Origin of the sequence: Spiroplasma endosymbiont of Cleonymus obscurus (genome assembly GCF_964273375.1) — a bacterium.
In the GTDB taxonomy this organism is placed as follows: Bacteria; Bacillota_I; Bacilli_A; order Mycoplasmatales; family VBWQ01; genus Spiroplasma_E.
Genome location: NZ_CAXWWA010000002.1, coordinates 403,700 through 634,385 on the forward strand (window position 1 = coordinate 403,700; position 230,686 = coordinate 634,385).

Genomic DNA, 230,686 nt, shown 5'->3' on the forward strand with positions numbered 1-230,686 from the left:
CAATAGAAATGTTTTTTTCAATAGCAATATAATTTTGATTTGAATTTTGTTTAGCAAGATTTATAATGAAATTTCCTTTGCCACTTCCAATTTCAATATTGATTGGATTTTTATTTTGAAATATTTTTTTATTTCATTTCCCTTTGTAATTATAGGGATCATTAATACATAAATTATTATGTGTTAAAATAAATTCTTTTGCTCATGGTTTATTTCTTACTCTCATTGTAATTCCTTTTCTAATTTAATCAACATAGTTGTTATAAAAGTGTAACTTACTAATTTTAGAATTATATCAAAATTGAAGTTTAAATATCTTTTGCCAAAAGAATTTCATTATTATATTTATATCATGTAATATTTTTATTTAAATAAATTTTGTGAAATATTATAATTATATATTACCTTTTACTTTTTTAAAGTAAGAAAATAATAAAAAAATAACGGTATTTTATTATTTTTTTAATAAAAATCTTTATTTTTTACAACTAAATTAATAGTTAAAAGATTATGAACAAAAAACCCATTATTTTTTTTGTTTTTTTTGTATTTTGCTATTCCCTTTTACCATTACACTATGTTATACTTACAAGGCGTGATTGTTATTTATAAATGCTGATACACTGATATCAGTTGTCATTATATCACATGTTTTGTTCTTTATTTTATTAAAAATCGTTCTAAGGAGGATATAGCCAATGGCAATCATAGGAGACAAAGTAAAAATTCGTTTAGAAAGTTATGATCACTCAGCTATTGACCAAATAGCACAGAAAATTAAAGATGTGTTAAAAAAAGAAGGTGCTGAAGTGGTAGGTCCAATTCCATTACCAACTCATAAAGAAATTTTCACTATTCTTCGTTCACCGCATAAACATAAAGATTCACGTGAACAATTTGAAAAGAGAACTCACAAAAGAATTATTGGTGCTCAATTATCACCAAAATCTTTAAATGCTCTAAGTGGACTTACTATCCCTAATAGTGTTAGTATCTCTTTGATAATCGAATCTAAAGATGAAAAAAAATCAACTTTAAATCAAGTATCAAAAAAGATTAATAAAAAAAATTATTAAAATCGATAAATATTAATTATTTACAACATATTCCAAGGAGGAAATTATGAAAGGAATCTTAGGTAAGAAACTAGGAATGTCACAAGTTTTCTTAAACAACGGACAACTAGTTCCAGTAACAATTATCGAAGTACAACCAAATGTAGTAAGTCAAGTTAAAACAAATGTAAAAGACAAATATAGTAGTTTACAACTTGCAACGTTCGATCTTCGCGTTACTTTATCAAACAAACCAACAATCGGACACTTTAAAAAAGCCGACAGCCAACCTAAGCGCTTCGTGAAAGAAATTCGTAACATGAACGGATTTAATCATAAAGATCTTATTAATGTTGCTGACGTATTCACAGCAGGTGAATTCGTTGATGTCCAAGGAACTTCTAAAGGTAAAGGATTTACAGGACGTATTAAACGTCATAATCAATCACGTGGTCCAATGGGTCATGGATCAGGTTTACATCGTCAAATGGGTTCAACAGGTTCTATTAATGCTAACCGTGTGTTTAAATCACAACCAATGCCAGGGCAAATGGGAAATGTTAAACGTAGTGTTGCTAACTTAGAAGTTATTAAAGTAGATAAAGAAAATAATTATCTTTTAGTAAAAGGTTCAGTTCCAGGACCAAAACAAGGCTTTCTTGTTATTAAACAAGCAGTTAAAAAACCAATTCTCAAAACCCCAGTATCATTAGTTGTTAGAAATCAAAATACTACAACCGAAGTTACTGATGGTCAATAAAGTTAATTATGGAGGATAGCAAAATGAAAATTAATGTTGTTAACAACGCTGGAACAAAAGTTAGCGAATTAACTTTAAACGAAAAAATTTGAGGAATTGAACCCCACAAGCAAGCGCAGTTTGATAGTTTATTAAGTTATAATGCTACAAAACGTCAAGGAACACACGCTGTTAAAAGTCGTGCTGAAGTTGCTGGCGGTGGTAGAAAACCATGAAAACAAAAAGGAACAGGGAATGCGCGTCAAGGCTCAATTCGTTCACCACAATGAAAAGGTGGGGGGATTGTTTTTGGACCAAATACTGATCGTAATTATTTAATTGGATTACCAAAAAAAGTAAGAAGATTGGCAATAAAATCAGCATTGGCTGCCAAATTCCAAAATAAAAACATAGTTGTAATTGATGAATTAAACTTTGAAAAACCTTCAACTAAAATTATGTTAGAAACTTTAAAAGTTTTAGAATTAGCAAACAATAAAACACTAATTGTTTCAGGAATAAGCAATAAAGAAACAGTTATTAAATCAGGTCGTAATTTACCTAGAACAACAACAATCGCTGCTAATAGTATTAATATTTACGATTTATTAAATGTTAAAAAAGTATTGTTTACTACTGAGGCAATTAAAATCGTTGAGGAGGCTTTAATTTAATATGCATTTAAGTGAAGTTATAGTAAAACCAGTATTAACTGAGAAAACTTATAAACAAATGGCTGAAGGTATCTATACATTTACTGTTAACCGTAAAGCTAATAAAAGTCACGTTAAAAAAGCCTTTGAACAGATTTTTGAAGTTAAAGTAGCAGACGTTAATATTATTAATAGTAAACCAAAAACAAAAACTGTTGGTAGATTTGTTGGAAAAACATCGGCAGTAAAAAAAGCTCTTATTAAATTAGCTCCTGGTGAACAATTAAGTTTGTTTAGTTCTGAAGAACAAAGCTAATGAGATTGGAAGGAGAAAAAAACAATGGCAATTAGAAAAATTAATCCCACTACTGCAGGAAGACGTAATATGACCGTTCTGGATTACAAACAGAACTTAACTATTGGTAATAGCCCTGAAAAATCTTTATTAGTAAATTTAGTTAAACAAGCTGGTAGAAATAATCAAGGTAAAATTACAGTAAGACATCAAGGTAATGGTCATAAGGTTAAATACCGTATTATTGATTTTAAACGTAACAAAGACAATGTAGTTGGAACAGTTAAAACAATTGAATACGATCCAAATCGTAATGCTAACATTTGTCTTATTTCTTATCTTGATGGTGAAAAGCGTTATATCTTAGCACCAAAAGGAATCAAAGTAGGAGATAAGTTATTAAGTGGTGAAAACAGTGATACTGTTAAAATTGATATTACTGTTGGTAACTGTTTACCATTATCACAGATTCCACAAGGAACAGTTGTTCATAATGTTGAATTAAAACCAGGTAAAGGTGGACAAATGGCACGAAGTGCTGGTGGTAGTGTTCAAATTCTTGGTCGTGATGAAACAGCTAAGTATACATTATTAAAATTAACATCAGGTGAAGTTAGAAAAGTATTAAGTAATTGTCGAGCTACAATTGGTACAGTTGGAAATGATGATTATAACTTAGTAAACATTGGTAAAGCGGGAAGAAATCGTTGAAAAGGAATTAGACCTACTGTTCGTGGTAGTGTTATGAATCCAAATGATCACCCACATGGTGGAGGAGAAGGTAAAGCTCCAATCGGAAGAAAAGCTCCAGTAACACCATGAGGTAAAAAAGCATTAGGTTTAAAAACTCGTGATAGTAAAAAAGCATCAAATAAATTAATTGTACGAAGAAGAAATGCAACAAAGTAGGAGGAAAGTAATATATGTCAAGATCTTTAAAAAAAGGACCCTTTGCTGATAGTCATTTATTAAACAAAGTGGAAACTCAAAATAAAAATAAATCAAAAAAAATTATTCAAACTTGATCTCGTCGTTCAACAATTTTCCCACAATTTGTTGGACATACATTCGGTGTACATAATGGCAAAACACATTTACCTGTATATGTAACAGAAGATATGGTTGGTCATAAATTAGGAGAATTCGCACCCACACGTAAGTTTGGTGGTCACGGTTCTGACAAGAAAAAGCGTTAGGAGATAGAAATTATGGAAGCAAAAGCTCATTTAGATAAATTACGCATTAGTCCAAGAAAAGTGCGTTTAGTAGCCGATTTAGTTCGTGATAATGCTGTTGCCAAAGCTCTAGTAATTCTAGCTCATGAAAAAAAACGCGCAGCACAGCCAATTATAAAATTAATTAATTCAGCAGTTGCTAATGCTGCTAATAACTATGGAATGGAAGCCAACAAATTACGTATTAAGGAAATATTTGTAAATGAAGGTCCAACTATGAAAAGATTTATGCCCCGTGCTCATGGTAGAGCATATCAAATCTTAAAAAGAACAAGCAAAATCACTATCGTGGTTAGCGATAATTAGGAGGTAAATAAGTAATATGGGTCACAAAGTTAGTCCAAATGGATTAAGATATGGTATCAATAAAGATTGACAATCACGTTGATATACAACTAGTAACGAAGATTTAGCAAAATGAATTTTAGAAGACCACAAAATTAGAAAAGCACTATTTGCACATTTAAAAACTTCTGGTGTTTCTAAAATTGAAATTGAAAGAACTAAATCACAAATTACCTTATTTATCCACTGTGTTCGTGTTGGTTCAGTTTTAGGGCAAGGCGGTTCAAACATTGAAGTATTAACAACACTAGTTCGTAAAACAATTAAAAATCGTAAAATAGGTATTAGAATTAATGTTGTTGAAATTAAAAATCCTGATATTGATGCGCAAACAATTGCTAATACATTAGCACAACAAATAAGCAATCGTATGTCACATCGTACAACACAAAAATTAGCAATTCGTAAAGCACTTCGTGCTGGAGCAAAGGGAATTAAAACTCGTGTTTCAGGAAGACTTGGTGAAGCGGATATGGCACGTGTTGAAGGTTATTCAGAAAGTAGTGTTCCTTTAGCAACATTACGTAGTAATATTGATTATGCTACTGCTGAGGCAAAAACAACTTTTGGTCAAATTGGTATTAAAGTTTGAGTATATAAAGGTGAAATTTTATCAGGAACTGACTCAACTCAACCTGAAATTATTTCAAAATATAATCAAAGAAATAATAACAATCGCCGAAATAATTACTCACAACAACCACGTAAGGAGGTAAAGTAAGATGGCTATACCTAAGAGATATAAACACTCTTGCGTCCACCGTTTAAGTTATGAAGGAACTGCAAAAGGTTGTAAAACAGTTGCTTTTGGAACTTACGGACTTCGTGCTGAAGAAGGTTCTTACATTACTGAAAGACAAATTGAAGCAGCCAGAGTAGCAATGACACGTTACATGAAACGTGGTGGAAAAGTTTGAATTAGAATCTTTCCACATTTACCAATTACTAGAAAACCAGCGGAAGTACGTATGGGATCAGGAAAAGGTTCAATTGATCATTGAGTTTCAGTAGTAAAAGCAAAAACAGTTATGTTTGAAGTATCATATCCTAATGAAGCAACAGCACGTGAAGCATTGCGTCTTGCAATGCACAAGTTGCCAATCAAATGTAAAATTGTTACTAGAGAAATAAAACCAACAGAAGAAGTAAAGGTTGCTAAAAATTTAACAACAGAATTGGGTGAAGCAAATGGAAATGCAAGTAATTAAAAATAAATCAACTTTAGAATTACAACAACATGAAGAAACTCTTCGTGCGCAATTGTTTGCTTTACGAATTCAAAGTTCGTTAGGTAAACTAGAAACTCCGCATATGATAAATAATCTTCGTAAGGATATTGCTCGTATTAAAACTGAATTAACTATCAGAATTAATAATGGTGAAAAAATCAAACCATTATATATTAATAAAATGGTATTACCAGAAGAAAATAAAGAAAGCAAAAAAACTAAAAAAGTTGCTAAAGTTGATGATAAAAAAGATATTAAAGTTAAAACAATAACTAAATCAGAAGTTATTAAAGAATCAGATAAAATTGCTAAAAAAGAAGTTACTGAAAAAACAACTAAAGCAAAATCATCAAACAAAGAAGTTAAAAAAGTTACTACTACTAAAGTAGAAAAACCATCTAAAAAACCTACAGTTAAGAAAACTGTGACACCAGCTAAGGAGGACAAAGAATAATGACAAATATTATTCCAAGCAAACAACGTAAAACTTTTGTTGGAATTGTAAGTTCTGACAAAAATGATAAAACAATTACTGTTGTTGTTGAAACTTCAAAATGACATCCAATGTACCATAAAAGTTTTAAGTCAACTAAAAAGTATCATGCCCATGATGAAACTAACCAAGCTAAAATTGGTGACAAGGTTGAAATCATTTCAACTTGTCCACTTTCAGCTCTAAAACGCTTCCGTTTGTTAAAGATTATTGAATCTAAAACAAATAAAAAAGCTTAATTAACCAGGAGGATAAGAAAGATGTTACAAAATCTATCGTGAGCCAATGTGGCTGACAACACTGGTATTAAAGAAGTTATGGTTATTAGAGTTTTGGGTGGTAGTACTAAAAAATTTGCTAAAATCGGTGATATTGTTGTTTGTTCAGCAAAATCAGTAACACCTAATAGTGCAATGAAAAAAGGACAAGTTGTTAAAGCAGTTGTCGTACGTAGTAAATTTGGTGTAAAACGTAATGATGGTTCTTGTGTAAAATTTGATGATAATGCAGTAGTAATTATTAAAGAAGATAAAACGCCACGTGGTACTAGAGTATTTGGTGTCTTGGCTCGTGAAGTTAAAGAGCGTGGTTATAATAAAATTGCTTCTTTAGCAGAAGAAATTGTTTAGGAGGATGAAATAAATGGCAAGCAAAAAGAAACCAGTTATTAGTCTTGATACTAAATTAAAAAGAGGCGACCAAATTAAAATCATTGCAGGAAAGCATAAAGGTCATACCGGACCAATTATCCAAGTACTTCGTGAAAAAAATCGTGTTATTATTGAAGGTATTACTGCTAAGAAAAATAAAAAACCTACCCAAAATGATCAAGAAGGTGGAATTGTGGAAGTAAAAACTAGTGTTCACATTTCTAATGTAATGATCCTTGATGGTAAAAAAGATAAAAAAGTAACAAAAATTGGGTACAAAATTGATAAAGATGGCAAAAAAATTCGTATTGCACGAAGATCTGAAACAGAATTACGATAATAAAGGAGTAACAGCATAAAAATGAATCGTTTACAAGAAAAATATAATAAAACTATTATTCCCCAATTGCAAAAAGAATTAAATTTTACATCAATAATGCAAGTACCCAAAATTGAAAAAGTTGTTATTAATATTGGCGTTGGAGATGCAAGTAGTAATCCAAAAGCCATTGATAAATCAGTATCTGAATTATCAAAAATTACTGGTCAAAAACCAATTATCACTAAAGCAAAAAAATCAATTGCCGGCTTTAAATTAAGAGCAGGAATGCCAATTGGTTGTAAAGTTACATTACGTGGCGAAAAAATGTATGATTTTCTTGATAAATTTATCTCAATTTCTTTACCAAGAATTCGTGATTTTCAAGGTTTATCAGCTAAAGCATTTGATCAAAATGGTAATTACACTGTTGGTATTAAAGAACAAATTATTTTCCCTGAAATTAATTATGAAGAAGTAGATAAAGTTCGTGGCATGGAAATCTCAATTATTACCACAACATCAAATAATGCAACAGCATTATTGTTATTAAAAAAAATAGGATTACCGTTTAAAAAACAAGGAAAGCAGGTGGCATAAGATGGCAAAAACTTCATTAAAAGTAAGACAAGCCCGTAAATCAAAGTTTAGTACGCAAGCATATACACGCTGTCAAAAGTGTGGCCGTCCTCATGCGGTTATTCGTAAATTTATGTTATGCCGTATTTGTTTTCGCGGTTTAGTATACCAAGGACAAATTCCTGGTATTAGAAAAGCATCATGATAGGAGGTATATAATTATGATGACAGATCCAATAAGTAATATTTTAACAGTTATTCGTAATGCTATTAGCGCTGCGGATAGCAGTAAACATCGAGTAGTTAGTGTACCTTCTTCAAAACAACTAGTTAAGATAGCTGATATCTTGCAAAAAAATGGTTATATTGAAAAATATCGTGTTACTAAAGAAAATCCTAACAAACCTAAATTAGAACTTTTATTAGTTCATACTGGTAAAAGTCCAATTCTTGGTTTAAAAAGAATATCTAAACCAGGATTAAGAATGTATGCAAAATGTGAAGACTTACCAAGTGTGTTAAATGGTTATGGAATTGCAATCATTTCTACATCAAAAGGTATTATGACAAATAAACAAGCAAAAAAACTTGGTCTTGGTGGCGAAGTTCTTGCTTATGTATGATAAGGAGGAAACTATATGTCACGTATTGGTAACCGTATCCTTACCATTCCAGTAAATACTTCAATAACGCTAGATGCAAGTAACTTGTTAACTGTTACAGGAGCAAAAGGTTCTTTAAAAAAACTATTACCAAATGTTATTAAAATTAACGTTGATGAAGAGAAAAAAACAATTACTACAACAAGACCTGATGATAACAAAAAAAATAAACAACTTCACGGAACAACTAATTCATTAATTAATGGAATGTTAGTTGGTGTATCAACAGGTTTCATGAAAGAATTAGAAATAAATGGTGTTGGATATCGTGCTGCTGTTCAAGCTAATATCTTAAATTTAACATTAGGATATTCTCATCCTATTAAGTTTGAAATTCCGCAAGGAATTACCATTGTTGCTCCTAAACCAACAGTATTACAAATTAGTGGTATTGATAAACAATTAATTGGAGAAGTTGCAGCCAAAATTCGTAAATTCCGTAAACCAGAACCATATAAAGGTAAAGGAATTAAATATAAAAATGAACACATTCGTCGTAAGGAAGGAAAAGCTGCTGGTAAAGGTAAATAATCTTATACTGGCACTTAAGGAGAATAGAAAATGATTAATAAACAACAAGCTCGTAAAGTTCGTCATTATCGTATTCGTAGTAAAATTATGGGTACTAGTGAAAGACCACGCTTAAATATCTTTAAATCTAATAATAGTTTTTATGCTCAAATTATTGACGATACTGCTTCAAATACAATTATTGGTGTATCAACATTAACATTTAAAGATTTAGCATCAAAAAGCAATATAGATGCTGCTACTAAACTTGGAGAAACAATTGCTAATTTAGCTATTAAGAAAAAAATTAAAAAAGTGGTTTTTGATCGTGGTGGATATTTATATCATGGTAAAGTGAAAGCATTCGCAGAAGCGGCGCGTAGTGCTGGATTAGAATTCTAAAAAAGGAGATTAAAAGTATGAGTTTAGAAAATAAAAAAACAATTATTGATGATAAAGAAAATACTGAAGTTCAAAAATCAGTAGCAAAACCTTCTGTTAAAGCAGAAGTAAAAAATCCTGCTGGTAATGAAAATAAAATTAGATATACTAATTCATCACAACCAAGAAATAGCCACGATAAAAAAGAAAATAAAGTTCGTGAACCACGTAAAAATTTTGAACGTAAACCAAAAACTCCAAGTGAATTTATTGAAAAAGTGATTTGAATCAGAAAAATTAACAAAGTAACAACTGGGGGAAGAAGATTGCGTTTCTCTGCTGCTGTTGCTATTGGTAATGGTAAAGGAGTAGTTGGTTTTGGTATATCTAAAGCCAATGAAGTTCCTGATGCAATTAAAAAGGCAATTGAAGCTGCTCACAAAAATTTAACAACAATTACGATAACTAAAAACAATAATTCTATTGTTCATGAAGTTAAAGGTAAATATTGTGGAAGTGAAATTTTATTAAAACCAGCTAAAGAAGGAATCGGAATTAAAGCTGGTGGATCTGCTCGTGATATTTTAGAATTAGCTGGTATTCATAATATTTATTCAAAAGCATTTAGATCTAGAAATAAAATTAATTTAGCTAGAGCAACAATTGCAGGTCTTGGCAATGTTAAACCAGCAGAATATTTTATAAAAAATAAAAATCTTACTACTAAGCGTAGTAATGGTTAGAGGTGGATTATGGAAACAACATTACATAACTTAAAACCAACACCAGGTTCTCGTAAAGACATTAAACGTTTAGGTAGAGGAACTTCATCTGGAAAAGGTAAAACGGCTGGTAAAGGGACAAAAGGACAAAATGCCCGTACCGGTGGTGGAACAAGACCCGGATTTGAAGGAGGACAAACACCACTGTACCGTCGTATTTCAAAACGAGGGTTTACTAACTTTACTACAACCAATTATAGTATTATTAACTTAGAACAAATTGATTTAATTAAAGAGCATGAAATAACACCTGAACTTTTATTTCAATTAAAATTGATTAGAAGTAAAAAAGATGGTATTAAAGTTCTTGGTAAAGGTAAATTAACAACACCAAAAACAATTAAAGCTCATAAATTTTCAAAATCAGCAATTACTGCTATTGAACAAGCCGGAGGAAAAGCGCAGGTGATCTAAGTGTTCACAACAACCCGTGAATTAATAAAAAAGTATAAAGAAGTTATAATTAGAATTTTATTTACCATTTTTATTTTATTTATCTTTCGTGTTGGAGCATTTATTACAGTTCCAGGAGTAACTTTGAATGAAGATTTAAGTAGCAGTAATAGTAGTGGTATTGAATTCTTTAATTTAATTTCAATGTTAGGTGGTGGTGCTATTAGCAGATTTTCTGTTTTTGCACTTGGAGTCTCACCTTACATTACTGCATCAATTATTGTGCAGTTATTATCAACTGATGTTGTTCCTACTTTAACAAGATGGGCTAAATCAGGCGAAAAAGGTAAGAAAAAATTAGAGTTAATGAATCGAGTATTAACTGTTCCCTTTGCTATTATGCAAGGTTTTGCCACTATCTTTGGCTTACAATCTCAACATATTATTAGTGTTGATTGAAGTTCGGGATCGGGAGCAGCCGGACCAGAAGTTTTCTATTATGTATTAATTCCAGCTATTTTACTAGCAGGGACAATGTTATCATTATGAATGGCTGATCAGATTACTAATCGTGGTATTGGTAATGGAATTTCACTAATTATTTTTGGTGGAATTGCTGCTAATTTACCATTTAACTTTGCTTCAACTTTTAAGTATTGAGTAGGACCAGATACTAATAACGGTGTTATTTTTCAAGGGGCTTTAAAATTTGCTCTTTATTTTGCAGCCTTCCTACTGATTATTCTTGTTGTTGTATTCTTTAGTGAATCAGAGCGACACTTACCAATTCAACAAACTGGTAGTGGTTTAACTTTAAAGGGTGATAAAAGTTCTTATTTACCTTTAAAAGTTAACTCAGCCGGAGTAATTCCTGTTATTTTTTCTTCGGCACTAATTACTGCTCCAATGACAGTGGCACAAATTGTTGATCAAAATAGTGGTTTTGGTAATTTTGCTAGAAATTATTTATCTTTACAGTCGTGGCCGGGAATTAGTATTTTTGCTATAATGACGATTATGTTTACTTTCTTATATGCACAAGTGCAAATTAATCCAGAACAAATGGCTAAGAATTTTCAAAAATCAGGAACTTATATTCCTGGCGTTCAGCCAGGGAAGGAAACAGAAATTTATATTAAAAGAATGTTAAATCGTTTAAGTACGATTGGTTCCTTTTTCTTAACTGCTGTTGCAGTAACTCCATTTTTGATTTCTAAATTTACTAATCTACCTTCTTCATTAGCAGTTGGTGGAACTGGATTAATAATTATGGTTGGAGTAGCATTAGATACAACAAAACAAATTAAGGGACGAATTACTCAACATTCATTCTTAAATTATAAGGACAACAAAGATGTTAAAGAACACTTATGGTCTTAGGGGGTAACGATGAATTTAATTATTTTAGGTCCACCAGGATCAGGGAAAGGGACACAGTCACAGTTTCTGAAAGAACAATATAATTTAATGCATTTATCAACTGGTGATTTGTTTCGTGATGAAATCACAAAACAATCACCAGTAGGTAAAAAAGCTCAAACTTATGTTAATAAGGGTCAATATGTTCCTGATGAGATTACAAATGAGATTATTAGTAATACTTTAAAAAATATTAAACATAATTTTATTCTTGATGGTTATCCAAGAACAATCTCACAAGTAGCATTATTAGACAAAGTATTAACAAGTTTGAATGAAACGCTTTCAATGGTATTGTATCTAGATATTAATGAAGAAACAGTTATTAAACGTTTGTCTTCAAGAGTTACTTGTCCTCAATGTAAAGCAATTTATAATCTTAATTTCCTACCACCAAAGATTACTGGTATTTGTGATAATGATGGGGTAAAATTAATTAAGCGAATTGATGATAGTGATGAAAAGACAATTATCAATCGTTTAAAAACTTACAAAGTAGCAACGGCACCATTGGTAGATTCTTATCAAGAACGTGGATTGTTAAGAACAGTGGATGCCAACCAAGATAATAGTGATATTAAAAAACAAATTAAATCATATTTATCATCATTAAAAGGAAATAAAAATAATGGTTAACATTAAAAGTCAAAGTGAAATTCAAAATATCAAAGCCGCTAGTCAAGTTGTAGCACTTATTCATAAAGAGTTAGCAAAGATAATAAAAGTTGGGATAACGGGTAAAATACTTGATAAAGTGGCAGCACAAATTATTAAAGAAAATAATGCTGTACCTTCTTTTTTAAATTATCATGGGTTTCCTGCCACAATTTGTGTTTCAGTTAATGAACAATTAATTCATGGCATTCCTAATGATAAACCTTTTAAAATGAATGATATTGTGAAAATTGATGCTGGTGCTGCTGTTAATGGTTATCATGCAGATGCTGCCTTTACAATGTGTGTTGGTGGGAAACCAACACCAGAACAAGCAAAACTTATTAATGTGACTAAAGAATCATTAAATAAAGCAATAGCAATTATTGCACCAGGAGTTAGAATTGGTGATATTAGTAACGCCATTCAAACTTATGTAGAAAGCGAAGGCTTTTATTTACCAACATCATATACTGGGCATGGTATTGGTAAAAAACTCCACGAAGACCCAGCTATTCCTAATGTTGGTAAGCCCAACACTGGAATAAAATTGCAGTCAGGAATGACAATTTGTATTGAACCAATGGTTCAAACAACAACTGATAAAATTCTGGTTTTAAGTGATAAGTGAACAGTAGTTGCTGCTGATAAACAGCAGACTGCTCACTTTGAACACACTATCCTAGTAACTAATGATGGATGTGAAGTACTAACAATACTTAATGAAAATCAAAAAAATAATGAGGAATGTAATTAATGGCTAAACCAAAACAAGTAGTTAAACCCAAAGTTCAAAAAGTAAAAAAAACTAATGATAGTACTATTGAATGTGAAGGTATAGTAATAGAAGTCTTACCTAATGCTAGATTTAAAGTAAAGTTGAATGAATATGACTTTACTCCTATTGTAAGACCATCTGGTCGTATGCAAACACATAAAATTAAAATTATCAAAGGTGATCATGTAAAAGTTGAATTATCAACTTATAATTTAACTGAAGGACGAATTACTTTTCGTAACAGAATGGCTACTACACATTTACCGATAAATAAAGATGATGAAAACAAAGAAAACTAATAGTTTAACAGGAGGAAAATGATGAAAGTACAAGCATCAGTTAAAAAAATTTGTGACAAATGTCAACCAATCAAACGTAAAAAACGTAATGTAATCATTTGTGAAAATCCTAAACATAAGCAACGTCAAGGATAGAAATATTAAGGAGGAAAAATAAATATGACATCAAATACTAATAATGCAAGTCGAAGAATTGCGCAAGTAAATATTCCTGGAAATCAACATACAGTAATTGGTTTAACAAGAATTTATGGAATTGGTCGCAGCAAATCTTCAGAAATATTAAAAGAACTAAAAATTGAAGAAACTAAAAAAATTAATGAATTAACAGAAAAAGAATTAAGTTCAATTAGTCAATTAATTGAAAAGAAATATAAAACTGAAGGTGAACTAAGACGTGAAGTGTCTTTAAACATTAAGAGATTAATGGAAATTGGATGTTATCGTGGTATTCGTCATCGTAAAGGATTACCAGCCAGAGGACAATCAACAAAAACTAATGCAAGAACTTGCAAGGGACCACGTAAAACGGTTGCTAACAAGAAAAAAGCAAGTTAATTAGGAGGAAAAAAATAATGAATATAAAAACAACAGTAAAGAAAAAAATTAAAGTTAATCCTAATTTTATTAAAGCAAAAGCATTTATTAAAGCAAGTTTTAATAATACTATTGTTACTATTACTGATCTTAATGGTAATGTTATTGCTTGATCAAGTGCTGGAGCAGTAGGTTTCAAAGGAACTCGTAAATCAACTCCTCACTCAGCACAGTTAGCAGCTGAAGCTGCAGGTAAAACTGCTATGGAACATGGAGTTAAAATTTTAAGTGTTTTTGTTAATGGAACAGGACCAGGAAGAGAACCATCAATTCGTAGTTTACAAGCAGTAGGTTTTGAAATCAAAGATTTAAATGATGTGACACCAATCCCTCATAATGGTTGTCGTCCACCAAAAAAACCAAGAAAATAAAGTAGGTGAAAATAAAACATGGAACAACAATTTTTAAAACCAAAATTTAGTTTAAACAGTGAAAATAGTGCTATTAATTACAGTGAATTTATTGTGAGTCAATTAGAACGTGGTTATGGAACAACTTTAGCTAATGCCTTAAGAAGAACATTATTATCTTCAGTACCAGGTATTTCTGTATATGCAATTAGAATAAGTGGTGTATCTCATGAATTTACTGCAGTTAAAGGTGTAATTGAAAATGTTTCTGAAATAATTTTAAATGTTAAGGACTTAGTTTTAGCTTTTGATGGTGATATTCAAAAGGACGAAAAAATTGCTAATTTAAAAATTAGTATTACTGGTGAACAAGATATTACTGCTGGAGATATTATTTGTCCAACTGATGTTAGAGTAGTTAATCCAGAATTAATTATTGCTCGAACAACTTCAAGAAATGTTCTTTTTGAAATGGAATTAATGGTAAAGAAATCTCGTGGTTATTCTTCATTTGAGGAAAATAAAAAAGAAATTGCTAATAGTTCAGGCATTATTGCTATTGATTCAAACTTTTCACCTGTTGAAAAAGTTGATTATAAAATTGAACCTGTAACTAAAACATTAAAGGGTATTGAATATGAAAAATTAATTCTTCGTGTACAAACTAATGGTTCAGTTAAAGCAGCATCAGCTATTGCAATGGCAGCTAAAATTTTAATGAGTCATATTGAGTTTTTTGTTAATTTAGATGATAATGTTAAAAACTTTGAAGTTATTTCAATTACTAATGAGCAAGAAAATAATGATTTAAACAAAGCCTTAGAAGAATTGAATTTAACTGTTCGTTCATACAATTGTTTAAAACGTGATGGTTATAAAACTTTGGGTGATATTGTAACTAAAAGTTTAGATGAAATTAAACAAATTAAACATTTAGGTTCAAAATCAATTAAAGAAATTGAAGATTGTGTATCAAAACATAATTTAGAGTTTTCTATTAAAAACTAAGAAGGAGGATAAGAAAAAATGTCATATATTAACGATATCGGAAGAAATAGTGCTAAAGTAGATGCTGAAATCCGTAATTTAGCAAGTGAATTAATTGTTCATGGAAAATTAGTTTTGTTAGAAAAAAGAGCAAAAAGATTACAAACATTTATTGAACCTTTAGTAACGTTAGCTAAACGTGGTGATTTGCATTCAAGAAGAATGGCAATTGCTAAATTGCGTAAAATTACAACTAAAGAGCATCCAAAGGATGGTGTTATTCCAACATTATTTGGCAATATTGCTGAAAGATATAAAGACCGTAAAGGTGGATATACAAAGTTAATTAAAGTAGATAATAGAACTGGTGATAATGCACCAATGGTATTAATTACTTTTGTTTAATTAAAAATATTAAAGCAAGAAAATTTTGGAAAGAGTAAAGCATTTTTATGTTTTCTCTTTTTTATATGTTGACAATTTTAAATAAAATTGTATTTTTTAATACAATTATTGATAAATATTTTTTTATGGTATTTTTATTATTTCAATGTTATATTACATATATAAGTTTTATTTTATAAAAATTTATAGATTATTACTCCTTATTTTTGTAAGGAGTTTTTAGTTTTTTTAATTAAAAATAAAACTTATATATTTGATCGGGATAGTATTTGGATTATTTGTATATAAAACAATAATTATCAAAAAAATATCAGTCAATAATTAAAATTATTTTTGTAAAGAAATTTACTAGATATAGTAATTTTTAAATATTTATCTCAAATAAAGGAGAAAAAATATGAAAAAAATGGTTGTTGCTAATGCACAAGGTATTGTTGAAGAAAATCTTACTAAGGAACAAAGAGTACTTAATCATTCTAAATTTACTCCAACAGGAATTTTTGTAGTTAAAGGATCAAAAATAACAATAAAATTATTAGAAAATGATGAATCTTTACTTAGCATTTTTATTGGACAATGAGGAAGTTATAAAAATTTAAATGATGGTCAAAGTTTAAAACCAAAAGAGTATGTTATTAATGAAGAAAATCAAACTATTATTTCTGAAATAGAAGGTATGTTATATCTGTATAATAAAAGTGAAAGTACTGATTACAAAGTATTAATTACTGCTGAATCAGAAGTAGAAGATCCAACATTTGTTACTAGTAAAATAATAAATAAAAAATATAATGAAACATTAAATAATAACATTAATTCACGATTTGCTAAAATTATTGTTGAAGATCCAATAGAAGTTCCAACATTTGTTGTTGATACAACAACAAATGAAGAATTTCAACAAATGTTATATGATAATATAGAATCACCATTTGTTGAAATTATTGGAGAACATGTTTTTGGAACATTCCAAATGGAACTTGCAAAAGAATTATGAATAGATGAAGATCCTAATAACTATAATATTAATGAAACATTTACTCGTTTAGATAAGGTTTATGAATTAACAAGTACAGTTAGTGGATTAAATTTAGAATATAATGGTATTGCTCGAAAGGTTAATAATAAAATACATATTACAAATCCTGATACTGGTGCAGGAAAAGCATTATTTAAGAAGAAACCTAATGAGGGTTGATATATATATGACATGAGATAGGACACACATTTCAAAATCCACGTTATAAATGAAATGGAGGCTTTTATGTAATCTGTGTATCTTTGTTTTACAAAGTACTAGTTTAGATTAATTCTATCTTCAAATTTTATCATAAAATGAGCAATTGCTGTATTTCAATTTTGAATGGGCATTGTTCATTTTTTTGTTATATTTTCAATTGCTAAATAAAATATTTTAAAAACTGCCATATCATTAGGAAAAACTTTTTTATTTCTGATAATTTTTCGTAATTGACTATTTACAGATTCAATAGCATTTGTTGTATAAATCACTCTTTTAATTTCTGCAGGATAACTAATAAAAACCATTAAATTATCTCAATTTTTATATCAAGATTTAGCAATTTGAGGATAGTGTTTATTTCACTTATTTTCAAAGGATTCTAAAGCCTGCATTGCTTGTTCTTCACTACATGCAGTATAAATTGGTTTTAAATCTGCAACTAGAGATTTTCTATGCTTATATGAGACATATTTCAAACTATTTCTAATTTGATGAACTATGCATAATTGATGTTCTGTTTTAAGATAAACTGATTGTATTGCTTCTGACATGCGTTAAATTATCACTGCAGGCAATAAGAATATCATTTAAGCCACGATTTTTCATTTCTGTGAAATTTGCTAATCAAAATTTAGCACCTTCATTTTCACTAATTCATAAACCTAAAACATCTTTTTTACCTTCTAAATCAATTCCTAAAGCTATATAAACTGATTTGTTAATAATGCGTTTATCTTGTCGTACTTTAACTACTATACAATCAAAATAAACAATAGGATAAATGCCTTCTAATGGTCTATTTTGTCATGCTTTGACATCAATCAATCACATCATCAGTAATTTGTTGACTAATAATACTTTCACTAATATCAGCACCCTGATATAACTCTTGTAACTGCATTCTAATATCTGATAATGTCATACCTTTTGCATATAAGGAAAGAACTTGTTGATCAAAACCATCAAATCTTCTCTGTCTTTTTGGCACTATTACAGGAGTAAAATTACTATTACGATCTCGTGGTACATCAATCTCAATTTTACCTTGTTGAGTTATTAATTTTTTTGAACTTATACCATTACGAGCATTGTCACTATTACTATGTTGATTTTTTTCATATCCTAAATAATTTTGCATCTCAGAATTCAACATTTTTTCAACTAAACGTTTTGTTAATTCTTTATATAAACCCCCTTCTTTAAAAACTGTTGTTAAATCTTCAGTATTTTCTAATAATAAATCTACTGCTTTTGATATTGGATCATTATTATTAAAGTTATCTTTTTTAGCCATCTGTAACTCACTCTTTCTAGTCATTTAATTATATTTACTAGAATTAATTAAACATAGTTATTTTTGTAAGTTACACAGATTACTAAACATTACCAATAGTAATTTTAATATTTTGGTTTTCTTTTTCATTTTGAATTATTATCAACATTACGTTTAAAATCATTTCTATTATTATGAGATGAAAAATTTAATTTAGTTGGTACTTTAACAACATTTTTAGGCAAATTTCAACCTGTAGTATCTAGTAAAGTAATTTCATGATTTTGATAATATTGAATTTCTTGAATTTCATTATATTGAACTCTATTACTTACTAAAGTAATAGCAGTTCCTTGTGCTCCAGCACGAGCTGTTCTACCAATACGATGAGTATAGTATTCATATTCACGTGGAATATCATAATTAAAAACATAATCAATGCCATTAATGTCAATTCCTCTAGCAACAACATCAGTAGCAATTAATACTTTAACCTTACCATTTTTAAATTGTCTCATTGCTTCCATACGTTCTCTTTGACTTTTATCACCGTTAATAACAGCACATTTAATATTATTTTGTTCTAATAATTGTGCAATTTTGTTAGTAAAAGCTTTTGTATTTGAAAAAACAATACTTAATTGTGGTTGTAATTTTTGATATAAAGTAACTAATGCAGTTTCTTTTGTTATATTACGACAATCAAAATAATATTGTTTAATATTTGCTTGTTGTAATTTTTGACTTTCATCTTCAACAGTAATACTAACTGGATTATTTTGATAATCATCAGCAATTTTTAAAACTGGTTTTGACATTGTTGCTGAAAAAAGGACAGTTTGAATATTTTGTGGTGAATTCTCAAATAAGAAATCAATATCTTTTTTAAATCCCATTTTTAACATTTCATCTGCTTCATCTAAAACTAATGTTTTAATTGAATTTAATCTTAAACTACCACGATTAATATGATCAGTAATTCTTCCTGGTGTTCCAACAACTATATTACTAGTTCTTAAATCATATAATTGATTTCTAATATTAACACCACCACATAATAAAGCAACATTAACACCATTTAAAAAATAAGCATATTTTTTTACTTGTTTAGCAACTTGGATTGCCAATTCTCTAGTTGGACAAACAATAATGGCTTGATTACGATATAATTTTATATCTAAATTATGTAATATAGGTAAGACAAAAGCAGCAGTTTTTCCGGTTCCGGTATGACTTTTTCCAATAATATCTTTTTTTTGTAAAGAAACTGGAATTGTCTTCTTTTGAATTGGTGTTGGGGTAGTATAACCTCATTTAGCAATAGCAGCAGTTAATTCTTGTTTTAAATTTAGTTCTGTAAAACTCATATATTTCTCCTTAAAAATAAATTTTGAATAAATTTAGAAAAAATGATAATTATAACCTGAAAAATAACCTCTAAAAGAGGATTATTTTGAAAAAGGATTAGTTTTATTTATTATTTATATATAATATACTTACTTACATTTTAAAGTATTAATTCATCTAATTTTTCTAAAATTAAAAGTTGTCAAATAATTTCATGATATTATTTATTTCTTTGACATCATTAACAACTTTTTGATATTTTTTTATCAATCATATCTTAAAAGAAAATTGCGAATTAATCAACAACTTAAATATAATACACTATTTTTAATTAAATGTAAAGATAAATTTTTAGAAATGAAAATATAAAAATAATAATTAAAATACTATACAAATTTTTAATTTTAATCAATTTAAAAATTTAAATTATATTAGAAATTTTTTATCATAACAAAAAAATTTGAAAAATAATATAAATTATCAAACATTAGTATCTGCTTTTTTAATAATTCAATTATCAAATAAAATATGATTATTTTTATGATTCTTAATCATTCCAATTAAAAAACTAGTGTTTGCATAACGAATAGTTAAATAATTATAACCATGCATACCACCCGCATTTCTTTTAACTTTAAATGTATTATCATTTACTTTTTCCACACTAGTTCTATCACTTAAAGTAGGATTTTTTGCTCCTTTTCAAAGACCATTTAAAGTAACTGAAATATTACCTTTAATAAGATCTTCGGTTGTAGCTTTAGAATTTATTTTTGAACTAATATAGTCACTAATATCACTCATTTTTTTATTATTTTGAACAAAGTCATCAAAATCTCCAGGATTCATATATATTGTTAAATTATTATCAGTAGTTATATCAATACGCCCTTCAGCAAATGCACTTTTTGTATAAAATATTTTACCTAATGTTGTTGCTGTTTGCTCTGCTCATTCACCTTGCGTTTGATTAGGATTAATATTAATAAAATCTAAAGTCATTGGTGTTAATCTTAATCCTGAAATGCTTCAATCACTAATAGTGATTTTTCCAAAAGCATTAATTTTCTTTTTATTTTCTTCAGGCACTCCTTGTTTTCCAACAAGTCACTTAGTAATCTCATCTGAAAAAGCTGTTGCTGTTGGTGATAAATAATTTTTCAAAGAATCAATTGCTTCATCAATTGTAGGTTTAGTAAGCGCTTCATACATATGATCACCACTAGCATACACATCATTTTTTTGAAGAACTTCTGATTGAGCATTAATATCAACTTTAGTAATATTAACTTTATTGTTATTAAGTTTTCCAGTAATTAATTCTTTTGCTTTTTGTAATAAACTTTCACTATCAGTAGTGGCGTTTTCCATTTCTATCATAAAATCTTTTAATACTTTTGTTACATTACCAGTTGAAGCTTCAATTAAATCTTTTAAATTAGCGCCAGTATTAGCGTAATTAAAATCAAAAATATTAGATACTTCAATTTCTGTCTTTTTGTTACTTTCATCTTTATAAGATAATTTTAATTTTAAATCTGTAGTAAGTTTATATCACATTGTTATCTTATACGTTTCTGGATCATAATTTTCAATACCAAAATCAGCTTTTTCCTTAGTTCAATTGAATTGTTTATTTGTCATTGTTGTTCCATTAAAATCAATTTTTAAAATTTCATTAGTAGTTATATTATTAAATAATGGTTTTAAATCAGATGGTTGTAATAAATAATCTTCAATAATAAAATTTGTAATATCTTCTTGAAGCCTAGTTAAAAATATATCTTTTATTTCATTATCAACCAGACTGTCACTATCTTTAGATAAACTATTTAAATTATTAGTAATATCTTTTCCAAATTCACCAAATTCATCTTCAAAAGTTAAATTCTTATATTCACTAATTAAATTTGCAAGTCCTAAACTAATTTGCTCTTTAGCTTTTTTTAATAATTCTTGTACATCAGCATTTTCCGATACTTCATCATCAGTATCAGAACTATTACCATTTCCACATGCCACTACATTTACTGCTAATGGTGCTGTTAATCCAAAAATTGCTAATAATTTTAATATTCCCTTCACTCTAGTACCCTCCTAAAATTTCTTTTAATATCTTTTATTAAAGTTTTAGTATATTCTATAATATTTATAATTAAAATGTTGTGAATATATTAAGTTTAATATTTATGTAAACTAATAAGTTTATAAAAAAAATCAAGTTTAATTTAATAATCAAAAAATAAGCATTGTAATCATAATTATTAGATTATCTTTTATATCAAAATTTGTTAAATTTTATTACTTATAATTAAAATGTTCAAATAATATTTCTTTTTTTAATACAGTTTAATAATAAATATTTTTTCATTTTCATTAAATTATATTTTATAAACAAAAAAAATAATTGATTATAATTGATAATATGTAAAGGAGAAAAAATAATGGACAGATTACTAGAAACCACAACGAAAACTATAGAAAAAACTAAAACCAAAAAGGCAAGTTGATTTAAGTTATTTAGATTAATTATAATTAAAATTAGTTACAGTTTTATTACAGCATTTTTATTTTTATTTTCAATAGTAATTTCGGTATTGAGCATTAGTGTTTTGTTTTTTTTAAATTTATCAATAGAAGATTTTATTATTGATTTACAATATTATATTATGATTTTTTATAGTATATTTTTATTTATTTTTATTTTATTAAATGCTATAAAAATTTTTGGTACTCAATTTGAAGATAGTTCTTTCTTATTATTACTTACTAAACCTTATACAAGAAATGTTATTATTTTAACTCAATACGCTGCTTTATTTTTTATGAGTTTAACTTTTATTTTCATAAATATTATTGCTTTATTAATCTTTGGCGGGATTTGCGGAATTATTATAAAAGTTTCTTATTTAACTTTTTACGTATTAACGATCCTAAAGTTTTTTGGCTTTTGCTCTTTATTTGCTGTTTTAGTTACTGTTGGTGTAGTAACAATGTTAGCTTTTACTCCATCACAAACAGTTTTTTTAATTTTTGTTATTTTCTGTAGTCTATTTTTATTAGGTGGTTTGCCTTACTCATTAACCAAAATAAATAGTGACATTATTAAAATTAATTTTGAAAATAATATCCAATATACTGTTAGTGAAATCAAAGAAGCAATTTTATTTAAACAAAATTTAGAAAAAGGATTAATTAAATATCCAAATTTAACAAAAGCTATTTTTGATTTTTATTCTAATCTTAGTGATCAAGAATTAAAGGATATTAAAGAAAATAATGTTATTAATAAGCGTATTGATTTTTATCAAAAATTAGGATTTATTAAAACAAATCCTACTGTTAAAACTCTTAGTGGTAAAACAACCTCTTGAAAACCACCTGAATTTCAAAATAAAAATATATTTATGAAAATTACTTTTAATAGTTATTTTAAAAACTTAGATGAATTAAAAAACAATGTTGATAATAATCAAATTACAGAAGACTTAATTAATATAATTAATGATTATGATAAAAAATATAATATTGATTCATTTATGGATCTGCAAAGCGGTAAAGCACCTTCACTATTAACATACGATACTGATATTAATAATACTTATATACAAATTACAGGTCCAATATTAGAACAACCTGTTCCACTATCACCCAAGGAAATTAAAAATATTTTTATTGATACATATGCATATAAATTTGATTTTCGTAATGAATTTAATAAAATTTTTTATAATCCTGTTTATTTTTTAGTTAGAACAACCGAAGAATATATTTATAATCAAATTTATATTTATCGTCAGATTACTAATAATTCTGTTACTAATGATAAAAATTATAAAAATTACATTAGTATTGCAAATAGTTATCAATTTATCAATGCAATAAATTTTATTGAACATTGAAATCAAATTTGGACTTATTTTATGGACTACTATGGTGATTTTTGATTTGAACCTTATGCAACATCTAGTATCGATTTTGATACACAAAAAAATACTTTATTTAGTTATCCTGATTTTAAATTAAATAATAAAAAAATAAAAACCGATAACATTGATTATTTTCAAAATAATAAATCAGTTCTTGAAATATATTGTGGATTTTCTATCATTTTATTCTTACTTTCTTATTTAATGTATAATCGAAAAATTGTTAGTTAGGAGAAAACTTATTATGGGAACTACAGAAGACATTATGATTAGTGTCAGAAACTATAACAAAAAATTTAAAAAGTTTAATATTAGTAATATAAATTTTACTGTATTTAAAGGAACTATTCATGCTTTGGTTGGTCAATCTGGTAGCGGAAAATCCGTTTTATTAAAGTCTATCATTGGTGCAATGCCTAGTAACAGATACAGTGGTACAATTAAGGTTAATGATTACAAAGCAGGAAGTGCAAAATCAAAATTAAGCTTAGGTTATTCCTTAAATTTAGAAAACTTTCCACAAGGTTTAACAGCTTATAATTTTCTAAAATATTTAGGACAAACAACTACTATTACCGATAGTGCTTTAGAAGTTAATTTACAAAAATTATTAAATAATTTTAATTTATGAGAACATCGTAATAAGGGTTTAAATTCTTTCTCTTCAGGAATGAAAAATAGAATTATGCTAATTCAAGCCTTAGCACATGATCCAGAATTAGTAATTCTTGATGAACCTGGTGCAAACTTAGATTCAGAGTCACGAAAATATTTTACAAATGTATTAAAAAGATTAAAAGAAGAAGGTAAAACTATTTTCTTAACAACTCATATGATTAACGAGGTTAAAGATATTATTGATGATTGTACTATTATTGATTTGGGAAAAATGCTTTATAGTGGACCAATAGCAAAATTTGATGTTGGCAAAATTTTTATTTTAACTACCAACAATTTACCATTAACAGCCACTATATTAACAAAATATCAATATCAATTTAAATATCTTAAAGATTTAAATGAAATCTTAATTCGCTTAGATACACAAGAAAAAATTGATAATCTTAGTTCAATTTTAAATAAATATAAAATTGGTATTCAAAATCTTTATGAAAAAGAAATAGATTTATCACATTTAAAAAATTTTTTATAAAATAAAAAAACAAAAATTTAACTATAAAATTTCTAATCTTTTTAATTTCTCATAGTATAATTATTTATAAACTTAATATAAGTTTAATTATTTTAAATAAATACCTTTACATTTTAATAAGGAGAAAAAATGCGAAAAGTTAATGAATGAATAAATAAACATCAACATGAATTTAAGAAAACACTTGAAGAAAGAAATCAAATAAAAATAAATTGAGAACAAGAACACAAAATAATTAATAATTTAAGAGAAGAAATAAACAACAAATATAAAAAAACTAATTTAATAAAAAAATAAGTTACTCTATAGAGTAACTTATTTTTTGTTAACTATTACATTTTGCTAATTTTGCTTGATGTTCTAAATTAAAAGTAAATTCACTATTCAATTCTACTTGTAAATTAGGATTTGTTTTTAAACGAAGTTTATATTTTTTAGAGTAATAAGCAAAGTATCAAGTTATTGCAAAAATCACATTACTTAAAATAAATACTAATTCAATAACCATAGCAACTATTGCACTTGAATCAGTTGCTGTAACTGCATCATAAATAATAGAATAATAATGTCAAACGAACATTAAACGGTAATGTTTAGTAATCTGTGTAACTTACAAAAATAACTATGTTTAATTAATTCTAGTAAATATAATTAAATGACTAGAAAGAGTGAGTTACAGATGGCTAAAAAAGATAACTTTAATAATAATGATCCAATATCAAAAGCAGTAGATTTATTATTAGAAAATACTGAAGATTTAACAACAGTTTTTAAAGAAGGGGGTTTATATAAAGAATTAACAAAACGTTTAGTTGAAAAAATGTTGAATTCTGAGATGCAAAATTATTTAGGATATGAAAAAAATCAACATAGTAATAGTGACAATGCTCGTAATGGTATAAGTTCAAAAAAATTAATAACTCAACAAGGTAAAATTGAGATTGATGTACCACGAGATCGTAATAGTAATTTTACTCCTGTAATAGTGCCAAAAAGACAGAGAAGATTTGATGGTTTTGATCAACAAGTTCTTTCCTTATATGCAAAAGGTATGACATTATCAGATATTAGAATGCAGTTACAAGAGTTATATCAGGGTGCTGATATTAGTGAAAGTATTATTAGTCACAAATTACTGATGATGTGATTGATGATGTCAAAGCATGACAAAATAGACCATTAGAAGGCATTTATCCTATTGTTTATTTTGATTGTATAGTAGTTAAAGTACGACAAGATAAACGCATTATTAACAAATCAGTTTATATAGCTTTAGGAGTTGATTTAGAAGGTAAAAAAGATGTTTTAGGTTTATGAATTAGTGAAAATGAAGGTGCTAAATTTTGATTAGCAAATTTAACAGAAATGAAAAATCGTGGCTTAAATGATATTCTTATTGCCTGCAGTGATAATTTAACAGGCATGTCAGAAGCAATACAATCAGTTTATCTTAAAACAGAACATCAATTATGCATAGTTCATCAAATTAGAAATAGTTTGAAATATGTCTCATATAAGCATAGAAAATCTCTAGTTGCAGATTTAAAACCAATTTATACTGCATGTAGTGAAGAACAAGCAATGCAGGCTTTAGAATCCTTTGAAAATAAGTGAAATAAACACTATCCTCAAATTGCTAAATCTTGATATAAAAATTGAGATAATTTAATGGTTTTTATTAGTTATCCTGCAGAAATTAAAAGAGTGATTTATACAACAAATGTTATTGAATCTGTAAATAGTCAATTACGAAAAATTATCAGAAATAAAAAAGTTTTTCCTAATGATATGGCAGTTTTTAAAATATTTTACTTAGCAATTGAAAATATAACAAAAAAATGAACAATGCCCATTCAAAATTGAAATACAGCAATTGCTCATTTTATGATAAAATTTGAAGATAGAATTAATCTAAACTAGTACTTTGTAAAACAAAGATACACAGATTACATAAAAGCCTCCATTAAACCTAAAGTTGCCAAAATAAATGGAAAAGTAATTTTTTCATATCAATTCAGTTTTAATTTTTTATCTAATGCTAATTTTAATACTGTAATTAAAACCATGATATAAATAAACATTGTAATTACAGAAAAAGCTGATGATAAATTAGCAACATTAAAAGCTGATGAATATTGTTGATCAGGATGTGAAACTAACCAAATTCCTTTAATCAAATCAGGAATAACTAATCATAAAATTAACATAACAGATGTTACTATTAAATTAATAACTGCTGCTTTAACAGGAATGCCATCTTTATTTAAATTAAATAACTTATTAGAAATATATCCTTCTTTAGAAAGTGGCTGTAATGTGGTACCACCATATAAAGCATTTTGCATTGCGATATTAATTTTTAAATCTAACCCACTAATAATCATTATAATTGGACCACCATAGATAATTATTTTGCTTGTAAAAGGACTTCACGCACCCATATTCATATTTTGCACAAAGACGCTATATCCTAAAAAGAAAATTAATGAAATAACAACATAGAAAACTGTCATAATTATCATAATTAAAGTAATACCTTTACCAATATTTTTTTCAGGGTTATTAACATTTTTACCTGCTGTTGAAAAAATTTCAAAACCAGCAAAGAAAAAGAAACATGAAGTAAAAGTATTCATAAATCCAGCAAAAGAAAATGTACTCTCAGTAGTTCAGTAATTTCAATTTGATGAACCATTAGTTATTGCTAAACTAATTCCAGCAATAACTAAAAATCCGGCTGTTAATCACTTAATAATTGATGTTGTATGTGCCATTTTTTTATATATTTTAATCCCAGCAAAAATAACAGAAGCTGAAATCATATAAATAAAAATTCCAATGAAATCTAAATATAAATCAGAAAATGGTCCTCAATTACCACTATATCATTGTGGTTGACCATTACTAATAAATTCTGGAGAAAAAGTTCCTCTAATTAACATCATTACTTGAATTGTCACAACAAATGGTAAACAAGCATATTGCATAAAACCTACTAATCAACCTCAGAATCTACCAAAAGTTGTCCTAACATAGATATATGCACCACCATTATTATCAGAATTATGAATTCTAGATAATTTTGCAAAATCTCATGCACAATTACCCGCCACAAAACCAATTAATAAATACACTCATATTGCATTAATTCCAATTGAGTTAGGTTTTCCAATATTAGATAATATTGCAAAATTACCAATAAAACCAATTCCTACTGCATAATTAAAACCTAATCGAGGCTTTTTAATAATCTGTGTATCTTTGTTTTGCAAAGTACTAGTTCAGATTAATTCTGTCTTCAAATTTTATCATAAAATGAGCAATTGCTGTATTTCAATTTTGAATGGGCATTCTTCATTTTTTTGTTATATTTTCAATTGCTAAGTAAAATATTTTGAAAACTGCCATATCATTAGGAAAAACTTTTTTATTTCTGATGACTTTTCGTAATTGACTATTAACAGATTCAATAGAATTTGTAGTATAAATCACTCTTTTGATTTCTGGAGGATAACTAATAAAAATCATTAAATTATCTCAATTTTTATATCAAGATTTAGCAATTTGAGGATAGTGTTTATTTCATTTACTTTCAAATGATTCTAAAGCTTGCATTGCTTGTTCTTCACTACATGCATTATAAATTGGCTTTAAATCTGTAACTAGTGATTTTCGATGTTTGTATGAAACATATTTTAAACTATTTCTGATTTGATGAACTATACATAATTGATGTTCAGTTTTAGGATAAACTGATTGTATTGCTTCTGACATGCCTGTTAAGTTGTCACTGCAGGCAATAAGAATATCATTTAAGCCACGATTTTTCATTTCTGTGAAATTTGCTAATCAAAATTTAGCGCCTTCATTTTCACTAATTCATAAACCTAAAACATCTTTTTTACCTTCTAAATCAACACCTAAAGCTATATAAACTGATTTGTTAATAATGCGTTTATCTTGTCGTACTTTAACTACTATACAATCAAAATAAACAATGGGATAAATGCCTTCTAATGGTCTATTTTGTCATGCTTTGACATCATCAATCACATCATCAGTAATTTGTGACTAATAACACTTTCACTAATATCAGCACCATGATATAACTCTTGTAACTGCATTCTAATATCTGATAATGTCATACCTTTTGCATATAAGGAAAGAACTTGTTGATCAAAATCATCAAATCTTCTCTGTCTTTTTGGCACTATTACAGGAGTAAAATTACTATTACGATCTCGTGGTACATCAATCTCAATTTTACCTTGTTGAGTTATTAATTTTTTTGAACTTATACCATTACGAGCATTGTCACTATTACTATGTTGATTTTTTTCATATCCTAAATAATTTTGCATCTCAGAATTCAACATTTTTTCAACTAAACGTTTTGTTAATTCTTTATATAAACCCCCTTCTTTAAAAACTGTTGTTAAATCTTCAGTATTTTCTAATAATAAATCTACTGCTTTTGATATTGGATCATTATTATTAAAGTTATCTTTTTTAGCCATCTGTAACTCACTCTTTCTAGTCATTTAATTATATTTACTAGAATTAATTAAACATAGTTATTTTTGTAAGTTACACAGATTACTAAACATTACCACCTAATCAAACAAATTCTTTTAACGATAATCGTTTATGAGATTCATCACTCTTCATTTTTTTCCTCCTTAATATTTTTAAGATTAATTGTAACATTTAAAAAGAAAAATAACAAAATATTTTTCATTAAATATTTTGTTATTAATTAAATTAATGATATATATTCTAATTTTAATGATAATAATTATTAAAACCATTTAAGTAAATAACAATCTACTATGTCTACTTATTGAAAGTTGATTTTGCAAATCAAGATTATTTATTGAAGTTATTTCATCTTGTAATAAAGGAATTATTTCTCCTTTATGATGCTCTTTTTCGATTTCTTTTTGATGTTGATCTAAATCTTCTGGATGGGTTACACTTCATTACTTGCATTATTAATTAGAAATACTGTTTTCATGCTTATTTCTGTTTGATAAAATTGTTGATCAATAGTAACTAACTCTGTTAAATTATCTAAATTACTTTCTGCTATTGTTTTATCGATTTGTGATTTTAAAGCAAATGGTTTATTATAAACAAAACCAAATCCCATTGAAACAAAAATAGCACAGGCTAAAAATAATAATCATTCATTTCCGACAAAATTATCTTTGGCATTTACTAATACTTTTTCTATACTTTGTAAATGAAATGAATTTATTTCATTTCAATCAATATTATCTATACGTTGTTGAATTTGACTTTTTATATTTTCGACTATTACTGGCAAACTTTTATATTTAAAAATATATTCAATTTCTTCTTTAGTAACTTTACTGAAAATACTACATATTTCGATTATTTTACTAAATGCTATTTTATTATCTTCTATTACTTTTATTGAATCCTTTTTTAATTGTTCAATTAAAATTTGAAAATCTAAATTTGAAATTTGCCTTCTTTTTATTACTAACATTTCATGCACTATTTTTATATTTGGCGCTACTTCATGACCATTACGACGATAAGGGTACGGATATTTCATAACTATTTCAGCTGAAGCACCACCAAGTACAGATCTAAGTCAAGAATATATATATTGTGTATTTTCAACATCTGTTATATAACCAGTAATATTAAGTTTGGTTATTCCTGTAACATTTTCTCTATTAAAAACTTCCATTGAAATAATAAAATCTTTAAAAAAAACGGAATTAAAATCATTCATAATATGTCCTGCTTCATGTATACAACTTTTAATTTTACCATCTCATGTTTTAATGTTAAAACTATTACCATTTATAATTGATGTAAAATATTGTTTTTTCAATGGTGATAATTGCACTAATTGACTTGCTTTAAATTCTAAAATTTGTCATAAATAAAATGAACTTACTTGTTGTTTTGTCAATGATTTAACTTGTACTGGCGTCAATGATCTAATTTGTAGTGGTAAAAACTCTTGAATTTGTTTTTCTATAAATTCTGAAATTTGTTCTTCTGTAAATTTTGAAATTTGTTCTGGTTTAAATCATGAAATTTGTTCTGGTTTAAAAAATTTAATTTGTATTGGGGTCAATGCTTTAATTTGTTGTATTGTAAAAAATTCAATTTGTTCTCTTGTTAGTGATTTAATTTGTTCTTCTGTAAATTCTGAAATTTGTCATGTTCATAATAATAAAATTTGTTCTGGTTTAAATCATGAAATTTGTTTAGGCATCAATGATTTAATTTGTTTTTCTGTTAATGCTTTAATTTGTTGTATTGTAAAAATTTGAATTTGTTCTTTTGTTAATGCTTTAATTTGTATTGGGGTCAATGCTTTAATTTGAGAAATTGTTAATAATAAAAAATGTTCTAGGGAAATTTTTGCAATTTGCTCTGGTGCTATTTCTGAAAGTTGTGCCGATGTTAATCAAAAAACTTCTCATAAAAATAATTTAGTTTTTTCTGGTGTAAATTTATTAATTTGTTCTTCTGTAAAAGATTGAATCTGTTTTTGTGTAAAATACTAGACTTGTTCTGAAGTAAATCATGGGATTTGTTCTAGTTTAAATCATGAAATTTGTTTTGGAGTAAATGCTTGAATTTGATATGGTTCAAACGATTTCATTTGTTTTTCTGTAAATGATTGTATTTGTTTTTCTGTAAATTCTGAAATTTGTCATGATTTGAATCATGAAATTTGTTCTGGTTTAAATCATGAAATTTGTTTTTCTCTAATTATTGTAATATCTCATACTTGAATGTTTTGAATCTGTTTTTTTGTTAATTCTTGAATTTGTAATAAATTTAATTCATAAATTTTCATTATATTTATATTATCAATTGAATTAGTTTCCCTTTTAATTCTATTTAAATTAAAATCTAATATCGTTGTAATATTTTTATTATCAATTAATAATTGATTTCTTGTTATCATTTCATTATTTGTCATAGGTATTGCTATTGATAGATCATGTGTTTTTTTATTTTGTTGTTCAAAACTAAAAGCAGTTAATGTTCATGCTTTAAATCAATAATTTATATTAAAAATTTTCATAATATTGGATGGGTTACACTTTATTGGACACTAATTACGTAGACAAGTGAACAAATTAGTTAAAAGAAAGGAAATATAATTATGGCCAATATTAACTCATATAATGATGAATTTAAAAAACAAATAGTATCTTTATATCAAAATGGCAAATCAGTATCTTGCCTTGCTAAAGAATACAACGTTACAAGAGCAGCTACTTATAAATGAATTAAGCAATTTACAAATTCAGGCAGTTTTAAAACTAAAGATAATCTTTCGGATTTAGAAAAACAATTAATTCAAGCAAATAAAGAATTAAAACAATTAAGAATGGAGAATGATATTTTAAAGCAAGCAGCACTAATAATAGGCAGAAAGTAGAGATTATTACAAATAATAAATCTAAATATAAAATTCGTCCAATTTGTCGTTTTTTAAAACTTTCTAAATCAACATATTATTTTAATTTAAAGAAAAAAGAAGATAAAATCAAAAATAATATGTATGATGAAGCTGTTATTAGTGCTTTTAAACAAAATAAAGAAGTTTATGGAACAAGAAGATTAAAAGTCAGTCTAGAAAATAAAGAAATTTATTTATCACGCAAAAAAATTAAAGAAATTATGAATCAGCATAATTTAATATCAAAATACACTAAATTATCATTTAAAAATCATCATAACAAAGTCAATGATAGCCAAATAAGCAATCTTGTGAATAGAAACTTTAATAATAGGCTTAAAAATGAAGTTATTGTTAGTGATTTAACTTATGTTCAAGTTAATGGTAAGTGAAACTATATTTGCTTATTAATCGACCTATTTAACCGCGAAATTATTGGACATAGTGTAGGTACTAAAAAAGATGCATCATTAGTATATCAAGCATTTATGCAATCAAATCGCTGTTTAAAAGATATTCAAATATTTCATAGTGATCGCGGTAATGAATTCAATAATAAAACTATTGATAAACTTTTATTAGCATTCAATATTACCCGTTCTTTAAGCAAAAAAGGTTGTCCTTATGATAATGCTGTTGCTGAAGCAACTTTCAAAACTTTCAAAACTGAATTTATTAATGATAAAAATTTTACATCATTAATCCAATTAAAATTAGAATTATTTGATTATATCAATTGATACAACAACATACGAATCCACAGCACTTTAAACTACCTAACTCCAGTTAAATATCATGAAAAAATGTCTACCAAAAAATAGTCCTAAAAAGGGTTGCCATTCCAATAATTAAACCAGCAACAGCAGAAGATAATAAAACTCCAATTAAACTTAAAATAATTTTTATAATTTTTCAAATCATAATTTTATTCCTGTAATTCTTCTAATTTTCATGTATTACCTTTATCGCTACCTTTTAAAGAATAAATAGTAATAAATTTTGAGTGTTGTACTGATAAAACTAAGACATTAGTATTATTGTTAAAAACTTCTATTGGTACACCTGCTATTTTTGTATTAGTTATAATAAATTCTTTAATTGCAAAAACATTATTATATATATTTCAAGAATAATAAACTTTATATCTTTTATTAACTATAAAATCATAAGTAATTTGTCAATTATCTCATTTATTTTTTTCTCTTATTCCTACTTCTTTTCAAATTGAACTACTTGGAGGAATTGGAATTGGTTGTGGTTGTTTTTTGATAATTTCATTAATAGCACCAGCAACAGTTTTATCAGTAGTTTCTAAATTAGGAATTTCAGTACCAATAGTATTTATAGAAAAAGCATATTTGAATTGGTCTTTATCCATTTTATTGTCTAATTTTTTATCTACTTCTTCTTTTTTATAATAATCAGTTAAATCAGTTTTCCCGCAAGTAGCACTAATTTTATTATTTTCATCAATTTTAATATTTTCACCAGCAATTAACTTATCTTGTTTTTTATCTAATAATTGATTTGTTTCTAGTTTTGTATAATAATCATGTTCAGTATTTTCTTCTGCTATAAATTCAGTTGGTGTATCTATTCCTTGATATTGATATATTTCTTCTATATCACCAATTAAATTAATTTTTCCAAGTTCAGGATAAGAATTACCACCACCACTAAATTGTTTCTTTTTATTGTTATAGTAAATAGTTCCAATATTTAAAATATTTTTATTTTGTATTTGTTCTCCATAAGTCATGGAATCAACATTTAACAATTCAAATTCGTTAAAAACATTATTTAAATAAATTTTAATTACTTTATAAAATTTCATAAAGTTATTTTCTGTTGAATATTGATAACTGATTTTAATAAAATATCATTTAAATATTTCTATATTATTATTTTCAACTTTTTTTCATAAGGGACTAGTTTCAATATTAAATCAATTATTTTTAACATCATTAATATTTTCGTTTGTTTTAATTAATTCACTATTTAATTTGGTAATTTCATTTTCATTTGTAGTAATTCGTTTTTGTTGTTTAGCAGAAAAATCACAAGTTGGTGCATGTGTATAATCACCAATTTGTGGATTGTTTTGTAAAACATCAGGTGGTAATGTTCCAATTTCATTAGGTCAATCTAAAATCATAGTTTCAGTTTTTGAGTCATATTCTGTTGCAACATAACCTTTTGGATGGGTTACACTTTATTTATTAAATTTGTAACTGGTCCCCTATATGTTTCATTTTTATTACCATTAATGGTATCATCATATAATTTTATTTGCTTTGATAATGTAAATTCTTTTTGTTCTTGAATTAATTCATTAACTTGGTTTCTAGTATAAAATGCTTTTAAGTCAATTTTTTCAACATCTATTTCATCATTATTATAATTTGAAAATATTTGTTTTAATTCTGTTAATCTTGCTCATATTTTCATTCTACTAGGTGCTAAATCTCAAATATTAATCGTAGGAGTACTACTTGCACTAAATTGATTACCATTATTAAATTGAATAGTAGCATCAACATTAAATTCAATTGGTGTACGATTAAATACTCAATGTTCAACCATAACATAAACCATATCTCTTAAAGTTTCTTTAATTAATTCATCTTTAAAACTATCAAAAGGAAATTTAGATAAAATAAAATCAAGATAAGCATTAATATCATTTTGAGCACGAATAGCAAATGTTTTAAATCAATCATCAACATTTGGTCATGTATTTATATATTGTCGTGGTGTTTCTGTAATTGTTCCAGTTAATGGATATCAGTTATTATAATTTTCTAAACTGACACCAGTTCAAAGTTTATTAATCATATTTTATCATTCCTTAAAAAATGCTTTTTTTATAACGTTTGGTTTTTGATTTAGTTTTTCTATGTGATATATGTATAATTTCTTTTTGTAATTTTTTCTTTCCTTTTTTTACAACTTGATTATATGCATTTTCTAAATGTCTTAACAATCCAGTACCAAATACAGTATTAACTGAGAATTTTAAATCCACCCTTTTAAATGATTTATTGACATTATCAATAGGATTATTAATAACATTAACTACTTTATGATAAGTTCTAATTGTCCTTAATATTTGCCTATAAATTTTAAAACTATCTTTAATCATTTGTTGCACAACTGGTGGAGCAAAAGCAATACTTTTTAATCATTTATTTTGACTAACTCCATATCCAATATATCAACCGCTATATCATCTATATCAATGAAATGGATGTATTTGAATAACAAAAGTTTCTGCTTTGATAATACTATCAATAACTACAATTGGTTTATATTTAGGATTACGATGATAAATAGTAATTCCACATTTATCTAATGATAAAGGTTGAATTTTACAAGCCATAAATACTGGTGAATTTAATGGAATTAATTGTGCATGTTTAATTGCTTTCTTTTCAGCACTTGTAAATACATCAATTGTTTTTTCTTTTAATTTATTAATTTTTTCAAATGCTTGTTTTTCTAATTTTTCGAATTTCTCTTGTAATTTATAAATATTTATTCTTATTTTTTCAAAATATGAAGTATCTTTTCAAAATTTATTTAAACCTTTTTTAAAATAAAATTTAATATCAAAATATTTAAAAGTTTGATTTGCTTTTAATACTAATTTATGAATTGAACTATTTTTAAAATTAAATTTAATTGCATTAGCACGAATTTTTTGTAAATCTAAAATTAAAGATTTTCCATATCTATTTTCTGCATGTATTGTATGAACTAAATTTAATCAGTCATGTTGGTTCATTTTTAATACTTCTTTTAAATCAGTATTATATTTTTGTAAAAAATTGTTTGCTTTATCAATATCTTTAATTTTAAATTTAGGAGTTAACTGTGGACTTAACTTTATTAATTCATTTTGTAATAATAAATAATTTTTTAATTCTTGTACTTCTAATTTTGCAAAATTATTTTTATATTGTCTTTCAGCAACAAAACCTAAGAACCTGTTTAGAATCTTTTTAATAAAACTGAAATAAATGAAAGAACAACCATTTGTAAACTAGTATTTAGTTTTCTTTCACAATTTTTTCATAATCTTCTGTATTTTTCTAATCAAGCAAAGCTTCGTTCTACAATTCATCTTTTTGGTAATACTACAAAAGTATGTAATTCATTGCGTTTTATCACTTCAACATTTGCATTTATGATTGTTTTGATTTCAGAAGCAAATTTTTCACCAGTATAACCAGCATCTACTATTATTTTTTGAACTGCAGAAAGATTTTCTTTTTCATTTTCAATCATTATTATAGCGCTATTACGATCTGTTTTTTCTGCCGTGGTTATGTAAATTGCATGTGGTAAACCTTGAGAATCAACAACAATATGACGTTTTATGCCTGAAATCTTTTTACCAGCATCATAACCTTTATTTTCAGTAGTATCTGTATTTTTAACACTTTGCGAATCAATTATACAAAAACTAGTTTGTTCTTTGCGATTATTGTTGATACGAACTTTTTTAACTAATTTTTTTTAAAATTAATTGCAATACACTAGGTTCTTTACCATTATTTTTACTTCAAATTTGAAAATAATAATATACAGTTTGTCATTTTGGAAAATTTTTTGGTAATATTTTTCATTGACAACCACTTTTTAATACATATAAAATTGCACAAAATATTTCATATAAATCTAAACTTCTTGGTTTTGTTTTCTTTTTACTATTTTCTAAAATTGATTTTATGTTTTCAAATTGTTCTTTGGTGACATGACTTGGATAATTTTTATGCATATATACTTCTTATTTTAAAATATATAATCATTTTACATTATTTTCGAAAAGATTCTAAACAGGTTCTAAATTTTGTATTATTGTTTCGCGATTTGGAGCATGGTTATAATTAAATAAATAACGTTTATTTCCAATAATTTTATCTGTTAAAAATTGTTTTTCACTTACTTGACTAATGATTTCTTGTAAATTTTTTGCTTTTTTAATACCAATTTGTTCTAATGTTTTAGTTTTTTCTGCTAAACTAATAAATTTAGTTGTACGATAACCACGACTAATTCTATTAAGTCCAGCAAATGCAGGTAATATATTAAAAAAAGTATTTAATGGTGTAACATTTCCTTTTAAATAATCATAAACTTGATTAATAGTAAAATCAGTTAAAAACTCTACACCAACAGCACTAATACTAGCAAGTAAATCACTTGCACCTAAACCAAGTGCTAAACTTTCACTTAATCCACCAGTAAAAGGAGCAAGTGCTACTGCTATTACTTGTACACCAATCATTTCTAAAATTTCTCATCATCAACTTTTATGTTCTTGTTGTTGACTTGTTTTAGTATGTTTTGGTTTATTTATGTTTAAAAGTATTGCTGTACTAGTTGTACCAATTGGCATAATAATTATCCTTATTTAAGAGTTATTTTTATAGGATTTGTTGAACCTTGATAATTTTTATCAGTGTCATTAGTAGTGATTACTACATATAAATCTCCTGCTTTTTGGTTTTGATTACTTACATCAACTTGACCTTGGGCATCACTAAAATAATTAATAATTGGAGTTGTTAAATTTGGATTTAAATTATTTAGTTCAGTTGTATTTTTAATTGTTGTATCTAATAATTTATTCTTTTTAGTAGTATCAGCAGTAATATTAGTTGTTAATGTTGTAATTTTTTCACTTAAATATTTTTTATTAACAATACCACATAACATTCATCTTGATTCTGTTTCTGAGTTTGACATATAAGGAATAGATTCTCCTGTTACTTGTCCACCAACTAAATATCTTTTTGGAACTTTACCATCTTTAATATCTTCAACATATATACTAGTTTGTTGTAACATATATCTTTTCATTGCTTTTGGTGTTGCTAAAACAAAATTCATAATTTGATTTTTATTTTCAGTATTTTTAAATGTCATATAATCATCCATAACAATTTGACATAATACACCTTTAATATATAAATTTGTTCCATTTAATCTTAATTGTTGTGCTAGTTGATTATCAGTAATTAAACCTTTATTATCTGCTAAATAAACTAAAGTATCATAAAGACTATTTGTTATAAAAAATTTACAATTATTACTATTTCTTAATTGAAATAAAGTATTTCATGCTGATAACATTGATTTTAAATATCCTACTGGTGTTGTATCAGTAATGATTACTTTTTTGGCAGATTTAGCAATTGTATTTGTATCATTATTTGCTAAATAATCTGCTAAATCATTAGCAACTTCATATTGCATACTTTCTAGTAAATTTTGCCCATTATCTGCAAATAAATCAACTTCACCAATCATTTCTCCTGTACTAGCTTCTTTTGTAATTTCTTTAATAATTTTATCAGTATCAACATAACCAACTTCTAATCCTTTACTTTTATCATTTCAATGAAGTATTTTGAATGTTGGGTCTTTTGGTTTTTTAACTATAAATTCAATTTTTGTAGAATTAACCATTTCAATTGGAAAAAAACTTGCTCATGGACTATTTGATTGTTTATAAAATTCTATAAATTCAGGTGTTTCTACTAATTTTATAGTATTATCTAAATTTTGTTTAAATGGCACTGGATTTGGCATTTTAAATTTTCCTTTCTTTTATAAATTATTTTTCTTTTTATAATCTAATAAACTACTTTTTATTGAAGTTTCTTGATTTGTTAATATTGTTTCTTGTTTACCACCTGTATTAATTGGTTCTTTAAATAGTGGTTGTTCTTTAATCATTTTTTTAATAGTTTCTTCAATTTTTGAATTTTCTATATTACTTGTTTTAAATTTTAAAAATTCATAAAATTCTTTTTTAACTTGATATTTTTTAAATATATTAATTATTTCTTTTTCTTTAATTTCTTGATTAAGTTTATTTAACTTATTTTCTAATTCAACAATCTTAATTTCTTGCTCTTGTTGTAAATTATTATTTTCAGTTAAAGGTTCAGTATTTTGTTCAACATTAGTTTCATTTTCTAACATTTAAATCACACCTTTATTATTTATTTTCTTTTCCATTAATTTTTTCATTAAGTTTTGCTAATTTTTTTTTGATGTTTCATCACTTTATTATTTCTTCTAATATGTTTTGGAGTTGTAATAAATCTTTTAAATCAAACAATTAATTCTCTACAAATTAATGTTCCTACACTTGTTCCAATAATAATTAATTCATGTAAAAATTCTTTCATTTTCAATTATTTCCTTTCAATTATTTATTTTTAATTATTCGTCAAATTGACCATTATTAATTCTTTCAATCATTGATTTTGAATTACTTATAATAGTTACCAATAAAGATATTTCTTTATTTAATTGTTCCATTCTTTCTTTATATGTCTGAATTTCATTGTTATAATATTCAATCAATTTTTCTTTATTCATTAGTTATCATCTCCTTTATAAACTATCATATGTAGTTGGTCTTTCATATAAAACATCACTACTTCCACTATTATTACTAATAGCATCACTATTAATTAATCTTCTTGTTTCATTTGTAAATGATGTTTCTTGCATTTCTTGATTATGATTTGTAGTTTCCATAGGTAATAAATTATGTATAATTTCACTTGCACCAGCAACTATTGTTGGTACTGCATAAGCATTATTAAAATCATTATTTATACCCATAGCTACACCACTTGAAATTAGACATCCACTAGTTGCCATATTACATATTTTTCTTATTACTTCAAATCTATTAGGTATTAATTCACTTAACCCACCAATTAGATTTGATATACCATAAGTACTTAAACTAATATATGTATCTCAATCCATTTGTTGTTTATTATCATTAGTTAATAATAATGGTCATGGTGGTGTTTCTGTGGTAGTAGTTGTTAATCAAGGTGGTGGTTCAGGATTAGGATTGATTTTTGTAAATTTTGCATAATTAATTAAACCAATAGTTCCTAAACCTAATAATATTTTTTTACTTGAATTTAATATTTTCTTTTTAGTACTTGGCATTTGATTTAAGTTTCATATATCAATTCCTAACTTTTTACTAAATAATAAAGCATTAATACTTCCTAATACTGGATTACCAATAATTTGACCATAATAAGCACTTGTACCAATCATTGCTGATAATGGACTTATTCCAATTCTTATTATTTTTAATAAAGTATAGTTATTTGATTGTACATTCGTGTCATTTGGCATTTTCATTTACTCCTTCATTTTTTGGTTTAATAAACACTTCAACTCAACCTGTATAGTGAACGTTATCACCAACTAAAATAGCAGTATTTGCATGTGGTTGAGAAACAACTAAATATTCAGCAATAACATTAGGATATTTTCATAAAATAATTGCTTTTATATCATTACTATCTGTTAAATCTTTGGGATTTGGTGAAAATATTTCTATTTTATCTTGACCAAATAAATCTGTTAATTTAGTCATTATCAAATTCACCTTTTTCTATTTTTTCAATTAATAAATTTAAAATATTTTTGTCCAAATCAGAGTTTGTATAATTAATTTTTTTAGTTCATTTAATTATATCTTTCATATATTTAAGTAATTTTTCTTTATTCATTATTTATTCTCCTTATTTAAATAATATCAACCAATTAATAAACTATCTGCTTCATCATGATTTGATATTTTTATATTTCAATTATTTTCTTTAATAATTTCTTCAGCAACATATATACTTAGTTCTTTATCTCAAGGTCTTAATCAAAAAATAGGTGGGTCATAACGTTCATATCATTTCTTTCATTCACTTGGACTTATTAACATATCTTTTGTTAATAATTTATTAAATTGTCCTGCAATAAAACCACGTAAATGTTCTTGAGTTTCATAACCAATACCATTTTTTGAATTAAAAGTACCACGTTCAATAATTAAATCCAATTCATTATCATTAACTTTTATATCTCAATAAAATTTTCTTTGTCCATCATATTCTTTTAAATTATAACTTTTAACAAATATTGGTTTTCAATTTCAAAAATCATATTTATCATGTAAATAAACTTTTTTTCATAAAGTAAATCCAGTATTTTTAATACTTGGGTCAATTGAAAGTAAATAATTAGTCATTATCAAATCACCGGTCTTTAATTCTGGTTTTAATTGGTTTATAAACTTCTTCATAATATCCGTTTAAGCGATATGTGTTTTTAAGATATTGCATAAATCTTTCTTTATTAATACAATTTTTATGTCTTGATTTATTAATTTCATCAACTTTATTTCTATGTTCTTTATCACCTTGATAACAATGTTCACATACATTTTCTCAGCAGTTTTTTTCACAAGTAAATAAATCATGTTTTTTATCACATACACAACAATCTTCACAACATACTTCTTTATTCATTATTTATTCTCCTTTCTATTATTTCTTTCTTGCTTTATTAATAAATTTATTCAAATAATTTGATTATCACCATCACCTAATTTTTTTAAAAGATATTCATATCTTTTCTTAAAATCTTCACTATCAATATCTCTATCTTGGTAAATTATTTTTTTCAATTTTTTTATTTTATACAAGGTTTTTGGAGAATATATTTCTCCATGCATGCAAAGAAAACATTTCATTATTTATTCTCCTTATTTTCAATTTGATTAGCAATTTCACTTAATATTTTTAATACTTTATATTCATTTTTTAATTCTTTAATAATAAATATTAAAAATATTATTAGTGTTATACTTGTTATTAATATTGGTGCTATTAATAAAATTTCTCATCATATCATTTTTTACTCTTTTCATTTTTTAAATCATTTAACATTAATTGAACAAAATACACGATTTTTAGGAATGTTTAAAGTATTAAAAATTTGACCAGTTACAATAATTTCATCGTTTTTGTTTAATAAAATACATCGGTTATAAAATTTTGGATTATTAAAAATTAAAGTAACATAGTTTAAACCATTTCATTGACCACGAACACTATAATATAATTCTTTATTACCTTTTTCGTAATATTTTGCTTCAATAGTGTTACTTAGTTTTACTGTTAATTTGACATAATTGGCTTTATCTTTCATTTTTATAATTCCTTAAATAGTATTGAATGTGTTTATATGCATCTTGTTCATGTTTTGTTAATTTTATATTTCCTTTATAATTTGTTATTTTATTTTTATTTTTTGGTTGGTTTTCTAGATAATCTCAGTTGAAAACATCTTGTACTAATACCATTAATGAACCAATAATTTTAGGAGTTGCTAATGGATTAGTTAATAATTGTTTTGAACTTAAAAAGAAATTTTCTACAATAACTAATATTTTGTTTTCAAAAAATTGTTCTTTGATTATTGATAATATTCTTTTATAACGATTTTTACTTTCAAAAACATGTGTTGTGTTGAATGTTTCTGTATAAATAATCCTATTTGTTTCATTTGAATATATAACAATTCCATTATTACCAATACCAGCGGGGTCAATCCCAATAATTAAGTCATATTGCATTATTAATCAAATTCACCATTTTTAATTTTTTGATTTAATTGAGATATAAGATTTAATCTTCCATTAAAACAACTTTTTCAAAGTTTAGTTACTTTTTCATCGTCTCTCATTTCTTTATTTCATTCTCATTCATCATTAAGATATTCAAGTATTTTTTCTTTATTCATATTTATACCTCCTACTTAACCTAATATTTAAAATACAGTCATAACAAATTGCTTTACTATTTTTATCTCTTAAAAAATATTTTCTTGTTTTTATATCATTAGTATTAAAGAATAAATAATCTAATTTATTTTGTTTACATGTTCAACAAAAATACTTTTTCATTATGAGTTGAAATTTCCTTATAAGAAGTAACTATATAATTAATTGGTAAATCATCATGTTTATATGGATTATTTATTTTAAAACCTTTTCTGTTTTCTTCTCACGTAATGTTATATTTAAAACAAGGATTAGTAATTTTAGTTTTGTTATCTGTTATTTCACCCATAAATCAACTATTATGCTGTTCATAAAATGTTAATTGTTCAAGTTTTATATCATTAAGATAATATTCTTTTGGAGCAGTTGGTTTATTAACAGTTATTTTTTGGTCTTTAATATATGGTTCTAATAACTTTATTAATTCATTACCACTTAATTCTTTTTTAATATTTTCTAAATTAAAAACTCAATATGTGTAACTGTTATCAACAATAAAAGAATTATTTTTAATCATTCATTTTGGAAGAGATAATTTATATTCAACATAATCAATAAGAATAGATTGTGGTTTATCTTTAACAATTTGTTCTTTTTTAAATTCTATTTGCATAATAATCCTTTCCTAATATGTTCTGTTGCTTCTAGCATAAAGAACATATATTTTTATTCTTAGATTATTAATAATACTACTATTTGTTTTATTCATTCCAGCAATTCTGGGCTCAAAAATTTTTCAAAAAAAATAAAAAATAAAACCAACACTTGCTCACTTGGTAGTGGCAAGGTTGGTTAAATAAAGAATAATAGTTGGTCCCCACTCCGGGTCTATATATACTAGTTTCCAATTCGCTCCCACCCCAAGAATTACCATTTCTGGTTAGTATATTTTATTAGGTATCACTCCACTTTTTATTTATCCATGCAAGTCCACATGCTAGCTACTATTTTTAACAACTGTGTTGTAGTTCACTTTTTTAGTTCCCTAACACGTGTTGATAATAGTGCTAAAGACGGTTATTAAAAATTTTAAAATTTTACAATTACAAAAAAAGACAAGAATTTTATTCTCGTCTTTTGTCATTTATTTTTTAATTTAATAGTTTAAAAAAGAAAGGAGTTATTTTTAAAAATTTTTATTTATCGACATCTTCGATACGCTCCCTAATTTGATGATAATTTTTAATATTATCTTTCATTAAATTTGTATTATTAATAATTCCCTGTTTAGTTTCTTCTAATTGAAGCATTTTTTGTTTTTCTTCTTCTTCAATAGCTTCTTCTTGCTTTTTTTTACTTTCTGTTATTTTTTCTCTTGTAATAATTCTAATTTTTTCAATTTGCTGTTTTAACTCTGCTAGCACTTTTTTATCATTATCTAAACTTACATTTTCTAAAGTTCTTGACAAATTTTCATATGTCGTTCTTTCTGTTTTATTAATATTTTCTAATGCTGCTATTTTTTTATTAATAACTTCAATCGATTTACTTTCTTCGTCAACTAATTGTTCACAATGTCTATCAAACTGTAATGTAATTTCTTTTATTCTTTCAGAAGTACTTTTTGTTAAATTTACTGCTTCTGTTATGTATTTCATTATGAAATTTTTTGCTAAGTCACTTGTATATGAATCACTTATTTTTTTTAATATAGTAAATTCATTATTGATAGCACCACTATTGAATTCATTACCGCGATCACTATGAAATATTTGAATATCTTTTAAACAGCGATTTGATTGCATAAATGCTTGATATACTAATGATGCATCTTTTTTAGTACCTACACACTATGTCCAATAATTTCGCGGTTAAATAGGTCGATTAATAAGCAAATATAGTTTCACTTACCATTTAACTTGAACATAAGTTAAATCACTAACAATAACTTCATTTTTAAGCCTATTATTAAAGTTTCTATTCACAAGATTGCTTATTTGGCTATCATTGACTTTGTTATGATGATTTTTAAATGATAATTTAGTGTATTTTGATATTAAATTATGCTGATTCATAATTTCTTTAATTTTTTTGCGTGATAAATAAATTTCTTTATTTTCTAGACTGACTTTTAATCTTCTTGTTCCATAAACTTCTTTATTTTGTTTAAAAGCACTAATAACAGCTTCATCATACATATTATTTTTGATTTTATCTTCTTTTTTCTTTAAATTAAAATAATATGTTGATTTAGAAAGTTTTAAAAAACGACAAATTGGACGAATTTTATATTTAGATTTATTATTTGTAATAATCTCTACTTTCTGCCTATTATTAGTGCTGCTTGCTTTAAAATATCATTCTCCATTCTTAATTGTTTTAATTCTTTATTTGCTTGAATTAATTGTTTTTCTAAATCCGAAAGATTATCTTTAGTTTTAAAACTGCCTGAATTTGTAAATTGCTTAATTCATTTATAAGTAGCTGCTCTTGTAACGTTGTATTCTTTAGCAAGGCAAGATACTGATTTGCCATTTTGATATAAAGATACTATTTGTTTTTTAAATTCATCATTATATGAGTTAATATTGGCCATAATTATATTTCCTTTCTTTTAACTAATTTGTTCACTTGTCTACGTAATTAGTGTCCAATAAAGTGTAACCCATCCACTTGAAAATAATAATATACAATTTGTCATTTTGGAAAATCTTTTGGTAACATTCTTCATTGACAACCACTTTTTAATACATATAAAACTGCACAAAATACTTCATATAAATCTAAGCTTCTTGGTTTAGTTCTCTTTTTAGTATTTTCTAAAATTAATTTTATATTTTCAAATTGCTCTTTGCTAACATTACTAGGATAATTTTTACGCATATATACCTCTTATCTTAAAATATATAATCATTTTACCCTATTTCTCTAAAAGATTTTAAACAGGTTCTTAGAAGTTATTTCTTTTCTAAAATCCTTAATATTTTTTTGCTTTTTATTATCAGAACCTATTTCTTGACTTTCTGTAGGCACTTTTTTACATCCTTTCAAATAAAAAACCCATTTATTTTATTAAAAATAAAACAATGGGCTTGAAAAACATATTTTTTTAAATTTTTTATTTTAAATTTTCATTAAAATAAGCAAAGGAACAATTCTAAAATAAATTAATTATAATTTATTTGAAAAAGTTAATTAACAATTTCTAAAATCTCTTGTTAATTACCTATAATAATGCATATAGTTTATCTCAAATATTAGAGATAACTATTGCTAAATAATAGCATGTATAAAATGTATTGCAAATAATATACAAAAATCATACTTTATATTACATTAATTTTACTAATTAAAATGATAAATAAAATCAGATTCAATTAACTTTAACACTTTTATTATGAAATAAATTTTATTTTGTAAATAAAATATTTTATAATAAAAATACTATTTATATATAGAATAGGGGTTACATAAATCCACTATTATAAATAGTACTACTTAAAGGGGGAGGAAATTATGAGCAAATTATTAACATCAACACCAAAAAAAGATGGTTTTTTTGCCCCAATTGAATCAATAGAACATAAAGGCACATGAATGATTTGACCGCTTATGAAAGATAATTGACAAAAAGAATGTCAACCAGCACGAACTGTTTTTGCAAAAATAGCCAACTCAATCAATAAACATGAACCAGTAAAAATTATTATTAATAAAAGTAATTGAAATGAAGCTCGCAAACTATTAGATCCAACTATCAAATTAATCGATATTAAATATCAAGATAGTTGAGCGCGTGATATGGGACCAATTTATTTAATAAATAAAAAAGGACAACGAAGAGCTGTTCATTGGAATGGCAACCCTTTTTAGGACTATTTTTTGGTAGACATTTTTTCATGATATTTAACTGGAGTTAGGTAGTTTAAAGTGCTGTGGATTCGTATGTTGTTGTATCAATTGATATAATCAAATAATTCTAATTTTAATTGGATTAATGATGTAAAATTTTTATCATTAATAAATTCAGTTTTGAAAGTTTTGAAAGTTGCTTCAGCAACAGCATTATCATAAGGACAACCTTTTTTGCTTAAAGAACGGGTAATATTGAATGCTAATAAAAGTTTATCAATAGTTTTATTATTGAATTCATTACCGCGATCACTATGAAATATTTGAATATCTTTTAAACAGCGATTTGATTGCATAAATGCTTGATATACTAATGATGCATCTTTTTTAGTACCTACACACTATGTCCAATAATTTCGCGGTTAAATAGGTCGATTAATAAGCAAATATAGTTTCACTTACCATTAACTTGAACATAAGTTAAATCACTAACAATAACTTCATTTTTAAGCCTATTATTAAAGTTTCTATTCACAAGATTGCTTATTTGGCTATCATTGACTTTGTTATGATGATTTTTAAATGATAATTTAGTGTATTTTGGTATTAAATTATGCTGATTCATAATTTCTTTAATTTTTTTGCGTGATAAATAAATTTTTTTATTTTCTAGACTGACTTTTAATCTTCTTGTTCCATAAACTTCTTTATTTTGTTTAAAAGCACTAATAACAGCTTCATCATACATATTATTTTTGATTTTATCTTCTTTTTTCTTTAAATTAAAATAATATGTTGATTTAGAAAGTTTTAAAAAACGACAAATTGGACGAATTTTATATTTAGATTTATTATTTGTAATAATCTCTACTTTCTGCCTATTATTAGTGCTGCTTGCTTTAAAATATCATTCTCCATTCTTAATTGTTTTAATTCTTTATTTGCTTGAATTAATTGTTTTTCTAAATCCGAAAGATTATCTTTAGTTTTAAAACTGCCTGAATTTGTAAATTGCTTAATTCATTTATAAGTAGCTGCTCTTGTAACGTTGTATTCTTTAGCAAGGCAAGATACTGATTTGCCATTTTGATATAAAGATACTATTTGTTTTTTAAATTCATCATTATATGAGTTAATATTGGCCATAATTATATTTCCTTTCTTTTAACTAATTTGTTCACTTGTCTACGTAATTAGTGTCCAATAAAGTGTAACCCATCCAAACATCAATTATGTATAGTTCATCAAATCAGAAATAGTTTAAAATATGTTTCATACAAACATCGAAAATCACTAGTTACAGATTTAAAGCCAATTTATAATGCATGTAGTGAAGAACAAGCAATGCAAGCTTTAGAATCATTTGAAAGTAAATGAAATAAACACTATCCTCAAATTGCTAAATCTTGATATAAAAATTGAGATAATTTAATGATTTTTATTAGTTATCCTCCAGAAATCAAAAGAGTGATTTATACTACAAATTCTATTGAATCTGTTAATAGTCAATTACGAAAAGTCATCAGAAATAAAAAAGTTTTTCCAAATGATATGGCAGTTTTCAAAATATTTTACTTAGCAATTGAAAATATAACAAAAAAATGAACAATGCCCATTCAAAATTGAAATACAGCAATTGCTCATTTTATGATAAAATTTGAAGACAGAATTAATCTGAACTAGTACTTTGCAAAACAAAGATACACAGATTATTAAAAAGCCTCTTTCTTAAAAATAGCACAGATGCTAAAGGACGAAAAATAAAAGTAACTAAATTACATCAACCAGCACCATTATTTATAACTAAGTCAGAGGCAGAAAATCATGAAAAAAGTCCTCGTTTTGCTAATCGTACCGAAGGATTTCGTATGCCAGCTAGTTATGTTAATTTCTATATTACAAATAAAACAATCATTATTCCCGTTTTTAATGACCCAATATGGGATAAAAACGCAATTAATGTTTTGCAAAATTGTTTTCCTAATCATAAAATTAATTCATTTTATACACGTGAAGTACTATTAGGTGGTGGCAATATTCACTGTATAATACAACAAGAATTATAAAAATAATAAATAAGCAAATTAAAACAATAAATCCCTTCTAATTTAGAAGGGATTTATATTCTAAAATTAATGTAAGAACCTGTTTAAAATCTTTTCAATAAAATTGAAATAAAGGCAAGAACAACCATTTGTAAGCTAGTATTTAATTTTTTTTCACAATTTTTTCATAATCTTCTGCATTTTTCTAATCATGCAAAACTTCGTTCTACAACTCATCTTTTTGGTAATATTACAAAAGAATGTAATTCATTACGTTTTATAACTTCAACATTTGCATTCATAATTGTTTTAATTTTAGAAGCAAATTTTTCACCAGTATAACCAGCATCTACTAGTATTTTTTGAACTGCAGAAAGATTCTCTTTTTCATTTTCAATCATTATTATAGCACTGTTACGATCTGTTTTTTCTGCTGTGGTTATGTAAATTGCATGTGGTAAACCTTGAGAATCAACAGCAATATGACGCTTTATTCCTGAAATCTTTTTACCAGCATCATAACCTTTGTTTTTAGTAGTATCTGTATTTTTAACACTTTGTGAATCAATTATACAAAAACTAGTTTGTTCTTTTCTACCATTATTGATACGAAATGCCATGACTAATTTTTTTTAAAACTAATTGTAATACACTAGGTTCTTTACCATTATTTTTACTTCAAACTTGAAAATAATAATATACAATTTGTCATTTTGGAAAATCTTTTGGTAACATTCTTCATTGACAACCACTTTTTAATACATATAAAACTGCACAAAATACTTCATATAAATCTAAGCTTCTTGGTTTAGTTCTCTTTTTAGTATTTTCTAAAATTGATTTTATATTTTCAAATTGCTCTTTGCTAACATTACTAGGATAATTTTTACGCATATATACCTCTTATCTTAAAATATATAATCATTTTACCCTATTTCTCTAAAAGATTTTAAACAGGTTCTAAGAACAATTTAAAAAATAAATAATTTTATTTCTTTATTATTAGAAAGAAATAAAAACCTATTTGTTCAAGATTAACTTAATTCATTTTTAAATTCATAAATATGAATATCAGTTTTATCAACAACAAAACCAATAACATACGAAATACCACAAAGAAAATCAATAATTCTTCTTCGATCATTTTCAACAGTTGTTGTTAAATTAACTTTAATTGGTTTTTGTAAAATCATAGCATTAGCAACTGATTCAATTTCTTGATAATTTTTAGGAGCAAATTCTTGTATTTGTTCTTGAAAACTGGTTTTATAATTACTATTTTCATCATTGTCTTTATATTTTTTACTTCTTCATCCCATAATTAATTAAACTCCCTTTCGTCTTCGTAAAAATGATGGTAAATCATCATCTGCTTCCATTGCTGCTTCTTGGACTAAATTTTGTTGTTCTTCTTCTTTTTTCTTTGTTTGTTCTTTAATTTCTTCACTTAAATATTGAGTCTTATTGGTAATAAATTCATGATTATCAACTTTTGAACTATAAACAAAATTATTAGCATTAGCACCTTCTTCATCAAAACCAGTGGCAATAACTGTTACAATCATTTCATCATTTAAATTTTCATTAACAGCAACACCAAAAATGATATTAACATCATTACCCGCAGCATCACGAACTAAATCAACAGCAATATTAGCATCAGTTAATGTCATTGTTGTTCCACCAGTAACATTAACAATAGCATTTTTAGCACCCTTAATTGTCACATCATCAAGTAAAGGAGAAGAAATAGCTTTTGTTGCGGCTTGTTTAGCTTTATGTTCACCCTTTGTCATTCCAATACCAAATAAAGCATTACCTTTATTTTCAATAATAGTACGAACATCAGCAAAATCTAAATTTATTAAAGCAGGAACAGCAATTAAGTCAGTAATAGTCTGTACACCTTGACGTAAAATATTATCTGCTTCTTTAAACGAATCTTTAAGAGGGATATTACCAATTACTTGTAATAATTTATCATTAGAAATAATAATAATAGCATCAACTTGTTTCTTTAAATTTTCAATTCCAACTATAGCATGAGCATTACGATTACGTCCTTCAAATTTAAATGGTTTAGTAACAATAGCAATTGTTAAAGCACCACATTCTTTAGCAATTCTTGCAACAATTGATGCAGCACCAGTACCAGTACCACCACCCATACCAGCAGCAATAAAAACCATATCTGCACCATCTAAAGCGCGTTTAATCTCTGCTTCACTTTCAATTGCGGCTTGTTTACCAATTTCGGGATTAGCTCCTGCTCCAAGTCCCTTTGATAATTCTTTGCCCAAAATAATTTTATTTTCAGCTGGTGATGCATTAACTACTTGTGCATCAGTATTAGCAACATAAAAATCAACACCTTGTACCTCTGCTTCAATCATTCTATTAACAGCATTATTTCCAGCACCACCAATACCAATTACCCGAATTGATGCTATTGGTTTAAATTGTGAATTATTATGTTCCATTTTATTTTCCTCCTGAGTAATCAAATTGTCTTCTTCTATTTACTACCATCATTATACTGATAATTTGGTTGAAAGGGGGAATTATAATGCTTATTATCATGATTATTAGAATGCGTATAATGATTTAATTTTGATACAATTTCTGGTTTATGTATTGATGAAATATAATTATTACTAAAAACATTTACTAAATGTTGGTAGTGAGTATTACCGATTAAAGTAGTTCACTGATAACTATATGCACCAGGAGTTTGGCTGAGCATATATTTTACTTCTTTTAGTTTGCTATTATTTTTAAAATAGTTGGCAAAACCACATAAACCAATAGTAATTCCCGTAAAAATAATTTCCATATCTGAACTATTATTATCACTAACTTCATCAAGAAAATATTCAATACAAGAAATAATTTCATTAATTTGTTTTTTAACTGTTGCTTGTAAATCAGTTTTTGTTAAACGAACAATAGATTTTGTTTGATCATCAACATACTTATCAACAACAACATCGCATAAATAATTACTACTTATATTAATAATTTTTTGTAAATATCTTTCAGCTTTATCATAACCACAATGCATTTGCTTCATTAATGATTGAATTATTTGATTTCAACCAATTTTAATATTAGTTGTTGCAAATAATACTGAATTACTAAAAACACTAATCTTAGTACTATTAATATTTCAATCAACTAAAACTGTATTACGATTAAAATCAGTATTTTTAATATTACATACTAATGCAAATTGATCTAAAGTAACAGTTAACAATTCTGTTTCGGCATTAGTTAATACTTCGAGGTGAGAATTATATAAACTTTTAGGTAATGAATAAACTAAAGCATCAACATGCATAACTTGTCCTTTTTTAGCAATTGGTAATTGTTCATTACCAATTGCATGATCAACTTTAAAATTGTATGGTTTAGTTAAACAAATAATTTCACTATTATCAATAGTAATGTTTTTAGCCATTTCAATCACTTTACTACAATCTTCATCAGTGATAATGTGATTAGCATCTTTAAAATCAAGTGATGCTTGTGATTGATAAATTTTTAAATTATTTGAAGGTAAAGTTAAGGCAATACGTTGTACTTTTATATTTAAAGTATTATTAATTTTATTAATAATTTGCCTTAATAACTTACCTGTAGCAATTGAATTAATAATTACACCATTTTCAGAAAACTGTTCAGTATCAACAGTTTCTTTATATAAAACCTGAATTTGATTATTAACATAATTATTAACCATAACTTTTAAACTAAAATCTTCAATTTGACATACAACATATAGTTCTTGAAAATTCATATTGCTCACCTCCAAACATTTTTATGAATCAATATAAGTAATAACTCTTAGTTTTGCACTTCGTGCTCTTGGATTTTTATTTATTTCATCAGGCTTTGGTGTAATTGGTTTTTTAATTATTAACTGATATTTTGTTTTTCAATTATTATGAACTGGTAATTTAGCATATAATTGTGCTTGTGGATCAATTAAAACTTCATTAAAAGTTTGTTTAACAATACGATCTTCTAAAGAATGAAAACTAATAACAACAATTCTACCATTAGATTTTAATAATTTTAAAGATTGTTTTAAAGAAGATTTTAATGTTTCTAACTCATTGTTAACAGCAATTCTTAATGCTTGAAAAGTCTTTTTGGCAGGATGATGATGCTTATTTAATACTCTTACTGGTAATGATTTTTTAATAATCGTAACCAATTGTAAAGTGGTATCAATTGGTTGAAAAGTTCTTGTTTTAATAATATTTTTAGCAATATTACTAGCAAATACTTCTTCACCATAATTTTTAATAATTGTTTTTAATTGCTCATAATTATAATTATTAACAATATCTCACGCATTTAATTTTTGACTTTGATCCATACGCATATCTAACTTAGCATCTTTCATATAACTAAATCCTCTAATATCTTCATCAACTTGTGGTGATGATATACCTAAATCATATAATATACCATCAACTTTAGTAATATTTCTTTTTAAAAGCTCAGATTGAATATTTGCAAAATTACTTTTAATTATTTCATATTTATCTTTAAAATCTTTTAAAATAATTTTACTATTATCAATGGCCATTTGATCTTGATCAAAAGCATATAGTTTGCCAGAGGTAAGTTTTGATAGTATAACTTTACTATGACCTGCTCGTCCTAATGTACAATCGACATAAATACCATCAGGTTTAATATTTAAGAAATCAATTGCTTCTGTTAACATTACAGAAATGTGTCTTGCATTGATATTATTCATAATTTTTATATCTCATCTAGAGCTGCTGCCGCTGACTCAAATTTATCCTTGGTATCTTGATTAAAACTATTTCAATTAGTTTCTGATCAAATCTCAATTTTATTGGATAGTCCAATCATAATTACTTTTTGTTTAATATCAGCTAGTGTCAATAATGAATGTGGAATATTAATGCGACCTTTACTATCAATAGTTAATTCTTCTGAATTAGCAAATACTTGTCTTGCTAAAATTCTAGCTTCTTTCTGACCTTCGGATTGTGATAAGATTTTATCTTGTCATTTAATAAATTCAATTTCGTTACGAATAACTAAACAGCCTTCAAAACCTTTAGAAACAATAACAATCTCATTGTTATGAAAATAACTTCTAAACTTAGAAGGAATTATCATTCGTTTCTTTTCATCTAATGTTGACAATGATTTTCCTAGTAGCATAATATCACCCACACTTTCCCACTATTACCCATATTATATAACCTTTGGCATATAATTGCAATTGATTACTTTAAATGTATGACTAGTCAGTAAAATAAAAGAGCATACAATAATAAAAATAAAAACTCATTTACTTTAAAAAAATAAAGAAATGAGTTAAAACTTTTTAAACTTACCGTTTGTCAATATTATATGCTTTTATAAAAAACAAATATAATATTTTATTATACTATTCTAAGTTTTATTATAGTTAATTACTTAGAAATTAAATACTTTTGATCAAATTAAATAGTGTTATTAATAAAAAAGTTTTTAAATTTAGGTAATTTATTAGAATTAGAAATTGCTGAACCAACAGCAAAATGAGTGTGATCTAGTACATTGGATACATCTCACTTTGAAAGATCTTGATCAAATAATACTGAGCCAGCAAACATACCAGTCATAATTCTTACATTAGTAGATACATCTCAAGTTGATAAATCTTGATTAAATGCTAAAGTATTGGCAAATGTACCAACCATATCTTCTACACTAGATACATTTCAATTTGATAAATCTCGATTAAATAAAAAACAACCAGTAAACATACCACTCATACTTCTTACATTAGATACATCTCAAGTTGAAATATTACCATTAAATGATGAAGCACCAGCAAACATACCACCCACACTTCTTACATTAGATACATTTCACTTTGAAAGATCTTGATCAAATTTTAAACTACCATTAAACATAGAAAGCATATCTGTTACATTAGATACATCTCAATTTGAAATATTACCATTAAATGAAGTAGCACCAGCAAATACACTCAACATACTTGTTACTCTAGATACATCTCAAGTTGATAAATCTTGATTAAATTGTGAGGGCCCTTGTCAAATTTACGAAATAATTAATTATCATATTAGTAACTTATTTCCAAAAATGAATTATTTGAAAAATAATGAAAAATTAGACAAAATTACTCTCTTTAACCCTTAAATTTAATATTCGACGTATTTTAAAAAAAAATAAAAGATACATTTTGTAAGTTAAATTAAAATTATTATCAAGGAAAAAGACAAGAAATAATCTTGTCTTTTTTTTGTAATTGTAAAATTTTAAAATTTTTAATAAACCTCTTTAACGCTATTATCAACACGTGTTAGGGAACTAAAAAAGTGAACTACAACACAGTTGTTAAAAATAGTAGCTAGAACATGTGGACTTGCATGGATAAATAAAAAGTGGAGTGATACCTAATAAAATATACTAACCATTTAATGGTAATTCTTGGGGTGGGAGCGAATTGGAAACTAGTATATATAGACCTGTTGTAGGGACCCATTGTATTAATTCTATTCTTTATTTAACCAACCTTGCCACTCCCCAGTGAGCAAGTGTTGGTTTTATTTTTTATTTTTTTTGAAATTTATTTTTGAGCCCAGAATTGCTGGAATGAATAAAACGAATAGTAGTATTATTAATAATCTAAGAATCAAAATATATGTTCTTTATGCTAGAAGCAACAGAACATATTAGGAAAGAATTATTATGCAAATAGAATTTAAAAAAGAACAAATTGTTAAAGATAAACCACAATCTATTCTTATTGATTATGTTGAATATAAATTATCTCTTCCAAAATGAATGATTAAAAATAATTCTTTTATTGTTGATAACAGTTACACATATTGAGTTTTTAATTTAGAAAATATTAAAAAAGAATTAAGTGGTAATGAATTAATAAAGTTATTAGAACCATATATTAAAGACCAAAAAATAACTGTTAATAAACCAACTGCTCCAAAAGAATATTATCTTAATGATATAAAACTTGAACAATTAACATTTTATGAACAGCATAATAGTTGATTTATGGGTGAAATAACAGATAACAAAACTAAAATTACTAATCCTTGTTTTAAATATAACATTACGTGAGAAGAAAACAGAAAAGGTTTTAAAATAAATAATCCATATAAACATGATTATTTACCAATTAATTATTTAGTTACTTCTTATAAGGAAATTTCAACTCATAATGAAAAAGTATTTTTGTTGAACATGTAAACAAAATAAATTAGATTATTTATTCTTTAATACTAATGATATAAAAACAAGAAAATATTTTTTAAGAGATAAAAATAGTAAAGCAATTTGTTATGACTGTATTTTAAATATTAGGTTAAGTAGGAGGTATAAATATGGATAAAGAATATTTAACTAAAAGAGGAACGATTTGCATACCAGACAGTGATGATATTGAATTTAAAATAGGACTAATTAAACTGATTGATGATTTAAAAAAAGATAATTTAGTTTGTGGTCATAAAGAATTTATTGAAGAATGTAAATATTGTTGATGTAATTGTGATTTAGAAATTATTAAAACAGTTATTAAAGGTTAACATAATTAATGCAATATGACTTAATTATTGGAATTGACCCCGCTGGTATTGGTAATAATGGAATTGTTATATATTCAAATGAAACAAATAATATTGTTTTTAATGAAACATTTAATACATTAACTGTTTTATGAACTAAAAATATGTATAAAGAAAAATTTAAATTAATTAAAGAAAAATTTTATTGATAAAAAAATATTAGTTATTGTAGAAAATTTCTTTTTAAGTTCAAAACAATTATTAACTAATCCATTAGCAACTCCTAAAATCATTGGTGCATTAATGGTATTAGTTCAAGATGTTTTTAACTGAGATTATCTAGAAAACCACCCAAAAAATAAAAATAAAATAACAAATTATAAAGGAAATATAAAATTAACAAAACATGAACAAGATGCTTATAAGCATATTCAATATTATTTGAGGAAATTATAAACATGAAAGATAAAGTAAATTATGTCAAATTAACAGTAAAACTGAGTAACACTATTGAAGCAAAATATTACGAAAAAGGTAATAAAGAATTATATTATAGTGTTCGTGGTCAATGAAATGGATTAAACTATGTTACTTTAATCTTTAACAACCCAAAACTTTATAGACGCTGTATTTTATTAAACAAAAATGATGAAATTTTAGTAACTGGTCAAATTTTTAATACTTTAAACATTTCTAAAAATCGTGCATTTTGTTCAATAAATGTTAAATGATTTAAAAAATGAAAAGAGTAAAAAATGATATTATGAAAAATTTTATTAATAGTACCAATATTAATAACAAGTATAACACTAATAATATTTTTAATATTTATTATTAAAGAATTAAAAAATGAATATAAAGTATTAAAAATATTAAGTGAAATTGCTAATCAAATTGAAAATAAGGAGAATAAATAATGAAATGTTTTCTTTGCATGCATGGAGAAATATATTCTCCAAAAACCTTGTATAAAATAAAAAAATTGAAAAAAATAATTTACCAAGATAGAGATATTGATAGTGAAGATTTTAAGAAAAGATATGAATATCTTTTAAAAAAATTAGGTGATGGTGATAATCAAATTATTTGAATAAATTTATTAATAAAGCAAGAAAGAAATAATAGAAAGGAGAATAAATAATGAATAAAGAAGTATGTTGTGAAGATTGTTGTGTATGTGATAAAAAACATGATTTATTTACTTGTGAAAAAAACTGCTGAGAAAATGTATGTGAACATTGTTATCAAGGTGATAAAGAACATAGAAATAAAGTTGATGAAATTAATAAATCAAGACATAAAAATTGTATTAATAAAGAAAAATTAAAATATTTTTTGCTTGAATATTATAATACCTTTAAAAAAGGTAATCAACCATGATTTCAAATAAAAGTAGATACTTATTCAAATTTATTTGAAAAAATAGAAAATGGTGATTTTGATAATGAATAAAGAAAAAATACTTAAATATATGAAAGATATAATTAAATGAACTAAAAAAATTAATTATACAAACTCTGATTTGGACAAAAATATTTTAAATTTATTAATTGAAAAAATAGAAAAAGGTGAATTTGACTAATGATAATATTACCTACTTTGTTTGAAAATAAAGATGAAATTGAAATATTATCACCATTTCCAAAAGCAATTCATACAAGTAATGATATTAGAGCAATTATTTTAAGACAATACCCAAATGTTAAATCAAAACACATAATTGTTTCTGATCCCGAAAGTAATGTTGCATTAATAGTTGGTGATAATGATGTTTATCAAGGTTGAATTAAAGTAACAGTTAAAAAATTAGCAAAATTAAAGGAGAATAAACAAATGCAAAATGAAAAAATTAAAATTAGAAATTATGAATTTGAATTAAATTCTTATGTAGTAGATTCGTTATTAGATGTTATAAGAGAACTGATAAAAACAAATAAAGGAGAATAAAATGCCAAATATAGAAAATCAATCAAATTATACTTTAACTAAATTAATTAGAACTGGTATAAGTCCAATTTGTGCAATGATTGGTACAAGTGCTTATTTATGGTCAAGTAATTGCAAATCCAGTATTAGGTTCAATTAATAGTTTATTATTTGGTAAAAAATTAGGATTAGATATTTGAAATTTAAATCAAAGACCAAATACTAAAACTAAATTAATTAATAGTTCTAAAAAAATCTTATTAGGTTTAGCAAATTATAGTAAATGAACAGAAAATAATATTAATCCTATTATTCCAACAACACCAACCCCAATCACTACTACAACTGAGGGTCCTCCATGATTATTATTAGATAAACAAGAACATCAGTCATTAATGGATTGAGATACATATATTAGTTTAAATGCTTAGAACCTGTTTAGAATCTTTTCGAAAATAATGTAAAATGATTATATATTTTAAAATAAGAGGTATATATGCATAAAAATTATCCAAGTGTAACCCATCCAAAGTCATGTCACCAAAGAACAATTTGAAAACATAAAATCAATTTTAGAAAATAGTAAAAAGAAAACAAAACCAAGAAGTTTAGATTTATATGAAATATTTTGTGCAATTTTATATGTATTAAAAAGTGGTTGTCAATGAAGAATGTTACCAAAAAATTTTCCAAAATGACAAACTGTATATTATTATTTTCAAATTTGAAGTAAAAATAATGGTAAAGAACCTAGTGTATTGCAATTAATTTTAAAAAAAATTAGTTAAAAAAGTTCGTATCAACAATAATTGCAAAGAACAAACTAGTTTTTGTATAATTGATTCGCAAAGTGTTAAAAATACAGATACTACTGAAAATAAAGGTTATGATGCTGGTAAAAAGATTTCAGGCATAAAACGTCATATTGTTGTTGATTCTCAAGGTTTACCACATGCAATTTACATAACCACGGCAGAAAAAACAGATCGTAATAGCGCTATAATAATGATTGAAAATGAAAAAGAAAATCTTTCTGCAGTTCAAAAAATAATAGTAGATGCTGGTTATACTGGTGAAAAATTTGCTTCTGAAATCAAAACAATCATAAATGCAAATGTTGAAGTGATAAAACGCAATGAATTACATACTTTTGTAGTATTACCAAAAAGATGAATTGTAGAACGAAGCTTTGCTTGATTAGAAAAATACAGAAGATTATGAAAAAATTGTGAAAGAAAACTAAATACTAGTTTACAAATGGTTGTTCTTTCATTTATTTCAGTTTTATTAAAAAGATTCTAAACAGGTTCTTAGAAACTAAAGTTGATAATAATATCAAATTATTAGAAAATAAAATTGAGATTAATAAACAAAATATTGATGATATTAAAAATAACTGATTTAATATTGAAACTAGTCCATTATGAAAAGAAATATCAAATGAACTTTCAACTGATAATTTAAATAAAGAAATATTAGTAATATGAGGTTATATTTATGAAAGTGATATTTATAAATATAAATATACTAGAAAATCTATATTTAAATTAGATAAAGAATCTGCAATAAAATCATATACTCTATTAGATACTTTTTATTCAGATGAAATTAATAATATTAGATTATATTTAACTTGCAGTAATTATAAAATTCGTGCAAGTGCTACACCTGGAACATATTACTCAGGATTTATTTCTAAAATATATCAATATATTGGAAAAGGTACACCAACTGAATTTATAGTAGAAGATAGTACTGAACGTGATTACTATACAAAACTAGAAACTAATAATTTATTAGATAAAAAACAAGATAAATTAATTGCTGGTGAAAATATTAAAATTGATGAAAATAATAAAATTAGTGCTACTGGTGGAAGTTCAGTTGATGAAAATAGAATATTTAATAATAAAGATGATAAAGATAGTACTACAAGATTAGTTAATGAAGTTATTAAAACTAATGTTGGTGGAAAAACTTTAATTTATAGAGATAATCCTAATATAACGGATGATTTAGATATTCCAAATAAAAAATATATAGATGATAAAATACCTAATTTAGATAATTATTACATAAAAACAGAAGTAGATAAAAAATTAAAAGAAACAGAAAAAAAGTTTCCTATTGCTTTTGCGTTAAATGCTATAAGTCAAGAAATTCCTAATTTAGAAACTACTAATAAAACTGTTGCTGGTGGTATAAATGAAATAAATAAAAAATTAGAAGATTTTAAAATTATTAAATGAAAAGTAATAGGTAATAGAGTTAATGATAAAAAATGACATATACCAACTGCACCTTTTAATCAATATATTTATAGAGTATTTGTTACATGAGAAGTTACAGAAGAAAATCCTTTAAATAAAGGTTATCAACAAGTTATATTTTTTAAATCACCTAAATTAATAGGTACTGGTATTTGAAGAATTGCTTCGGGAAAAATTGGTAATAGTGATAGTACATTAAATATTAATTTTGATAATACAGATTGAAGTTTAACTTTAAATGGTGGTAATGGTGGAGCAATTATTAGTTTAGAAGTATTAGAACAAGCAGATAATAATGTTTATCAAATTAATAGTAATACATTAGAAATTAATTCTCCTAATACAATTGATATGATTAAACCTTTAAAAATTAATTCTAATACTTTAAAAATTAATGAATTAGCAGAAAATACTTTTGATATTGAATTAAAAAATAATCCAACACCAAATATTCCACAATGAAAAGAAGTAGGAACAAGAGAAAAAAATGAGATAATTGACAAATTACTTATGATTTTCAAGAGAATAAACATTATAGAGTTTATTATTCTTGAAGTATATATAATCCAGTTTATACTATTCAAGAATTTATTATAACTGATAAAAAAATTGCTGGTGTACAAATACAAACCTTTAATGATAGTGCTAATATAGTAATTTTATCAGTTCAACATGCTAAATTGATTACTATTTATACTGGAAAAGGTAATTTAAAAGGTAATGTATGAAAATTAGAAGAATTACAGGAATAATATTATGTTTTTTAAAATTATAAAAATTATTTTAGGTTTAATAGGAGTAATTTTATCATCAGCAACAGCAGGTTTAATTATATTTATCATTGTAAAAATAATATTAAAAATTAATCAAATATTTTAAGAAAGGTGGTGAATATTATGTTAGGTAAATTTTTTAGAAAAGATAAAAGTAATATTAGTGATAATCAAAATGAAAAAGTAAAATTTTTAAATAATAAAAATAAAAGTACTCATGCTTCAATTTTAAATTATTTTGGTTTTAATGATTTTAATCATGAAACTTATTTCACTGATTTTGTAGCAGAAAATAATGCTAATTTATATAATGCTCCATTAGATATTAATAATGAAACTATTAAAAAATACTTAATTCAGCAAGAATTTTATAGAAAAAATTGAAATTCTATTTTTAAATTAAGCAAATTAGGAATTAGTGGTTATTTAATTTATATTGCTAATGATGATTTATATTTTCAAGTAGTAGATATACAACAAAGAGTTTATGATATTGGTGGTAAATTAATTCAATGTACTATTTTTTATGATAGTTATCAACAAAATGCACAAACTGTAAGATTATTTGAAATTTATACATTAAATAATGAACAAGTAATAATTAATCGCTCAATTTATAGTATTAGTGATAATAAAAAACAATTTCCATTAGATTTTAAATCATTTATTAATAATCCTAATCTTGGAATGGCAACCCTTTTTAGGACTATTTTTTGGTAGACATTTTTTCATGATATTTAACTGGAGTTAGGTAGTTTAAAGTGCTGTGGATTCGTATGTTGTTGTATCAATTGATATAATCAAATAATTCTAATTTTAATTGGATTAATGATGTAAAATTTTTATCATTAATAAATTCAGTTTTGAAAGTTTTGAAAGTTGCTTCAGCAACAGCATTATCATAAGGACAACCTTTTTTGCTTAAAGAACGGGTAATATTGAATGCTAATAAAAGTTTATCAATAGTTTTATTATTGAATTCATTACCGCGATCACTATGAAATATTTGAATATCTTTTAAACAGCGATTTGATTGCATAAATGCTTGATATACTAATGATGCATCTTTTTTAGTACCTACAAACACTATGTCCAATAATTTCGCGGTTAAATAGGTCGATTAATAAGCAAATATAGTTTTACTTACCATTAACTTGAACATAAGTTAAATCACTAACAATAACTTCATTTTTAAGCCTATTATTAAAGTTTCTATTCACAAGATTGCTTATTTGGCTATCATTGACTTTGTTATGATGATTTTTAAATGATAATTTAGTGTATTTTGATATTAAATTATGCTGATTCATAATTTCTTTAATTTTTTTGCGTGATAAATAAATTTCTTTATTTTCTAGACTGACTTTTAATCTTCTTGTTCCATAAACTTCTTTATTTTGTTTAAAAGCACTAATAACAGCTTCATCATACATATTATTTTTGATTTTATCTTCTTTTTTCTTTAAATTAAAATAATATGTTGATTTAGAAAGTTTTAAAAAACGACAAATTGGACGAATTTTATATTTAGATTTATTATTTGTAATAATCTCTACTTTCTGCCTATTATTAGTGCTGCTTGCTTTAAAATATCATTCTCCATTCTTAATTGTTTTAATTCTTTATTTGCTTGAATTAATTGTTTTTATAAATCCGAAAGATTATCTTTAGTTTTAAAACTGCCTGAATTTGTAAATTGCTTAATTCATTTATAAGTAGCTGCTCTTGTAACGTTGTATTCTTTAGCAAGGCAAGATACTGATTTGCCATTTTGATATAAAGATACTATTTGTTTTTTAAATTCATCATTATATGAGTTAATATTGGCCATAATTATATTTCCTTTCTTTTAACTAATTTGTTCACTTGTCTACGTAATTAGTGTCCAATAAAGTGTAACCCATCCATCCATCTATTACAAGAACAAACACTAAATATTAATTATATACCAATAGCAATTATGCGAAATAAAGCAAATGAATTAGCAGATTGTAATAAAGTAATGGATAAAATTAAAGCATTAGATGTTATTTATGAACAAATTGTTTTAGATACCATTTTAAATTCACCTAAATTTATATTTAGTCAAACTTATGGTAATGTTCAATCAGCATTAGAAGATGCAGTAAGAACATTAGTTACTAAAAACTACATATTTAAAAGCGGTGGAGATAATAATGAACAAAACGAAAATATCAATATGACAAATAGTAATTTTAAAGGTAAAAATTTAACTGATATATACGATTGAAATGTTAATGAAATATTTAAACGTTGTGGTATTCATATAATATACCAAGTCAAAAGAAATCTGCACAACAATCAGTTCCCGAAAGTACAGCAGTAAATATTTCAACTATTAATTATATTGAACAAAAGTTATGACAATTTAATATTGATATTCTTAAATTTATTCAAATATTAGTACGTATGGATAAAGATTTATTAACTAGTAAAACATTTAATATTAATGATGAACAAGAAATTAATAATTTAACTGTTAAATTAAAATTATTTAATCCAGAAAATAACCAATTAATAGGAGAAAACAATGGAAAACAACAACAAACCGGACGTATTGCAGCCTTAGTTAGATTTAATAAGAAATTAAATGAGAGATAAAACTCTCATTTTTAATTGTTGAACAATTATAATTAATTATTTTATTAAACCTATACTTTATTAAAGTAATTAATTATTCCAAATTTAATAAAAATTATAAAAGCTATTGTATAGGAATTTGCAAATAGTAATTTTTCTGCTGGTCTTTAAAAATTTAAGTTTTTTTTCTCCCCCTCCCTCCAGACCTCCTACCCCCAAGGCTTATTGCTACTATAGGTAGCAATAAGCCTATACGTATAGTAGTAGAAGTATTTAGTTAGTAGTATATAAGCCTTTTATCACTGTAGGTGATAAGGCTTATACGTAGAAAGGATGGTAATGATTAATGTTAATTTAGATATTAAAAATAAAGTTAGAGAAACAACTAAAGGTATGTTATTAGAAATTGGTGAATATGAAACATGATTTCCAATTAAAGATACTATTATTAATCAAAATAATAAAAAAATAACATTAAAAATAATTGAAGATTTTAATTATAAATTAGGTAAAAAATCAATTACAAAAGTGTAACCCATCCACTATTTAAATATTGTGTTTTATTAATATATATAAATTCTTTAATTATTCTAGATTCTTCTATTTCATCATCAGTAGGAGAATAATTATAGTAAATACGATATCTTTTATTTTTAATAAAATTATATTCAATTGTTTTGTTATTTTTCTTTGTTCCTACTTCTTTTCATTGTGGAATACTTGGTGTTGGATTATTTTTTAATTCAATATCTCATTCATTTTCTCTAATTTCATTAGTTTCTAAACTATATGAATTAATTTTAATAGGTTTTTCTATATCAATTTTTTCAGGTGAAATAATATTTAATGTTTTACTATTAATTTGATAAACATTATCATCTGCTTGTTCTAATACTTCAAAATTAATAATTGCTCCACCATTACCACAATTTAAAGTTAAACTTCAATCTGTATTATCAAAATTAATATTTAATGTACTATCACTATTACCAATTTTTCCCGAAGCAATTCTTCAATTACCAGTACCTATTAATTTAGGTGATTTAAAAAATATAACTTGTTGATAACCTTTATTTAAAGGATTTTCTTCTGTAACTTCTCATGTAACAAATACTCTATAAATATATTGATTAAAAGGTGCAGTTGGTATATGTCATTTCTTATCATTAACTCTATTACCTATTACTTTTCATTTAATAATTTTAAAATCTTCTAATTTTTTATCTATCTCAGTTTTATTATAATAATCAGTTAAATTAGGTATTTTTTCTTTTAATTCATTTATACCACCAACAACAGTTTTATTAGTAGTTCTAATTTATTATCTGTTTGCTCTTGTTTAAAACTTATTATAGTATCAATATCACTTTTTAATTCATCTATTTCTTTTTTTGTATAATAATTATCTAAATTAGGTATTTTATCATCTATATATTTCTTATTTGGAATATCTAAATCATCAGTTACAACTGGATTATTTCTATAAATTAAAGTTTGACCGTCACTATGTGTTTTAATAATTTTATTTACTAATCTTGTAGTATTATCTTTATCATCTTTATTATTAAAAATTTTATCTTGTAAATTATCTATTTTATCTTGTTTTTTGTCAATTTTTTCATCAACATATTCTTTAGTTGTAGCATCACTTAAAAAAGTAGGTGTTCCAACATCAATAATTCTTTTACCATTAACATCAATACCTTTATCATCTATTGGTTTAATAAAATTAGGATTATCTTTATCAACTTCTCATAATGATTCACCAATACCACCAGTAGCACTAATAACTTTCTTTTCTTGACCTTCTTTACCATCAACTAATTTCATAGTATCATTACTAAAATATTTAGTAAATAATTCAATTGTTGTTAAATTATCAAATGATTTTATACCATTTGTATCAATATCAACTACTGAACCCATAATATTTTTTGGATGACTAATAGTAATTTTAGTTCTATTATCACTACTTTTAATATTATTAGATTGTAAATAAATTTCTCATGGATTTTGTTCACCACCAGTACCCATAAATTTTTTAAATCAATTTTGTTTAGGTGAAACATTAAGATTAAAACCTTGCATAATTGGATATTCATTTATTTCTTTTAAATAATTAAATACTTGTGGAACAATATAATAAGGGTCTTCTGGATTATTTTGTGAATAAGTAATACCACCTTGACCAATACTTGCTTGACCACGTGCATATTCAACACCTTTACCTAATAAAAAATTAACATAATGAGTAGTTGCAGTTTGAATATTATCTGTAAATTTTGTTGGATTTATTTCTGGTCATTTTTTTGAAATAGTAAAACCACTTAAATAATCAATATTACTACTTGCAATTTCTATTGCATATCTAATTTCACTATCTGGTGTTGTAACTTCATCAAATAATGATTTATTAAAACCTTTTCAATTTTTAAATTCTTCAATTGTAATAAACATTATTGGGTCTTTAATAGCCATAATAATTTACTCCTTAATGTAAAATAAAGGGTATTTAAACCCTTTAAATTTTAAATTTAGTTACTTTTTTCTTATCTTTTTCAGATAATTCTTTCTTTTTAGATTTTTGTGCTATTACAAAATTATCTATTTGTTCTTGTTCTACATTAAAACTATCAAGTAATTTAGCAGTTGATGTAGTTTCTAATTGTAATTGAGAATTTATTTGTTTAATATTTGCTTTAATAAATTCTAATTCTTTATTATTTTTTAATTCTTTTGCTAAATTTGATTGTTTTGATTTTTTAATAAATTTTGATAAAAATAATAAAACAATAGTAACAATTACTCCACTAGCAACTGCTCCACTTAATACTGCTGATATTACTGTTGTAGATAAATTCATTTTTTATTCCTCCAATTGTATTTTATTTGAATGTTGTTTACATAAATGACATTCTTTTTTATGTTTTCTAATTTCTTTATATTGATATATTAAATAAGGACTTGTAATAATAATTGGTATTGTTATCAATGCATATTTAATTAATTTTCCATAATTACCTAATTTAGTTATTAAATTTAATCCAATATGACCAAACATAGGAAATAAAGTTAATATTAAATGGTCAGGTCAAGTAAAATTATATTGATTAGTATAATTACCTATTCCCATTTCTATTGGTATTTTAGGTATTAATCAAGGTGTTATTGTAAAAAATAATGTTATTAACATACCAATAATATGACTAGTTATTTTTAAAATATTTGATATTAAAATTTTTATTTTATCTATATGAGTACTATTTTTATTAAATCAAATCTTATTTAATTTTTTATATTCTTTATTATCTTTACTTAATGGATTAATAGTATTTCATATACCAATTGGTTTAATTGGTTTATCTAATTCAATAATAATTACCACCTACTTTCATGTTTTATAAAAATTAGAATTTCTTTTAATTTTTATATATTTATTTGTATGTAAAGAATTTTTTAATAATTGTTTTCTTTCATATCTTCATTGTGTACTTCCAATTTCATTTTTAGATAAAGTTTTATATTCTTTTAATTTAAAAAAACCTTTTTCTAATCTATTATTAAAATGCATAGTTTTTTGTACATTAATATTATTAGGATAAATTACACTAGTATCTTGTGAACCATAATATTTACCTTTTTTTGCTAATTCACTTTTAACATATTTTCTTAGTTGACTTGGTAATCATTTTCTATTTCAAAATTTTCAAAATATTGTTCCAGCACCAGAACCATTTTTACCTTTAGCTTGTGTCATTAATATTCATATTTCTTGTGGAAATGTTGGATAAGTATATGGACCATATCATATTTGTCTTTTATCATTATCACTTTGAAATAATGTTGTTAAAGTTCCAATTTTTAAATTTTTATTATTAACAATAAATCTTCCTTTTTTAAATCATGAACTTGATAATACTTCTCATGCATTTTCTGGTATTTCTTCTTCATTTTCTTTAAATAAATTATCAAATTTATTTACATAATTTTTAACTGTTCTAATTTCTGTTGGCATAATAGAATTTTTAAAACTATTTATTGGATTTTTAAATTTATTAATTTCATTTTGTAATATAGATAATTCACTTGGTTTTAATATACTTGTTAATTTTTTAAGTATATTTGGATTAAAAACACTATATGGTTGATGTATTTCTTTTTCACTAATATTTTCACTATCAAATACTGCTTTTAATGATTGATTTTTATAATAATTTTTTAAAGCATTTATTAATGCTAATTTAATATTATTACTTGCTAATGCATAATATATTCATTCAATAATTAAAGGTAACATTATAAACTCATATGACTATAATCTCATCTTAAATTTGATTCACTAGTAGTACCATATTCACTTACACTATCATTAATAAGATTTGCAGTTTCATTATTAAATAGTGTTTCTTGCATTTCTTCAATATGATTTGTAGTTTCCATAGGTAGTAAATTATGGATAATTTCACTTGCACCAGCAATTATGGTAGGTATTGCATAAGCATTATTAAAATCATTATTTATACCCATAGCAACACCACTACTAATCAAACATCCACCAGTTGCCATATTACAAATCTTTCTTATTGTTTCAAATTTATTAGGTATTAACTCAGTTAATCCACTAATAAGATTTGATATACCATATGAATTTAAACTAATAAATGTATCTCAATCCATTAAATTATTATTATTTTTCATTAATAATAAATCTTCTGGAAATGGATTAGGTTTTGGATTAATTGAATTAGTAGTAAATTTAGCATAATTTGATAATCCAATTGTTCCTAATCCTAATAATATTTTTTTAGAACTATTAATTAATTTAGTTTTAGTATTTGGTCTTTGATTTAAATTTCAAATATCTAAACCTAATTTTTTACCAAATAATAAACTATTAATTGAACCTAGTACTGGATTACCTATTACTTGACCATAATAAGCACTTGTACCAATCATTGCCATTAAAGGACTTATTGAAGAACGAATTATCTTTAATAAAGTATAATTATTTGATTGTATAATGGTGTCATTTGGCATTTTCATTTACTCCTTCTACATTAGTTTGTTTTTCTATTTTAATTATTACTTTACCTTCACAATGTATATTATCTCCAACACATATTGCATAACTATCATGTACATCACTTACTATAAAATAATCATTTCTTAATTTAGGATATTCATCTAATAAAATTGCTCTAATATCATTACTTGTAGTTAAATCTTCTGGCTTTGGTGAATAAATAGTAATATGTGCTTTTTCATCAAAATATTTATAAATATATTCCATAATTATTTTTTAGAAAATTTTAATTCTATTTCTTCAATATAATCTTTATCATTACCAGTCATAGTAGCACTTTTTTGATGTAATATTACTAAATGTTGCTTTACCTTTTTCATAACCATTATTACCAGCATTTATTATTGCAGTTTCTAATTCATCATTAGTTGGTGTATCACCAGCCATTTTAATTTTTCCTAAATTTTTAAACTAAATTAAATCATTTAAACTAATTCTAAAATCATCAAAATCAGCAATTTTAAATGTTACTGGTGATTTTTCTCTTTCTGCTGGAGTTAATTTAATTCAATTAGTTCAACAACGTTTTTGTGCTTCTTTAATTTCATCAGCTGTTGGCATTTTTTCCATAATAATAAATGATAATCAACCACGAATTGCTGTTGTTATACCATAAAGTGCTTTACCTAATGTTTTTTGATTTAATGTATCATTATCAATTAAATTAACAATTTTTTGAAAACTATTAGGTTGTGCAAATGCATTTCTATGTACAAAAACTCCTAATACTTTTTTTAAATCAAATGTTTTTTCTAAATGTAAACCAGTTTTAGTATCTTTAACCATATCTTTATTTAAAAACATATGTTTATATAAAAACATACCAAATACTGATTGTTTATATAATTGACCACTTGCTACAGTATCTGCTGAAATTTGACCATAATTTAATCTTAAATATGCTTTTGTTAATTGTAACATTGGAGTAAATCCTAATGCACCAATAAAATCACTTACATTTGTACCAATTTCAGTTTCAGTTATATTTCCTAATAATTCATTCATTTTATCTCCAATTTGATAAAATGCTGATTTTGCTGTATCTTCTGTCATTTCTAACATATTAATAGGAATTACTTGTGATTTAGCAATACAATAATCTTTAATACCTTGTAAAAAAATACATTCTTGTATAAATAAATAATTTCTTAATGCACTTTCTGCTCATATTGATAACATATTTGCTTTTAATGGAATTGGACTTGACATAAATCTATTCATATCAAAATCTTCAGTTCTTCAATCAATAACTAATATTTGGTCTAAAATAACACTAGTTGTTCTTAATGTTGTTCATTGTTTATTTGTACCAGTCATAACATCATATTTTGAACCTCAACGTAAACGTTCAACAATACGATAATATGCTTCTACTGCTCCAGGGGTATTTCACTTATTTGTTCTGCAACTGCACTTGCTTTTAAAAACATCATACTTTCATCATTATAAAGTATACCTTTTACTTGAGCTTCCATAGCAGTTAACATTGCTTTATTTCTCCATTATTACCACCAGTAATTAAACCAGTTGGAACTTGTGGAATAGCCATAATATCTCTCCTTTTGAGAAATATTTAATTATTTACTAAATAAAAATTCTAAAAATTTAATCATTTCTTGTTTAGTTTTTGCTCCTACAACTTCTGTATTTTTTAATAATTCTTCATTTTTAGATGTAATATTATTATCTAATTCAAAAAGTGTTTTTGGATTAAAAAACTCTTGTTTAGATTCTTCATTTTTAATAATTTCTTGTTTTTTTATTTCTTTATTATGTAAATTATTATTAAATATTTCTGCATAATCTTCTTTTATTTTATTTAAAGCAGAATGTTTATCAAGTTCTTTATATTCAGTATTAATTAATGATTTAACTATTTTTAATTGTTTATCATTAAAACCATTAAATAATTCTTTTTCTTGATATTCATTAACTTTATTTTCATATTCTTTTATTTTTGTTTCATATTCACTTAATTTAGGTTCAATATTTTTTTTTACTTTCAGCATATACTACATTTCTATGTTGTTTTAGTAAATTTTTAACATCATCTAAACTATAATTCTCTTTTTCATCAAAAGTAAAATCACTCATACTTTTAATCTCCCTTTTATTAAATTTTAATAATTCACTTGGTTAATAGGTCACTTTTATATATGTTATTTAACATATTCACTTTATTTAATTATATCATTTTTTACCTTTAAAATAAAGAAAAAAACCTATATTTATTATAGGTTTCTAATCATTATTTTCTATTTTTCTTGGTTCACAAAGATTAATAATTATATTACTTTTTGAGTTATTTTCTTCAAAATTATTTTGTAAATCATCAAATTCTTCTGGATGACATTTTCTTAAATATTCTCATTGATATTTTGGGTCTTTCATAGTATTACGTAATAAATAATTAGCAATTTTTTGACATGCTTTATCATATTCCTTTAAAAAATTTTGTTGTCATTTTGTCTGGTAGCGTCGGCAATCAAATATATATTTTCTATCAATTCCTAATGCTAAATTTAAACCAGTTTTTGTCATTCTAGTTGGTACATTTTTATTATCTCTAAAATATTCATTTATTTTTTCTTTATAATTTCCTAATTCTTTTCTTTTTGCTGGCATATTTATCACCTATATTCAATATTTATATACTAATTATAACATTTTAACTAAAGTATATTACAACACTCACCAGTTAATTATTGTTATACTCAAAGTCATGTATTTAGAAAGGAATAATATTATGATTTTACTTCCTGAACAATTTCCTCATAATCAGTTTAAAATTAGTCATGAAAAACAAATGTTATTAGATTATAAAAATGATTTAATTAAATATGATAAATATTGGTATGAAAATTACTATGATAAAAATAAATATAAATATGTTAAAACTGCTAAAAGAACTTTTACATCAATGTATGGAATAGTAAAAGATTTTTATAAAAAAGTATATCAACATAAAATTACTGGTGAATATTTATATCCATTAGATACATATATTAATATTGATAAAAATAAAAATTTTACTAATCAAGTAACAAAATCAATAATTTATGAAGCTGATTTTAATAATATTACATATCCTATAATTAAACATAATTTAAAAATAGATATATCTTTATCAACAATTTGTAGAAGAGTAAAAAAAACTAATATATTTGTTCAAGAATTACCAAAAGAAAAAATAAAAATATTACCAACTGATTTTATTTATATTCAATCAGATGAATCATATAATAATTTAATTGATAATAAAAAGAAAAGAAAATTTAGACATAGAACAGTAAGTATAAGTACTGGTTTTGATTTAAATAAATCTACTGATAATAGACATGTTTTAGAAAATAAATATATTTTTGTTATATCAACTAGAAAAGGTCAAAGAATTACAAAAAAAGAATTTGCTAAATCTATAATAACTAATGTAGATAATATTTTTATTGGTTATACTAATGAAAATTTAAAATTAACGGGTGATGGTGCAACTTATCTTAAATCTACTACTAATTATTTAAAAATTGATTATACTGTAGATAAATGACATCCATTACAAAAATTAAAACAAGTATTTATTGTAGGAAAAGGTAAAAGAACAAAAGAAAATAATAAAAAATTAAATTATGCTTATTATAAATTATTTTTAAATGGTAATTATTATAAATTATTAAATTATTTAAAAGAAAATAATGCTGATGAAAAAATATATGAATATTTTAAAAATAATAAAAAAGGTATTGAAAATCAAAATGCTATTTGAAATATTGGTTGTAGTGCTGAAAGTGATGTTTATCATTTAATCAAATCAATATCTAATAATAATGCAAAAATTTATTCAAAAGAAGCATTTTTTAATTTATTAAAATTAAAACAAGCAAGAATTAATAAATTAAAAGTATTTGTTTAAATTTATAAAATTTAATAAATCTAAACCTAAATAGTTAGGAATTTTCATTTTATAAAAGTTAATAAAATCTATATTAAGACTTGACATTAACCCTAAATAGGGTTATAATATTTATAACAATTAATAATTTATTTTATCTTTTATTTAAAGAAAATTAAATTATAACTAGACTTGAAATACGCCCAATTTATCATTAGTTTTTGTTGCTCATATAGTTGTTCCAGCCCCCCCAGTAGACTGTATAGTCATGTCCTAAATATGATTGATAACCATTAGTTTGATTATGTGCTATTGAACCAATTATTATTACAAGTCCTTATTTAATATATCAATATAAAGAAATTAGAAAACATAAAAAAGAATGTCATTTATGTAAACAACATTCAAATAAAATACAATTGGAGTTAAAAAAACTGCTGAATTTGTTAAAGAACATTGTCAAAAATTTTATGAAAATGTTGAACAAGCAAAAATAATTATTTGTGGAGATAGTGCTGGATGAATTAAAGATGTAGCAGATTATCTTGGTGCTGAGTTTGTTTTAGATAAATTCCATTTAATTAGAACATTATATCTTGGTATAATGGCGGGAAATAAAGGAAAATATTGAAGTGAATATAATAATTGTAAAGATTTCATTAATAATGGTCAATATGAACAATTAATTGATTATTTATATAAAGAATTAGATAATCATAAAAAGTTAAAAAAACAATATTTTAAAAATAATAAAAAAGGTATTGTTAATCAAGGTGCAAAATGAAATATTGGTTGTTTTACTGAAACAAATATTTGACATGTTTTAAAAGAAATGATTGTTAATAGAACATATAGTATTTTTATTTATATAAAAATGGTTATTTTTAAATGTAATCAAATAAATTTAAAAACATAATTTTACTTATTTTAAAATAAAAAATTAAAAAAACTTATTAAATTAAAAGTTAATAAGAATTTTTGTTATATATTTATGTTAATTAAATTATTAAAATGTTTTTATAATTTATAAAATTGAGTATTTTAATTGTAATATTTTTAAATTAGTAGTAAGATAAATTTACAATTTCATAAAAATCCAAATTATTTCTTGTCTAAATTTAGAGGCTTTTATGTAATCTGTGTATCTTTGTTTTACAAAGTACTAGTTTAGATTAATTCTATCTTCAAATTTTATCATAAAATGAGCAATTGCTGTATTTCAATTTTGAATGGGCATTGTTCATTTTTTTGTTATATTTTCAATTGCTAAATAAAATATTTTAAAAACTGCCATATCATTAGGAAAAACTTTTTTATTTCTGATAATTTTTCGTAATTGACTATTTACAGATTCAATAGCATTTGTTGTATAAATCACTCTTTTAATTTCTGCAGGATAACTAATAAAAACCATTAAATTATCTCAATTTTTATATCAAGATTTAGCAATTTGAGGATAGTGTTTATTTCACTTATTTTCAAAGGATTCTAAAGCCTGCATTGCTTGTTCTTCACTACATGCAGTATAAATTGGTTTTAAATCTGCAACTAGAGATTTTCTATGCTTATATGAGACATATTTCAAACTATTTCTAATTTGATGAACTATGCATAATTGATGTTCTGTTTTAAGATAAACTGATTGTATTGCTTCTGACATGCCTGTTAAATTATCACTGCAGGCAATAAGAATATCATTTAAGCCACGATTTTTCATTTCTGTTAAATTTGCTAATCAAAATTTAGCACCTTCATTTTCACTAATTCATAAACCTAAAACATCTTTTTTACCTTCTAAATCAACTCCTAAAGCTATATAAACTGATTTGTTAATAATGCGTTTATCTTGTCGTACTTTAACTACTATACAATCAAAATAAACAATAGGATAAATGCCTTCTAATGGTCTATTTTGTCATGCTTTGACATCATCAATAACATCATCAGTATTGACTAATAATACTTTCACTAATATCAGCACCCTGATATAACTCTTGTAACTGCATTCTAATATCTGATAATGTCATACCTTTTGCATATAAGGAAAGAACTTGTTGATCAAAACCATCAAATCTTCTCTGTCTTTTTGGCACTATTACAGGAGTAAAATTACTATTACGATCTCGTGGTACATCAATCTCAATTTTACCTTGTTGAGTTATTAATTTTTTTGAACTTATACCATTACGAGCATTGTCACTATTACTATGTTGATTTTTTTCATATCCTAAATAATTTTGCATCTCAGAATTCAACATTTTTTCAACTAAACGTTTTGTTAATTCTTTATATAAACCCCCTTCTTTAAAAACTGTTGTTAAATCTTCAGTATTTTCTAATAATAAATCTACTGCTTTTGATATTGGATCATTATTATTAAAGTTATCTTTTTTAGCCATCTGTAACTCACTCTTTCTAGTCATTTAATTATATTTACTAGAATTAATTAAACATAGTTATTTTTGTAAGTTACACAGATTACTAAACATTACCTAAATTATAATAAGACTACAACGATTTAATTTATTCCGGATTTTTGACAATCTCCCAATTGAACATAAAATTTAAAGATGTTACTTCTGATGGTAATTTATCAGGTACTTCTTTAATTGTTTTTGGCATTCTAACAACTTGAATTTCACCTTGTTTGTTTTTATAAAAACCAATTTGAGTAATTTTGGTAGTTTTTATATTTGATAAATCTCTTTTATTGGTTGTTTGTTCTTTTCCATCTTTATCAATGTAAATAGTATCTTGTTGTGTTTTATTATCTAAAAGTTCAATTTTTTGTGAAGTTTTATTTAAACCAGTATTTAAAGTTCCAATAGATGTCCCAAATGTTAAAACACTTAGTGCAGTAATCAATGTTTTCATATTGAAAACCTCCCTTTTTATTTTATTCAATAACTTTTTATTAAATCTATAAGTTATTTATATCTTAGAATGCTTTTTAAGATAATGCAATAACAAATATTTATACTCCCACAAAACACTACTTTTAGCATAACGTTAACAAATCAAACAATAAAAAACACTAGCAACAATAAAGATGCTAGTGTTTTTTATTATTAAATTTTAAAAATTTATTTAAATAAATTTAACAAAAAACTATTACTAATTAGCAACAAAAACTGAATTAACAGAGTTTAATGAAGATGAATCATTATCAATATTTGTTTCATTACATCTTGTCTTAAATTCTTCATCATTAATTAATAAAGTACCATTTTCTTCATTATCCAATATGCTCTGATTTTCATTATTAGTTTCAAAATCAATAGGATTTCAAAATTTATTTATTAATCAATTAGTAGTTCCAGAAACTCCATCAAGTGTAGCAAAAATTGGAGCAATAATTTTTGAATCAAGACCAGGTAGGTGTTCAAAATAATGATCCTCCTCCAATAATTGCAGCAAAAGGACATAATAAATTAAAACCATCTTCAATTGACTTTAATATTTTATTAGTTGCTGAATCTTTATTAGTAAAATAAATACGTGTAAGTGTTGTTGTTCCAGCCAAAACACCAGAAATAGCAGATATTTCAAAACTAATAAATGGTAGTAAATTAGGAATTGTTAAATCTCAATTACTGCTTTAGTAAATATTGTTTTAATAAAATTAACATCTAATGTTGTAACTATATATGAGGTATTTGTTAATATTTTTCAAACTTCTATTAATGTTGCTACTTTTTTACTATCTGGTAAAAATGTAAATGCTGTCCCAAAAACACCCCTATTTAAAGCATTTGCTAAATTTAATCATTGTGAAACTTGACGAGCATTATGTAATAATTTAGTAGTTGCACCAGCACTACCAGCACCAATAGCATTTAAAGCAATAGTAATAATTTTTTTATACTGTTCTTGATTATTTATCATTTAATTACTCTTCTTTCTAAGTTAAAATTTCTCTAATTAAACAGCAAAAAAACCTGTTTAGGTAATAATACTAAACAGGCTTAATGATTTAAGCATATATTTCTTGTCTGTTCATATACATTATAAAATCAAAACATTTAAAAAACAATATTCAAAATAAAGAAAATAAAAATTATCTTAAGTAATGTAAATAACAATCTTTACTTAGATTATCAATAAAAAATAATATAAAAAATGATTTTAAATAATATTTGTTTAAAATCATTTTTTATATTATTTTTTATTGTTTCTTCTTGAAACATTTATTTTATTTATTAAATTTTGGTCATTTACTAAGATCTGATGCAATGCCTGACTCAATAGCAAAATTATCATGGTTTTTTACTTTTTCAACATTTCATTGTGATAAATTTTGATTAAAAGAAGTTGCATATGCAAACATACCACTCATATCTGTGACATTTGAAGTAATTCAAGTTGAAATATTACCATTAAATTTTCAAGTTCTCCTAAACATACCACTCATATCTGTGACATTAGATACATCTCAATTTGATAAATCCTGATTAAATGATGATGAACCTTCAAATGATCCAGCAGCACTAAACATACTATTCATAGTTGTCACCTTCGACACATTTCAATTAGTAATATTACCATTAAATACTGATGTGGCACTAAACAGACTGCTCATATCTGTGACATTAGATACATCTCAAGTTGACAAATCCTGATTAAATGTGGCTGCATAATAAAACATTTGTTTCATAGTTGTCACCTTCGACACATTTCAATTAGTAATATTACCATTAAATACTGATGTGGCACTAAACAGACTGCTCATATCTGTGACATTAGATACATCTCAAGTTGACAAATCCTGATTAAATGATTTCGCACGAGTAAACATATAACTCAAAGATGTTATTTCTGATGGTAGTTTGTCAGGTACTTTTTCAATTGTTTCTGGCATTCTAGCAACTTGAATTTCACCTTGTCGATTCTTATAAAAACCAATTTGAACAACCTCTTTACTTTCTCTATCTCTGACAAATCTTCTATATTAGTTTTTATTTCTTCTCCATTTTTATTTTTGTAAATTGTATCTTGTTGTGTTTTACTTTGAATGTAATTAGTTGTAATATTAGTTTTTTCTTCAATTGTATTTAAAATATTGATTAAATTTCCTGTGGTTGTTGCAAGTGTTAAAACACTTAATGTTGTTAATAATGATTTCATAATTAGTCCCCTTTATTTTCCCCAATAACTTTTTCTTAAATCTATAAGTTATCTATATTTTAAATTGTTTAAAGAGAAATGCAATAACTGACTTGTATATTAATATACTTTTTAAATTAAAATATCTAATTATTGAAGAAAATTATTAACTAATATGAAATAATTTTATTTTAAAGATTTTACTTGTAAGAAAATTAGCATTTTTAAATGTAATATCATAACTTTTATTATCTAAATTATTTTTAATTTTATAACTTAAAACTGCACTAACACTACCATCATCATGTTTAAATGTATTCATTGCAATATCACTTAAAGTAAAATAACTATTATTGTTAATATCAAAATATTTACTATACATATCTTTATATAAATTTTCTTGGTCCTTTAACATATTATCAAGAATACCATTATGATGTGTTTTATCAACTATTATATTTAGTAAGGAATTTAAACTACTAGTAGGAGTATTTAATCAATTAGAAAAGTTTGCAAGAACACTATCTTGTTTAAAATTAGTTTCATCACAAAATTGAACACCTAATAATTGTAATATTTCTTTAGTTTTACTAATATTATCTGTTGTTGGGTGATTAATAATATATTTAAGATTATTTAAAGCATTAATAAAATCTTTACTACCGAAAGTTAAATCTAAATATTTTACTAAATCTTTTAAATCAATTAATGGATTTGTTGTTAAATATTTATTAGTAAACTCAAATATTTTATTAATTGTGTCATTAATTGGAACATTTTTAATTGCTGATTCTAAACTATTAACAACTTGTTGAGGAATATCACTAATAGCTGAAATAAAAGAAAATTTCTTTTGAATCTCAGGTAATGTTCAATATGAATCAGTTCATGCAAAGGTAGCTTTCGCAATAATATCTTCACCAAAAGGTCCGGTCATTAAATTGGTAACTAATTTAAGCATATTATCTTTTGAAGATATTAATTCTTGAAAAATAGTTAATACTTTTTTTAGTTGAACTGTATTATTTTTAAGTGGTGTTTTATCATCTCAAGTAATACTATCAATACCAAGAGTTGGATTAGTTAATTTTAATACTTCACTTTTAACCATTGGTATTATTGTTTTTATTAAATAAGGTCATGCCACTGGATTTGTTAAAATCTTATTAAGAGTTTCACTAAATGTAACATTAAAATTATCAGAATTAAAACCGATAGGTGCAGCACCTCATAAAGCATATTTAATATTATCGCTAATCATTTCCCCAATATATTTTCCTGATATTGACTTAAACATATAATTAAAATTAACACCAGCTATATATTCATAAAATTGATTTCAATTTCAATTTTTTGCTTCATCTTTAACATAGTATCACTTTTCATGACTTGGAATATTTCAAGCTTGAGCAAATGTCGCTTTCTTTGACATATAATCTTGCATTTTTTCAAAAGTAGTATTACCACTAAAATTATCTTCTTGATCTCAATCTGCTAATAATTCATCAATAGTATTAGTTATAATTGGAATATAATTAGTATAAGATAAGTAATCATTAATATTTGGTATTAAATTTTTAATATTTTTTAACATTCCATCAATCATATTAACAGTATCATCATTAGATAAAATAGAATTATTTAAATAATTTTTAAGCATTGGCAATATGTCACGATAACTATTATAACTATTAATATTATTAGTGACAGAATCAACTTTAGATTGATTAATACCATTACGTTGAAATAAACCCTGAATAGTATTAATACTATTACCATCTAAGTTACTAGTTCAATCATTAATAAAATCATTTCCAGTATTCTTACCTGTAAGATTATCAATTTGAATAGAAGGGGTTTGATTATACATATCATTTAATAAATTATTAGTATTAAAACCTTTATTTTTAGCAATTAATAACGATTTACCAACAATAGAGGTTTCATTAGCATACTTAGTTGCTGTTTTAGTATCAACATTGTTGTTGGCAAAATTATTAATACTAATATTGTTTGTATCAATTGTGAATGCTAAAAGCGACATGCTAGAACTTAATAAAAGGCTGGTAGTAAAAAATAAATTTAATTTTCGTCTCATATTTTACACTCCATTTATAATGATTTTCTTATTATTATAAACTATTACAAAATAATGTACAGTAAATTTTATTTTTAAAAAAAATATCTACTAATAAGTTAAATTAGTAGATATTTAATACATTTTAATTATGAATTTAATTAGATATTCCGTTTTTGTTAAGTTAGGACTAATAACTAGTAAAGGAATATTTATAAATTTATGAGAAAGTATGTTTATTATTTTTTTTGTTGTAGAAACATTAGTTTTTGGTGTAGAAGCATTAGTTTGTGTTTTATTAAAAACATGTGTTGGTTTAACTGAATGATTATTCTCTTGAGTAAAATGAGAATTTTTTTTGTGTTGATGTAATTTATTATTACATTTATTAAACAAATGTTTAATCAAATGTAAGGGATTTACCATACAGTGATGATGGTGACATAAAATATCAACAATATTAGTTAATAAATAATTAACATTTTTATTAGCTTCCAAATTATGTTGGATAGGTTTTTCCAAAATGCTATAAAAAGTAGGAATAATATTATTATAATTAGCGATATCTCTTTCCTGTAAATATGTTAACATTTCCAATACTTTTTTATTATTTACTAAATCATTATTACTTTTAAACTTTCTATTCTTGATAATGCTACTATGATAAGAATTTGGATCACATAAACGATATTTTATTTTCCTTGATGATTTTATTTTCTTTTTTCTTAATTTCAGAAAAAATATTATTATAAAACCAATTAAAAAAATAATACTCATGATAATAATTAAAATAACTATTAACTTCATATGTTACTCCCACATTTTATTTTTAATTAATAAGTATTAATTTAACATTTTATTTTATAAAATAAAATACTTTTTATTAAAAATAATAACGTTTAGCAGAACCTATCTTTCTTTCAACTAAGCTAAATAAGATAAAGATAAAAATAAATCTTAAAATTTCAATACCAAGTAAAATAAATAATATAATTACTGAATGATTATTAAAATTAAGAATATTATTATCATATTCATCAGGTCTTGGTAGGTTAGGACTAAAATAAAGTACTACTAAAGTTAAAACAAAAGATAAAGTAGCAATAATCGCATTTAAGGGTACTATTACTAGACCAGCACTTACTTTTTTGATAGTATCTACTTTTAAATTTTTACTTTTATTACACAATTTAAAAAGATAGTAGTAAATAAAATAAAAAGAAACAATAAATAAAATATTAGCAATATTATCAAAGAAAATTTGAATTGGCGGATGATCACTATCTGCTAATAAATGTAATCAAGGTTCAATAATACCAATTGCTAATGTATAATATAAACCAATAATTGGTAAAGCAAAAGCAATAATTAATGAATCAAAAATTCTTAATGGTAAAATTACTCCCATAAACTGAATAGGTATTTCAATTAATGAAGAAGCAACAGCTAATCCCAATAAAATTCCTGTCAAAGTAATATTAAAAATTTGTTGTTTTGAATTAATCTTTATTTTTTTCTTTGTTTTTATATCTACTTTTTCTTTTTCTTGGTCAACACTTTTAACTATCATTATAACTTCTCCTTTTTAAAATAGGTATTTAATTAATTAAATACTTATTTATAAAAATTATAAATTACTTTTAATTAAAAAACAAGACATTTATTAAATTTTTATAAAAAGTGTTAATACTACTCTAATTTAGAAAATTAATTAACAATAAAAATATCATAATAATAATTTGATAGATAATTTTTATTAAAATAAAAATAACAAAAACTAAAAAAATAAATTATAATATTAATCATTAATTTAAATAGTGTTAAATCCTTATATAGATATTTTTTCTGTATTAGGATTTTATTAAATAAAATTGCTAAAAGAAAAGGAAGATTAAAAGATGGCAAAAAAATATACACCGGAAATAAAAGAAAAAGTATTACAATATTTACAAGATGGTAAAAGTTATGGTGAAATCAAAAAAGAAACTGGCATTTCAAAAACAACAATTTGAATTTGAAAGCAAAAAGCAAGAAAGAATGAACTTAAAACAAAACATTCAGTCAACTCAGCTCCAAGAGATATATTAGAAGCAGCCATCAATATTGCAGAAATAAATTGTGATAATAATGAAAATCAAAATTATAAAGAAGAATTTTTAAATCAACAGCAAACAATAAATTTATTATCAGTAAGTATTAACAAACAAATAGAAAACAACTATTTTGATAATTCAGAAGAAGATAGTGATTCAGAACGATTAGTAATTGATGAAGATTATAAAGAAGAAGTAAATATTTGAAGACCTTGAGAAGAGTCAGAAATAAAACAAAATAGTGAAGAATCTTTAGTAATAGAATTAAAAAAAGATCAATTAAAATATATTATTTAAATATTAAAATGTTGTACTAAAATTTGTACTGGCCTAACTAATAATAAATATAAAAGCAAAACTGAAGTAAATTTAATTAAATTAAATGGTACAAATACAATTCAAATCTTATCTTTAAGATCACCAGCACCATACATGTCTAAAATAAAAGCTCAATTATAAAAAGCACTAATTAATGATACTAAAATACAAGTAATAACAACTGTCGGTATTTCAATAATCATTAATCGTTTTCAAGAATTATTAGATTGCGTTTTTCAAAATGGTAATTGCTTAAATAATAATTTAAAACTACTATATAATAACAATAAAGTAATGGTACTTAACATATAAGCAAATTCACCAATTGGTTCAGCATTACCAGAAGGAAAATGAGGTAAGATTAAACTTAGTCAAGGAACAATAATGGCAATTAACAAACTATAAGGAAGTTTAATAATTAACAATGCAATTAAATTAATAGTATTACCAAAATCAATTTTTAAAAAAGGTAAAAAAATAGGTGGTGTTTCTAATAAGGTCATTAATGTTGTAACTGCCAATAAACTACTAATTAATGCTATCCTATGAGTAGTTAATTTTAAAGAATTATTAATATTACTTTTAAATTGTTGTCACTTTTTCTCATATTTTAAACTCATCTTTTACTCCTTAAAATACATTTATTATTTTAATTATATATAAAAAAACGTTTATTTATTATATAATAAAATTAATTTTTAAAAGGAGATGAAGTATTAATGAATAAAAGTGAAAATAACATTGTGCAAATGGTAGTTGAAATTCCCAAAGGATCAAGTAATAAATATGAATATGATTGAAAATCTAAAACTATGATATTAGATCGTGTTCTTTATGGTGCTAATTTTTATCCCGGTGAATATGGATATATTCCTGAAACTTTAGATTATGATGGTGATCCTTTAGATATTATTAGTTTAATTACTTATCCAACTTTCCCTGGTTGCTTAGTAGAAGTTAGAGTTTTAGGAATGATTAAAATGATTGACAGTGGTGAAGTTGATACTAAATTATTTGGTGTTGTTAATTCTGATCCACGCTTTAATGAGTATCAAGATCTAAAAGATGTACCACAACATTTACGTGATGAAATTGTTAATTTCTTTTTACAGTATAAAGAATTACAAAAAAAGAAAGTCATAATTGAAGGTTGAGGTAACTTAAAAGAAGCATTAACTGAACTTACAACATGTAAAAATATGTTTAAACAATATCAAAATGAAATGAATAATTTACCAAAAGCACAATTAGTGTCATTATTAAACAAAAAATAAACAAAAAGTATAATATATTTTTAATATATTAAATCATTTATCCTTAAATACAACTGAATAAAATTAAATAGATGAACAACTGTTCATAAAAGGGAATTAAGTAATCTTAAGCTGCCCCAGCAACTGTGATACTGATAAAAGTTACATAATCCATTGAAATCAAAGATTTTGAGAAGGGTAACAAGTAAAATGAAGTTAAGCCAGTAGACCTATCTATTTAACACTATTAAACTAATCTCTGGGTGCAGATAACAGTTATATAATTTTAATTGATGTTTTATCTCCGATTAGTATAACTAAACCACCTTTATGAGGTGGTTTTAAATTTAAAAAATAAAGAAAGCCGAGAACAAATATGAGTAACCATGTCCAAAAATTAATTCGTATCTTGATTATTCCTTCATATGCAGCACTAGTTTTTGCTTTAAAAGAAGTATTAGCAATATTACCAAATATTGAAGTTGTAACTTTTCTATTAGCATTTTCAGCATTAGTTTTTCCACTATATATGTCAATTACTATTCCTTTAATTTTTGCTTCATTAGAAATTCTACTTTACGGTGGTAATAGTTGAATATTTTTATATTTTAGTATATGACCAATATTGGTCATAATAATTTGAATATTTCGTCATTTAATTAAAAAGCATTGATGAATTTTTGTAATTATTACAAGTTTATGAGGTTTTACTTTTGGTACATTTGATTCTCTAATTCATTTAATATTATTTGGTAAATCCAGTTTTTATCTTTACTGATTATCTGGATTAAGTTTTGATGCTATTCATGGCATTGGTAACTTCATGTTTAGTAGTTTTCTGTATAAACCAATTATCAGTATTTGAAATAAATATTTACAATATTATATTATTATTGATAATAATATTATTGAAGAAAGCAATGATGAACAAACATCAAATAATGAATTATTAGTTGAACCATAAATATAAATTTATATTTAAATAATTAACTATTCATATAATATTATTTATATCATTAAACTGATGATGAAAAGTATTTATTTCAATCTCTTATTGAATCTTTTTCTTCTAAATTAAATGAATTTATATATTTTTTCAAATCATTTTCTTTTGCAAATAATTCTTTAAGATCTTCTTGTAATAAGTTTTGCTCATTAATTAATATTTGCATATTAGTTTTTACTATATCATATTTTTCTTTTAAATTTTCTTTTTCCCTATTGGTTTTTATAAATTCATTTTTATTTTCACATAGTTCTTTTTCTGTTATTTTATTTCAATCATAAAAACCTAAAGTAATACATTTAATATAAAAATTAATTCTTGGATTTATTTTCTTTGTATTTAAATTAATAATAGATTTTCTTAATTTAGAACTTTTTGACTGTAAAGTTAAAAAGTTCTTTTTCTAATTTCTTTAATTCTATTTTAAAATCAAGTATTTTAGGTAATAACTCAATATAATTTTTTTTCATTTTTTGATCAATTTCTTTTTTAAATATCTTAAATTTTTGCTTAGCTAAAATTTCTTCTTTTTGTTTATTTTGAAATGTGGATGGGTTACACTATTTTTTTCAATTGGTAATTCATTTAATTCTTGAAAATTAGTATTTTGACTAATATCATTTAAATATTGATTTTCTACATATTGATCAGAAAATTGAATGCTTAAAAAAGTTATAATCATAATCATAACTAAAAAGCCTAACCCTAAAACTTGAATAATATTTTTTCTTTGTTCACGCAAATAATTAAAAAATATTTTTACCATATTCCACTAACCTCAGTTGATACTTCAAATTAATTTTATCAATTTAAAAATATTTTTTAAAATTAAAACATTTTAATGTGTAATTTTTTATTTAATAGCAGCAAACCAGATTATATATTATTTAGTTAATGTCATTAATTGTTTATTATTAACGTTTAACTTTCAAGTAATAATGTATGAAACTAAATAAATTAAAATATTTATACTAATCATCAATGCAAAATATCATCAACGAAAAACAATAGGAAATGCGATTTTTGCAAAAGTTGCTAATAAATTAGAAAGTACCATTACTAAAGAAGGAACAATAAAAACAGCAACCAAACTACTCATTACCAATGCCGGTATTATTACCAGAAAGAAATTATAAGAAACTTCTAATGCCGTATAGCCTAAACTTCGTAAAATATTAATTAATATTAAATTATCACGAACACTAATATTAGTAACAATAACAATAATCATTAATGATAATATAACACTAAAAATACCAAAAAATGAAATGATTATTTGTAAACTATATTGATTATTCTTCATAATACTACGTAAATTACTAATATCATACACTGATGATAATGAAGTACTAATACCTTTACTTTCCAAATATCCTGAGTGTGAAATTTGTGCTAAATCAATATTATAATCATTTTTATTACTAATAATTGGTAAGTAATGTTTAAACTCATTATCAGTAAATTTGCTTAATTTACTATTAGCAAAATTATTTTCTAATAAATCACTTTTACTACCAAACAAAATCTCATTAAGTCAAAGTTTAGGCATTACTATTATTTTTGGATCTAATTTATTAATATAATCATAAACAATACCAATTATATATTTTATTTGATTATCTAATCCTTTATACCTATAAATAACACTATTATTAAGTTGTTCTCCACCATTATAAACATTGGCAACCGAAGGTAAAGCAGAAGTAGCCATTGGAATAAATTGAACAGCACTACTATCTGGATTTTTAATTCCTAATTTTTGAATTAAAATGATTACGAATATTAATAAAAGTTTATCAATAGTTTTATTTATTATTGAATTCATTACCGCGATCACTATGAAATATTTGAATATCTTTTAAACAGCGATTTGATTGCATAAATGCTTGATATACTAATGATGCATCTTTTTTAGTACCTACACACTATGTCCAATAATTTCGCGGTTAAATAGGTCGATTAATAAGCAAATATAGTTTCACTTACCATTAACTTGAACATAAGTTAAATCACTAACAATAAGAGGCTTTTTAATAATCTGTGTATCTTTGTTTTGTAAAGTACTAGTTCAGATTAATTCTGTCTTCAAATTTTATCATAAAATGAGCAATTGCTGTATTTCAATTTTGAATGGGCATTGTTCATTTTTTTGTTATATTTTCAATTGCTAAGTAAAATATTTTGAAAACTGCCATATCATTTGGAAAAACTTTTTTATTTCTGATGACTTTTCGTAATTGACTATTAACAGATTCAATAGAATTTGTAGTATAAATCACTCTTTTGATTTCTGGAGGATAACTAATAAAAATCATTAATTGGATCAATTTTTATATCAAGATTTAGCAATTTGAGGATAGTGTTTATTTCATTTACTTTCAAATGATTCTAAAGCTTGCATTGCTTGTTCTTCACTACATGCATTATAAATTGGCTTTAAATCTGTAACTAGTGATTTTCGATGTTTGTATGAAACATATTTTAAACTATTTCAGATTTGATGAACTATACATAATTGATGTTCAGTTTTAGGATAAACTGATTGTATTGCTTCTGACATGCCTGTTAAGTTGTCACTACAAGCAATAAGAATATCATTTAAGCCACGATTTTTCATTTCTGTGAAATTTGCTAATCAAAATTTAGCGCCTTCATTTTCACTAATTCATAAACCTAAAACATCTTTTTTACCTTCTAAATCAACACCTAAAGCTATATAAACTGATTTGTTAATAATGCGTTTATCTTGTCGTACTTTAACTACTATACAATCAAAATAAACAATGGGATAAATGCCTTCTAATGGTCTATTTTGTCATGCTTTGACATCATCAATCACATCATCAGTAATATTTGTGACTAATAACACTTTCACTAATATCAGCACCATGATATAACTCTTGTAACTGCATTCTAATATCTGATAATGTCATACCTTTTGCATATAAGGAAAGAACTTGTTGATCAAAACCATCAAATCTTCTCTGTCTTTTTGGCACTATTACAGGAGTAAAATTACTATTACGATCTCGTGGTACATCAATCTCAATTTTACCTTGTTGAGTTATTAATTTTTTTGAACTTATACCATTACGAGCATTGTCACTATTACTATGTTGATTTTTTTCATATCCTAAATAATTTTGCATCTCAGAATTCAACATTTTTTCAACTAAACGTTTTGTTAATTCTTTATATAAACCCCCTTCTTTAAAAACTGTTGTTAAATCTTCAGTATTTTCTAATAATAAATCTACTGCTTTTGATATTGGATCATTATTATTAAAGTTATCTTTTTTAGCCATCTGTAACTCACTCTTTCTAGTCATTTAATTATATTTACTAGAATTAATTAAACATAGTTATTTTTGTAAGTTACACAGATTACTAAACATTACCTAAAATTTGTTGTGATATTTTTTTATTAACTAATAATTGTTCACCAGATTGACATAATTCTAAATTATTTGATACATCTTTTACAATTTGTTCACCACAAACATTATCATAAATTAAATTAGATAACAAATTTTCACTACTTAGTACCGAACTTTGTTCTTCATTAGCCATATATTCAAATTCTGCTTCCTCTAACAACTTATCTAATTCTGTTTCTTGTGTTTCTGAATAAAGTTGTAATTCTAAAACATCTCATGCAATATTTTTTATTTGTTCACTACACATATCATCACAATTAAAACTGCTTAAATCAAAATTTTGTTTTGAACTAAAAACATAACCAGATTGTAATTCTCTTTGTTTTTGCTTTTTTTCCTTATTAAGTTGATATCTCTTTTTATCATACTCTCTTCTCCTTGCTTTTACTTCGGGTTTTTGATCATATTCTCGTTTTCTTGCTTTTACTTCAGATCTTTGTTTATATTCTCGTTGCCTTTCTTTATTGCGTTGATATCATAATTTACTATTTTTTAGTTCCAGTTCTTTATTAAGCTGATAACATTTTTTTCTATATTCTTGTTGCCTTTCTTTATTGCGTCAATATCATAATTTACTATACTCTCGCTGTTTTTCTTTAATAAGCTGATATCTTTTTTATCATATTCTCTCCTCCTTACTTTCACTTCAGGTCTTTGCTTATATTCTTGTCTTTTTTCTTTATTTTTTTGAAATAAATAAGGTACATTAATAACTATACTTTCATTATCCATATGCTTTGCTCCTCCTATAAACATAATTAATTAAATTTAATTTAAACTTTTACCACATTTTTTCTATCTATCAAAAATTATATTTATTTTTTTTGATAAATAAAACTGTATTATTGCAATTTTTTTCAAATTCTTAATAACTAATTTTATCGTTTAGATTTATTGAAAGCAATACCCAATGCTTTTGGTGTTTTACTTCATTTTGATGTAAACACTAAAACTAATAAAGATGTTACAAAAGGCAATATATTCCATATATCAGAATTACTTGATATTCATTGAGGAATATTTGGTAAAAACGTAATTCTGGCACCTGTTGTTTCAACAATAGCAAATAAGGCAGCACCAATTGTAATCAATGGTACTCTTCATTGTCCAAAAATTAAAATAGCTAAAGCAATAAAACCATTTCCACTAACTGTCCCACGAAAAGTTTGACTAGCATACATTGGAAAAATACCACCAGCAATTCCTGCTAAAAAACCAGATAATAATACAGCAACATATCGTTGTTTAATAACATTAATTCCTGCAGCATCAACCGCATTGGGATTTTCACCAGTCGCAACATGATGTAATCCTCATTTAGTATATTTTAGAATAATAGCAATACTTACTAAAACTATAATTGCTAAAAATAAATATAAATTAAAAAATTCATTATTACCAATTTTTGGTAATTGATAAATATTTGTTAATGAAATAAAACCATTATTCCCTGGTAACTGAACAACAAAAACTGCAATTGCTGCTGCTAAAATATTAATTGCAACGCCAGAAATAATTTGATCAGATTTTAAAGTAACTGATGCAAAAGTATGGAAACAAGCAAATCCCATTCCCACTAATCCAGCTACTAATAAAGCAACAATTTGTGATCAATTACCTCAATTAACACCTATATTTTTTCCAAATGAAGAAAAAGCAAGAGCACCAATTGTCATCATTCCTTCAATACCAATATTAACAACACCAGCACGTTCTGAAATTAATCCAGATAATGCACCAAGTACTAAAACAACAAAAATTAAACTAGAATGTTCAAGAATTATTTTGAGTGCTTCCATTAACTTTTTCCTCCTGTTCTTTCAGTTTTTATTTTCATAATTGCTTGTTGTTCATTTTTAAATATATCAGTAAATTTATTAATAAAAGTTGTCTTTTCAATTTCCGCTTTTTTAGTAAATTGTTTAGTTAATATATTAATATTACTATTAATTGGGATAATTTGACTTTTTAATTGCTGTTTGTCAATTTTATAATTTTTAATTAAGTCTTTAACATTATTTTTATAATTAGTTTGAAGTTGATGTTTTGCTAAAATTAATTGTTTTTTTATTTTTTTATCGTCAGTTTTAACTGTTTGATTTTTTAATAACTTTAATTCATCACTTAATTCTTGTTTCAATTTATTAATTTCTCGATAAAGATTTAATTTTAAGTCTTTTACTCTTGACTTATTTAATATTGCTTTTTGTTTTTTTAATAATACTATTTCTCGAATTAAATCTTGCTTATAGTTATAAACATTATTTTCATATTTCATTTTTTCATTAATATACATATTTAAACTTTCACCATAAATCGTTTTTATTTCTTGTTGAAAATTATTTCAATTACCAATTTTACCTTTTTTTCAAATTGCATTATATTGTTTATATATATAATGATTTAAAGCTTTATTTTCTTGGAAAAATTGTGCTCAATTAACACCAACTTTATCATTTTTATTTTTAATAACTGCTTGTAACTGTAAGTTGATATCACTATTAACTTTATTAATTTCTTGTGAAAGATTTTGTTTTAAATTTTTAACTACTGACTTATCATCTCATAGTATTTTATTATATTTTCCTTTTAATTGTTCTTTATCAATTTTATATTTTTTAATTAATTCCTTAGTTTCAATTTTATAAGTAATTTGAAGTTGACATTTTTTTAAAATTAATTGTTCTTTTAATTTTTTATCATTAGTTTTAACTAATTCATTTTTTAATGACTTTAATTGATCACTTAATTCTTGTTTCAATTTATTAATTTCTTGTGAAAGATTTTGTTTTAAATTTTTAACTTTTGACTCATAATCTGATAATGATTTATTATATTCTATCTTTAAGTGATTAATTTTATTATTTTTTTCTTTAATTAAATCTGATTTTAACTTATTATATTGTCTCTTTATTTTAAAATTTTCAATAAAATGATAGTACATCTTGGCAATAAAACTATTTGTAACTTTTCGTTTTTCTCCATCAAAGGCTATATTTAAATAACGAATTAAAAATTTAATTGGCTGTAAACGAGATAATAAAACTGCACAAGCAGCTGAATAAATAATAACACCAAAAATAATATCACCAGTTGCTGATGGTAATGTTAATACTGAACCAATTGAACCACCACTATTAATTAAGCCTCAAAGAAAAGCAGAACCCACAACACCTATTGGATTAATTTGACCAACTAAGGCAACAGCTATACTATCAAAACCAATAGTTGGTAAATCATCAGTTAAAAAACTAATTGAAGGATTTTTGGCAATGTAATAAATAACAGCCATTACTCCTGCTAATGCTCCTGAAATAACAAATGATGTTATGCAATAATGTTTATGATTAATACCACTATAAACCGCAGCAAATGGATTTAAACCTACTGTTCGAATTTTATAACCTAAAGTTGTTTTTTTCAATAAAAATCAAACTGTTATTATTAAAATAATAGAAATTAATAATGGTAGTATACAATTATAACCATTAATACTCATACTATCATGAATAGTTGCTGATGTTCCATGATCAGCATCATATAAATCTTTATTGATTTTAAATAGTCATTTTACTAAATATCAAATTGTTCAATTTAATAAAATAGAAGTAACAACCTCATGAACATTAAAAAAAACTTTTAATAACACTGTTACCAACGCCACCAATATTGCTGCTAATACTCCAGCAAAAAGCGCGCTAATTATAGCTAATGGTTGTGATAAGTCATAACGGACACCAATTGCGATAACAACAGCTCCTGCTGCTAACATTTGACCCGCAACTCCAATATTAAACATTCCTGAGCGGAAAGAAATAACTAGTGCTAATCCTGCTACAATATAAATTGCTCATCAAACTAAAGTATTATCTCAATTATTAGCTGGCCAACTTGTAAAAGCATATGTTAATAACAACTGAAAATAAGTAAAAGCATTTTGACCTGAACCAATTATAACAAAACAAGCAATAATTAATCCAAAAATAATGGCAAAAATTGAACCCTTAAATTTAGTAAGACTACTATTCATTTCTTTTGAACCAAGATATAAACGACTTCGTCGTTTTAAAAATCATGTTTTTTGTTTAAACATTATCTTCATTTCCTTCCATTAACATTTTTTGTCCCGCCATCATTAATCCTAATTGTTCACGAGTAACATTTTTAGGACTAACATTACCAGTAATTTTACCAGCATGTAAAACAACAATTCGATCTGCTAATGACATAACTTCTGATAATTCATAAGAAATTAATAATACTGCATTACCTTCATTTTTTTCATCAAGAATACGACTATGAATATATTCAATAGCACCAATATCCAAGCCACGTGTTGGCTGAGAAACAACTAAAATTTTATGTTTTCTTGTTAATTCTCTACCAACAACCGTTTTTTGTTGATTACCACCTGACAAACCTCTAACTAAAGCAAAACCACTTTTACTACCACGAACATCATAATTATTAATAATATTTTGTGCATAAGATTGAATAGCTTTACTGCGAATCAAACCATGCTTAGAAAAAGGATATTCGCTAATATTTTGTAAAACCATATTATCAATAACATTATAATCTAAAACAAGTCCATATTTATGACGATCTTCAGGAATATGACTTAAACCACTTTTATATAAACTTTGAATTGAACTGTGTTTCATATTCTTATTACCAAAAAAAATATCACCTTTTTCTGGCTTAATCAAACCAGTAATTGCTGAAATTAATTCAGTTTGACCATTACCTTCAATACCAGCAATAGCCACAATTTCTCGTGACTTAACTTCTAAACTAAAATCAGAAAGACCCATTATTGATTTCCAATTACCAATTTTATGAACAAATAAATTATCAATTTTTAATAATACTGGCCCTAATACAACATTACCTTGATTTCTAATATCAACTAAATCTCTACCAACCATCAAAGTAGCAATTTCTTCTTTAGTTTTACTCTTAGATTCAAAAGTTTCAATAACTTTACCTAAACGAATTACTGTAACATTATCAGCAACTTGTTTAACCTCTTCTAATTTATGACTAATAAAAATAATAGTTTTACCATCACGTCTAAGTTCTTCAATAATTGTTAATAAACTAGTAATTTCTTGTGGTGTTAAAACCGCGGTTGGTTCATCAAGTACAATAATACTAGCACCACGATAAAGAACTTTTAAAATTTCAACACGTTGTTGCATACCAACACTAGCATTCTCAATTTTTAAATTAAGTTTAATGTCTAATTTATATTTTTTTGAAATTTCTAAAATTTTAGATTTAGCTTTTTTATAATTAATTCACTGTCATTTATGAACCGGCTCACTACCTAAAATAATATTTTGTAAAATAGTGAAGTTATCAACTAATTTAAAATGTTGATGTACCATTCCAATACCTAATTCGCCTGCTCTAATTGGTCCTGATATTACTACTTCTTTACCATTAATTTTAATAATACCTTTTGTTGGTTGATATAGTCCAAATAAGATTGACATTAGTGTCGATTTACCTGCACCATTCTCGCCAACCAAAGCGTGAATTTCTCCTTTTTTAATTTTAATAGAAATATTATTGTTAGCAATAATAGTATCTAAAAAAACTTTAGTAATACCTTCCATTTCAACAGCATATTGTAAGTTCTGTTTTTCAATATTTACTTGCATTTTATCACCCCTCTTAATTATTTAAATGGATCATATTCTTTTTTAATACCATTAATTCAATAATGATCTTTTAAATTGAGTACTTTTTGTCATCCAGCAGAAATTTTATCTAATCAATTAGTAATTTCTGTCATTAATGGTGTGTAAATATCTTTATCACCATCTTTAATTGCTTTATTTGGTGCTATTCCAGTAAAATTAGGCCCACCTCTGTATGGTGCATCATCAATAAATGTTTGATCGGCAGTTGGATCAGTTGGATGCTCTGGATTCTGATCAGTTTTACCAACTGATTTTCAGAGCATAAGTTTAATTGAACTAATTAAATCTTTTTCTGCAGAAGTAATAAACCTATCTGCAGATTGTGGGTATTGAAGTTGTTGATCTGTATCAACACCAATAATTTTACCTTGACCAGATTTTTTTAATGATGATAAAGTATCTTCGGTTTGTGGTCCTGCTACCGGAAAAATAATATTAGTTTTTTGTCGAGCAAGATCATCATTAATTGCTTGTGAACCTTTTGAACCTTGAGTAAAATCACCACTAAATTGAGTACCTGAAGTTATAAATTTAATATTTGGTAATGATTCTTTAAAATCTGAATTTAAAATTTTAACTCATGATATTAATTTTTCTTCATCTTCTTTATTTTTAAATTTATTATTAAAAAACTGTATGGCTCAATAATAACCATACATATAATTAGTAACTGCTGGAATATCAAGTCCACCATAGGTTGACATTTTTAAATTATCAAGTCCACCATATTGATTAGCATGAGCAGTTAACCATATTGCCCCTGCCAATCCGGCTAAAAAGCCTGATTGTTCTGCTTTGTAAAGTAAACCAGCCAATTGTTTATTAGATTTTGGTACTTCTTTATTTGCAGTATCACCATCAATAAAAATAAATTTCACTTTATGTTTTAAAATAGTATTTTGTGCTTTAACCAAAGCATTATGATGTAAAAATCCTGAAGCAATAATTACTTTACTGTTTATGAAAACGGCTTTATTATATGATGTCATTAAATCATCAGTATTAGTTAATTGGGGATTATCTCAAGAAACCTCAACTCTTTTATTTTTATATTGAGGATCAACATAATCACTATGTGTTCAATCATTAAACTCTTGTTTAAACTTGAGGGCAGCATTATATGATGATTCATTAAAAGAAGCATCATTAATAGTATGTCCATCAGTTACAACAGTTATTCGATAAATATTTGGATCATTAAACTGACTATTGCAAGCAATGATTGGTAATATCATTATTACTGACAATGATATTGCACTAAATACAGTAAAAATTTTACGCATACTATTATATTCCTCCTACAATTATATATAAATATTTATATAAAAAAAATATAAAAAAAGAAAGCAAAAACATTGCTTTCTTAATTCAATTATTCAAAATAAAATAAAACTGTGTATAAATAAATTTTGAAAATAAATGGGTGGGAATAACTTACTATTAAAAAATACAGTATATATGTATTTAATATTAATTATTTTCTTATTTTCACAATTAACTCTAAACACTAGTTTCTCCTTTTAATGGCATAACTACCATTATATAAGATAATAAAACTTATTCTTTAAAAATTCAAGAATAATTATAAATTTTTTAAAATATATAGTAAAGTTTTATTAAAACTGTGGTTTATACTTTTCAACACTTTCATCAACATAATTTTTTCAAGCATTTTCTCACTTATCACGAGTAGAATCATTAGCTAAATCAGCAACTAATTTATTATAAGCATCAGTTACTTTTTGTGCCAAATGTCAATAATCATTACTATCAATAATTAAGTTATTATAAATAGCACTAATAGAATCATTATTAGCAATTCCAAGATATTGCTGACCACCTAATGCTGGTTGTGGTATGCTACCATCAAAGTATTGTTCACCATTAATAGGTTTAATACCATCCTCATTATAATCTAAATTAAAAGAATGTCATAATCAAGTATTAACTGACTTATGAATTCCTTTTAAAGCTGATGTAATAAAAATATCTTTAGCATAACTATATTGAACACTTTGATCAACATCGACACCAATAATTTTTGCTTTGCTATTAGTAGTAGAGTTTTTAACAGCTGATACTAAATCAATTGTTTGTGCTCCTGCAACAGGCATTACAATATCATCTTTATATCCATCAATTAATTGTGAAGTTATCGCTTTTGATGATTTTGTACCGGATTCAAAACTACCTGTAAATTGTTTAGCAATTTTATCAAAATGAATATCAAATTTATTAGTTCATTTTTCAATTTTTTCCTTACCCTCTTTAATTCTAATGGCATTAGTCATTTCCAATAAATTATCATTGCTATTACGATATTTATTAAAATAATATACACCTCAATAATAACCCATCATATAACTAACAATAGTATCAGCTGGTAAACCACCAAAAGTTGACATTTTTAAACCATTATCATCATATGTTTCATGATTAGCTGCTAATCATATTGCTCCTGCTAATCCTGATAAAAACCCTGATTGTTCTGCTGAATAACTTAAACACGCTACATCAACTGGCTTTTCTAATTTAGCATCAACTAAAATAAAACGAACACCTAACTTTTTATATTGATTTTGAATAGCTGATGTTAATGCACCAAGATGATTAAACCCAACAACAATAATTGTTTTAGCACCAGCAAATGTTGCTAAATTATAATTATTTTGTAAAGTTGAAACGGTACTATCTCGTGAAATAATTCAACGCGTTTTCATTTTTTTATTTTTTCAAACTTCATTACCGGGTAAATTACTAATCATAATACGATTATCATTAAATGTTTTAGTAAACTCTTTTGAACCTTCTAATACTTGCTGATTAAAAGCTTTATCGAATAAATCACCACCATCAGTAATTATTCAAATATCACCAACACTAGGAATACTACATCCAATTAATCCTACTGATGAACTATTTATTAACAAAGTAATAATTAATAATTTTAAAAAATATTTCATAAATTTCTCCTATAAATAAAAAAATGTACTACAGTAAAAATATTAATATTTATTTACAATTTTTTTATACTTTATTTTTACCATATTTTTCATCAAAATTAATAATTCCTCTATTATATGCATCAAGAATAATTCGTGCACAATGAACAGGATTATATAAAATATTAGTTTTTAATTGTGAATTAGCCATTAACAGTTTAATAAATAGTTCAAAATCATTTTCTTTTAATACAAAATCATGCGTAAAACCTTTTATATCATTCATATCTACTAATAATGCTAAAAAAATTTTATGAATTATTCCTCATGAAGAATTTTTAGCATTACTCTCAATTCTACTAATTGTTGCTTGACGAACACCTACTAATTTCCCCAAATATGCTTGCGTTCAACCAAGTCTTAGAACCTGTTTAGAATCTTTTCGAAAATAATGTAAAATGATTATATATTTTAAAATAAGAGGTATATATGCATAAAAATTATCCAAGTCATGTCACCAAAGAACAATTTGAAAACATAAAATCAATTTTAGAAAATAGTGTAACCCATCCATACATACTTTTGTAGTATTACCAAAAAGATGAATTGTAGAACGAAGCTTTGCTTGATTAGAAAAATACAGAAGATTATGAAAAAATTGTGAAAGAAAACTAAATACTAGTTTACAAATGGTTGTTCTTTCATTTATTTCAGTTTTATTAAAAAGATTCTAAACAGGTTCTTAGACGTATACGCCTAATTTCTACTTCAATTGCCATTTTATTTCCCTCTCTAATTTTAGTTATTCCCAAACTTATTATGTTATGAAAAATTATAAAAAGATAAATTTTATTCTATATTTGCATAAAATATACTAAAATTAATATGGTGATACAAAATGGAAAATGAATTAATTAAATACTGAACAAAAAAAAGTTTTTTTTATGTTAGCATTTTGTGATTAATTGTTCAAATTATATTTATAATAATAGGTTCAATTTTAATAAATACTACTAGTGAAAAAATAATTAATATTTTATTAATAGTTGGCATAAATAGTTTAATTCTATTAATTTTGTTTGCTTTTTCTATTAATCATTATACTTATGAAACAGTTTATCAAATTAAAGTCAAAGGTAGTACTTTTCAAACTAAATTTTATCGTTATCTAATTATTCTATTTAGTTTTGGTTGATTAATTTTTTTCATTTTAAATGCATTATTTATGTTAGTTGAAACTGCCGTTTTTAAAAGCAAACTTGATTATTTTAATACTTTAAACGATCATTGATGAATTTTACTTATTGTAACAATATTTAACGTTTTAATTATTAGCATACATCGACAATTAATGCATTATACATTAACAAATTTACAATTACCATGAAGTAAATACATAAATAACAAATAGTAGATTATATCTACTTTTTCTTTGCATCTCATAAATTTATAATATTTTTTGCACTAATTAAACCAAATAATGATCCACAAGCAACTAAACCACCATTTAATCCAATAAAAACAAATGATAATCCTAATACTAAAGTTATTACTCCATTGCCAAGACACTGGCAATACTAACAATAATTAATGGTAATAATGTAACAACAATTGAACCAACTCCAATTACTAAACCAAGAATATAACCAATTCTTTGTTCAAATGCTTTTCTTGAATTTATCATAACTAAAATAAATATAAGAATACCATAAGTTGTTAGACAAGCTATCAATATAATTCATCCTAATCATTGAATAGTACTTAATCCAGAATCAAAAACTTCTTGTAATCATTCTCCAAACTTCCATAATAATTCATAAGAACTTTCCATTAATCCTTTTAAAGAAATCATAATTATAGAAATAACCATTACCGGCATTAATGTTGTCAAAAGTAGATAAATACCAATGTTAGATAATGTTTTTGAAAATTTTAACATCCTTTTACCTCTTTATAATTATTATTTCGCAATATTTCTAGTAAACTATTCGTACTTTATTTTTAACATCTTATGCAAAAAAAATTTAAAATCTATAAACAATAATTTTATTTATCAATCATTTTTAAAATTATTAAAAACTAAATGTAATTAATAATTAAGTATCTAATTTTACATTTATCTTAACATTTAGCCAATATAAATCAACAATAATACGTAATTTAAATAGTTAATAATAATTATATCTTGTCTTTTAAATTTTAAAAATAAATATATTATCTTTATTGATTGTAAAATTTCAAAAAAAATGTTAAAAAAACTACAAACTAAATATAGTTTTTAACCTATTTACTTTGAGAAACAAAGTAAATAGGTTTTTATTTTTAAAAGGAGAAAAAACATGAAAAAAATATTAAAAATAATAAGTGGTTTAATAATTATTACAAGTACAAGTTTAAGCGCTATTGGATGTTATAAAAATAACAATATTTATGATTTAAAAGTGTTACAATCAATAATTTGACAAGAATCAGCAGAAAGAAAAATATCCTTATTAAATACTTTTCGTGCAGCAATAAAACAGTATGATGATGTTATAGAAGCAAATAAAAAACATTTATCATTAGATGTTATTTACGCAACCGCAAATAAACCTAATGCCAAAAATGATGAAGAAGATAAAAATTACACTGTGCATTATAATGAATCAAAAATTGAAGCTAATAAATATGTACCTATTGTTATTACTGATTTGGATGAAACATTCATAAATAATATTGGTTTTTCAATTTATAAATTTTTTAATCCAAAAATGAAAGATATGGATTATGAATTTAAAAAATGAGTTGATCATCAAGTCAATTTTGAAGAACAACTTTATAATGGAGTTTTAGAATTTGTTAAACATGTATGAAAAAGTGGTGGTATTGTTTTATTTGATTCAAATCGTTTTCAAGGCGAAAATATCAACTATGGAGATGAAGCAATACCAACTAAAAAACTACTAGAAAATAATTATTATCCAAAGGCATTTCTTGATAGTTATGTTTGATGAATGCAAGGAGTAACTAAATATAATTCAAGTAATTATAAAGATTTAATATCAAAAGAAAATCGTTTTAATTATATTAATAATAACAATTTTAAATTATCATCAAAAGATAAAAATAGTATGCAAATAAAAAATTGAGAAAATGATTTAGTACCAATAAAAAATGTACCATCACATATTGTAATGAGATTGGGTGATAACATTAATGATTTTCATTCTAATTTAACTAATTCAGAATTAATTGATAAAATATCATTAAAAAATGAATTAATAAATAATAAAAATTTTAATAACTTAATTGGTAAAGTGGGAGATGAATTTTGATTTACAAAAAATGAAAATGGAGAAATAATAGAACATTATTGAAAAGAAAATGAAAAAAATAGTTTAATTGATAGTGATCTAAAAAACCTTGGTTTTGTAAAAGAAATTAAACTAGAAGAAGGAAAAATTAGTTGAAAAGAAACTTATGTACTGGTTGGCGGTAATGATGTATATGGTAATTTTTTATGAGATTTAGAAAAAAAATATGGTTCTAATTTAGATAATTGATTAAATTTATTAAAACATTATTTCAAAAAATATGAAAATATATGAAAATAATTTACAAAGTTAATATATTTGATATATATATATATATATTTGGAATGGCAACCCTTTTTAGGACTATTTTTTGGTAGACATTTTTTCATGATATTTAACTGGAGTTAGGTAGTTTAAAGTGCTGTGGATTCGTATGTTGTTGTATCAATTGATATAATCAAATAATTCTAATTTTAATTGGATTAATGATGTAAAATTTTTATCATTAATAAATTCAGTTTTGAAAGTTTTGAAAGTTGCTTCAGCAACAGCATTATCATAAGGACAACCTTTTTTGCTTAAAGAACGGGTAATATTGAATGCTAATAAAAGTTTATCAATAGTTTTATTATTGAATTCATTACCGCGATCACTATGAAATATTTGAATATCTTTTAAACAGCGATTTGATTGCATAAATGCTTGATATACTAATGATGCATCTTTTTTAGTACCTACACACTATGTCCAATAATTTCGCGGTTAAATAGGTCGATTAATAAGCAAATATAGTTTCACTTACCATTAACTTGAACATAAGTTAAATCACTAACAATAACTTCATTTTTAAGCCTATTATTAAAGTTTCTATTCACAAGATTGCTTATTTGGCTATCATTGACTTTGTTATGATGATTTTTAAATGATAATTTAGTGTATTTTGATATTAAATTATGCTGATTCATAATTTCTTTAATTTTTTTGCGTGATAAATAAATTTCTTTATTTTCTAGACTGACTTTTAATCTTCTTGTTCCATAAACTTCTTTATTTTGTTTAAAAGCACTAATAACAGCTTCATCATACATATTATTTTTGATTTTATCTTCTTTTTTCTTTAAATTAAAATAATATGTTGATTTAGAAAGTTTTAAAAAACGACAAATTGGACGAATTTTATATTTAGATTTATTATTTGTAATAATCTCTACTTTCTGCCTATTATTAGTGCTGCTTGCTTTAAAATATCATTCTCCATTCTTAATTGTTTTAATTCTTTATTTGCTTGAATTAATTGTTTTTCTAAATCCGAAAGATTATCTTTAGTTTTAAAACTGCTTGAATTTGTAAATTGCTTAATTCATTTATAAGTAGCTGCTCTTGTAACGTTGTATTCTTTAGCAAGGCAAGATACTGATTTGCCATTTTGATATAAAGATACTATTTGTTTTTTAAATTCATCATTATATGAGTTAATATTGGCCATAATTATATTTCCTTTCTTTTAACTAATTTGTTCACTTGTCTACGTAATTAGTGTCCAATAAAGTGTAACCCATCCAATTTATTAATTGTAAATTTTCAAAAAGATGTTAAAAATAACTATAAACTAAATATTGTTTTTTTTTAACCTATTTACTTTGAAAAACAAAGTAAATAGGTTTTTATTTTTAAAAGGAGTAAAAAAATGAATAAAGAAATTGAACAAGAAATAAAAAACTTAATGTTTAAAGAAATAAAAAAATTAAAAACATATGCTATTAATTATCATAATTACAAAAAGAAAATACAATTTAATGATATAGATATTCAAAATATAAATAATAGTATTGAAGATAAAAGTAAAAAAAGTAATATAAACAGTATTATGAGAGAACATAATTATGCAAAAACATTACCTATTTTATAAAAAAATTTAATTTAGTTATAAAAAGTTTTAATATCAAAAATAGTAAGAACCTGTTTAAAATCTTTTCGAAAATAATGTAAAATGATTATATATTTTAAAATAAGAGGTATATATGCATAAAAATTATCCAAGTCATGTCACCAAAGAACAATTTGAAAACATAAAATCAATTTTAGAAAATAGTAAAAAGAAAACAAAACCAAGAAGTTTAGATTTATATGAAATATTTTGTGCAATTTTATATGTATTAAAAAGTGGTTGTCAATGAAGAATGTTACCAAAAAATTTTCCAAAATGACAAACTGTATATTATTATTTTCAAATTTGAAGTAAAAATAATGGTAAAGAACCTAGTGTATTGCAATTAATTTTAAAAAAAATTAGTTAAAAAAGTTCGTATCAACAATAATCGCAAAGAACAAACTAGTTTTTGTATAATTGATTCGCAAAGTGTTAAAAATACAGATACTACTGAAAATAAAGGTTATGATGCTGGTAAAAAGATTTCAGGCATAAAACGTCATATTGTTGTTGATTCTCAAGGTTTACCACATGCAATTTACATAACCACGGCAGAAAAAACAGATCGTAATAGCGCTATAATAATGATTGAAAATGAAAAAGAAAATCTTTCTGCAGTTCAAAAAATAATAGTAGATGCTGGTTATACTGGTGAAAAATTTGCTTCTGAAATCAAAACAATCATAAATGCAAATGTTGAAGTGATAAAACGCAATGAATTACATACTTTTGTAGTATTACCAAAAAGATGAATTGTAGAACGAAGCTTTGCTTGATTAGAAAAATACAGAAGATTATGAAAAAATTGTGAAAGAAAACTAAATACTAGTTTACAAATGGTTGTTCTTTCATTTATTTCAGTTTTATTAAAAAGATTCTAAACAGGTTCTAAGAACATATGTTCTTACTATTTTTGTAAACTTTGGTCTTGATAACTTTTTCAATAATTTAAAATTACATCATCATTAAATAAATTAATTTCATTTTTCTTAATTCCTTTTTTTAATTTATTTATATTTTGTCATAATATATTTTGTAAAGGTATTGGATACTTTCATATTCAACGATTAGTTTTAAATTCTTTCAAATCTAACAGTTTATAAGAACGATTAGGAAATACTTTAACATCTAAATCATAATCAATGTATTTAACTGTTTGCGAATCTAAAATAAAAGGACTGGCAATATTACAATAATAATGAACACCATCATTACGAATCATACAAATAATATTGTATCAATCATTTTTAAAAAATAACCAAATTGCTGGATCAACGGTTGTTCATTTACGACCATTAATTTCAGTAATTGTTACATTCTCATTTACTAAAACTAAATATTTTTCAGTATCTTCTAAAACAATTGAATTATTTCAACTACGATATAAATCGCCATTATGCTTATATGCATGAATTGAAAGTATTTGCCCTTCTTTAAGGTACATATACATTTAAACCTCAACTTTCTGCAAATCATAAAACATAATAATTATACCATTATTTATTTAGTAAATAAAAAGCAAAAATAAATTTATAATAATATTTATTTAAAAAAGAAAAAACTCCAAAAAGGAGTAGTAAAAAAACATAATTTTATTAAATGGGGCGACTGACGGGATTCGAACCCGCGAATGTCAGTTCCACAAACTGATGCGCTAGACCGCTACGCCACAGTCGCCATATTAGTTTCTATAAGTAAAACTGTTAAATATTATACAATAAATTTATGATTTTTTAATATTTTTTTTCATAAAACTACAAAAATGAGCGGTAATGTTTAGTAATCTGTGTAACTTACAAAAATAACTATGTTTAATTAATTCTAGTAAATATAATTAAATGACTAGAAAGAGTGAGTTACAGATGGCTAAAAAAGATAACTTTAATAATAATGATCCAATATCAAAAGCAGTAGATTTATTATTAGAAAATACTGAAGATTTAACAACAGTTTTTAAAGAAGGGGGTTTATATAAAGAATTAACAAAACGTTTAGTTGAAAAAATGTTGAATTCTGAGATGCAAAATTATTTAGGATATGAAAAAAATCAACATAGTAATAGTGACAATGCTCGTAATGGTATAAGTTCAAAAAAATTAATAACTCAACAAGGTAAAATTGAGATTGATGTACCACGAGATCGTAATAGTAATTTTACTCCTGTAATAGTGCCAAAAAGACAGAGAAGATTTGATGGTTTGGTAATGTTTAGTAATCTGTGTAACTTACAAAAATAACTATGTTTAATTAATTCTAGTAAATATAATTAAATGACTAGAAAGAGTGAGTTACAGATGGCTAAAAAAGATAACTTTAATAATAATGATCCAATATCAAAAGCAGTAGATTTATTATTAGAAAATACTGAAGATTTAACAACAGTTTTTAAAGAAGGGGGTTTATATAAAGAATTAACAAAACGTTTAGTTGAAAAAATGTTGAATTCTGAGATGCAAATTGTGGAATGGCAACCCTTTTTAGGACTATTTTTTGGTAGACATTTTTTCATGATATTTAACTGGAGTTAGGTAGTTTAAAGTGCTGTGGATTCGTATGTTGTTGTATCAATTGATATAATCAAATAATTCTAATTTTAATTGGATTAATGATGTAAAATTTTTATCATTAATAAATTCAGTTTTGAAAGTTTTGAAAGTTGCTTCAGCAACAGCATTATCATAAGGACAACCTTTTTTGCTTAAAGAACGGGTAATATTGAATGCTAATAAAAGTTTATCAATAGTTTTATTATTAAATTCATTACCGCGATCACTATGAAATATTTGAATATCTTTTAAACAGCGATTTGATTGCATAAATGCTTGATATACTAATGATGCATCTTTTTTAGTACCTACACTATGTCCAATAATTTCGCGGTTAAATAGGTCGATTAATAAGCAAATATAGTTTCACTTACCATTAACTTGAACATAAGTTAAATCACTAACAATAACTTCATTTTTAAGCCTATTATTAAAGTTTCTATTCACAAGATTGCTTATTTGGCTATCATTGACTTTGTTATGATGATTTTTAAATGATAATTTAGTGTATTTTGATATTAAATTATGCTGATTCATAATTTCTTTAATTTTTTTGCGTGATAAATAAATTTCTTTATTTTCTAGACTGACTTTTAATCTTCTTGTTCCATAAACTTCTTTATTTTGTTTAAAAGCACTAATAACAGCTTCATCATACATATTATTTTTGATTTTATCTTCTTTTTTCTTTAAATTAAAATAATATGTTGATTTAGAAAGTTTTAAAAAACGACAAATTGGACGAATTTTATATTTAGATTTATTATTTGTAATAATCTCTACTTTCTGCCTATTATTAGTGCTGCTTGCTTTAAAATATCATTCTCCATTCTTAATTGTTTTAATTCTTTATTTGCTTGAATTAATTGTTTTTCTAAATCCGAAAGATTATCTTTAGTTTTAAAACTGCCTGAATTTGTAAATTGCTTAATTCATTTATAAGTAGCTGTTCTTGTAACGTTGTATTCTTTAGCAAGGCAAGATACTGATTTGCCATTTTGATATATTATAAAGATACTATTTGTTTTTTAAATTCATCATTATATGAGTTAATATTGGCCATAATTATATTTCCTTTCTTTTAACTAATTTGTTCACTTGTCTACGTAATTAGTGTCCAATAAAGTGTAACCCATCCACATTATTAACAAATCAGTTTATATAGCTTTAGGTGTTGATTTAGAAGGTAAAAAAGATGTTTTAGGTTTATGAATTAGTGAAAATGAAGGCGCTAAATTTTGATTAGCAAATTTCACAGAAATGAAAAATCGTGGCTTAAATGATATTCTTATTGCTTGTAGTGACAACTTAACAGGCATGTCAGAAGCAATACAATCAGTTTATCCTAAAACTGAACATCAATTATGTATAGTTCATCAAATCAGAAATAGTTTAAAATATGTTTCATACAAACATCGAAAATCACTAGTTACAGATTTAAAGCCAATTTATAATGCATGTAGTGAAGAACAAGCAATGCAAGCTTTAGAATCATTTGAAAGTAAATGAAATAAATACTATCCTCAAATTGCTAAATCTTGATATAAAAATTGAGATAATTTAATGATTTTTATTAGTTATCCTCCAGAAATCAAAAGAGTGATTTATACTACAAATTCTATTGAATCTGTTATTAGTCAATTACGAAAAGTCATCAGAAATAAAAAAGTTTTTCCAAATGATATGGCAGTTTTCAAAATATTTTACTTAGCAATTGAAAATATAACAAAAAAAATGAACAATGCCCATTCAAAATTGAAATACAGCAATTGCTCATTTTATGATAAAATTTGAAGACAGAATTAATCTGAACTAGTACTTTACAAAACAAAGATACACAGATTATTAAAAAGCCTCAATTATTTAATACTAAATTAATTATATATTATGTTGGATTTTAATGTAGTAATAGGAGTTTTAAATAACATTATAAGTTTAATTTAAAAAGATATTATTAAAATATTATTATTTTAGAATAATAAGTTATTTGGTGTACGAGGAAAAGGAATAACATCTCTAATATTATTAATACCAGTAATAAACATTAAAAATCTTTCTAGACCTAAACCAAAACCAGCACTTGGTGCATATCCATATTTTCTTAAATCAAAATATCATTGTAGATCATTACCCTCAATTTTGAATTGGGTTTTATTTTTTAGTAATTGTTCATAATTATCTTCACGAACAGAACCACCAATTAATTCACCAATCCCTGGCACTAATAAATCCATAGCTGCCACTGTTTTTTGTTGTGGATAATTACTATCAATTGGATTAAGTTTCATGTAAAAAGCTTTGATGGTTTGTGGATAGTTAATAACAAAAGTTGGTTGTTTAGTTATTTCTTCACATAAATATCTTTCATGTTCTGATTGTAAATCAATTCCTCATTTAATTTCATTAAATTCAAATTTTTTTCCTTTTTTTTGCGCATTTAAAAGTAATTCAATGACTTCTGTATAAGTAATAACTTTAAAATCAGATTTAAAATCGGCAATTTTTTCTAATTTTTCAATTAGTGATTGTTCATTTTTAGTTTCTTGTTTTTGTTCTAAAAATTTTAATTCAGAATTACAATTATTTAGAACATCTCTAATAACAGTTTTTATTAGTTTTTGGGCTAGTATAATATTATCTTGTAGATTACTAAAGGTAAATTCTGGTTCTACCATTCAAAATTCTGCTGCGTGACGTGTAGTATTAGATTTTTCAGCACGAAATGTTGGTCCAAATGTATAAACTTTTTGTAAAGATTGAGCGTAGGCTTCAGCATTTAACTGACCACTAACAGTTAATGAGGCTTTTTTCCCAAAAAAATCCTTTTCATATTTATCATTAGTTATAGTAGTAACAATAAAATTTTCACCAGCACCTTCAGCATCATTAGCTGTAATAAGAGGACTATGTAGGTAAATAAATTGATTATTATGAAAAAAATTATAAATAGATCATGATACTTGATCACGAATTCTAAATAATGACAAGAAAGTATTAGTACGAACACGTAAGTGTGCATGTTCACGAAGAAATTCATTTGTATGTTCTTTTTTTTGGATTGGATAATCATTAGCGCATATGTTGTAGACAGTAGCAGTAATTACTTTTAGTTCAAATGGTTGTTTCGCATTTGGTGTTAAAATTAAATTACCAGTAATAGTAACAGCACTACCAGTAGTAACATTAGTTAAATTGTTAGTATTTTCTAAATTTGGATCATATACTACTTGTAAGTTATTAATTGAAGAACCATCGTTTAAATCTAAAAACCCAACTTTTTTACTATTTCGATTAGAACGAACCCAACCGTTAACAGTTACTTGTGTTGGTATTTTTTTAGTTTTATCGTTACTATTAATAAATAAATTATTAATTGTGTAAATCATTATTGTTCCTCCTATTTATTTTTATATAATAAATAAATTATATATTAACTATTATCTTAGTAGGGAATTATTTATGATTTTTTTCATTAATATTTGGGATAAATTTTATTTTTAGTTAGTATAAAATTTCAAATTGAATTTTAAGTTAATGTTATAATATTACTTATAGTAAAGGGGGTTTATTATGGGCAAATTTTTAAAGTTAATTACTAATGGCTTTATGACAGGTGTTAGTGAACCATGATGTAATAATGAAGGAGTTGCAGTTTTACCTTTTGTATATAAATACAATCAATATTGATTTTTATTAATGAAAGAAAAGAATCCTTTATTTGAAAATAAAAAGATATCATTTTTTAGTACTCTAACAGGTGGTTGTAAATTAGGTAAATCATCACTAGAAACTGTTAAGAATGAAATTTTAGAAGAGACAGGAATTAATATTAGAAGCTTAAAACTTGATTGTATTTATAGACTTGGTAGTTACTATGCTAATAAAACTTCAATAAAAATATGACATTTTTATGCTGTTGATTTATCTAGTTTGAATTTAGATTTAAAGTTAAGTTATTTTGGTAAAGGTGATGGTAGTATTGGTGAAAATGGTATTAATGGTATTTTTATTAATGAGAGTGAACTAGATAAAGTTAATGATGCACTTACATTGGCAATTTATGGAAAATTACGATTGAATAATACAATAGTGAACATAAATAAATAAATAAATTTAAAAGGAAGAAAATATGTTTAAAGATATAAAATTTAGATTTATAAAAAGAAAGAAAAATATAAAAGAATTTTTATTATCAATACCCAAAGATCTTAATAAAATTCCATTTTCTGCTAAAGTAGCTATTATTTGTTAAGGGATTTTTATGTTATGAAATACATTTTTTGATTTGAATCATTTTATTAATCCTAATTTATATCCTTCGGTTTGAACTATTGTAAATCGTCAAGTTTATCATCCTTGACAGCAAGTATTATTATTCTTAAATGGTATTGCTGCTTTTACTAATGTTATTTGTATAATTTTAATTTCATTTGGTAAAATTTCTAATTTTTTTTGAGGCTTTTTTTCTGTTACTATTTATGGTTGTATTGCTTTAGTTTGAGATTATGTTGGTGATATGCAGTTGAATTTATTTTTCTTTTTGCCTTTTCAATTTATTGGCTATAGTTTATGGAAATTTCATTTAGATTCACAACAAGAAATAATTTCTAAACGTTTAAATTTAAAAACAAGTATTGTTACTATTTACTTTGCAATTGTTTTATCAGTATTTTTTTATTTTGAAATTCCTGAATTTTCACGTGTAATTTTAGGGAAATATGATTTTGATGGTAATACTTTTCAACAAGTTTTACCACATATTCTAGATTCATTAACTAATTCTTTAAGTATTGTTGCGCAAATACTAATGTTATTACGTTTTCGTGAACAATGAAATTTTTGGTAATGTTTAGTAATCTGTGTAACTTACAAAAATAACTATGTTTAATTAATTCTAGTAAATATAATTAAATGACTAGAAAGAGTGAGTTACAGATGGCTAAAAAAGATAACTTTAATAATAATGATCCAATATCAAAAGCAGTAGATTTATTATTAGAAAATACTGAAGATTTAACAACAGTTTTTAAAGAAGGGGGTTTATATAAAGAATTAACAAAACGTTTAGTTGAAAAAATGTTGAATTCTGAGATGCAAAATTATTTAGGATATGAAAAAAATCAACATAGTAATAGTGACAATGCTCGTAATGGTATAAGTTCAAAAAAAATAATAACTCAACAAGGTAAAATTGAGATTGATGTACCACGAGATCGTAATAGTAATTTTACTCCTGTAATAGTGCCAAAAAGACAGAGAAGATTTGATGGTTTTGATCAACAAGTTCTTTCCTTATATGCAAAAGGTATGACATTATCAGATATTAAAATGCAGTTACAAGAGTTATATCATGGTGCTGATATTAGTGAAAGTGTTATTAGTCACAAATATTACTGATGATGTGATTGATGATGTCAAAGCATGACAAAATAGACCATTAGAAGGCATTTATCCCATTGTTTATTTTGATTGTATAGAGTAGTTAAAGTACGACAAGATAAACGCATTATTAACAAATCAGTTTATATAGCTTTAGGTGTTGATTTAGAAGGTAAAAAAGATGTTTTAGGTTTATGAATTAGTGAAAATGAAGGCGCTAAATTTTGATTAGCAAATTTCACAGAAATGAAAAATCGTGGCTTAAATGATATTCTTATTGCTTGTAGTGACAACTTAACAGGCATGTCAGAAGCAATACAATCAGTTTATCCTAAAACTGAACATCAATTATGTATAGTTCATCAAATCAGAAATAGTTTAAAATATGTTTCATACAAACATCGAAAATCACTAGTTACAGATTTAAAGCCAATTTATAATGCATGTAGTGAAGAACAAGCAATGCAAGCTTTAGAATCATTTGAAAGTAAATGAAATAAACACTATCCTCAAATTGCTAAATCTTGATATAAAAATTGAGATAATTTAATGATTTTTATTAGTTATCCTCCAGAAATCAAAAGAGTGATTTATACTACAAATTCTATTGAATCTGTTAATAGTCAATTACGAAAAGTCATCAGAAATAAAAAAGTTTTTCCAAATGATATGGCAGTTTTCAAAATATTTTACTTAGCAATTGAAAATATAACAAAAAAATGAACAATGCCCATTCAAAATTGAAATACAGCAATTGCTCATTTTATGATAAAATTTGAAGACAGAATTAATCTGAACTAGTACTTTGCAAAACAAAGATACACAGATTATTAAAAAGCCTCGAATTTTTTGAATAATTGTTAATATTTTTCAAATAGCTATGTATTCGGGAGTTGCTCATAATCGTTTGGATGTAAATCTTTTATTAATGTGAATTGTTGCTCTTGGTAATTCTGGTTTTGGTTTTTATCAATGATTTTTTGTAAGAAGTAAAGAAAAAGTAGTAGTTAAAAAAGAAACATATGAGCAGTAATAACTTTTAAATAAGAAAAATAATAATTTAGAAAATAAGTTATTATTTTGTATAATAGTTTGTAAAGTATAAAATAATTATCAAAGAAGGTTATTATGAAAAAAAATGTATATATATTAAAAAATTTAGATGACACTAATACTCTTGCCAAAATAATTGCTAAAATTGCTAAACCAAATTTAATTTTATTATTAAATGGTCCGCTTGGTAGTGGTAAAACGCAAATTACTAAATTAATTGGTAATTTACTTGGAGTTAAAAATATTATTAATTCACCAACTTTTATTATTTGAAATAAGTATCAAACTAAATATGAATGAAATTTAATTCATATGGATGCTTATCGTTTAATTAATCCTCATTTAGAAGAATATTATGAAATAATGATGAATAATTTTATGATAATTGAATGATCGGAAAGATTAAAAATTAATTTTAATAATTATTCATATATTGCTATAGATTTTAAAATTATTGATATTAATAGTAGACAGATAGTTATTAATACTAATCTTCTTACAAAAGAGGAAGAAAAGTATTTATTTGATGCATTAAAAAAAATATAGAATTTTATTTATAAAAAAAAGTAGGAAAAATCCTACTTTTTTTTATACTTGTATGTGAAAGTAATTAAGCATAATACTATTAATAGTACTTTGACTAATTAGACCAAGTTTTTGATATTGTTTTAATACTTCTAAAGTATAATTATTATCATCAACAGGATAATAATTATTTAAACCTCAAAGTAAACCAGCAAATAATACTAATGAACCAATAGCAATTGGACTAAAAGCATAATACACAGTTATTTTACGATTATGATATCCGATTAAAGAAGCAAATAATCATCCTGTGACAAAAGCAATCATTCAATATAATAATGTCACTACTTGTTGATCAGTTATAAATCAAAATATTAACATTAATAAAATAGTTGTAAAGAAACGACTCATAATTGGAGTTTTAAATAATTTATAATTTCAAATGAAAGGTAACATTGCTCCTAATGAAATTACAGGAAAAACTCAAAATCCTGACATGATATTAATATTATCAACAACACTTTGTAAAATACCGGTTAGAATCATTGCACCAATTCAAATGAAAATTGCTTTTCATCATCCATAAAATCCTTCAACAAATCTACCAACACGATAAAACATTCAAAGTGAAAATATTAAATTAATAGGAGCTGAAGGATTTATATCATTACCAGCAAATGGATAAATTAATCACCTTCAATATTGATAAGCACCAAATATTAAGTTATGATAATTGGCACCAAAAAGCAAATGTTGTTGTTTATAATCTAATGCTAATCAATCATCTTGACTAAGGTTTATAATTACTAGAAAAACAACAAGTGTAATAATAGGAATTATAAAAAGAAATCAGGTAACTGCCAAATTAGAATTAGTACATTTTTTTAATGTTTCGCTTAAGTAACGACGGTTTTGAAAATTAACTTTTTTTCAATTATCACTTAAAGTTCCAGTACTATTATCTTCATTAGTCTCTTCATTATTTTCGGTTTCAGTTTCAAGTTGGGGTAAGTCTACCTTAATAAATTTAGTAATACTAGGATAAAATTTAGATAATTCTTGAACAATTTTGTCACTAGTAGCAATAATAACATCAACCGCTGGTGACATTCGATTTTCGTTTTGGTTATCATCATTTAAAATAACCATTAAATAACGAATATCTTTAACACCTTCATCTGCTAATTGTTTATGTAAAATTTCATAAACTTCATCTTTATTTTTTAAATGGTGAGGATTAAAATTATTTTCTTTAATAATTTTAATGATATGATAAGTATTACTATCTTTATTAGTTAGATATACTTCACCTTTAACATGTAGTTTTAATTCTTTAGGAACATTAAATGGTCGATAATCTTGATGACTAATAAAATAATCAACTAATTGTAAACCTAAAATATCTAGAATATTATCATCCATTATTTAACACTTTCCTTTCGTAATAATTGTAATTTATTTTCAAAAAAATCAGGTAAATTACATTCAAAAGTCATAACTTTTTTAGTTGTGGGATGAGTAAAAGTAATGACTTTAGCATGTAAGTATTGTCCAATATTAGCATTTTCCAATTTAAACTTGCTGTATAAAGGGTCATTTACAATTGGATGTTCAATTCACTCAAAATGAACACGAATTTGGTGTGTTCGACCAGTTTCTAATTGACATTGAACTAAAGTATAGTCTTTAAATCGCTCAATAACTGTAAAATGAGTAGTTGCTTTCTTACTATTTTGTTCATTGACCATCATTTTTAGACGATTATTATTGCTTCTAGCAATAGGCGCTTTAATGGTTCCTGATCTACCTTTAATTGTACCATGAACTAATGCAATATAAATTCGTTTAATTTCATGTTTTTGTAATTGTTCTGCTAAAATATGATGACTAATTTTATTTTTAGCTACTAATAATAACCCTGTCGTTTGTTTGTCAATACGATGAACAATGCCTGGACGTAAATTATTTTCATCAATATTTTCAATTTTAGATTGGAATAATAATCCGTTAACTAAAGTATTATCTCAATTACCTGCTCCTGGGTGGACAACCAAATTATTAGGTTTGTTAATAACAAGAATTTCATTATCCTCATAAATTATTTCAAAATCAATTGCAGTTGCTTTTAAAGTGTTCTCTTTTTCATTTTTAATAATAATATTTATTTCATCATTATTTTTTAATAATAAGTTAGCTGATGAAATAGTTTTATTATTAACTATTACTTGCCCATTAGTGATTAAATTTTGGATAAAATTTCGTGAATAATGATGTTCTGTTAATACCATTGCTAAATATTTGTCGATGCGGATATTTTTGTTTTCATGATATGTTAGTTTTATCATCTTTTGATTTTCTATCATTGATGATTGTTGTGAATGTTCCGTTGTTGACTTCATTATTGTGTTCTCCAAACTTTTCTTGATAGGCATTAATTATGGTTCCAATAATTATTTGTAGAATAATAATTGTGATACCAATGGTAATAAATATATCCGCAGTATTAAAAATAGTATATGGTGGGAATAGTTGTCATAATAAAAAGTCAATAACACCACCATTATGTAAAAATCTATCGGTTAAATTACCGATTGTTCCTGCAATAACAAAACTGAGACCTAGTGCTCTGTTAATAGATTTAGTAAATAATAGTCAGGTGCTACTAGCAATTGCTACTAGAAAAGCAAAAGTTATTAGAAAGATTTTTTGATTTTGAAAAAAACTAAAAGCAGAACCATAATTAATAATAAATTTTAAATTAATAAATCCGGGTATGAATTTATATTCTTCACCAACTTTTATTCCATTTTGTACTGCTAATTTTATCATTTGATCAGTGACAATTAGAATAATAATTGCACAAAAACAAATTATTTTAGTTAATCATTTTCAATCACGTGTTTTTAAATGATTTTTAATTGCTAATCAAGAAAATTCCATAATTACTTCTTTCTAAACTAATATTAGTTATTTACATTATTAATGATAACACTTCAAAACAACGATTACAAACATCTTCTTTTGTTTCATTAACAATTAATCAACAGCGAGGACATTTAGTACCCTCTTTTGTTTTAACATTAATAGTTCAGTCATTAACGTTGCTATTATTATAATTAATATTAACTTCACTAACAATTAATAATTGTGCTAATTCTTTTTCATCAATTGTTGATAAGATATTATGATTATCTTTAAAAATAATAGTCACTATTGTTTCTAAGGCTGTTTTAACAATTTTGTCTTTTTTAGCTTGTTCAATAACTTTATTAACTTCATTTTTAAAGTTAATAAAATATTCTCATTTTTCCATTAGTTTTGTTGGTTTGTTTAAATTTCATGGTTGTGGAAATTTTTTTAAATGAATAGAATCACTGCTTGTGTTTAAATCTTTTTTAGTTAAACTTTGGAATGCTTCTTCAGTAGTGTGTGGTAAAATAGGGGCTAATAAACCAATTAAAGTTTTTACTATTAAAAACATTGTCATTTGTACTTGTTTTCTTCTAATATCATTTTTGCTATTAACATATAAAATATCTTTAGTAAAATCACAATAAAAAGCAGACAAATCATTAGTAACAAAATTTAAAATTAAATGATAGATAGTATTAAATTGATAAGTTTGATAATTTTCATTAATTTTAGTCACTAATCCGTTTAATTTATTTAAAATATATTGATCAACTTCTGATAAACTATTAATAATTTCTTCTTCTGTTTTATTTTCAATAGTTTTGATATCTAAATCAAATAAATTACCTAGTAAGAAACGAAAAATATTTCTGATTTTACGATAGTTTTCACTAACTTGTTTTAAAATTTCAGTACCAATTCTTGTATCATCAGTAAAATCAACACTGGCTACTCATAATCGTAAAATATCAGCACCATTAGTATCACAAATTGATTTAACACTAATAACATTACCAATTGATTTTGACATTTTATTGCCTTTAGCGTCAGTTACAAAACCATGTGCCAGCAAGTTTTTATAGGGACTACTATTATTAGTAATAGTTCCTGTTGTTAAACTTGAATTAAATCAACCACGAAATTGATCATTACCCTCCAAATATAAATCTGCTGGTCAAGGTAAATTATTATTTTTAATAACTGCTAAGTGGGAAACGCCACTATCATATCAAACATCCATGATGTCTTGTTCTTTATAAAAAATACCATTTGGACTATCTTTATGTTGATATTTAGGTGGTAATAAATCTTTTGCTTCTTTTTCGAATCAAATATTTGAACCATGTTTAGCAAATAAATCAGCAACATGATTAATAAGGTTTATATCCATGATTGGTTCTTTTTTTTCGGTGTAAAAAATTGGAATTGGTAATCCTCAAGCACGTTGACGAGAAATGCATCAATCATAGCGATTATTTGTCATTAATAACATTCTTTTTTTTGCTCATTCAGGAACAAAATTTACTTTATTAATATTTTTAGTAAGTAATGGTTTGATTTTTTCAATAGCGATAAATCATTGTAAAGTGGCACGATAAATAACGGGTTTTTTAGTTCGTCAATCATGTGGATATTGATGTTTAAATCATTTCATACCAATTAATGTACCATTATTTTTTAAGCGCTCAACAATAATTTTATTAGTATCATCATAAAATTTATTGACTAATTGTTCATCATTGATTTCTGCTGTAAATTGACCTTGATCATTAATTGGACAAAAAATTTTGATATTATGTTTTAATCCTAAATCAAAATCTTCTTCACCAAACGCTGGAGCAGTGTGAACAATTCCAGTTCCATCATTTATAGTAACATGAGAACCATGAACGATTGGAGTTTTTCTTTGATATAATGGATGTAATGCTGTTAATCCAATTAAATTTTTACCAGAAATTGTTTTAACAATTATAAAATCGGTGATGTTGTTTGCTTTAGTAAAAGAATCAATCAATGGTTGTGCAATAATATATTGTTGTTCATTAGTTTTAATAATACTATATGTAAATTCTTCATTTACTGCTAACATTTGATTGCTAGGAATGGTTCATGGTGTTGTTGTTCAAATTATTAGTGAGGTAGGTAAGTTAAATATTTTTTTTTCATCATTTAGTAAAAAGGCAACATAAATAGCAGCACTAGTTTTTGTTAAATATTCAACTTCAGCTTCAGCTAAGGCACTTTCGCTTGATGGTGATCAATATACAGGATATAAATTACGATATACTAGTTTTTTTTCTACCATTTTAGCAAAAACTTTAATTTGTTCAGATTCATATTTTTTATCATAAGTAACATAATGATCTTCAAAATCTGTTAATAATCCTAATGTTTTAAATTGATTAATTTGATTAGCAACTTGCAGTTCTGCATATTTTTGACATTGTTTTCTAAAATCTGATACTGCTATTGTTTTACGATTAATTCCCGAGTTAGTAACTGCTGTTTCAATAGGTAAACCATGCGTATCTCAACCTGCAATATAGGGTGCATAATAATTGCTACTATTATAATAGCGAACAATAATATCTTTTAAAATTTTATTTAATGCATGTCCTAAATGTAGATCACCATTAGCATATGGAGGTCCATCATGAAGAATAAAAGTTTTCGTAGATTTTTTATTTTTGTTAATTAGTTGTTGATATATTTTTTGGTCTTGTCAATATTTTTGTAGTTGTGGTTCTTTTATAGTTAAATTAGCACGCATTTCAAAGTTAGTTTGAGGCATTAATAATGTATCTTTATAGTTTTTATTCATGTATATTATTCTCCTTTAAAATAACAAGTTTTATTTGTACTAATTATTCTTTTTTATTCTTAAATCATTATACTAGTAATTACTTGAAATTTGTATAATATTTACTTTATTTTAATAATAAGATTTTATAAAACTTAAAAGTTAAAAATATTACTTTTAGTGAGTATTATTTTATAATAAAGTATAAACTTATTAAAGTTTATAAAAAATATTTTTAAAATTTTAAAAAAGAGGTTAATGAATAATGTTAAAAATTTTTATTTCATATCATCATTTAAGAGAACAAAAAGCAAAGGATGAATTATCAGAATTAATTTCGCAATGTTATGGAGAATATTTTGAAGTGAAAGACGTATCTGTAAAACTAGGTGATATTGATCCGCAATTGCCTCCTAAAAAGATATTTAAAACTATTAGAACCTGTTTAAAATCTTTTAGAGAAATAGGGTAAAATGATTATATATTTTAAGATAAGAGGTATATATGCGTAAAAATTATCCTAGTAATGTTAGCAAAGAGCAATTTGAAAATATAAAATCAATTTTAGAAAATACTAAAAAGAGAACTAAACCAAGAAGCTTAGATTTATATGAAGTATTTTGTGCAGTTTTATATGTATTAAAAAGTGGTTGTCAATGAAGAATGTTACCAAAAGATTTTCCAAAATGACAAATTGTATATTATTATTTTCAAGTTTGAAGTAAAAATAATGGTAAAGAACCTAGTGTATTACAATTAGTTTTAAAAAAAATTAGTCATGGCATTTCGTATCAATAATGGTAGAAAAGAACAAACTAGTTTTTGTATAATTGATTCACAAAGTGTTAAAAATACAGATACTACTAAAAACAAAGGTTATGATGCTGGTAAAAAGATTTCAGGAATAAAGCGTCATATTGCTGTTGATTCTCAAGGTTTACCACATGCAATTTACATAACCACAGCAGAAAAAACAGATCGTAACAGTGCTATAATAATGATTGAAAATGAAAAAGAGAATCTTTCTGCAGTTCAAAAAATACTAGTAGATGCTGGTTATACTGGTGAAAAATTTGCTTCTAAAATTAAAACAATTATAAATGCAAATGTTGAAGTTATAAAACGTAATGAATTACATTCTTTTGTAGTATTACCAAAAAGATGAGTTGTAGAACGAAGCTTTGCTTGATTAGAAAAATGCAGAAGATTATGAAAAAATTGTGAAAAAAAATTAAATACTAGCTTACAAATGGTTGTTCTTGCCTTTATTTCAATTTTATTGAAAAGATTTTAAACAGGTTCTTAGAGAAGAGTATTTAAAAGATTCAGATACTACTGTAGTTATTTTAGGAAAACATACAAAATGTAGAAAACATATTGATTGAGAAATTGCATCTTCATTATCAATATATGGTAGTCTTCATCGAAGGGGAAAAAATGGTTTATTAATACTTTTAACTGATGATTTTATTAAAAAAGCAAAAAAAAATTGTGATTTTAATGATAATGATTACAAAACTTTAATTAATGAACAAAATTCTACTCCAAGAATTTATGAAAATGTAATAAATAACTATGCAATCGTTGAAAGTTTTTCAAATGTAGTTTCAAATCCTTTAAAGTTTAAAAAATTACTTGATAAATGTCAAGATAAAGTTAAAACTGAAAAATTGAAAAAAAACTTTGATCTTTTCAAAGAAATAAATTTGTTTGAAGAAAATATAGAAGATTGTCCAAAAAAATCTAAAAATAAACTAAATTGTTATTTTTCAAAAAAACATAAATCAAAAAAATTATTTTTTGAAAAAGTTAAAACTGAAGTTAATAATAATAATGAAAAACTTTTTAGTTATGAAAAACTTTTAAAAGTTTTTCATTATTATTATTATTAAGGTTAAAAATTAAAAAATATACTTTTTTATCAATTATTTAAGAAAATTTTATGTAATCAGAATGTTGTTTTAAATAATATTGGATGGGTTACACTTTATTGGACACTAATTACGTAGACAAGTGAACAAATTAGTTAAAAGAAAGGAAATATAATTATGGCCAATATTAACTCATATAATGATGAATTTAAAAAACAAATAGTATCTTTATATCAAAATGGCAAATCAGTATCTTGCCTTGCTAAAGAATACAACGTTACAAGAGCAGCTACTTATAAATGAATTAAGCAATTTACAAATTCAGGCAGTTTTAAAACTAAAGATAATCTTTCGGATTTAGAAAAACAATTAATTCAAGCAAATAAAGAATTAAAACAATTAAGAATGGAGAATGATATTTTAAAGCAAGCAGCACTAATAATAGGCAGAAAGTAGAGATTATTACAAATAATAAATCTAAATATAAAATTCGTCCAATTTGTCGTTTTTTAAAACTTTCTAAATCAACATATTATTTTAATTTAAAGAAAAAAGAAGATAAAATCAAAAATAATATGTATGATGAAGCTGTTATTAGTGCTTTTAAACAAAATAAAGAAGTTTATGGAACAAGAAGATTAAAAGTCAGTCTAGAAAATAAAGAAATTTATTTATCACGCAAAAAAATTAAAGAAATTATGAATCAGCATAATTTAATATCAAAATACACTAAATTATCATTTAAAAATCATCATAACAAAGTCAATGATAGCCAAATAAGCAATCTTGTGAATAGAAACTTTAATAATAGGCTTAAAAATGAAGTTATTGTTAGTGATTTAACTTATGTTCAAGTTAATGGTAAGTGAAACTATATTTGCTTATTAATCGACCTATTTAACCGCGAAATTATTGGACATAGTGTTGTAGGTACTAAAAAAGATGCATCATTAGTATATCAAGCATTTATGCAATCAAATCGCTGTTTAAAAGATATTCAAATATTTCATAGTGATCGCGGTAATGAATTCAATAATAAAACTATTGATAAACTTTTATTAGCATTCAATATTACCCGTTCTTTAAGCAAAAAAGGTTGTCCTTATGATAATGCTGTTGCTGAAGCAACTTTCAAAACTTTCAAAACTGAATTTATTAATGATAAAAATTTTACATCATTAATCCAATTAAAATTAGAATTATTTGATTATATCAATTGATACAACAACATACGAATCCACAGCACTTTAAACTACCTAACTCCAGTTAAATATCATGAAAAAATGTCTACCAAAAAATAGTCCTAAAAAGGGTTGCCATTCCAATTTTAATTAGAAAAAAAATAAATAATTAAATACCAATAAGAATACAGATGTATATTAGTAGTTAATTATAAATATCAAAAATATATAAAACTAAAAAAACTTTATTTTAGTAGTATAATAAAAATACTTACTTAGTTAAGGGTAAGTAAATATTCATTGCGGTTGGCACCTAACAGTGAATAGGAGTTACCATTATTGGTAACTCTTTTATTTTAAATAATTATTATATACCTCAAAATTTAATAATATTTAAATTATTTATATAATATGAAAATAAAAAATATTGTAAAAATTTCTAAAATTTGGTAAAAGATAAGTGTAAAACTAAATATAGTTTTTAACCCATTGCTTTGTTTGTAAGTAAATGGGTTTTATTTTACTAAGAAGGTGTATAAAATGCGTGATAATGATAAAAGAAAATCAACAACATTTCAGCGAATAATGGAAAATAATCCAGAAAATATTTTTGCTCAAACCGATGGTTCTATAAAAAAAGACATGGAGGTTTAGCAATAAAATCTTCTAGAAGTGAAAATAGTTTAAATGAATCAAATAATGAAGCAAATAATGATAGTAATGTTTTAAATAAATATAAATATAATTGTCTTAGAACCTGTTTAGAATCTTTTCGAAAATAATGTAAAATGATTATATATTTTAAAATAAGAGGTATATATGCATAAAAATTATCCAAGTCATGTCACCAAAGAACAATTTGAAAACATAAAATCAATTTTAGAAAATAGTAAAAAGAAAACAAAACCAAGAAGTTTAGATTTATATGAAATATTTTGTGCAATTTTATATGTATTAAAAAGTGGTTGTCAATGAAGAATGTTACCAAAAAATTTTCCAAAATGACAAACTGTATATTATTATTTTCAAATTTGAAGTAAAAATAATGGTAAAGAACCTAGTGTATTGCAATTAATTTTAAAAAAAATTAGTTAAAAAAGTTCGTATCAACAATAATCGCAAAGAACAAACTAGTTTTTGTATAATTGATTCGCAAAGTGTTAAAAATACAGATACTACTGAAAATAAAGGTTATGATGCTGGTAAAAAGATTTCAGGCATAAAACGTCATATTGTTGTTGATTCTCAAGGTTTACCACATGCAATTTACATAACCACGGCAGAAAAAACAGATCGTAATAGCGCTATAATAATGATTGAAAATGAAAAAGAAAATCTTTCTGCAGTTCAAAAAATAATAGTAGATGCTGGTTATACTGGTGAAAAATTTGCTTCTGAAATCAAAACAATCATAAATGCAAATGTTGAAGTGATAAAACGCAATGAATTACATACTTTTGTAGTATTACCAAAAAGATGAATTGTAGAACGAAGCTTTGCTTGATTAGAAAAATACAGAAGATTATGAAAAAATTGTGAAAGAAAACTAAATACTAGTTTACAAATGGTTGTTCTTTCATTTATTTCAGTTTTATTAAAAAGATTCTAAACAGGTTCTTAATTAAGATATTGATGAAATTAGCATTTATGTTATTAAAAATAGTGTTTATAACTTAAAAGATATATAATAAAAAATTATTTATTTAATCTTTTGTAAATTTTTCTTGATTTTAATATATATATATCATATAATATACAAGCTAGAATAAGCCAAAGACAGCAACGGACTTTTGTCTTAATTATGTTGCTTAGGTAATTTCCATCATTATATATGCATGTGATTTACTCGGTTTTGCTCCGAGTTTTATTTACTACTTATTGCTAGTTATTTCAGAATAATAAGGAGGTGTACTTATGCGCCCAGCAATGGTTGAAAAACAAAAAACTATTGATTTAATTGCTAAGCAAATTAATGATTCAAAAACAACAATTGTTGTACAATATCAAGGTATGAATGTTGAAGAAATTAGTTCTTTACGTAAGGAATTAAGAGCTAAAGGTTCAACATTCACTATTTATAAGAATAATTTAGTTGCTCGTGCTTTAAAAAAAGAATATTCATCGCTTGAAAGTAGTTTAGTTGGCCCAAATGGTTTTATCTTTGGATTTGAAAACGACTTAGAAACAGCTAAAATAGTTTCTAATTATGCTAAAATTAATAAATTATTAGTATTAAGAGGTGGCATTTTTGAAGGGAAAGTTATTGACCAAAGTGAGTTACAAAAAATAGCTTCATTACCATCAAAATTAGAATTAATTTCAATGTTAGCTTCTTGTTTACAAGCACCAGTTCGCAATTTGGCTTTAGCAATTAAAGCAGTAGCCCAACAAAAAGAAAACGCATAATTAACACTTATTAAATAAAAAAAATATGGAGGAAAAAATAATGGAAAATATTACAAATAAACAAATTATTGAACATGTTAAAACAATGACAGCAGTTCAATTAAAAGAATTAGTTGAATTAATTGAAACAACTTTTGGAGTAACTGCAGCAGTTGCTTCTGCACCAGCAGCAGCTAAAGAAGAAGCAACAAAACCATCAACAGTTTCTGTAATCTTAAAAGAAGTAGGAGACAAAAAAGTTGATGTTATTAAAGCAGTTAAGGCAATTGTTGGTGGTACAATGTCTTTAATGGATGCTAAAAAAATGGTTGATGCAGTAGCAACAGGACCACAAAAGATTTTAGAAAATATTGATACAGCAAAAGCAACAGAACACGAAGCAACGTTAAAAGCCGTTGGTGCTATTGTTGAAGTTAAGTAGTTCAAATATTAAAAATTTATATGAAAACCAGTTTTAATTAATACTGGTTTTCTGTTTGTTATTTAACTAAAAATTATCAACTTAAAACTTAATATTTTATCAAACTAATTAGTAATTTAATACTAATTAACTGAAATCAAATTATTTGATTTTAATAAATTTTTAAAATTGGAGATGAACCAATGTCATATACTACAAAACAATTTGGTCATTATGCAAAAAGACGTGACTATACTAAAGTATCAGGAAATTTAGATCTTCCTGATTTAATTTCAATTCAACGTGATAATTATAAATGATTTATTGATACAGGAATACAAGAAGTATTTAATGAAATATTTCCGGTAACTGATAATGATAATCGTATTATTTTATCATTGATTGATTGAGAATTTCGTAAACCAAGAAGAACATTAAAAGAAGCAAAAGATGAGTCAAAAACTTATGAAGCACCAATCTATACAAAATTATCTTTATCAATTCATGAAAATAATCGTCATTTAACTATTGCTGCTAAAGATAATATTTTAGATTATTTAATGCGTTGAATTAAAGACCAATTTGGTATTAAAAACATTAATGAACCAAAAGTTAGCAATAATATATATTATTTTGAAGAAAAAAATGTTCATGCTAATAGTGAATTTTCAACTATTGAAGTTACTATTAAAAGTAGAGAAGAAGATGTTTTAATTGTTGATTATACATTAACTCGTGAAGGAGATGTATTTTTAGGTGATTTTCCATTAATGACACAAAAAGGAACCTTTATTATTAATGGAAGTGAAAAGGTTGTTGTTTCACAATTAGTTCGTTCACCAGGTGCATATTTTAAAATTGAAATTGATCCAAAAACCGGATTATATAAATTTTTAGGTGATTTAATTCCATCACGTGGAACTTGACTAGAATTTGAAACTGATTCTAAACGTAATAAATTAGTTCGTAATAAAAATGCAATTAAAGATATTATTCAAGTTAAAATTGAAAAATCACGTAAAATTGCAGTAACCACTTTACTTACTGCCTTAGGATTAACTAAAGATGATGTTATTAATATAATTGGTAAAGATGATGTTTTATTGAATACTTATGAATATGATGAACATCAAAATTGACCAGCAGCAGTACAAGAAATTTATAAAAAAATTAAAGCTGGAGAAACTGCCAGTGTTGATGGTGCTGCAAAATTTTTAACTGGATTATTATTTGATTCAAAAAAATATGATTTAACAAAAGCAGGAAGATATAAGTTAATTCAAAAATTAGCTATTACAGATCGTGTTTTAAATTACACTCTAGCTGAAGATATTAAAGATATTAGAGGTAAAGTTGTTTTATCCAAAAAAACAGTAATTGGTAAATCACAATTAGAAATTCTAAAAATAGTATTAGAAGAAGGAGCATGTTTAGTACCTTTAAAAACATCAATTAGTGATAGTGAACCAAAACATTATGTGCAGTTAATTAAAGTTTATAATGATAAAGAAAGATTAAATGAAGTTATTAATGTTGTTGGAATTAATCCTAAATGTAAAGAAGTAATTATTACTATTGCTGATATTTTAGCAACTCTTTCTTATATTTTAAATTTTGTTCATGGTATTGGTAATGCTGATGATATTGATCACTTAGCAAATCGTCGTATTCGTACAATTGGTGAATTACTACAAAACCAATTTCGTATCGGAATGGGACGTATTGAAAAAAATGTTAAAGAAAAAATGTCAACTACTGATAGTGATAAAATGAAACCAGCAAATATTACAAATAATAAACCATTAACAGCTGTTATTGGTGAGTTTTTTAACTTATCACAATTATCACAATTTATGGATCAAACTAATCCATTAGCAGAATTGGCTAATAAAAGACGTTTAACTGCTTTAGGACCTGGTGGATTATCACGTGATCGTGCTAGTTTAGAAGTTCGTGATGTTCACTATTCTCACTATGGAAGAATTTGTCCAATTGAAACTCCTGAAGGACCTAATATTGGTTTAATCAATAATTTAGCCACTTATGCTCGTATTAATGAATACGGTTTTATTGAAACACCTTACCGTCAAGTAATTGCAGGTAAAATTACTAATGAAATTAAATATTTAACTGCCGGTGAAGAAAAGAATTATATCATTGCACAAGCTAATATTGAATTAGATACTAATAATGTTATTAAAAATAATAATGTTATTGCTCGTAGTAATGGTCAAAATATTATTGTTGGACCAAACGAAGTTGAATATATTGATGTTTCACCAAAACAAATTGTGTCAATAGCTACAAGTTGTATTCCCTTTTTAGAAAATGATGATGCTAACCGTGCTTTAATGGGTGCTAATATGCAACGTCAAGCAATTCCATTATTAAAACCACAAACACCAATTGTTGGTACGGGTGTTGAGTATGCTGTTGCTCGTGACTCAGGATTAGCTATTGTTGCTAATTTACCGGGAGTTGTACAATATGTTGATTCTCATGAAATTATTATTAAATCAGAAGATGAAATAACAACTTATGAGTTAAGTCGTTTTGAACGTAGTAATCAAGGAACAGCAGTAACTCATGTGCCATTAGTAAAAGTTGGTGATAAAGTTGAAGTTAATCAAATTTTAGCAGACGGACCTTCAATGAAAGATGGTGAACTTGCATTAGGACAAAATGTAATTATTGCTTTCATGACTTGACATGGTTATAACTATGAAGATGCTATTATTATTAGTGAACGTTTAGTAAAAGATGATGTTTATACTTCAATGCATATTGAAGAATATAATTTAGAATGTCGAAAAACAAAACAAGGTAAAGAAGAAATTACACGTGAAATCCCTAATACTTCTGAACAATCAAGACGTTATCTTGATGATGAAGGAATTGTTTTAATTGGAACTGAAGTTAAAGAAGGAGATATTCTTGTTGGTAAAGTTACACCAAAAGGTCAAACACAATCAACTGCTGAAGAAAAATTATTAGCAGCTATTTTTGGTGAAAAATCACGTAATGTTAAAGATAATTCATTACGAGTACCTAATGGTGGTGCTGGAATTGTTCAAGGTATTAAACGTTATAAACGTGAAGATGGTTTTGACTTACCTTCAGAAGTAGAAGAAGTAGTTAAAGTATTTATTGTACAAAAACGTAAAATCCGAGAAGGAGATAAAATGGCTGGAAGACACGGAAATAAAGGTGTTATTTCTAAAGTCTTACCAATTGAAGATATGCCTTTCCTAGAAGATGGAACACCGGTTGATATTATGTTAAATCCATTAGGAGTACCATCGCGGATGAATATTGGACAAATTCTTGAATTACACTTAGGAATGGCTGCTAAAACTTTAGGAATTAAAGTAGCAACCCCTGTTTTTGATGGTGCAAAAAATCAAGACTTGTTAGATATTATGAAAGAAGCAAAATATAATGACTTTGATAAATTAACATTATATGATGGTTTAACTGGTGAAAAGTTTGCCAAGAAAATTTCAGTTGGTGTTATGTATATGTTAAAACTATCACACATGGTAGATGATAAATTACATGCTCGTAATGTGGGTCCATATTCATTAATTACTCAACAACCATTAGGTGGTAAGGCACAAAATGGTGGACAAAGATTTGGAGAAATGGAAGTTTGAGCATTAGAAGCTTATGGTGCTGCTCATACTTTACAAGAAATCCTAACTATTAAATCTGATGATATTAAAGGTAGAATTAAAACTTATGAAGCGATTCTACGTAATAAACAAATTCCAACGCCAGGTATCCCTGAATCATTTAATGTTTTAACAAAAGAACTACAAGGTTTAGGAATAAATATTGTGTTAATTGACGAAAAAGGTCAAGAACAAAAAGTGGTAACTTACGATGAAGAAGTCGAAAGTTATCTTGAGGATTAGAAAAGGAGTAATAAATATATGCAAATGCAAAAAAATTCAAAACATTATACTGCCCTTAAAATTTCTCTTGCTTCTCCCGATCAAATTCGCTCATGATCACATGGAGAAATTACAAAGCCAGAAACAATTAATTATAAGTCATTAAAACCTGAAAAAGATGGATTATTTGATGCACGAATATTTGGACCAACTAAAAATTATGAATGTACTTGTGGTAAATATAAGAAAATAAAAAATAAAGGTAAAGTTTGTGAACGTTGTTTAGTAGAAATTACTGAAGCAATTGTTCGACGTGAACGTTTAGGACACATTGAGTTAGAAGAACCAGTAACTCATATTTGAATGTTAAAGGCTTCTCCTTCAAGAATTGCGTTAGCATTAGATATGAAAGCTAAAGACTTAGAAGAAGTAGCATATTTTGTTTCTTATATTGTTTTAGATCCAGGGACTGCTAAAGGTTTAAAACAAAAAATGATTATGGATTTAGGTAATGCTAAATCTTCAACTGATACTCGTAATCGTTTACGTAAAGTATTTGCACAAATTTTAGAACAATTAGAACCTTCTTCTTTTGCTTATACTCGTGCTCAAATGTTAACTGATACTTTAGCAGATACTTCACGTCCATTTTCAATGGATGAATGTGCTCAATTTATTACTAAACATACTGGAACAAAATTTGGAATTGGTGCTTCAGCTATTGAGTATTTATTAAAAAATATTAATTTAGAAAAAGAATTTCTTGCCATTAAAAAACAATTGACAAACAAGAAATCACAAACTGATCGTAGAAAACTAGAACGTCGTTTAGATGTTATTGATTCATTTGCTAAATCAGGAAATAAACCAGAATGAATGGTATTACATGCTATTCCGGTGATTCCACCTGATATTCGTCCAATTATTCAGTTAGATGGTGGTCGTTTTACAACATCAGAAATTAATGATTTATATCGAAGAATTATTATTCGTAATGAACGCTTAAAAAAAGTAAAACAAATGGGAGCACCAATCTTAATTATTAATAATGAAAAAAGAATGTTGCAAGAATCAGTTGATGCTTTATTTGATAATGAACGTAAAGCACGTCCAGTAACAGGAAGAGATAAACGTCCATTAAAATCTTTAACTTCAATATTAAAAGGAAAACAAGGACGTTTCCGTCAAAACTTATTAGGTAAGCGTGTTGATTATTCAGGTCGAAGCGTTATTGCTGTTGGTCCGGAATTAAAAATGTATCAATGTGGTATTCCTCGTGATATGGCAATTATTTTGTTCAAACCTTTTGTTATGCAAAGATTAGTTCATCAAGAATTAGCTTTAAATATTAAAATTGCTGAAAAATTAATTGAAATTCAAGATGAACGAATTTGAGATGTTTTAGAAGAAGTAATTAAAGATCGTCCTGTCTTATTAAACCGTGCTCCAACTTTACACCGTTTAGGAATTCAAGCATTTGAACCAATTCTAGTTAAAGGGAAAGCTATTCGTTTACACCCACTAGTAACTCCTGCTTTTAATGCTGACTTTGATGGTGACCAAATGGCTGTTCACGTGCCAATTACTCAAGAAGCAGTAGCTGAAGCAAGAAGTTTAATGTTAGGTTCAAAAAATATTTTAAGTCCTAAAGATGGTAAACCAATTGTTACGCCAACTCAAGATATGGTTCTTGGTAATTATTATTTAACTATTGAAAAATTAGATGAATTAGGTCAAGGTTCAATTTTTAAAGATGTTAATGAAGCAATTAAAGCTTATGATACAAAACAGGTTTCATTACATGCTATTATTGGAATTCGTGTTGCTAGTTTAGGTGCAAGTAAATTTGCTGCTACCGATCAAAATAAATTTTTAATTACTACTATTGGTAAGATTATTTTTAATCAAATGTTTTCAGAAAGAATGCCATTTATTAATCGCCCAAATATTATTAATTTAACTGAAACTCATAATGAAGATTTAGTTGCCACTGATGTTGATTTTCGTGAATTTATTAAAAAAAGAGTTATTGTTGAACCATTTAAGAAAAAATCTTTAGCAGATATTATTCATAAATATTTTAAAACTTTTGGAACTCAATTAACTGCACAAATGTTAGATAAAATGAAAAATCTTGGTTTTAAATTTTCAACAATTTCAGGAACAACAATTTCTGCAGGCGATGTTGTATCTTATTCAGGTAAAACAAGATTATTTAAAGAAGCAGATGAATATGTTAAAACAATTAACAAGTTTTATAAACAAGGTATGTTAACTAATCGTGAGCGTCATTACCATATTATTAATAAATGAAGTGGTATTAAAAACAATATTCAAGTTGAACTAGAAACAGTTTTAAGAAAAGATATTGAAAATCCAATCTTTATGATGTGAGATTCAGGTGCTAGAACTAATATTAGTAACTTTACTCAATTAGTAGGGATGCGTGGTTTAATGAATAATCCAAAAGGAGAAGTTATTGAATTACCAATTAAATCTTCATTCCGTGAAGGATTAAATGTTTCAGAGTTCTTTATTTCTACCCATGGTGCTCGTAAAGGAATGGCAGATATGGCGCTTAAAACTTCTGACTCAGGTTATTTAACAAGAAGACTAGTTGACGTTTCACAAGATATTATTGTTACTGAAGAAGATTGTAATACCGGTAATGGCTTTATAATTAGTGACGTTGTTGACCAAAAACGTAATAATATTATTGTGCCGTTACGTGACCGTTTATTTGGACGTTTTGTTCAAGGTGATGTTGTTGATAGTAAAAATAATGTAATTGTTGCAAATAATGAATTAATTACTGAAAAATTAGTAGAAACAATATTAGAGGCAAAAATTACAAAAATAAATATTCGTTCAGTTTTAACTTGTGAAGCAAGTTATGGTGTTTGTCAAAAATGTTATGGTATTAATTTAACAACAGGTTCTATTGTTGCTATTGGCGAAGCAGTTGGAATTATTGCAGCGCAATCAATTGGTGAACCAGGAACTCAACTAACGATGAGAACTTTCCATACTGGAGGAGTTGCTGGTGGTAGTGATATTACCCAAGGATTACCAAGAATTAAAGAATTATTAGATATTACTAATCCCAAAGGTGCTGTTGCTATTATTAGTGAATTTGATGGTAAAGTAACAGATATTCGTGAAGAGCAAGGAATTTATACAATTACTGTAAAGTCAAAACTTGACTATAAAGAATACAAAACTCAATATAATGCGCAGGTAAGAATTAAAATTGGTGATAATGTTAAGATTGGCCAAAAACTAACTGAAGGTGCAATTAATATTACACAATTACTAGAAGTAGCAGGAATCATTGAAGTTCAACAATATATTTTAAAAGAAGTACAACGTGTTTATCGTTTACAAGGAATTGAAATTTCTGATAAGTATATTGAAATTATTGTAAAACAAATGTTGAATCGTATTTTTGTAGTTGAAGGTAATGATTCACCATTATTGCCTGGAGCGATTGTTGATATCAAAGAATTTAAGAATGTTAATGCCAAAATTATTGTTGCTGGTAAAAAACCTGCTTTTGGTCATCCAATTATTTTAGGGATTAAAAAAGCACCATTAGAATCAGAATCATTCTTGGCTGCTGCTTCTTTCCAAGATACAACAAGAGTATTAACTAATGCTGTTATTAAGTCAAAACAAGATAATTTACGTGGTTTAAAGGAAAATGTTATTTTAGGAAACTTGATACCGGCCGGTACTGGTTTAATGCCAACTGAGAAGTTAATAGGTATGGGTAATTCTTCACTTGAAGAAGAATACTAAATTAAATTAAAATAAAAAGTGAGAATTTTATTCTCACTTTTTAAATATTTATATTTTATTTTACTAGTTGTATGTTTTAAAGATAGGATAAATATATTTCTGGACATTCTTGTGTATAATTAATTTTACCAGAATTTATAAATTTTTTTGTTTTTTTATTAAACACTTGCATTATTTTTTCAGATTTTTCTTTTGCTTCACATTCTTCTGAATTATCTTTTTTATGGAGATGTATTCTTTTAAAATTTTCGTCTTTCAGTATACTTGTTTCTTGTAGTTCACTACCAATTACACTATCTTTACTATTATGTTTTAAAGATAATTTTCTTAAAAGATTACTTTTATTATCATCTTTAGTAAAGTCCGTTGTAATTTCTTGTAGTAATTGATTGTTAATTTCACTATCTTGACTTAAAGTTAATATTACATTATTTATTTTTTCCTCTGATTTAGAAGGTACTACGATATTACTATCATCATCTTCGTTAAAATTATTATCTTTATTTGAAGTTAATTTTGCATTATCTATTTCTTTTTTTTCATTAAAAACAGTATCTTTAGTATTATCTTTTAAAACAGTTGGTTTTAAAAAACTAGGGCTGATAACATTTTGATAAAACATTTCTTCTTTTTTATGATTAGATTGAACTTTATCAAGTAAATTTTTAAGAATTATTATATCTGAAAAGATTTCATCATAAGTAGCAATAATTGCATGTTTATTTATTACGGTTTCATATATTCTTTGACCAGCATTTTCTTGGGTGATTAAAGAAGAATAATCACAAGTGTTATTAAAATTACAATTTGTTTTTGCTTTTTTAATAAAATCTGCAGTTAAAAGTATTATAAAACTATTTATCTTCTTTCTTCTATTTAAACTTCCATATTTATTTAATGAAGCTTCAATTTCTCAGTCAATATGTTGTCTACATTTTGTATGTATTCCTAGAATAAGAATAGTAATAGTTGTATCTTTTAAATGATTTTGTCTAATAGTTTTAGCGATTTCATTATTTGATCATGTGGTATCAATATCCCCTATTTCTACAGACATGTCTTTTATATTTAAATAATTAGCATACTTTTTAATTAACTCTGCTAATTGGTCTTTTTCTTCTTGTTCTCTTAGATGATGATATGAAATAAAAATTTTTCTCACTGTTTAACTCCTTTTTTTAACATTATTAAGACTTATGTTTTATTTAAACATTTAATATTTTAATCTGTGTAGTTTAATAATTTTTTGATTTGTTCATTAGTTGCAGTTGAAAGTGAAAGTATTGAAATAAAATATAAGTATTTGTTTTCTATTAAATCTTTTCTAACTTTATCAATTTGTTTTCAAAAATCTTCGATTTCTTTTTTGCTTAAATTTTCATCATTAATGATGAAATTACCATTAGTGTCTATTTTTGTTAGTGATCTACTAGCAATTAAGATTGATCTGATTTTTAAATTCATAATTTTTAAAATTACATCTGTTACTAAGTTATTGTTATCGGAAGTTAATAATATTTGTTTACTTTCATCAAAAGTATTTTTAATACTTTTAATTGCTTCAGAAACTCTTCCTTCGGTTTTATTTACTAATATTGAATTTGTCAAAATTATAAAAAAATTTCAGGCAATTTTTGTTGGTTTTTTATTAATTCCACTTTCTGATTTTAGAAATTTTTTAAATAAATTTATATCAACATCTCTAATAAATATTTCTTTAAAATATTTTCTTAGTTTTATTTTTAATTCTTTTTTCGTTCCTATGATTTGACTAAAATCATTTGAAGAAAGTATTCTTTTAACTTTGTTTTTTTGTTTATAATTTAATAAAAATTTTATTAGTAAAAACATTAAAAGTAATATAAAAGAAATAAGTAAGCTAGAACCAGAAATAACACCTATTCAACTAAATACTTCATTTTGACTCAATTTAATTTTCCTTTCAAATAACATGAAATATGATATTGATATTTAATCTTAATTATACATAGACATAATAAAAAATAAATATTTATTAAGTGTATTTTACAAATTTTTGAATATGTGAAAGGGTCACCCCTAAGTTGCAAAAAACAATGTTTTAAGTTAGTAAGGAGACTCTTTTTATGACAAGATATAGTAAGGAACTAAAATTAAAAATAATAGAACAATATTTTGCTGGTAAATTTGCCACAACATTAAGCAAAGAAAATAAAGTTAGTAGAAAGATAATTTATATTTGATTTATAGCACCTAATTTACTAAAACAATCTGATGATAGCATTAGTTTTAGTGTTAATAAACCATTAGAAAAAATTGCTTTAGATATTAGTGAATTTAAAATTAATAATCAAAAATTATATTTATGAGCATTTGTTGATTTTTATTCACGAAAAATAGTACATCACCACTGATCTAAAAATCAAGAAAAATCACATCTTATAAAATTGGAATGGCAACCCTTTTTAGGACTATTTTTTGGTAGACATTTGTTTTTGATAATTAATTGGAGTTAAGTAGTTTAGAGTGCTATGAATTCTTATGTTGTTATATCAATTGATATAATCAAATAATTGTAGTTTTAATTGGATAAATGATGTAAAAATTTGTTATTAATAAATTCGGTTTTGAAAGTTTTAAAATTTGCCTTAGCAACAGCATTATCATAAGGACAGCCTTTTTTGCTTAAAGAGCGGGTAATGTTGAATGCTAGTAAAAGTTTATTAATAGTTTTATTATTAAACTCATTACCGCGATCAGTATGAAATATTTGGATATCTTTTAAACAGCGATTTGATTGCTTAAATGCTTTATGTACCAATGATGCATCTTTTTAGTACCTACACTATATCTCCAATAATTTCACGGTTAAATAGGAAAGGGTCGCCCCTAAGTTGCAAAAAACAATGTTTTAATTTAGTAAGGAGACTTTTTTTATGACAAGATATAGTAAGAAGGAACTAAAATTAAAACTTAGATAAAAAAATATTTTTTGTTAAAATATAATTGATTTAATTTGATTTATGAAAGAGGTAATGATTATGAAACAATATTTAGATTTATGTCAATATGTTTTAGAAAAAGGATATAAAAAAGCTGATAGAACAGGCACTGGTACTGTTTCTACTTTTGGTTATCAAATGCGTTTTGATTTACAAAAAGGTTTTCCCATATTAACTACAAAAAAAGTTCATTTTGCTTCTATTGTTCATGAGTTATTATGATTTATTGCTGGTGATACTAATATTGAATATTTAGTTAAAAATAATGTTAGAATTTGAAATGAGTGACCTTATAAGAAATTTATGGAAAGTAAAAAATATCAAAATGAAACTTTAGAAGAATTTGTTGAAAAAATTAAAACTGATCATCAATTTGCTCTTGAATTTGGTGATTTAGGACCTGTTTATGGTAGACAATGACGTAATTTTAATGGTGTTGATCAATTGCAGGAGTTAATAGAAAATTTAAAAAACAATCCTTTTTCACGAAGACACATTTTATCAGCATGAAATCCTGCAGAAATTAAGAATATGGCACTACCACCATGTCATACTTTAATTCAATTTTACGTTTCTGATGATAAAAAATTATCTTGTCAATTATATCAACGTAGTGCAGATATTTTTTTAGGAGTTCCTTTTAATATTGCTTCTTATGCATTATTAACAATAATGTTAGCACAAATATGTGACTATCAGTTAGGAGAATTTATTCATACTTTAGGTGATGCTCATATTTATAGTAATCATTTTTCACAAATTAATGAACAATTAAGTAGAAAACCAAAATCATTGCCAATTTTAGTTATTAATAAAAATATTACTAATTTATTTAATTTTAAATTTGAAGATTTTAAATTAGAACAATATGATCCATATCCGTTGATTAGAGGTCAGGTTGCAGTATAATGGTAATTTTAGTTTGAGCAATGACCAAAGAAAAGGTAATTGGTTTTAATAATAAATTGCCCTGAAAAATTAAAGAAGAAATGCAATATTTTCAGAGCATTACTTTAAATAAAAATGTATTAATGGGTTCAAAAACTTTTGAAAGTATTGGCAAACCACTAAAAAATCGTTACAATATAGTTGTTACTAATCATCAAGAACGTTATCAACAATTTCTAAATGATAATAATATTACTTTCACAAATGATATTATTTCATATTTAAAACAATATCAAGGTAATAAAAAAAGAGATATTTGTATTATTGGTGGTGCTGAAATTTATAAGCAGGCATGAGATTATGCTGATTATTTATATGTTTCAGTCATTAAAAATTTATATAATGGTGATCTTTTATTTCCTGTTAGTAATTTTTCTGATTTTAAATTAATCAAAACAACAGAATTTGCAGAATTTGTAGCGAATGTGTATCAAAGAAAGGAAAAATAATAATAATGAACATTTGAAAAGCAATTTTAACATGACCTTATTTATTACAAACTTATAGTAAATCAGGTTCAATGACAAGAAAGGTATTAAAAGACCCAAGTTTAGTTTCTGAAGCAAAACGATATATTTGATTGAAAAAACGTGTGCGTTATATTAAATGATTATATAATATTAAATTAACCGTTCATAACATTGAAAATTGACCAAAAAGAAAAGGTTGTGTAATGGTTGCCAATCATCAATCAAATTTTGATCCATTATTAGTATTATCGGTAAATGATTATAGTTTATATGCACCTTTAGGTTTTATTGCAAAAGAAGAATTAAAAAAAAGCCATTTGGCACGAAGATTTATTTTTTTAATTGATGTTTTATTTATTGATCGTAATAATCCACGAACAGCCATTACGACTTTTCAAGAAGCAAAGGAATTAATTAGAATTCCGCGTACAATGATGATTTTTCCAGAAGGAACAAGAAGTCATCAACAAGAAATGCAAGAATTTAAAGCAGGTGCTTTTAATATGGCATATCAATCTTATGTACCAATTATTCCTGTTACTATTATTAATTCTTATCAAATTTTTGATCGAAAATATAAAGGCAAAAAAGATATTCATCTTATTTTTCATAAGGCAATTGAACCAAGTGAATTTATTAAATTATCTACTGATGTATTATCAAAGCAAGTATTTAATATTATTAAAAAAGGAATTGATGATTTTAGCAATAATAAAATTTAAGTAGTAATAATAAGAATACACTTAAGTAAGCACAAATAACACCAATTGATCCACCTAGTGTGAAAGCAATTGCTGGTTTAATTTCATAGTTTTTATCTTTAATAAAACGTGTACCAGCAACTGGCATTAAAAAAGCTGCAGATCCCATCATAATTGGAAAAGCACATTCAGCGTTAAGACCTAATAAATAAGTAGTTGCCATTGCTGGAGCATAAATACCAATGCCTAATGCCATGAAAGCACCAAGGATAAAGAATATACTAATACCAACCAAATATTTTCATCAAATATCAAGACTATTATTATTACCCGCTGTTGGCATAATTCCAATTTGTTTTTGACCTAAAAGCATGATAATTGAAACAATAAATAATAGAACACCAATAAATAGTTGTGATCAACTAAGTTTAATTTTATTTGCGATAATGGCGCCTAAATAGGCACCTAATGTTGCAGCAGAAATTAATGAAACACTAGTGTTGGTCATGGCTACTTGAATTAAAGCAATAAAAATAATTGCTTCTAAACAAGTAGGAATACTATGACCAACATTCATAATTCCTAAAATTTTTTTATCATTACGTACCTGTTTTGTTAATTTTAATAAAATAATACTTACTGCAAATGAACCAATACCAATTGTGTCACAAAAATCAGCAATAAAACCAATTATTCCTAGTTTTCAAAATCGTTGTTTAAAATTATCTTCAAAATTATGGATATGTTCTTTATCAAATTGTGAATAACTATTTTTTATAAGATATCATGTAAAAATTGCTACTATTATTAACAAAATAGTAATAAAAATAATAGCAACAATTGAGGGTTTTCAAATATTTGTTAAAAATAAAGTAAGTAATAATACAAATAAAGAAATAGGAATTATTAATAAACTATAGTATATTGTTTTTTTATTCATAGTTTTGTTCCTTTTTCTTTTAATTTTATTTTTGTGTTATTTAGAATTTTATCATGAAAAAATACAAAAAAATATTATTATTTTTTAATTTTTATATTTCTATTTTTTACTAAAATTATATTTTTAATGATTGGAAATAGTTTAAAATTATTTATTATTTTTTAACACTTTATTTATTAAAAAAATATAATAAAATTAACTTTAATTATTTAATTATTTAACAAAATTAATAAATTAAATAATTAAAGTTAATCTAAACTTAGGGGGTTTATATGAAAAAATATTTATCTATATTAACAGCACTAACTTTGACTACTGGAACAAGTCTAGTAACTAGTTCAATGGTTAACTCAAATGTAATTAAAACAAATCAATTATCTGAGATAAAAGAATCAGTTTCTTGAACTACTAAAATTGCTCATGTTGCTGGTTTTAATTTTAAAGATAGTCAAACTAGTAGTATATCTAAAACAGTAAGCAATATTGATACTAGTATTAGGAGTTATAAATTACTTTTAAAAGATAGTAAAGTAGGATATTGTTGATCTGATGGTAGTAATGCAGGATGACAAGATCAAGTTGTATATAGTCAGAAAGAGTTTAAAATTAATTTTGGTGAACAAAATAAAAAATTTAAACTATCAAGTGGTATTTTTGTAAATAAAACTAAAACTGCAGCAATAGGTTATACTGACTTATATTTATATATTAGTTATAATCATGAAGGATTAACTTATAAATTTGAACAAATTAATCAAGCTTTTCAATCAGCATTGTTTGGGTGAGCTAAAACGGGTGCAGAATATAATTTTGAATTTGATATTATACCTAGTTAATTGTTAATATTAAAAATTATTAATAATAAAGTGATAATAATATTATCACTTTTTAAATTATTTTCTTAAAGAAAATTTGATTTATTGCATTTATTTGGTAAAAGATGATTTTGTAAATCTGTAGAATTTATTTGTTCTTTTCAAGAATTTGATTCATTAATTATTTTTTGTATTTCTAAATGTCCATTTCTAGTAGATCATGTTAAAGCACTATCACCATTAGCATCTAAATGACTAATATCTACACCATTTTTTATTAAAGTTTTAATTGTATTTACATGCCCATTTTGTGCTGCTGATATTAGAGCAGTATTACTAATTCAATTTTTGTGATTAATAATCTTACTATTTGTTGCTAATAAAGTGTTAACTACTTCTGTGTGTCCATTTTTAGCAGCCATTCTTAAAGCATCATCACCAAAATCATTTATATGGTTAATATTAGCGTTATTTTTTAATAAAGTTTGAACAATTTTTAAATTACCATGTTCAGCAGCTATTGTTAATGGACTATTACGATGTTCATCTACATAATTAACATCAGCGTTATTTTTTAATAAAGTTTGGGTCAATTCCAAATCATCATGTTTAGCGGCTTTAATTAATTTTTCATTTTTATTAATATTTATAGTTGTATTTAATTTAGATATTTCTTTTAAATTAGACATTTTTTTCTCCTATCAAATTAAAAAACCTATTTATTTTAAAACTAAAATAAATAGGTTAAAAACTTATATTAAGTTTGAAAAAATTATATCATAAGATTTAAATAATTATTATATGTCAAAAAAATCATTTTAAATAAATTATTTTTTTAATTATTTTACTAAATTTAAAAATATTGCGTATAATTTATATAATGTCAAAATTTAAGAATAATTAGCTGTTATAATCATTTTTTAAATACTTTAATATATCCCATTTTTATTAATTGACTTAGCACACAATAAGTCATGATTATTCCTAAAACAATTGGAATATAGACTGGCGGTGGTCCTACCATATTCATTTGATGACCAATGTAAGTATAAGGTAAACTTAATCCAATGGTACAAATAACAATTGCCATTATATTTACTGGTCAAGTACCACGACTTTGAATAAAAGGAATTTTTTCAGTTCTAAACATTTGTACTATTAATGTTTGCGTTAATAAACCTTCAATAAATCATCCTGAGTTGAACATATTAATATTTTCTGCAGAAGTATTAGCAAAGACACCAAATCCAAATCCTAAAATTGCAAAAGTAGAGATATCAAAAATGCTACTTATAGGTCCATTAATAAAAGCAAATGGTAACATTCCTTTTGGATTTCAGCGTTGTGGTTTTAATAAAAATGATGGATCAACACGATCAAAGGCAATAGTAAATTGTGAAATATCATATAATAAATTTTGAAATAATAATTGTACTGGTGACATTGGTGCAAAAGCAAATCATGCTGATGCTACTAGCACACTAAAGACATTACCAAAGTTAGAAGCAATCGCAATTTTAATATATTTTAAAATATTTCCAAAAATGCGACGACCTTCAATAATCCCTTTTTCTAAAACTAATAATGATTTTTCTAATAAAATGATATCTGATGCTTCTTTTGCAATATCAGTAGCATTATCAACAGAAATTCCAACATCAGCATTTCTTAATACTAAAGCATCATTAATACCATCACCCATGAAACCAACAACGTGATCATTACTTTTTAAAGTTTGAATAATCTTTGCTTTTTGTAATGGGTTTAGTTTAACAAAAATATTATTATTTTCAACAATTCTTTTTAATTCATATTCAGTTAGGCCAGTTAATTGTTCACCAGAAATTAATCCTTTAATTTCTAGATTAACACGATTACAAATTGCTCTTGTTACTAATTCATTATCACCAGTTAATATTTTAAGATCAACACCATGTGTTTTTAGCAATTTGATCATTTTTGTTGCTGTAGGTTTTGGTGTATCAAGAAAAGTTACAAAACCAAGAAAAATTAAATTTTTTTCGTTTGTTTCATTATATTTATTATTAGTAAGATTTGTATCTTCATATGAGACACCTAAGACACGTAATCCTTGTTCATTTAATTTTGTTATTTTTTTATTAATCATTTTCATTAAATCAGAATTTAATGGTATTACTTTATCTTGATAAACTATACGATTACATGTATTAATAACTTCTTCAATTGCACCTTTACAAATTAATTTTTTATTATTTAATTTATCTTCTAAAACAACTGTTAATTTACGACGATTAAAATCAAAAGGAATTTCATCAATTTTTTGATAATAATTACTTATATTTTTTAATTTATTTTTTTCTCCAAATTCAAGTATTGAATTATCCATTGGATTTTTTATTCCTGTTTGAAAATAACTATTTAAATAAATAAACTTAATTAAATCATTATTTGTTTTATTGTCCAATGTTATATGGTTGACTACTTCAATATTATCATTAGTTAAAGTTCCTGTTTTATCAGTACATAAAATATCAATTGCACCTAAATTTTGAATAGCAGCTAGTTGTTTAACAACTACTTTTTGTTTACTCATTTTACTAGCACCTCGTGCTAGATTAGAGGTAACAATCATTGGTAGCATTTCAGGAGTCAAACCAACAGCAACCGAAATTGAAAAAATAAATGCTGCAGGTCAATCATTTTTTAAAAGGCCATTGATAATTAACACAATGGGTACCATTACTAGCATAAAGCAAATTAACATTAAAGTAACGCGTTTAATTCCTTTAGAAAAACTGCTTAATGGACGTTGTTTATTTATTGTATCAGCAATAGTAGCGAAGTAAGTGTTAGTAGCTGTTGCTATAACAATAGCAATTGCACTTCCAAAAACAACACTTGTTCCCATAAAACAAATATTTTGTAAATCAAATAAGTTTTGATATGCAGGATCGTTAATAGCGTGTTTTTCAGTAGGTAGTGATTCTCCTGTTAATGATGATTGATTAATAAATAAATCGTTACTTAATAAAATTTTTAAATCAGCAGGAATTAAATCACCAGCTGATAAATAAATTAAATCACCGGGTAACAATTCATTAACATTTATTTCTTGTGCTTGTTTAATTATTTTAATTGAGTTTTCTTTAGTAATTTGATTAATGTTTATATTACGAATAACAGTAGTTGTATTTTTGACCAAAATTGTTAAATGTTTAGTAATAAAAAAAGCTCGTATTGATTGAATGTAAATTAAGGTTCCACTTAATAAAATCATAGTTCCAACAATAATAGCGGCAACCAATGAATAAATTGAAGTATCATTTGTTGTAAAATATGAGAATAAATTATAGATAGTAATAATTGCTAAAATTATATTGAATGGTCCAAAATATGCTTTTAAAAATTCTAAAATTCAATTAAATTTTGTATTTTTTAAAGTATTAATACCATATTTTTTTCTTCTTATTTCAATTTGGTCTGTTTTAAGACCAAAATTATGTAAATCTAAATTTTTTAGTAATTGTTTTTGGTTAAATTGTGCAATTTGTTTAATATAATCACCATTTGTGTAAACTAATGGTTTTTTAAAACTAAATTGTAATTTAAAATAAATTTTGTTTAAAAAAATCTTCATAATTTCTTTACCTCCTTATTTTTCTTATTTTAAGACTTTTAAATAAGGATTTAGAAATTTATTAACACGCTAAAAAAATATTTTTTTAGTAAAAATACTAGGAGAATATTTGACTGAATCTTTATTTAAAAGTACACTTTTAAAATTACTAATTTTTAAATTAGTATTGTTTTTATTATTATAAATGGAATCGCTGTCAATCATGATATCACTCTCCTTTATCCTTTGACATTTTAACATGTTTCTCTTTAAAAAGATAACTTTTTTTAATTTATATAATTTTAGGAAAAAGATGATTACTATAAAATATTCAAATTTATTTTATGTTATTATTAATTAATGTTACGTGTTACTTTAATAATTAAAATAATAGGAGGTAAACATGAATACATTTGTAATAGTTGGTATTATTATAATAGCTATTGCTATTATTAGTTTTATGTTATTATTTAAAATTATAAAATGACTTGCTATTTGTATTATTGTTGGTGGTATCATTTTGGCTGCATTATTTTTTGGTTTTGGTATATGACCATTAGATAATATTCATTTTACTAATTTTATTAATATTAATAAAAATTAAAATAATAAATAATAATTAGTTTAAATTTTAACTATTGACTATAATATATTTTTGAATAAGAGGTAAAAAATGGAACGAATTAAGCAAGCACAATTTTTAACTAGTGCTATTAAAGAAGAACAATGGCCGCAGGATGAAATTCCTGAATTTTGTTTTGTTGGTCGCAGTAATGTTGGTAAATCAACATTTTTAAATACAATTTGTAATAATGGTAAGTTAGCTAGAGTTTCACAAACACCTGGTAAAACACAAATGCTAAATTTTTTTACAATTAATAATAATATTTGTCGCTTTGTTGATGTTCCTGGCTATGGTTTTGCTAAAGTATCAAATGAAAAAAAAATCCAATTTGCGACAATGATGGATGAATATTTTCAGTCACGAAAAAATTTAAAAGCAGTTTTTTTATTATTAGATTTAAGACATGCACCCAGTAAAGATGATATTGATATGTTGGAATATTTACAACATTATCATTTAAAAATTCATTTAATTGCTACTAAAGTTGATAAAGTGAAAAATAGTCAATTAGTAAAAAATAAAAAATTAATATTATCAACTTTAAAACTTAGCACTAATACTCCTATTATTTTATTTTCTAGTATTAGTAAACAAGGAATTGATTTAGTAATTAGTAAATTAACAGATGATGTTAATACTGATGAAGTTGAAGTAGAAACTTAATAGTATAATATTTGTTGCTATAAAAAAGATAAAAGTTGTTTAATATGTATATATTCTTATCTATTTTTTATTTATATTGATTATAAACCAGTATATCTATAAATTGTATATGATAGTTTGCAATTATTAAAAATATCAATATTCAGTATAGAAAAGAATATAATAATAATTAAACTTAATATAAGTTTTTAACTCATTATTTTGATAAAAATAAATGAGTTTTTATTTGAAAGGAAGATTAAAAGAAATGCCTATAAAAAATGAAATTTTACAAAATCTTGAAGCAAAATCAGAAGAAAATGTAGAACAAAAACCTACAAAATGAAAAAAATTTAAAACAAAACATCGAACAACCGCAAAAATTATAAAAGTGACTAAAGGTGCTGCTGTTGGTGCTGCTAGTGGTGCTTTGTATATTAATCCTATTGCTCAAATAAGCGCTTTAGTTACTGCTACTGTTGCGGGTGGTGTTAGAACCTGTTTAGAATCTTTTTGAAAATAATGTAAAATGATTATATATTTTAAAATAAGAGGTATATATGCATAAAAATTATCCAAGTCATGTCACCAAAGAACAATTTGAAAACATAAAATCAATTTTAGAAAATAGTAAAAAGAAAACAAAACCAAGAAGTTTAGATTTATATGAAATATTTTGTGCAATTTTATATGTATTAAAAAGTGGTTGTCAATGAAGAATGTTACCAAAAAATTTTCCAAAATGACAAACTGTATATTATTATTTTCAAATTTGAAGTAAAAATAATGGTAAAGAACCTAGTGTATTGCAATTAATTTTAAAAAAAATTAGTTAAAAAAGTTCGTATCAACAATAATCGCAAAGAACAAACTAGTTTTTGTATAATTGATTCGCAAAGTGTTAAAAATACAGATACTACTGAAAATAAAGGTTATGATGCTGGTAAAAAGATTTCAGGTATAAAACGTCATATTGTTGTTGATTCTCAAGGTTTACCACATGCAATTTACATAACCACGGCAGAAAAAACAGATCGTAATAGCGCTATAATAATGATTGAAAATGAAAAAGAAAATCTTTCTGCAGTTCAAAAAATAATAGTAGATGCTGGTTATACTGGTGAAAAATTTGCTTCTGAAATCAAAACAATCATAAATGCAAATGTTGAAGTGATAAAACGCAATGAATTACATACTTTTGTAGTATTACCAAAAAGATGAATTGTAGAACGAAGCTTTGCTTGATTAGAAAAATACAGAAGATTATGAAAAAATTGTGAAAGAAAACTAAATACTAGTTTACAAATGGTTGTTCTTTCATTTATTTCAGTTTTATTAAAAAGATTCTAAACAGGTTCTTAGTGTTGTTAGTGACCGTTCTAAAGAACAATTAAAAACTGATATAATAACTGCTGCTGCTAGTGCTGGTGCTGTTGGTGGGATTGCCAATGCTGTAATATTACCTGTTTGTATTCCTGTTGGTGCTATTACTTTTGGCATAGATGCAGCAAAAAAATTTGATGAAAAACAAAGAAGACAAATTGAAATTGACAATGATAAGTTTGCAGATAAAAAAACCGCTATAAATAATATAGATTCACAAATTGAAGTAAAAATAGAATCAAAGAAAATGGCCAGTTTATAATTAATTTTTAGATTTAAGATAGTCTATGTTATAATATAAGTATATTACTTTTTAAGGTAATAAATTCCCAATCATGTTATTGGGGATTTAGTGTTTTTAATATTTTTTAACATTAAAATGTGTATAATTTATTTTTGTATATATTGTGTATTAAAAAATAATAAAAAAGATTAAAATATTAAAATTTGAGGAGATGAAGTTAATATGAATAATACAAGTGATATAAATGATAATTTTGTTATTAGTAGAGCAGTACTGTCAGATGTTTCATGTACCTCTTGTGCTAGTGTCATCGAAAGACATTTTACCAAAGAAGATGGTATTACTGTTAGTATCAATTTTGCTACTAAAAAAGCACAATTTAGTTATGATCCTAAGTTTTGAAATGAAAAAAAAATTAAAAAAGCAATGCATCATTTAGGATATGAAATTTGTAAGTTTGAAACTGAGATTAAAGATATAAAAACGAGTCACCAAGTTGATATGAAAGATATTACAGATGATCATAGTATTCATAGTCATCATAGTAGTCATAGTCATAGTAGTGAACAACATCAATCTCATATGTCAGAACAACATCATAATCATCAACATAATGTTAAATTACGTGATTTAATTGAACTTATTATTGGTTGAATATTGTTACTACCATTATTATTAATTATGATACCTAATACTTCATTTTTTGATAGTTTACGTAATCCTTATGTCCAACTTGCACTAGCACTTCCAATTCAATTTTATTTTGGTCGTAAATTTTATATTGGTATTTATCGAGAATTAATTAAACAAAAATGACCCGGTATGCATACTTTAGTAGCACTAGGAACAACAACGGCATTTATTTTTTCTATTTATTTAATGATAATTAATAAAACCGAACACTTATATTTTGAAGTTAGTGCTTCAATTATTATGATTGTTTTACTTGGTGATTTAATTAGTGCTGTTGCACAGAAAAGGGCTACTAGTGGCTTAGAAAGTTTAATGTCATTAAAGCCAAAATCAATCTTAAAATATGATTATAATACCAAAACAGAAACTTTTATTAATATTGAAGATGTACAATTAAATGATATTTTAATTATTCGAAAAGGTGAAAATATTCCTACTGATGGTCAATTAATTAGTGAAGAAGCATTTATTAATGAATCAATGTTAACTGGTGAATCGCAAGTTATTACGAAACAAGTTAACCAAAATTTAATTGGTGGAACTAATAATGTTGGTGATAGTTTTAGAATGAAAGCAACTAAAATTGGTAAAGACACAGTATTAGCAAGTATTATTAAGGCAGTTGAAGATGCACAATCTCAGAAACCAAAATTACAAAAATTGGCTGATAAAATTTCTGGGTGATTTACACCAACTGTTATTTTAATTGCCATTTTAGTTTTTCTTATTCGTTATTTTGCAGTAGGTAATGGTGTGCAAGAATCATTAGAAATTGCAATTGCAACTTTAATAATTGCTTGTCCTTGTGCATTAGGGATTGCAACACCATTAGCAGTTGCTGTTGGAATTAATAAAGCAGCAAAAATAGGAATTATTTATAATAAGGCTAGTGCTTTTGAAAAAATTACTAAGATTGATACCATTTGTTTTGATAAAACAGGAACATTAACTACTGGTAATTTGGTTATTACTAAAATTTATGGTCAAGAAAAACATGTTAATAAGGCAATTGCTATGGAAAAACATTCAACACATCCTTTGGCTTTAGCTTTTTCTTTATATGCTAATACTAATAATGTTGGACAATCATTGACAATTACCGAAGTTAAAGAACAAATTGGTTTTGGTATTAAAGCAAAATATCAAACTGAAGAATTACAAATTTCATCACTTGAAAATTTACAAAAAGCAAAAATGCCATTTAGTCCATTTCTAAAAACATTTGATTTTGAAACAGTTACTCCTAGCCAGAAAGTATTGGCATTGGCAATTAATAAAGTTGTTACTAATATTTTTATTTTAGAAGATGAATTACAAACAAATGCATTATTAACAATTGAAAAAGTTAAAAAACAGGGAATTGAGGTTATTTTAATTAGTGGTGATAATGAATCACAAACACTTGCTATTGCTAATCGCGTTGGGATAGAAACATACTTTGCTAATGTTACACCACAAGGTAAATCACAAATTGTTGCTGATTTACAAGCAAAAGGGAAAAAAGTAGCGTTTGTTGGTGATGGTATTAATGATGTTATTGCCTTAGAACAATCTGATTTAGCAATTGCAATGGGCTCTGGTAGTGATATTGCTAAAAAAATTGGTGATATTACTATTCTTGATAATGATATTAGTATTATTTATAAGGCTATTGTTTTAACTAAAAAAACTAAAAATAATATTTGAATGAATTTTATTTGAGCATTTAGTTATAATATTATCATTATTCCATTAGCTGCTGCCGGATTTATTATTCCACCGTTGGCTGCAATTGCGATGGCTCTTTCTGATATAACTGTTGTTGGAAATTCATTAATTTTTAAATGAAGAAAATATAAATATTAGATAATATATAAATTAATAATAAATAAAAAAGTACTTTATTTTTTTGAAAGGGGAAATTTAAATGGCTAGACAAAATGAAGAAAAAAGAGCAGAGCTTGATCAAAAGATATCTATTTTACAGGAAATGATACGTATTATAGAAGAAAAAAATAATGTTGAACCAAACCCTGATGAAAAGTTGATTAGAATTAATCAACTGATAATTGATGATTATAAGAACAAACTTTCTCTATTAGTAAAAGAAAGAGAAAATAATGATTGAGAAACAATTAATTTAGAAGATATTGATAAACCATCTACAAGTCAAAATAAATGAAGTTTATCAAAAATATAAAAAAAGTTACCTTTCTCTATAACCCTACTAGGTAAGTATTTTGATTATACTTTATCATTGTTGATTTGTATAGCAATTTTAGTGTTTTTTTAAAATTTCAATATTTTTTTATATTTAAAAGAGTCAGATTTTAAATCTGACTCTTTTAAGGAATTATCTGTTTATCTATTTGTTTTTAGGATTTTCTTCAGCATTAATTAGCTCATAATGCTGCTGCTTTTCCAAAAGCCTCAGTATGTTTTAATTCTGGGTGTTCTGCTTTAACTTTTGGCAATGTAGTTTTCATAAAAATATTAAAAACAGTAGGTTTTTTTGCTGCCATATTTTCCTTCTCCTTTCACTTTTCTTATATTATTATTATTATATATTTTAATTATTAGTGTATTAATAAACTATAAGAGTATATTTTTAAAAATATTAAGTTTTTATTTTTTAAAAACATAATTATTAATAATATATCCAACTCCATGTTCATCAGGGCGCATTAATTTAATAGATAGATTTAGAAATAACAAAGAACGATATAACTATCGTTCTTTTTTTGTTAAAAGATTAAAACTTAATAAAACTGTCGTAGAAGTCTAATAGTGAGTACGAAATGTAAATACTTCTATATCAGAATAAAAGAGCATTTAATGTTAAGCAAGTTAAAATGTTACACTGTATCGCTTAATGTAATTATAGATTAATTTGAATAGCCTTATTATGGCTCAGTAAAGAACCCATTAATCTATATTAATAATTACATTTGTATTATTTTAAAAAATAGGGGGTTTATATATAAATACATACCTCATTAACAATATCATAACACAATATAAAAAATAAAGGAGAAAAATAAATATGACATACGTTTATTTAGTAAAATACAAAGTTAATTATACATTTGAAACAAAATATAAAGTTTTTTATACATTTAAGGAAGCAAATAATTTTTATAAAAATTATAAACATCATTTATTAGAAGATGCATATATTATACATTATGAAATATTAGCATTTGAATTAGATATGCAATATCCAAATCAAGAAAAACTTAAAGAAAAACTTAATTAATGAAAGGTAAAAATATTTATGGAATATAGAGAATATAGAATGAATGGTTCTTGTGATAAATGTAGAAAACAATCTTCTTTTGGTAATAGATTATGTAATAAATGTTTTTGAATATTAATAGGTAGAAATAAATATGAGTAAATTAATTTTTAAAAAAGAAACTCATCAATATTTTTTAGAAGAAAAAGAATTAATATCAGTTTCTAGAATTATTGATAATTATTTAGGTTTTGGTTATAGTCATATAGCACCAGAAGTATTAAAAAATGCTTCAAATCGTGGTAAATGAGTTCATAAACTTAATGAATTATATTTACAAAATATTAATCAAGAAAATATTATTAATAATTTATTAAAAAAATTAAAACCAGTAACTAATAATATAAATTATTCTTATTGTAAAAAATCACTTAGAACCTGTTTAAAATCTTTTAGAGAAATAGGGTAAAATGATTATATATTTTAAGATAAGAGGTATATATGCGTAAAAATTATCCTAGTAATGTTAGCAAAGAGCAATTTGAAAATATAAAATCAATTTTAGAAAATACTAAAAAGAGAACTAAACCAAGAAGCTTAGATTTATATGAAGTATTTTGTGCAGTTTTATATGTATTAAAAAGTGGTTGTCAATGAAGAATGTTACCAAAAGATTTTCCAAAATGACAAATTGTATATTATTATTTTCAAGTTTGAAGTAAAAATAATGGTAAAGAACCTAGTGTATTACAATTAGTTTTAAAAAAAATTAGTCATGGCATTTTGTATCAATAATGGTAGAAAAGAACAAACTAGTTTTTGTATAATTGTTTCACAAAGTGTTAAAAATACAGATACTACTAAAAACAAAGGTTATGATGCTGGTAAAAAGATTTCAGGAATAAAGCGTCATATTGCTGTTGATTCTCAAGGTTTACCACATGCAATTTACATAACCACAGCAGAAAAAACAGATCGTAACAGTGCTATAATAATGATTGAAAATGAAAAAGAGAATCTTTCTGCAGTTCAAAAAATACTAGTAGATGCTGGTTATACTGGTGAAAAATTTGCTTCTAAAATTAAAACAATTATAAATGCAAATGTTGAAGTTATAAAACGTAATGAATTACATTCTTTTGTAGTATTACCAAAAAGATGAGTTGTAGAACGAAGTTTTGCATGATTAGAAAAATGCAGAAGATTATGAAAAAATTGTGAAAAAAAATTAAATACTAGCTTACAAATGGTTGTTCTTACCTTTATTTCAATTTTATTGAAAAGATTTTAAACAGGTTCTTAGAAATGACAGAAGATACAGCAAAATCAGCATTTTATCAAATTGGTGATAAAATGAATGAATTATTAGGAAATATAACTGAAACTGAAATTGGTACAAATGTAAGTGATTTTATTGGTGCATTAGGATTTACTCCAATGTTACAATTAACAAAAGCATATTTAAGATTAAATTATGGTCAAATTGCAGCAGATACTGTAGCAAGTGGTCAATTATATAAACAATCAGTATTTGGTATGTTTTTATATAAACATATGTTTTTAAATAAAGATATGGTTAAAGATACTAAAACTGGTTTACATTTAGAAAAAACATTTGATTTAAAAAAAGTATTAGGAGTTTTTGTACATAGAAATGCATTTGCACAACCTAATAGTTTTCAAAAAATTGTTAATTTAATTGATAATGATACATTAAATCAAAAAACATTAGGTAAAGCACTTTATGGTATAACAACAGCAATTCGTGGTTGATTATCATTTATTATTATGGAAAAAATGCCAACAGCTGATGAAATTAAAGAAGCACAAAAACGTTGTTGAACTAATTGAATTAAATTAACTCCAGCAGAAAGAGAAAAATCACCAGTAACATTTAAAATTGCTGATTTTGATGATTTTAGAATTAGTTTAAATGATTTAATTTATTTTAAAAATTTAGGAAAAATTAAAATGGCTGGTGATAAACCAACTAATGATGAATTAGAAACTGCAATAATAAATGCTGGTAATAATGGTTATGAAAAAAGGTAAAGCAACATTTAGTAATATTACATCAAAAAGTGCTACTATGACTGGTAATGATAAAGATTATATTGAAGAAATAGAATTAAAATTTTCTAAAAAATAATTATGGAATATATTTATAAATATTTTGATGAAAAAGCACATATTACTATTTATTCACCAAAGCCAGAAGATTTAACTACAAGTAATGATATTAGAGCAATTTTATTAGATGAATATCCTAAATTAAGAAATGATTATTTTATAGTAAGTGATGTACATGATAGTTATGCAATATGTGTTGGAGATAATATACATTGTGAAGGTAAAGTAATAATTAAAATAGAAAAACAAACTAATGTAGAAGGAGTAAATGAAAATGCCAAATGACACCATTATACAATCAAATAATTATACTTTATTAAAGATAATTCGTTCTTCAATAAGTCCTTTAATGGCAATGATTGGTACAAGTGCTTATTATGGTCAAGTAATAGGTAATCCAGTACTAGGTTCAATTAATAGTTTATTATTTGGTAAAAAATTAGGTTTAAATATTTGAAATTTAAATCAAAGACCAAATACTAAAACTAAATTAATTAATAGTTCTAAAAAAATATTATTAGGATTAGGAACAATTGGATTATCAAATTATGCTAAATTTACTACTAATTCAATTAATCCAAATCCTAATCCATTTCCAGATGATTTATTATTAATGAAAAATAATAATAATTTAATGGATTGAGATACATTTATTAGTTTAAATTCATATGGTATATCAAATCTTATTAGTGGATTAACTGAGTTAATACCTAATAAATTTGAAACAATAAGAAAGATTTGTAATATGGCAACTGGTGGATGTTTGATTAGTAGTGGTGTTGCTATGGGTATAAATAATGATTTTAATAATGCTTATGCAATACCTACCATAATTGCTGGTGCAAGTGAAATTATCCATAATTTACTACCTATGGAAACTACAAATCATATTGAAGAAATGCAAGAAACACTATTTAATAATGAAACTGCAAATCTTATTAATGATAGTGTAACTAATAGTGAATCAAATTTAAGATGAGATTATAGTCATATGAGTTTATAATGTTACCTTTAATTATTGAATGAATATATTATGCATTAGCAAGTAATGATATTAAATTAGCATTAATAAATGCTTTAAAAAATTATTATAAAAATCAATCATTAAAAGCAGTATTTGATAGTGAAAATATTAGTGAAAAAGAAATACATCAACCATATAGTGTTTTTAATCCAAATATACTTAAAAAATTAACAAGTATATTAAAACCAAGTGAATTATCTATATTACAAAATGAAATTAATAAATTTAAAAATCCAATAAATAGTTTTAAAAATTCTATTATGCCAACAGAAATTAGAACAGTTAAAAATTATGTAAATAAATTTGATAATTTATTTAAAGAAAATGAAGAAGAAATACCAGAAAATGCATGAGAAGTATTATCAAGTTCATGATTTAAAAAAGGAAGATTTATTGTTAATAATAAAAATTTAAAAATTGGAACTTTAACAACATTATTTCAAAGTGATAATGATAAAAGAAAAATATGATATGGTCCATATACTTATCCAACATTTCCACAAGAAATATGAATATTAATGACACAAGCTAAAGGTAAAAATGGTTCTGGTGTTGGAACAATATTTTGAAAATTTTGAAATAGAAAATGATTACCAAGTCAACTAAGAAAATATGTTAAAAGTGAATTAGCAAAAAAAGGTAAATATTATGGTTCACAAGATACTAGTGTAATTTATCCTAATAATATTAATGTACAAAAAACTATGCATTTTATTAATAGATTAGAAAAAGGTTTTTTTAAATTAAAAGAATATAAAACTTTATCTAAAAATGAAATTGGAAGTACACAATGAAGATATGAAAGAAAACAATTATTAAAAAATTCTTTACATACAAATAAATATATAAAAATTAAAAGAAATTCTAATTTTTATAAAACATGAAAGTAGGTGGTAATTATTATTGAATTAGATAAACCAATTAAACCAATTGGTATATGAAATACTATTAATCCATTAAGTAAAGATAATAAAGAATATAAAAAATTAAATAAGATTTGACTTAATAAAAATAGTACTCATATAGATAAAATAAAAATTTTAATATCAAATATTTTAAAAATAACTAGTCATATTATTGGTATGTTAATAACATTATTTTTTACAATAACACCTTGATTAATACCTAAAATACCAATAGAAATGGGAATAGGTAATTATACTAATCAATATAATTTTACTTGACCTGACCATTTAATATTAACTTTATTTCCTATGTTTGGTCATATTGGATTAAATTTAATAACTAAATTAGGTAATTATGGAAAATTAATTAAATATGCATTGATAACAATACCAATTATTATTACAAGTCCTTATTTAATATATCAATATAAAGAAATTAGAAAACATAAAAAAGAATGTCATTTATGTAAACAACATTCAAATAAAATACAATTGGAGGAATAAAAAATGAATTTATCTACAACAGTAATATCAGCAGTATTAAATGGAGCAGTTGCTAGTGGAGTAATTGTTACTATTGTTTTATTATTTTTATCAAAATTTATTAAAAAATCAAAACAATCAAATTTAGCAAAAGAATTAAAAAATAATAAAGAATTAGAATTTATTAAAGCAAATATTAAACAAATAAATTCTCAATTACAATTAGAAACTACATCAACTGCTAAATTACTTGATAGTTTTAATGTAGAACAAGAACAAATAGATAATTTTGTAATAGCACAAAAATCTAAAAAGAAAGAATTATCTGAAAAAGATAAGAAAAAAGTAACTAAATTTAAAATTTAAAGGGTTTAAATACCCTTTATTTTACATTAAGGAGTAAATTATTATGGCTATTAAAGACCCATTAATGTTTATTACAATTGAAGAATTTAAAAATTGAAAAGGTTTTAATAAATCATTATTTGATGAAGTTACAACACCAGATAGTGAAATTAGATATGCAATTGAAATTGCAAGTAGTAATATTGATTATTTAAGTGGTTTTACTATTTCAAAAAAATGACCAGAAATAAATCCAACAAAATTTACAGATAATATTCAAACTGCAACTACTCATTATGTTAATTTTTTATTAAGTAAAGGTGTTGAATATGCACGTGGTCAAGCAAGTATTGGTCAAGGTGGTATTACTTATTCACAAAATAATCCAGAAGACCCTTATTATATTGTTCCACAAGTATTTAATTATTTAAAAGAAATAAATGAATATCCAACTATGAAAGGTTTTAATCTTGATGTTTCACCTAAACAAAATTGATTTAAAAAATTTATGGGTACTGGTGGTGAACAAAATCCATGAGAAATTTATTTACAATCTAATAATATTAAAAGTAGTGATAATAGAACTAAAATTACTATTAGTCATCCAAAAAATATTATGGGTTCAGTAGTTGATATTGATACAAATGGTATAAAATCATTTGATAATTTAACAACAATTGAATTATTTACTAAATATTTTAGTAATGATACTATGAAATTAGTTGATGGTAAAGAAGGTCAAGAAAAGAAAGTTATTAGTGCTACTGGTGGTAGTGGTGAATCATTATGAGAAGTTGATAAAGATAATCCTAATTTTATTAAACCAAAAGATGATAAAGGTATTGATGTTAATGGTAAAAGAATTATTGATGTTGGAACACCTACTTTTTTAAGTGATGCTACAACTAAAGAATATGTTGATAATTTATTAGATAAAAAACAATCACAATTAACAGAAAATAATGCTGGAGATAATATTACTATTACTGGAACTGGTTCAGATATTAAAATTAATTCTAATGGTGGAAGTTCAGTTGATGAAAATAGAATATTTAATAATAAAGATGATAAAGATAGCACTACAAGATTAGTTAATGAAGTTATTAAAACTAATGTTGGTGGTAAAACTTTAATTTATAGAAATAATCCAGTTATAACTGATGATTTAGATATTCCAAATAAGAAATATATAGATGATAAAATACCTAATTTAGATAATTATTATACAAAAAAAGAAATAGATGAATTAAAAAGTGATATTGATACTATAATAAGTTTTAAACAAGAGCAAACAGATAATAGATTAGAAACTACTAATAAAACTGTTGTTGGTGGTATAAATGAAATAAATAAAAAATTAGAAGATTTTAAAATTATTAAATGAAAAGTAATAGGTAATAGAATTAATGATAAGAAATGACATATTAAAAGGTGCAGATACCAACTGCACCTTTTAATCAATATATTTATAGAGTATTTGTTACATGAGAAGTTACAGAAGAAAATCCTTTAAATAAAGGTTATCAACAAGTTATATTTTTTAAATCACCTAAATTAATAGGTACTGGTAATTGAAGAATTGCTTCGGGAAAAATTGGTAATAGTGATAGTACATTAAATATTAATTTTGATAATACAGATTGAAGTTTAACTTTAAATGGTGGTAATGGTGGAGCAATTATTAGTTTAGAAGTATTAGAACAAGCAGATGATAATGTTTATCAAATTAATAGTAAAACATTAAATATTATTTCACCTGAAAAAATTGATATAGAAAAACCTATTAAAATTAATTCATATAGTTTAGAAACTAATGAAATTAGAGAAAATGAATGAGATATTGAATTAAAAAATAATCCAACACCAAATATTTCACAATGAAAAGAAGTAGGAACAAAGAAAAATAACAAAACAATTGAATATAATTTTATTAAAAATAAAAGATATCGTATTTACTATAATTATTCTCCTACTGATGATGAAATAGAAGAATCTTGAATAATTAAAGAATTTATATATATTAATAAAACACAATATTTAAATAGTTTAATAACACAAGATAGTAATTATGTTTGATTAAAACTAAATCAAAATAGTATATTTCTAATTACAGCACCTTATCCTTTCAGTTTAGGGAAACTTTTAAAATTAGAAGAATTACAGGAATAATATTATGAATAAAGAATTTACTTATTTACATGAAATTAGTTATTGATTATTAAATAAAAGTGATTTTACTCATAGTGAATATAATTTAAGTGGAAGTCGTTATTCAAGTAAAACATATAGTATTGCAGAAGAATTAGCAATATTAATTGCTATTTCAATTAAAGTTAATAAATCAATTGCTATATATTGTTTTAGAAAATTAAATAAAGATATTAATGATTTAGTTAAAGAAATTTATAATGCTTTAATAACAATTGGTTTTAATGATTATAAAGATTTTACTTTAAAATATCCAAATAAACAAGCAGATTTTAGATTTAAAGGTTCAAAATCATTTATTAGAGTTATGGGTGTATATAGTAATTCAAATGATAGAATACCTTTAAAAGGTCTTTCTCGTAGTGAAATAAAAGGATTTGATTTAGCAATTGAATGATGTGAAGAAGCAAATGAATTTACTCAAGCAGAATTTCAAGCAATTACATTTGCATTAGGTAATGCTAAAAAAAGAATAAAAATAAAAAGTTGTAATCCAGATAATATTTATCAATATTTTATTGAATATATGAATAATATAGTACCTTTTAATTTAGAAATTATGAAATCTAAAAATGAACAAATTAAATCAGTATTTGATAATAATATATTTAAATTATTTCATTATTCAAATTGAAAAGTAAATGCTCATAATTTGACATTAGATATGATTAATGATTTAGAAGAATTAAAAGTATTAGACCCTATTAAAGCACAAAGTTGATATTATGGTGTACCTAGTGTTTTACAAGGTGCTATATTTGCAAGATATCTTGATAAAGTAAATACTGAATTAGATTTTCAAGTTTCTAAAATAACTGGTGGTTTAGATATAGGTATGGCAACAAGTAGTAGTGGTCATCCAACTGCTGCTTCATTATGATTTATTGGTGAAAATCATAATGGAAGAAGAGCGCATAAAGTAAGTGAATTTTATCATAGTAATGCTAATATTAATGGTCAACCAGCAATGCATTTTAAAAATACTTATGAATTAGCAAATAGTATTATTGATTATTATTTAATTGAAGCACAAAAATATTTTGCTATGTTTAAAGGTTTTACTTGTTATGTTGATTATGGTAATGGTGGTCAAGCATTTATTGATATTTTAAATGTAGAAAAAAATAAAAGAAATATGAATTGATTAAATTTTGAACCAGTAGATAAATCAGTAATGTATTTAAAAGATAGAATTGATTTTACTACTACTGGATTAATTAAAAATATATTAAGTTATGATTGAAATAATTGCCCAGAAACTAAAAGACAATATAGTTTAATTCAATGATTATCTAAATCTAAAATAGAAAATTCAAATAATGAACCTAAAATGTTAGATTTATATGATGATACTTGAGATAGTGATTGTTATGCATTAATGAATGATATGAAATGATTAATTGAACAAATAAATAATGAATTATTAATTAATAAAACTAAATTTGAATTTGGTAAACAATATAGTTTTATTAATAATAAGGAGTGATAATATGAATTATAGTCCAACAGAATATTTTAGTATACATGAAGGTACTTGAGAATTAGATATACCTAGAATTATTGCAAATAAAAGTACAATGTTATGATTAGGTAAAGGTTTATTATTTAAAAGTGAAAATAAAGAATTATTAAATTTTTTAAATAAATTAAAAGATAAAGATAAATGAAATGAAAAATTATATCAATTTGGTATTCAAAATTCATTATTAGGTAAATGTTTTTTAATATGAATGTTAACTAAAAATGGTGAATTAAGTTTAACTTTACCAAGTCCAAGTTTTATGTCACGTGTTGCTAAATTTAATGAACAAGAACAATCAGCAGAATTATTTTTTATGAATGAACAAAGTGATAATGGTAGTTTAACATGAGTAACAATAGAAAATTCAAAAGTAAAAGTTGAAATATTTAATGGTAATAGAGAAATTTTATTAGGTAGTACAAAATCAAAAATTAAACCAGAAAGTCAATTAAAAGAAAAATATGAATTAAAAAATCCATTTGGTTATTTACCAATTGTTGAAATTACAAATTTACCACAAATTCATTTTTATGGTAATAGTACACAAATGAATGCATATCCAGATTGTGGACCAGTATGAAATTTAATATGAGATTTACAACATATTATTAAACAAAAAAGAAAAGAAAGAATATTAAATTTAACTAGATTTTATGGAATTATTGATAATGAAAAATTTAAAGCTTTAAATTTAAGTGATGATTTTCAATCAATTATTAAAGATGCTGGATGGGTTACACTTTATCAGCATGTGATTTAATTAAGTTATTTTGAATCCAAGGTAATGTTTAGTAATCTGTGTAACTTACAAAAATAACTATGTTTAATTAATTCTAGTAAATATAATTAAATGACTAGAAAGAGTGAGTTACAGATGGCTAAAAAAGATAACTTTAATAATAATGATCCAATATCAAAAGCAGTAGATTTATTATTAGAAAATACTGAAAATTTAACAACAGTTTTTAAAGAAGGGGGTTTATATAAAGAATTAACAAAACGTTTAGTTGAAAAAATGTTGAATTCTGAGATGCAAAATTATTTAGGATATGAAAAAAATCAACATAGTAATAGTGACAATGCTCGTAATGGTATAAGTTCAAAAAAATTAATAACTCAACAAGGTAAAATTGAGATTGATGTACCACGAGATCGTAATAGTAATTTTACTCCTGTAATAGTGCCAAAAAGACAGAGAAGATTTGATGGTTTTGATCAACAAGTTCTTTCCTTATATGCAAAAGGTATGACATTATCAGATATTAGAATGCAGTTACAAGAGTTATATCAGGGTGCTGATATTAGTGAAAGTATTATTAGTCACACAAATTACTGATGATGTGATTGATGATGTCAAAGCATGACAAAATAGACCATTAGAAGGCATTTATCCTATTGTTTATTTTGATTGTATAGTAGTTAAAGTACGACAAGATAAACGCATTATTAACAAATCAGTTTATATAGCTTTAGGAGTTGATTTAGAAGGTAAAAAAGATGTTTTAGGTTTATGAATTAGTGAAAATGAAGGTGCTAAATTTTGATTAGCAAATTTAACAGAAATGAAAAATCGTGGCTTAAATGATATTCTTATTGCCTGCAGTGATAATTTAACAGGCATGTCAGAAGCAATACAATCAGTTTATCTTAAAACAGAACATCAATTATGCATAGTTCATCAAATTAGAAATAGTTTGAAATATGTCTCATATAAGCATAGAAAATCTCTAGTTGCAGATTTAAAACCAATTTATACTGCATGTAGTGAAGAACAAGCAATGCAGGCTTTAGAATCCTTTGAAAATAAGTGAAATAAACACTATCCTCAAATTGCTAAATCTTGATATAAAAATTGAGATAATTTAATGGTTTTTATTAGTTATCCTGCAGAAATTAAAAGAGTGATTTATACAACAAATGCTATTGAATCTGTAAATAGTCAATTACGAAAAATTATCAGAAATAAAAAAGTTTTTCCTAATGATATGGCAGTTTTTAAAATATTTTATTTAGCAATTGAAAATATAACAAAAAAATGAACAATGCCCATTCAAAATTGAAATACAGCAATTGCTCATTTTATGATAAAATTTGAAGATAGAATTAATCTAAACTAGTACTTTGTAAAACAAAGATACACAGATTACATAAAAGCCTCTTACTATTACGATCTCGTGGTACATCAATCTCAATTTTACCTTGTTGAGTTATTAATTTTTTTGAACTTATACCATTACGAGCATTGTCACTATTACTATGTTGATTTTTTTCATATCCTAAATAATTTTGCATCTCAGAATTCAACATTTTTTCAACTAAACGTTTTGTTAATTCTTTATATAAACCCCCTTCTTTAAAAACTGTTGTTAAATCTTCAGTATTTTCTAATAATAAATCTACTGCTTTTGATATTGGATCATTATTATTAAAGTTATCTTTTTTAGCCATCTGTAACTCACTCTTTCTAGTCATTTAATTATATTTACTAGAATTAATTAAACATAGTTATTTTTGTAAGTTACACAGATTACTAAACATTACCTTTTTAAAAATCACTTAATTATTAAGTGATTTTTTCTTTAAATATTAATTTTATAAAGTTTTTTTATTTTCATTTTTTTTCTTATTTTCGATTTCTTGTTGTTGTCTTTCTTTTTCAGCTTTTTCGGATTCTTTTTTTAATTTATTAGCTGCAATTTTTTCTTTTATTCTTGCTATTTCTTTTTCTCTTTTATTTTTTTCATCCATAAAAATCCCTTTCTCACTACTTTTTTGGTATATTTATTCTTATACATCTAAAATACCCAAAATCAGTGTACACTTTTTAGAAAAAAAATAAATATAAAATATTAAAAAAGTCACTCTTTTTAAAAGAGTGACTAAAAATTAAATTTAAATAGTGCTTTTAATTGAATGGCATTGGATGGTATATTCCTGTACTTGTTGATGGTTGGTTATTTATATCATTTGCAAATTCATATGGATTGTCAATAGGAAATTTTTCTATTGATGTTTCGTCATCAGTTTCTTTTTCATTTGATGATTTTTCTGATTCTATTTGTTGTGATAAAACTTCTTCAATACCAGAATCTTCAAATTCTTCTTCCTGATATTTTTTAAACAATTCATCAAAAGTTGTGAATTTCCCATTGTTTTCTAATTTTTCTAAATGTTTTTCAAGAAAAACTGCTTCTTTTTTAGTAAATCCACAACAACTAGTTAATATTGCTGTTATTTTTTTTATAGTTATTGGTTGATTAAATACATCTTTATAAAAATCAGAAATAGCAAAAGCAATCATATCAATTGCTGTTACACCAATTGAAAATCCTAATGTTGTTCATCTAACAAATTTTTCATAAAATAATTTTGTGGCTTTTTGAAATCCATATTCAGTAACTAATGCAGCTTCTGTTTTAACAGCATTAACAGTACAAGTGACTGATAAAAATAAAGGGATTGCCATTAATATTTTTTTATATCTAGTTTGTTTTTCAACTCATTTTGAAAGTTTTTCAGGACAAAGATTAGTTGGAATTCCTAAGTTTGTTAAACCCGATTTAAAAATATTATTAATTCGTCTCATAACAAAATAACGACTTATATTTGCTGCTAAAGCACCTGTAGTAAAAATGTCTTTCGTGATTCAATCATGTAAATTAAAATCTTCTTTAGAAGTATTTTCTGATGAACCAGTTAGAATAATATGACTACCTGCCCATGTTAGTGTTTCTAAAGTTAAATTAACTAAAAGATTACGTCCTCAATTAGTTACTAATGCTATTGGTTTATTATTTTGTTGTTCCATAGTTTTAATTGTTTTATTTGCTAAAGATATTACTTGTTTAATTTCAATATCATTATTAGCATTATTATTTTCTGTTTGTGAATTAATAATTAGTTTTTTAATTCGTTCAATTTCTTTTTTAAAATTTGGATGATATTCAAATTCTGTTTCTACACAATTTTCAATTTGATTAAATTTTTGTATTAAATCATTAAGTATGGAAATATTTGAAAAATATTTCATTAATTTTTGATGGTCTTCTTCAAATAAAAGTGTTTCAAATATTTCTTTATATTTTTCAAAGTCACTGGTATTAAATTGATTGATTTCAATGGGATTTGTTTTGTTTTTTTTATTAAAAAAAACATCTCGTGATCAACTTGAAGCTGCTGAAGTGAAAAATGTGCCAAGTGCAGTATCAAGTAATACCATAACATAATTTTGTCAATTTCAAAATATAGCATCAATATAATCTTGGGATGTGTGTTCTTTACCATCAATGGGAAAATTAGAAACTACTCTTTGTAAATTTTTACCAGTAAGTCCAATATAAATTTCTAATAATCCTAAAAATTTATATGCAATATTTCTTATTATTCCTGGTTTTGTTTGATCAATAAAATTTTGTATTATTGTTAAATATTTATATAATTTTAATAAAACATTTAAATCTCTATTATTAGAATTTTCTTTAAATAATTTTAATTGTTCATTAAGTGAGTTGGTATTTGTTATAAATTTATTAAGATTATTAATAGTTTTTATAGTAATACCTTCTAAGAATTGATCTTCGGGTGATAATCTTCTTTCTTTTTTTTGAAAAGTTTTTAAATCTAAATTATCATCAATATATTCATCAACATCATTGTATTCTTTTTTATATATTTCTATTGTATTTCTATTAAAGTTTATTTTTAATAATTCTAAAATCACTATAATTACTGTTCCATTTTTTTCAACAAATGTTAGTTTTTGTCAGTATTGATTGTTATTAATGGTAATAGTGCTTTCTTTAAAAAAAGTTAAACTATCAAAGTTATTTTTAATTTGGGTTTCATATTTTCAATTTCCATTATCATCGAGTTTTTTTTGTGTTGTTCCTCCATAACGACTACTACAATTTATTCAATTATTTTCTTCACTATCTTCTATTTCGATGATTGTACTTGAACTATTAAGACTTTCAGTACTACTTGAATTACTATTATTTATAGAAGATTGTTGCTGGGTAATTCCATAATTAGTATGTTTATTTTTTTCTAATAAAGGTTTTTTTTCTTCTTTTGGCATTTTATTTTCTCCTTTAAGTATAAAAGTCCTATTTTGTTTTTATAAACAAAATAGGACTTAAAAATATATTTAAACATATATCTGATTTGGATTATATCATTTATTTAATAGTTTTTAAATAAAAAATATCTTTTTATATATAGTTAATAAAAATTAAGTTTTTTATTTATTTAAAAAATTCAGTAAATGATTTTTTGCTATGACGTTCAAGAAATTTATTAAATTCAATTGTTTTTTCATTTTTAATTTTTTCTAAAAATATATTAACTTCTTTTCCAGTACCTAATGGAATTGTATTAGTGTCAATACCTTTTATTTTTTTAATTTCTTCTAAAAATAAATAACGACTAATAATAGTACTACAAGCGATAGCTAAATACTTACTTTCTGCATTAGTAACAAATTGAACTTTATCTTTAATAATTTTATTACGATTATCTTTCATATTTTCAATGTATTTGTAATATGTATCTTCATTAATATATTGATCAATAACTATAGTATCATATTGAATTCTATGTTGTAACATACGAACTAATGCTTGATTTTCTCCTCAGGTTTTAATAATATTGGGGCTATAACCCGCATCAATTCATTGATTATATTTACGATTGTTAATGATTACTGACTCAAAAATAATTGTTTTCATAATATCTTGTGCTAATTCAATAAATTTACTTTGTGATAAGTCTTTATAATCGCGAATGTTAAGTAAACGTAATTTTTCTAAATTACCCGAACCAATATAAGAACTAATAATAACAAGTGGACCAAAAAAATTATTAATACCAAATTCAGCATTGCCAATGACTGGTGATTGATTTTCATCAAGTTGATTTCAAATTCTACGATATTCTGCAATAATATCCTCTTTAGTACCTTTAAAAATAACTTTTTCTTGATAAATTTCAATTGTTATATTATGATATTGAAATAATTCATAACTACTATTTTTATTATCAGCTTTATAGTTTTGGTAGTGTTCTTTAATTAATGATTTTTGTTTTTGATTTAAGTAAAATGTCATTAATATACCACCATCTTTTCAAAATTTATTTGATTTATTGAAATTAATATCACACTTTCTTTCATATTAATTATATAATAAAAACAAGGATTTTAGGGTTTTAACCTTTTATTTTATATAAGGAGTTAACAATGCGTAGTGTAGGTATAGATATTATTGAAGTAAATCGAATAGAAAATATTGAAGAATTTGCTAAAAGAATTTTAAGTAAGAAAGAAATTATACTTTTTAATCAATATTCTTTACAACGTCAACAGGAATTTTTGGCAGGAAGATGAGCATTAAAAGAAGCAATTTTTAAGGCATTACCACAAGAAAAGTTAACATTTAAAAATATTGATATTAGTTATAATCAATATAATCAACCAATAACTATCATTAAGAATTATCAATTACTTTTATCTTTATCACATAATGAAACTAATGCAATTGCAATTGCAATTGTTATTTAATAAAAAGAAAGTAAGGTGTTTTATTAAAATGTATATGATTGATTTAATCTCTAAAAAGAAATTAGGACAAAGTTTAAATAAAGAAGAACTAAAATTTTTAACAGAAGGTATTGTCAATGAAACAATACCAGACTATCAAATTAGTGCTTGAGCAATGGCTGTTTATTTTCAGGGAATGACTAATGATGAATTAGTAGAATATACAAAAGCCGTTATTAATAGTGGTGAAACCATGGATTTATCACAAATTACTGGTTTTAGTATTGATAAACATTCAACTGGTGGTGTTGGTGATAAAACTAGTTTAGTATTTGGTCCATTAGCTGCTGCTTGTGGATTAAAGGTTGCAAAAATTTCTGGAAGAGGATTGGGTATTACTGGTGGTACTATTGATAAACTGGAAATAATTCCAAATTTTAAATGTGATTTGGAAATATCAGATTTTATTAAAGTTGTTAATAAAGTTGGTATGAGTATTATTAGTCAAACTAGTAATTTAGTGCCTACTGATAAAAAATTATATGCATTACGTGATGTTTCAGGAACAGTTGATTCATTGCCATTAATTGCTGCTAGTGTTATGTCTAAAAAAATAGCAATGGGTGCTGATTTAATTTTACTAGACATTAAATGTGGAAAAGGTGCCTTTGTTCAGGATATAGTAACTGCAAGAAAGTTAGCAAAATTAATGGTACATATTGGTAAAGCTTTTAATAAAAAAATTTATGCTATTATTAGTGATATGAATAAGCCTTTAGGACAAACAATTGGTAATGCATTAGAATTACAAGAAGTTATTTTAAGTTTAAAAAATAAAGGACCAGAAGATTTAAAAATTCTTGTTAGTAATTTAGTAGCTTTAGCCTTATTGGGAGCTAAAAACGTAAAAACCTTAAAAGAGGGTATTGATAAAGTTAATGCTATGTTTACTAGTGAAAAACCACTACAAATTTTTTATGATTTTGTTAAAAGTCAAGGTGGAGATACTAAATATCTTGATAATATTGATAAATTACCACCAGCTAAATATATTATTAAAGTTAAGGCACAATTATCGGGCTATTTAGATGTTACTAATAATTATGCTTTAGGTGAATTATCAGTAATATTAGGAGCAGGAAGAACTACTAAAACTGATATCATTGATCCAGTGGCAGGAATTTATTTAAAACAAATTCATGGTCAAAAAGTTGAAAAAAATAGTGTAATTATGGAACTCCATACTAATAAAGATCAACATTTTCATCAACAATTTTTAGATTTGGCAATTTCTACATTTCAGATTACTAATAAAAAATACGATATTAAACCAATAATTTTAGAAATAATAATGTAATTTAGTTTAAAATTGTTTATAATGTTACAGTATTTTAAAAAATATTAATTAAATGAAATGATAAGGAGCGTTTTTGTGAAATCTTTATTAAAATTACTGGGCACACTTGCTTTAGCAACAACACCAGTTGTAACAGTTGTTGCTTGTGGTAGTGAAAATAATCAAATGACTCCAAGGGATATTCTTAATTTTGCTGCCTCTTTTGTTACTGATAGTAGTGTGCAAATTAAGGCTGATCTTAATTTATCAGATGATACCAATATAGGAGAAATGAAAGGTAAAATTTTTAGCGAATTAGATACTTCTGTGCAAACAGCTATTGGTAACTTTTTCTCTAGTAAACTTAAAGAAAGTACCAATGAACATCCAACAAATTGATATCACCCTGATGCACATGTCAAAATTATGGACTATGTTCCAAAAAAAGATAATGATAATGATGAAAAAGACAAACCTAAGTTTGTTTTACCAACTGGTAGTGAATTAGTCAATGGTCATTTATGAGTAAAAGCGGAAATCTCTTATTTAAATTTACCATCAGTTACTAAAGATATTAAAATTACAATTAATAATGATACAAGTCATACTAGTGATCAAAAAAAAGCTGATGCAATTAGAGACTTTATTAAAGAAGAAATTACTAAAGGTAATCTAAATATTAATGTTGAAAATTTACCAATAACTGGAGAAATTAAAGGAGCAGAAAAAAAAGAAAAAGAAGAAATTGCTAGAACTCAGTTATCATATATTAAACAAAATTTAAATGTTGCCATTAAAGATAAAGTTCAATATTCTGGTTTAAGTTTAAGTTTTGAATTTTCAGGTGATTTTTCAAATGTTCCTAAATCAACTTTATTTAAAATGACAGATCCAACGGTGACCAATAATGATGATAAATCAATTGTATTTAATGGTAATGTTAGTAATATTACTATTGATTTCTTAGTTGGTAATGATGGTAATTCTACTTTTAATACTGGTGATATTGAAAGTACTACTGCTATTAAGATTAACCAAACTTTTGTTGATGCAACAACACAAATTTCAAAAATATTTTCTGACTGAACAGTTGATACAGTAAAGGAATTACCAAAAGCTTCAGATAAGTATTCAGATTATGACAAAGATGGAAAAATAAAAGAACAAGTTATAACAAATGGTTATTTTGCTAATATTAATAAAATTTATAGTATTCTTGTTCCTAAATGAAATAATGTAATAACTATTACTAATCCTGAAAGTAGATTTAATCTTAATCCTAATGAAAAAAATGGTTATTTTAATTTAAACTTTAAATTAGAATATGATCTAAGTAAAGTCTTTCCAGATATAAAGACAACTTCAAAATTTGAAATATCTGCTGAAAATATTCATATTACGTTACGTGAAGTTAAATAATAATATTTAAAAATATAAGAACCTGTTTAAAATCTTTTAGAACCTGTTTAAAATCTTTTCAATAAAATTGAAATAAAGGCAAGAACAACCATTTGTAAGCTAGTATTTAATTTTTTTTCACAATTTTTTCATAATCTTCTGCATTTTTCTAATCATGCAAAACTTCGTTCTACAACTCATCTTTTTGGTAATATTACAAAAGAATGTAATTCATTACGTTTTATAACTTCAACATTTGCATTTATAATTGTTTTAATTTTAGAAGCAAATTTTTCACCAGTATAACCAGCATCTACTAGTATTTTTTGAACTGCAGAAAGATTCTCTTTTTCATTTTCAATCATTATTATAGCACTGTTACGATCTGTTTTTTCTGCTGTGGTTATGTAAATTGCATGTGGTAAACCTTGAGAATCAACAGCAATATGACGCTTTATTCCTGAAATCTTTTTACCAGCATCATAACCTTTGTTTTTAGTAGTATCTGTATTTTTAACACTTTGTGAATCAATTATACAAAAACTAGTTTGTTCTTTTCTACCATTATTGATACGAAATGCCATGACTAATTTTTTTTAAAACTAATTGTAATACACTAGGTTCTTTACCATTATTTTTACTTCAAACTTGAAAATAATAATATACAATTTGTCATTTTGGAAAATCTTTTGGTAACATTCTTCATTGACAACCACTTTTTAATACATATAAAACTGCACAAAATACTTCATATAAATCTAAGCTTCTTGGTTTAGTTCTCTTTTTAGTATTTTCTAAAATTGATTTTATATTTTCAAATTGCTCTTTGCTAACATTACTAGGATAATTTTTACGCATATATACCTCTTATCTTAAAATATATAATCATTTTACCCTATTTCTCTAAAAGATTTTAAACAGGTTCTAATAACTTTTAAAACTTATTTTAATCATTAAAAAATTAAAAATAAGTTTTTTTTATTTATTAAAGATTAATCAAGTACTATTAAATTAAGTTATAATTAATATTAATAAGTATAAAATGATATTGAGGGAACGAGAATAATGTTACAACCAGTAATTACAATTGAATCTTTTCAAGGACCAATGGATTTGCTTTTGCATTTAATTAAAGAAAAAAATATTGATATTTTAGATTTAAATCTAAATGATGTTACTAACCAATATGTTCATTTTATTAATGAAGAATTAATTAAAAACATTGATTTAGTAAGTGAATATTTACCGATTGCTGCTTATTTATTAGAATTGCAATCAAAACAATTATTACCAAAACAAGAACTAGTAGTAGATAGTGCTTATGAAAATGAAATTAATCGTCAAAAATTAATTGCTCGTTTATTAGAATATAAAAAATTTAAAGAAATAAGTAATTATTTTAAAGAACAGGCTGTATATAGAACCCAATTATTAACAAAAGCACCTAGTGATTTAAAAACATATTTAGTTGATGAAATTACACCAATTTTGGTAAAAAATAATGTTAATAAACTAACACAAGCAATGTTAAACTTATTTAATAGACTACAAAATGAAAATAAATTACCAGTTAATTTAGCATTAAACTTAATTTCAGCTGAAGATCGAGCTAAAGAAATTAAACAGTTACTGAAAAAAAATCCCAAGCAACATTTTACTTTAGAACAATTATTTTTTACTAAAACATTAACTTTACATTATTTTATTATTACTTTTATTGCAATTTTAGATCTTGCAAATCATCAAATGTTACATATTATACAAACTAATACTTTTACTGAAATTACAGTAATTTATCGAGGTGAGAAAAATGAATAATAGCAATTGAAAAACAAACGAAAGATTAGCAGTTTTACAAGGTTTATTATTTATTGCTGGCAATGAAGGTCTTGATTTATTAACACTTGCTGAATATTTAGAATTAACAAAAAAACCAAAAACTGTTGAAAATTTAATTGCATCTTTACAAATGAAATTAAATGATGATGATACCAGTGGTTTAAGTTTAATTAAAGTTGGTAATATTTATAAATTAACAACAAAACCTATTCATTATAATCGCTATCAAGTATTAAAACAACAACCTTTAATACGTTTATCACAAGCAGCTTTAGAAACACTAGCTATTATTGCTTATAATCATCCAGTTACTAAAGCACAAATTGAAGATATTCGTGGTGTAAATTGTGATTCTATTATTTTTAAACTAAAAAGTTTAAATTTAATTACCGAGATTGGTCGTAGTGAATTACCGGGAAAACCAATTTTATATGATTTAACTGATGAATTTATGGATCATTTTAATATCGAATCTTTAACTCAATTGCCAACTTTGCCTCAATTTAATAACCAAAATGATGAACAAGAAATCTACAACTTTACTAATGAATAATGATTTAGAACGCTTGCAAAAAGTTATTGCTAATTCTGGAGTATGTTCACGACGAAAAGCAGAATTACTAATTATTAATGGGCAAGTAACAGTTAATGGGCAAATTATTACAACGTTAGGTTTTAAAGTTACAAGTAGTGATGTTATTAAAGTTAATAATCAAATTATTAAGCAATCTAATCATATTTATTTAGCATTTTATAAACCACCTAATTGTTTAACAACAGTAAGTGATCCTAAAAATCGACCAACGGTAATGAATTATTTTACTAATATTAATAGTAGAATTTACCCAGTCGGTCGTTTAGATTTTGATACTTCAGGTTTGTTGTTAATGACTAATGATGGTGAATTTACTAATGCTATTATTCATCCTCGTTATAAAATAGATAAGGTATATGAAGTATTGGCAAGTGGTATTTTGTCATCAAATGCTATTAAAAAACTACAAGACGGTATTATTTTATCAACTTCATTTACAACTTCTCCTGCTATTGTTAAAATAATTTATAAAAATATAAAAAAAGAAAATACTTTACTACATCTCACTATTCATGAAGGACAAAATCAACAAGTTAAACGTATGATTAAAGCAGTAGGAAGTAGAGTAATTACTTTAAAGCGTTTACAAGTTGCTAATATTACTTTAAAAGATTTAGCAATGGGTGAATATCGTTATTTGACAGAAGAAGAAGTAACAACATTGATGAAATTGAGTCAAAAGAGTTAAAATAAAAGAAGAGGCTTTTATGTAATCTGTGTATCTTTGTTTTACAAAGTACTAGTTTAGATTAATTCTATCTTCAAATTTTATCATAAAATGAGCAATTGCTGTATTTCAATTTTGAATGGGCATTGTTCATTTTTTTGTTATATTTTCAATTGCTAAATAAAATATTTTAAAAACTGCCATATCATTAGGAAAAACTTTTTTATTTCTGATAATTTTTCGTAATTGACTATTTACAGATTCAATAGCATTTGTTGTATAAATCACTCTTTTAATTTCTGCAGGATAACTAATAAAAACCATTAAATTATCTCAATTTTTATATCAAGATTTAGCAATTTGAGGATAGTGTTTATTTCACTTATTTTCAAAGGATTCTAAAGCCTGCATTGCTTGTTCTTCACTACATGCAGTATAAATTGGTTTTAAATCTGCAACTAGAGATTTTCTATGCTTATATGAGACATATTTCAAACTATTTCTAATTTGATGAACTATGCATAATTGATGTTCTGTTTTAAGATAAACTGATTGTATTGCTTCTGACATGCCTGTTAAATTATCACTGCAGGCAATAAGAATATCATTTAAGCCACGATTTTTCATTTCTGTTAAATTTGCTAATCAAAATTTAGCACCTTCATTTTCACTAATTCATAAACCTAAAACATCTTTTTTACCTTCTAAATCAACTCCTAAAGCTATATAAACTGATTTGTTAATAATGCGTTTATCTTGTCGTACTTTAACTACTATACAATCAAAATAAACAATAGGATAAATGCCTTCTAATGGTCTATTTTGTCATGCTTTGACATCATCAATCACATCATCAGTAATTTGACTAATAATACTTTCACTAATATCAGCACCCTGATATAACTCTTGTAACTGCATTCTAATATCTGATAATGTCATACCTTTTGCATATAAGGAAAGAACTTGTTGATCAAAACCATCAAATCTTCTCTGTCTTTTTGGCACTATTACAGGAGTAAAATTACTATTACGATCTCGTGGTACATCAATCTCAATTTTACCTTGTTGAGTTATTAATTTTTTTGAACTTATACCATTACGAGCATTGTCACTATTACTATGTTGATTTTTTTCATATCCTAAATAATTTTGCATCTCAGAATTCAACATTTTTTCAACTAAACGTTTTGTTAATTCTTTATATAAACCCCCTTCTTTAAAAACTGTTGTTAAATCTTCAGTATTTTCTAATAATAAATCTACTGCTTTTGATATTGGATCATTATTATTAAAGTTATCTTTTTTAGCCATCTGTAACTCACTCTTTCTAGTCATTTAATTATATTTACTAGAATTAATTAAACATAGTTATTTTTGTAAGTTACACAGATTACTAAACATTACCTAAAAGAATAATTTATTTTTTAAATATAACAACTTTTTATATTTTCTGGGTTTGTCTTTATATCAAAAACCTTATTTATTTCAATAATATTATCAGCAAAATCTTTTGCTGTTTTTATTTCGTCTTGTAATTTTTTATTTGTAATAATATCATTTTTAAAATTTTTCAGTATTTCAATAAGATTATTTAAGTTTTGAAATTTATTTATTTCTTTAGCAATAGCGTATTTTTGTTTTTCACAGATTTTAATACCGATATCTATTCAATCTTGTAATTTTTTTATTTTTCATTTTTGATTTGGAGTTATTAATGGTGGATTTTGATAATTGTTAATTGCATGATACATGCTTGTGTTAAAAACCATTATTCTTAATCCATTATTACTTAATTCTTGGTGAAAATATTTATTTAAGTTACCTTTATTATTTAAAAGATAATTAATAGCATTATGTGTTCCGCGATCTCAATTTCTTATAATTTTTTGAAAAAAAACTCAACTTTGTATTATTGGATTTATAGGTCTTTGACTTTGAAGAATAAAATATTTAACACTTCTGAAACGAATACTTTCTGATGTAGTTAGAATTACTCCTATTAATGAGCATTTAATTTGATTTTCATTTAAGTTAGAATTTGTTAACAATAAAAAATCATTATGTATTTGTTTGTCAAGAATAATTATTATGTGCCTGGAGTCCATTACTTGCTACATAACTTCCTACAAAAGGTAAAGATTGGCAAAAAAATATTTTTTATATTAGGATTTATTAATGTGCTGTCTTCAAAATAATAATAAGTTGTTTCAAAAGTAAATCCTTGTAGGAATAAACTTTTTGAACAAAAAAATAATTTTAACGTTTTTTGTTCAATATTTACAGTAATTGAAAAGTAATCATATTGTGCTTTTTGATTTATATAATAAAACTCTGAGTTAGCATTTGAACCATATGTATTTGGCATTTTTAATAAAATAGTTTCTATATATAGTTCTTTAATAATATGATTTAATTTTTTAAAAAATATTATAGGATTATCATTTAAAACTTCTAAAATTGTTATTGTATGAAAAATACTTGAGTTGATTATTTCTTCTTCATCAAATTTTTCTTTTTCTTTTCAATCTTTTTTTTCAAAATTTGATTTTTTTGGCATATTTAATTTTCCTTTCAAAATAAAAACCCATTTACTTTTTATGAAAGTAAATGGATTAAAAACTAATATTTAGTTATATACAGTATAGAAAATAAAAAAAATTTGTCAACTTTAGAATCTTTTATATTATTTCAAAATAGGTCAAATTTCAAAAAAAGTAATAATAAAAACTTTAATAGTGTTAAAAGCATTTTTTATGTTTTTTAGATAATCATTTATTATTATTATTATTTATAGTTTATTTTAAAAATTAAAATAAATGAATTTTTTTGAAAGGAAAAAAAATGAAAGAAGAACATTTAAAAGAGATAAATGAAAAAATATTAAATATAAAAAAAATTATATAAACGTAATAATGAAATTTTAAATGAAATCATATTTAATAGAAATAACTATTGTGACGAAGAGATAGATATGATAAAAGATTCAATTTTAGAACAAAATTATAATTTTCAAGAAATAAAAATTCAACTTTTAGAACATCAAAAATTTTTATTAAGTAAAAATATAAATAATGAATTCTTAGTTAATAATCTTGAGTTAGAATTATCAATCAATAAATTTTGATATAAATTTTCTATTAAACTTTATAAAAAAGAAAAAGAAATAGTTAAATATTGAAAAGAACAGTATTTTGAATGTTATAAAAAACAATTTTTTGTAAAGAAAAACTTAGAAAATGATAATAAAATATCAAATTTTGTTATTAAAAAAATTAATAAAGATGTACAAAATATTTCGATTTCAACTCCTTCATTAAAAGTACATACATTAAAAATGTAAAATATATAACAAGCTATTTTTTAATAAAATCATTTAAAAATCTAGAATTTAATTTTTTTTAAATTATGATATAATTACTTTAAAATAATTATTAATTTTTTACAATATTTAAATGAGGTATATATATGAAAAAACCATTATCATTTATGGGTGCATTATTATTATCAAGTGCAGTCACTGCTAGTACAACGGCATGTAATAATCTAACTATATTCAAAAAAGATTTAAAAAAAGATTTAACACAAACAGATTTAAAAATTGTACCAGAGGAACATCGAGGAACAATACCTACAGATTATGAATTAAAATCACAACTATTTATTTTAAATCATGAACTTCATACTGATAATATTAAAATTATTAATAAAACCACTAATTATGCTTTTGTTGTTGGTGATGGTATTTTTTATAATCAAGATAAAATTAAAATTACTTATCAAATCCAAACTATTGATATTAGAACAATAATTGTTGATGAAGCATCCATTGGTAATTTTAGTACTAGTGGTCAAAAACCTACTGTGGAAGCTGTTTACAGTCGTATTCAAGAAAAATATTCTAATTTAGAAATGGATCGCCTTAAAATTGACGTTATTTCTAATAAAGAAGCAACTATTACAGGTATTACGGGTGATGATATTATTGCTCTTTATACTGGTAAGGTAACAGTTACATTTAGTACTAATGATAGTGTTGATTTAAGTACTATTATTAATAAAAAAGATTTAACGGTTAAGACTAGTGGTCATGATATACCATCAAATAATGATGTAATGTGAGCATTACGTGATACTTACCAAGAAAAGTTAGATACTTCTTTTATTGCAATAGAAATTACTGCTACTAATAGTGCCACTATTACTAGTACAAATCAAAAAAAATATACTGGTAAAGTAATACTAAGTTTAAATCTTGATATTAGAATTGCTCTTAAAGACGTTATTAATAAGGGATTAGATAAAATTGCTATTATAGGAAAAGTAATAACTTTAGAAGATGTTAATAGTGCATTGAAAAAACAATATTCAAGCTTAAATATGAATGCTATTCAAGTAACGTTGCAAAATAATAGTGTTACTATTAAATCTATTAATCAATATGTATACACTGGTCCTAATGTAGTAATTGATAATTTACTTATTGATTTCAATAGTGTTTTAAATAATAAATTACCAACTTTTAATATTCCTGGACAAAACAAACCAAGTAAAGGACAATTAATTTCAGCACTTAAAACCGCTAACTATAATCTTGATGTAAGCAAAATTATAGTTGATAAAATTACTGATAATAGTGCAGTTATTAATGGTGATGGTAAATTTTATAGCAATGATAGTATTGTTGTTACTTATGATTGTGATAAAACAGAACTTTTAAGTGATGTTTTTAAAAATTTAAATTTAGGAACAATTAAAACTAATGGATTATCAAAACCAAATATTGAAGAAATTAAAACTGCGATTAGTAAAAGTAATCCAAATGTAAAGTTAGATGCAATTAAATTTAGTGAAGATGATATTACTAATCAACAAGTAACTATTAGTGGTGATGAAACTATTTATAAAGGGAAGATAGTTGCTGATTTTACTATTGATAGTAGTATTATTAATAATGATCAACTAAATTATAATTATAGTGAAACTAATAGTGTTGGTTCATTAAAAAGTACTTGAACCAGCCCCGATATTACTCTATTATCTAATTGAACAAATTATGCACCAGATTGAGATTGAGATAGTTTTTCTAATAAGTTTAGTAAATTAAGTTTTGGTGATAATTCGTATTTTAGTCTTTATTGTAATACTTATACTGATCAAAAATTAAAAGGTTCACAATTAAGTATTAATACTAATGATATTAATAATGATAGAAACAAAAATATATTTGAGCTTAGTTATTATTATGATGGTGGATTTTGAGGAACCTTTCTTGAATTACATGGTTATATTCATATTTGACATGATGAAGAAAATGTTTATGTAAGCATTAATTGAAGCATTGATACAGTTAAATGTTTCCGTGATCGAGTATGGAATATTAACTTGCAAGCTGTAACCTTTAGTTAGAATTTAACAGATTATATTTATATAGTTTTACTGTTAATCATATAATTTTGAAATATTAATTTTTATTAAAAAGATAAATGAGAGATAATACTCTCATTTTTAATATCTTTTTATATAAATTAAGTAAATAACTAAAAAAGGATATACAAAGTAAGTTTAAAAATTAAAATTAAAAATTATTAATTTATAATTATTATAAACTTAATATAGTTTTTATTTTAAAATAAATGAGTTTAGATTGAAAGGAAAAAAATGATGAATAGAGGGTAAGAAATAAATATATTAAATGTAGAGATAAGTTTAATTGAACAAAAAATGGCTATTATTAAAAGTAATTTAGAGACTTGTATCAAAAATATAAGTGTAACCCATCCAAGTTATGCCAAAAATAACAAAAATTTTAGAATAGTATTCTAATCAAGTAATATAGTCAGTTAAAGTTGTTTTTAATTTTTTATATTCAAGTTCATTTATATTTTTTTCTGAACTATTATTTATTTTATCTAGTTCTTCAGTACTTTTTTTATGTAATATTCAAACTGTGATAATTGTAATTCAGTTTAATGCTAATATACATTTTGTTTTATTGCTAATTTTTTTCATATTTTTTACCCCCGTAAAAATAAAATACATTTTTTTAAATTTTTATTTTAAAAAAATGTAAACACTAATTTTTAAATAATATATTAAAGTATAACATTTATAATATTTAAAAATATATTTTTATTAAATTTAATTAAAACTTAAAATTTTATTTATTTTTTGAATTATGGAAATTTGTTGTAAAAAAGACAAAATTTGATAACATATAATTATTATTGAGTTTATATCACCCATTACTTTAAATTAAAGTAAATGGGTTTTTGTTTAAAAAAAGGAGAAAAAAGAATGGCTGATAAAACAAATTTGCAAACATTTCATCAAATCATTAAACAACAAAGAATAAATGATATTTTAAATAAGTCAGAAATTGCTATAAAAGCAAGACATGGGGGCTTAACAATAAGATTTGAAAAAAATAAAAAAAATATAAATAATACTGAATTTACTAGTTCTTTTAATTCAAGTCAAATATCACAAACTAAAATAATTGAAAATGGATCACAAAAGTATAGATATAATTCTGTAACAATTTTAGATCTTGATAAACAAATAGCAAAGAAAATAATAATTGAAGAAGCAAGAGCACACAGAATATTAAATTTACAAAAAGAAAATAATGATGAAACTTTAAAAATTGAATTTGAATTAAAAAAAGCAAAGGAAAATTTAGAAAAAATTAAAAATGCAATAGTTAGTGGTCAATTATTTGGTAAAAAAACGTTAAAGAAAAGAAAAAGAGAATTAGCCAAATATGAACATGAAATTAAAGAAAAAACAACTAGGTTAAGGAAATTAAAACAAAGAAAAGAACAATTAAATGAATATCAAAAGATAAATAGCAATATCCAAAATGAATTAAAAAATGATATTAAACAATTTTTAAATAATGATGAAAAGAACAAAACCAAAATATTAACAAAAAATAGAAAAAAAATAAAAAAACTAAAAATTAAACTTAATAAAATTAACATTCTACAAAAAGAATTAAAATATGAAAATAAAATATTAAAATTAGAAAACGAAATTAAACAAGAAAAAATTGAAAATGGTAAAAAAGTTAAACAAATATATGAAGAAATTTTGACAATAAATAATAATTGTTATTATATAACAACTTTTATACATAATAATCAATCAATTTCAGAAAAAATAATGTTTTTTCACAACTTTGATAATGATAATATACAAATATTAACGCAAACAAAACAATATAAAAATTTAAGTCAATACAAAAATGATCTTTTATTAATAAATAATAATAATAATTTTGATAGAATACCAATCAAAGAGTTTATAAAAGAACAAACAGAATGTAAAGAAAAACCATCTATAGCGGAATTCACAATGTGGGGTGTTATTTCAGTACTTTCTGTTGGTGTTCCAATATTGATTTCTTGTTTACCCTTTGTAAGGAGGGAAATTGCAACAGAATTAAAAGACAAACTTATAGTTGGTTTAATTTCAATTACGCTTGGCTTATTTATTAAAACTGCTGCAACAACAGTTTCAACTGCAATAAAAAAAGTTGATTCATGAATTTATAATAAAATGTTTAAAAATCAAGAAAAAATTGAAAAAGATAAAAAAGAATTTAAAACAATAATTAGAGACTTGACAAGTGATAAAGTAGAAACTCAATTAGAAAGACAATTTAATATTTTAAAACAAGAATTAGATAATAGGAAAAAGCAAAAAATAAATAAACTATTAAGTAATAAAATAACGTGAGAAAATCCAGATAAAGCAAAACCAACAGTTACTAATCCTGTTGCTAAAAATTTTGATTTAAGTGTTATAGTTAATTCTTCTGATATACAACCCCCAATTAGTCCAGTAACAAAACAACGAAGTTATTCAATATAAAATATTGTTTTAAAAATAATTTTACTGAGTATTTAAAGGGTAGAAAAAATATTCAAAAAATAATAAAGGAAGTAAAAAAATATGCCATGAGAACCATATGAAAAATGAAGTACAAAAGATAAAGATTCACTTGCAAAAAAATTAGATGAAGTAAATAATAGTTTTGGAAAAGAAAAAGAAAGAGAAAGACGAGGAAAAGTTGCTGCTACATTCGAAGAAAGTAATAAAAATAAGAACATAATAAATGATAAACCTTTAGTAAACATAGATAATAATGCTACTACTAAAGTTGCAAAATGTATTATTTTATAAATAATTAAAAACTACTTAATTAATTAAGTAGTTTTTAATTTAGTTTCATGATAAAAGAAAAAAGAAATTTTATATTTTAGAAATTAAAGATGATAGTTAAAACTTGTTAATTTGAGTTTTACCTTATGTTATAATCAAATTAGAGGTGGACTATGGAATGCTACTTTACTAACCATAAAACTAATAATATTTTAATATTAGATGAAGAAGATAGTAAACATCTAATTAAAGTATTACGTCATAAAATTAATGATGAAATAGTTATTATTCATCAAGAACAAAAATATTTAACAAAAATTATTGAAATTACATCAGTTATTAAATGCGAAATTATAAAAACAGTGCCAAATAGTAATTCAGAATTAAGATGTAAAATCACATTAGTAATATCGTTATTAAAAGAACAAAAATTTGATTTAGTCATTCAAAAAGCAGTAGAATTGGGAGTTTATCAAATTGTGCCATTGCTGTTAAAACGATGTGTTAGTATTTTAACGAGAACAAAAGCAGAACAGAAAGTTTTACGTTGACAAAATATTGCAAAAGCTGCTGCCAAACAATCAAATCGCAATTTAATTCCGATTGTTACACCCGTTGTTTTTGATTTAAAACAATTAGAACGATATCGGTCTCATCTTAATTTGGTTGCATATGAAAATTCATCAGAAACTAGTTGGATTAGTCAAATAAATAATAAATTATCATCAATAACAATTATAGTTGGACCCGAAGGAGGAATCACTAAAGAAGAAATTGCAACTTTAACACAACTTAATTTTAGTAATATTAGTTTAGGAAAATTAATTTTACGTGCCGAAACTGCACCTTTATTTTTAATGTCAATCATTAATTATGAAACAAGTTTAAAAAGTTAAAGGAGTACAAGATGATTAGAATTGGTATTATTGGAACTGGAAAAATTGTTCAAAGATTTATAAAGCAAGCGTTAACTAATAAAAAAGTTAAAATAACTTGTATATATTCAAGAAGTTTAGATAAAGCAGAAACATGAGCAAAAAAATATAATATTGCCCATAGTACTGATGATTTAAATAAAATGATAGAACATATTGACGCTATTTATATTGCTTCACCAAATGGTTTGCATTACGAACAAAGTAAATTATTATTAAATAATAATATTCATGTTTTAGTAGAAAAAACTATTACTTTTACAGTTGAAGAAGTTAAAGACCTAATTTCTTTAGCAAGAAGTAAAAAAATAATTTTATTAGAAGCTTATGTTACTGTTCATTTACCTATTTTTTCTAAATTAAAAAAATTAGTTCATGAAATAAATCCAGAAGTAGTTAACCTTAATTTTAATCGTATTTCTTCAAGAATGCCATCAGTTGAAAAAGGAATATATGATTCTGTTTTTGATAAAGATTTTGGTAAAGGTGCAACTTATGATAGTTTAGTATATCCATTACAATTAGTATTGTATTTATTAGGTAAAGTAAAAACAGTTAAAGCGATGGCAATTAAATTACCTAATGGTGTTAATTTAAGTAATCATGTTATTTTGAAGCATGAAAATGGAACTATTACTACTATTACTTGTAGTAAAGGAGTAACCTCTTATGCACAAAGTGAATTTATAGGTCATAATAGTAGTCTTGTTTTATCACAAGTTCATCCATTAAGTGGAATTAAGGTTTATACTAAAAACGGAATAAAAGAAATCGCAGATAATACTAATGAAGAAAGTTTAATGACATATGAATTAAATGATTTTGTAAAAATGATTAAAAATAAAGATTATTTAAGTCGAGATTATTGATTAAATCATAGTTTAATGAATCTTGAAGTTATTGAAGCAATTATTAAAAGTGAAAATGAATTAGGAGTTGAAGTTTATGAAAAGTAATATTAATTTAAATGAATATATTGATCATACATTATTAAAACCAGAAGCAACATTATCAATGATTGATACATTATGTAAAGAAGCTAAAACTTATTATTTTAAAGCAGTTTGTATTAATCCATTTTATGTTAATCGTGCTGTTACTTTATTAAAAAATAGTAATGTTAAAGTATGTACAGTGGTTGGTTTTCCATTGGGTGCCAATACTAAACAAACTAAAGTAGCAGAAACAATTAATGCGATTAAAGATGGTGCTCAAGAAATTGATGTTGTTATTAATATTGGTGCATTAAAGGATAATGATCAAAAACTTGTATTGCAAGATCTACAAGCAGTTCGTAATGCATGTCCACAAAATATTATTTTAAAAGTAATAATTGAGTGTAGTTTATTAACAACAGAACAAAAAATTATTGCTTGTCAGTTAGTAACTAAAGTAAAAGCAGATTTTATTAAAACTTCAACTGGTTTTGCTAATGGTGGTGCAACGGTTACTGATATTAAATTAATGAAAGCAAATATTGGTCCTCATGTTGCAATTAAAGCTTCTGGTGGTATTAAAAATCAAGATGATGCAATGGCGATGATTAATGCTGGTGCTACTAGAATTGGTACTAGTAATGGTGTTGCTATTATTGCAGGACAAGAAACTAAGGGTGGTTATTAATTAATGTAAATCAACAATTATATACTAAATATAAAAGAAAGAACAAAATATCTAAAACAGAAAATGAGAAAACAATAATCATTAACTTCATTTATTTATTATCTTTAAATAATTAAAATCAATTTATGAAAACTAATAATTTTGATAAAAATTGATATTTAAGGATTGTTTTTAAAGAAGTTTTTTCTTTAATAGACAAAATTATTTTTGAAAAATGCTTATATTATTTTTTAAAAATGATTGATTTTGATAGGAAAATTATTGAAAATAATACTGTTTAAAAATATTTAACATTGAATTTACTAACCAAAGATAATTAATCATCAATTACAAAAAGTCATCAGAAATAAAAAAGTCTTTCTTAATGATATGGCAGTTTTTCAAAATATTTTACTTAGTAATTAAAATATAACAAAAATTGAACAATTCATTTCAATTTTGAATAGGAATTGGTAATGTTTAGTAATCTGTGTAACTTACAAAAATAACTATGTTTAATTAATTCTAGTAAATATAATTAAATGACTAGAAAGAGTGAGTTACAGATGGCTAAAAAAGATAACTTTAATAATAATGATCCAATATCAAAAGCAGTAGATTTATTATTAGAAAATACTGAAGATTTAAGAACCTGTTTAGAATCTTTTTAATAAAACTGAAATAAATGAAAGAACAACCATTTGTAAACTAGTATTTAGTTTTCTTTCACAATTTTTTCATAATCTTCTGTATTTTTCTAATCAAGCAAAGCTTCGTTCTACAATTCATCTTTTTGGTAATACTACAAAAGTATGTAATTCATTGCGTTTTATCACTTCAACATTTGCATTTATGATTGTTTTGATTTCAGAAGCAAATTTTTCACCAGTATAACCAGCATCTACTATTATTTTTTGAACTGCAGAAAGATTTTCTTTTTCATTTTCAATCATTATTATAGCGCTATTACGATCTGTTTTTTCTGCCGTGGTTATGTAAATTGCATGTGGTAAACCTTGAGAATCAACAACAATATGACGTTTTATGCCTGAAATCTTTTTACCAGCATCATAACCTTTATTTTCAGTAGTATCTGTATTTTTAACACTTTGCGAATCAATTATACAAAAACTAGTTTGTTCTTTGCGATTATTGTTGATACGAACTTTTTTAACTAATTTTTTTTAAAATTAATTGCAATACACTAGGTTCTTTAACATTATTTTTACTTCAAATTTGAAAATAATAATATACAGTTTGTCATTTTGGAAAATTTTTTGGTAACATTCTTCATTGACAACCACTTTTTAATACATATAAAATTGCACAAAATATTTCATATAAATCTAAACTTCTTGGTTTTGTTTTCTTTTTACTATTTTCTAAAATTGATTTTATGTTTTCAAATTGTTCTTTGGTGACATGACTTGGATAATTTTTATGCATATATACCTCTTATTTTAAAATATATAATCATTTTACATTATTTTTGAAAAGATTTTAAACAGGTTCTAAGAACCTGTTTAAAATCTTTTCAATAAAATTGAAATAAAGGCAAGAACAACCATTTGTAAGCTAGTATTTAATTTTTTTTCACAATTTTTTCATAATCTTCTGCATTTTTCTAATCATGCAAAACTTCGTTCTACAACTCATCTTTTTGGTAATACTACAAAAGAATGTAATTCATTACGTTTTATAACTTCAACATTTGCATTTATAATTGTTTTAATTTTAGAAGCAAATTTTTCACCAGTATAACCAGCATCTACTAGTATTTTTTGAACTGCAGAAAGATTCTCTTTTTCATTTTCAATCATTATTATAGCACTGTTACGATCTGTTTTTTCTGCTGTGGTTATGTAAATTGCATGTGGTAAACCTTGAGAATCAACAGCAATATGACGCTTTATTCCTGAAATCTTTTTACCAGCATCATAACCTTTGTTTTTAGTAGTATCTGTATTTTTAACACTTTGTGAATCAATTATACAAAAACTAGTTTGTTCTTTTCTACCATTATTGATACGAAATGCCATGACTAATTTTTTTTAAAACTAATTGTAATACACTAGGTTCTTTACCATTATTTTTACTTCAAACTTGAAAATAATAATATACAATTTGTCATTTTGGAAAATCTTTTGGTAACATTCTTCATTGACAACCACTTTTTAATACATATAAAACTGCACAAAATACTTCATATAAATCTAAGCTTCTTGGTTTAGTTCTCTTTTTAGTATTTTCTAAAATTGATTTTATATTTTCAAATTGCTCTTTGCTAACATTACTAGGATAATTTTTACGCATATATACCTCTTATCTTAAAATATATAATCATTTTACCCTATTTCTCTAAAAGATTTTAAACAGGTTCTAACATATTAATAGGAATTACTTGTGATTTAGCAATACAATAATCTTTAATACCTTGTAAAAAAATACATTCTTGTATAAATAAATAATTTCTTAATGCACTTTCTGCTCATATTGATAACATATTTGCTTTTAATGGAATTGGACTTGACATAAATCTATTCATATCAAAATCTTCAGTTCTTCAATCAATAACTAATATTTGGTCTAAAATAACACTAGTTGTTCTTAATGTTGTTCATTGTTTATTTTTGTACCAGTCATAACATCATATTTTGAACCTCAACGTAAACGTTCAGCAATACGATAATATGCTTCTACTGCTCCAGGTATTTCACTTATTTGTTCTGCAACTGCACTTGCTTTTAAAAACATCATACTTTCATCATTATAAAGTATACCTTTTACTTGAGCTTCCATAGCAGTTAACATTGCTTTATTTCCATTATTACCACCAGTAATTAAACCAGTTGGAACTTGTGGAATAGCCATAATATCTCTCCTTTTGAGAAATATTTAATTATTTACTAAATAAAAATTCTAAAAATTTAATCATTTCTTGTTTAGTTTTTGTTCCTACAACTTCTGTATTTTTTAATAATTCTTCATTTTTAGATGTAATATTATTATCTAATTCAAAAAGTGTTTTTGGATTAAAAAACTCTTGTTTAGATTCTTCATTTTTAATAATTTCTTGTTTTTTTTATTTCTTTATTATGTAAATTATTATTAAATATTTCTGCATAATCTTCTTTTATTTTATTTAAAGCAGAATGTTTATCAAGTTCTTTATATTCAGTATTAATTAATGATTTAACTATTTTTAATTGTGGAATGGCAACCCTTTTTAGGACTATTTTTTGGTAGACATTTTTTCATGATATTTAACTGGAGTTAGGTAGTTTAAAGTGCTGTGGATTCGTATGTTGTTGTATCAATTGATATAATCAAATAATTCTAATTTTAATTGGATTAATGATGTAAAATTTTTATCATTAATAAATTCAGTTTTGAAAGTTTTGAAAGTTGCTTCAGCAACAGCATTATCATAAGGACAACCTTTTTTGCTTAAAGAACGGGTAATATTGAATGCTAATAAAAGTTTATCAATAGTTTTATTATTGAATTCATTACCGCGATCACTATGAAATATTTGAATATCTTTTAAACAGCGATTTGATTGCATAAATGCTTGATATACTAATGATGCATCTTTTTTAGTACCTACACACTATGTCCAATAATTTCGCGGTTAAATAGGTCGATTAATAAGCAAATATAGTTTCACTTACCATTAACTTGAACATAAGTTAAATCACTAACAATAACTTCATTTTTAAGCCTATTATTAAAGTTTCTATTCACAAGATTGCTTATTTGGCTATCATTGACTTTGTTATGATGATTTTTAAATGATAATTTAGTGTATTTTGATATTAAATTATGCTGATTCATAATTTCTTTAATTTTTTTGCGTGATAAATAAATTTCTTTATTTTCTAGACTGACTTTTAATCTTCTTGTTCCATAAACTTCTTTATTTTGTTTAAAAGCACTAATAACAGCTTCATCATACATATTATTTTTGATTTTATCTTCTTTTTTCTTTAAATTAAAATAATATGTTGATTTAGAAAGTTTTAAAAAACGACAAATTGGACGAATTTTATATTTAGATTTATTATTTGTAATAATCTCTACTTTCTGCCTATTATTAGTGCTGCTTGCTTTAAAATATCATTCTCCATTCTTAATTGTTTTAATTCTTTATTTGCTTGAATTAATTGTTTTTCTAAATCCGAAAGATTATCTTTAGTTTTAAAACTGCCTGAATTTGTAAATTGCTTAATTCATTTATAAGTAGCTGCTCTTGTAACGTTGTATTCTTTAGCAAGGCAAGATACTGATTTGCCATTTTGATATAAAGATACTATTTGTTTTTTAAATTCATCATTATATGAGTTAATATTGGCCATAATTATATTTCCTTTCTTTTAACTAATTTGTTCACTTGTCTACGTAATTAGTGTCCAATAAAGTGTAACCCATCCATATTAAAGAATAAATAATCTAATTTATTTTGTTTACATGTTCAACAAAAATACTTTTTCATTATGAGTTGAAATTTCCTTATAAGAAGTAACTAAATAATTAATTGGTAAATCATCATGTTTATATGGATTATTTATTTTAAAACCTTTTCTGTTTTCTTCTCACGTAATGTTATATTTAAAACAAGGATTAGTAATTTTAGTTTTGTTATCTGTTATTTCACCCATAAATCAACTATTATGCTGTTCATAAAATGTTAATTGTTCAAGTTTTATATCATTAAGATAATATTCTTTTGGAGCAGTTGGTTTATTAACAGTTATTTTTTGGTCTTTAATATATGGTTCTAATAACTTTATTAATTCATTACCACTTAATTCTTTTTTAATATTTTCTAAATTAAAAACTCAATATGTGTAACTGTTATCAACAATAAAAGAATTATTTTTAATCATTCATTTTGGAAGAGATAATTTATATTCAACATAATCAATAAGAATAGATTGTGGTTTATCTTTAACAATTTGTTCTTTTTTAAATTCTATTTGCATAATAATTCTTTCCTAATATGTTCTGTTGCTTCTAGCATAAAGAACATATATTTTGATTCTTAGATTATTAATAATACTACTATTCGTTTTATTCATTCCAGCAATTCTGGGCTCAAAAAAATTTTTCAAAAAAAATAAAAAATAAAACCAACACTTGCTCACTGGGGAGTGGCAAGGTTGGTTAAATAAAGAATAGAATTAATACAATGGGTCTCCCTACAACAGGTCTATATATACTAGTTTCCAATTCGCTCCCACCCCAAGAATTACCATTAAATGGTTAGTATATTTTATTAGGTATCACTCCACTTTTTATTTATCCATGCAAGTCCACATGTTCTAGCTACTATTTTTAACAACTGTGTTGTAGTTCACTTTTTTAGTTCCCTAACACGTGTTGATAATAGCGTTAAAGAGGTTTATTAAAAATTTTAAAATTTTACAATTACAAAAAAAGACAAGATTATTTCTTGTCTTTTTCCTTGATAATAATTTTAATTTAACTTACAAAATGTATCTTTTATTTTTTTTTTAAAATACGTCGAATATTAAATTTAAGGGTTAAAGAGAGTAATTTTGTCTAATTTTTCATTATTTTTCAAATAATTCATTTTTGGAAATAAGTTACTAATATGATAATTAATTATTTCGTAAATTTTGAACCGCCCTTTTAGAATTGGTATTTTTTTATCCAAACATTTTATTTTATATTGTGTTCATTTATTACTAAAAAAATAAATATAATTGTCCATTGTTCTTCATCCTTTACATAAAATTATTATTTTAAATACTAAATAAATAAATTTTCCTTAATTTAGTAAATTATTAAATATTAATAGAATTTACTTATACTTTTGATATTTTTTCCTTTTAAATACTATTACTAATTACTTTACCATTGACATTAGAAAATATCTTATTTTCTGACATGTCTAAAATGATATCAATAATCTCGGGCGTTTTAGGTACCTCTGGTCTTTCAAACATATTAGTTTCAATGTTATTAATACCATTAGATAAATCTTTAACGTTAAATATATCTGCCTTGTGTACTATTTCTTGTTCTTCATTACTTTGAGTTACTGGCATTGGTACGATGTTAGAAAACATTATCTTATCATCAACTTTTTGCTTTACTATTACTGTCGCATATTTTGTTTTAATGTCTTTTGAATTTTTGCAAATTTGAGTATCATCTCACTCTATAGGAATTTGAATATGTTCTCTCATTTTTTCTTTATTTTTTTGACATCATCTGTAATAATATTCTCGTTTTCTTGCTTTCACTTCTGACTTTTGATTATATTCTCGTTTTCTTGCTTTCACTTCGGGTCTTTGATAATATTCTCGTATTTTTTCTTTATTTTTTTTGACATCATCTGTGATTATATTCTCGTATTTTTTCTTTATTTTTTTGAGACCATCTTTGATAAGATTCTCGTTTTCTTGCTTTCACTTCAGGCCTTTGAGCATATTTTAATTTTTTAGTTCCAACCTCAGGTTTTTGGTTATGTTTCCGTATTCTTTCTTTGCTGAAATTTTTTTGATTAATTTGAATTATTTCAAAAATTTGTTCTATTTTTTTAATTAGTACTTTCTTATTTTTTTCCATTGTATACATAATATTTTCCTTTCAAAAAATAAAAAACCTATTTACTTTAAAAAATAAAGCAATCGGTTAAAAACTTATATTTAAATTAAAATATATAAATTTTATTACAATGATAATACATTAATATTTCTAAAAATAAAAAACAATTTTCTTATAATTAATTTTTTTTATTAGTGTTTTTTTCTTTCTTAACTTCCTTTTTCTTTAATTTTTTATTTTTTTTCTTTTTCTTATTTCTTCTGAATCAATTTCAAAATGAACGCTTTTTCTTTACCACTTTAATAATAGTAGGCTCAAATATTTTATTAGTATCACCAATTGAAAAATCATTACAAACAGAATTAATATTTTCATTAGAACTAATAAATAATAGTTCATCATTTAACATTAATATTTCATTTCTACTAGGAATAATAACTTTACCATGACGTTTAATTGCAACTAAGTTAATTTTATAATTGCTAGGAATTTTTAAAGTTTCTAGTTTTTTATTTGTAAACTTAGTATTTTTAACAATTACATTAGCTATTGAGTACTTTTCATCAACTGTAGTTAAATCTACTCCTAATTTTCAAATAGCACGATATGCAGCTTTCTTACCAGCTTCTGTTTCAGATAAAATAATATTAGTAATACCAATTGCTTCTAAAATTAGTTGGTGAGTACTATCAACAGCTTTAGCAATAAGATTAAGTGATGATAATGTATTGTGTTCACGATGAATTGCTAAAACATGAACAGCAGTAACAATTGAAGCTGCTAAATCAGAACCAATAGCAATAATAATATTTTGCACTTTGTGAATTCCGGCATCATCTAATGCATCACGATTAGTTGAATCTAAAATTAAAGTTTCAGAAGCTATTGATGAAACTAATTGACAACGGTCTTCTCTTTTATCAATAGCTAATGTAACTTTACCTAATTCTTCTAAAGTTTTAACAACTGAAATTCCGAATTTACCTAAACCAATGATACAAAAATCATTTTCTGATGAAGACATCTATATCCTTCTTCCTTAAATAATATTTACTTAAATATGTTATATTATACTAAATTATAAACTAATTCTTAAAATATTGGTATTTTAAATTTAAAACTAATATTTAATAGAAATGACTATAGTATAGTATAATAATAAAAGAAAATGTTATTTTAGGAGTTTTTTGATGCTATCTAAGGTTAATTATCGTAGTGTAAAAAATATTTTTAAAATTATTTTTGTTGGTAAAACTCGTCCCCGACAAATGTTTAATTTATATTTTTTCACTTTATTAGTTGGAACAATACTTTTAATGACACCAATTGCCACAACAAAAGGACAATGAAACTTTTTGCCTGCCCTTTTTACTGCTAGTAGTGCGTTTTCTGATACTGGTTTAACAGTAAAAAGCACTGCTAATGACTTTACTTTCTTTGGGCAATTTATTATTTTAATTTTAATTAAATTTGGTGGTATTGGTTTAATTACAGTTAAACTAGCAATATTATCCTTATTTGTATTTAATCGACATACTAGTTTAAGAGAAAGATTACTAATGCAAGGTGAACGTGGCTCTAATAAATTAGGAACGACTATTGATGTATTAAAAATTGGGATTATTGTTATGACAATTACTGAATTTTTGGGAGCAATTGTTTTATTTTTATATTTTTATTTTGTGCCTATCTCAGGAATAGAATATGGTCTAAACAATAATACAGGTTACTATAATCACATACTATTAGCATTATGATCGGGAATTTTCCACTCGATTTCTGCTGTTAATAATGCTGGTTTTGATATAGTTGGTATAACTTCATTAGAACCTTTTCAGAGTGATTATTTTGTGCAGTGAATTTTTATTATTGAATTTGTAATTGGTGGTATTGGTTTTCCTGTTTATTATGATTTATATCATTGAATTAAAAATAAAACTCATGGTAAAAAATTTAGATTTAGTTTATTTACTAAACTAACATTAATAACATATTTTTTAGTTGCGATATTGGGTGTTAGTAGTGTTATGTTTATTGAATATTTTTCACGTAATGTCATAACTCCATCAAGGCAAGAGCCCATTTTTAAAAATTTATCGACATCTGATGCAATTATGGCTGTTTTTTTTAATACAATGTCAACAAGAAATGCTGGATACTATACAGTTGACTTAAATAAATTTCACCTTGCCTCACAAATGATCCAATCATTAATGATGTGAATTGGTTCTTCACCAGCAAGTACTGCCGGAGGAATTAGAACGACAACTTTAGCAATCATTCTTTTAACAATTTTTAATATTGCCCGTGGCCGTAATGATGTTTTTGTATTCAAGCGTAAAATTCCTAATCAAACTGTTCGTATGTCATTTATAGTCGGCACACTTGGTTTTATTTTAGTTTTTGTATCAGTAATGATTATCACAATTGAAAATGTTTTTATAATAGATAATTCTGATATGACCTTTGCACAAGTAATTTTTGATGTTTCAAGTGCTTTTGGAACAACAGGACTTTCATTATTTGATAATTCCAAATTAGGTATTTTTAGTCAACTTAGTTTAATTTTTGTCATGTTTGTGGGACAATTAGGAGTATCAACTACTGTTCTTGCTTGAAGTGATCGTAAATCAAAACCAACGATAAGTAGAGTTGAAGAAAACGTATTAATTGGATAAATTAAGAAACGGTGAACACATATGATAAAAATTTTAGATGGTAAAATAATTGCCCAGCAAATTAAAGCAAAAATTAAAGCACAAGTAACAACCATTACTAATCGTAAACCTAAACTAGCAGTAATAATTATTGGTGAAGATTTAGCATCACAAATGTACGTACGAACTAAAATTAAAGCATGTCAAGAATGTGGTATTGATGGACAAGTATTTTCACTAACAACAACAGTAACACAAAAAGAAATAATTAATAAAATTGAACAATTAAATAGTGATAATAATATTGATGGAATTTTAGTACAATTACCACTACCAAAACATTTAGATACATTAGCAATTATTAATAGCATTACTATTAATAAAGATGTTGATGGTTTAACAAATATTAATGCCGGAAGATTATTACAAGGTGATAAAAAAGCAATGTTGCCTTGTACAGTAAAAGGTATTTTAAAATTACTAAATCACTATCAAATTCCCATTTCTAAACAAAATATTACTATCATTAACGATAGTAATATTGTTGGTAAACCATTGGCTTTATCATTAACTAATATGGGAGCAACTGTTAGCATTGTTCATAAATTAACTAAAGACTTAACTCTTTATACTAAAGAAGCTGATATCATTTGTAGTGCTACTGGTGTCTATAATATTATTAATAGTAGTCAAGTTAAACGTGATGTTGTTATTATTGATGTAGCAATTAATTATCAAGGTAAAGAAAAAAAAGTTGTTGGTGATATTAATTTTGAAATAATGAAAAATACCGCTTCAGCAATTACTCCTGTGCCTGGTGGTGTTGGACCAATGACTATTGCCATGTTATTAGAAAATTTAATGATTTGCTATCAATTAAATAATAAATATAATTAAATTGGAAAATTAAATGTTAAAGAAAAATTGGATTAAAAAAAGATTAAATAATATTGAAAAAAATAATTTAGAATTATTAAAATTTAAGTTTTTAAAAGAAACTATTTCAACAAATAGTGTTTATTTTGATAGTCCTTTACATTTTTTAAAACCAGAAAATTATTCAGATTATCAAATACATAATGAAAATAATACTATTATTTTTAAAATAGAAGTTAATATACAAAAATTATATGATGATTGAATAAAAGGAATGAATAATTTTGCTTGAGATTATATTTTAAGTAAAAAATATATAAATATTAACACTGAATATAATTTAAAAACTAATGAGTTTATTAATAAAATTAATCAAAACTTATTTCTTTTAAAAAATAATTTAATATCAAAAAATAATATTTACGTTGTAAAAGTTTGAACCTCAAAAATAGTAAAAAATAATTTCAATATTTCTTCCTTTGAAAAAGATTGAGAAGAATTTAACGATGTTGGATATTGATGAATAGATAAAGATACTTTAAATAAAGAAGTTTCTTTAAATGAAAAATTGGTAATGTTTAGTAATCTGTGTAACTTACAAAAATAACTATGTTTAATTAATTCTAATAAATATAATTAAATGACTAGAAAGAGTGAGTTACAGATGGCTAAAAAAGATAACTTTAATTAGGAATTATTAATATCTATATCTTCAAGGATGATTTTTATTTGGTATATAAACTTTTTTAGTTTTTATCAATTCTTCTTTTATGATTGGTTTCAGTTTTATTTCTTTTAATTCATATATTTGATTATTGCAACTAAGATATAAGTTATTAATAAACGATTTAAGTACAATTACATCAGTTCTAGGTTGCATATATTGAATTTTGTTATTTTTATAAGGAAAATATTTTTTACCATAGTATGTTATAGTTGAACCATTATCTGTTTTTCTTTTAGAAAATCTTGAAAGATAAATATTTATTTCTTCTTGTGTAGGAGCTTTAACCATAGCAGATTTATTATTATCAATAGGAAAGGCAAATTGATTATTAAAAATACTTATATATGTTTTAAGAAATTGATTAGCTTCTTCTAAATTTTTAATTTTATTAAGTCTAAGTTTACTAATTAAACGACTTTGAAGTGTTCCAAATAATCGTTCGATTCGACCTTTAGCTTGTGGAATTGAAGTTCTAATGATTTCAACACCCAAATCATTACAACATTTTTGAAATTGAGTATAAGTATCATTTTCTGGATTCATTTTTCCTGCATCAACTTTTTTCTTATATCCAAAAACTGTTCTGTTATCAGTATAAAATGTTTTTGGTATGCCATATTTAGTTAAAATTTGATAAAAAACATTATAATAACCATCTAATGTTTCTTGATGATCAAATCATAGTCCAACAATATTTCCTGTAGCATCATCAATTGCAGCATGTAAAAATGCTTTTGGTTGATCATTGCCAAATCAATGATGATTACTGGCATCCATTTGAATTAATTCGCCAAAATTTGTTCTTCGATTTGGAATGGCAACACTTTTTAGGACTATTTGCGAAATTTTTTTATTTTTTTTAAAAAAAGATTGTTTAATTTATAAAATTTGTTAAAAAGAAGAAGAACTAAATATTTTAAGATAGGAAAAATAAAAAATGACAATTGAAATAAAAGACAAAAAGAAAAAAGTATTGTTTGATTCTAAATTTATTAGAGTAATAATAGAAAATAATTTTATTTATGTTCAAGAACCTTGATGTAATAACCAAGGAGTTGCAATATTACCCTATGTTTTAAAAGACAATCAATATCATTTTTTACAAATTCATAATGAAAATAACCCAGCTCAAAAAAAATCTAAAGTTAGTCAGTACAGTACTATTACGGGTGGTTTAGAAAATAATCAATTTTATACAACTGTTGTAAATGAAATGTTAGAAAAAACTGGAATTGATATTAGTGAAAATGTAACAATTGATAGACTTGGTCCATATTCTTTTGCAAATAAATCAAGTGATAAAAAATGATATTTATATGCAATAGGTTTAACTAATTTAAATTTAGATATAAATCAAACTTATTATGGAAAAGGTGGAGATGGTACTGATTTTGAAAAAGGAATACATGCTAATTTTGTTAACAGTTATACATTAGCAGGTAGTAATGATACTCTATCTACTAGTATTTGAGGAAGAATTGATTTAGTAAAGAGATATAAATACAATGAAACTCAAAATTTTTTAAAAAAATTAAAAGAAAAAATAAAAGAAATAAATAATATAAATAAAAAAATAGATTTAAGATTACTATTTGATGAAACATCTCTTAAAGATGAATCTTATGTAGATGTAGAACTTGAAACAAACAACACTACTGTTATTCCTAATGGTTTTCCTTTGCATTATGCAGTATATAATGCTTATTTTGAAATAGCTAAATTTTTAATTGATAATGGTGCAAATCCTAATATTGAAGATATTGGAGGAACTCCTTTACAAATTGCTATAGCAAATTTTAATAACAACATTGAAATAGTGAAATTGTTAATTGAAAAAGGTGCTGATGTAAATATTAAAAATGATAATGGTGATAGTCTTTTAGATATTGTAGTTAAGAATGATAAAATTGAAGTAGTAAAATTATTATTAAATCATTCAAATATTGATGTCAATATTAAAAATGATTATATTAAATCAATCTTTTTTTATTCTGCAAAAAATGGTCATATTAATTCTTTAAAATTGTTAATTGAAAAAGGTGCTGATGTAAATATTAAAAATGATAATGATGATAGTCTTTTAGATATTGCAGTTAATAATGATAAAATTGAAGTAGTAAAATTATTATTAAATCATTCAAATATTGATGTCAATATTAAAAATGATTATGGTTTTACTCCTTTGCATTATGCAGTAGATAATACTTATTTTGAAATAGCTAAATTATTACTTGAAAAAGGTGCTGATGTAAATTTAAAAGATATAAATGGATCTACACCTTTAGAAATTGCTGTAGCAAATCCTGATAATAATCTCAAAATGATTAAATTATTACTTGAAAATAGTGCTGATGTAAATGTACAAGATAATAAAGGTTTTACTGCTTTATATTCTGCAGTAGATAATAATGATTTTGAAATGGTTCAATTATTACTTGAAAAAGGTGCAAATCCTAATATTGAAGATAATAGTGGCAATAAACCTTTAGATTATGCATTAAGTAATGCTTATTTTGAAATAGCTAAAGTTGGAATGGCAATACTTTTTAGGACTGTTTTTTGGTAGACATTTGTTTTTCAAGATATGAGTAAACATTACTTTAGTTAGCTATATAATCATTTTACCTATTTCTCTAAAAGATTTTAAACAGGTTCTTAGATAATGCACTATTAACAATAATAGAGAGATTAAATTTTTTAAATCCCGATTTGCATTTACGTTATCCTAGTTTTACAAATAGACATCCTATAGGCGTAAATAATTTTCAAATTTTATCAGAAAATGTTTATGATTTTCAACAGAATAATCCTCATATTGTTTTTGATAGTGATTTAAATGTAACTTTTACTATTAATGAACAAAGCGTAAGATTATCGACTTTACTTAGAAATACTAATTTAGGACAAATTAGACGTAATGATCCGAGTACTATTATGGAAAGGTTATGAGAATTAAATCCTGATTTAGTTTTTCATTTCGACTTTGTGCCGGGTATAGATTTCTCTCCATTTTTAACTTCAACTACATTAATAATTCCGCTATCACATATGTTTCGTCCAAACAGTATAATATTTACAGAAAATTTGAATATTATTTATGATTGTGATTTTAGTGTTACTTTTACTACACTTGAAGATATATCAAATTATAAACCAAGTAATTTGCAGACCACTACAACAACAACCCCTTCACCTTCAGCAGGTGGAAGCGCTGTTTTGCCATCAACATCTGAACAATCTTTTAACATTGGAACTAGTTCTAGAAATAGAAATCAACACAGTAATCAAAGTACAGGCTCTAGAACAAATCAGAAACCAAAGTGTGATATTTTAAAAACACAAATTATTGATCAAAAATTATTAGATATTTATTACACCACATCTACAGAAAGTAAAAATAATGTAAGAAAAAAACTAACAGAAATTTATGGATAACATTTTACTGATGCTAGTTGAACACAATTTGAAAAAATTGTTGAATTGCATAAATATGGAATCGTTTTTATAACACCTAATAAAAATGAATATTTATTAAAAGGTCTAGCTACTACCACAACTATGAGTATTCCACCTGCATATAAAGTTGTTAAATGAATAAGTTCTCCACAAGCTACAACAGTAGTTGAAACAGAAGAAGCAGTGCCTTTATTAGAGGTTGGTGAAGAAGGTGCGATTGCTATTGGCGAAAAGAGGTTGTGTTGAAGGTGGTGCATCTGTTATGATTGAAGGAGGGCCTATTGGATGAGTTGTGGGTGGAGTAATTATAGTTGGTGGAATAGCATATTTAGTGTATAATTGATCGCATGCTCATAATGCTGATATCAATTCCCATAATCAATATAATAAAATAGAAAAATATTACATACCTTTAGACAATAAAACTCCACAATATACAGAATCAAGTAAAATTAAATTAGGTATTAGTAATGATATGTGAATAAAATTAGCAGAAATTTATCAAGATAATAAAGATGACTATCAACTTTTTGAAAAAAAATTTTAAGTGAAATTACTAAATTTCCACAATTGATAGGAACCTTAGCAAATAGTTTAAGTGATAGTAATTTAAAAACTTTGGTTAAAGTTATGTATAATAATTTTTTAGAAATAAACATTTTTTATATGATGACCAATCAACATGGATGAAAGATTGTAACAAATGCTGTTGGAAATTACTTAGAAATTGAACCAGAATAAAGTTAATAAATTTTCCTATAAAAGAATTATAAAACATAACATATTAGGCTTATTACATAATTAAAATTTTAATTTTGGAATAAGTCATAATAATAATTATGAAAATTTTTTTATTTTTAGTAAAATTAAGTGTAAAATTAATAATATTATAAAGAAGTGGAAGTGACAAAATGAGTCAAAACATTATTTTTGCTTTTGAAATTATTGCCTTAATTATCGCTATATTATTAGTAATTTTAGGTTTATTACAAGGTAAAAAAAATCATAATGGACTTGGTGCTTTAAGTGGGGGTAATCAAGAATTATTTGCTAGTACTAAAGAACGTGGTTGAAGTAAGTTATTTTCTATTGCCACTTTAGTATTAGGTATATCGTTATTTACTATGGCAATAATAGTAAGAATTCTTATTAATACTATTGGAGTTATAAATTAATGATAATTATTTTATAAAAAGGCACACTAAAATGTGCCTTTTTATAAATTTTAAAAGATAGATTATAATTAATTATATAATTAGGATAAAGTTGGGATTGATTGAAATGAAGCAAGAGATTATTAATGAGTTACAAAATAGTATTACACCTTTATCAACGGTTGATTTAACAGTGAAACTTAATATTACTAATCATCATCAACAGCAAGAACTTATTGCTGATTTAGAAGAATTGAAAAATAGTGAAATTATTTTGGAAAATAAAGAACAACAATTTTATATGCTAAAAAATAATAATTTATTTATTGGTAAAATTCAAATTACTAAAAAAGGATTTGGATTTGTTAAATTATTAAATAGTGAAGAAGAATATTACGTTAATATAAAAAACATAAATAATGCGTTAAATAATGATGAAGTATTATGTAAGTTAGTAAAAATTAATAATCAGAATGATGAGGCTGTAGTATTAAAAATTATTAAACGTGATACTAATCTTCTTGTTGGTACTGTTATTGTTAATGCAGATACGAAAGTAAAAACATTATTAATTCAAAATGCAAAGTTACAACAGTATGAAGTTAATATTTTAAATCCTGATAAAGCGTTAGAAAATAATAATGTTGTTGCAAAAATTAAAAATTTTGAACAAAATATTTTTAATGTTACTATTACTAAAATATTGGGTAATATTAATGATCCTGGTGTTGATATTTTAGCTGTTATTTATGAAATTGGCATTAAAGCACAATTTGATGTTGAAACATTAGCAGCAACAGATAAGGTGCCAGTAACAGTTTTAGAATCAGATAAAATTGGTCGTATTGATTTGACTAAAGAGTTATTAGTTACAATTGATGGTAAAGATGCTAAAGATTTTGATGATGCTATTTGTGTTACTAAACTAGCTAATGGTAATTATCGTTTAATTGTAGCTATTGCTGATGTTAGTCATTATGTAACAGAAAATAGTCCTTTAGATGAAGAGGCATTTAATCGCGGTACATCTGTTTACTTAGCAGATCGTGTTATTCCTATGTTACCAACGCAGTTATCAAATGGTATTTGTTCTTTAAATGAACAAGTAGAACGTTTATGTATGGTTTGTGATATGGAAATTGATAAGAATGGTTTAACAGTAAAACATAAAATTTATCAGGCATTTATGAAATCAGCAAGAAGAATGAATTATGACGAAGTAAATGATGGATATAATGGTAAAAATCCAAATTTTATTAAAACACATCCACAAATTTGAGAAATGTTACTAAAAGCAAAAGAATTGCACCAAATTTTATGAAAGTTTAAACAAGATGCTGGAGTAATTGATTTTGAAATTAATGAAGCAAAAACAATTATTAATGACAATGGAGAAGTAACTGATATTATTTTAAGAACTCGTGATATCGCTGAAAAATTAATTGAAAATTTTATGATTAGAGCTAATGAAGTAGTTGCTAAAACTGTATTTGATATGAAATTACCTTTTATTTATCGTGTTCATGAACATCCTCGTTCTAAAAAAATGCATCAAATGGTTACAATTCTGAAATTAATGGGCATTAAACTAAATCCAAAAATCACAAATATTAGTTCAAAAGATTTACAATTATTATTAAATTCTTTAAAACAATTACCAACATTTCAAGTTTTATCAACTTTATTATTAAGAAGTATGGAAAAAGCACAGTATACTAATAAATGTATTGGCCATTTTGGACTTGCTAGTGATTATTATACACATTTTACTTCGCCAATTAGACGTTATCCTGATTTAATAGTTCATCGTTTATTGCGCCAATATATAGTTAAAAGAGAAATAAATGCTAAAATAATTGAGAAATATCAAAGTTTTACTAATTGAGCTGCTGAGCAATCTAGTAATATGGAATTAAAAGCATTAGAGTGTGAACGAGCTGTAGATCAAATGAAAAAAGCAGAATACATGATGCAATTTATTGGTCATAAATTTGAAGGTATAATTTCTAGTGTAACTGGCTTTGGATTATTTGTTGAGTTAGATAATACAATTGAGGGTTTAATTAGAATTTCAGACATGACTGATGATTATTATATTTTTAATGAAAAAGCAATGATTTTGTTTGGTGAAAGAAAACGAAAACAGTATGCTCTTGGTCAAAAGGTCAGTGTTCTTGTTAAAAGTGCAAATAAAGTTGCTAGAACTATTGATTTTATTTTAGAAGAAAATGGTCAGCAAAATAAAAACCGTGATAAAAATAATAATAATCAATCATCAAAAATGTATAAAGCAAATAATTTTAAATATAGAAAAAAGATAAAACTAAATGGTAAAGTTAAAAAAAATAAAAGTGAAAAGAAAAATGGAGTAAAAAAATGAAAATACAAGGGCAAAAAAGATTAATTCAACAAAGCAATCTTAACATTGAATGCTATTATTATAATTATTTTAAATCGCCAGGCTTAAAACAATATCCGGATTTATTATGAGTTAATGAAGATTATAACTTAATTAAGCAAGTAAATATTGAACAAGATACTGTAATAAGATTAGCAACTAATTTATTTGAAGTTGGTCAAAAATTTAATTTGTTTGAAAATTTAGATTATTTTATTATGATGCCAAAAAAACCTACTTCAGTTAGTAGTTTAGAATTAGTAATAATTGAATTAGTTAAAATTATTAAAAAAAAATTAAATTATGAGATATTATTTATTAATAATATTTTCCAAGTTGATAACTACCGTAAATTTTGAGAAAATAAATTAAAAGTTAGCGAAAGACAAATGGAAATTACTAATAAAATTCATTTATTACCTAAATATATTAAATTTTTTAATAAAAAAAACATTATTATTATTGATGATATAGTTGCCTCAGGGATTTCTATTGCCCAAACTATTTTAGAAATTATCAATAATAACAATGATTTTAAAATTAAAGCTTTGTGTTATGGTTCAATTTATAATTGAGAAGAAATTTATAAATAGTTAAAAGAGTTTCCTAATTTTTTTCTTTTTTTCTTCTAATGAGTCTGATTCAGATATATTATAAGAATCTTCAATATTATTTATAAATGCATAATTAATTTCAGCATTAATTTGATTTTTAGCAATAAGTTTTAAAATAAAATCAGCAGTATCTGCTTCTAAAGCAAATGTGTAAATTTCAAATTCATCTTCATTAATAATTTCCGTTTTCGTAGAAATTTTTAAAATATGATTTTGTTCATCAATAATAATTTTGCAAACCTCAAGTTTTTTACCAGTTAAAATCTTATAAATAATTACTTTATCATTATTATTTTTATCAAAACCCAAATCGCCTTGATAAAATTGACTATTTTTTACTGCTGTTGGTTTAGTATTTAACTCTCCTGCCATGTCCTTAGACTCCTTTCAGTTGTTTATTAATATATAAAATTAACAAAAACCCGTAAAACAAATATAAAATCTATTTCTTGGGTCGCTATACAACAAATATTAATTTTATGTTTAATTTTACATTAATCATTGCTAGAAAAACTATTGATTAATCTAACCTTCATTAGATTATAGCATGTTCTTAATAAAAAACAAATTTAAGTAAGTATTTCAGTATTTATGAAATTATTATTATATAATCTAATTATAAAGTTTATGAAAATAATGGTGGAAACAATGAAAATAATTGCAAAAAATAAAAAAGCGTACTTTAATTATGAATTATTAGAAAAATTAGAAGTGGGAATTGTTTTGACTGGTTCTGAAATTAAATCAATTCGTTTAGGTAATGTATCTTTACAGGATAGTTATGTAACTTTTAGTAATAATGAAGCTTATATTATTAATATGAACATTACTACTTATAAATTTACTACTAGTTATATACTTGATCCATTAAGAAAAAGAAAATTACTTTTAAATGCTCGTGAAATTAAAAAAATTCAACAAGAACAAAAGCAAAAAAACTTAACTGTTGTTCCAACAATGATATATTTAAATAGTAAAAGTAGAGCAAAGTTAGAAATAGCATTGGCTCGTGGTAAAAAAAATTATGATAAAAGAGAGACCATTAAAAATCGTGATGCAGTAAGACAAATCAAAAAATAATAATTTAATTAAGAAAGGAAAAAACTATGATAATATGATTACCTTTCTTAATAATCTTTTGTTTATTTACAAGTTTTTATTTATTTTTTCTTTTTAAGCAAAAGATAAATAAGTGGCAATGATTATTTATTAGTTATTATTTTTTTCTTTATCTTGGTATTAATAGTTTAAAAGCTATTAATAATTTTTTAGTTTTATCATTAACTAATTTAGTAACTGAAGCAATTAGTATTACAGTGATTATTTCGTTTACTGTAATTATTTTTGCTATACCAGCTACTTTTTTTACTGCAAAATTTAAAAAAAGAAAGTTGTATATTTGATGAATGCATAGTTGACTTTTGGTTACTTGCTGTTTAGTTTTAATTGTACCAAATTTTTGTTCTTTGATTTTGTTAAATATTGCGTTAGGAATGAGTACTGCATCATTGGGAGTTCATGAATTAATGTTCAATGAACAATATTTTGTAAAATCACATGCTTTTTTAACTTTTACTATACTTATTGTTCCGGGATTATTGGCAAGTTTAATTATTATACCAATTAATATGCTTACGCTTAATATTTCAACTATTACAATTTCAAAAATCAGTTATTTTATTATTGCTGCTTTGTGTTTTTTCATTTTGACTTTTTTCATGTCTTTTCTTTTGCGAGAAGATCCAAAAAATATGGGTATGCATGATGAAATAGTTTTAAAAAAAATTAAAACTTTTTCTCAATGAAAAATAATAATTTTAATTATCTTTGGATTAACTATTTATTTAATTTATTATTTAATGAATTCTCAATTTTTTAATTATAAAATAAGTAATATTGATCAAAGATGGCATGTTTATAAAACTTTATTTACTACTTTGCCACAAGTAATTGGTGTTTTTTTATTGGGATGATGATTATATTATTTTTTCAGTGCTAATATTGCTTTATATTTTGGTTTTGGAATCTATATAGTAAGTATTATGATTAGTTTAGTAACTATTAATATTTACGCAGTTTTGATTTCACAAATTTTATCCAATATTGCTTTTGGCATTTGCAGTTTTGTTATATATAGTTTGGTTTTAGATTGAAATTATCGACAATTAATGCCTATCACAGGAATTTATGCATCATGTATAGCTATTTTAACTTGTAGTGTTGATTTACTCGATAGTTTTATTAATTATAATTTAATTACTTTAAATAATGAAATAATGTTTTATATTGGTAATATTATTGCGTTATTAACTGTTATTAGTTTAATATTTATTACGTTATTTTCTTCAAATTATTGAGTGACAGAAAAGCATCATGTTTTAACAAATCACAATTGAAATAAAATTTAAGTATATTAAATACTTTACTACATAAAATTATATAAAATATGGTCATGCCATTATAAAAAAAATAAGAATTTAAGAGAAGTTTTTTTATGTCTGAAAAAAGTAAAAAAAAGAAAATTATTACTGCAATTGTTGGTGGTACTACTTTAGTTGGTGGAGCCACTGCTGGTATTTTGTATACTTCTGATATAGAAGCAAAAAACGAGGAAGAAAATGAAAAAGAAAAAAAATAAAATCACAATCTAATTCAAAGATTTTATTACCTAAACCACCAAATTCAAATAGACAATCAAATCGTTATAAATATACAATAATACAACAACAAGATACAATTTACGTTGATAGTAATGGAGAAGAGCAAACAACTAGTAAAATAGACTTATCAGATATAAAAACTATTGAAATTGTTCAAATTGGATTTTATGAAAATAAAATTGGAGAAATTCAAGCTGTTAAAATGCCAAAAACAATTCAAAAAGTGCCAGATCAGTTACCATCAGAAATAACAAGTACAAAACAGATGTTTCAAAGTGCTTCATCATTTGATCAAGATATTTCGGGTTGAGATGTTTCAAATGTTACAGATATGAGTGATATGTTTGCATATGCAACTTCATTTAATCAGAATATTTCAGTTTGAAGAGTAGAAAAAGTAAAAATTATGAGAGGTATGTTTTTTAATGCACATGCTTTTGATCAAAATATTTCAAGTTGAAATGTAAATAAAGTGACAGATATGCATGGTATGTTTGCTGGTGCAAGAAAATTTAATCAAGATATTTCGGGTTGAGATGTTTCAAATGTAATAACTATGCATTCTATGTTTGCCGGTGCAATAACGTTTGATCAAAATTTATCACAATGAAATGTTTCAAAAGTAATAATTCATGATAATTTTGCCATTAATTCTTGAATTAGTAATAGCATTGATAAATTGTCAAATTTTAATTTTTAGATTTTATAATTTATGATGAAAGTTTGAAAGAATTATTAGTAATTTTTAAGAAAACCAAAAATTGCTTTATAGTAGAAAGTAATGTATAATATTAGCGGGGATGTTCTGGTTTCGACAGGAGTGAACAACTAATTGTGGCAGTGGTTTGGTAGACCATAATACTACGAGGTTTCATAACCGGAAAACAAACTAAAACCGTAGTACCTAACTGATTCACAACAAAGTTAAACAACTTTGGATTTGGTTTAGGAAATCAAGCAGTTTTACCTGCTTAATTACTTAAGAAGTAAATACTACCGTTACTAATAGCAAGTTTATCATTATTAGTAACGTATCATAGGATAAACTAGAAAAAATGATGTTAATAAATTTTTTCGAATTTCCATTAACTAGCTATTCATAATTTCGTATAATTTATTATTAAATAGTGATTTTTCTAAATTATACTAAACTGTAGATACAGTTAGTCAGTTAACTTTTGGACGCGGGTTCGATCCCCGCCATCTCCACCATAAATTAAATGCACAATTGTGCTTTTTTTATTATTTAATTTAATAATTAATTATAAATACCTTTATAAAATTTTAATTAGTGAAATAAATAATAAAAAAATATTTAAATATTTTATGAATAATATTGTAAAACAAGTTGCAAATAGTAACTAGTCTTGGTAATATTGAAAAGTCTTTAAATTTTTTTAATTATATTTGGAGCCGTGGCCAAGTGGTTTAAGGCATAAGTCTGCAAAACTTTGATCGTCGGTTCGAATCCGATCGGCTCCTCCAAAATATTAATAATATTTGCAAATATACTTGTAAATATTACTTTTAATAAGTTATAATTGATTAGGTTTAATGATTTAATGAGTTACTATAAATTTTAGTAATTAAATGCGCCTGTAGATCAATTGGATAGATCGTTTGACTACGGATCAAAAGGTTGTGGGTTCAAGTCCTGCCAGGCGCACCATCGGGATGTGGCTCAGCTTGGTAGAGCGCTCGGTTTGGGACCGAGAGGTCGCAGGTTCGAATCCTGTCTTCCCGACCATTATTAAATAAGGGCCCTTAGCTCATTTGGTAGAGCGCCTGCCTTGCACGCAGGAGGTGGTCGGTTCGATCCCGATAGGGTCCACCATTATATATTGGTTAAACATTTAAACTAAAACTGGCGAGGTAGCTCAGTTGATTAGAGCGTTCGGTTCATACCCGAGAGGCCATGGGTTTGAGTCCCATCCCCGCTACCATAGTCTCTAGGACCCTTAGCTTAGTTGGTTAAAGCTCCCGGCTCATAACCGGGCGAGCATTGGTTCGAATCCGATAGGGTCCACCATACTTAAATACTCGGAGGCTTACCCAAGTCCGGTTGAAGGGAACAGTCTTGAAAACTGTCAGTGCGCAAGTGCTCGAGGGTTCGAATCCCTCAGCCTCCTCCATTATTATTAAATTTTATACATCGCGGAGTGGGGAAGTGGTATCCCGTCGGGCTCATAATCCGAAGATCATTGGTTCAAATCCAGTCTCCGCAACCACGGTCTTGTGGTAAAGTGGTTAATACGCCTCCCTGTCACGGAGGAGATCGCGGGTTCGATCCCCGTCAAGACCGCCATTTAGAAAATAAAACATAAGCAGTATTAATTTAGAGAGTAAGTAAAAGGTCTTACTCTTTTTTTTATTGGTATAATGAATAATTATTTTACTCATTATGGAAGAAAGTTTTTGATTGATTAAGTAAATTAAGAATATTAAAATACACGTATAGTTTAAATAATAAATATAATTTTATTTAAATTTAACTATTATTTAATAATAGTTTTTAATTTTTAAAAAGGAGCGAAAATATGATAAATAATTTATTAATTTTTAATAACTCATCTTCAAGTATCGTAATTAGCAATAATGTTGAGACATTGATACCAGTGAATAATGCATTAACATTAGAAAATGGTATCAATGAACCAATTTTAAAAAATATATTATCATTAAATTTTTTATATAATATTGAAATGAGTTCTAAAGAACAACTACAATTACTAACGGCAGAACAATTACAATTATTAACGCAAAAACACATTAAAATGTTTAATAAAAAACAAATTCAAGCATTTACAGAAGAACAAATACCACATTTCACAAAAGAACAAATTCAAGTATTTACTTTACAACAAGTTTCATGATTTACTAAAGAGCAGAATTCATGATTTACTAAAAAACAACTTGCAGCCTTTACACCGGCACAAGTTTTAAAGTTTAAGAATAAAAGAATCAAAAAAATAATTCAAAGAGAACAATTTCAAACATTTACATTAAAACCAATAAAAGTAACTTCATTAAGTTTAAATAGAAAAAAACGTTCGACTCGTTCGAATTTACAAATGTATACTAGTCAGAAAATTAAATCATTAACAGAAAAGGAAATTTCAGAATTTACACCACAGAACAAATTCAAGCATTAACATTAAAACAAATTCAAGCATTTACAGAAGAACAAATTCAATCTTTTACAGAAAAACAAATTCAATCATTTACACCAGAACAAATTCAATCATTCACAAACGAACAAATACCAAAATTTGAACTAGAACAAATAGAAAAATTTACAACTGAACAAATAGAAAAATTTACAACTGCACAAATTCAAGCATTTACTCCTGACCAAATTTCATGATTTAATCAAGAACAATTGGCAACATTTAAATTAGAGTCAGAGCAAGTTGAAAACAATAAATTAGTTTCAATGTCTTTTTGAATTTTACCTATTTTTTCTCTTTGTTTAGTTGGAGGTTTAATAGGTTTTATTTTAAAAAAAATTAGAACTAATTTTAAATCAAATAATAACTTAGAACCTGTTTAAAATCTTTTAGAGAAATAGGGTAAAATGATTATATATTTTAAGATAAGAGGTATATATGCGTAAAAATTATCCTAGTAATGTTAGCAAAGAGCAATTTGAAAATATAAAATCAATTTTAGAAAATACTAAAAAGAGAACTAAACCAAGAAGCTTAGATTTATATGAAGTATTTTGTGCAGTTTTATATGTATTAAAAAGTGGTTGTCAATGAAGAATGTTACCAAAAGATTTTCCAAAATGACAAATTGTATATTATTATTTTCAAGTTTGAAGTAAAAATAATGGTAAAGAACCTAGTGTATTACAATTAGTTTTAAAAAAAATTAGTCATGGCATTTCGTATCAATAATGGTAGAAAAGAACAAACTAGTTTTTGTATAATTGATTCACAAAGTGTTAAAAATACAGATACTACTGAAAATAAAGTGTAACCCATCCAAAAGGTTATGATGCTGGTAAAAAGATTTCAGGAATAAAGCGTCATATTGCTGTTGATTCTCAAGGTTTACCACATGCAATTTACATAACCACAGCAGAAAAAACAGATCGTAACAGTGCTATAATAATGATTGAAAATGAAAAAGAGAATCTTTCTGCAGTTCAAAAAATACTAGTAGATGCTGGTTATACTGGTGAAAAATTTGCTTCTAAAATTAAAACAATTATAAATGCAAATGTTGAAGTTATAAAACGTAATGAATTACATTCTTTTGTAGTATTACCAAAAAGATGAGTTGTAGAACGAAGTTTTTCATGATTAGAAAAATGCAGAAGATTATGAAAAAATTGTGAAAAAAAATTAAATACTAGCTTACAAATGGTTGTTCTTGCCTTTATTTCAATTTTATTGAAAAGATTTTAAACAGGTTCTTAGAAAGAAATAATGCAAATAAATCACAAGAATTAATAAATATAAATAATGAAGAAGAAATATTAATTATGGATAATATTGAATTACAATCTGTATGTGATGAAAATGTAGAAAATCTAAATAATGAAGTTGATAAGTGAAAACAAATAAACTCAATAGATTTATCATATTCTCACTCAAAATTAGCAAGTGCAAATATTTCTGGATACTCCATATAATCGAAAAAATATTTAAACAATATTATATTATTAAAATAAACAATAATTATTGAAAATTATTGTTTATTTTTCATATTACTTGTAGTTAAAAATAGATATTATTAATTATGTTTGTATTTATTTTAAAATAATAATTTGATTATTTTATATATTTAAAATTCGGATATAAGTTAACTATATAGTTTTTAAATAAAATGCATTATAATTATTTTATAGGATGGGTGAAAGATATGGATAAATCATTAGATAAACAATTTTTAACTACAAGTAATCTTATTGGTCAAAAAGAGTTAAAGAAATTAAAGGAAACTCCTTTACCTTCATTATTAGATTTAAATTTAACAAGAGTTTACTTTACTAGTCTTGGTGATGGTTTTTCGCGAATATTTATTTTAACTATTCAAATTTTTTGAATTGGCTTGATTTTTTTTAATGGCATTGGTTTTGGTCAATTGGTTGCTAATCTTCCTGGTATACCATCAGCACCAGTTTTTCAAAGTGCAATATTAAAAGTAGTAGCAATGTTAGTTACTGTTTTATTTGCTTTTATAATTTTAATTATGATTTTACCCGTTTTTTTATCTAAAACTATTAGAGGTATTGGTTTAAGTTGTTTATTTTTTTTAATATTTGGTTCTATTGTTAATTTAATAATTATTGGTATTAGTTTTTTTATGTTTTCTTATAGTGACAGTCCTTATCGAATCACAGTATTGATTTTCGCGGTTATAGCACTCTTATTATGATGAATTGCTATTTTGCATTGATGATTAAATACTATTGAAAATAAAAAATATTTAATTAAAAGTATTATTAAAATGTATGAATTAAGTTTTAGATAATGGAAATTTAGGTGAATAATATATGGCTAAAAAGAAAGATAATGATGATTGAAGAAAACTAAATAATATTACTAAATACGTTACTGGTAAAGTAGAACCAGTAAAAGTAAAAAAAACTTTTCTGACAATAACTATTTCTTTAATTATGATAATTTGTTTAGCAATTAGCACTTTTTTTATTGCTCTTGCTATGCAGAGTGCTTTTAATATTGGTGATTTTAAACAAAATATTCCAGAAGAATCAATTATTGTTGATATGAATGATGTTCCAATTGATAGTAGTAATAAAAATTTACGTTTGCCATTTTTTGAAGAAGAATCAAAAAAACAAGTTTTTGATTTATTAATAAAAGAATCTTGATGAGATAGTTTTTTTCCAACTAATATTACTAATTATGATTTCACTTTTTATAAACCCAATAGTAATGATGAATTAGATAAGAGTTTAATTCAAACTGATGGTGTTACTAAATTTGATTTAAAATTAAAGTTACAATCTTCATTTATTGAATTTAAAATACCAGTAATTGCATTAATTAAAAATACTGCTAAATTTTATGAAAAATTTATGATGTTTAATCAATTTGAAGGAAAATTTAGTAAACATGTTTCAGGAAAATTTCCAAATGGTAGTGATTATTTGCAAGAACAATGAACACATGGTTATTTACCAACTAATTTTTATTATGCGGATAAAATTGATAATACTGTTATTTATAAAACAATCGAAGATGAAATTAATAAATTTATTAATGATTATAAAGAAGAATTTGCTAGTGATACTCATCTTTATCCAATAATATCAACAATTCCTTTAGCAGATATTGATTTTAATGATGTAGATACTATTAAACCATATTTCGAACTAGTTCATAATCCCGAATTAAATTATGTTGGTAATGCTGTGAATAGTTCCAAAGAATATGTTAATCTTTATTCATATTCTTCAAATTTTCCATTAAAACCTTTTTATATAACATATGTTTCTAATCCAAATGTTGTTTATGATTTCATTGATTTAAAACCAACAAGTATTGAAGAGGTTATTGATTATCTTAAAGTTAATCCTATTGATTTTGTTCCTTTTAGTATGGTACAAGAAGCAGTAGATAGTGATGAATCATTAATAAAATATAGTCCTCCACATGTATTATTGACTAGTGATAATAGTGGTAATCATTTTAAATATAAGGAATTGAGTTATTATTTTGGCTTTTCAAATTCAATAAATAATAGTATTGAAAATATTAATGTTAATGATTATATTAATATTGGTGATTTAGAAACTTTTTTAGAAAATAAATATTGACAAGAAATGTATCAATTTGCAAAAAATAATTCTCCTTTTTTCTTATTAGATTATCCTGATTCGACGGTTGTTCCAAATATTAATTGAAATTTTGTTATTAAATCACTTGCTACTTTTAAAGGATATTTTGTTAAAGCTTTAAAGGTGCAAATTAATGAGTTAAGTGCTTTTACTTTTTTAGATATTGATGGTAATAATTTATCATTAAAGGCAACTGATATTATTAAGACTAATGATATTAAAAAAATTAGATTTCATATTGGAAAAGATTTGATAAGCAGTGACTATGTTCCCAAGCCCCATAGTTTTAATTTTACTTTTAAAGTAAAGTGAATTTAAATACTTAAAAATAAGTATTGATTTTATGAAAATGGGTTAAATTTTGATAACTATAATTTAATATTCATACTACTTATATAAAATAGTTTTAATTATATAGGTTATTAATTGTAAAATTAATATAAATTTGTTATTATTCTTGTGTATAAAAAATATAAATAATATAGTAGTTTTTAACCCATTGTTGTTGAGATAAAAGCAAATGGGTTTTTATTTTGAAAGGAAAATTATAAATGATATTGCAAAAATATAAAAAATTAAAATTAGTAACCTTATTTTTATTTATTTTAACTATTTTAATTATGGTAATTGGTTTAATGTTAATTGGTTTTTCTAATTTTAATAAAAGTTTTTTTGAACATCTTAAATTATATAAAGAAAAAAGACTTATTATAGAAATAACAATAGAAATAACAAATGGATTTAGTTTATTAAATTATATGAGTGTAAATTATATTTTAAATCATTCTGCAGAAAATATATGTTCATCAGTAGTTCATAATTATGATGGTTATTATGATTGAGTTCAATTACAAATTGGAGTTATTTTTTGTATAATTTTAACTCCAATTTTTGGATTTTTTACTATTGCATTAACTTTTTTAATTATTGGTTTAAAAGTAAAAATAAAAAATAATAATTTTTGAGATGCAATCCAAAAATGTGAAATAATTAACAGTTATTATGTTCATTAGGTATTTTGTTTTTAAAAAATATATTAAGTATTATTTTTAGTGAATCAACAAAATGTTTTATTTTATATAATGATTTATAATGATTTATAATTTCTTATTTATTTAAAAAATATTTTTAATAATTATTTAATTTTGGATGGTCAAAGTTAAATAATTATTTTTTTGTTTTTAATTTTGCCATATTATATTTTAAAAAAAATAAATTTAAATTTGATAATTTTGTAAAATTGAACACTTATAATTTTGATTTATATCAGATACTATTATTAAGTTTTAATACCTAAAATAAGTTATAATATAAATAAAAAATAAGGGGTGTTAGATATATGGAAGAAAAAAAAGATGACTTAAAAAATACTCCATTGTCAAATGTTGATAATAGTATTATCAAACCAAATAATGATAATCCATCATTTAAAGATATTGAAGAACAACGTTTTACTACTTATAATCCGTTATTAAGTGATAGTATTAAATTTAAAAGAATGTATTGAAGTTCAAAAATGGAAAATATTGCTCGTATTTTGTTACTTACAGTTTCTTGTTTTCATTTAATTTTTTCTTATTTTTTAGCTAACAATTTGGTTAATCAAATTTTGAGTAATAAAGGTAGTAACATGAACCCAACTTATATAATTTATATATTTTTAATTATAACTCTGGGATTTAATTTTATATTTTATTTACCAGTAGCGATTGGTCGCACTGCTAGTGCTATGTTTGGATGATCAATTGTTTATATTATTTTAGCAATTGCTTATTTTATAGTTTTAGAAGTATTTTGTACAATTTTGTTAGTGGTTAATGGATTAGTAAATGAAACTGTTTCTGCAGAAGTTTCAATATTTATGATTATTGTTTTACTAATAACTGTTTTATGATTAATTGCTGCTTGTTTATTAATTGTTAAAAGTGATGATGTAAGAAGAGAATTAAGTGTCGAATAAATAATAAGTAAAGGAGAATATAAATGAGTACAGATAGTTTACTTTCTAAGCGAATTGAACAATTAATTAAAGTAATTAGCGCTGATGTTTATGAAAAAGAAACTGTTTTTAAACTTGCTATTTTGGCGTTATTATCAGGAGAATCAATATTTTTATTAGGATTACCAGGAATTGCTAAATCATTAATTTCACGACGAATTAAATATGCGCTCCATGATGGGCGAAATTTTGAATATTTAATGAATCGTTTTTCTACTCCAGAAGAAATTTTTGGACCAATCTCAATCAAAGATTTATTAAAAGGTAACTATGTAAGAATTATTGATCAATATTTGCCTGCTGTTGATATTGCTTTTTTGGATGAAATTTGAAAAGCAGGCCCTTCAATTCAAAATACATTACTAACTATTATTAATGAAAAAATCTTTCGTAATGGTGGTGTTGATATCAAAGTACCATTAAAACTATTAATTTCAGCTTCCAATGAGTTACCAGAAAGTGGTAAAGGTTTAGAAGCTTTATTTGATCGTTTTATTATTAGAATGATAGTTTATGGTTTAACTAATGAAGAAAATTTTAATGATATGTTAGAAAGTATTACTAGTTTAGAAGTAAAAGTTCCACTTGAATTACAAATTAAAACTTCTGAATATGAAAAGTGATTAAAAGAATTGGAAACTACTGTTACTTTAAGCAAAGAAACATTAAATTTTATTTCTCGTTTTCGTAAAATTTTAACAGAAGCAACTAATGGTAAAGCTTACATTTCTGATCGAAGATGAAAAAAAATTGCTAAATTAATAAAAGCTTCAGCTTATTATAATGGTAGAACAACTACTGATAAGCCTGATTTATTGATTATTCCTTACTGTATTTGAGATAATGAAGATCAAGAAAAAGAGTATACAAAACTTTTCAATGAAGCATATTGTGAAGATTTAACTTACACATTGAAACAAAATCAGATTGAACTGGAAAGTGAGTTGGAAACATTAAGTAATAATGCCGAAAACATTAAAGATAGTCAAAATCAACCATCTATTTACTCCAATCCATTTTCTAAACAAATTAAAGGCATATATTATCGTTTATTATGACATAGTGATGAGTTTCCAATTTGTTTTATTAGTAGAAAGGATTTTCAGTTATTATTACGACGTAATAAAAAGAGTCATAATATTCAATTATTTTATGGTAAAAGTTTAAGTAAAATGGAAGGTAATCAGAAGTTTGAGTTGCAATTAAAGAATTCTAGTGAATTAATAAATATTACAAATAATTCTATAATTCAAGTTGAATTAACTAATACTGATAGTAAATCACAATTTGGAAATATTAATAGTCAAATGAAAGATTTAAAGCAACAAATTAATGAATTAAAAGTACATTTTGAACAAGAATATCATCGTTTAAGTAAAACCGATTCTATATTTTTTGATGAACAATTTAAATCACTATTAGAAATGGCATTTTTTGATAAAATTTCACAAATACCAGAAGCAGAAACCGAAACGACTCTTTCATCAGAATCACTAACTGAAGATTCACCAATAACTATTTCAAATGTTAATGATACTAATAATAATAATTCTGATATTAATTAAGATAGGTGATTATTATGGAACAATTAATTGAATCCCATGTTTCACAAATTTTAGAAACTAAATTGAAAAAAATGTCTTTATCAGAAACAAATTTAAGTAGTTTTACTTGATTTAAAAAAAATTTTGCTTGATTAGCTCCAGAATTTGATCAACAAATTAGTCATTTTTATTTAAATGAAGTTTTAGAAAAAAGTAAAAATATTGTTATTAGTCCCATCATTAAAAGAGAATTACGATTATATTTCTGAGTTATGATTAATGGTATTGATAGATTAAAAAATAATTGACAAGAAATTTACACTAGGGCAAAAATTCTTGATTCACCAATGATTAATTATTTTCATTATTTTCAAGAAAAATTTAAGGATCGTAAACTTAATAGTAAATTAACTTTTGATAATTTTATAAGACATTGAGAAAGTTTAATTGTTCAAAGAATTGTAAATTATAAATTATTTGAAACTATGCAAATGCGTCAAAAATATTTAACAATGTGAAGTAATAATATTAAAATTATTAATGAAGTAAGACATATTGTTGGTTTTGCTTGAAATTTTTTTGGACGATTTTGAGAAGGAGATTTAAATGATTTTAAAAAAATTAATTTAAATACTATTATACAATATGGTGAAATTTTAAATAAGAATCCATCTATTATTGAAATTGCTAGACTACTTGGTCGTTGAAAAGGAATTTCGGGTTTAACAGAAAAGCAGGTTCATCAAAAAGTACAAATTGAATATCAATTAAAGCCATTAGGAAAATGGCCTGAAGAAATAGTAGGAATTACCGAGGGTAAAGATTTAGAACATTTATTACCATTAGAATTAGTTAATCTTGCTATTCCAGAGTTAAATGCTATTTTTTATAAAAAATTTGTTGAAGAAAAGTTAGCAATTACAGAGTTTGAATCAATGGATTTAGTTGCCACTGAACATCTTGTTGAAGAAGTTGTAGAAGTACCAATTCCCGAAAGTGAAGGCCTTTTTATCTTATGCATTGATACATCTAAATCGATGAGTCATAGTCCAGAAATTATTGCAAAATCAATTGCGCTTGCTATTAGTAAAATTGCTTTACAAGAAAAAAGACCATGCTATATGATCAATTTTTCTGGTAAATTTGAAACTTATGATTTATCTAATTTAGTTTCATCAATTCCCAATCTAATTCATTTTTTAGGTCATAGTTTTAAAGGACATACTAATATTAATCCAGCTATTAGTCACGCTTTAACAATTATGCAATCTAAAACATATCATAATGCAGACTTATTGGTAGTTTCTGATTTTTTATCTGCTAATATTACTAAAAATAATATTAATTTAATGTTGCAACTAAAAGCAAAATCTAATCGCTTTCATGCTATTAATATTGCTTCTTCAACATTGTCTAATAATTTTAAAAAATATTTTACTAATTATTGACATTATGATCCTCGCGATCCATTTGCTGCGCGAAAAATTGCATTAAATTTAGTTAAAACTAAAAATAAATCTTAATCTTAATTTTGATAGTTATTTTTTTGCTTTAATAATGATAAAATATTATTAGAGTGAAAAAGTAAACTGATAATGAGAGATGGATAATATGAAAAAAAATAATTTAATTTTAAGCAAAACATTAGTTATTATTAGTGTTTTAACAGTAACAATTAGTTTATCAATTTTTCCATTATTTAATTGAGGTGTTCCATTAAAAAACAATATTGCTATTATTATTATTGCTTTAATCGTTAATAAAGAACCAATTACTAGTAGTTTTTATAAACAATTAATGACTAGTGATAGTATAGTTTCTTTATATACTTTTGGAACATTATTGATTTTTAATTTAACTTATTTAATACCATTAATTTTTATTAAAAAACCTTTTTCAAGATCAGTTTTTGCTATACACATGTTATTAATAACCTTAGTATTGATACTTTTTGTATTAGTACTTTTTAATTACTTTAATATTAGAAATTTTCAAACTATTCCTTTTAAAGATTTATGAACAATTCCTTGAGCAGGTATTGGTTTAAGTTTACTTACTATTTTTTGATATGGCTTAAAAAATTTATGAGTTAATCCTCCACAGTTATCAAAAAAAAGTAATGATTATAGTAAAAACAAAAAAGAAGAAATTAAAAGTGATGATTTACCATCATATGAAGATTTACAATTACAATTAAAAATGTTAAAAAAACAATTAAAAGAAGTTAGAAATATTAAAGGTAAGAAATAATAAAAGTTATTTTAGATTTTTAATTAGATCATTAGCAAACTTTGTTTTTTGATATTTGTTGTTGGTTGATTACTATAGTTAGGTGAATTTATTTCATTTTTACTTGAGTTTAAAATTCATGATTGCAAATATTCTTTCACTTCTAGATTCACTTTATTTATTGATTCTCAAAAATTATCTATACATTCAATTTTAGCACCATTTTCTATTAGAAACTTAACTCCCTCTATATTATTATTATCAGCAATTAGAATTAAGGCAGTTTTACCATTTTGATTTGTATGATTAATATCAGCGTTATTTTCTACTAAAAATTTAATAACATCTAAGTGATTATTTTGAGCAGCTCGTGTTAAAACACTTTCTTTATTATAATTAATTATATGGTTAACATCGGCATCGTTTTCAACTAAAAATTTAATTATATTTAAATATCCTTTTTTGGCGGCTTTTGTTAAAGCGCTATTACCACTACCAATTTTTATATTTTTTTGAAAAGAATTTTCTTTTATTCTATAAGTATAAGTAAAAATATCTGAATTTGTATAGTTGACATTAGCATTATTTAGTAATAAAAGTTTAATTTTTTCTAAATCATTTTCTTTTACTGCATTCATTAATTGTTTATTTTTTTCTCTTTCTCTTGCTTGTGGTGAACATGATTTCAAAAATTTAATTACATCTAAATGACCATTTTCAATAGCTCGATCTAAAGCAGTTTCACCACGTAAATTTATTTGATTAACATCTGCATCGTTTTCAACTAAAAATTTAACTATATTTAAATACCCTTTTTTGGCGGCTTTCATTAATGGAGTATTACCACTAGTATTTTTATCTGGATAAGAAGTCACTTTACCGGTAAGTTTTTTTTACAAATGGAATATTTAAAGTTTCTATAATTGACATCAGCGCCATTTTTTACTAATTTCATAGTTTTTTTAAAATTACCTTCTTCAATAGCAATCATTAATTTCTCATTTTTAGTCATATCTTTTAATGCTCCTTTTCTTCTAAGAACCTGTTTAGAATCTTTTCGAAAATAATGTAAAATGATTATATATTTTAAAATAAGAGGTATATATGCATAAAAATTATCCAAGTCATGTCACCAAAGAACAATTTGAAAACATAAAATCAATTTTAGAAAATAGTAAAAAGAAAACAAAACCAAGAAGTTTAGATTTATATGAAATATTTTGTGCAATTTTATATGTATTAAAAAGTGGTTGTCAATGAAGAATGTTACCAAAAAATTTTCCAAAATGACAAACTGTATATTATTATTTTCAAATTTGAAGTAAAAATAATGGTAAAGAACCTAGTGTATTGCAATTAATTTTAAAAAAAATTAGTTAAAAAAGTTCGTATCAACAATAATCGCAAAGAACAAACTAGTTTTTGTATAATTGATTCGCAAAGTGTTAAAAATACAGATACTACTGAAAATAAAGGTTATGATGCTGGTAAAAAGATTTCAGGCATAAAACGTCATATTGTTGTTGATTCTCAAGGTTTACCACATGCAATTTACATAACCACGGCAGAAAAAACAGATCGTAATAGCGCTATAATAATGATTGAAAATGAAAAAGAAAATCTTTCTGCAGTTCAAAAAATAATAGTAGATGCTGGTTATACTGGTGAAAAATTTGCTTCTGAAATCAAAACAATCATAAATGCAAATGTTGAAGTGATAAAACGCAATGAATTACATACTTTTGTAGTATTACCAAAAAGATGAATTGTAGAACGAAGCTTTGCTTGATTAGAAAAATACAGAAGATTATGAAAAAATTGTGAAAGAAAACTAAATACTAGTTTACAAATGGTTGTTCTTTCATTTATTTCAGTTTTATTAAAAAGATTCTAAACAGGTTCTAACAATTTAATAAAAATCCTAATATAGAAAATATCTATACTAGGAATAAACAATTATTAAATTAATAAAATTATAATTTATTTTTTTAATCTATCAATTAATATGCTTTTTTGTATTTTTAAGGTTTTGAATATTTAATTAAAAATAATTTAAAGAATGTAAATAAATGATTATAAAATAAGTGTTTTGTATAGTTTGATTTAATTATTATTTTATAGTAGTGTATTATCAATAGTAATTATAATATTTGCAAAATTAGCCTTTTAATAGATTTATTTATTAATAAGGTTTTTTAATATTATAATTTATATTTTAAATTAACATTTTTATGATGAGAAATTTTAATGCCAAGATTAGAACATTTAGAAAAAGAAAGAATAAACAAATTTCTTATTTTACTAAAAAATAGTGATGAAATAAAAATTTTTTTTAATGATTATAAAGAAGTCATATTAAATGGTGAATGTCAATATATGAATTTTTTTTATGATTTAGATGAATTTTTAAAAGATATAGAAAAAATTAGAGAACAATTAAGAGCAGAAACGGTTCCTGATAATAAAAAAATAAAAAAAAATAAATTCTTTTTTTTAAAAAAGGAAAATAATAAAAAAATGTTTTTAATAGAAAACTTAGAAAAGAAAGCAAATATGTTGGAAGAAATACATAATATTTTATTAGAACTACGTGATAATGCACCAAAACGGGAAATGGAACATATTATTTATTTAAAAATATTATTATTATATTTTAATGATACTACTATAGAAGGCAAAACGTTAGATTTTTCTGAATATGAACAATGAACAAAGATATTTATTAAATTTTCTAATATAAGAATGAATGAACTTGAAGGAATTGATTTAGAAAATATTAAAATAATAACTGATGCAGTACAAACTTTATTTTTAGATGTATTTCGTGATGAAACTTTTCAAAGAAAATATAATTTAAATATTGAAAAAGAAAAGTCTAAATTAGAAATAGAAGATGTAATATCTTTTAATCTTTTTAATGATGCACTTGAAATTATAAATACTAAAATATTTAAAACATATATGGAACAATTACCTATTTTTACCAAAAAAATACCAAAATATATTAGAGAAATATCAATTATTAAAAAATACGATATACTAGTTGATTATAAATTATTTCTTCTTAAAAGAAATGAAATAAGAGAGACTATTGATATAGTCACAAAGATATCAAAAGAATTATTTGAAAGAAATGAACAATATAAAAATAAAATTAAAAAGAAAGAAAATGAAAACAATACTTTTTCTTTATTAAAAATGGAAGTTGAATTAGTAGCAATAGAAGAAATAATTAATACACTTAAATTAATTGAAGAATATAAACATTCTAAATTTATTTTTGCACTTCGTGGTATATGAAATCTTATTTTAATTTTATATTTAAAAGAAACAAATCATAATAAAGAAATAAAAATTGAAGAATTTCAAAAATGAATAGATAACTTTATTAAAGTATGTAAAAACCAGAGATTTTATATTACAGAACGTGAGAAATTTAAAAGTTTAAGTAATTTTATTGAAATTCTTCAAAATTTTAAAAAAAATATTGTTACAAATAAAGAATTTCAAGAAGAAGTGGCAATCACAGTTATTAGTGAAAAAGATTTTCCTGAAAATATAAGTTTGATTAATAATACTTCTAGTGTAGTAACAAATTTAGAAAATAGACCATTTAATATGTAAAGTTTATTTTTTTATTTTAATAAAATATATTGTATAAAATAGAAATAAATTATGATTTTAATAATAATTTTCCCTTTACAAATGATTATAATAGGTGTATTATTGTTAGGAATTATATATTTGTAAAATTAAGCCTGTTAATAAATTAAATTTATTAGTGTGGCTTTTTATTATTTTTATATAATTCATTAGCAAACAATATTAATTAAAAACAAATTAAATATGTTAAGGAGAGATTTAAGTGTCAGAGTTAGATTTCTTATTTAATGAAGAAAAAGTAGAACAATTTATTAAATAAGCAAAAAAAGATGAACAAATGAAAAAATATAATAAATCTTTTAATGATTTAAATGAAATTTTAAAACAATATTATAGTTGTTTAGATAGATATAATGCTTTTATAAATTCAAACAATAATAGACAATTAAATTTAAAAAATAAAATAAAAAAATGATTTTTGTCAAAAAATATTCAATTTTTAAAAACAAAAAGAAGTTTAGCAGAAAAAAAATTACGATTTGCTGAACATAATATTTATTGGAAAATATTATCCTTATATTTTGATGATAATTCTTTAAATGGTAAAAGATTATATTTTTATGAATATGAACAATGAAAAAAGATATTTATTGAATTTGCTAATATAAAAATGAATGAATTACAAGGATTTGATTTAGAAAATATTAAAATAATAACTAATACAGTACAAACTTTATTTTTAGATGTATTTCGTGATGAAACTTTTCAAAACAAACATGAATTGGAAGTTATAAAAGTAAAAAATTTAATGGAAAAATTTATTTATGAAACAATTAATAGTAAAGAAATATTAAGTTTTCAAGTAGCGTTTGCCAATCATAAATTAGTTAATGAACAATATAACAATCTAAAAGATAATCAAGAATCAGTTCTAAAAGAAATTAATTTAAAAATAAAAGTTATTACAGATAAAATAGAAAAAAACAATATGAAGCTACAAAAAATAAAAAACATATGATTTTATAAGATTTGAAAATGTAGACAGTTAAAGAAAAGTAACAAAAATTGAGAAATTAAATTGGGTGAAAAGATTGCAGAAAAAGAATTTTTTTTAAAAAAATTTAAAGATCTTTATACTAAATCACTAGATCAGTCAACACTTAAAAAAGCAGAATTGGATTTATCTGCTAAACTATTAGCATTTTATTTAGAACAAAACAAATCTAAAAATTTAAAATTTTCTGAATATGAAGTGTGAAAAGTCGAATTTATTGCTACATGTGAAAAAGTAATTAAAAATCTTGAATTTAATAGTTTAAAAATAGAGTTAATTAGTAATTTTGCAGTAACTTTATTTAAAGATGTTTTAAAAAATATTGAACTTCAAAAAAAATACGAAATTAAAGTTATTAATGATGATAATGATTTATCATCTCAATTAGATTCTGATACATGTCTTGTTTCTAAAAGTGGCATTAGTGAGTGAAGTGATAGTTTTGGTGAAAGTATTAATATTGATATGAATATTAATTTTCATTCTCCTAAACAAACAGTTGTAACATAAGTTATTAATAAAATAAATTATTAAAATTATAGATATTGAATTTTATAAAATATAAATAAATTATCGGATTAAATAGTGGGTTATAGAGATATATTTGAACTAATGGAAAGAATGATAAAAATGGATATTAAACTTATAAACAAATGAGAAGTAATAATTAAATTAATAATATATTCACAAGCAATAAGAGAATATCAAGAGTATTTTAATGTTTTACAAGAATTAGAAAAAGAACGTATAACTAGATTAGAAGATCTTGAAAATAAAAAACAAGAAATAATAGAAAAAATAAATAATAAACAATTAGTAATTCCAATTATTACTGCATTATTAAATTGTTGAAGAAGAAATAAAATTCAAGATTTTGATTTTTTGATTAAAAAATTGAAAGTTAAAACTCCTCATAATAATATGAGAAAAGTATGACGTAATGTTTGAAAAGAAATATTAACTTATTATTGTGATGGTGATTTAACTAAGACAATTAATTCCGAAGAGTTTAAAGAATGACAGGATAAATTTATCGAAAATTGTGAATCATTAATTGAAAAATGAAAAGGTAAAGAAAAATATAAATTGATATTAGATACTTGTAAAAAATTATGTGAGATTGTCAAAAGTTTAGTAAATGATGTGTGTAGTGATCATGAATTTCAAAGAAGTGAATCATTAAATATTATTGGTAATAATATATTTTTACAAGCAAATATTGCTAAAGAAAATGGGTCTACTGATTTATCAAATAATAATTGAAAAGAAGAAATTAGAAGAGACTCAAATCACTTAATGCCAAAAACTGAAAAACCTTGTTGAAGAAGATATGTAATTAGAAGATAATTAGTAAAAAAATAAATATATATTTAAATAAATTAAAAAATAAGTTTTAACCCCTTGTTATTTTTTACTTTTATATGCTATTATTGTATAGGTAACGGCTCGGTAGCTCAGTTGGTAGAGCATTCGCCTGAAGAGCGAAGTGTCAGTGGTTCGAATCCGCTTCGAGCCACCATTATTTAAAATATAGGCAATTAAGCCTTTTTTTTAATTATTTTTCTTAGATTTAGGTTTAAGTTAAAATTTTAGGTATAATAGTGTCATTAGCAATTTTAAACAATTAATAATTCTAGAAAGAAGGGTATTAGTGTCTAAAATTTTAGTTTTAAATAATGCGAAAATAATTAGCATTAAGAAAATAATAAATAATGGTTTTTTAGTAATTAAAGATAATTTAATTTTCCAAATTAATGAAGGAAAGTATAATTATGAATTTCAAGATGCTCAGGTTATTGAATGTCATAATCAAACAATAATACCTGGTTTTATTGATTTACATGTACATGGAGGTTATGGCTATAGTTTAATGGATGGTACCATTGAATCAATTAATAATTTTGCAAAATTAGTTCCAAAAGAGGGAGTAACAAAGTTTTGTTATGCAACAGTTACTGCCAGTAAAAAAGAAATTGATAATATTCTTTCAGTATTTGCTAAGTATATGAAAACAGAAAATAAAGGTAACAAGGCACGAATTATTGGTGCATATTTAGAAGGACCTTTTATCTCAGAATTACAAAAAGGAGCACATACTCCGTCATTACTTCATGTTCCTGATCTTAATTTAGTAAAATCTTGAAATATAATTAGTAACAAAAATTTAAAATTTATTGTTTATGCTCCTGAGATAGATCCTAATTTAAATAATAAAAATTCAAATTTTATTTCTTCATTAATTAAAAATAATATTATTCCTAGTGTTGGTCATAGTAATGCTACTTTTAAAGAAATAATTAAAACTGTTGAATATGGTTTAACGCATATTACCCATCTTTATAATGCAATGAGTCCCTATAATCATCGCGATCCTGGTGTTGTTCCAGCATCATTATATTATGATCAATTAGTTACTGAGTTAATTTGTGATGGAATTCATGTTGATATTGATATTTTAGCAATAACATATAAAATTAAAGGTGCCGATGGAATTTGTATGATTACTGATGCCATGAGTGCAAAGGGACAGCCTGATGGTAAGTATTTATTGGGACCATTACCTGTCATTAAAAGTAATAATAAGGTTACTGTTGAAGCAACCGGAAAATTGGCAGGCAGCATTGCAACAATGATTGCTAGTTTTAAAAATTTATTAAAAATTACTAATAATAATTGACAAGATTGCATCAAAATGGCCTCTTATAATAGTGCTAAACAAGTAGGAATTGCAAATAAAACGGGTGATATTGTTATTGGTAAATTAGCAGATATTATTGTATTAACTAAGAATAATGATATTTTTTTAACAATATGCGAAGGAAAAATTGCGTATCAACAAGAATAAGTAAGTAATGTAAGGGGTTTTTAAATTATGAAATTAATTATTTTAAAAGATAAAACTGAGGTTGCTCAATTATTAAGTAAAATTATTATTGATATTATTAAAGTTAAACCAAATGCTATTTTAGGATTAGCAACAGGAAGTAGTCCAATTGAAACATATAATTTATTAATAGCAGATGCAAAAAATAACAAAAGAGATTGATCAAAAGTTGTAACATTTAATTTAGATGAATATGTTGGTTTAACTCCAGATCATGTAAAAAGTTATCGTTATTTTATGAATCATCAATTATTTAATCATATTAAAAGTCTTAATTTAAAAAATACGTATGTTCCTAAAGGTATTGGTGATTTAGACCAAAATGTGGAAGAATATGAAAAATTATTAAAAGAAAAAGGACCAATTGATTTACAAATATTGGGTTTAGGTACTAATGGTCATATTGCTTTTAATGAACCAGGTACTCTTGCAAGTAGTAAAACACATGTTGTTAATTTAACTAAAGAAACAATTGAAGCTAATAAAAGATTTTTTTCTAAAGTTGAAGATGTACCAACCAAAGCTGTTACGATGGGCATTCATACTATTTTACAAGCTAAATTGATTGTTTTAATTGCTACAGGAACTAATAAAGCACAAGCTATTCGAGAGTTAGTTGAAGGTAAAGTTTCTCCAAATTATCCATGTACTTTTTTACAAAATCATGATGATGTTACAATTATTATTGATGAAGAAGCAGCAGCATTATTAAAACCAACTATATCAAAAAAAAATTAACTTAAAGGAGAAACAAATGGAACGTAAAAAGATTATTATTGGAAATTGAAAAATGTATAAAAATATAGAAGAAACTCAATTTTTTTTAAATGAATTTAATAAATTAATAAAAACTAAAAATATTAAATATGATTATGGAATAGCAGCTAGTTTTACTAATTTACCCTTACTAAAAATGAATAAAACTTCTGCTTTAATTATTGCAGCTCAAAATTGTCATTATGAAACCGAAGGTGCATATACTGGTGAAATTTCAATTAAGATGCTAAAAGATATGATGGTTAGTCATGTTATTATTGGTCATTCTGAACGCAGAATGTATTTTAATGAAGTAGATGAAACAATAAATAAAAAAATACATTCACTATTTAATGCTAATATTATACCAATTTTATGTTGTGGTGAAACTTTAAACCAATATGAAAATAAAGAAACTAATGAAGTAATTAAAAATCAAATTAAGTTAGCATTAAAAAATATTAAAGCAGAAAATATTGCTAAGTTAGTAATTGCCTATGAGCCAATATGAGCAATTGGTACTGGTAAAACAGCAACAGCTCAACAAGCCCAAACGGTTTGTAAAATGATTCGTGAATTTATTAGTGAATTATATAATAAAAATGTTGCAGAACAAGTACGTATTCAGTATGGTGGTTCAGTAAAACCCGATAATATTAAATTAATACTTTCTGAACCCGACATTGATGGTGCATTAGTTGGAGGTGCTTCATTAGTACCACAATCTTTTTTTGATTTACTAATTTAACTCTATTTAAATTACTAATAAAAATAAGGAGTTAACTAAACATGGAATTATCAAAGATACAAATTAAAAGTATGTGAACAAAACTAACAAAAAAAATTAAACATCGTGCCTTTCCGGCAACCACTTTTGTCAATGCTTTTAGGAATAAGTCAGAAATTTTAGCATTGTTTAGTAAAAATGGTGAAGACACTAATCAATTAGAACAAATTGGCTTTATTATTTGTACTAAAACTATTTTTGCTCCTAGTAGTGATAGTATTGTTAGTGACAAAGGTATTATTACTAATGAATATTTTACTGGTGAAGTAATTGATGTTAATAATACTCTTATTCCTAATACTTATATTCATTTAGTTAAGGTTAATAGTGGACCAATCGTTATTAACGATATTCCATTGTATTTAACTATCAATGAAAGTCATCATCAATCATTAGTTAATAATAAAATTGGTGCTAAATTATTTATAAATAGTTTGATGAAACAATTAAATTATAAAACTTCTAATTTTAGTTCTATTTCTATTACTGAACAAAATTTTATTGTTGCTCTTAATAATTTAAAGATAAATAGAAAACAAATATTGCAAAGTGAATTTATCATTAATTCTTTATTAGAACAAAAATTATCATTAGAACAGTTAATTTTATTGCAAAATAAAAAAGAATATAGTTATTTAAAAAAATTTAATGAAGTTGAATTACAAGAAATTATTAATTTGCAAAAAATAGCAGTTGTTGCTATTAAAACTAATAAAGATCAGCGAAAAATAACATTAATAGCAGGTAATAAACAACGAATTGAAAACTTTTTTATTAATGCTAAAAAACCAATCATTATTGCTATTAATGCTATTAATAAAAAAATTAGAGCAATTAATCAGCCCGAAAATATTCAACCAATAGCACCGATAACTAATATTACTAATTATCAAGATTTATGACAATTACAAAAAATTCATAAAGAACTATTGAAGTCATTTTCAAAATGGCGGATAGTATCTCAAGATATATTAGAAAATTTATCACAGACTTTTGCTTATGGTTATTATTCAGAAGTCATTGATAATTTGAAAATTACTCATTATTCTTTTAATAATGATTTATTAGATTATAATTTAATGGAAATTAAAGGACACAATTTATTAGCTAATAGTAGTAATACTATTTTATTTCTTTCTAATAATATTAGTGATAATCCTAGTATGGTTATTTTATTAAGTGAAGATTTAAAATCAATTTGTGATTTAAAAACAATAATTACTAAAATTACTAAAAAGCAATCTATTAAAATAGTCTTTAAAAAAGATATTGTTATTTTGAGTACTGTTCATTATCAATGTATTACTGATTTTATTACTAAAATGATTACTATTTTTAAATCTGATAATTTTAAACATCAGTTACAAGTTATTAAATAAAATATGAGGTGAAATTTATGAAAACAAAACAACCAATATTACTATGTATTTTAGATGGTTTTGGTATTGCAAAATTTAGTTCAACTAATGCTATTAGTTCTGCAACAAAACCTAATTTGGATTATTTATTAAAAACTTATCCGCATACTGAAGTTTCAGCTTCTGGCCTTGCAGTTGGTTTACCAGAAGGACAAATGGGCAACTCTGAAGTTGGACATTTACAAATTGGTGCCGGTAGAGTAATTTATCAGTCATTAACATTAATTAATAAGTCAATAAATGATAAAACATTTTTTAAAAATGAAACAATATTGTCAGCAATTAATCATGCCAAAAAGAATAATAGTAATGTTCATATTATTGGTTTACTAAGTGATGGTGGAGTACATGCTCATATTAATCATATTTTAGCATTATTAGAAATTGCTAAACAACAAAATTTTAAGAATGTTTATGTTCATGCTATTTTAGATGGTCGTGATACAAAAGCTGATATTTCTAAAATTTATATTGAACAGTTATTAAAAACTATGAAACAATTAGGCATTGGTATGCTTGCTACTATTTCAGGAAGATATTATGCTATGGATCGCGATAAACGTTGAGATCGTTTAAAAATAGCATATGATGTAATAGTTAATCATGAAGGTGCTTCATTTATTGATCCTATTGCTTATGTTAATGCAGAATATAGCGCTGGTCGTAATGATGAATTTATTATGCCTGCTTATAATTCTGAAATTAATAATGGTAATATTAGGAATAACGATAGCATTATTTTTGCTAATTTCCGTCCTGATCGTGCAATTCAATTAGCATCAGCATTAACAAATAATAAATATGATTTTAATATTAGTATGAAAATACCAACATTAAAAAATACTTTTTTTATTTCAATGATGGAATATGCTAAAAGTGTTAAACCACAAGGTGTTATTTTTCCACCTATATTAATGCTTGATGCTTTAGGGGAATGATTAAGTAAAAATCAATATCATCAATTACGAATTGCTGAAACTGAAAAATATGCACACGTAACTTATTTTTTTGATGGTGGTGTTGATGTTGAATATCCACTATCAACAAGAATTTTAATTCCTTCACCAAACGTAGCAACTTATGACTTAAAACCAGAAATGAGTGCTCGCGAAATTACTACTCGTTTAGAAAGTGAAATTTCTAAAAACATATATGATGTTATGGTTTTAAATTTTGCTAATCCTGATATGGTTGGTCATACTGGTGTTTTAAATGCTGCCATTGATGCGATTGATGTTATTGATGAATGTATTGGAAAATTGTATCAAGCAATAAAAAAAGTGAATGGTATTTTAATGATTACTGCTGATCATGGTAATGCTGAAATCATGATTGATAAAGAGGGTAATCCTAATAAAAAACATACATCGCAACCAGTACCATTTATTATTTGTAAAACAGGATTAAAATTAAAATCAGGTGGTTGCTTAGCAAATATTGCTCCAACGCTATTAGACGTTTTGGGTTTAGTTAAACCAACTGTTATGACCAGTGAGTCTTTAATTATTAAATAGAAATATATTGATTTTTCTTTTTATTGATAAGTGCTTGTTTTAAGAATATAAAAGTATTAAAATATAGGCATATGAATTAAATATAGTGTTTCCCCTTTTATTTTTTTAAATAAATATAAGGGGTTTATTATATTTAGTTCCTATATTATTTTAGAAATCTATACATTTATTAAAAATTATGGAGGTAAAGTATGCCATTATCAGAAACAGTAGAATATCGAGAACTTAATGACTTTCTACAAAAATCATTAAGTTCTAAAAAAGATGAATCATCACCCAATATAACTTTAAATAGTTTGGAAGTTAAGAACCTGTTTAGAATCTTTTCAAAAATAATGTAAAATGATTATATATTTTAAAATAAGAGGTATATATGCATAAAAATTATCCAAGTCATGTCACCAAAGAACAATTTGAAAACATAAAATCAATTTTAGAAAATAGTAAAAAGAAAACAAAACCAAGAAGTTTAGATTTATATGAAATATTTTGTGCAATTTTATATGTATTAAAAAGTGGTTGTCAATGAAGAATGTTACCAAAAAATTTTCCAAAATGACAAACTGTATATTATTATTTTCAAATTTGAAGTAAAAATAATGGTAAAGAACCTAGTGTATTGCAATTAATTTTAAAAAAAATTAGTTAAAAAAGTTCGTATCAACAATAATCGCAAAGAACAAACTAGTTTTTGTATAATTGATTCGCAAAGTGTTAAAAATACAGATACTACTGAAAATAAAGGTTATGATGCTGGTAAAAAGATTTCAGGCATAAAACGTCATATTGTTGTTGATTCTCAAGGTTTACCACATGCAATTTACATAACCACGGCAGAAAAAACAGATCGTAATAGCGCTATAATAATGATTGAAAATGAAAAAGAAAATCTTTCTGCAGTTCAAAAAATAATAGTAGATGCTGGTTATACTGGTGAAAAATTTGCTTCTGAAATCAAAACAATCATAAATGCAAATGTTGAAGTGATAAAACGCAATGAATTACATACTTTTGTAGTATTACCAAAAAGATGAATTGTAGAACGAAGCTTTGCTTGATTAGAAAAATACAGAAGATTATGAAAAAATTGTGAAAGAAAACTAAATACTAGTTTACAAATGGTTGTTCTTTCATTTATTTCAGTTTTATTAAAAAGATTCTAAACAGGTTCTAAGATTGATGATATAAAAACACAATTAGATAGTAGTTTAAAAGAATATATTATTGAACTTGTATATGTAGATGAAAAGGGACGTTTAGTAAAAAATACTAATGATGAAAATGTTAGTATTATTCAACAACCACCTTTAGCAATTAATAGTGATCAATTACAACAACTAGTAATAGTAAAAGAAAAATTAGATAGTTCTCTAGTACATTTATATCGAACTAAAAAAGAAAATGATAAGATTATTCTTGAATATTTAGGTAAAAAAGAATTACCGGCATTATTATTAAAAACTCAATCAGAATCCAATAATTTAAATAATGAAGAATATAAAGAAGAGTTAGATGATCTTAATGTTAATATTATAAAAAGATCTGAAGAGCCTATGAAATTATCATTTGCTGAAAATGGAACGTGTTATTTGTTTATTGATAATAAAAACAAAACAATTGTTCCTGTAGATGTAAATGATGCTAAGGAATTTAAAAACTTTGTAGCCAAAAAATGTCCTCGTAATGGTAGTATAAATATTGAAGTTGATAAAAATGGAAAGATTTTGTTTGCATATATTATTGATAACCAGACTCATAAGAGGAAAGATATAAAAATTGATGAAAAATTAATTGATACTCTTGAAAGAGTAATTAGTACAGCCTCTTCTTTACATTCACAACATTCACAAAATAATTCTGTTGCACCTAAAAAAGAAGTACAAAGTAATAATTCTTTTCCTGCAAAGGAAATTAATGGTACTGAAGCACCATCAAAACCAGTAGAACAAAACGTTAAGTCAGTTTTATCTACACCAACACCATAAATGTAATAATTAAAGGAGAAAATATAAAAATGCCACTAATGGAAAATTTTAAATGATTTACAAACATTATGAGAAGTATATATCAATCAGAAATAAGTGATGTTGAAGATATTGCTATTGAAGTAGAGGATGACCTATATTCAAAAAAGAATACACTTAATATTTTGAAGAATTCTTCTTTCAATATTAATCCATTAAAAGTAAAAAAAATAGTTAGTTTAAATCAAGATGGAAAATTTGTTGTTGATAGTGGTTCATTAGTTAATACTATATTTATTAGTGATGAATCATTAATTCAAAATGATCAAAGTATATTTAAAAAAGACCAATTAGTTTTCGTTGAGGATGAAACTGACAATACTAAAATTAAAGTATATAAAATTTTATTTGATGAATCTGAAGGTGAAATAAGACCTGAATTAGGATTATTAGGAAGTATAAATTTATTAAAATTTAATGAAATTTTTATAAATTCTGGACTGTTTAAAGAAAATGATGTTTTAATTAATCAAAAGATTAAAAGTTTATTAGATACTCCACAGTTGCGAAATCCATTTGAACAATCAAACCCAGTTTGAGATGTGGAACAGTATAAAATTAATGATTATTCTTCAAATAGTACAATGATCGAAGATTTTAAAAAACATTTAAACTTAGTGAATGTTGAAAAAGACTATTTTATTTATCGTCAAGGAAATGAAATTTTTATTAAAAATGTTACTGATCCAAATGATACTTTTATAATCTCAACAACTGCTCAAAGTATTACTGATAATGATATTTTTTATTTAAATAAAAAGATTAACGAAAATGGAGAAATTTTTTGAGAAACCTATAAAATAACAAAAAAACCTGTTCTAGGATGATTATATGATAATGTAAAATATCAAGGACATAAAGTTAAATCTTTAACCGACCAGCAATTTGATGATTTAAAAGCATTAAGTACTCCTCCACAATTGGGATTTACTATAGAACCAACAATTAATATTGGATTAGCATCTGTTGTTAAAGAAGAACAAGAAGAAATTGATTTAGTTGCTATGCGTTTTTTAGTTATTGCACCAGAAGTGTTACCAGAAGATTTACCTGAACCTTTATCGATTACAAATAATATCATTGAAACATTACAAAATAATAGCATAGAAGGTTTGTATAGTTTAGTAATAGAAGATGGTAAAATAAAAATATCAGATGCTAAATCAGATCCAGAAAATGTAATTTTTGAACAAGAACTTTCTCGGGATAATAAAAAAATATGAAATGATATAGAAGTTGCTGGTAAGTATCAAAAAGTATACTTTGCAAAAAACCCAAGTAATAATTTAGTAGAAAAATGAGTAGTTATTGCTGATCAAAATCAACTACAATGTATTGGAACACTTTCTTTATTAGAGTTAAGAAAAAGTTTTGCAAATAATAATTTATTTCCTAATGGATTAAAGGGTATTCACTGTGGAGAAAATGGATCACAAGTTAAAGTGGCAAGAGCTGCTGCTGAACAGGTAATATCACCAAAACCATCAGCTACAAAATTATCTCCAATTATCATTAAAAATGTTATTAATTTAAAATGAGATGATAGTAGAGAATTATGAGATTTAAACATAACAACTGATGAGCAAACATTGGATAAAAAATTAAAATTAGAAAAAGATGAAAATGATATTTTGAAAAATTTAATAGATAAAAATAATAATGCAAATACTGTTATTTTATTTAATAAGTGTGATGGAAAATTTTTAAGAGCATATTATTTTGATGAAAATAATAAAAAAGTAAATTGCTCTAATAAGTTAAGTGATGAAGATAAAGAACAACTTAGTATCATAAATCAGAAAGCAAAAGTAAGAGTATCAGAAACAAGAACAGTAAGACCAATACATGATTTAAAATCAAACTTATTTTCAAAAAATATTAAAACTTTTAATTTTAATATTTTTAATGGAAAATGTTATGTTTTATGTAATGATGAACTTGGAATTCCATTAAAAGCAGAAGTGAAACTTAGTCCTGAACAAATTCGTGCATTATCATATTTAACTAAAAATGAAGTTGATTTTTCTTTAACTTTTGATAAAGATGATAATTTTAAAAGTATAAGTTATATCTTTTATAGAGATGAAGTAAAACAAAATGTAACTATTAACAGAAAAGATTTATCTAATAGTAATAATTTTAATCAAAAAACGATTGAAACTGATGAATTAATGGAAGCAATAATTACTGTTCTTAATAATCCTGAAAGTTTAATACCAGAGGATGATGGAGTAACTCCAAAACCATGAAATAGTGATACTGCTGCTAAAGTTAATGATACATCATCACCAAGTAGTACAACTCAACATTCACAACAACAACAAATGTAATTAAATCATCATTATTTTAGAAGCACAAATAAAAAATATTTGTGCTTTTTTGATTCTAAACAATATTTTTTTCTGTATAATAATTAGTGAAATATTAAAGAAAGAAGGAATTAACAAATATGTCTTGCATTATTGATATTAGAGCACTACAAGTAATAGACTCAAGAGGAAATCCAACTATTCAAGTTGAATGTTGAACTGAAGATGGTGGATACGGGATTGCTTTAGTGCCATCAGGTGCTTCAACAGGTACTAGAGAAGCTTTAGAACTACGAGACAAAGATACTAAAGTTTATGGTGGACTTGGTGTTATGAAAGCTATTAAAAATATTAATGAAAATATTGCCGAAGCCATTATTGGTTTGGAAGTTACTAATCAAAGATTAATTGATCAAACAATGATTAAGTTAGATGGAACAGAAAATAAAACAAAATTAGGTGCCAATGCTATTTTAGGGGTATCATTAGCAGTTGCTAAAGCTGCCGCTGATGAATTATATGTGCCCTTATATACATACTTAGGTGGTACTAATGCTTGTCAGTTGCCAGTCCCAATGTTAAATGTAATTAATGGTGGTGCTCATGCTGATAATAATATTGACTTTCAAGAATTTTTAATAATGCCAGTTGGTGCTAAAACATTTTCAAAGGCAATCCAAATGGCTGCTGAAACTTTTCATGCTTTAAAAAGTATTTTAAAAGGTAAGGGTTTAGTTACTGCAGTTGGTGATGAAGGTGGTTTTGCTCCTAATTTAAAATCAACTGAAGAAGCATTAGATTTAATTGTTGAAGCTATTAAAAAAGCGGGTTACACTCCAAATAAAGATATAAAAATTGCTATGGATTGTGCATCATCAGAGATTTATAAAAATGGTAAATATGTTTTTGGCAATAAAGATGGTAAAAGT

Annotated in this window: 250 protein-coding genes, 11 tRNA genes, 1 other RNA gene, 24 pseudogenes and 1 riboswitch (2 of these 287 cut by a window edge); of the genes and pseudogenes, 173 read left to right on the forward strand and 113 right to left on the reverse strand. The window is 24.4% G+C overall.

Going from position 1 to position 230,686, the window contains the following annotated elements; translation table 4 throughout:
* Positions 1-226, reverse strand: the beginning of a protein-coding gene (gene trmB / locus ACI2WJ_RS02795) for a tRNA (guanosine(46)-N7)-methyltransferase TrmB (RefSeq protein ID WP_400254775.1). Its footprint begins 431 nt before the window's first position; only the first 226 of its 657 coding nucleotides appear in the window; the start codon lies at positions 224-226; its stop codon lies beyond the left edge, outside the window.
* Between the two features lie 478 nt (positions 227-704).
* On the opposite strand from trmB, the pseudogene rpsJ reads away from it, so the two are divergent.
* The 30 genes and pseudogenes from rpsJ to ACI2WJ_RS02945 all read left to right on the forward strand — a co-directional run.
* A pseudogene (gene rpsJ, locus ACI2WJ_RS02800) lies at positions 705-1,007 on the forward strand (30S ribosomal protein S10); the annotation flags it as partial.
* Between the two features lie 115 nt (positions 1,008-1,122).
* The gene (rplC, locus tag ACI2WJ_RS02805) at positions 1,123-1,815 is read left to right on the forward strand and encodes a 50S ribosomal protein L3 (protein ID WP_174480934.1); all 693 of its coding nucleotides are present in this window, start codon (positions 1,123-1,125) and stop codon (positions 1,813-1,815) included.
* A gap of 23 nt (positions 1,816-1,838) precedes the next feature.
* Entirely contained in the window at positions 1,839-2,468 is a 630-nt protein-coding gene (gene rplD, locus ACI2WJ_RS02810; protein WP_400254776.1) for a 50S ribosomal protein L4, read from the forward strand.
* 1 nt (position 2,469) lies between these two features.
* Entirely contained in the window at positions 2,470-2,763 is a 294-nt protein-coding gene (rplW, locus tag ACI2WJ_RS02815; RefSeq protein WP_252319250.1) for a 50S ribosomal protein L23, read from the forward strand.
* A gap of 24 nt (positions 2,764-2,787) precedes the next feature.
* Entirely contained in the window at positions 2,788-3,651 is an 864-nt protein-coding gene (gene rplB, locus ACI2WJ_RS02820; protein ID WP_400254777.1) for a 50S ribosomal protein L2, read from the forward strand.
* Positions 3,652-3,665: 14 nt separating this feature from the next.
* The gene (rpsS, locus tag ACI2WJ_RS02825; protein ID WP_174480930.1) at positions 3,666-3,938 is read left to right on the forward strand and encodes a 30S ribosomal protein S19; all 273 of its coding nucleotides are present in this window, start codon (positions 3,666-3,668) and stop codon (positions 3,936-3,938) included.
* 12 nt (positions 3,939-3,950) lie between these two features.
* On the forward strand, positions 3,951-4,283 hold the full coding sequence (rplV, locus tag ACI2WJ_RS02830) for a 50S ribosomal protein L22 (protein ID WP_174480929.1): 333 nt from the start codon (positions 3,951-3,953) through the stop codon (positions 4,281-4,283).
* 16 nt (positions 4,284-4,299) lie between these two features.
* Positions 4,300-5,043 carry a 30S ribosomal protein S3 gene (gene rpsC, locus ACI2WJ_RS02835; RefSeq protein WP_338958185.1) on the forward strand — a complete coding sequence of 248 codons (744 nt, stop codon included), beginning with the start codon at positions 4,300-4,302 and terminating at the stop codon, positions 5,041-5,043.
* Between the two features lies 1 nt (position 5,044).
* Positions 5,045-5,530 carry a 50S ribosomal protein L16 gene (gene rplP, locus ACI2WJ_RS02840; RefSeq protein WP_281748520.1) on the forward strand — a complete coding sequence of 162 codons (486 nt, stop codon included), beginning with the start codon at positions 5,045-5,047 and terminating at the stop codon, positions 5,528-5,530.
* On the forward strand, positions 5,511-6,005 hold the full coding sequence (gene rpmC / locus ACI2WJ_RS02845) for a 50S ribosomal protein L29 (RefSeq protein WP_400254778.1): 495 nt from the start codon (positions 5,511-5,513) through the stop codon (positions 6,003-6,005). The genes rplP and rpmC overlap by 20 nt, the downstream gene beginning before the upstream one ends.
* On the forward strand, positions 6,005-6,283 hold the full coding sequence (rpsQ, locus tag ACI2WJ_RS02850) for a 30S ribosomal protein S17 (RefSeq protein ID WP_400254779.1): 279 nt from the start codon (positions 6,005-6,007) through the stop codon (positions 6,281-6,283). Before rpmC ends, rpsQ begins: the two co-directional genes overlap by 1 nt.
* Before the next feature lie 21 nt (positions 6,284-6,304).
* Positions 6,305-6,673: a 50S ribosomal protein L14 gene (gene rplN / locus ACI2WJ_RS02855; RefSeq protein WP_174480924.1), complete on the forward strand. Its 369-nt coding sequence runs from the start codon at positions 6,305-6,307 to the stop codon at positions 6,671-6,673.
* Positions 6,674-6,686: 13 nt separating this feature from the next.
* Positions 6,687-7,034: a 50S ribosomal protein L24 gene (rplX, locus tag ACI2WJ_RS02860; protein WP_252319242.1), complete on the forward strand. Its 348-nt coding sequence runs from the start codon at positions 6,687-6,689 to the stop codon at positions 7,032-7,034.
* Between the two features lie 21 nt (positions 7,035-7,055).
* Positions 7,056-7,613, forward strand: coding sequence for a 50S ribosomal protein L5 (gene rplE / locus ACI2WJ_RS02865; RefSeq protein ID WP_338958174.1), 558 nt, complete (start codon positions 7,056-7,058; stop codon positions 7,611-7,613).
* 1 nt (position 7,614) lies between these two features.
* Complete coding sequence (locus ACI2WJ_RS02870; protein WP_174480921.1) at positions 7,615-7,800, forward strand: type Z 30S ribosomal protein S14; 186 nt, start codon at positions 7,615-7,617, stop codon at positions 7,798-7,800.
* Positions 7,801-7,813: 13 nt separating this feature from the next.
* Positions 7,814-8,218 carry a 30S ribosomal protein S8 gene (gene rpsH / locus ACI2WJ_RS02875; protein WP_400254780.1) on the forward strand — a complete coding sequence of 135 codons (405 nt, stop codon included), beginning with the start codon at positions 7,814-7,816 and terminating at the stop codon, positions 8,216-8,218.
* A gap of 12 nt (positions 8,219-8,230) precedes the next feature.
* Positions 8,231-8,785, forward strand: a complete 555-nt coding sequence (rplF, locus tag ACI2WJ_RS02880; RefSeq protein ID WP_252319239.1) for a 50S ribosomal protein L6 — start codon at positions 8,231-8,233, stop codon at positions 8,783-8,785.
* A 30-nt stretch (positions 8,786-8,815) separates the two neighbouring features.
* Complete coding sequence (gene rplR / locus ACI2WJ_RS02885; RefSeq protein WP_174480918.1) at positions 8,816-9,166, forward strand: 50S ribosomal protein L18; 351 nt, start codon at positions 8,816-8,818, stop codon at positions 9,164-9,166.
* A gap of 17 nt (positions 9,167-9,183) precedes the next feature.
* Entirely contained in the window at positions 9,184-9,888 is a 705-nt protein-coding gene (gene rpsE, locus ACI2WJ_RS02890; protein WP_400254781.1) for a 30S ribosomal protein S5, read from the forward strand.
* Between the two features lie 9 nt (positions 9,889-9,897).
* On the forward strand, positions 9,898-10,341 hold the full coding sequence (gene rplO / locus ACI2WJ_RS02895) for a 50S ribosomal protein L15 (RefSeq protein ID WP_174480916.1): 444 nt from the start codon (positions 9,898-9,900) through the stop codon (positions 10,339-10,341).
* Positions 10,342-11,700, forward strand: a complete 1,359-nt coding sequence (secY, locus tag ACI2WJ_RS02900) for a preprotein translocase subunit SecY (protein ID WP_400254782.1) — start codon at positions 10,342-10,344, stop codon at positions 11,698-11,700. It begins immediately after the preceding gene.
* 9 nt (positions 11,701-11,709) lie between these two features.
* On the forward strand, positions 11,710-12,375 hold the full coding sequence (locus ACI2WJ_RS02905; RefSeq protein ID WP_400254783.1) for an adenylate kinase: 666 nt from the start codon (positions 11,710-11,712) through the stop codon (positions 12,373-12,375).
* Positions 12,368-13,150 (forward strand): type I methionyl aminopeptidase, encoded by a 783-nt coding sequence (map, locus tag ACI2WJ_RS02910; protein WP_400254784.1) that lies wholly within the window; start codon positions 12,368-12,370, stop codon positions 13,148-13,150. The genes ACI2WJ_RS02905 and map overlap by 8 nt, the downstream gene beginning before the upstream one ends.
* Positions 13,150-13,470, forward strand: a complete 321-nt coding sequence (gene infA, locus ACI2WJ_RS02915) for a translation initiation factor IF-1 (protein WP_348774424.1) — start codon at positions 13,150-13,152, stop codon at positions 13,468-13,470. The genes map and infA overlap by 1 nt, the downstream gene beginning before the upstream one ends.
* A 21-nt stretch (positions 13,471-13,491) precedes the next feature.
* Positions 13,492-13,605: a 50S ribosomal protein L36 gene (gene rpmJ, locus ACI2WJ_RS02920; protein WP_174480911.1), complete on the forward strand. Its 114-nt coding sequence runs from the start codon at positions 13,492-13,494 to the stop codon at positions 13,603-13,605.
* Positions 13,606-13,629: 24 nt separating this feature from the next.
* Complete coding sequence (gene rpsM, locus ACI2WJ_RS02925) at positions 13,630-14,028, forward strand: 30S ribosomal protein S13 (protein ID WP_174480910.1); 399 nt, start codon at positions 13,630-13,632, stop codon at positions 14,026-14,028.
* 17 nt (positions 14,029-14,045) lie between these two features.
* Complete coding sequence (gene rpsK / locus ACI2WJ_RS02930) at positions 14,046-14,438, forward strand: 30S ribosomal protein S11 (RefSeq protein ID WP_252319229.1); 393 nt, start codon at positions 14,046-14,048, stop codon at positions 14,436-14,438.
* Between the two features lie 18 nt (positions 14,439-14,456).
* Positions 14,457-15,425, forward strand: a complete 969-nt coding sequence (locus ACI2WJ_RS02935; RefSeq protein ID WP_338958153.1) for a DNA-directed RNA polymerase subunit alpha — start codon at positions 14,457-14,459, stop codon at positions 15,423-15,425.
* Between the two features lie 18 nt (positions 15,426-15,443).
* Positions 15,444-15,809 carry a 50S ribosomal protein L17 gene (gene rplQ, locus ACI2WJ_RS02940; RefSeq protein ID WP_252319218.1) on the forward strand — a complete coding sequence of 122 codons (366 nt, stop codon included), beginning with the start codon at positions 15,444-15,446 and terminating at the stop codon, positions 15,807-15,809.
* Between the two features lie 397 nt (positions 15,810-16,206).
* Positions 16,207-17,028, forward strand: coding sequence for a M60 family peptidase N-terminal accessory domain-containing protein (locus ACI2WJ_RS02945; RefSeq protein WP_400254785.1), 822 nt, complete (start codon positions 16,207-16,209; stop codon positions 17,026-17,028).
* A 77-nt stretch (positions 17,029-17,105) separates the two neighbouring features.
* Here ACI2WJ_RS02945 and ACI2WJ_RS02950 read toward each other — a convergent pair.
* The 3 genes and pseudogenes from ACI2WJ_RS02950 to ACI2WJ_RS02960 form a co-directional block, all read right to left on the reverse strand.
* Positions 17,106-18,346: pseudogene (locus tag ACI2WJ_RS02950) on the reverse strand (IS256 family transposase).
* A gap of 104 nt (positions 18,347-18,450) precedes the next feature.
* On the reverse strand, positions 18,451-19,692 hold the full coding sequence (locus ACI2WJ_RS02955) for a DEAD/DEAH box helicase (protein ID WP_400254786.1): 1,242 nt from the start codon (positions 19,690-19,692) through the stop codon (positions 18,451-18,453).
* Positions 19,693-20,149: 457 nt separating this feature from the next.
* Positions 20,150-21,757 carry a hypothetical protein gene (locus tag ACI2WJ_RS02960; RefSeq protein ID WP_400254787.1) on the reverse strand — a complete coding sequence of 536 codons (1,608 nt, stop codon included), beginning with the start codon at positions 21,755-21,757 and terminating at the stop codon, positions 20,150-20,152.
* Between the two features lie 359 nt (positions 21,758-22,116).
* On the opposite strand from ACI2WJ_RS02960, the gene ACI2WJ_RS02965 reads away from it, so the two are divergent.
* From ACI2WJ_RS02965 to ACI2WJ_RS02975, 3 genes are all read left to right on the forward strand, one after another.
* Positions 22,117-23,832, forward strand: a complete 1,716-nt coding sequence (locus tag ACI2WJ_RS02965; RefSeq protein WP_400254788.1) for an ABC transporter permease — start codon at positions 22,117-22,119, stop codon at positions 23,830-23,832.
* Between the two features lie 13 nt (positions 23,833-23,845).
* Positions 23,846-24,754: an ABC transporter ATP-binding protein gene (locus ACI2WJ_RS02970; protein WP_338959276.1), complete on the forward strand. Its 909-nt coding sequence runs from the start codon at positions 23,846-23,848 to the stop codon at positions 24,752-24,754.
* A 129-nt stretch (positions 24,755-24,883) separates the two neighbouring features.
* Positions 24,884-25,051 (forward strand): hypothetical protein, encoded by a 168-nt coding sequence (locus tag ACI2WJ_RS02975; protein ID WP_338959267.1) that lies wholly within the window; start codon positions 24,884-24,886, stop codon positions 25,049-25,051.
* Positions 25,052-25,079: 28 nt separating this feature from the next.
* On the opposite strand, the gene ACI2WJ_RS02980 is transcribed toward ACI2WJ_RS02975, so the two are convergent.
* A complete protein-coding gene (locus ACI2WJ_RS02980; RefSeq protein ID WP_342218955.1) occupies positions 25,080-25,334 on the reverse strand; it encodes a hypothetical protein in 255 nt (84 codons plus the stop codon).
* A gap of 99 nt (positions 25,335-25,433) precedes the next feature.
* Between ACI2WJ_RS02980 and ACI2WJ_RS02985 the strand changes: the two are divergent.
* Positions 25,434-26,674 (forward strand): annotated as a pseudogene (locus ACI2WJ_RS02985) (IS256 family transposase).
* A gap of 26 nt (positions 26,675-26,700) precedes the next feature.
* Here the strand turns inward: ACI2WJ_RS02985 and ACI2WJ_RS02990 are convergent.
* The 4 genes and pseudogenes from ACI2WJ_RS02990 to ACI2WJ_RS03005 form a co-directional block, all read right to left on the reverse strand.
* The gene (locus ACI2WJ_RS02990) at positions 26,701-28,056 is read right to left on the reverse strand and encodes an amino acid permease (protein WP_400254789.1); all 1,356 of its coding nucleotides are present in this window, start codon (positions 28,054-28,056) and stop codon (positions 26,701-26,703) included.
* A pseudogene (locus ACI2WJ_RS02995) lies at positions 28,031-29,271 on the reverse strand (IS256 family transposase). Before ACI2WJ_RS02995 ends, ACI2WJ_RS02990 begins: the two are co-directional and overlap by 26 nt.
* Positions 29,272-29,723: 452 nt before the next feature.
* A complete protein-coding gene (locus ACI2WJ_RS03000; protein WP_400254790.1) occupies positions 29,724-31,109 on the reverse strand; it encodes a hypothetical protein in 1,386 nt (461 codons plus the stop codon).
* Positions 31,110-31,301: 192 nt separating this feature from the next.
* Entirely contained in the window at positions 31,302-31,832 is a 531-nt protein-coding gene (locus ACI2WJ_RS03005; RefSeq protein ID WP_400254791.1) for a hypothetical protein, read from the reverse strand.
* 81 nt (positions 31,833-31,913) lie between these two features.
* Between ACI2WJ_RS03005 and ACI2WJ_RS03010 the strand changes: the two genes are divergently transcribed.
* A protein-coding gene (locus tag ACI2WJ_RS03010; protein ID WP_400254491.1) for an IS3 family transposase occupies positions 31,914-33,034 on the forward strand; the annotation gives its coding sequence in 2 pieces (ribosomal slippage) (positions 31,914-32,157 and positions 32,157-33,034; 1,122 coding nt in all).
* 104 nt (positions 33,035-33,138) lie between these two features.
* Here the strand turns inward: ACI2WJ_RS03010 and ACI2WJ_RS03015 are convergent.
* The 24 genes and pseudogenes from ACI2WJ_RS03015 to ACI2WJ_RS03130 all read right to left on the reverse strand — a co-directional run.
* Positions 33,139-34,368, reverse strand: a complete 1,230-nt coding sequence (locus ACI2WJ_RS03015) for a hypothetical protein (RefSeq protein WP_400254792.1) — start codon at positions 34,366-34,368, stop codon at positions 33,139-33,141.
* Positions 34,369-34,418: 50 nt separating this feature from the next.
* Positions 34,419-35,048 carry a hypothetical protein gene (locus tag ACI2WJ_RS03020; RefSeq protein ID WP_400254793.1) on the reverse strand — a complete coding sequence of 210 codons (630 nt, stop codon included), beginning with the start codon at positions 35,046-35,048 and terminating at the stop codon, positions 34,419-34,421.
* A gap of 13 nt (positions 35,049-35,061) precedes the next feature.
* Positions 35,062-35,997 carry a hypothetical protein gene (locus tag ACI2WJ_RS03025; RefSeq protein WP_400254794.1) on the reverse strand — a complete coding sequence of 312 codons (936 nt, stop codon included), beginning with the start codon at positions 35,995-35,997 and terminating at the stop codon, positions 35,062-35,064.
* Between the two features lie 206 nt (positions 35,998-36,203).
* A protein-coding gene (locus tag ACI2WJ_RS03030) for an IS5 family transposase (protein WP_400254795.1) occupies positions 36,204-36,993 on the reverse strand; the annotation gives its coding sequence in 2 pieces (ribosomal slippage) (positions 36,204-36,731 and positions 36,733-36,993; 789 coding nt in all).
* Between the two features lie 54 nt (positions 36,994-37,047).
* Complete coding sequence (locus tag ACI2WJ_RS03035; RefSeq protein WP_400254796.1) at positions 37,048-37,614, reverse strand: hypothetical protein; 567 nt, start codon at positions 37,612-37,614, stop codon at positions 37,048-37,050.
* Between the two features lie 11 nt (positions 37,615-37,625).
* Complete coding sequence (locus tag ACI2WJ_RS03040) at positions 37,626-38,810, reverse strand: hypothetical protein (protein ID WP_400254797.1); 1,185 nt, start codon at positions 38,808-38,810, stop codon at positions 37,626-37,628.
* A gap of 18 nt (positions 38,811-38,828) precedes the next feature.
* Entirely contained in the window at positions 38,829-39,206 is a 378-nt protein-coding gene (locus tag ACI2WJ_RS03045; RefSeq protein ID WP_338957549.1) for a hypothetical protein, read from the reverse strand.
* A gap of 47 nt (positions 39,207-39,253) precedes the next feature.
* Entirely contained in the window at positions 39,254-39,415 is a 162-nt protein-coding gene (locus tag ACI2WJ_RS03050) for a hypothetical protein (RefSeq protein WP_400254798.1), read from the reverse strand.
* Between the two features lie 34 nt (positions 39,416-39,449).
* On the reverse strand, positions 39,450-39,608 hold the full coding sequence (locus tag ACI2WJ_RS03055; RefSeq protein WP_338957552.1) for a hypothetical protein: 159 nt from the start codon (positions 39,606-39,608) through the stop codon (positions 39,450-39,452).
* A gap of 15 nt (positions 39,609-39,623) precedes the next feature.
* Positions 39,624-40,394, reverse strand: a complete 771-nt coding sequence (locus ACI2WJ_RS03060) for a hypothetical protein (RefSeq protein WP_338958822.1) — start codon at positions 40,392-40,394, stop codon at positions 39,624-39,626.
* Positions 40,363-40,638, reverse strand: coding sequence for a hypothetical protein (locus ACI2WJ_RS03065; protein WP_338957557.1), 276 nt, complete (start codon positions 40,636-40,638; stop codon positions 40,363-40,365). The genes ACI2WJ_RS03060 and ACI2WJ_RS03065 overlap by 32 nt, the downstream gene beginning before the upstream one ends.
* Positions 40,631-40,774 (reverse strand): hypothetical protein, encoded by a 144-nt coding sequence (locus ACI2WJ_RS03070; protein ID WP_338957559.1) that lies wholly within the window; start codon positions 40,772-40,774, stop codon positions 40,631-40,633. The genes ACI2WJ_RS03065 and ACI2WJ_RS03070 overlap by 8 nt, the downstream gene beginning before the upstream one ends.
* Positions 40,774-41,286, reverse strand: coding sequence for a RuvC family protein (locus tag ACI2WJ_RS03075; protein WP_338957560.1), 513 nt, complete (start codon positions 41,284-41,286; stop codon positions 40,774-40,776). The genes ACI2WJ_RS03070 and ACI2WJ_RS03075 overlap by 1 nt, the downstream gene beginning before the upstream one ends.
* Positions 41,279-41,566: a hypothetical protein gene (locus tag ACI2WJ_RS03080; RefSeq protein WP_338957561.1), complete on the reverse strand. Its 288-nt coding sequence runs from the start codon at positions 41,564-41,566 to the stop codon at positions 41,279-41,281. The genes ACI2WJ_RS03075 and ACI2WJ_RS03080 overlap by 8 nt, the downstream gene beginning before the upstream one ends.
* A complete protein-coding gene (locus ACI2WJ_RS03085) occupies positions 41,566-41,742 on the reverse strand; it encodes a hypothetical protein (protein WP_400254799.1) in 177 nt (58 codons plus the stop codon). The genes ACI2WJ_RS03080 and ACI2WJ_RS03085 overlap by 1 nt, the downstream gene beginning before the upstream one ends.
* Before the next feature lie 47 nt (positions 41,743-41,789).
* Entirely contained in the window at positions 41,790-41,951 is a 162-nt protein-coding gene (locus ACI2WJ_RS03090) for a hypothetical protein (RefSeq protein WP_338957563.1), read from the reverse strand.
* A 3-nt stretch (positions 41,952-41,954) separates the two neighbouring features.
* Positions 41,955-42,248, reverse strand: coding sequence for a hypothetical protein (locus tag ACI2WJ_RS03095; protein WP_338957564.1), 294 nt, complete (start codon positions 42,246-42,248; stop codon positions 41,955-41,957).
* A complete protein-coding gene (locus tag ACI2WJ_RS03100) occupies positions 42,238-42,675 on the reverse strand; it encodes a hypothetical protein (protein ID WP_338957565.1) in 438 nt (145 codons plus the stop codon). The genes ACI2WJ_RS03095 and ACI2WJ_RS03100 overlap by 11 nt, the downstream gene beginning before the upstream one ends.
* A 2-nt stretch (positions 42,676-42,677) precedes the next feature.
* On the reverse strand, positions 42,678-42,842 hold the full coding sequence (locus tag ACI2WJ_RS03105) for a hypothetical protein (RefSeq protein WP_400254800.1): 165 nt from the start codon (positions 42,840-42,842) through the stop codon (positions 42,678-42,680).
* A gap of 134 nt (positions 42,843-42,976) precedes the next feature.
* Positions 42,977-43,495, reverse strand: a complete 519-nt coding sequence (locus ACI2WJ_RS03110; protein WP_338958598.1) for a hypothetical protein — start codon at positions 43,493-43,495, stop codon at positions 42,977-42,979.
* A gap of 523 nt (positions 43,496-44,018) precedes the next feature.
* Positions 44,019-44,627 (reverse strand): hypothetical protein, encoded by a 609-nt coding sequence (locus ACI2WJ_RS03115; RefSeq protein WP_400254801.1) that lies wholly within the window; start codon positions 44,625-44,627, stop codon positions 44,019-44,021.
* Positions 44,628-44,729: 102 nt separating this feature from the next.
* Positions 44,730-45,020 (reverse strand): IS3 family transposase, encoded by a 291-nt coding sequence (locus ACI2WJ_RS03120; protein WP_400254802.1) that lies wholly within the window; start codon positions 45,018-45,020, stop codon positions 44,730-44,732.
* Positions 45,021-45,139: 119 nt separating this feature from the next.
* Complete coding sequence (locus ACI2WJ_RS03125) at positions 45,140-45,418, reverse strand: transposase (RefSeq protein WP_400254803.1); 279 nt, start codon at positions 45,416-45,418, stop codon at positions 45,140-45,142.
* 74 nt (positions 45,419-45,492) lie between these two features.
* Positions 45,493-45,705: pseudogene (locus tag ACI2WJ_RS03130) on the reverse strand (transposase); the annotation flags it as partial.
* A 633-nt stretch (positions 45,706-46,338) separates the two neighbouring features.
* On the opposite strand from ACI2WJ_RS03130, the gene ACI2WJ_RS03135 reads away from it, so the two are divergent.
* The gene (locus tag ACI2WJ_RS03135) at positions 46,339-46,695 is read left to right on the forward strand and encodes an agmatine deiminase family protein (RefSeq protein ID WP_400254804.1); all 357 of its coding nucleotides are present in this window, start codon (positions 46,339-46,341) and stop codon (positions 46,693-46,695) included.
* A gap of 2 nt (positions 46,696-46,697) precedes the next feature.
* On the opposite strand, the pseudogene ACI2WJ_RS03140 reads toward ACI2WJ_RS03135, so the two are convergent.
* Positions 46,698-47,820: pseudogene (locus ACI2WJ_RS03140) on the reverse strand (IS3 family transposase).
* 72 nt (positions 47,821-47,892) lie between these two features.
* Between ACI2WJ_RS03140 and ACI2WJ_RS03145 the strand changes: the two are divergent.
* A pseudogene (locus tag ACI2WJ_RS03145) lies at positions 47,893-48,357 on the forward strand (transposase); the annotation flags it as partial.
* A gap of 44 nt (positions 48,358-48,401) precedes the next feature.
* Positions 48,402-48,740: pseudogene (locus ACI2WJ_RS03150) on the forward strand (agmatine deiminase family protein); the annotation flags it as partial.
* A gap of 83 nt (positions 48,741-48,823) precedes the next feature.
* Here the strand turns inward: ACI2WJ_RS03150 and ACI2WJ_RS03155 are convergent.
* The 7 genes from ACI2WJ_RS03155 to ACI2WJ_RS03185 form a co-directional block, all read right to left on the reverse strand.
* A protein-coding gene (locus ACI2WJ_RS03155) for an IS5 family transposase (RefSeq protein WP_400254805.1) occupies positions 48,824-49,613 on the reverse strand; the annotation gives its coding sequence in 2 pieces (ribosomal slippage) (positions 48,824-49,351 and positions 49,353-49,613; 789 coding nt in all).
* Positions 49,614-49,753: 140 nt separating this feature from the next.
* Positions 49,754-50,038 (reverse strand): cell division protein SepF, encoded by a 285-nt coding sequence (gene sepF / locus ACI2WJ_RS03160; RefSeq protein WP_174480582.1) that lies wholly within the window; start codon positions 50,036-50,038, stop codon positions 49,754-49,756.
* Positions 50,039-50,044: 6 nt separating this feature from the next.
* Positions 50,045-51,199, reverse strand: a complete 1,155-nt coding sequence (gene ftsZ / locus ACI2WJ_RS03165) for a cell division protein FtsZ (protein ID WP_400254806.1) — start codon at positions 51,197-51,199, stop codon at positions 50,045-50,047.
* A 35-nt stretch (positions 51,200-51,234) separates the two neighbouring features.
* Positions 51,235-52,515, reverse strand: coding sequence for a cell division protein FtsA (locus ACI2WJ_RS03170; RefSeq protein ID WP_286642492.1), 1,281 nt, complete (start codon positions 52,513-52,515; stop codon positions 51,235-51,237).
* 21 nt (positions 52,516-52,536) lie between these two features.
* Positions 52,537-53,487, reverse strand: a complete 951-nt coding sequence (gene rsmH / locus ACI2WJ_RS03175) for a 16S rRNA (cytosine(1402)-N(4))-methyltransferase RsmH (protein ID WP_400254807.1) — start codon at positions 53,485-53,487, stop codon at positions 52,537-52,539.
* 5 nt (positions 53,488-53,492) lie between these two features.
* Complete coding sequence (mraZ, locus tag ACI2WJ_RS03180) at positions 53,493-53,936, reverse strand: division/cell wall cluster transcriptional repressor MraZ (RefSeq protein WP_400254808.1); 444 nt, start codon at positions 53,934-53,936, stop codon at positions 53,493-53,495.
* 272 nt (positions 53,937-54,208) lie between these two features.
* Positions 54,209-54,814: a BspA family leucine-rich repeat surface protein gene (locus tag ACI2WJ_RS03185; RefSeq protein WP_400255236.1), complete on the reverse strand. Its 606-nt coding sequence runs from the start codon at positions 54,812-54,814 to the stop codon at positions 54,209-54,211.
* Between the two features lie 652 nt (positions 54,815-55,466).
* Here ACI2WJ_RS03185 and ACI2WJ_RS03190 point away from each other — a divergent pair.
* From ACI2WJ_RS03190 to ACI2WJ_RS03260, 15 genes are all read left to right on the forward strand, one after another.
* Positions 55,467-55,985, forward strand: coding sequence for a hypothetical protein (locus tag ACI2WJ_RS03190; protein ID WP_400254809.1), 519 nt, complete (start codon positions 55,467-55,469; stop codon positions 55,983-55,985).
* A gap of 134 nt (positions 55,986-56,119) precedes the next feature.
* The gene (locus ACI2WJ_RS03195; RefSeq protein WP_400254810.1) at positions 56,120-56,323 is read left to right on the forward strand and encodes a hypothetical protein; all 204 of its coding nucleotides are present in this window, start codon (positions 56,120-56,122) and stop codon (positions 56,321-56,323) included.
* Positions 56,324-56,331: 8 nt separating this feature from the next.
* A complete protein-coding gene (locus ACI2WJ_RS03200; protein WP_400254811.1) occupies positions 56,332-56,514 on the forward strand; it encodes a hypothetical protein in 183 nt (60 codons plus the stop codon).
* 91 nt (positions 56,515-56,605) lie between these two features.
* Positions 56,606-56,758, forward strand: a complete 153-nt coding sequence (locus ACI2WJ_RS03205; protein WP_400254812.1) for a hypothetical protein — start codon at positions 56,606-56,608, stop codon at positions 56,756-56,758.
* Between the two features lie 2 nt (positions 56,759-56,760).
* Entirely contained in the window at positions 56,761-57,054 is a 294-nt protein-coding gene (locus tag ACI2WJ_RS03210; protein ID WP_400254813.1) for a hypothetical protein, read from the forward strand.
* A gap of 3 nt (positions 57,055-57,057) precedes the next feature.
* On the forward strand, positions 57,058-57,219 hold the full coding sequence (locus ACI2WJ_RS03215) for a hypothetical protein (protein ID WP_400254814.1): 162 nt from the start codon (positions 57,058-57,060) through the stop codon (positions 57,217-57,219).
* 47 nt (positions 57,220-57,266) lie between these two features.
* Entirely contained in the window at positions 57,267-57,443 is a 177-nt protein-coding gene (locus ACI2WJ_RS03220; RefSeq protein WP_400254799.1) for a hypothetical protein, read from the forward strand.
* Positions 57,443-57,754 (forward strand): hypothetical protein, encoded by a 312-nt coding sequence (locus ACI2WJ_RS03225; RefSeq protein WP_400254815.1) that lies wholly within the window; start codon positions 57,443-57,445, stop codon positions 57,752-57,754. Before ACI2WJ_RS03220 ends, ACI2WJ_RS03225 begins: the two co-directional genes overlap by 1 nt.
* Positions 57,747-57,884 carry a hypothetical protein gene (locus ACI2WJ_RS03230; RefSeq protein WP_400254816.1) on the forward strand — a complete coding sequence of 46 codons (138 nt, stop codon included), beginning with the start codon at positions 57,747-57,749 and terminating at the stop codon, positions 57,882-57,884. The genes ACI2WJ_RS03225 and ACI2WJ_RS03230 overlap by 8 nt, the downstream gene beginning before the upstream one ends.
* Entirely contained in the window at positions 57,884-58,249 is a 366-nt protein-coding gene (locus tag ACI2WJ_RS03235) for a hypothetical protein (RefSeq protein ID WP_400254817.1), read from the forward strand. Before ACI2WJ_RS03230 ends, ACI2WJ_RS03235 begins: the two co-directional genes overlap by 1 nt.
* Before the next feature lies 1 nt (position 58,250).
* Positions 58,251-58,388 (forward strand): hypothetical protein, encoded by a 138-nt coding sequence (locus ACI2WJ_RS03240; protein ID WP_400254818.1) that lies wholly within the window; start codon positions 58,251-58,253, stop codon positions 58,386-58,388.
* Complete coding sequence (locus ACI2WJ_RS03245) at positions 58,330-58,659, forward strand: hypothetical protein (protein ID WP_400254819.1); 330 nt, start codon at positions 58,330-58,332, stop codon at positions 58,657-58,659. Before ACI2WJ_RS03240 ends, ACI2WJ_RS03245 begins: the two co-directional genes overlap by 59 nt.
* A gap of 93 nt (positions 58,660-58,752) precedes the next feature.
* Positions 58,753-59,530 (forward strand): IS5 family transposase gene (locus ACI2WJ_RS03250; protein WP_400255237.1). Its coding sequence is split into 2 segments (ribosomal slippage): positions 58,753-59,010 and positions 59,012-59,530, totalling 777 coding nucleotides; the frame shifts between segments, so codons are not numbered across the junction.
* A 1,426-nt stretch (positions 59,531-60,956) separates the two neighbouring features.
* Positions 60,957-61,250 carry a hypothetical protein gene (locus ACI2WJ_RS03255; protein WP_400254820.1) on the forward strand — a complete coding sequence of 98 codons (294 nt, stop codon included), beginning with the start codon at positions 60,957-60,959 and terminating at the stop codon, positions 61,248-61,250.
* A 144-nt stretch (positions 61,251-61,394) separates the two neighbouring features.
* On the forward strand, positions 61,395-61,991 hold the full coding sequence (locus tag ACI2WJ_RS03260) for a hypothetical protein (protein ID WP_400254821.1): 597 nt from the start codon (positions 61,395-61,397) through the stop codon (positions 61,989-61,991).
* Here the strand turns inward: ACI2WJ_RS03260 and ACI2WJ_RS03265 are convergent.
* Positions 61,978-63,102, reverse strand: a pseudogene (locus tag ACI2WJ_RS03265) (IS3 family transposase). The gene ACI2WJ_RS03260 and the pseudogene ACI2WJ_RS03265 sit on opposite strands and share 14 nt — an antisense overlap.
* 129 nt (positions 63,103-63,231) lie before the next feature.
* Here ACI2WJ_RS03265 and ACI2WJ_RS03270 point away from each other — a divergent pair.
* From ACI2WJ_RS03270 to ACI2WJ_RS03280, 3 genes are all read left to right on the forward strand, one after another.
* Complete coding sequence (locus ACI2WJ_RS03270) at positions 63,232-63,618, forward strand: hypothetical protein (protein WP_400254822.1); 387 nt, start codon at positions 63,232-63,234, stop codon at positions 63,616-63,618.
* Positions 63,619-63,701: 83 nt separating this feature from the next.
* Complete coding sequence (locus ACI2WJ_RS03275; RefSeq protein WP_400254823.1) at positions 63,702-63,893, forward strand: hypothetical protein; 192 nt, start codon at positions 63,702-63,704, stop codon at positions 63,891-63,893.
* Positions 63,894-64,211: 318 nt separating this feature from the next.
* Positions 64,212-64,406: a hypothetical protein gene (locus ACI2WJ_RS03280; protein ID WP_400254589.1), complete on the forward strand. Its 195-nt coding sequence runs from the start codon at positions 64,212-64,214 to the stop codon at positions 64,404-64,406.
* Between the two features lie 747 nt (positions 64,407-65,153).
* Here the strand turns inward: ACI2WJ_RS03280 and ACI2WJ_RS03285 are convergent.
* The 10 genes from ACI2WJ_RS03285 to ACI2WJ_RS03330 form a co-directional block, all read right to left on the reverse strand.
* On the reverse strand, positions 65,154-66,350 hold the full coding sequence (locus tag ACI2WJ_RS03285) for a hypothetical protein (protein ID WP_400254590.1): 1,197 nt from the start codon (positions 66,348-66,350) through the stop codon (positions 65,154-65,156).
* Between the two features lie 43 nt (positions 66,351-66,393).
* Positions 66,394-66,735, reverse strand: coding sequence for a hypothetical protein (locus tag ACI2WJ_RS03290; protein WP_174480417.1), 342 nt, complete (start codon positions 66,733-66,735; stop codon positions 66,394-66,396).
* Positions 66,736-66,738: 3 nt separating this feature from the next.
* A complete protein-coding gene (locus ACI2WJ_RS03295; RefSeq protein WP_400254591.1) occupies positions 66,739-67,257 on the reverse strand; it encodes a hypothetical protein in 519 nt (172 codons plus the stop codon).
* Positions 67,258-68,169: a hypothetical protein gene (locus ACI2WJ_RS03300; protein WP_400254592.1), complete on the reverse strand. Its 912-nt coding sequence runs from the start codon at positions 68,167-68,169 to the stop codon at positions 67,258-67,260.
* A complete protein-coding gene (locus ACI2WJ_RS03305) occupies positions 68,169-68,909 on the reverse strand; it encodes a hypothetical protein (protein WP_400254824.1) in 741 nt (246 codons plus the stop codon). The genes ACI2WJ_RS03300 and ACI2WJ_RS03305 overlap by 1 nt, the downstream gene beginning before the upstream one ends.
* Entirely contained in the window at positions 68,878-69,162 is a 285-nt protein-coding gene (locus ACI2WJ_RS03310; RefSeq protein WP_400254594.1) for a hypothetical protein, read from the reverse strand. The genes ACI2WJ_RS03305 and ACI2WJ_RS03310 overlap by 32 nt, the downstream gene beginning before the upstream one ends.
* 51 nt (positions 69,163-69,213) lie before the next feature.
* A complete protein-coding gene (locus ACI2WJ_RS03315; RefSeq protein ID WP_400254595.1) occupies positions 69,214-69,342 on the reverse strand; it encodes a hypothetical protein in 129 nt (42 codons plus the stop codon).
* 24 nt (positions 69,343-69,366) lie between these two features.
* Positions 69,367-70,272 (reverse strand): hypothetical protein, encoded by a 906-nt coding sequence (locus ACI2WJ_RS03320; protein ID WP_400254825.1) that lies wholly within the window; start codon positions 70,270-70,272, stop codon positions 69,367-69,369.
* A 260-nt stretch (positions 70,273-70,532) separates the two neighbouring features.
* The gene (locus tag ACI2WJ_RS03325) at positions 70,533-70,964 is read right to left on the reverse strand and encodes a hypothetical protein (protein ID WP_400254597.1); all 432 of its coding nucleotides are present in this window, start codon (positions 70,962-70,964) and stop codon (positions 70,533-70,535) included.
* A 232-nt stretch (positions 70,965-71,196) separates the two neighbouring features.
* Positions 71,197-71,580, reverse strand: coding sequence for a hypothetical protein (locus tag ACI2WJ_RS03330; protein ID WP_400254598.1), 384 nt, complete (start codon positions 71,578-71,580; stop codon positions 71,197-71,199).
* A 97-nt stretch (positions 71,581-71,677) separates the two neighbouring features.
* Here ACI2WJ_RS03330 and ACI2WJ_RS03335 point away from each other — a divergent pair, with 97 nt between their 5' ends.
* Together ACI2WJ_RS03335 and ACI2WJ_RS03340 are read left to right on the forward strand one after the other, a co-directional pair.
* Positions 71,678-72,865, forward strand: coding sequence for an Mbov_0401 family ICE element transposase-like protein (locus ACI2WJ_RS03335; RefSeq protein ID WP_400254599.1), 1,188 nt, complete (start codon positions 71,678-71,680; stop codon positions 72,863-72,865).
* Between the two features lie 583 nt (positions 72,866-73,448).
* Complete coding sequence (locus ACI2WJ_RS03340; protein ID WP_339038926.1) at positions 73,449-73,760, forward strand: hypothetical protein; 312 nt, start codon at positions 73,449-73,451, stop codon at positions 73,758-73,760.
* Positions 73,761-74,006: 246 nt separating this feature from the next.
* On the opposite strand, the pseudogene ACI2WJ_RS03345 reads toward ACI2WJ_RS03340, so the two are convergent.
* The 9 genes and pseudogenes from ACI2WJ_RS03345 to ACI2WJ_RS03385 all read right to left on the reverse strand — a co-directional run bounded on the left by ACI2WJ_RS03345 (position 74,007) and on the right by ACI2WJ_RS03385 (position 81,594).
* A pseudogene (locus ACI2WJ_RS03345) lies at positions 74,007-75,243 on the reverse strand (IS256 family transposase).
* Positions 75,244-75,367: 124 nt separating this feature from the next.
* Entirely contained in the window at positions 75,368-75,718 is a 351-nt protein-coding gene (locus ACI2WJ_RS03350; RefSeq protein WP_400254826.1) for a hypothetical protein, read from the reverse strand.
* Between the two features lie 240 nt (positions 75,719-75,958).
* Complete coding sequence (locus ACI2WJ_RS03355) at positions 75,959-76,285, reverse strand: hypothetical protein (protein WP_400254827.1); 327 nt, start codon at positions 76,283-76,285, stop codon at positions 75,959-75,961.
* Positions 76,286-76,423: 138 nt separating this feature from the next.
* Positions 76,424-76,729: a hypothetical protein gene (locus tag ACI2WJ_RS03360; RefSeq protein ID WP_400254828.1), complete on the reverse strand. Its 306-nt coding sequence runs from the start codon at positions 76,727-76,729 to the stop codon at positions 76,424-76,426.
* A 307-nt stretch (positions 76,730-77,036) separates the two neighbouring features.
* Entirely contained in the window at positions 77,037-77,702 is a 666-nt protein-coding gene (locus tag ACI2WJ_RS03365) for a BspA family leucine-rich repeat surface protein (protein ID WP_400254829.1), read from the reverse strand.
* Positions 77,654-77,968 (reverse strand): hypothetical protein, encoded by a 315-nt coding sequence (locus ACI2WJ_RS03370; RefSeq protein ID WP_400254830.1) that lies wholly within the window; start codon positions 77,966-77,968, stop codon positions 77,654-77,656. The genes ACI2WJ_RS03365 and ACI2WJ_RS03370 overlap by 49 nt, the downstream gene beginning before the upstream one ends.
* 145 nt (positions 77,969-78,113) lie before the next feature.
* Positions 78,114-80,045, reverse strand: a complete 1,932-nt coding sequence (locus ACI2WJ_RS03375; RefSeq protein WP_400254831.1) for a hypothetical protein — start codon at positions 80,043-80,045, stop codon at positions 78,114-78,116.
* Between the two features lie 114 nt (positions 80,046-80,159).
* Positions 80,160-80,831 carry a hypothetical protein gene (locus ACI2WJ_RS03380; protein ID WP_338980837.1) on the reverse strand — a complete coding sequence of 224 codons (672 nt, stop codon included), beginning with the start codon at positions 80,829-80,831 and terminating at the stop codon, positions 80,160-80,162.
* A 76-nt stretch (positions 80,832-80,907) separates the two neighbouring features.
* The gene (locus ACI2WJ_RS03385) at positions 80,908-81,594 is read right to left on the reverse strand and encodes a hypothetical protein (RefSeq protein WP_252320001.1); all 687 of its coding nucleotides are present in this window, start codon (positions 81,592-81,594) and stop codon (positions 80,908-80,910) included.
* A gap of 328 nt (positions 81,595-81,922) precedes the next feature.
* Here ACI2WJ_RS03385 and ACI2WJ_RS03390 point away from each other — a divergent pair, with 328 nt between their 5' ends.
* On the forward strand, positions 81,923-82,414 hold the full coding sequence (locus tag ACI2WJ_RS03390) for a hypothetical protein (protein WP_400254832.1): 492 nt from the start codon (positions 81,923-81,925) through the stop codon (positions 82,412-82,414).
* On the opposite strand, the gene ACI2WJ_RS03395 is transcribed toward ACI2WJ_RS03390, so the two are convergent.
* The gene (locus tag ACI2WJ_RS03395; protein ID WP_252319995.1) at positions 82,411-83,055 is read right to left on the reverse strand and encodes a hypothetical protein; all 645 of its coding nucleotides are present in this window, start codon (positions 83,053-83,055) and stop codon (positions 82,411-82,413) included. The genes ACI2WJ_RS03390 and ACI2WJ_RS03395 overlap by 4 nt on opposite strands.
* A gap of 99 nt (positions 83,056-83,154) precedes the next feature.
* Here ACI2WJ_RS03395 and ACI2WJ_RS03400 point away from each other — a divergent pair, with 99 nt between their 5' ends.
* Both ACI2WJ_RS03400 and ACI2WJ_RS03405 read left to right on the forward strand, forming a co-directional pair.
* Positions 83,155-83,709: an inorganic diphosphatase gene (locus tag ACI2WJ_RS03400; protein ID WP_400254833.1), complete on the forward strand. Its 555-nt coding sequence runs from the start codon at positions 83,155-83,157 to the stop codon at positions 83,707-83,709.
* Positions 83,710-83,761: 52 nt separating this feature from the next.
* Positions 83,762-83,940: riboswitch (cobalamin riboswitch) on the forward strand.
* 124 nt (positions 83,941-84,064) lie between these two features.
* Entirely contained in the window at positions 84,065-84,652 is a 588-nt protein-coding gene (locus tag ACI2WJ_RS03405; protein WP_338957592.1) for a hypothetical protein, read from the forward strand.
* Positions 84,653-84,704: 52 nt separating this feature from the next.
* Here ACI2WJ_RS03405 and ACI2WJ_RS03410 read toward each other — a convergent pair whose 3' ends face one another.
* From ACI2WJ_RS03410 to ACI2WJ_RS03470, 13 genes and pseudogenes are all read right to left on the reverse strand, one after another.
* Entirely contained in the window at positions 84,705-84,860 is a 156-nt protein-coding gene (locus ACI2WJ_RS03410; protein ID WP_339049056.1) for a hypothetical protein, read from the reverse strand.
* A gap of 348 nt (positions 84,861-85,208) precedes the next feature.
* The gene (locus tag ACI2WJ_RS03415; RefSeq protein WP_400254834.1) at positions 85,209-85,460 is read right to left on the reverse strand and encodes a hypothetical protein; all 252 of its coding nucleotides are present in this window, start codon (positions 85,458-85,460) and stop codon (positions 85,209-85,211) included.
* Between the two features lie 117 nt (positions 85,461-85,577).
* Positions 85,578-86,519: a hypothetical protein gene (locus ACI2WJ_RS03420; RefSeq protein ID WP_400254835.1), complete on the reverse strand. Its 942-nt coding sequence runs from the start codon at positions 86,517-86,519 to the stop codon at positions 85,578-85,580.
* A pseudogene (locus ACI2WJ_RS03425) lies at positions 86,503-86,717 on the reverse strand (DDE-type integrase/transposase/recombinase); the annotation flags it as partial. The pseudogene ACI2WJ_RS03425 and the gene ACI2WJ_RS03420, both read right to left, overlap by 17 nt.
* Positions 86,718-86,757: 40 nt before the next feature.
* A pseudogene (locus ACI2WJ_RS03430) lies at positions 86,758-87,999 on the reverse strand (IS256 family transposase).
* A gap of 82 nt (positions 88,000-88,081) precedes the next feature.
* Positions 88,082-88,378, reverse strand: coding sequence for a hypothetical protein (locus tag ACI2WJ_RS03435; RefSeq protein ID WP_400254836.1), 297 nt, complete (start codon positions 88,376-88,378; stop codon positions 88,082-88,084).
* A 245-nt stretch (positions 88,379-88,623) separates the two neighbouring features.
* Positions 88,624-88,863 (reverse strand): hypothetical protein, encoded by a 240-nt coding sequence (locus ACI2WJ_RS03440; RefSeq protein WP_400254837.1) that lies wholly within the window; start codon positions 88,861-88,863, stop codon positions 88,624-88,626.
* A 146-nt stretch (positions 88,864-89,009) separates the two neighbouring features.
* Positions 89,010-89,930, reverse strand: coding sequence for an ABC transporter permease (locus ACI2WJ_RS03445; protein WP_400254838.1), 921 nt, complete (start codon positions 89,928-89,930; stop codon positions 89,010-89,012).
* Entirely contained in the window at positions 89,930-92,224 is a 2,295-nt protein-coding gene (locus tag ACI2WJ_RS03450) for an ABC transporter permease subunit (RefSeq protein WP_400254839.1), read from the reverse strand. Before ACI2WJ_RS03450 ends, ACI2WJ_RS03445 begins: the two co-directional genes overlap by 1 nt.
* Complete coding sequence (locus ACI2WJ_RS03455; protein ID WP_400254840.1) at positions 92,217-93,797, reverse strand: ABC transporter ATP-binding protein; 1,581 nt, start codon at positions 93,795-93,797, stop codon at positions 92,217-92,219. The genes ACI2WJ_RS03450 and ACI2WJ_RS03455 overlap by 8 nt, the downstream gene beginning before the upstream one ends.
* A 17-nt stretch (positions 93,798-93,814) precedes the next feature.
* Positions 93,815-95,122, reverse strand: coding sequence for a BMP family ABC transporter substrate-binding protein (locus tag ACI2WJ_RS03460; RefSeq protein WP_400254841.1), 1,308 nt, complete (start codon positions 95,120-95,122; stop codon positions 93,815-93,817).
* A 333-nt stretch (positions 95,123-95,455) separates the two neighbouring features.
* Positions 95,456-96,802, reverse strand: a complete 1,347-nt coding sequence (locus ACI2WJ_RS03465; protein ID WP_400254842.1) for a BMP family ABC transporter substrate-binding protein — start codon at positions 96,800-96,802, stop codon at positions 95,456-95,458.
* Positions 96,803-96,866: 64 nt separating this feature from the next.
* Positions 96,867-97,178 carry a hypothetical protein gene (locus tag ACI2WJ_RS03470; RefSeq protein WP_400254843.1) on the reverse strand — a complete coding sequence of 104 codons (312 nt, stop codon included), beginning with the start codon at positions 97,176-97,178 and terminating at the stop codon, positions 96,867-96,869.
* A 175-nt stretch (positions 97,179-97,353) separates the two neighbouring features.
* Here ACI2WJ_RS03470 and ACI2WJ_RS03475 point away from each other — a divergent pair.
* Positions 97,354-97,515 (forward strand): annotated as a pseudogene (locus tag ACI2WJ_RS03475) (transposase); the annotation flags it as partial.
* Between the two features lie 164 nt (positions 97,516-97,679).
* Positions 97,680-98,192 (forward strand): hypothetical protein, encoded by a 513-nt coding sequence (locus ACI2WJ_RS03480; protein WP_252320146.1) that lies wholly within the window; start codon positions 97,680-97,682, stop codon positions 98,190-98,192.
* A gap of 138 nt (positions 98,193-98,330) precedes the next feature.
* On the opposite strand, the gene ACI2WJ_RS03485 is transcribed toward ACI2WJ_RS03480, so the two are convergent.
* Positions 98,331-98,720 carry a hypothetical protein gene (locus ACI2WJ_RS03485; protein ID WP_400254844.1) on the reverse strand — a complete coding sequence of 130 codons (390 nt, stop codon included), beginning with the start codon at positions 98,718-98,720 and terminating at the stop codon, positions 98,331-98,333.
* 400 nt (positions 98,721-99,120) lie between these two features.
* Between ACI2WJ_RS03485 and ACI2WJ_RS03490 the strand changes: the two genes are divergently transcribed.
* Positions 99,121-100,374 carry an HAD family acid phosphatase gene (locus tag ACI2WJ_RS03490; protein ID WP_400254845.1) on the forward strand — a complete coding sequence of 418 codons (1,254 nt, stop codon included), beginning with the start codon at positions 99,121-99,123 and terminating at the stop codon, positions 100,372-100,374.
* Positions 100,375-100,437: 63 nt separating this feature from the next.
* Here the strand turns inward: ACI2WJ_RS03490 and ACI2WJ_RS03495 are convergent.
* Positions 100,438-101,560 (reverse strand): annotated as a pseudogene (locus tag ACI2WJ_RS03495) (IS3 family transposase).
* 201 nt (positions 101,561-101,761) lie between these two features.
* On the opposite strand from ACI2WJ_RS03495, the gene ACI2WJ_RS03500 reads away from it, so the two are divergent.
* Both ACI2WJ_RS03500 and ACI2WJ_RS03505 read left to right on the forward strand, forming a co-directional pair.
* Complete coding sequence (locus tag ACI2WJ_RS03500) at positions 101,762-101,983, forward strand: hypothetical protein (protein ID WP_338958120.1); 222 nt, start codon at positions 101,762-101,764, stop codon at positions 101,981-101,983.
* 112 nt (positions 101,984-102,095) lie between these two features.
* A protein-coding gene (locus ACI2WJ_RS03505; protein ID WP_400254448.1) for an IS5 family transposase occupies positions 102,096-102,885 on the forward strand; the annotation gives its coding sequence in 2 pieces (ribosomal slippage) (positions 102,096-102,356 and positions 102,358-102,885; 789 coding nt in all).
* Between the two features lie 26 nt (positions 102,886-102,911).
* Here the strand turns inward: ACI2WJ_RS03505 and ACI2WJ_RS03510 are convergent.
* Together ACI2WJ_RS03510 and ACI2WJ_RS03515 are read right to left on the reverse strand one after the other, a co-directional pair.
* Positions 102,912-103,454, reverse strand: coding sequence for a DUF402 domain-containing protein (locus ACI2WJ_RS03510; protein WP_400254846.1), 543 nt, complete (start codon positions 103,452-103,454; stop codon positions 102,912-102,914).
* A gap of 150 nt (positions 103,455-103,604) precedes the next feature.
* Positions 103,605-103,681 (reverse strand) — tRNA-His (locus tag ACI2WJ_RS03515).
* A gap of 185 nt (positions 103,682-103,866) precedes the next feature.
* Here ACI2WJ_RS03515 and ACI2WJ_RS03520 point away from each other — a divergent pair.
* Together ACI2WJ_RS03520 and ACI2WJ_RS08110 are read left to right on the forward strand one after the other, a co-directional pair.
* A pseudogene (locus ACI2WJ_RS03520) lies at positions 103,867-104,202 on the forward strand (transposase); the annotation flags it as partial.
* Between the two features lie 96 nt (positions 104,203-104,298).
* Positions 104,299-104,460 (forward strand): annotated as a pseudogene (locus tag ACI2WJ_RS08110) (IS256 family transposase); the annotation flags it as partial.
* Positions 104,461-104,487: 27 nt separating this feature from the next.
* Here the strand turns inward: ACI2WJ_RS08110 and ACI2WJ_RS03530 are convergent.
* Positions 104,488-105,566, reverse strand: a protein-coding gene (locus ACI2WJ_RS03530) for an IS3 family transposase (protein ID WP_400255238.1) whose coding sequence is annotated in 2 segments (ribosomal slippage) — positions 104,488-105,365 and positions 105,365-105,566 — 1,080 coding nt in all. Because the reading frame shifts where the segments join, the coding sequence is not laid out codon by codon here.
* Positions 105,567-105,690: 124 nt separating this feature from the next.
* Between ACI2WJ_RS03530 and ACI2WJ_RS03535 the strand changes: the two are divergent.
* Positions 105,691-106,366 (forward strand): annotated as a pseudogene (locus tag ACI2WJ_RS03535) (IS256 family transposase); the annotation flags it as partial.
* A gap of 154 nt (positions 106,367-106,520) precedes the next feature.
* On the opposite strand, the gene asnS reads toward ACI2WJ_RS03535, so the two are convergent.
* Entirely contained in the window at positions 106,521-107,939 is a 1,419-nt protein-coding gene (gene asnS / locus ACI2WJ_RS03540; protein ID WP_400255240.1) for an asparagine--tRNA ligase, read from the reverse strand.
* Between the two features lie 181 nt (positions 107,940-108,120).
* Between asnS and ACI2WJ_RS03545 the strand changes: the two genes are divergently transcribed.
* From ACI2WJ_RS03545 to tsaE, 6 genes and pseudogenes are all read left to right on the forward strand, one after another.
* Complete coding sequence (locus ACI2WJ_RS03545; RefSeq protein WP_286642680.1) at positions 108,121-108,657, forward strand: NUDIX hydrolase; 537 nt, start codon at positions 108,121-108,123, stop codon at positions 108,655-108,657.
* A gap of 22 nt (positions 108,658-108,679) precedes the next feature.
* The gene (locus ACI2WJ_RS03550) at positions 108,680-108,802 is read left to right on the forward strand and encodes a hypothetical protein (protein WP_400254849.1); all 123 of its coding nucleotides are present in this window, start codon (positions 108,680-108,682) and stop codon (positions 108,800-108,802) included.
* 9 nt (positions 108,803-108,811) lie between these two features.
* The gene (gene pnuC, locus ACI2WJ_RS03555) at positions 108,812-109,396 is read left to right on the forward strand and encodes a nicotinamide riboside transporter PnuC (protein ID WP_400254850.1); all 585 of its coding nucleotides are present in this window, start codon (positions 108,812-108,814) and stop codon (positions 109,394-109,396) included.
* Positions 109,397-109,485: 89 nt separating this feature from the next.
* Positions 109,486-110,730: pseudogene (locus ACI2WJ_RS03560) on the forward strand (IS256 family transposase).
* The gene (locus ACI2WJ_RS03565; protein WP_400254851.1) at positions 110,705-110,962 is read left to right on the forward strand and encodes a hypothetical protein; all 258 of its coding nucleotides are present in this window, start codon (positions 110,705-110,707) and stop codon (positions 110,960-110,962) included. The pseudogene ACI2WJ_RS03560 and the gene ACI2WJ_RS03565 overlap by 26 nt, the downstream one beginning before the upstream one ends.
* A 95-nt stretch (positions 110,963-111,057) precedes the next feature.
* Positions 111,058-111,528 carry a tRNA (adenosine(37)-N6)-threonylcarbamoyltransferase complex ATPase subunit type 1 TsaE gene (gene tsaE / locus ACI2WJ_RS03570; protein ID WP_286642683.1) on the forward strand — a complete coding sequence of 157 codons (471 nt, stop codon included), beginning with the start codon at positions 111,058-111,060 and terminating at the stop codon, positions 111,526-111,528.
* A gap of 42 nt (positions 111,529-111,570) precedes the next feature.
* Here tsaE and ACI2WJ_RS03575 read toward each other — a convergent pair whose 3' ends face one another.
* From ACI2WJ_RS03575 to ileS, 4 genes are read right to left on the reverse strand one after another with little or no spacing between them, the layout of a single operon-like run.
* The gene (locus tag ACI2WJ_RS03575) at positions 111,571-112,929 is read right to left on the reverse strand and encodes a hypothetical protein (RefSeq protein ID WP_400254852.1); all 1,359 of its coding nucleotides are present in this window, start codon (positions 112,927-112,929) and stop codon (positions 111,571-111,573) included.
* On the reverse strand, positions 112,929-113,852 hold the full coding sequence (locus tag ACI2WJ_RS03580) for an RluA family pseudouridine synthase (RefSeq protein ID WP_338959797.1): 924 nt from the start codon (positions 113,850-113,852) through the stop codon (positions 112,929-112,931). Before ACI2WJ_RS03580 ends, ACI2WJ_RS03575 begins: the two co-directional genes overlap by 1 nt.
* A complete protein-coding gene (gene lspA / locus ACI2WJ_RS03585) occupies positions 113,740-114,447 on the reverse strand; it encodes a signal peptidase II (RefSeq protein WP_338959421.1) in 708 nt (235 codons plus the stop codon). The genes ACI2WJ_RS03580 and lspA overlap by 113 nt, the downstream gene beginning before the upstream one ends.
* A 31-nt stretch (positions 114,448-114,478) precedes the next feature.
* Positions 114,479-117,241 carry an isoleucine--tRNA ligase gene (ileS, locus tag ACI2WJ_RS03590; RefSeq protein WP_400254853.1) on the reverse strand — a complete coding sequence of 921 codons (2,763 nt, stop codon included), beginning with the start codon at positions 117,239-117,241 and terminating at the stop codon, positions 114,479-114,481.
* Positions 117,242-117,485: 244 nt separating this feature from the next.
* On the opposite strand from ileS, the gene ACI2WJ_RS03595 reads away from it, so the two are divergent.
* The 9 genes from ACI2WJ_RS03595 to rpoC all read left to right on the forward strand — a co-directional run bounded on the left by ACI2WJ_RS03595 (position 117,486) and on the right by rpoC (position 130,769).
* Positions 117,486-117,692 (forward strand): hypothetical protein, encoded by a 207-nt coding sequence (locus tag ACI2WJ_RS03595; protein WP_400254854.1) that lies wholly within the window; start codon positions 117,486-117,488, stop codon positions 117,690-117,692.
* 32 nt (positions 117,693-117,724) lie between these two features.
* A protein-coding gene (locus tag ACI2WJ_RS03600; RefSeq protein ID WP_400254556.1) for an IS5 family transposase occupies positions 117,725-118,514 on the forward strand; the annotation gives its coding sequence in 2 pieces (ribosomal slippage) (positions 117,725-117,985 and positions 117,987-118,514; 789 coding nt in all).
* Positions 118,474-119,112 (forward strand): TIR domain-containing protein, encoded by a 639-nt coding sequence (locus ACI2WJ_RS03605; protein WP_400254855.1) that lies wholly within the window; start codon positions 118,474-118,476, stop codon positions 119,110-119,112. The genes ACI2WJ_RS03600 and ACI2WJ_RS03605 overlap by 41 nt, the downstream gene beginning before the upstream one ends.
* Before the next feature lie 156 nt (positions 119,113-119,268).
* A protein-coding gene (locus ACI2WJ_RS03610) for an IS3 family transposase (protein WP_400254856.1) occupies positions 119,269-120,392 on the forward strand; the annotation gives its coding sequence in 2 pieces (ribosomal slippage) (positions 119,269-119,512 and positions 119,512-120,392; 1,125 coding nt in all).
* Positions 120,393-121,091: 699 nt separating this feature from the next.
* Positions 121,092-121,881 (forward strand): IS5 family transposase gene (locus ACI2WJ_RS03615; RefSeq protein ID WP_400254448.1). Its coding sequence is split into 2 segments (ribosomal slippage): positions 121,092-121,352 and positions 121,354-121,881, totalling 789 coding nucleotides; the frame shifts between segments, so codons are not numbered across the junction.
* Positions 121,882-122,186: 305 nt separating this feature from the next.
* The gene (rplJ, locus tag ACI2WJ_RS03620) at positions 122,187-122,678 is read left to right on the forward strand and encodes a 50S ribosomal protein L10 (RefSeq protein ID WP_400254857.1); all 492 of its coding nucleotides are present in this window, start codon (positions 122,187-122,189) and stop codon (positions 122,676-122,678) included.
* Positions 122,679-122,718: 40 nt separating this feature from the next.
* Positions 122,719-123,099 carry a 50S ribosomal protein L7/L12 gene (gene rplL, locus ACI2WJ_RS03625; RefSeq protein ID WP_252320298.1) on the forward strand — a complete coding sequence of 127 codons (381 nt, stop codon included), beginning with the start codon at positions 122,719-122,721 and terminating at the stop codon, positions 123,097-123,099.
* Between the two features lie 182 nt (positions 123,100-123,281).
* Complete coding sequence (rpoB, locus tag ACI2WJ_RS03630; RefSeq protein ID WP_400254858.1) at positions 123,282-126,992, forward strand: DNA-directed RNA polymerase subunit beta; 3,711 nt, start codon at positions 123,282-123,284, stop codon at positions 126,990-126,992.
* 24 nt (positions 126,993-127,016) lie between these two features.
* Positions 127,017-130,769, forward strand: coding sequence for a DNA-directed RNA polymerase subunit beta' (gene rpoC, locus ACI2WJ_RS03635; protein ID WP_400255241.1), 3,753 nt, complete (start codon positions 127,017-127,019; stop codon positions 130,767-130,769).
* A gap of 76 nt (positions 130,770-130,845) precedes the next feature.
* On the opposite strand, the gene ACI2WJ_RS03640 is transcribed toward rpoC, so the two are convergent.
* Together ACI2WJ_RS03640 and ACI2WJ_RS03645 are read right to left on the reverse strand one after the other, a co-directional pair.
* Positions 130,846-131,931, reverse strand: coding sequence for a TIR domain-containing protein (locus tag ACI2WJ_RS03640; protein WP_400254859.1), 1,086 nt, complete (start codon positions 131,929-131,931; stop codon positions 130,846-130,848).
* 59 nt (positions 131,932-131,990) lie between these two features.
* Positions 131,991-132,698 (reverse strand): hypothetical protein, encoded by a 708-nt coding sequence (locus tag ACI2WJ_RS03645; RefSeq protein WP_400254860.1) that lies wholly within the window; start codon positions 132,696-132,698, stop codon positions 131,991-131,993.
* A gap of 176 nt (positions 132,699-132,874) precedes the next feature.
* On the opposite strand from ACI2WJ_RS03645, the gene ACI2WJ_RS03650 reads away from it, so the two are divergent.
* Positions 132,875-133,264: a hypothetical protein gene (locus ACI2WJ_RS03650; protein WP_400254861.1), complete on the forward strand. Its 390-nt coding sequence runs from the start codon at positions 132,875-132,877 to the stop codon at positions 133,262-133,264.
* Here the strand turns inward: ACI2WJ_RS03650 and ACI2WJ_RS03655 are convergent.
* Positions 133,220-133,624: pseudogene (locus tag ACI2WJ_RS03655) on the reverse strand (IS3 family transposase); the annotation flags it as partial. The gene ACI2WJ_RS03650 and the pseudogene ACI2WJ_RS03655 overlap by 45 nt on opposite strands.
* 165 nt (positions 133,625-133,789) lie before the next feature.
* Between ACI2WJ_RS03655 and thyA the strand changes: the two are divergent.
* The 3 genes from thyA to ACI2WJ_RS03670 are packed head-to-tail and all read left to right on the forward strand — an operon-like array spanning position 133,790 to position 135,890.
* Positions 133,790-134,659, forward strand: coding sequence for a thymidylate synthase (thyA, locus tag ACI2WJ_RS03660; RefSeq protein WP_400254862.1), 870 nt, complete (start codon positions 133,790-133,792; stop codon positions 134,657-134,659).
* Positions 134,659-135,147, forward strand: a complete 489-nt coding sequence (locus tag ACI2WJ_RS03665; protein WP_338959497.1) for a dihydrofolate reductase — start codon at positions 134,659-134,661, stop codon at positions 135,145-135,147. The genes thyA and ACI2WJ_RS03665 overlap by 1 nt, the downstream gene beginning before the upstream one ends.
* A gap of 5 nt (positions 135,148-135,152) precedes the next feature.
* Positions 135,153-135,890: a lysophospholipid acyltransferase family protein gene (locus tag ACI2WJ_RS03670; protein ID WP_338959498.1), complete on the forward strand. Its 738-nt coding sequence runs from the start codon at positions 135,153-135,155 to the stop codon at positions 135,888-135,890.
* On the opposite strand, the gene ACI2WJ_RS03675 is transcribed toward ACI2WJ_RS03670, so the two are convergent.
* On the reverse strand, positions 135,871-136,809 hold the full coding sequence (locus ACI2WJ_RS03675; protein WP_400254863.1) for a TSUP family transporter: 939 nt from the start codon (positions 136,807-136,809) through the stop codon (positions 135,871-135,873). The genes ACI2WJ_RS03670 and ACI2WJ_RS03675 overlap by 20 nt on opposite strands.
* 272 nt (positions 136,810-137,081) lie before the next feature.
* On the opposite strand from ACI2WJ_RS03675, the gene ACI2WJ_RS03680 reads away from it, so the two are divergent.
* On the forward strand, positions 137,082-137,645 hold the full coding sequence (locus tag ACI2WJ_RS03680) for a hypothetical protein (RefSeq protein WP_338959500.1): 564 nt from the start codon (positions 137,082-137,084) through the stop codon (positions 137,643-137,645).
* A 65-nt stretch (positions 137,646-137,710) separates the two neighbouring features.
* On the opposite strand, the gene ACI2WJ_RS03685 is transcribed toward ACI2WJ_RS03680, so the two are convergent.
* Entirely contained in the window at positions 137,711-138,313 is a 603-nt protein-coding gene (locus tag ACI2WJ_RS03685; protein ID WP_400254864.1) for an ankyrin repeat domain-containing protein, read from the reverse strand.
* A 218-nt stretch (positions 138,314-138,531) separates the two neighbouring features.
* Positions 138,532-141,243 carry a magnesium-translocating P-type ATPase gene (gene mgtA / locus ACI2WJ_RS03690; protein ID WP_400254865.1) on the reverse strand — a complete coding sequence of 904 codons (2,712 nt, stop codon included), beginning with the start codon at positions 141,241-141,243 and terminating at the stop codon, positions 138,532-138,534.
* A 382-nt stretch (positions 141,244-141,625) separates the two neighbouring features.
* Here mgtA and ACI2WJ_RS03695 point away from each other — a divergent pair, with 382 nt between their 5' ends.
* From ACI2WJ_RS03695 to ACI2WJ_RS03710, 4 genes are all read left to right on the forward strand, one after another.
* On the forward strand, positions 141,626-141,826 hold the full coding sequence (locus tag ACI2WJ_RS03695; RefSeq protein WP_252320689.1) for a hypothetical protein: 201 nt from the start codon (positions 141,626-141,628) through the stop codon (positions 141,824-141,826).
* Positions 141,827-141,895: 69 nt separating this feature from the next.
* Positions 141,896-142,510, forward strand: a complete 615-nt coding sequence (gene yihA / locus ACI2WJ_RS03700) for a ribosome biogenesis GTP-binding protein YihA/YsxC (protein ID WP_338959507.1) — start codon at positions 141,896-141,898, stop codon at positions 142,508-142,510.
* 247 nt (positions 142,511-142,757) lie between these two features.
* Positions 142,758-143,012 carry a hypothetical protein gene (locus ACI2WJ_RS03705; RefSeq protein WP_400254866.1) on the forward strand — a complete coding sequence of 85 codons (255 nt, stop codon included), beginning with the start codon at positions 142,758-142,760 and terminating at the stop codon, positions 143,010-143,012.
* Positions 143,013-143,049: 37 nt separating this feature from the next.
* Positions 143,050-143,839 (forward strand): IS5 family transposase gene (locus ACI2WJ_RS03710; RefSeq protein WP_400254448.1). Its coding sequence is split into 2 segments (ribosomal slippage): positions 143,050-143,310 and positions 143,312-143,839, totalling 789 coding nucleotides; the frame shifts between segments, so codons are not numbered across the junction.
* Here ACI2WJ_RS03710 and ACI2WJ_RS03715 read toward each other — a convergent pair.
* Complete coding sequence (locus ACI2WJ_RS03715) at positions 143,825-143,989, reverse strand: hypothetical protein (protein ID WP_400254867.1); 165 nt, start codon at positions 143,987-143,989, stop codon at positions 143,825-143,827. The genes ACI2WJ_RS03710 and ACI2WJ_RS03715 overlap by 15 nt on opposite strands.
* Before the next feature lie 349 nt (positions 143,990-144,338).
* Between ACI2WJ_RS03715 and ACI2WJ_RS03720 the strand changes: the two genes are divergently transcribed.
* Positions 144,339-146,654 carry a heavy metal translocating P-type ATPase gene (locus ACI2WJ_RS03720; RefSeq protein ID WP_400254868.1) on the forward strand — a complete coding sequence of 772 codons (2,316 nt, stop codon included), beginning with the start codon at positions 144,339-144,341 and terminating at the stop codon, positions 146,652-146,654.
* Between the two features lie 61 nt (positions 146,655-146,715).
* Positions 146,716-146,988 (forward strand): hypothetical protein, encoded by a 273-nt coding sequence (locus tag ACI2WJ_RS03725; RefSeq protein ID WP_338959512.1) that lies wholly within the window; start codon positions 146,716-146,718, stop codon positions 146,986-146,988.
* 193 nt (positions 146,989-147,181) lie between these two features.
* Here ACI2WJ_RS03725 and ACI2WJ_RS03730 read toward each other — a convergent pair whose 3' ends face one another.
* Positions 147,182-147,310: a hypothetical protein gene (locus ACI2WJ_RS03730; protein WP_400254869.1), complete on the reverse strand. Its 129-nt coding sequence runs from the start codon at positions 147,308-147,310 to the stop codon at positions 147,182-147,184.
* Positions 147,311-147,831: 521 nt separating this feature from the next.
* Between ACI2WJ_RS03730 and ACI2WJ_RS03735 the strand changes: the two genes are divergently transcribed.
* The 15 genes and pseudogenes from ACI2WJ_RS03735 to ACI2WJ_RS03805 all read left to right on the forward strand — a co-directional run bounded on the left by ACI2WJ_RS03735 (position 147,832) and on the right by ACI2WJ_RS03805 (position 158,757).
* Entirely contained in the window at positions 147,832-148,044 is a 213-nt protein-coding gene (locus tag ACI2WJ_RS03735) for a hypothetical protein (protein ID WP_400254870.1), read from the forward strand.
* Positions 148,045-148,062: 18 nt separating this feature from the next.
* The gene (locus ACI2WJ_RS03740) at positions 148,063-148,185 is read left to right on the forward strand and encodes a hypothetical protein (RefSeq protein ID WP_400254871.1); all 123 of its coding nucleotides are present in this window, start codon (positions 148,063-148,065) and stop codon (positions 148,183-148,185) included.
* Positions 148,178-148,492, forward strand: coding sequence for a hypothetical protein (locus tag ACI2WJ_RS03745; RefSeq protein WP_400254872.1), 315 nt, complete (start codon positions 148,178-148,180; stop codon positions 148,490-148,492). The genes ACI2WJ_RS03740 and ACI2WJ_RS03745 overlap by 8 nt, the downstream gene beginning before the upstream one ends.
* Before the next feature lie 32 nt (positions 148,493-148,524).
* A protein-coding gene (locus ACI2WJ_RS03750; protein ID WP_400254873.1) for an IS5 family transposase occupies positions 148,525-149,314 on the forward strand; the annotation gives its coding sequence in 2 pieces (ribosomal slippage) (positions 148,525-148,785 and positions 148,787-149,314; 789 coding nt in all).
* Positions 149,315-149,328: 14 nt separating this feature from the next.
* Positions 149,329-150,075, forward strand: a complete 747-nt coding sequence (locus tag ACI2WJ_RS03755) for a hypothetical protein (RefSeq protein ID WP_400254874.1) — start codon at positions 149,329-149,331, stop codon at positions 150,073-150,075.
* A gap of 99 nt (positions 150,076-150,174) precedes the next feature.
* Complete coding sequence (locus tag ACI2WJ_RS03760; protein WP_400254594.1) at positions 150,175-150,459, forward strand: hypothetical protein; 285 nt, start codon at positions 150,175-150,177, stop codon at positions 150,457-150,459.
* A complete protein-coding gene (locus tag ACI2WJ_RS03765; protein WP_400254875.1) occupies positions 150,428-151,156 on the forward strand; it encodes a hypothetical protein in 729 nt (242 codons plus the stop codon). The genes ACI2WJ_RS03760 and ACI2WJ_RS03765 overlap by 32 nt, the downstream gene beginning before the upstream one ends.
* Positions 151,156-152,067, forward strand: coding sequence for a hypothetical protein (locus ACI2WJ_RS03770; RefSeq protein ID WP_400254876.1), 912 nt, complete (start codon positions 151,156-151,158; stop codon positions 152,065-152,067). Before ACI2WJ_RS03765 ends, ACI2WJ_RS03770 begins: the two co-directional genes overlap by 1 nt.
* Complete coding sequence (locus ACI2WJ_RS03775) at positions 152,068-152,586, forward strand: hypothetical protein (RefSeq protein WP_400254877.1); 519 nt, start codon at positions 152,068-152,070, stop codon at positions 152,584-152,586.
* A 3-nt stretch (positions 152,587-152,589) separates the two neighbouring features.
* Positions 152,590-152,931 (forward strand): hypothetical protein, encoded by a 342-nt coding sequence (locus ACI2WJ_RS03780; protein ID WP_400254878.1) that lies wholly within the window; start codon positions 152,590-152,592, stop codon positions 152,929-152,931.
* Between the two features lie 43 nt (positions 152,932-152,974).
* Complete coding sequence (locus ACI2WJ_RS03785; protein WP_400254879.1) at positions 152,975-154,423, forward strand: hypothetical protein; 1,449 nt, start codon at positions 152,975-152,977, stop codon at positions 154,421-154,423.
* Positions 154,342-155,079, forward strand: coding sequence for a hypothetical protein (locus ACI2WJ_RS03790; protein WP_400254880.1), 738 nt, complete (start codon positions 154,342-154,344; stop codon positions 155,077-155,079). Before ACI2WJ_RS03785 ends, ACI2WJ_RS03790 begins: the two co-directional genes overlap by 82 nt.
* 4 nt (positions 155,080-155,083) lie before the next feature.
* Positions 155,084-156,607: a hypothetical protein gene (locus ACI2WJ_RS03795; protein WP_400254881.1), complete on the forward strand. Its 1,524-nt coding sequence runs from the start codon at positions 155,084-155,086 to the stop codon at positions 156,605-156,607.
* A gap of 1 nt (position 156,608) precedes the next feature.
* Positions 156,609-157,400, forward strand: a complete 792-nt coding sequence (locus ACI2WJ_RS03800; protein WP_400254882.1) for a hypothetical protein — start codon at positions 156,609-156,611, stop codon at positions 157,398-157,400.
* Between the two features lie 114 nt (positions 157,401-157,514).
* Positions 157,515-158,757: pseudogene (locus ACI2WJ_RS03805) on the forward strand (IS256 family transposase).
* 43 nt (positions 158,758-158,800) lie between these two features.
* Here ACI2WJ_RS03805 and ACI2WJ_RS03810 read toward each other — a convergent pair.
* The 4 genes and pseudogenes from ACI2WJ_RS03810 to ACI2WJ_RS03825 form a co-directional block, all read right to left on the reverse strand.
* Positions 158,801-159,088 (reverse strand): annotated as a pseudogene (locus tag ACI2WJ_RS03810) (transposase); the annotation flags it as partial.
* 144 nt (positions 159,089-159,232) lie between these two features.
* A complete protein-coding gene (locus ACI2WJ_RS03815; RefSeq protein ID WP_174479916.1) occupies positions 159,233-159,388 on the reverse strand; it encodes a hypothetical protein in 156 nt (51 codons plus the stop codon).
* Positions 159,389-159,545: 157 nt separating this feature from the next.
* Positions 159,546-161,717: a hypothetical protein gene (locus ACI2WJ_RS03820; RefSeq protein ID WP_400254884.1), complete on the reverse strand. Its 2,172-nt coding sequence runs from the start codon at positions 161,715-161,717 to the stop codon at positions 159,546-159,548.
* A 166-nt stretch (positions 161,718-161,883) separates the two neighbouring features.
* A complete protein-coding gene (locus ACI2WJ_RS03825; protein ID WP_400254885.1) occupies positions 161,884-162,744 on the reverse strand; it encodes a hypothetical protein in 861 nt (286 codons plus the stop codon).
* A 131-nt stretch (positions 162,745-162,875) separates the two neighbouring features.
* Between ACI2WJ_RS03825 and acpS the strand changes: the two genes are divergently transcribed.
* The 3 genes from acpS (at position 162,876) to ACI2WJ_RS03840 (ending at position 165,930) form a co-directional block, all read left to right on the forward strand.
* Positions 162,876-163,196 (forward strand): holo-ACP synthase, encoded by a 321-nt coding sequence (gene acpS, locus ACI2WJ_RS03830; protein WP_174479919.1) that lies wholly within the window; start codon positions 162,876-162,878, stop codon positions 163,194-163,196.
* 34 nt (positions 163,197-163,230) lie between these two features.
* Complete coding sequence (locus tag ACI2WJ_RS03835; RefSeq protein WP_400254886.1) at positions 163,231-164,532, forward strand: thymidine phosphorylase; 1,302 nt, start codon at positions 163,231-163,233, stop codon at positions 164,530-164,532.
* Between the two features lie 75 nt (positions 164,533-164,607).
* Positions 164,608-165,930 (forward strand): hypothetical protein, encoded by a 1,323-nt coding sequence (locus tag ACI2WJ_RS03840; RefSeq protein WP_400254887.1) that lies wholly within the window; start codon positions 164,608-164,610, stop codon positions 165,928-165,930.
* Positions 165,931-165,977: 47 nt separating this feature from the next.
* Here the strand turns inward: ACI2WJ_RS03840 and ACI2WJ_RS03845 are convergent.
* Positions 165,978-166,767 (reverse strand): IS5 family transposase gene (locus ACI2WJ_RS03845; protein ID WP_400254701.1). Its coding sequence is split into 2 segments (ribosomal slippage): positions 165,978-166,505 and positions 166,507-166,767, totalling 789 coding nucleotides; the frame shifts between segments, so codons are not numbered across the junction.
* A 207-nt stretch (positions 166,768-166,974) separates the two neighbouring features.
* On the opposite strand from ACI2WJ_RS03845, the gene ACI2WJ_RS03850 reads away from it, so the two are divergent.
* From ACI2WJ_RS03850 to ACI2WJ_RS03860, 3 genes are read left to right on the forward strand one after another with little or no spacing between them, the layout of a single operon-like run.
* Positions 166,975-167,727, forward strand: coding sequence for a segregation/condensation protein A (locus ACI2WJ_RS03850; protein ID WP_400254888.1), 753 nt, complete (start codon positions 166,975-166,977; stop codon positions 167,725-167,727).
* Complete coding sequence (gene scpB, locus ACI2WJ_RS03855) at positions 167,720-168,301, forward strand: SMC-Scp complex subunit ScpB (protein ID WP_400254889.1); 582 nt, start codon at positions 167,720-167,722, stop codon at positions 168,299-168,301. The genes ACI2WJ_RS03850 and scpB overlap by 8 nt, the downstream gene beginning before the upstream one ends.
* Positions 168,294-169,031 carry a pseudouridine synthase gene (locus tag ACI2WJ_RS03860; RefSeq protein WP_338959663.1) on the forward strand — a complete coding sequence of 246 codons (738 nt, stop codon included), beginning with the start codon at positions 168,294-168,296 and terminating at the stop codon, positions 169,029-169,031. Before scpB ends, ACI2WJ_RS03860 begins: the two co-directional genes overlap by 8 nt.
* 51 nt (positions 169,032-169,082) lie before the next feature.
* Here the strand turns inward: ACI2WJ_RS03860 and ACI2WJ_RS03865 are convergent, their stop codons facing one another.
* The 3 genes from ACI2WJ_RS03865 to ACI2WJ_RS03875 form a co-directional block, all read right to left on the reverse strand.
* Positions 169,083-170,321, reverse strand: a complete 1,239-nt coding sequence (locus ACI2WJ_RS03865) for an IS256 family transposase (RefSeq protein ID WP_400255219.1) — start codon at positions 170,319-170,321, stop codon at positions 169,083-169,085.
* A 113-nt stretch (positions 170,322-170,434) separates the two neighbouring features.
* Positions 170,435-171,115 (reverse strand): hypothetical protein, encoded by a 681-nt coding sequence (locus tag ACI2WJ_RS03870; RefSeq protein WP_400254890.1) that lies wholly within the window; start codon positions 171,113-171,115, stop codon positions 170,435-170,437.
* Entirely contained in the window at positions 171,115-171,567 is a 453-nt protein-coding gene (locus ACI2WJ_RS03875; protein WP_400254891.1) for a hypothetical protein, read from the reverse strand. Before ACI2WJ_RS03875 ends, ACI2WJ_RS03870 begins: the two co-directional genes overlap by 1 nt.
* Before the next feature lie 414 nt (positions 171,568-171,981).
* On the opposite strand from ACI2WJ_RS03875, the gene ACI2WJ_RS03880 reads away from it, so the two are divergent.
* Together ACI2WJ_RS03880 and ACI2WJ_RS03885 are read left to right on the forward strand one after the other, a co-directional pair.
* Entirely contained in the window at positions 171,982-172,350 is a 369-nt protein-coding gene (locus tag ACI2WJ_RS03880; protein ID WP_400254892.1) for a hypothetical protein, read from the forward strand.
* Between the two features lie 125 nt (positions 172,351-172,475).
* Positions 172,476-174,416, forward strand: a complete 1,941-nt coding sequence (locus ACI2WJ_RS03885; RefSeq protein WP_400254893.1) for a hypothetical protein — start codon at positions 172,476-172,478, stop codon at positions 174,414-174,416.
* A 336-nt stretch (positions 174,417-174,752) separates the two neighbouring features.
* Here ACI2WJ_RS03885 and ACI2WJ_RS03890 read toward each other — a convergent pair whose 3' ends face one another.
* On the reverse strand, positions 174,753-175,019 hold the full coding sequence (locus ACI2WJ_RS03890; RefSeq protein ID WP_400254894.1) for a hypothetical protein: 267 nt from the start codon (positions 175,017-175,019) through the stop codon (positions 174,753-174,755).
* Between the two features lie 285 nt (positions 175,020-175,304).
* Here ACI2WJ_RS03890 and ACI2WJ_RS03895 point away from each other — a divergent pair, with 285 nt between their 5' ends.
* From ACI2WJ_RS03895 to ACI2WJ_RS03920, 6 genes are all read left to right on the forward strand, one after another.
* Positions 175,305-176,882, forward strand: coding sequence for a hypothetical protein (locus ACI2WJ_RS03895; protein ID WP_338980771.1), 1,578 nt, complete (start codon positions 175,305-175,307; stop codon positions 176,880-176,882).
* A gap of 81 nt (positions 176,883-176,963) precedes the next feature.
* On the forward strand, positions 176,964-177,194 hold the full coding sequence (locus ACI2WJ_RS03900) for a hypothetical protein (protein WP_338959629.1): 231 nt from the start codon (positions 176,964-176,966) through the stop codon (positions 177,192-177,194).
* Between the two features lie 152 nt (positions 177,195-177,346).
* Positions 177,347-178,069 carry an RsmE family RNA methyltransferase gene (locus ACI2WJ_RS03905; protein ID WP_400254895.1) on the forward strand — a complete coding sequence of 241 codons (723 nt, stop codon included), beginning with the start codon at positions 177,347-177,349 and terminating at the stop codon, positions 178,067-178,069.
* Positions 178,070-178,080: 11 nt separating this feature from the next.
* Entirely contained in the window at positions 178,081-179,064 is a 984-nt protein-coding gene (locus ACI2WJ_RS03910) for a Gfo/Idh/MocA family protein (protein WP_400254896.1), read from the forward strand.
* Positions 179,054-179,731: a deoxyribose-phosphate aldolase gene (gene deoC, locus ACI2WJ_RS03915; RefSeq protein ID WP_400254897.1), complete on the forward strand. Its 678-nt coding sequence runs from the start codon at positions 179,054-179,056 to the stop codon at positions 179,729-179,731. Before ACI2WJ_RS03910 ends, deoC begins: the two co-directional genes overlap by 11 nt.
* A 521-nt stretch (positions 179,732-180,252) precedes the next feature.
* Positions 180,253-180,381: a hypothetical protein gene (locus tag ACI2WJ_RS03920; protein ID WP_400254898.1), complete on the forward strand. Its 129-nt coding sequence runs from the start codon at positions 180,253-180,255 to the stop codon at positions 180,379-180,381.
* Here ACI2WJ_RS03920 and ACI2WJ_RS03925 read toward each other — a convergent pair.
* From ACI2WJ_RS03925 to ACI2WJ_RS03960, 8 genes and pseudogenes are all read right to left on the reverse strand, one after another.
* A protein-coding gene (locus ACI2WJ_RS03925) for an IS5 family transposase (RefSeq protein WP_400254899.1) occupies positions 180,367-181,156 on the reverse strand; the annotation gives its coding sequence in 2 pieces (ribosomal slippage) (positions 180,367-180,894 and positions 180,896-181,156; 789 coding nt in all). The genes ACI2WJ_RS03920 and ACI2WJ_RS03925 overlap by 15 nt on opposite strands.
* Before the next feature lie 77 nt (positions 181,157-181,233).
* Positions 181,234-182,023, reverse strand: a protein-coding gene (locus tag ACI2WJ_RS03930; RefSeq protein ID WP_400254556.1) for an IS5 family transposase whose coding sequence is annotated in 2 segments (ribosomal slippage) — positions 181,234-181,761 and positions 181,763-182,023 — 789 coding nt in all. Because the reading frame shifts where the segments join, the coding sequence is not laid out codon by codon here.
* A 55-nt stretch (positions 182,024-182,078) separates the two neighbouring features.
* Positions 182,079-182,375: a hypothetical protein gene (locus ACI2WJ_RS03935; protein WP_400254900.1), complete on the reverse strand. Its 297-nt coding sequence runs from the start codon at positions 182,373-182,375 to the stop codon at positions 182,079-182,081.
* Positions 182,318-182,581, reverse strand: a complete 264-nt coding sequence (locus ACI2WJ_RS03940; protein WP_400254901.1) for a hypothetical protein — start codon at positions 182,579-182,581, stop codon at positions 182,318-182,320. The genes ACI2WJ_RS03935 and ACI2WJ_RS03940 overlap by 58 nt, the downstream gene beginning before the upstream one ends.
* 361 nt (positions 182,582-182,942) lie before the next feature.
* Positions 182,943-184,065: pseudogene (locus tag ACI2WJ_RS03945) on the reverse strand (IS3 family transposase).
* Between the two features lie 108 nt (positions 184,066-184,173).
* On the reverse strand, positions 184,174-184,692 hold the full coding sequence (locus ACI2WJ_RS03950) for a hypothetical protein (protein ID WP_400254902.1): 519 nt from the start codon (positions 184,690-184,692) through the stop codon (positions 184,174-184,176).
* Positions 184,693-185,562: 870 nt separating this feature from the next.
* On the reverse strand, positions 185,563-186,165 hold the full coding sequence (locus ACI2WJ_RS03955) for a hypothetical protein (protein ID WP_400254903.1): 603 nt from the start codon (positions 186,163-186,165) through the stop codon (positions 185,563-185,565).
* A gap of 296 nt (positions 186,166-186,461) precedes the next feature.
* Complete coding sequence (locus ACI2WJ_RS03960; RefSeq protein ID WP_400254904.1) at positions 186,462-187,307, reverse strand: potassium channel family protein; 846 nt, start codon at positions 187,305-187,307, stop codon at positions 186,462-186,464.
* Positions 187,308-187,473: 166 nt separating this feature from the next.
* On the opposite strand from ACI2WJ_RS03960, the gene ACI2WJ_RS03965 reads away from it, so the two are divergent.
* Genes ACI2WJ_RS03965 through ACI2WJ_RS03975 form a run of 3 tightly spaced genes read left to right on the forward strand, consistent with a single transcriptional unit; the run spans position 187,474 to position 190,423 of the window.
* Positions 187,474-188,961 carry a TrkH family potassium uptake protein gene (locus ACI2WJ_RS03965; RefSeq protein WP_338959760.1) on the forward strand — a complete coding sequence of 496 codons (1,488 nt, stop codon included), beginning with the start codon at positions 187,474-187,476 and terminating at the stop codon, positions 188,959-188,961.
* A gap of 21 nt (positions 188,962-188,982) precedes the next feature.
* A complete protein-coding gene (locus ACI2WJ_RS03970) occupies positions 188,983-189,837 on the forward strand; it encodes a bifunctional 5,10-methylenetetrahydrofolate dehydrogenase/5,10-methenyltetrahydrofolate cyclohydrolase (protein WP_338959758.1) in 855 nt (284 codons plus the stop codon).
* A gap of 13 nt (positions 189,838-189,850) precedes the next feature.
* Positions 189,851-190,423 carry a hypothetical protein gene (locus ACI2WJ_RS03975; protein WP_400254905.1) on the forward strand — a complete coding sequence of 191 codons (573 nt, stop codon included), beginning with the start codon at positions 189,851-189,853 and terminating at the stop codon, positions 190,421-190,423.
* Between the two features lie 90 nt (positions 190,424-190,513).
* Here ACI2WJ_RS03975 and ACI2WJ_RS03980 read toward each other — a convergent pair.
* Positions 190,514-191,353: pseudogene (locus tag ACI2WJ_RS03980) on the reverse strand (ISNCY family transposase); the annotation flags it as partial.
* Between the two features lie 127 nt (positions 191,354-191,480).
* On the opposite strand from ACI2WJ_RS03980, the gene ACI2WJ_RS03985 reads away from it, so the two are divergent.
* The 6 genes from ACI2WJ_RS03985 to ACI2WJ_RS04010 all read left to right on the forward strand — a co-directional run bounded on the left by ACI2WJ_RS03985 (position 191,481) and on the right by ACI2WJ_RS04010 (position 198,144).
* Positions 191,481-193,109 (forward strand): ankyrin repeat domain-containing protein, encoded by a 1,629-nt coding sequence (locus ACI2WJ_RS03985; RefSeq protein ID WP_400254907.1) that lies wholly within the window; start codon positions 191,481-191,483, stop codon positions 193,107-193,109.
* A 143-nt stretch (positions 193,110-193,252) separates the two neighbouring features.
* The gene (locus ACI2WJ_RS03990) at positions 193,253-193,978 is read left to right on the forward strand and encodes a hypothetical protein (RefSeq protein ID WP_400254908.1); all 726 of its coding nucleotides are present in this window, start codon (positions 193,253-193,255) and stop codon (positions 193,976-193,978) included.
* Positions 193,979-194,222: 244 nt separating this feature from the next.
* Positions 194,223-194,546 (forward strand): hypothetical protein, encoded by a 324-nt coding sequence (locus ACI2WJ_RS03995; RefSeq protein ID WP_400254909.1) that lies wholly within the window; start codon positions 194,223-194,225, stop codon positions 194,544-194,546.
* A gap of 364 nt (positions 194,547-194,910) precedes the next feature.
* Positions 194,911-195,174 (forward strand): preprotein translocase subunit SecG, encoded by a 264-nt coding sequence (gene secG, locus ACI2WJ_RS04000; RefSeq protein ID WP_174480339.1) that lies wholly within the window; start codon positions 194,911-194,913, stop codon positions 195,172-195,174.
* Between the two features lie 106 nt (positions 195,175-195,280).
* Positions 195,281-197,557: a ribonuclease R gene (gene rnr, locus ACI2WJ_RS04005; RefSeq protein ID WP_400254910.1), complete on the forward strand. Its 2,277-nt coding sequence runs from the start codon at positions 195,281-195,283 to the stop codon at positions 197,555-197,557.
* Positions 197,530-198,144: a hypothetical protein gene (locus ACI2WJ_RS04010; protein WP_400254911.1), complete on the forward strand. Its 615-nt coding sequence runs from the start codon at positions 197,530-197,532 to the stop codon at positions 198,142-198,144. Before rnr ends, ACI2WJ_RS04010 begins: the two co-directional genes overlap by 28 nt.
* Here the strand turns inward: ACI2WJ_RS04010 and ACI2WJ_RS04015 are convergent, their stop codons facing one another.
* Positions 198,145-198,537, reverse strand: coding sequence for a hypothetical protein (locus tag ACI2WJ_RS04015; RefSeq protein ID WP_174480342.1), 393 nt, complete (start codon positions 198,535-198,537; stop codon positions 198,145-198,147).
* Positions 198,538-198,813: 276 nt separating this feature from the next.
* Between ACI2WJ_RS04015 and smpB the strand changes: the two genes are divergently transcribed.
* The 25 genes and pseudogenes from smpB to ACI2WJ_RS04140 all read left to right on the forward strand — a co-directional run bounded on the left by smpB (position 198,814) and on the right by ACI2WJ_RS04140 (position 213,429).
* Positions 198,814-199,245 (forward strand): SsrA-binding protein, encoded by a 432-nt coding sequence (smpB, locus tag ACI2WJ_RS04020; RefSeq protein WP_252320720.1) that lies wholly within the window; start codon positions 198,814-198,816, stop codon positions 199,243-199,245.
* 26 nt (positions 199,246-199,271) lie between these two features.
* Entirely contained in the window at positions 199,272-200,573 is a 1,302-nt protein-coding gene (locus ACI2WJ_RS04025) for a hypothetical protein (RefSeq protein WP_400254912.1), read from the forward strand.
* An 86-nt stretch (positions 200,574-200,659) separates the two neighbouring features.
* A complete protein-coding gene (locus tag ACI2WJ_RS04030) occupies positions 200,660-200,803 on the forward strand; it encodes an MspA/MspB/MIB-like signal-anchor domain-contatining protein (protein WP_286642118.1) in 144 nt (47 codons plus the stop codon).
* Between the two features lie 224 nt (positions 200,804-201,027).
* Positions 201,028-201,525 carry a BspA family leucine-rich repeat surface protein gene (locus ACI2WJ_RS04035; protein WP_400254913.1) on the forward strand — a complete coding sequence of 166 codons (498 nt, stop codon included), beginning with the start codon at positions 201,028-201,030 and terminating at the stop codon, positions 201,523-201,525.
* Between the two features lie 96 nt (positions 201,526-201,621).
* Positions 201,622-202,037, forward strand: a transfer-messenger RNA (tmRNA) gene (gene ssrA, locus ACI2WJ_RS04040).
* Positions 202,038-202,234: 197 nt separating this feature from the next.
* Positions 202,235-202,310 (forward strand) — tRNA-Cys (locus tag ACI2WJ_RS04045).
* 107 nt (positions 202,311-202,417) lie between these two features.
* Positions 202,418-202,494: transfer RNA gene (locus tag ACI2WJ_RS04050), tRNA-Arg, on the forward strand.
* 1 nt (position 202,495) lies between these two features.
* Positions 202,496-202,572 (forward strand) — tRNA-Pro (locus ACI2WJ_RS04055).
* Positions 202,573-202,583: 11 nt separating this feature from the next.
* Positions 202,584-202,659 (forward strand) — tRNA-Ala (locus tag ACI2WJ_RS04060).
* Positions 202,660-202,691: 32 nt separating this feature from the next.
* Positions 202,692-202,768 (forward strand) — tRNA-Met (locus ACI2WJ_RS04065).
* A 9-nt stretch (positions 202,769-202,777) separates the two neighbouring features.
* Positions 202,778-202,854, forward strand: a tRNA-Ile gene (locus ACI2WJ_RS04070).
* 13 nt (positions 202,855-202,867) lie between these two features.
* Positions 202,868-202,957, forward strand: a tRNA-Ser gene (locus ACI2WJ_RS04075).
* A gap of 21 nt (positions 202,958-202,978) precedes the next feature.
* Positions 202,979-203,053: transfer RNA gene (locus tag ACI2WJ_RS04080), tRNA-Met, on the forward strand.
* A 1-nt stretch (position 203,054) separates the two neighbouring features.
* Positions 203,055-203,130 (forward strand) — tRNA-Asp (locus tag ACI2WJ_RS04085).
* 232 nt (positions 203,131-203,362) lie between these two features.
* Positions 203,363-203,977 (forward strand): hypothetical protein, encoded by a 615-nt coding sequence (locus ACI2WJ_RS04090; protein WP_400254914.1) that lies wholly within the window; start codon positions 203,363-203,365, stop codon positions 203,975-203,977.
* A 227-nt stretch (positions 203,978-204,204) separates the two neighbouring features.
* Entirely contained in the window at positions 204,205-204,375 is a 171-nt protein-coding gene (locus tag ACI2WJ_RS04095; protein WP_400254915.1) for a hypothetical protein, read from the forward strand.
* Between the two features lie 55 nt (positions 204,376-204,430).
* Positions 204,431-205,237, forward strand: a pseudogene (locus ACI2WJ_RS04100) (IS5 family transposase).
* A 77-nt stretch (positions 205,238-205,314) separates the two neighbouring features.
* Positions 205,315-205,464 (forward strand): hypothetical protein, encoded by a 150-nt coding sequence (locus ACI2WJ_RS04105; protein ID WP_400254916.1) that lies wholly within the window; start codon positions 205,315-205,317, stop codon positions 205,462-205,464.
* Between the two features lie 230 nt (positions 205,465-205,694).
* Positions 205,695-206,306 (forward strand): hypothetical protein, encoded by a 612-nt coding sequence (locus ACI2WJ_RS04110; RefSeq protein ID WP_338957994.1) that lies wholly within the window; start codon positions 205,695-205,697, stop codon positions 206,304-206,306.
* Positions 206,307-206,328: 22 nt separating this feature from the next.
* Entirely contained in the window at positions 206,329-207,954 is a 1,626-nt protein-coding gene (locus ACI2WJ_RS04115; protein ID WP_400254917.1) for a hypothetical protein, read from the forward strand.
* A 233-nt stretch (positions 207,955-208,187) separates the two neighbouring features.
* Positions 208,188-208,649, forward strand: coding sequence for a hypothetical protein (locus ACI2WJ_RS04120; protein WP_338957920.1), 462 nt, complete (start codon positions 208,188-208,190; stop codon positions 208,647-208,649).
* Between the two features lie 326 nt (positions 208,650-208,975).
* The gene (locus tag ACI2WJ_RS04125; protein ID WP_400254918.1) at positions 208,976-209,596 is read left to right on the forward strand and encodes a hypothetical protein; all 621 of its coding nucleotides are present in this window, start codon (positions 208,976-208,978) and stop codon (positions 209,594-209,596) included.
* A gap of 23 nt (positions 209,597-209,619) precedes the next feature.
* Complete coding sequence (locus ACI2WJ_RS04130; RefSeq protein WP_400254919.1) at positions 209,620-211,200, forward strand: AAA family ATPase; 1,581 nt, start codon at positions 209,620-209,622, stop codon at positions 211,198-211,200.
* A 14-nt stretch (positions 211,201-211,214) separates the two neighbouring features.
* Complete coding sequence (locus ACI2WJ_RS04135) at positions 211,215-212,702, forward strand: VWA domain-containing protein (protein ID WP_400254920.1); 1,488 nt, start codon at positions 211,215-211,217, stop codon at positions 212,700-212,702.
* 88 nt (positions 212,703-212,790) lie between these two features.
* On the forward strand, positions 212,791-213,429 hold the full coding sequence (locus ACI2WJ_RS04140) for a hypothetical protein (protein WP_400254921.1): 639 nt from the start codon (positions 212,791-212,793) through the stop codon (positions 213,427-213,429).
* Positions 213,430-213,452: 23 nt separating this feature from the next.
* On the opposite strand, the gene ACI2WJ_RS04145 is transcribed toward ACI2WJ_RS04140, so the two are convergent.
* Positions 213,453-214,283, reverse strand: coding sequence for an ankyrin repeat domain-containing protein (locus ACI2WJ_RS04145; RefSeq protein ID WP_400254922.1), 831 nt, complete (start codon positions 214,281-214,283; stop codon positions 213,453-213,455).
* A gap of 229 nt (positions 214,284-214,512) precedes the next feature.
* Here ACI2WJ_RS04145 and ACI2WJ_RS04150 point away from each other — a divergent pair.
* From ACI2WJ_RS04150 to eno, 15 genes are all read left to right on the forward strand, one after another.
* Positions 214,513-215,302 (forward strand): IS5 family transposase gene (locus tag ACI2WJ_RS04150; RefSeq protein ID WP_400254448.1). Its coding sequence is split into 2 segments (ribosomal slippage): positions 214,513-214,773 and positions 214,775-215,302, totalling 789 coding nucleotides; the frame shifts between segments, so codons are not numbered across the junction.
* A 353-nt stretch (positions 215,303-215,655) separates the two neighbouring features.
* Positions 215,656-217,032, forward strand: a complete 1,377-nt coding sequence (locus tag ACI2WJ_RS04155; RefSeq protein ID WP_400254923.1) for a hypothetical protein — start codon at positions 215,656-215,658, stop codon at positions 217,030-217,032.
* A 316-nt stretch (positions 217,033-217,348) separates the two neighbouring features.
* Positions 217,349-218,575 carry a hypothetical protein gene (locus ACI2WJ_RS04160; protein WP_400254924.1) on the forward strand — a complete coding sequence of 409 codons (1,227 nt, stop codon included), beginning with the start codon at positions 217,349-217,351 and terminating at the stop codon, positions 218,573-218,575.
* Between the two features lie 120 nt (positions 218,576-218,695).
* Entirely contained in the window at positions 218,696-219,412 is a 717-nt protein-coding gene (locus ACI2WJ_RS04165; protein ID WP_338957895.1) for a hypothetical protein, read from the forward strand.
* A 96-nt stretch (positions 219,413-219,508) separates the two neighbouring features.
* A tRNA-Phe gene (locus ACI2WJ_RS04170) sits at positions 219,509-219,584 on the forward strand.
* Positions 219,585-219,716: 132 nt separating this feature from the next.
* Positions 219,717-220,910 (forward strand): N-acetylglucosamine-6-phosphate deacetylase, encoded by a 1,194-nt coding sequence (gene nagA, locus ACI2WJ_RS04175; RefSeq protein WP_400254925.1) that lies wholly within the window; start codon positions 219,717-219,719, stop codon positions 220,908-220,910.
* A 27-nt stretch (positions 220,911-220,937) separates the two neighbouring features.
* Positions 220,938-221,687 carry a glucosamine-6-phosphate deaminase gene (gene nagB / locus ACI2WJ_RS04180; protein ID WP_252319509.1) on the forward strand — a complete coding sequence of 250 codons (750 nt, stop codon included), beginning with the start codon at positions 220,938-220,940 and terminating at the stop codon, positions 221,685-221,687.
* A 16-nt stretch (positions 221,688-221,703) separates the two neighbouring features.
* Entirely contained in the window at positions 221,704-222,453 is a 750-nt protein-coding gene (gene tpiA / locus ACI2WJ_RS04185; protein ID WP_339039027.1) for a triose-phosphate isomerase, read from the forward strand.
* Between the two features lie 41 nt (positions 222,454-222,494).
* Positions 222,495-223,871 carry a hypothetical protein gene (locus tag ACI2WJ_RS04190; RefSeq protein WP_400254926.1) on the forward strand — a complete coding sequence of 459 codons (1,377 nt, stop codon included), beginning with the start codon at positions 222,495-222,497 and terminating at the stop codon, positions 223,869-223,871.
* Positions 223,872-223,888: 17 nt separating this feature from the next.
* A complete protein-coding gene (gpmI, locus tag ACI2WJ_RS04195; protein WP_400254927.1) occupies positions 223,889-225,424 on the forward strand; it encodes a 2,3-bisphosphoglycerate-independent phosphoglycerate mutase in 1,536 nt (511 codons plus the stop codon).
* Positions 225,425-225,615: 191 nt separating this feature from the next.
* Entirely contained in the window at positions 225,616-225,765 is a 150-nt protein-coding gene (locus ACI2WJ_RS04200; RefSeq protein WP_400254928.1) for a hypothetical protein, read from the forward strand.
* 32 nt (positions 225,766-225,797) lie between these two features.
* Positions 225,798-226,587 (forward strand): IS5 family transposase gene (locus tag ACI2WJ_RS04205; RefSeq protein WP_400254448.1). Its coding sequence is split into 2 segments (ribosomal slippage): positions 225,798-226,058 and positions 226,060-226,587, totalling 789 coding nucleotides; the frame shifts between segments, so codons are not numbered across the junction.
* Positions 226,588-226,977: 390 nt separating this feature from the next.
* Positions 226,978-227,409 (forward strand): hypothetical protein, encoded by a 432-nt coding sequence (locus ACI2WJ_RS04210; RefSeq protein ID WP_400254929.1) that lies wholly within the window; start codon positions 226,978-226,980, stop codon positions 227,407-227,409.
* Between the two features lie 29 nt (positions 227,410-227,438).
* Positions 227,439-229,778 carry a hypothetical protein gene (locus ACI2WJ_RS04215; protein ID WP_400254930.1) on the forward strand — a complete coding sequence of 780 codons (2,340 nt, stop codon included), beginning with the start codon at positions 227,439-227,441 and terminating at the stop codon, positions 229,776-229,778.
* Between the two features lie 119 nt (positions 229,779-229,897).
* Positions 229,898-230,686, forward strand: partial view of a phosphopyruvate hydratase gene (eno, locus tag ACI2WJ_RS04220; RefSeq protein ID WP_338957874.1) — the 5' portion only. It continues 516 nt past the right edge of the window; the window shows 789 of its 1,305 coding nt (coding positions 1-789); its start codon is at positions 229,898-229,900; its stop codon lies beyond the right edge, outside the window.